We start from the raw sequence: 230,686 nt of genomic DNA, 5'->3' as shown, positions 1-230,686 counted from the left end.
CTTTTTTCTGCTCTGCGAAAAGCTTCCACCCTACTTTTAGTATTACCTCGATCAACCAAAATACAGGTGCGTTTATAGATATACCCAAACAGAGGAATTTTTGCCAATTCCTTTTTGCCAACAAATACAAACGGATTTTTAGCGGTATAAAACATTAGCATTATATCCGTCATTGAGGTATGGTTTGCAACAAACATATAGCTTCTGCCTTTTTGATATTTTACATCCCTTTTTATAACCGGATAACACCCTATTCCATATATAATTATTATAGACCAAACTCGCGCCACCTTGAAAAAGAATGGATACCAGGAGCTTTTTAAAATACTTATTAGAAGAAAAGGAAAAAGTAAAATTGTAGCAAATGCTATTATTATATAAAACCAAATACGATAGAATGTCGCAAATATCTGTTCAAATAATTTCATCAGGGTCAAAAGTACATATTTGAAGTATGCAAATTATTGAAAAAAGGTACCTTTGCTAAAATTTTTTATAACAATGTCTAGAATACTTACAGGAATCCAAAGCACAGGCACACCTCACTTAGGAAATCTATTGGGCGCTTTAATTCCCGCCATAGAAATGGCGAATGATCCAAAAAACGAATCGTTCTTGTTTATTGCAGATATGCATTCGTTAACCCAAATTAAAAATGCTGAAACGCTTCGCGCAAACACCTATAGTACAGCGGCAACTTGGCTTGCTTTAGGTCTTGATGTAAATCGTGTAATATTTTATAGACAAAGCGATGTTCCACAAACAACAGAGCTCACTTGGTACTTAAACTGCTTTTTTCCTTTTCAACGTCTTACTTTAGCACATTCTTTTAAAGATAAAGCCGACCGTCTTGAAGATGTAAACGCTGGACTTTTCACTTATCCGATGCTAATGGCGGCAGATATCTTATTATACGATGCCGAAATAGTACCTGTTGGGAAAGACCAAATGCAACACATTGAAATAACTCGCGATGTAGCCTCTCGTTTCCACACACAAATGGGCGAAACATTCGTTATGCCTAAAGGACAAGTGCGAGAAGAGACTATGTATGTTCCAGGTACCGATGGTTCAAAAATGAGTAAATCGAAAAATAACTATATCAATATCTTTTTGGCTGACAAAAAGCTGCGAAAGCAAGTAATGGCTATAGAAACCGATAGTACTCCATTGGAGGAACCTAAAAACCCAGATACTTGTAATGTTTACAATATTTACAAGTTATTAGCTACTCCTGAAGAAATTGCGCAAATGCGTAAAAACTATGAAGGCGGAAACTACGGGTATGGTCACGCAAAACAAGCGCTATTTGAATTAATTATCGAGAAGTTCTCTGAAGAACGTAAACGCTACAACTACTTTATGGAAAATCTTGATGAAGTTGATGCAGCACTTGCAGCGGGTGCAGAAAAAGCACGTAAAGTTGCCGATGGAGTTTTAAAAAGAGTAAGAGAGAAAGTTGGCTACTAGACCAACTGAAATAATTTTCCAGGCAAAGGGCGTACTACGCCCTTTATCTCCATATTCATAAGAATGCTAGCTGTTTTATATGCAGGAATATTACATTCCAAAGCGATAACATCTAGCATTTCTTTTTCTTTATCTTTTAGATATCGGAAAATAACTTTTTCTTCATCATCCAGTTCAACAAAAAGTTGAGTTTGTTTAGGCTTTTTGTTTTCTTGAATTTCCCAGCCTAATAGGTAAATTATATCTGCAGCGCTTGTTATTAAATGAGCTTTTTGTTGCTTTATTAAATTATTACAACCCTTACTCTGCTTGTCTGTAGCTCTTCCTGGAATTGCAAAAACTTCACGATTATATGATTGTGCTATATCTGCAGTAACCAGACTTCCTCCTTTTTCGGCAGACTCTATTACAACCGTCGCTTCTGAAAGACCAGCAATTATTCTATTTCTTTTTAAGAAGTTGTTCCTATCAAAAGCATCACTACTCCAAAACTCAGTTATAAAGCCTCCATTTTCTTCAATTTTCGAAGCATAGCGTTTGTGATCTTTAGGATACATTTGATTCAAACCGTGAGCAAGACACGCTATATTTTGCAAATTATTATCTATTGCGGCCTTATGAGCACAAATATCAACTCCATAAGCCAAACCAGAAACAATTACAGGGTTTAGTGGAGCGAGGTCTTCGATTAACTGTTGACAAATAGAATTGCCGTAACTAGTGATTTTTCGAGTACCCACTATACTTATTATTCGTTTTCCAACTAAATCGATATTACCCTTGTGAAAAAACAAAATTGGGCCGTCTATGCAATGTTTAAGTTTCTCGGGATAGGTTTTGTCTTGAAAATAACTATACTCGATATTATTGGCTTCAATAAACTGAAGTTCTTCATCAGCTTCTTCTAATTGTTTATTCAGGTTGATTTCCCTTAATCTCGACAATCCTATGCCATCAATTTTGGCGAGATTAGATTTCTTTTCTTTAAAAATTGCTTCCGCAGAACCTGTTTTTCGCAATAACTTTTTTGCGGAAATATCCCCCAAATTTGGAATTCGCTGTAAAGCAAGAGTATAACGAAGTTCATTTTTTGAAAGCATAATGGTAATTTTAAAAACCTCATCGACTCTTAAAATTACAATATTTTTTCACTTTAAGCTTATCCACCTAACTATCTGTAAGTTATTACGGATGAATTCTAACAAAAAAAAGCATCTAATAGTCATTTTGTAAAAGTTGTTGATAATTTTCTAATTCATAACTTGAACCTCATCATAAAATAACTAACTTTGTTTCAATGCAACTAATTACCTACATAAACGATTTATTATACCGCTATGAATGCGTTATTATCCCAGGTTTTGGCGCTTTTTTAACCCGTCAAAAATCTGCTTATATCGATAGTAATACTAACACATTTCATCCGCCTTCTAAAATTGTTTCGTTTAACAGACAATTACAGGCTAATGATGGTTTACTTGCTAATTATGTAGCTTCGGTTGACAAGTGCAGTTATGAAACAGCACTTCAAAAAATAAGAAACTTTACTGCTGAAGTTTCTAGAGATTTATTGGAAGGAAAAGAAGTTTCTTTCAAAAACATAGGTGAGTTTTCGTTGAATGAAGAAAAATCAATTCAGTTTGAGCCTGTTCAACATCAAAACTTTAGCACCTCGTCGTTTGGACTTTCTACATTTGTTTCAGAAGAAATAAATCGTGAGATCCATAAAGAGGAGTCTAAATCTCAAAAAGTAAAAGAGCCTATAGTTTTAAATACCGAGAGAAAACCTTCAAAACCATATCTTAAATATGCTGCAATTGCAGTAATTGCTCTTTCCGCAGTTGGTTTAGGTAGTATGAAGATTTATGAATCTCAAGTTCAGGAGTTCAATTATGCTGAACGCCAAAAGGCAAATTCACTTATTGAAAATCAAATCCAGGAAGCAACTTTTGTAATTTCAAATCCACTTCCAGTTTTAAGTCTAAATCTTCCAAAGCATACCGGAAACTATCATATTGTAGCTGGTGCTTATAGACTTGAAGAAAATGCAGATAAAAAAATGGACGAATTACGCGAAAAAGGGTATTCTCCATTTAAAATGCAAGCCTCTAAATACGGACTTCATCAAGTTTTATATGCAAGTTTTGAAAGTCGTTTAGAAGCTTCAAAAAAGCTCTATCAAATTCAAGCCAACGAGAATGCAGATGCTTGGATGTTAGTGCAAGAGATTAAATAATTTTACAATATTCTTGTAAAACTTACCCATATTTATCTTTTTTCTATTCTTTTACTTTTAACTTAGATATCTTTGCCAAAAAACTATCTAATGCAACCAAAAACAGCCAAAGAATCACTTACTATTTATACAGATATGGTTTTGCCTAGTGAAACCAATCCAATTGGAAATATGTTTGGAGGAGAGCTTCTAGCTCGAATGGACAGAGCCGCTAGTATTGCCGCACGTAGACACAGTAGAAGAATTGTAGTAACTGCTTCAGTAAATCACGTAGCTTTCAATAAAATGATTCCTTTAGGAAGTGTAGTTACCGTTGAAGCTAAAGTTTCTAGAGCTTTCAAAAGTTCGATGGAAGTTTATATGGATGTCTTTATTGAAGATCGTGAAAGTGGTGAAAAGAGTCTTTCAAACGAAGCGATTTATACTTTTGTGGCTGTAGATGAAATGGGACATCCTGTAAGAGTCCCTGAACTAATTCCAGAAACTGAGTTGGAAAAAGAGCGTTTTGCCGCTGCTTTACGCCGCAAACAACTAAGTTTAGTCTTAGCTGGAAAAATGAAGCCTAAAGATGCTATAGAGCTTAAATCTATTTTTCAATAAACTTACACTTAGAACGTTAAGTTTCGTTGTTTTTTAAAGCATTTTAATTGTTAAAGTAGAATATTTCTGCGAAATCTTGATTGCTTTTAAAGGTTAATAAATATATTTGGAATCTTTTAGTAGAAATCCTTATGAATTTATTATTAACTTAATTGCAATTATGAAAAAAACTACGCTTCCCCGGTTAAAACTTTTTTTGTTTTTTGCCTTAATATTTGTCTTTTCGACTTCCTTTGGGCAAAACAATTACAACATCAATTTTCAGGGCGAAAATTATGAGATGCCCGAAAATATCTCAAGCTTTAAATGGAGTCAACTTCCTGTATCAGCTAAAATGGCTGAAGGCTATGTAGGTTGGGTTCAATTTTATGAAACTCCAAAGCAATCTGTTCAAGATGCTTTTAAACAAAAAAACTTAGAATTAATTGAGTACATTCCTCACAACACATACTTATTCTATTTCCCAAAAAATACTTCTGTAGATTTTTTAAGAAATAACGGAGTACGTTCTATTGTAGCTGTGAATGGAAATGCAAAACTTTCTAAGGAATTACAAAACCCTCCTTATGAGTATTGGGCTATGGATGGGGATAACATTTTAGTGACTTTAGAGTTTCACAAAAATATTTCAGCAGATCAAGTTATTCAAGAGTTAGCTCAAAGACAAATTGCAGTAAAGCAACAATACAAAGGTGCTAACAATATAGAACTTTCTATTCCAAACAACTGCCTAGAAGACCTTGCAAATCTTTCATTTGTAAAATGGATTGAGTTAATTCCAGCTCCTTCTGTTCCAGATGATACTCGTGGTAGAAGTCTTCACCGTTCAAGTAATTTAGATACTCAAACTACTGCAGGTAGAAACTACACAGGTGAGGGAATTGGCGTATTATGCCGTGATGATGGTATCGTAGGACCTCATATCGATTTTCAAGGAAGAATAGACAACTCACAAGCTAGTGGTACAGGACAGAACCACGGTGATGGTGTTTCAGGAATTATGTCTGGAGCAGGAAACTTAAATCCTTCGTACAGAGGTATGGCTGCTGGTTCAACACTTCACGTAGTAAACTACGTACCAAGCTTTTTAGATGGACCAACAGTTTCACTTATCAATAGCGGTGAAGTAGTTATTACAAACTCTTCATATAGTAATGGTTGTAATGACGGTTATACTTCTATTACGCGTACTGTAGATACTCAAACAAAAGATTTCCCTAACCTTCTTCACGTATTCTCTGCAGGAAACTCCAATGGAAACAACTGTGGATATGGAGCTGGAAACCAATGGGGAAATATTACAGGGGGTCACAAACAAGGTAAAAACGTAATAGCTACTGCAAACGTTTATTTTGACGGTTCATTGGTATCTTCAAGTAGTAGAGGACCTGCACATGATGGTAGAATTAAGCCAGACATTGCTGCAAATGGTCAGAATCAAATGTCTACAGATGAAAACAACCTTTACCGAAGCTTTGGAGGAACTTCTGGAGCTGCTCCAGGTATTGCTGGTGTTTCGGCTCAATTATACGAAGCCTATGCAGGATTAAACGGCGGAGATCTTCCTCAATCTGCACTTATTAAAGCGGCTTTATTAAACACTGCTAACGATGCTGGAAACGTTGGACCTGATTACAAGTTTGGTTTCGGTATAGTAAACGGACTTCGCGCTGCAAAGCTTATCGAAGACGAGCGTTACCTTTCTAGCACTATCTCACAAGGTGATGCAAACAACCACACAATAAATGTTCCTGCAGGTACTAAGCAAGTACGTTTTATGGTTTATTGGAGTGATGCTCCTGCATCTCCAGGTGCTAACCCAGCGTTGGTGAACGACTTAGATTTAGTGGTAAAAGATCCAAATAACACAGATCACCTACCTTATATTCTAGATCCAACTCCAAACCCAACAACATTAAACTTACCGGCTACCAATGGTGTAGATCGTCTTAATAATGTTGAGCAGGTTGTAATTAACAACCCAACATCAGGAAACTACAACATAAACGTAACAGGTTTTAATGTACCTGTTGGTCCACAAGAGTACTTTGTGGTATATGAAGTTATTTCTGAAAACATCACTGTAACTTACCCTAATGGAGGTGAAAGTGTAGTTCCAGGTGAAGCTGAATCTATTCACTGGGATGCTGTAGCTGTAAACACTACTTCAAGTTTTGTACTTGAGTACTCAATTGATAATGGAAGCAGCTGGAATAACATCGCAACTGTTCCTAGCTCGACTACTAACTACGAATGGAATGTACCAAACTCAGTGTCTGGTAAAGCATTAATTCGTGTAAGTAATGGTTCGTCGCAAGATGTAAGTGATGATACTTTTGACATTGCTCCTTTAGTAACAGGGTATTTAGTAAGTCAAGTTTGCCCATCTTCAGCAACCTTTACTTGGAATGCAGTTACTGATGCAGAATCTTATGATTTTTATATCCTAGGTGAAAAGTATATGGAGGTTGTTGGTACTACTAACACTAACTCTATTACTGTTCCTATTACAGACCCAGAAGCAACGCTATGGTATGCAGTTTTAGCGAAAAATGCTACAGAAGGATGGGAAGGTCGTAGAAGTGTTGCTAGAAAACACAACGGTGGACTTCTTAACTGTACGTTATCTAATGATGTTGCTGTTGAAGTAAATAATACTCCAAGTGATTTCAATCAGATTTGTAATCCAGGACCTGTTACTGTTTCGGCTAAGTTGACAAATACTGGTATAGATTCACAAACTAATTTTGATGTTAGTTATCAATTAGACAGTGGAAGCGTTATTACTGAAACATTTACAGAAACACTTTCTTCTGGTCAAACTATGGTTTTTGAATTTGCAGAGCAAATTGAAATAACTACTAGTGGAACATACACTTTAACTGTTTCGATAGATTTACCAGGTGATGAAAACCCAAATAACGATGAGGATGCACTTACATTCTATTCAGAAATTGAAGCAGCTCAGTTGGATTACGAAGAGCCGTTTGATGTAAACGGAATGCCACCTCAGGGATGGACAATCTTTAATCCAGACAATAGTATTACTTGGACACCTAGAACTGTTACTGGAAGTGCTGGTGCATCTACTTTAACTGCTTATGTTGACAACAACAGTTATAACGGCAACGGACAAGAAGATATATTACAAACTCTGTTTATCGATTTAACAACTGCGAATAATGCTCACTTAAGTTTTGACATTGCCAAAGCGCAATACTCATCAAGTTTCTCTGATGCATTTAGAGTAGATATATCTACAGATTGTGGAGCTACTTTTGATCAAATCTATTACAAGCAAGGTTTAGATCTTTCTACAATACCAGGATATTTTACTGGATCTTGGGTTCCTAGTTCAGCGAGCCAATGGCGTACAGAAACGATTGATCTTTCAGCTTATTTAGGTGAAAATGTTCAATTTAGATTTGTAAATATTACTGGTTACGGAAATGGCACTTACATAGACAATATAAATGTTAATGGATCATTAGGTGTTGACAAAGAAATTTTCAGCAATGTATCAATGTATCCTAACCCAGCTTCAAGTGAAGTAGTTATCAATTTGAATACTACTGTTCAAAACGATGTTTCTATTGAACTATACAACAGCTTAGGGCAAAGATTACAGACTATTTCTGAAAGTGAAATGAGTGGTAAAACAAGAGGAACACTTAATGTTTCTGGTTATGCTACTGGTATTTACTTTGTGAAAATAAAGTCTGGAAAAACTAGCGCTACTAAAAAGCTAATAGTGCAGTAAAAATTTCAAAAAGTAAAATTCTAAAAACCAAAAAGAGGCTGTCTAACAAGACAGTCTCTTTTTTTATGAATCAACTTTAGTAAAGCATAATGTAAATTCCTAAAAAAACACACAGTTAAGGCTGTTACAGAATACGTTATATTGATATAAGCATTTTCAACTACTAATTAGCTAGAGAGATTACAAATACCTAAAAACCCCAACATGCTTGATAGTCTATATAACACACCTATAGGTTTTACAACGATTCCAAAAAAATATTAATTATAATAGAGGCTCTGGAAACAATAAACAACGAAGCAAATTGTAGGAATTTATTATTTAGAAACTCTTAATCTAAACCATAAACAATCAACAAATACTTGGGAAATCAACTAAAAACGTATTGATGATGTGTATATGGATATTCAGAAAATGAATATATGAGGTTTGTGAAGGGTTGTATTATAAACTTCAGCAAAGACCCTCCTTTAAGAGGAAGGTCTTTATTGATAAGGTAAATTTTCTACATTCTATAAATCCAATCTGCTGGATTAATTTTTGTCTTGTTCTTATAGATATAAAACTTTAATAGCGTGCGCCCTTCTGTAGCACTTTTTGCTACGGTACCGATAGTTTGTTTGGTAGATACCTTATCGCCTTTTTTCACGGAAACTGTAGCCAAATTACTATATACTGATAAGTAGTCTCCATGCTGAATAATAACCACCTTATTTGCACCTTTTATCATTTGAATAGACAACACTTGTCCTTCAAAAATAGAACGCACAGCAGAGTTATCACTTGTTGCAATTTCAACTCCACTATTATTGGTTGTAACATTCGGGAATTGTGGATGTCTATGCGTACCAAAACTTTTAGTTACCATCCCTTTTTCTACTGGCCAAGGCAGTTTTCCTTTGTTATTTGTAAAACTCGCTGCCAATGCCTTGTCCTCAGCCGTTAATGAAAATTCTTCCGACTTAGCAGGTTTCGTTATTTCATTTTTTGTTGTAGTAGCAACCGTAGTTCCTTTTGCCTTAGCTTCTGCAGCCGCTTTTTCTCTTGCAATTCTATTAGCCTCTTCAATTGCAGCTCTAATTATAGCTTCAATTTGGCGGTCTATAGCATCGGCTTCTTTTTGCTTATCACGTATTTGCGAAACAAATTTGCCCTCATCTTTCTTTAAGGTAGCCATTAGAGCTTGTTGGTTCTTTTTCTCTTCTGTAAGCTTTCTTTTTGCCTGTTCATTTTCGGCAATCAGCTTTTGTTTTTGCTTTTTCTGATCGATTAAATTAGCATTTAACTGTTGTAATTCATCAGTTTTTGCTTTTATTCCTTCACCTTGTTTTTTTCTAAACGCCGCATATTGCTTCATATACTGAACGCGTTTATAGGCTTGTAAAAAGTTTTCAGATGAAAGCAGAAACATTACTCTACTCTGCTGGTTTTTGCTTTTATACGATTTTTGAATCATGGCTGCATAATCAGCTTTCATCACTTTTAACTCCTCCCGAAGGGCACTTATCTTATTGATATTCTCGTTAATATTTCGAGTAAGCAAGTTTGCTTGCTGGTTCGTAACTCGAATTAAATTTTCTGAAGCTGTAATACGTTGATTTAAATCTTCTACTTGTGAAAGCACAGATTTTTCTTCTTTTCTAGTTTTAAAAAGAAGAGAGTTTATTTGCTTAATCTCCTTAAGTATAGCTTGTCGCTTTTCCTCTAGTTGCTTTTGTTTGTCTATTTGTGCAAAGGAAGAAGTAACTGTTAGGAAACAGAAAAATAATAAAATATATGTCGAGAATTGCTTCATTTAATTAAGTTGAATTTCTTCGTAACCTTCTGGAATATCAAATGGAAAACCTATGTTCACATTCAAATCAATTTTTCTAAACGTAATTTCAATCAATGTACTCGATTCGTTTTCAGAAGTATTAATCATTATATTTTTTGGAAAATATTGTTCTTCCACTTTTTGATAGTCTCCATAACGAATAGCTAATATGCGATTGTCATCTGGTTGCGATAATGTTTCTGAAGCTATTTTAAAATTATCAGGGTTTATAAAAAGCGAATGTATGAAATTCCTAGGCTGTTGCTTTGGTTGAATTTTGAATTTATTCTGAAACACCTCAGATGTGTAATCTCCAGGGTTTAAAGTAAATATTGATTGCCCTAAAAGTAGATTTTGTGCCTGCTGAAAGTTGATTGGCGTACCCAGCCATTCACCCAAAAGTGCAAAATCACCTTCAAAATAAGTTTTTCCAATTGTTTCATAATAGCTAACGCTTGTTGGAGTAATCAACACTTTTGCAATTGTAATTCCTAAGACGGAAGCTTTCACCCAAATGTTTTTATCTTTTTCCATACGCAAGCTAACGGTTATGCTTTGCGACTTCTTTTCGTCTTCATACTGCAACTGCATACGGCCTGCCAAGGTTTTAAATTCGGGAGCAGCCATTTTATGTGAAGAAATAACTTCCTTAGCAGAAGCGTGTTTTACGTTAGTTACAGACTTAGTTCCTCCACAAGAGGCTAGTACAAGTAAAAAGATTAAGTAATATGGTTTCAGCTTCATAAAATTAATTAGGCATTTTAAGATTCGCAGCTTTATCTGAATAGGTTTTTGCTTTTTTTGCATCGCCTTTTTGCGAATAAGCTAAACTAAGTTGATTGTAAAAATCACGCTCCATTTTGGGATCTTCCATTAAAAAGTCCAATCCCATCTCTAAACTTTCAATGGCGTTATCGCTCAGGTTTAAGCCATTGTTTGCAACTCCATTAAGCAAATACAAAAGCGGTTGCGCTGGAAAAATCTCCAAGCCTTCCGAGCTCAGTTTGGCCGCAGCTTCATATTTTTGAAAATCGATTTGCAGCAAGATGGTATTTTTTAAAAGATTGAAATTGTCTGGATTGATAACAATCCCTTTTTCATAGGCTTTTAAGGCATCTTCTTTTCTGTTTTTTGCAGCGTAATAGTCTCCTATTTTTTCATAAACACGTCCATTTTCAACAGAAAATTGTTCTACCACTCTTGTCAATTCTGCTTCGTAATCTGGATTGGAATTCACAAACTGAATAAAATCTGCGAGAACTTTATATTTAGTTTCTTTATCAATCTCTTCAGAAGCAAACACAGTTTTCATTGAGTTTATTGCCTCAGTAGCATTTCCATCATCTAAGTAAAACTTGTAAAGTGCTAAATGCACTATCTCAGATTTGGGATTATTTTTCAATAAATTTTTAGCTGTTTCGAAGGCTTTTTCAGTATTTCCTTGCTCGCTATAGAGGTAAATAAGGTTAAGGTATTCTCTTTCACTTTTAGGGTTTTTGTCAATCTTGCCTTCAAGATTTTCAATTGCACCTTCGGTATTTCCAGTAGCGCGGTAAATCTGCGCTCTTAACGCATTGCGAATATCCGATTCACCCCAAGTTTCATCTAAATCGTCTAACTGCTTTAAAGCTTCGTCATACTTCTTTGTAAGCGTATATAGATTTGCAAGATCTTCTTTATAATCCTCATCAAATTCCACTAGTTTTTTTACGAGAGGAATTGATTTTTCATACTCTTTTTGTTGATAGTACAAATCGTAAAACTGTTCGAGAACATCTAGCCTATCCCCTTGAGTTTTAAGCACTTTATTGAAGTTTATTTCAGCAAGGTCATACTCTTTTAAAAAAACGTGGTTTTTACCCATCTCAAAATACACCACCGCTTTATTTTCTTCAGTATTAGCAGCTTTTTCAGCCTTATTTAATGCTGAAAGTGCTAGCTCATAGTTTTCTATCGCTTTCTGTTTAAGACCTTCGAAAAAATTTTCCTGAAATGCATCACTCACATTCCCCAACTCATCCATCGGATTTTCAACAGTATCGTTATTGTCTTTGGGTGGAGATGGATTTATTTCTTGAGCATAAATATGCTGCGGAACAATAATTCCGAAGAGAAAAATGAAAGTATATAAAAAACTTTGTTTCAAATTTTATGTCTGGTCGAGCGCAGGCGAGACCTCTATTGTAAATTTAAGTATTAAAGTCCCCTCGACTGCGCTCGAGGGGACATTTGTATGCTATTTCAATTCAGAATAATCTCCAATACTCACATTGGTAAATTTACCATCAAATGTAGCGTAATTACCAATCATCGCGTTGTCAAGATTAGCGTTTTTAATCTTAGAATTTGTCTGAATTATAGTGTTTTTCACTGTACTATCTTCAACTACCGTGCCTTTACCAATAGACACAAACGGACCTACAGTACTATTTTTTAAAACTACTCCTTCCCCAATAAAGCAAGGCTCGATTATATTAGAATTTTCAGTAGTAATATTTTCTGAAATTAATTGCTGATTTGCATCTGCAAGAAAACCTAACATTCTTTGATTGGTTTCAACTGTTACTTCTTTATTACCACAGTCCATCCACTCATCTACGGTACCAGTTTTGAATATTTTTCCAGACGACATCATTCTTTTAATTCCGTCGTTAATTTGATATTCACCTCCGTTTATAATGTTGTTATCTAATACAAACTGTAACTCATTTTTAAGTTGAGCCACGTCTTTAAAGTAATAAATTCCAATCACAGCTTGGTCGCTTACGAATTCTTCTGGCTTTTCAACCAACTCGATAATTTCGTTTTTCTCATTCAAATTCACCACTCCGTATGCTTCTGGATTTTCTACTCTTTTAGTCCAAATTACCGCATCTGCATCTTTATCTAGGTCGAAATCTGCGCGAATTAAAGTATCGGCATAAGCGATTACCGCTGGACCAGATAATGAGTCTTTAGCACACATAATTGCATGACCAGTTCCTTTAGGATCTAGCTGTCTGTAAATAGTTGGCTTTGCTCCAAGACCTTTTGCAAGTGTTTCAAGTTCGGCAATAACATCATCTCCAAAAAACGCAGGATCGCCAAGGATAAATGCGATTTCGTCTATTTTTTCATTTAAAACTCCAGCGATATCTTCAACCAAACGGTGTACAATTGGTTTTCCGGCTACGGGAATTAATGGTTTTGGAACTGTTAAAGTGTGTGGGCGAAGGCGGCTTCCGCGACCTGCCATTGGTACAATAATTTTCATATATCTTCCTCTGAAAACACAGAGATTTTTATTTTATATTCTTATTAATCAAACGATTAAAAAAATATTTAATTAAACTTTTATTTAAATTTCACATTTCTGTTTTCGACACTTCTGTTACTCAGAAATTGCTACTTACTGCCAGTGCTTCCAAATCCTCCGGCTCCACGTGAAGTATCTGAAAGTTCTTCTACTTCTTCCCACTCGGCGCGTTCGTGCTTTGCAATTACTAATTGTGCAATACGTTCAGAGTTTTCAATTGTAAAATCTTCGTTTGAAAGATTCACTAAAATCACTCCAATTTCACCACGGTAATCGGCATCAATTGTACCAGGTGAATTTAATACTGTAATTCCTTTTTTGGCTGCTAGGCCACTTCTAGGGCGAACTTGAGCTTCAAAACCAACAGGTAATTCAATAAATAGCCCTGTTTTAACTATTGCTCTTTCTAATGGCTTTAAAGTTAATGGCTCGTCAACACAAGCACGTAAATCCATTCCGGCAGAAGCAAATGTTTCATAAGACGGTAATGGGTGGTTAGATTTGTTTATAATTTTTACTCTCAAAGCTTTTCTTTTTAATTGTTTTCAGATTCGTCTCTATCAATAACAAAATCTACAGCGTAAACCGATTTAGGAATCGTAAACATCTTTAAGTCTGCAGAAGTGAATGATTGAGTTTCTCCTTGTTTCAATTTATATTTAACAAGTAATTTGTTCTTTTTGAGCTCTGTTGCTGTAATAAAAATTTCCTGTTTAACATCACTAGGTTTAGCTATTAAAGCAACAACTTTATTTTCTTCAAAATCAATTGGTGAAATTTCGTTATTCATAGTTTTTGCTACTCCAAAAAACTGCTCAAAACGCACTTTATTACTAATAACCACCGTTTTTACAGGAGAACTAAACTCGATATCATTTTTAGGAAAATAATTTTCTATTAATTCAACTGAAAAACCTGAATTTTTATTTTCAATTACTTTTTGGTTTTCTTTATTCCCATCATTACAAGAGAACAACACGAACATACAGATAATAGAAAATAATATTTTCATTTTTAACTTTACTTTTTTAATATTTTTAAAAATTCATTTTTTTCAAAATAGTATAAAATAGCGATAAACAGTAATAATAACGCAGATCCTATCCAAATATTTCGGTCGAAGAGGTAAAAGGAAATTGCTGAAAATCCTACAGCTAAAACCAAATAGCCAACTATCTTTTTCACTTCATAAGGAACATTGTAATACTTACGTCCGTAAAGGTACGAAAGCACCATCATACTTCCATAAGCAGCAAGGGTTGCAAAAGCCGAACCTATATACCCGATATAGGGAATTAAAACAAAGTTTAGCACTAATGTAACTACAGCTGCAAAAACCGAAATATAAGCCCCGTATTTGGTGCGGTCTGTAACCTTATACCAAACAGAAAGGTTGTGGTAAATTCCTAAAAACAGATTTGCCAATAAAATAATGGGTACAATCTTAATCGCTTCCCAATATTGGCTGTTTGGAATTAGAATTTGTTTGAAAAGATCTATATATACTATTACTCCAAGTAAGATTAGGCAACCACACAGGGTAAAATATTTTGTGATTGTTGCATAGGTGTTTTTCGCATTTGCATGCCCCGAGTGATTAAAGAAAAACGGTTCAATTCCTAAACGGAAAGCCATTACAAAGAGCGTCATAAACATTCCTAGCTTATAACAAGCCGAATAAAGACCGACCTCAACCTCAGCAACGTTTTCAGGTAATAAATACTTTAGTAGGATTCTATCGAAGGCTTCATTAATACTAAAAGCAATTCCAGCAATAAGAACAGGAATAGCGTATTTCATCATTTGTTTCCAAATAGTTTTACTGAAGCCAAAACCAATTTTAATATACAGAGGAAGTAATACCAACAGCGTTACCCCACTTGCAATTAAGTTTGCAATAAAAACATAAGCCACTTTATTCTCTGGAAACCATAGCGAATTCCAATACGTGCTGTTTTCCGCTAGTTTAGGAAGCATTAACAAGAAAAACAGATTGAAAGCTAAGTTTATAACAACGTTAAAGATTTTTACTACAGCATAACGCAAAGGCCTTTCATTTACTCTAAACCATACAAATGGTAAAACTACCAAAGCATCCAGAGCTAGAATTAACAGTCCGTAGGTAACGTATTCAGGGTTAAAATCAGCAATAACAGCAAATTGATTTCTAAAAAGCATTGTTATTCCCAGGAATATAAAAGTAGAAACTGTGAGTGATGTTAAAGTCGTGGACTGTACAATTTTTTGATTGCTAGAGTCTTTGGTTACAAACCTGAAAAAAGCAGTTTCCATCCCGTAGCTCAACAAGACATTTCCCAAAATAAGGTATGCCATTAAAGTAGAGTAAATCCCGTATTCTTCAGGTAGCATTACCGAAGTGTACAACGGAACTAATATCACAGCCATTACCCTTGGTAAAACCGTGGCTAAACCATAAATAAATGTTTGCTTAAATAGTTTTTTAAAAACGCTCAAGTAAGTTCGGCTTTAATTCCTACAAGGTTTATTTAATTCCTTATATAAGTAGGCAAAAGTATTGAAAATTATGGTTTTGTAAGTAGAATGTGAGACTACTTATTTAAAGGAAAATTTTAGAAATTTCTTCAGTGATTTTAGTAGGTCTAAAAGTTTCAGCATCTAAGAAACACCACAAGGTTTGTGCTTCAACAATAACTTTACCATCTGCAGGTCTCACTATTTTATAATGCCTTTCGCTTTTCACACCTTCGTAGGATTCAATCCAGGTATGTGTTTCTAACTCTTCCCCTAAAAATGAAGGAGCTTTGTACGAAATGAAGTGATTAAGCACCACCCAAACATTTTTTTTACGTTGTTCTTCTGAAGTTTTAGAAATCCAATGAGCTTCGGCTGCTTCTAGACACCATTGTAGATAAATCACATTATTAACGTGATTTAACCCATCAATAGCCGAAGCCGGCACTGTGAAACGTTGTATAAAGATATCCGATTTCAAAATCCTAATATTAATTTAGCAATTAAGAAATAAGTAAGAATTCCAAAAACATCGTTGCTAGTAGTAATAAATGGTCCCGTTGCTACTGCAGGATCGATTCCTCGTTTATCTAAAATAATTGGAATAAAAGTACCGATTAATGCAGCTAAAAGAATTACGGTAACCAGGGCTATACCTATACTAATAGACTCTAAATAGCTCGTTGAAAAGATAAAGTGGCTTATAAAAAGCACTATTAGTGCAATGGCAAGACCGTTTACTAAGGCCAAACCAGATTCTCTAAGCAACCTAGCGAAAATATTGCCTTTTATAGTATCATTTGCTAAACCTTGAACAACTATCGCGCTAGATTGTACTCCTACATTTCCAGCTGTTGCTTGAATGAGCGGGACAAAAATTAAAATTCTTGGAAAGCTCTCTAATATTTCTTGAAATCCTGAAATTATACTTGCAGCACCTAAACCGCCGAACATTCCAATTAAAAGCCAAGGTAATCGAGCTCGAGTTTGCTTGATTATTCCATCGTCGGCTTCAACGTCGTGACTAATACCCGCAGCTAATTGGTAATCTTTCTCAGCCTCTTCTTTTATATAATCTACAATATCATCAATGGTAATTCTACCTACAAGAATACCGTCTTCATCAACAACAGGAATCGCTTCCAAATCGTATTTCTGCATAATACGAGCAACTTCATCGGCTTCGGTGTTAACTCTTACGTAATCCACCTTTGGGATATAAACCTCGCTTATATGTGCTCTTCCTGGCGCAGTAAGTAAATCTTTTAAAGAAAGTCTTCCTTTTAGCCTTCCTTCTTTATCAGTAACATAAATAGAATGAACTCGAGTAACATTTTCGGCTTGACGGCGCATTTCGCGTACACATCCTGCTACTGTCCAAGTTTCTTTAACGCTTACTAACTCCTTTGCCATTAATCCCCCTGCTGTATCCTCATCGTAACGCAGAAGGTCTACAATATCAGCGGCGTGTTCTTCGTCTTCGATATGCCGAATTACTTGCTTTTGAATATCGTCATCGAGTTCTGCGATAATATCGGCAGCATCATCGGTGTCCATTTCTTCAAGCTCATCTGCAATCTCTGAAGGCGAAAGATTATCTAATATTCGCTCTCTAAAATCTTCATCTAGTTCGATTAAGATTTCACTAGTTACTTCACTATCTAATAGCTTTACGATATAAGTTGCTTCTTCGGTGTCTAACTCGTGTAGAAGCTCTGCTATATCGGCAAAGTGAAATTCATTTAATAATGCTTTTAGCTGCTCGCCATCGTTATTGGCAATTAGCTGTTCAACCTGCTCAATAAATTCATTAGTCAGTTGAAATTGCATCATTCTCCAGTTTTTTTGTAAGAGTTATAAATTGTGAAACAGAAAGTTGTTCTGGACGCTGGCCAAAGATAGTGTCTTCTTTTAGTTTATCAGAAATATTAAAAGATTTTAAACTATTTCGAAGCGTTTTTCTACGTTGTTGGAAAGCAGTTTTCACTACTTTATAAAGCATTTTTTCATCACATGGAATGGAATAATCTTCTTTCCGTTTTAATCGCAGTACACCACTGTCTACTTTTGGAGGTGGATTAAATACTGTAGGAGGCACTGTAAAAAGATATTCGGCATCATAAAATGCCTGCGTTAAAACCGAAAGTATTCCATAAGCCTTACTTCCTTCTTTCTCGCAGATACGTTGTGCAACTTCTTTTTGAAACATTCCCGTAAACTCTGGAATTTGCTCTTTCCATTCCAACATTTTAAATACAATTTGAGTTGAAATGTTATACGGGAAGTTACCTGTTATGCCAAATTGTTCATCATTGAATAATTCTGAAAGATCGTATTTCAAAAAATCTGCTTCAACAATTTTGAGATTTTTGTTTTTGTAATTTTCTTTTAAATAAACAATAGATTCGGCGTCGAGGTCCATAGCTATAACCTCAGCGTCTTTATTTATTAAATATTTGGTGAGAACTCCCATTCCAGGGCCAATTTCCAAAATGTTTTTGTAACCTTCAAGCGTAAGTGTATCCCCGATTTTTTCGGCAATAGCTTCGTCTTTTAAAAAGTGTTGCCCCAGGTGTTTTTTGGCGCGAACTGCTCCGGTTGTATTAGCTTCTTTTTGGTTCTTTGATTTTTTCTTCATTCATAACCTTTAAAAGGATGTTTAACTGTAAAAAACTGAAAAGGTTTTCCCCACAAACACAACAAAATTAATTTTTTCTGAAAAGCTCATTATGTGCTTCACCTATTACCTCAAGTTCGGTGCGGAATGAAACAACTTTCCCTTCAAAAGGTAAGCTTTTACCGCGAAGTTCTTCGGCATTTTCAGCAAAATATTTCTCAAGTGTTTCTTTACTATCTGTAGTGTATTGAACCGAATAGGTTTTCCCTCCCATTTCTTCTTCAACAACAACACGAGTCATAAGTGCTTTACTGAATTTACCTGTGGCTAGCATTGCTGGAATGTAATCAGACAACATCCACTGTAACCAAATGTCGTGGATAATTTCTTCTACATTCATTGTAACGTTATATATATACATATTTAAATATTATAAGAGTCTAAATCCCTATACCTTCTTCAAAAGCATTGGAATATTGAGTATTGAATTTTGATTGATATTAGTTTATCGCATCACCGCGCAAAGTTCTATATTTTTTTCTAGCTTCAATAAAATAAATGCTGTCGGCATAATTAAAAATTATTGCTTCGTAATGTTCTTTTGCCTTCACAGGTAAATCTAATTTCTCTTCATAAATTTTTGCTAAGTGATAATGAGCGTCATCGGCTAAAATATCATCGCTATAAAATTCTATTATTTTCAAGTAGTTGCTTTCTGCTTTAGAGTACTCCCCTATCTTTTCAAAGATTTTACCTTGTTTAAAAAGAGCTTCATCTTCAATTTTTTCACCTTTATGGTTGGTTAAAATATCGTCTAAAACTGAAATAGCTTCGGAGTTTTTATCTTGAAAAGCCAAAAGATCTGCACGAGCATATTTTTTTAGGGCAGTTTGAGTAGAATCTTCAATAGTATTATCGCTTATTAATAAGCTAAGCTCCATAGCGTCATTAGCTATTAGTTGTGATGTAGATTTTTTTAAAACATCCAACTGCACTTGAGCCCAATCAAAATCGCCTTTAAAGTAACTAGTGCGCGCCACTTTAAATCTTGCTTCTTGTGCAAGAACATCGCTCTGAACTTTTTTCTGAATTTGAGAATAGTAAATCAAGGCTTCGTTGAACTTTTCGTCGAACACCAAAATATCTGCAAGTTCCATTTTTACTCTCGCTTCTTGGTAAGCAGATAACGGCTCCTTAGCTAAGGCTTTTAGGTTTTTGATTGCCTGTCCTTTTTTGTTATTCTGAAAAGCTAAAAAATGGTTGTAGTCTATTTGCAATAAATACGTTTCTCGCCCTCTTCCAAACTCTTCTAATAAACTTTCAAACTTTTTCTCTATGTCGGCATATTCTTTTGGAGTGGCAGTTTTGACTTCCATTTGCATTAAAATTTGATTGCCTTGTAATCTACTTTGAGGTGTAAAGGAATTTTCGATTAAATAACTTACTATTTCTCTACCCGAAACATAATCTTCATCTGCTATTGCAATATAGGCTAACTCTGTAATACCACGTAATTCCGCGCCTAAACGTTTGTAGATTGCTTTTTCCTGAACAAAAGCTTTTTTGTATTCTTTTTGTTGAATGAACAACCAGCTCAACAATTCGTTGTAAAGTACATCTGGGTTTTGTTGTGAACGCTGAAGAAGAATTCTTCTAAGAATTTGATTTGCTTCGTTGTTTGAATCTTCAGTTATATACTGACTAAAATAGCGTTGTGCTGATGACTTAAAGCTTAAGTTTCTCTCAATAATCTTAATATAGCTGTCAAACATTTTTTCGAGTTGCCCTTGCTCCCCATAGATTCTCGCCAACTGCGTATGAAAATCCATTTTATCGTTTAAGCTCATTCCCTTTTCATAGGTTGTAACAGCTTCGTCTAATAAGCTATATTTTTGAAATGCCGCACCCACATTATAAGCGAAGTTTGGGTTTAGGTCTAATGTTTCAATGGCTTTATTGTAGTTTTCGACAGCTAATTCTGTTTTATTTTGAAGTGAATAATTATACCCTAATTCTACATAAAGCTGAGGATAATTTCGACTTCCGTTTAGCTTTTCATTTAATAGGGATTCAACTTTCGAGAAATTCTCGAGTTGTTGATTTGCTTCCACCATTCCCAAAAAGAAATCCATTCGGTAGGGGTTTTGCTCGCTTAACTTTTCGTAGATGCGAAGTGCTTTTTCAAATTCGCCTTGTTCAAAGTAATTTTTTGCCAAAGCATCGCTCTGCGAAAAGCTCGCTGTAGTAACAAATAAAATTAAAATGAGAAGAAAATTACGCATGCGGTAAATATAATGAAATGACTTGAGAGCTATTGAGTTCTGAAATTTTTTATACAAATCTTACTTCAATCAATATACCACAAAAAAAAGGCCGCGATATCACGGCCTTACATATTTAACATTAAACAATCTCCTCACTTTTGTTTAATATTCAATAATTATATATTCAAATTTAAGGTAATCATTTTGTGGGGTATAACACTATTGTAACAAACCTGATAACATATGTTCCAAAACACAAAAAGGGCTGAAAACACTACTGCTTTTAGCCCTTTTTAATTTTGTTTTAAGTTGTATTATCCTAAGTCGTCTATATCTAATTCATCAATAGCATCCCAAGTTTCATCGAGATCCATATTAGTTCCAGTAGCATCTATATAGAAACGATTGCCTTCCATAAGCTGAATTTTACTTCTATTATCTCTAGTTCTATATTCTTCAATAGCTTTAGTTCCTCTTTTAGTAGTGGTTCTTTTAAAGCCATTTTCATCTTCTTCTTCAAAATCTTGAGTCATTACCATTCTCATACCTGCTGTTGCAGCTGCACCCATTTGACCTGCTCCATCGATAATATTAAAGCTAAACTTTTTAGACTTATCTTCATTAGCATATGTAGCTTCAATAGATGAAATTCCCATCATCCCAGTTTGACCAGCTTTATAGCTTATACGCTTCATACCATCAACTTGGTCTGGAAGCCAATTCTTAAAGTCTTCGTTAGTAAGTGGAGTAATTTCTTGCAGTTCTTTAATATCGTCCTGCATTTTGGTCATTTCTTTCACAGCATTTGTAGTATTGGAAACCGATTCTCTTGTTTCTTTTACTTTTTTGCTCACAGGATTGTCTTTGCACGCTATAAGTGTACCCAGTACAAAAAGTGCTACTATATATTTTTTCATAATTCTAAATTTTAATTGCAGAAAAAAAGGATTTCAGAAGCTAAGTTAAACAAAGCCAATTAAATATAATTAGAATATACGAAAAATGGGGGAAACCCCTATAACTCAGAAGCCACTTTTTCTAATTCGGCATACCAATTTTCGCCAAATTTTCTGATAAGAGCATCTTTTGTAAACTTATAAACTGGTACTTGAAGTTCTTTTCCTAATGTACAAGCGTCATCACAAATTGGCCAACGGTGGTAATTTACTGCAGAAAACTCGCTGTACTCCTGAACGCGTATTGGGTATAAATGACAAGAAATAGGTTTTTTAAAATCTATTTCTCCTGCATTATAAGCGTCTTCGATTCCGCAACTTGCAATACCTTTATCGGTAAAAGTTACATAAACACACTCCTTCCCATCTACAAGAGGAGTTTCTAGTTCGTCTAAATCGGATACTACGTGAGTGCCTTGCTTTTCTATGGATGCAATTCCTTCAGGGCGAAGGAATGGTTTCACCTTAGGGTATATGTCTTTTAAAATTTGTACTTCTTCCTCATTTAGGGGCGCTCCCGCCTCCCCTTCAATACAGCAAGCACCTTTGCAAGCGTTGAGGTTACAGACAAAATCTTTCTTGATAATGTCTTCGGATACTATTGTTTTGCCTAGTTGAAACATTTTGCAAATATACTACTTCGATACAATTTTACACCTATCAGTATAAAATCACTTGGATGACTCAATTTTTAAAATTCAAATGCTATTTTTTTTACTACTAACACACATATCAACTGTAGCTTAATAGAATTTGAGGATTTAGGCGGATATCATTCACTAACTTTACATTTATCCTAATTTAATTATTACGCATTAACAGTCAATACTTTATAGCCTTAAAAAAACTTTTTATTTTATTGTTTATTTATTTTATTAGACCAAACATAAAACTTACTTTTGCCGCCTGAAAAATTTCGCTATGCTATTAAATTTTAAGGAGATACTAACGGCCACTATGGTTCTTTTTGCTGTAATCGATATTATTGGAAGCATTCCAATTATTATTGGCTTACGTGAAAAAGCAGGACATATTAATTCTGCGAAAGCATCATTAATTGCAGCTATTGTAATGATTTTGTTCCTCTTTCTTGGAGAGAGCATTCTAAAACTTATTGGCGTTAACGTTAATGAGTTCGCTGTTGCAGGTGCATTAATTCTCTTTTTTATTGCTTTAGAGATGATATTAGGGGTAACTCTTTTTAAAGAAGGAGATACAAATCCCGATATGGCATCAGTATTTCCACTAGCATTTCCATTATTAGCTGGACCTGGAAGTTTAACTACACTTCTTTCATTACGTGCAGAATATGAAATTCAAAATATTATAGTAGCTATAGTAGTAAACATAGTAATTATCTATACCGTGCTAAAAACTTCAGGAAAACTGCAACGCTTTTTGGGAAAAAACGGAATTGCTGTGATTCAAAAGGTTTTTGGTGTAATTTTGCTAGCAATTGCAGTAAAACTTTTTACTTCAAACATTCAATTGTTATTCAATTAAAATTTAATCGGATACTATTGAAAAACTGAATTCAATAAAATATTACTATGAAAGTATTTATCTACATCTTGATGGCTTTATCATTTGCCTTGATAATTTTTAACGCTACAAAATTAGAGTTTGACAACATCCTTGTGGGAGATAGCTCAGTTGCGGTATTCGGTATATTAGCTGGAATGTGCTCTTTTATCTTACTTGGAATATTATTGATATCTAAGAAGATAGCTTCTAAGGTAAAAAGATAATCTTACTCTTCTTTTTCTGAAGAATTAGCAGCTGCTTCTAACTCCAATACTTTAAGTAGCATAGGATCTGCTTCATTGAGAATAATCTCAAATTGATTAGGACCATACAACTGTTGCGCAATATTTGCTTTCAATAATCTTTTTAGCTCTTCGGTATAATTAGACAAATCTATCTGAGCTTCGTTAAGTCGAGCGTATTCAATAAATTCAGTAGATAAACTATCATCAGCTTGATAATTATTTCTGAAATCTTCAAAGTTCATTCCTTCAAATTGAGCTCTGTTCTTTTCGAGATATTCAAAAATAAAATAACTCATAAATCCACTTTTTGAAACGTATTGCAGGGTTTCATTTTCAACACTTGTATCTTTAGGAACAAACACATCTGGTATTATTCCTCCTCCTCCATAAACAACCTTTCCTTTAGGAGTCGTATACTTTAAAGAATCGGCAACTTTAATACTGTCTAAATGGATCAACTCGCCATTTCGGTAGCGTTTTTCATAATCGCTATAGTAATTATCATTCCCATTGCCATAAGGACGCTGTATGGAACGGCCAGTAGGAGTGTAATAGCGCGCAATTGTTAGTCGTACTGCACTTCCATCGCCTAACGACATTTCTCGCTGCACCAAGCCTTTTCCAAACGATCTTCTCCCCACAATAATACCTTTATCATTGTCTTGGAGTGCACCAGCTACAATTTCACTTGCCGAAGCTGAGTTTTCATTAATTAGAACATAAATTTTTGCGTGATGAAATTCGCCACGACGGGAAGCGTAGGTTTTGTTTATATCACCACTTTTATTTTTTGTGATAAGAATAAGCTTGTTGTTTTCTAAGAACTCATCTACAACTCTTTCTGCAGTAGAAATATACCCACCAGGGTTATCACGAAGGTCTAAAACCAATTTAGATACGCCGTCTTCTTTTAATTTTTCTAAAGCTCCTTCAAACTCTTTGTAAGTAGTTTCAGAAAAACGGTTGAGTTTTATATAGCCTAAATCATCTGTTATTTTATACGAAGCATCAACACTTATAAGTGGCACTTTATTTCTTCGTACAGTTATATCGAGTATTTTCTTTTCACTTGGACGATAAACATCTAATGCGACTTTGCTGTTAATTTCCCCTTTTAAATAACTAGATATACTGTCGCGATTAATTAATTCGCCAAAGAGTTTTTTACCATCGGCATAGAGAATACGATCACCACCTTTGATACCCGCTTTTTCAGCTGGCCCTCCTGTAATTGATCTTATAACAGCTATAGTGTCTTTATAGATATAAAAACTAACACCTATCCCTGTAAAGGCACCACGCATATCATCGGCAGTGTGTGCGTAGCTTTTCTTCGGAATATAAACCGAATGAGGGTCAAGGTTTTCAAGGATTCCATTTACTGTAACATCAACAATACTGTCTGTGTTTACATTATCTACATATTCGTAGTCGATGTAGTCTATAAGTCTGTTTAGTTTATCCTTTTTTGAACTAGTTGCGAATATTTTTTCAGTTTTGTCTTCAAAATTGAATTTTGAACCAATAAATACGCCAATAGCAAGTGCTAATCCAACCCACAGTGGTAAGTATTTTTTGTGTTTACTAAAATTTGTGGGATTATTGTCTGTCATTATTCTGTTTCCAAATCTGGAATATGTTGAATGCTAATTCCAGCTTTCTCTAAAAAAGCTATGCCAGCATTATCTTTATACTCATTTAAATATACTACTCTTGTTATACCTGCTTGGTGAACTAATTTGCTACATTCTTTACATGGCGACATAGTAATATATAACGTTGCACCTTCACACGACTGTGTACTTGAAGCTACTTTTAAAATTGCATTAGCTTCGGCGTGTAACACGTACCATTTTGTTAAGCCTTCATCATCTTCACAACAATTTTCAAAACCTGTTGGAGTACCATTGTAGCCATCGCTAATAATCATCTTATCTTTAACAATAAGCGCACCAACTTGTTTACGCTTACAATAAGATAACTTACTCCACTCTCTTGCCATCCTTAAATAGGCAATATCGTATTTACGTTGTTTACTGTCTTTCATACATTTAAATAGATAGCGAAATTAGCAGGAAGTTACACTACTACCAAAAAAAATAGTGTTAAGTTGTTGCAAAAAGAACCGAAGAGCGAGAAGGTTATCAGTTAAGAAAAGTGCTGTATTAAATGTGAATCTACTTCACCTTTGAATTTTGAAAACGTCAAGTTTTACTTCTATTTTACTTCCTGTTTATCTTTAGTCCTGCGTCCCTTCTATTAAAAAATCCAATTATCAACCAGCATCGGGATTACCATTCCTATTACAATTGAAGATAAAACCAAAATCCAATCACGTTTATTGAAGCGGAAAATACTTTGAAAAATAAACGCAAAAATCAACAAGACTATTACAACTATTATTTGAGCCGCCTCAATACCTAAGGCAAATTGTAATAATGGAAGTAGTTTTCCTTCACTTTCTAATGCGGTAAAGAATGATGCAAAGCCCAATCCGTGTATTAATCCGAAAAATACCGTAAGCACATAAAAAACACTCATTTTATCGTTTTTCTTATGCTTTTTGGCAGTAATCAAATTATATATAGCAGCCACCAAAATAGTTATCGGAATTAAAAATTCAATAACACTACTTGAAACATTTATCACGTTATAGTTCACTAGTACTAACGATAGCGTGTGCCCTATGGTAAATAGAGTAACCAAAATTAGCAGCCTTTTCCAAGAGGAAAATGTATAAGCTGCACTAAGTACAATTAAAAATAGAACGTGGTCGTACGCTCTCCAATCTAAAACATGGTTTAGACCTAGATTAAAATAAAGCCAAAAATCTGACATTGGGGGTATTGATTATGGTATTACGCCAAATATAGAGATAATGTAGAAGAATTCGCTTATGTTTTCAACTCAAATACTAAGATATATTTACTAATTCTAGGTGTTTAATAGTTGATTTCATAAATTCTTAAAAGAAAATAGATTTATTTTTCAATTACATCATTCTATACATTACGCTCTGTTTTTAATACCACTAATTACTTTTTAACACTTTTGCTATTAATAGTATTTATTATTTATCAAAATACTAATGAAACCCGTGTCATCACTTACCATTACAGCTTTTTAAAAAATTTGAGATTGTCATTTTTATAATAGATTTGTGGAAAACCCCTTAATTTAAATGATGAAAAAATTACAAATCTTTTTAGTCTTATTTTTGGCATTCACAACTGTTGCCGAAGCACAAACTTATCCTACAACATCCTGGAGCGATCTTGCTGATACAAGTTGGTACAATTCTGCACAAGATGAATTTACACTTTCTACTGCCGAAGAATTAGCTGGTTTAGCTCAATTGGTTGCAGACGGAAACTCTTTTAGTAGTAAAACTATTATTATTGGTGCAGACATCAATTTGGACGGTAATCTATGGACTCCAATTGGCGTTAAATTTGAAATCCCTTTTTCTGCAACTGTAGAAGGAAACAACCACATTATAAGCAATTTGTGGGTTAATATGCCAGAAAGTGAAATGGCTGGTCTTTTTGGACATACTCAAAGCGCTTCTTTTTCAAATATCCACCTTGACACTGCAAATGTTATTGGCGATGATAATACAGGAGCTTTAGTAGCCAACCTTTACGATAATGGGTCAGTTTCAAATTGTAGCGCAATTAACGTAAACGTAACTGGACAATATACGACTGGCGGATTGGTTGGTGGATTTTTAACTAACTCTACTATCACTAAAAGTCATGCAATTGGTAATGTAACTGGATTTGCCCAAGTAGGTGGTCTTGCTGGGACAGGTTTTGATGTTTCTGCTGTAATTGAATGCTACTCTGAGGGTACGGTAACAGCAGATTTTCTATCAGGTGGATTAGTTGGTTCTTATCCTTTTGGATTTGGAGGAACTAGCACAATAGACAACAGTTATTCAAGATCTAATGTGGTTGCTAACGAAGAACGCGCAGGTGGTCTTATTGGTGGTGGAGACAATGCATTAATAATCAAAAATGCATATTCTACTGGAACAGTATCAGCGCCTAATTATGCAGGTGGATCAATTGGATTATTTGGTCAAATAGTAGTTGAAAACTTGTATTTTGATACTGAAACTTCTGAAATGACAGAAGGTGTAGGTTTTATTCCAGGACCTCCAGTTACTCCAGACATTACTGCACTTTCTACAGCCGAAATGAAGTCTACTGAAACAGTAAGTTTATTAAACGCAGGTTCTACTGAAGCACCTTGGTCTATCGATTCAAGCGTTAACGACGGATACCCTGTTTTAAATTCAGTATTAGGAGTGCAAAACAACAATTTTGATGCAACTGCAGTAAGCGTATATCCTACTGTTTTTGATTCTGAATTTACAGTTTCTTCTACACTAGAATTAGATTCATACCAAGTTTATAACATTTCTGGAGCTTTGGTTTCTACTGGAAAATTAAACGGAAAATCAACAAAAGTTTCAGTAAGTAATCTTTCGACTGGCAACTACATCTTAGTAATTCGTTCTGCTGAAGGAATGATAACTAAAAGAGTAATCAAAAAATAAATTGAATTTTTAGAAATTCGATTTTCAACATAATTAAAATCCTCAGATTCTTTCTGAGGATTTTTTTATTCTTATAGCCAGAAGATTAGTCTATAAATGATAATTATTTCAGTGTTTTCGTATATCTATAAGTATTAAAAGCTGTATTTATAAAAAACACTTATAGTTGTATTTTCATTATTGGTGAAAAAACGAAATGTTGACTAGCTATGGCCTCCACTATTGTTTTAGCCGTTTGTAGTTTTAGAAATATCATTTTCACATATTGGAAGTAGTTCTTTTAATGTGATTGCCAATTTATTTATTGGTTCAGGTAAAAACTCTTACGGAAAATCTGTTTAATTTTTTGGGAAGAATTCAATCTAGATACATTAATTTAGCCCGAAAATAAAAATTGAAATGAGTACATCACCTAATTCCATTAAAGATCAACTAAAGGACTCTAAAGAAGAAGGAGAACAAGCTTTGAAATTTAAAAGAAAGCCAGTTTGGTTAAAAGTAAAATTTCCTTCTGGAGAAAACTTCACTAAAGTTCGAGGTATTGTAAACGACAATAAACTACACACCATTTGTCAAAGTGGAGGTTGCCCGAATATCGGCGAATGCTGGAATGCGGGTACAGCGAGTTTTATGATTCTTGGAAACACCTGTACACGAGCTTGCAAATTTTGTAATGTAAATACTGGTCGTCCCGATGCAATAGATATTGGAGAACCCAAACGCGTGGCAGAAGCCATTTTAAAAATGAAAATAAAACACGCTGTAATTACTTCGGTTGATAGGGATGAATTAGAAGATTGCGGATCAACAGCTTGGGCAAACACCATTCGCGTTGTAAAAAGAATGAACCCCAATCTAACTTTGGAAACTTTGATTCCAGATTTTAAAGGAGTTGAGGAAAATATTCAAAGAATTGTGGATGAAGCGCCTACTGTGGTGTCTCATAATCAAGAAACCGTTCGACGTTTATCTCCGAGTGTTCGTCCTCAATCTAAATACGACCGAAGCCTTTTTGTACTTAAATATCTAAAAGAAAATGGAATGCGCACCAAATCTGGAATTATGCTAGGATTAGGAGAAGAATTTGATGAAATTTTAGAAACCATGCGCGATCTTAGATCAGTGGGATGTGATATTATTACCATTGGTCAATATTTAAGACCGTCACAAAAACACTTACCTGTTCAACGATTTGTAACGCCTGAAGAGTTTCTTCAGCTTCGAGATGAAGGATATAAAATGGGATTTGATTATGTGGAAAGCGGACCGATGATCCGATCTTCTTACCACAGTGAAAAACAAACGATTCCGGGATACGGAATTAACACTTGGAGAGCTGCTCAGGCTAAAAAAGCTTAATTTCTAAATTCTTCAATGTAGTTTAACCATTATTAAGGCTATGAATCAAGTTAAATTAAAAAATTTGGGCACCATTGCTTATAAAGATGCGTGGGATATTCAGGAAGAATTATTAAAAACGGCGGTATCGAAGAAAGCTAGCTCAAATGAGTCGGATGAAGTTGAAAATACTTTGTTAATTTGTCAGCATCCACACGTTTATACCCTAGGGAAAAGCGGGCATCCAGAGAATTTATTATTCAGAAAAGAAGAGCTCGAAAAAAACGGAATTGAATTTTATGCCACGAATCGTGGGGGCGATATTACCTATCACGGGCCGGGACAACTTGTAGCCTATCCGATTTTGGATTTAGAAAAATTTGGAAGCAGTATTCACCTCTACCTTAGAAATCTAGAAGAAGCTGTTATTCAAACGCTTCAGGAATACGGAATTAAAGGGGAAAGACTTAAAGGATACACAGGAGTTTGGATAGAACCTGAAACGTATCGAGCACGTAAAATTTGTGCAATCGGCGTTCGATGTAGCCGATGGGTAACCATTCACGGACTCGCTTTGAATGTTAACACCGATTTATCTTATTTTAAAAACATTGTTCCCTGTGGAATTACAGACAAAGGCGTAACTTCCATGAATATTGAAATAAATGGGAAAGTAGACGAAAACCAACTGTATGAAGTTTTTATCCAAAAATTTAAAGAGGTTTTTAACGTTGAAATAACAAAGGCTCAAACACTATCAACGGCTATAGAATAAACTTATAGAGGTCACTACTATATTAAAAATCAATTAATTGTTTTTTTTTGAAAAAACTGTTTTAGAACATTATTGAAGTACTCACAATAATAAATTTTAAAGCAAGAAAATTTTAGCAATAAAAAAACTTTGTACTTCAACTAACGTAAATAGTATTCTAGGCAGCCGATCCCTCCTGAAAACCTACACTCTAAATCTAAATTAACCGAAATAAAAAAAGCTCCAACATTGCTGTTAGAGCTTTTACAGTACTCGAGGCGGGAAAACAACCCCTCGAATTTAAAGAGTTTCTTAAACTCGCTAAAAACGGCCTCAATCCCTTTATTTACAACTACTAAGGGAGCTATTTAAAAAATAGTAAAGTAAGACAAAGTATCTTAAAGTAAGTATAAATACGCAAAATGTGGGGACTATGTGGGGACAGATTTTAATATTCACTATATTTGAGGTATTCAATAATGATTTTTTGATATGGCAACAATAAGATACTTCACTAAAGGAAAAGGAAACCCCAGTACTATACTTTTAAGATTACGACACGGCCGAAAATACGACCTCACAAAGTCAACTGAGCTATTAATTGATACTAAGTATTGGAATGAAAAAAAAGGAGCTGTAAAACAAGTTGCCGACTTTCCCGAAAAAGTAAATATTCAAAACGACCTCAACAATTTAAGAAACCATATCTTAAATTCATTTAATAATAGCTATACAACCGGCCAACTAATAAATAGTGAATGGCTAAAAACTACAATTGATAGCTTTTTTGAGCAAGACGAGAATACAGACTTTAATTATCTAATAGATTATTCTGAATACTTCATTAAGACTTTAGGCAACAAAATACAACCGAACGGCAAAACTGGTGTGGAACCTAAAACAATTGAAAAGTATCAAATAATCATTAACAAACTAAAAGAGTTTGAAAAACACCAAAAGAAAAGACTTAAGGTATCAGATGTTAATATGACCTTTCACAAGGATTTTATTTATTTTCTACATAACATACAACTCTTAAACTACAATACAACCGGCCGATATTTAAAATACGTTAAAACCATTGTAAAGAGTGCAAGGGAGTACGGCCTAAAGATTAGTGATGATATTGATAAAAAAGAGTTTAGAGAGCCTAAAGAAAAAACAACCTTTGTAACACTTACAGAAAGTGAAATTGAAACCATTTTTAAACACGACTTTAGCGAAAAACCTTATTTAGACAATGCACGTGATTGGTTAATTATTGGAGTATGGACTGGAGCACGTGTAAGTGATTTATTAAAGTTTACAAATGAGAATATTCACAATGGTTTTATAGAATATACAGCTCAAAAGACACAACAAAAAATTGTACTCCCTTTACACCCTCAAGTGTTAAGTATTTTAGACAAATTAAACGGCCAATTCCCCCGACCAATTTCAGACCAACGTTTTAATGACTACATTAAAAAAGTTTGCAAAGAGGTTAAAATGGTACAACTTGTTGAGGGCTCAAAAAGAACTGAGGTTAAAAAAAAGGTGTGGCGTAAATTAAAGGGAATGTATCCAAAGTATGAATTAGTTAGTACTCACATTTGCAGACGTTCATTTGCAACCAATCATTACGGAAAACTACCAACCCCCGTATTAATGGCAATAACTGGACACACTACGGAGAAAATGTTTTTAAAGTATATCGGTAAAACGGCAATGGATAACGCTGAGGTTTTAAATAACTTTTGGCAAGACCAAGAACATAAAAAGAATAAAACCGCAAAACTGAAATTAATTAAAACCGGAACAAATGAATGATCTAACTACAACTAAAGGGTTTTATAATACATATTTAAACCTTTTACCTCAGTTCGAAACACAAAAAAAATGTTTTGATTTTCTTAATGCTGAAATTGAAATGATTAATGGAGAGAAAATGTTTTTTAGTTTTATGGATTTTAAAAAATACATTTGAGTATTTAACATATAATTGTTCAAAATGAATACTGGCATTAATAAACCTAAAAGACACGAACTACAAAGTGATTTATTGGCTATTGCCGAAATACCGGATCGGGTTAAAGTAACTACATCAATAAGATTACAAGAGCTTATAATATACGTTAATAGTGAAATACAAAATAGATTGCGAGATATTAACCATTTATTATTGGCTCAACCAACAACAACCTTTGAACATTGGGCACAAAATGCTTATTCAGTTTTCAATTATAACCAATTGATACAATTAAGAGAGATTATTCAAAATGAAATTAACGGATCACTAAATTATAATGATAAAATTTTTAAAGATGCACCCAGTCAAATGTTCTTTGAGTTTCTTTTTTATAAATTCATAAGTAAAGACAAATACCCTAAAACAGCTGTTGAATATGTTTTTAGACAATTTTACGACACTGGCAAATCAATTGATTTAGTTGAAATGGATTACAGCATAAAAGAGGGGCAAATGAGAGAATTTGCAGAATACTACAATAGTTTTATTATTGATAAAATCACAAAAGAGAAATTAAAGGACTTTAAAATTAAAATCACTCTTAATGATGCTAAAATAAAATCTCTCTACTTAATCGGTAATAAGGAAAACAGAAAAGTAAAATTTAACTCACTCTTATCGGAATTTATAAGGAACAATAAAACAGTAGGGTAAACACTATTATTACCCTACTATTTAGACCTTTATAGCTACATACTTTTACCTCAGATAATTTAAAACATTTGAGATATGAGTATCACTATTGCAACCCCAGAACAGCTCCAAGAACTTTTAAAGCCTATAGAGTACGAATTACAAGAACTTAAGGAAAAGTTTACTTTAAAAGAACCTGAGGACTGGTTAACAAGAGAACAAACCGCAACCCTACTACAAATTGCCTATCCAACTTTACACGAATGGTGTAATAAAGGAATATTAAAACACTACAAAATAGGCAACCGCACTTACTTTAGTCGCAAAGAAATTAACGAGGTTTTGTATAACTCAAATAAATAGTGTTATGCAAACTGGCAATTTAAGATACTACAGAGGGATATACGCTCTTAAAAAAGGTACATCAAAAGAACCCATAAAAGAATTTGAGTTAATAAATACCGATATTCTTAATGATTGTAAACTCTTCACAAAGATATTGAGAATTGAAAACGATAATGGTTTTCACGACCGGAGCCGTTTTTTTGAGTACTGGATCTATTTAAGAAATGACACTAACTGGAAAAGGTGTAAAAAGTCCGGCCTTGCAAATACTCTATTTCCTTATGTATTTGAGGGCAATTTGGCACAATTTGTAAGACTGGAACAAAAGAACCGCAAAGGCAAAGATTTTGAAAACCCTCAACACTTTATTGTAGCTCAATCAATAAATAGTTGGAATACTTTTGTATTGGATATATTCCCGAATTTCTATCCAGTACAAAAGAGATTACAGACCGCTATACTTCAAGAACATAAATACTTACTAAGAATAAAAAAGGGAGCCTAAAACAGCTCCCTAATTTGTTCAAAATGATTGTATAAACTGGCAAGTTGATACAATTGTAAAAATAAACTATTCAATGAATAAAGACAAAGTTTACAATAGAGATTTTAAAGGTATATGGCTCCCTTTAAATATCCTTACAAATAAGGAACTCACGACTTCTGAAATTTTAGTTCTGAGTATAATTTTACATTTAGATAACGATAAAGGCTGTTTTGCTACAAATAAATACTTCGCTCAAGTGCTCAATTTATCAAGAGGTAGAATTTCAAAAATTATAAATAATTTACTGAGTAAAGGTTTTATTAATTGTTATGTTGATCAATCTATGGGCAACTATCGTATAATAAACATTAATACCTCTGTTCTTAAAGAATTACACCCTATAGCTGAAAACATTAATACCTCTATTACTAAAGATTTACACCCTATAGTTGTAAAGTCGAAACATTATAGAAAAGACTATAAAAAAGAATATAAAAAAGATGAGAGAGAGCTCACTCACTTTGATTTTTTAAACATTAACTTTTTAGAAGAGATTAAAAATTTAAAAAGAAAATACAATCTACCTCCGGCAGAATGGAATTTTTGCATTAATAAATTTAATCAAAAAGATTTCAAAGATGTAAATATAATTTCCTTTGAAAATTACCTTTCAAACTGGAGTAAGTCCTTAGAAAAGATTAACGGAAAGAAACAAGATACCAACCCTGTTTATTTACGTCGTTTATCTTAAGGGGTAAGGGGTAAAAAACTTTGAGTATTACTAACGCTGTACATCGCTATTATCTTTAGTTTTTACTCAATTAAAAAATTAATAGGGGGGGTATCTATTTGATTAATAGGTGTTTGAACTATCCAGTTACTAATTTAAACAAAACAATATGTTTTCCGGAACCAATAAAACCACCATTAAAAACGGATTAAAATTTTCGTTTGCTCTGTTTATCTTTTTTGGCCTTATGAGTTTTGCGTTATTGCTGTTGGGTATAATTGAGCTTTAAAGATTAAAATAATACCTCAACTTATTAGGTTTTACTCAAATGTGGGGACTATGTGGGGACAAATAAAAACGCCCTACCTACAAAGTATTGTAAATAGGGCGTTCTAAGGAATTATTTGTACTCGAGGCGGGAATCGAACCCGCACGTCTTGCGACATTGGATTTTGAATCCAACGCGTCTACCAATTCCGCCACTCGAGCAATTGGGGATGCAAAAATAAGTAAATAATTGGAAAATATTCATTATTTAATCGGCGTATTTAAAATAAAATTTCAGTTTTAATTTACTACCCTTCAATACAAAATTCACCGGCAAGCTCTTATTTCTCATTTTAAATAAACTTAAATTCTTCTCAACACATTATTTTGAGTGAATCTGAATTGATTTTTTTGTTTCGATAAAGGGCAAATTATCAAAGTGACTATCGATTAATTTTTACCTTTGCACCAAAACCAATAATCTGCCTTATGCCAAATATTGCTCCAACCCCGAAAATTTTTGCCTGTAAACAAAGTGAAGAACTTGGAAAAAAAATCGCCGATGCTTTTGGTATCCCACTAGGAAAAGTGATTACTTCTCATTATTCAGATGGAGAATTTCAACCTTCTTTTGAGGAATCTGTACGTGGAAGCCGAGTGTTCTTAATTGGATCAACCTTTCCAAATAGCGACCATTTAATGGAGCTATTATTAATGATAGATGCTGCTAAACGCGCTTCTGCTAGACATATTACTGCCGTTTTACCTTATTTTGGGTGGGCACGACAAGATAGAAAAGACAAACCTCGTGTTCCTATTGCTGCAAAACTTGTAGCTAAAATGCTTGAAACTGCTGGTGCTACTCGAATTATCACAATGGACCTTCACGCAGATCAAATTCAAGGATTTTTTGAAAAACCTGTAGATCACCTTTTTGCTTCAACTATATTCCTACCGTATTTAAGAAGTTTAGGATTAGAAAATCTTACAATTGCATCTCCAGATATGGGAGGCTCAAAAAGAGCTTATGCATATTCTAAGTTTTTAGAAAGCGATGTAGTTATTTGCTACAAACAACGCGAAAAAGCCAATGTGATTTCTTACATGGAATTAATTGGGGATGTAAAAGGAAAGAATGTAGTTCTTGTTGACGATATGGTAGATACTGCTGGAACTCTTACTGCAGCTGCAGACCTTATGATGGAGCGCGGCGCACTAAGTGTTAGAGCTGTATGTACTCACCCACTACTTTCAGGAAACGCATACGAACGAATTGAAAAATCTCAAATGTTAGAATTAATCGTTTCCGATTCAATTCCTACAAAACCTCATAGCAAAATACGCGTGATTAGCTGTGCAAATCTTTTTGCAGATGTTATGTTAAGCGTAAATGCTAATAAATCAATTAGCGGTAAATTTTTAATGTAGTCTCTGTACGATTTCGATGTTTTATAAGCTAAGATTTCGACTTTTAAAACCTTATAAAATTGAAAAATAGAGGCTCAACAACGATAATAACCCTCTAGCCATCAAGGATTTTACCTTAATTTCCATTAGTTTAGGATCTTACTTCAAAAAATCCTAATTCCTAAATCGGAAATCCAAAATAAACCATATCTTTGCACTCCCTAAAAAACAGCTTTTTAGGGAGTTTTTATTAATAAACAAATTTCAAAAGAAATGAAATCTATTACAATTAAAGGATCAAAAAGAGAAAGCGTGGGCAAAAAGGCAACTAAAGCCCTACGTAATGCTGGAATGGTTCCTTGCGTAGTTTACGGAGGGGAAGAACCAATTAGTTTTTCAGCAGAAGAAATTGCATTTAAAAACTTGGTTTACACTCCAGACGTACACACAGTTGTAATCGACCTAGGAGGCGAAACAGTTAAAGCTATCCTTCAGGATATCCAATTTCACCCTGTGACAGACCGTATTCTTCACATCGATTTTTACCAAATCTTCGATGATAAAGAAGTTACTATGGAAATTCCAGTTCGTACAACAGGAAACTCTCGTGGTGTTCGTAGTGGTGGTACTTTACGTATTGTTACTCGTAAATTAAGAGTGAAAGCTTTACCAGAAAATCTTCCAGATTTTATTGAAGCAGACATTACTGATATGCGTATTGGTAACAAAATGTACACTAAGTCTCTTAAAACAGATAATTACAAAATCATGCACCCAGAAAACACAGTTATCTGTCAAGTTAGAACATCTCGTACTGCAATTGCTGACGTTGATGAAGACGAAACTGAAGATGGTGCAGAAGCTACTGAAGCTGAAGAAGCTCCAGCTGAAGCATAAGTTAATCTTATTAAAGATAAGTGAGAAGCATCCTGTTAATTCAGGGTGCTTTTTTTATTTTTACCGAAGATTTTAAAAAAGATGTTTTCTATTATTAAAAAGTTCTTTTCAACTAAAGAACATAATACTATTTCAGAAGAAACAGATCCTATGAAAAAATTCCTTATTGTAGGCCTAGGAAATATTGGTCCAAAATATGCAAATACTCGTCATAATATCGGGTTTAAATTACTCGATTTTTATGCAGATAAAAACTCACTTACTTGGGAAACAGCAAAATTGGGAGATATTACTTCACATAAAGTAAAGGGACGAACATTTATTTTTCTGAAACCTAGCACTTTTATGAATCTAAGCGGAAAAGCCGTAAATTACTGGCTTGATAAAGAAAAGATTCCCTTAGAAAATATGCTGGTAATTACCGACGACCTAAATTTAGCTTTCGGTACAATTCGCATTAAAACGAAAGGTAGTGATGGAGGACATAATGGATTAAAAGACATCCAAAACACCCTACAAACCACCAATTACAACCGTTTCCGATTCGGAATTAGCGATGCATTCTCGAAAGGAAAACAAATAGACTACGTCTTAGGGGAATGGGATGAAGAAGAAAACAAATCACTCCCTGAACGATTAGAAGTAGGTTGCAAAGCAATTGAGTCTTTTGCGCTTGCTGGAATGAATATAACTATGAATACCTTTAACGGAAAATAATTTTGAAGAAATACACCTCTGCTTCAACTTTTAAGAGCGACCGCCATAGTGTGGTAACAATTGGCACTTTTGATGGTGTTCATATAGGGCATTCGGCTATCCTAAAACGATTGGTCGAAACTGCCAAAAAAGAGGATTTAGACTCGGTTGTTCTTACATTTTTTCCGCATCCCCGGATGGTACTTCAGCAACATTCAGAAATAAGTTTGTTAAATACAATTGATGAACGCGCTCAATTACTTGAAAAAACAGGACTTGAACACTTGGTAATCCATCAATTTACCCATGCGTTTTCACGTTTAACTGCCTTAGAGTACGTTAGAGATATTTTGGTTAACGGACTGAAAGCCAAAAAAATAATCATAGGATACGATCATCGTTTCGGAAGAAATAGAACAGCAAATATTGAAAACCTAAAAGAATTTGGGTTAACTTATGGTTTTGAAGTTGAAGAGATTTCTGCAAAAGAATTAGATGATGTAACCATTAGCTCTACAAAAATCAGAAATGCTTTAAATGCGGGAGATATTGAAACTGCCAACAGCTATTTAGGCTATAATTATATGCTAACTGGTGAAATTGAAAAAGGCAAAGCACTAGGTCGAACCATAAACTACCCTACAGCCAACCTAAAATTAAAAGAAAAATATAAACTCATCCCTAAAAACGGAGTTTACGTAGTAGCGTCTATAATTGAAGGCAAAAAAATATTTGGAATAACCAGTATTGGCACAAATCCTACGGTTGGTGGAAAAAAAAGAACGATAGAAACACATTTCTTAAACTTCAACAAAGACTTATACGGGAAAGAAATTACCATCGAATTTTTAAAACACATTCGAGACGAAGAAACTTTCGATTCAATTGAAGAGTTAAGGCAAGAAATAGAAAAAGACGAAAAAAAAGCAATACAATTTTTAAATCAACGTGAATAAACTCCTGTTCAAACAAATAGACAATATTAGTCTTGTTCTATTTAGAGCAGTGTTTGGCTTTTTAATTACGGTTGAGGCTTTTGGCGCGATTGCTACAGGTTGGGTTCGCCGTACTTTGGTAGAGCCTCCATTTACTTTCAATTTTATAGGTTTCGATTTTCTGCAATACCTGCAAGGAGACTTTATGTACTTCTACTTCGTGGTAATGGGTATTTTCGGAATTGGTGTAATGCTTGGGTACAAATACCGATTGAGTATGTTGGCTTATGCCATTATGTGGACTGCAGTGTATTTAATGCAAAAGTCTAATTACAATAACCATTACTATTTAATGATGTTGTTGTGTTGGATTATGGCTTTTCTGCCAGCAAACCGATGGTTTTCAATAGATGCAGAAAGAAACCCTTCCCTAAAGTCCCCTTCAATGCCTCGCTGGGTATTGTTAGTGCTAATTCTTCAAGTTTGGATAGTTTACACTTTCGCTTCTGTTGCAAAGTTTTATCCCGATTGGCTTGACGCTTCAATGGCATCGCTTTTAATGAATAGTAAAAGTGATTATTGGCTCATTGGCGACTTTTTACAGCAAAACTGGGTGCATTGGGCAATTGCTTATACAGGTATATTATTCGATTTGCTAATCGTTCCGTTAATGCTTTGGAAACGCACACGTTTATTAGGATTTGCTATATCTGTGTTTTTTCATCTATTTAATTCTATCGTTTTTCAGATCGGAATTTTCCCTTATATGTCAATTTCCTTTGCTTTGTTTTTCTTCTCAAAAGAAACACTTCAGAGAGTATTTCTTCCGAATAAAAAATTATACACTGCCAACGAGGTGATTATCCCTAATAACAAGCATCTGATAGTTGGTGCGTTTTCTATTTATTTCCTATTTCAGCTTGGGCTACCATTGCGTCATTGGTTTTTTAAAGACGATGTACTTTGGACAGAAGAAGGGCACCGTTTAAGCTGGAGGATGATGTTACGCTCAAAAGGTGGAATGCTAAATGTCTATGTAAAAGACAAAGAAAATGGAAAAAGAGAGCTTTATGACCATCAAAGCATTTTAGGGCTTAAGCAACAAGCTTCTGTTACCACAAAACCTGATATCATGTGGCAGTTAGCCCAAAAGATTAAACAAGTTGAAGCCGAAAAAGGAAGAGACGTAGCGGTTTATCTTGATGCTAAAGTGCGAGTGAATTATGGCCCGTTTCACCAATTTACTGACCCAAGTATCGACATTGCAGCTGAAAAATGGCATCCATTTAAACATAGTGAATGGATTTTACCTTCTCCCGAAGGATTTACTAAACGTAAAACCCCTTAGGTTATTTAGCTAATGGAAGCTTAGATTAGCAAGCGAAGCTTTTATTTCCATTCTAAATCACAGTTAATTCTTCATTTTTATAAATAAAGACCACAAAGCATTTGAAAACCTTTTGAGTCTGTTGTAACTTAGCCAATTCAAAATATATTATAGAATATGCTACAAGTAACCGACATTCGCGAAAACAAAGAAAAGTATATCCAAGCACTTGCTAAACGTGGTATTGATGCTGCTTCAACATTAGAAGATGTATTGACTTATGATGAAGAACGCCGTTCTACACAAGCGCAGTTAGATGATGTTTTGGCACAGAGCAATTCCTATTCTAAAGAAATTGGAAAACTTTTTCAAAGCGGAGAAGTTCAAAAAGCAAATGAGTTAAAAGAAAAAACAGTTGCTTTAAAAGAATCGTCTAAGCAATTGAATGAAAAAATGCTTGCTGCAGCCGAAAAGTTGCAAGAGTTATTATATACACTTCCAAATATTCCAAACGATTTGGTTCCCGCTGGAACTGATGAAAATGACAACGAAGAAATTTTCAAAGAAGGTGAGGTTCCAACCCTTCATGAAGGTGCATTACCGCATTGGGAGTTGGCAAAAAAATACGATTTAATAGACTTCGAACTTGGCGTTAAAGTAACCGGAGCAGGCTTCCCTGTATATAAAGGAAAAGGCGCTCGTTTACAACGTGCACTTATTACATACTTCCTTGATAAGAACACTAAAGCTGGTTACACCGAATACCAAGTACCACTTTTAGTAAACGAGGCATCTGGGTACGGAACTGGGCAATTACCAGACAAAGAAGGGCAAATGTATCACGTAGGGGTTGATGACCTTTATTTAATTCCTACATCTGAAGTTCCAATTACGAATCTCTTTAGAGGAGATTTATTAAACAGTTCAGATTTACCGATTACTTGCACTAGCTACACCCCTTGTTTCCGAAGAGAAGCTGGAAGTTATGGCGCTCACGTTCGCGGACTAAATCGCTTACACCAATTTGACAAGGTAGAGCTTGTACGCGTTGAACATCCAGATAATTCTTATAAGGCTTTAGATGGTATGGTAGAGCACGTGCAAGATATTCTTCGCGAACTAGAATTACCTTATAGAATCCTTAGATTATGTGGTGGTGACTTAGGTTTCACTTCTGCCCTAACCTATGATTTTGAAGTGTTTTCAACTGCACAAGATAGATGGTTGGAAATTTCTTCAGTATCAAACTTTGAAACATTCCAAGCAAATAGATTAAAGCTTCGATTTAAAGATTCTGATGGCAAAAACAAGCTTGTACACACATTAAATGGAAGCTCTTTAGCTATTCCTCGTGTATTGGCAGGAATTCTTGAAAACTACCAAACAGAGAATGGAATTAAAATTCCAGAAGTTTTAGTTCCTTATTGTGGGTTTGATATTATTGACTAAAGGACTTCAACAAACTAATTTATAAGTGTAGCTGCGATAAGTAAATCTATCGTAGCTACATTTGTTTTATGGTTAAAGATTTTAATTTTTTGTAGCTTTAATGAAGCATTGGAGATAAATCTCATCATTATGATAAAGCGCATTAATTTAGAAAACATCCTGTTTTTGGATATCGAAACCGTACCTCAGCATCAATATTATGATGAGCTTGATGATACCACAAAATCATTGTGGGAACTTAAAAGCAAATATCAACGAAAAGATGAAGTTTCAGCCGAAGAATTCTACGATCGAGCAGGAATTTGGGCTGAATTTGGTAAAATAGTCTGTATTTCTGTTGGGTATTTTGTGCTTAAAGGTGATACTAGAAATTTTCGAGTTACCAGTTTTCACGGGGATGAAGTAAAGATTTTAAAAGACTTTAAAAATCTTCTAGACACACATTTCAACAAACCTAATCATCTACTTTGCGCTCATAATGGGAAAGAATTCGACTTCCCATATATTGCTAGACGAATGATAATTAACGGAATTGAAATTCCATATAAACTTGACCTTTTCGGGAAAAAACCTTGGGAAGTTCCTCACCTAGACACGCTAGAACTATGGAAGTTTGGCGATTATAAAACCTTTACTTCACTTAAACTAATGACACACGTACTGGGAATACCATCACCTAAAGACGACATCGACGGTAGCCAAGTGGGCACTGTTTATTATGAAGAAAAAGACATTGACAGAATAATCGTTTACTGCGAAAAAGATACTATTGCAGTTGCTCAAATTTTTTTAAGACTCAGAAATGAAGAGATTTTAACTAACGATGAAATACTCTCCGTTTAGCATTAAAAATTGATCTATAATGTACTACGAGTGATTCTGTGTAATTTTTTGTAGTTTTAGCGGTCATAAATTAAACAAGAAGAGAAGTATGTTATTTTCAAAAATTAAATCAAAATCATTTCTAACCTTATTCGCTGCTTCAGCATTATTATTCGTTTCTTGTAATGATAAAGAAACTAAGACTGAGAGCACAACACAAACTCCACAAGAAGTTACACTTGAACAAAAAAAGCAAGCTTTACAGAATGTAGCTCCAACCCAAACTCAGGGATCAACAAATTCAAGCGGGAATTTAGCTGTTAATCCTCCTCACGGACAACCGGGGCATGATTGTACAATTCCTGTTGGCGCACCTTTAAATGGCACTGGATCTAGCACTATAAAAGCTAAGCCAATGAACACAAACACATCAAGCCCTATTCAGGCATCTGGTGAAGGTAAAATAAACCCTCCTCACGGACAACCAGGTCATAGATGTGATATACAAGTGGGAGCTCCACTATAAGTTTTAAAAGACATAAAAAATAAGAGGCCCGGTTCAAATTTGAACCGGGCCTCTTTGCTAATGAAAAAAAATACTTACTCTTTAACGAATCGCTTCATCATTTTTGAGTCTTCGGTGTTTATCTCTAACATATAAACTCCGTTTTGTAAGGAAGAAACATCTAAGTTTTCAGTAAATGCTCCCTTACCTACTACTTGCCCCATTACATTATAGATTACATAATCTTTACCTACTGCGTCTAATAACGCAATGTTTAGATAGTGTTTAGCTGGGTTTGGATATAGCGTTATATTAGAAGAAACAGAGTCACCACCATTAAATCCTTGCGGTGCAACACTATTCGCTCCAATTACAACAGTATAATCTTCTACCTCACCATAACTAAATGTTTCACAAGCAGTTTGTGAGCTATTGTATTTCATAGAAACACGCATTCTTGTTGGTCCTGCAAGAGCTGTAGACGGCACATTAAAAGTTCCGCTTAACGTTCCGCTACTTCTAGACGAACCGCTTACTGCAAGTTCATTAGAATCGAAAGTTCCATTCTGGTTGTAATCAATCCAAACTTTCCAATATTCAGTATAACCTCTACCAGAGAACCCTGCACTTATTTGAATTGTATTTGAGCCATAAGGCACATTTGCAGACATATTGGTATTGTCTTTATAACCACCATCATTTCCTGACGGATTGTTTAAGTTATTCAGTTTAACAAGATCAATCCACTCATAATTAGAGTTGTTTCCTTTAGAATTACAATATTCTACAGTACCATTAGAAAGCGTTGTAACATTTACAGTATTGCTATAACCAGAGTTATTTCCAGCAGCATCGAATGCACGTACTTTAAATGAATAAGCCGTAGCTGGTGATAATCCAGTAATATTTGCTGAAGTTCCAGTTACCGTACCCAAACTTGAGCTGCCTTGAAAAACTTCATATCCTGTAACACCCACATTATCCGTAGATGCACTCCAAGAAAGTGAAAGTGTAGTTTGCGCAACATTTGAAGCTGCTAAGCTAGTAGGTGCTGTTGGAGCTTGTGTATCTGGGCCAGCTGAACCTAAATTAATTGTATAATCTTCAACTTCACCGTAGCTAAATGTTTCACAAGATGTTGGTATTCCGTTGTACTTCATAGAAACACGCATTCTAGTTTCGCCTCCTACAGTTCCAGAAGGCACTGTAAATGTTCCGCTATTAGGTGTGTTTTTTGAAGCTGCCTTAGACCAAACAAGTTCTCCTGCATCGTTAAAATCATTATCTCCATTATAATCAATCCAAACAGCATAACCTTCGTTGTATGTAGTTCCTGTCCAAGTTGGTGTAACAGTAATAGTGTAAGTTGATCCTTCTTGTAAGTTAGTAGAGATACTTGTAAAATCTGAGTATTTCTGAGCTCCAGAAGCATTGTCAATAGTGTTTAATTGAACTCTGCTGATATACTCATCATTTACATTATTTCCTTGTGAAGCACAGTAGTCGCTACCACCTCCGCCGCCGCCACCGTAAGCTGCACCAACTCCAACTGCATACCACGCATTTGTAGTTGCAATTTCTTCAACACTTCCAGCGCCATAAAGATCTTTCGCCGCTTGGATTGCTCCGTTTCTAGCGTCGCTATATTGCGAGTTAGAATTTAGATAAACAGTAAGGTTTCTGTATGCAATTGCTGCTGCCTTATCCATTCCAATTCCTGTAACGTTATAGCTGTCTCCTTTATCATTTGTACCGCTTTTACCTACGCTCAACACGTAAAACCAAAAGTTCTGTACTCCAGAGTTTATATGAACTCCTCCGTTATCACTTGATGCTGTATGCCAATAGGTTCCTTGATAGGTATCAGGATCATTAAAAGCATTAGGATTACTCATAGAGCGCAACGCTCCACCGCTTCCACCTGCTCCTATATCGTCTCCCATCAACCAATCGTTTGTTCCTGAAGCATATTTTTCAATAGATTCTCCAAAAATATCTGAAAACGATTCATTTAAAGCTCCTGATTGGTAGCTATAAACAAGGTTCGCTGAATATTCTGTAACACCGTGAGTAATTTCGTGACCGCAAATATCTAATGAAACTAATGGACCATAGTTGGTTCCATCTCCATCTCCGTAAGTCATTCGGCTACCATCCCAAAAAGCATTTACATAGTTACTAGAATAGCTTACATAAGATTTTATAACTGCACCTGCATTGTTATAAGAGTTTCTTCCATGCTTTTGATTGAAATAATTCCAAGTGCTTTCGGCTCCCCAATGTGCTTGCACACCAGTAGCATTGCCAGTAAAGTTTGTAGAATTACTTGTTACATCTGAAGCATTGTTATAATTGGTGCCATTATTTAAATCAAAAGTTTGAATACCTCCACCACTGGCTGTTTGACGTAAGCGGTAAGGTCCAGATGCGTTATCTGCAGTAAAAGATACATTGCCATTGTAAAGACTAGTTCCTGTTGCAGGTACGTTTGCATGGTGAATTCGCTTGTTTTCCATTATAAACTGACCTGTTTTAGCGTCTATATAAACATCTGCTCTATATAGAGGAGCCGTTGCGTAAATGTCGAATTTATAAGCTAAGCGATTTGCATTGTTAATATTCTCAAGAGCTGGTAAAATCACCAATTCTCCTGTAGGTTTTGAATAATTAGATAAAGCTGCTTCAGTTGGATGCTGCCACATATAGGAACTAGCACCCACATGACTCATTGCTCTAGATAAAGCTTGATTACTGCTAATTGAAGGGCTAGTGTTTAAGTCATCTTCTATAGGAAAATAAGCAGAGCTTAGTGTTTGAACCTTACCATTTTTACTACTTAATGTTACCGTTGCAAATTCAACTTTTATACCCTTGTGGTATTGTTGCATCTTTTTATGAGTAAAACCTAAATGATCTTGCTCTTGTCTTAGTGTAGTAAAGGAAGTTTGTGGGGAGGGATTTAAAACATCCTTAAAAATTGTAGTTGAATTTTGAAGGGAATACGAGTGAGAAGCATCGAATACTACTAGTCCTTGTTGTTGATTATTGCTTTTCTTTATATCATCTTTTTCTTGCGCGGAAACATGTCCAGGTAAGAAAAGTAATGATAAGGACATTGAAAAAACAATTTTGTAAATGTTTTTCATGATTACTTTGATTTAGTGAATAATTCAGTTAATGTTTGATTTACCTATACAAAATAAAACTAAAATCCACTTAAATAAAAGATATAAAACAATTATTTTAACAAATAAAATATCATTTCATTAATAAAAAATCAAAAAGTCAGCAAAATCAGCATTTTACAAAGGAAGCAAAATAAAACTTTAACATAATTAGCAATGTCTTAATTGGTTTATTTTAAATATCACAACATAAAAGACATATTAATAATTTAAAATTAAAAACATCCATCCTTTTATAAATTAAACTCAATTCTTTAAATATTCTTTATACTTATTAATCGGACTCGTTTCACGGTTTTTAAATGCGTGATAGCTACTACTTATAAATAGTATTACCCCCACTAATAAAGACACATAAACAACAATTTTGTTTTCATCCCAATTTGCAACTGCTATAGCTACTAAGGCCCAAGTTCCAACCAAAGCAAACTCACGCATATTTCTTTTCCAAGTAACTATTAAATTTATTATTCCCGCAATAACAATCATTACAACTGTCCAAGTAACTTCACTTATTCCCCATCCATTCCAGTGTATAGTTTTTAAATAAGCAGCTACATTTACGACACTTGCAATGGTAACCCATCCACTATAAAACACAAATGGCCACCAAACAAATGCAATTACAGAAATTGGAGCATCCCAAAGTTCCATTCGGTTTTTCATTACAATTTTCAAAATTGAAAAGAGAAGTATAAAAATTGCAATTACTGAATAACCTATATATCCGTAAATCCATAAGGTAATCCACAAACAATTGGCGAGACACGATATTACAAACCACCAACCTGTATCTAATATAAATTGATCATCTCGCACTTTAGTAAAAAGACTTCTACATTGATAAACGACAAAGCCCAACAACATTAAATAAATAATGCCCCAAATTGAAAAGGCATAGCCTGCGGGCGTTAAAAGGGAATTAATATTATTCGATACCTCTCCTACTGTAGTTCCATTCATTTTTCCAGTATTGGCGAAATAATTAATAAAAACAGTAGCTACGAAAGCTATGATATTAGCGATTTGTAAAGTCTTTTTCATAATTATTTTATTTAACGTGATACACAAATTACTTCTCCCTCTACTATTACAAACACCTCATCATTACTAGAAGGTGTTAATATATATTTCCCTGTGAAGTTTCCGAATGCCGGCAAAATAAGCTGATTTTCAGTTTTATAAAAACAAGGGAGTTTCACAAATTGTCTCCCCATACCTTTCATTCTTATCCCAGGATGTACATGACCACAAAAATTAAAACCTTTATTAATTTCAGAGGGATGATGGGTTAAATGAAAATCGTCCACTACTAATTCATCTATAACTTCTACTCCCAAATCCTCGTATAAATATTGGGGAATAACATCGTGATTCCCTGAAACTAGAATAACTTTTGCCTTGCAATATTCTACCCATTTTTCAAATTCCCTCCACTCCTTATTTAATGAACTATGAAACAAATCGCCTAGAAAACAAACTGTATTCGGCTCAAAATGATTTACAACCTCTGTGAGTGCTTCAAAGTTTTTATAAGCAGCACTTGCCGGAATAGCCGCGCCATATTTTCTAAAATGAAGCACCTTCCCCAAATGCACATCTGCGATAAGCAACATTTTATTGGTCACCCAATAAATAGCACCACTTGGGTGTAGTTGAAAAATATTATTATTTATTTCGATAGTTTGAATCATTTCTCTAGTTGCAAAGTCATTCTTTTAATCCTATCAGCTAGTTTTTCTGAAGATAGCTTTTCTCGGAGTCTATCTGTAATTATCGGAAAGCTAAACGGAGTCGCTTTTTCGCATTGTTTCCAAACTATTTCTTGGGAGTTAATACGTTCTAAAGCTTTGCGCAATCGACCTTCTTCCAGTTGATGTTCAAATGTTTCACGATAGGCTTGAAGATATAATAAATTATCCGGTTCATAATCTCTAAACACATCAAATAACAACTGACTATTGCTTTGTAGGTGTTTTGTTTTAACCGCTTTATTCGGGTAGCCTTGAAAAACCATTCCGCTTATAACCGCAATATCACGAAACTTTCGACGAGCCAATTCCGTGGAATTTAAACTTTTGTAGAGATCGTCGTAGAGATATTCATCTGTAAAAAGATTGTTATCTAATATAGTCTGAATATCTAAAAATTGGTCGCTCAAGAGTTCAAACCCATAATCATTGTAAGCCAATGAAAAGGTTATGGGAGACAACAAACTAATTCGATAAGCTAATAAGCTACTCATTGCTTCGTGAACAAATCGCCCTTCAAAGGGATAAAAAAGCGAGTGGTAACCTTCACGAGTTTTAAACGTTTCTATCAAAAATTCATTTTCACCTGGGACTATACTTTCACGCTCTTGTCTTTCAAAAATGTGATCTAAGGCCTTTAATTCAGGTATGCTTTGTTTACGATTTGCTTCAGGCAAGCGAGCGCTTTGCATTTCTTCTCGAAGAATTTTACTCATCTGTGAGGAAAGCGGTAGGCGGCCACCCATAAAACTCACAATATTATTAGTGCGTTTATTACTTCTTCGTACTTGTGCCTGCATTTGCCTAATACGAACCAACTCTAAGGTTCTCCCCGCAAAAACAAAAGTGTCTCCAGGTTTCATTTTACTAATAAACCACTCCTCAATTGTTCCTATAAACCCTCCCGAAACATACTTTACAAGCATCATAGAGTCACTTACTATAGTTCCAATACTAAGGCGATGCATCATTGCTATTCGTCGGCTCTCTACTTTAAAAAGCCCTTCGGGAGTAACTTCCACTTTTTTGTATTCGTCGTAGGCTTGTAAACTTTGAGTTCCTACTGTTATAAAATTAAGACACCAATTCCACTGCTCGTCTGTAATTCCTTGAAAACAAAACGTTTTTTTTATTTCTGAGTAAATATCTTTAGGAAAAAATCCATCACTTACGGCAAGGGTCACTAAATATTGAATTAAAACGTCAAAACTTAGTAAATATGGAGTCCTGTCTTCCACAACCTCATCTTTTACGGCTTTTTTCAGAGCTGATGCTTCTAAAAGTTCAAGTGCGTGAGTAGGAAGAAAATATATTACCGAAGGTTCTCCCGGTCGGTGGTTACTTCTCCCGGCACGTTGAAGAAATTTGGCTATCCCTTTGGGGCCACCAATTTGAATAACGGTTTCCACAGGTGCAAAATCTACTCCCAAGTCTAAACTAGAGGTAGCAACTACCGCTAGTAGCGATTCATTACGTATCGCTTGCTCTACCCAAAGACGCGTATCTTTTCCAATACTACCGTGATGCATAGCGATTTCACCAGCAAATTCTGGATGTTTTTCTAATAATTTCTGAAACCAAATTTCACATTGTCTACGGGTGTTTGTAAAAATAATCGTGGTTTTACTGCTTTTAATGATAGGAACAATTTCTTCTAATAGGTGTAAACCCAAATGTCCGCTCCAAGGAAAAGTTTCCATCTTTTTGGGAATTATAGAACGGACCTGAATTTTAGATTTTTCTTTCGCTTTAATCAATATTGAATTCTTTCTGAAATCAGAATCCATTCCTAACAAGACATCTTGAGCCTCTTCTAAGTTTCCGATAGTTGCAGAAATCCCCCAAATTCTCATGTTTGGCGATATAGTTTTTAATCTCGAAAGTGCGAGCTCCATCTGCACTCCACGCTTACTACCTAATAGTTCATGCCATTCGTCTACCACCACAGCAGTGAGCGTTTTAAACATTTTTTCGTAGCCTTTTGAAGCCAATAGCAGCATTAAACTCTCAGGTGTTGTAATCAACAAATCCGGCATCTGGCGTTTTTGCTTTGCACGTTCACTTTGTGAGGTGTCGCCAGTTCTAATTCCAACAGTCATCCCAGTACCTAAATCATCTGCAAATTGTTGTGCTGATTGTTGAATTTCTACTGAAAGCGCGCGTAAAGGCGTAATCCAAATAGCTTTAATTCCTTTGGTGTGTTTCGTTTTGTAATCTGGGTTTTCTTTTAAATACTGCAGCACTATAGGAGCCCATAAGGCATAAGTTTTTCCGCTTCCGGTGGGAGCGTTTAACAACCCGTGTTTCCCGTCCAAAAATGCCTTCCAAGTTTGTTTTTGGAATGGGAATGGGGTCCAGGATTTGGATTGGAACCATGAGATTGTTAATGATATGAGTTGCTTGTTATTCAAATTATTTAGTTTGTTAGTAATTAGGCTTCAACCACCCCGTCAGCAAAGCTGACACCCCTCCTTGGAAAGGAGGGGAACCTTATTTGGTTTAAAAGCAAAGCTTTTATAGGTTACTCTTTAATTTTAAAATGGTCCGATATATCCTTCAAAACAGATGGTAAAAAGTCGAAAACCATTTTATTTTCATAACGTATAACTGTAAACCCTAAATTCTCCAAATCCATTTCTCGTTTTCTATCATATTCATCGGCTGTATTATTTAAATGAATTTGACCGTCAAGCTCCACAATAAGTTTTTCTGAAGGACAATAAAAATCAACTATATAATGCTCGATACTATGTTGCCTTCTAAATTTTCTGCCATAGAGTTTAGAGCCTTTTAAATGATTCCATAAAAAAGCTTCAGCTGAGGTTGAATTATTTCGCAAATCTTTGCGGTAGACCTCCATTTCTTTAAGATTATGAATTTGCTTTTTCATAGCTTCAATTTAATCAAAATATCGCTTCAACCACCCCGTTACCAAATCTGACACCCCTGTTTGACAAGGAGAGAAACCTTACTTTGTTTAAAGCATAGCTTTGATGGATTACTTCGGAATTAAGGCTTTTAAATCATCTAGCGTATTAGCTTCTTCTATGGGTTTATCTTTTCGCCATCTTAAAATTCTTGGAAAACGTGTTGCAACTCCACTTTTATGGCGGCTGCTTTCTGCTATTCCTTCAAAGGCAATTTCAAAAACGTGATGAGGAGTTACACTTCTTACTGGGCCAAAACGTTCCAAGGTATTTCGTTTAATCCACGCGTCCACTTGTCTAAATTCTGCATCTGTTAACCCTGAGTAGGCTTTAGCAAAAGTCACTAACTCACCTTCATGCCAAAGTCCGAATGTGTAATCGGTATACAAATTAGCTCTACGCCCGTGCCCACGCATGGCATAAGTTAAAACAGCATCAATAGTAAAAGGATCAATTTTCCACTTCCACCAATCGCCTTTTTTTCTCCCGACTAAATACGGGGAGTCTTTTCGTTTTAGCATTAGACCTTCGCTGCGCTTCTCTCGTGATAACTCTCGTTCTGCCGAAGCTTCTTCCCAAGTATTAAAGCTCATAGTTTCACTTAAATATATTCCAATTTCTAAACTATCAATTCCTTGAATGAGATTATCTAGGATTTTTCTTCGTTCTAAAAAAGGCATCTGCCGTATATCTTCTCCATTCCATTCCAATAAATCATAAGCATTCAAAATCACTGGGGTTTTCTCTAAAAGCGCTTTGGATAAATTTTTCCGTCCAATTCTTGTTTGAAGGGCATTAAAATTTCCAATTTCGCCATTTCCAAAAGGTAGAATTTCACCATCAATTACAGTTCCATTGGGAATTACAGAGAGAAACTTTTGAAATTCAGGATATTTATCGGTTACTAATTCCTCTCCTCTGGACCAAACAAAAACCTCGTCATTTCTTATGATTACCTGACTTCTAATGCCATCCCATTTATGCTCAAAACTCCAATCGGAAATCGACCCTAAATCTTCTTGAAAATTATCTTCAACTGCATAAGCAAGGTAAAAAGGGTAAGGTTTACTTAGGTAATCCTCCTCGTTGTGTTCTAAAATTAACTTTTTGAAAGTGGTTTTCTGTGGCGTCCAATCTCCCATTAGCTTATAAGCGAGAATATCTTCGTCAATTTCTGTAGCCTTTGAAAGTGCCCTTGTCATCAACTTCTGGCTCACGCCTATCCTAAAACTTCCCGTAATGATTTTATTAAAAACGAAACGTTCAAAATAATTTAATGCAAGCCAATTTTCGTGTAAGTATTTCTTCTTTTCCTCCTCAGGAAGCGTTCGAAGCGCTATAATTTCAAGGATAAATTGCGATAAGGACTTTGTTGTTTCTTCTGTTTGTTCTTTACTAGGTAAAATGAGAGCGATTGTTTCGGCAAGGTCGCCAACTATATGATAACTTTCTTCTAAAAGCCAAAGAGGAATTTCACTAATTTCTGTAGCCCATATTCGCAATAATGAAGTATTTACAGGTCGTTTTGGCCGTCGATGCGATAATATTGCAATTGTCCATAACTTATCTTCATCATTCGCCGTTTGAAAGTAAGCCGTAAGCGCCGCCACCTTTTCAGTAGTTTTATTGGTGCTATCTAGTTTTTTTATGAGTCGGGCAAAATCTTTCATTATTCGTCTTCATTAAATTTGGCTTGTGTAGTACCACTGAGCGAAGGCGAAATGTCATCCTCTTCTTTTTTCAGGGTTTCGCTACCTTCCTCTTCGTATTGCGTTTTTTCGGTACGTGCATCTAGTCCCATTTCTTCACGTAGATAACGAGAGAAAATTTCGGTATAACCATGGGTGGCAATTACTTTTTCGGCACCTGTTTCTTTAACTGTAGTAAGCAGTCCGTCCCAATCTGCATGGTCGCTTAGCACAAACCCTCTATCTATTGCTCTTCGTCTTCTCGCGCCTCTAAATGTCATCCATCCACTAGCACTAGCAGTAACAAAAGGCACCATTTTTCTAATCCAAGTTCCGCCGTGCGCACTTGGAGGGGCTATAACTATATTTCCTAATAAGTCTTCCTTTTTAGTATCTCGGGTAACTCGAGTTGTTTGATGAAAATCATAATTCTCTCGTAAAACTTGAGTCATATTTTCTATGGCTCCATGGGTGTAGATTTTTCCAATATTAGGGTCTAGATGTTTAAGTAGGCGTTGTGCTTTCCCTAAAGAATATCCGAAGAGAACTGAAGTTTTATTTTCAGCCCTATTTGCCGCCCACCAATTATTGATATCCGAAAAAACTTCCTCTTGAGGAGTCCATTTAAAGGCGGGAATTCCAAATGTACACTCGGTAATAAAAGTATTGCACTTTACAAGTTCAAAAGGTTCGGCTATGCCATCATCTTCAGTTTTAAAATCTCCTGTAAACACCCATACTTCTCCTTTGTACTCCACCCTCACTTGTGAAGATGCTACAATATGCCCCGCTGGATGAAGTGAAAATTTAACGCCATTTATTGTAAAAGATTCGTTCCATTCTTTTCCAGAAACTACAATTTCACCCAATCGGTGTTTAATAATTGGAACGTTATTTTTATGAGTGATATATTTTTTGTGTCCCCAACGACTATGATCTGCGTGACCGTGGGTAATTATACACTTATCCACAGGTTTCCAAGCATCTATATACACATCTGCTTGTTGACAATAGATGCCTTTTTCATTAAAAACTAATAGCGGTTGGTACACTTTCTTATTTTTATATCTCTTTAAAATTAAAGAAAGTCTTAGCCGATGGGCTCTCAATTAAGAAAAGTTTATATCAATGCAATTAAATAATACCTACAGCTAAAAAATAGATTGCTTTGCTTTTGTCGTAAATTTCATTTACAAGTTTTATATTTGTAGGATATTTAAAACCAAATTATGTCATTTACAGATTTATTTGAGAGCGGGGAGCATTCCCGAAATTTAGGCCATTTTGCTTCAATAGTTAATATGGCTGCGGTTGATGGTGAAATCAACCATGAGGAAGAGAAAATGCTTAAGCGATTGGCGCGCAAATTAGATATTGTAGAATCTGAATATGCCGAAATCATAAAGAATCCTTTAAAATATCCTATAAACCCTCCTAACTCGGCTGAAAGACGTTTAGAGCGTATGCACGATTTGTTTCAAATTATATTTGCAGACAATGTAATTGACGATCACGAGCGTTTCTTAATTGAAAAATACGCTATCGGACTTGGGTACACTACAGAACTTGCAAGAGATTTGATAAAAAGATCTATAGCAATTTACACTGGAGGATTAAGCCTTGAAGATTACAGATACTTATTAAATAGAAAAGACTAAGTTTCTATTTTAAGATAAATAAAAAGCCCGAAACAATAGTTTCGGGCTTTTTATTTTATTTTGAGTTTTTCATAAACTCTTCAGCTTTTTCAACCATATCGGTGTTTCCACAAATAAATGGAACGCGTTGATGTAAGTTTTTTGGTTCTATTTCTAATATACGTTGGAAGCCATCACTAGCTTTTCCACCTGCCTGTTCAGCAATCATAGCTATTGGATTACATTCGTATAAAAGTCTAAGTTTTCCCTTCGGATCTTTAGAAGTACTTGGATAGATATAAATCCCTCCTTTTATCATATTCCTATGGAAATCTGATACTAACGAACCTATATAACGTGAAGTATATGGACGATCTTCTTCTTCCTTTTGGCAATATTTAATATAGTCTTTAATTCCTTGTGGGAAGTGTACGTAATTACCTTCATTTACAGAATATATATGTCCCTCTTTCGGAAACTTCATATTTGGGTGAGATAGGTAATATGTTCCGATGGCTGGGTTTAAGGTAAAACCGTTTACACCGTGACCTGTTGTATATACAATCATAGTCGAAGTTCCGTAAACGATATATCCAGCAGCAACTTGATTGATTCCCGGTTGAAGAAAGTCTTCAATAGTTACAGGAGTTCCTGTAGGAGTTACTCTTCTAAAAATGGAGAAGATAGTTCCAACCGAAACGTTTACATCAATATTTGAAGAACCGTCTAAAGGATCCATCAAAACAACGTATTTATTGTCGTTTTTTTCGTTTCTGCCTTTAATTGTAATAAAGTCGTCTTCTTCTTCACTTGCAATCCCGCAAACTATTTCGCGATTTGTAAGTGTGTTTATAAAAACTTCGTTTGCAAAAACATCTAATTTCTGCTGGTCTTCACCTTGTATATTATGATTTCCTGCAGTACCTAATATGTCTACTAATCCGGCCTTATTAACTTTGTGGTTTACCACTTTTGCCGCCAAACGGATTGAATTTATGAGTCGTGAAAGCTCACCTGAGGAATACTTGAATTCTTCTTGATTTTCAATTATAAATTCGCCAAGAGATTGATTTATTTTTGCCATTGTGATGTAGGGGTTCCTGAATTTCACGCAAATATCGGGATTTTTAAGAAATTGAACCGATATTTGCAAGAAGAAACTTAACTCAATTTTGAAAACGAGTAAAATAACGTGAATGAAGGTTAGAAAAGCGAATAAAATGGATATGCCACAGGTTCTAGAACTTATAAAAGAACTTGCGGTTTTTGAAAATGAACCAGATGCTGTTGAAATTTCGGTTGAAGTTTTAGAGACTAATGGTTTTGGCGAAAATCCACTGTTTACTTGTTTTGTTGCCGAAATTGATAATGTAGTGGTTGGAGCAGCGTTAATTTATTACCGTTTTTCCACTTGGAAAGGACGCACGCTTCACCTAGAAGATTTAATTGTAAAAGAAGAACATCGCGGCAAAGGTATTGGGGAAGCTCTTTATACCGAAGTTATGAAATTTGCCTACAATCAAGGATTAAAAAGGGTTGCATGGGATGTACTAGATTGGAATACTGGAGCAATTCGATTTTACGAACGCAGTGGCGCAAATATTATGAAAGAATGGCGCGTTGTACATATGGATGAAAAAGGACTAAAAGCCTTTATTGAAAAATAATGTAGTAAATACTATTTTCAGTGTTCATTCGTGTTAAAGAGATAGATATAAGAAATTTATGAGAATATTCAAGTTTGGAGGAGCATCTGTAAAAAACGCAGATGGTGTAAAAAATGTTGCTGAAATACTTAAAGCTACAGAAGAAAAGAATATAGTAGTTGTGGTTTCTGCAATGGGAAAAACCACCAATTTACTTGAAAATGTAATAGCTGAATATCTAAAAAATAACACTACTACTTGTAACGAATTCGTTGCAACATTTAAAGAGTATCACCTACAGATAGTAAATGGATTATTTGAGAATACAAACCACCTTGTATATCAAAAAATAGCTAAGTTATTTGATAAGATGGTTTCTTTTTTAAAAGTAAACAAATCTAAAAATCACGCTTTCGTTTATGATCAAGTAGTAGGTTACGGAGAATTAGTTTCAAGCACTATAGTTTCAGAATATCTTACAGAATTTGGATTAAAAAACGAATTATTAGACGTTCGCAAATGCATAATCACCGATGACAACTATCGAGATGCCAGTGTAGATTGGACATTAACGCAGCAGAAAATTTCAGAAAAAGTAAATACTTCGGGACTTAGTGTAACTCAAGGTTTTTTAGGTTCAGAAAACACAAACAACTTCACCACTACTCTAGGTCGAGAAGGGAGTGATTACACTGCTGCAATTTTTGCCTATTGCTTAAATGCAGAAAGTGTAACTATTTGGAAGGATGTTCCAGGAGTTTTAAATGCAGACCCACGATATTTTACAAAAACATTACTCTTAAATCGCATTAGTTATCGTGAAGCTATAGAGCTTGCATTTTACGGGGCATCGGTAATACACCCTAAAACCTTACAGCCACTGCAGCGCAAAGAAATTCCACTTTTTGTAAAGTCCTTTCTAAATCCTACAGCTCCGGGAACTTGTGTTGGGAAAGGAGACAGAATAGATCCAGAAACTTCTTGTTTCATACTAAAGAAGGACTTAGTGCTAATTTCATTATCATCGTTAGATTTTTCATTTATGATGGAAGACAACATTGGCGATGTGTTTAAATGGCTTCATATCTATAAAATGAAAGTAGAGCTAATTCAAAATTCTGCTATAAGTTTTTCGGTTTGTGTGAACGATAAATTCGGTAATTTAGAAATTCTATTAGCAAAATTGCGAGAAAAATTCCGTGTGAAATGGAATGAGAACGTCACACTATACACAATTAGGCATTTTAACCCAACTGAGGTTAAGGCACTTGCTGAAAATAAAAACGTACTTTTAAAACAAGAAAGCAAAGAAACGGTGCAATTGGTAATTAAGGAGTAGTATCAATCGGTTTCGCTATATTTGTTGGATATAAACAGCTAAAATATTTCATGGGATTAGTCAACGCAAAGGAAGTTGCAAAAGCAATAAACGTAGATAAATTCGGCTTTCTAGGCACATTTATGGGCTGGTCTTTAATGAAGATTTTAAACATTACCACGCTGAATAAAATTTACGATAGAAACAAGCATCTCCAGGATCTTGAATTTGTAAATGCACTGCTTGAAGAGTTTGAAATAAAATTCGAAATTCCCGAAGAAGATCTTCGTAGAATCCCTAAAACAGGGGCTTTTATAACCATTTCCAACCATCCATTAGGTGGGATCGACGGGATTCTTCTGTTAAAATTACTGTTAGAACACCGCCCCGATTTTAAAATTATTGCCAACTTTCTTTTACATAGAATCGAGCCTCTAAAGCCCTATGTAATGCCTGTAAATCCTTTTGAAGATAGAAAGGATGTAAAGTCTAGTGTTGCAGGTTTTAAAGCAGCTATTACACATCTACGAGAAGGTAATCCGCTAGGAATTTTTCCTGCCGGAGAGGTTTCGACCTATAGGGAAGAAAAACTTTTGGTTGATAAGCCTTGGGAAGAAGCTGCGATGAAATTGGTTAAAAAAGCCGAAGTGCCGGTTGTCCCGATCTATTTTCACGCAAAAAACAGCAAGTTGTTTTACCGTATGGCTAAGATTAGTGACACCTTACGTACAGCCAAGCTTCCATCAGAACTTCTTACCCAAAAAGAGCGATTAATAAAAGTTCGAATTGGAAATCCAATTTCTGTAAACGACCAAAAAGAACACGAATCATTATCAGATTTTACCGAGTTTCTTAGGAAGAAAACCTATATGCTTTCCAATCCTTTTGAGAAGAAAAAACTGTTGGACAGCATCCCAAAAACATTAAAGTTTCCAAAACCACCTAAAAAAATTGCTGGACCAATTCCGCTGCAAGCAATGGAAGCCGAAATTGAAAAACTTCGTAATGCTGATAAACGTCTTTTAGTAAGTAAAAATTATGAGGTGTTCTTAGCGCAGGCAGAATCCATTCCTTATATCTTACAGGAAATTGGGCGGTTGCGCGAAATTACCTTTCGCGAAGTAGGTGAAGGAACAAATAACAGTACTGACCTCGATAAGTTTGACAGCTATTATCACCATATGTTTTTATGGGATAATGACGCCCGTAAAATGGCTGGAGCCTATAGAATGGGTTTAGGTTCAGAAATATTTGCACGCTTTGGGATTGACGGTTTCTACCTACAAGATCTCTTTCGTTTTGAGCCAGAATTATATGAAATGATGAGCAAATCCATTGAAATGGGCCGTGCTTTTGTTATTAAGGAATACCAATTGCGGCCAATGCCATTGTTTTTACTTTGGAAGGGAATTGTTCATACCACCCTGCGCTATCCAGAACACAGCTACTTGATTGGAGGAGTGAGTATTAGCAATAAGTTTTCAGAGTTTTCGAAAGGTTTGATGATAGAGTTTATGAAATCGAACTACTACGATCCATATGTGGCGCAATACATCAATCCGAAGAAAGAATACAAAGTAAAATTGAAGGATGCCGATAAAGACTTCATTTTTGATGAAAGTGAGGCGGATCTCAATAAATTCGATAAAATAATTGACGAAGTGGAGCCTGGAAGTCTTCGATTGCCAGTTCTTATTAAAAAATATATCAAGCAAAACGCCAAGGTTGTTGCATTTAACGTGGATCCTTTGTTTAACAATGCAGTGGATGGTTTAATGTATATTCGTATTGCAGATTTGCCAGAAAGCACTGTAAAACCGGTTATGGAGGAATTTCAAGAGGAATTGGAAAGAAAATATTCTGAAAAGAATGGCGAGGGTTAATTTTAAAATTGCCAGATTTTATTAGTCGGCTTTATACTCTAAATGTTTAATCTTTTTTCGTAAACGATTATTTTCTTCTTCCAATTTTTCAATATATTTTTTCTTAACTTCAATAAGTTGATTCTTCATTTCTAAGATATATTCAATTTGGCTATCAACATTTATAGATTTTTCTGAGACTTTGTTATTTTCATTATTAATAATAAAAACACCATCTTGAGGTTCATAAATTTCCCCTACAGTAGTATTTAAAATTTTTGCTAAAGCAATCCACTCTTTAGTAGGAATAAAAATTTTACCATTTTCTCTTCTACTATATTGGGACTGTTCAATCCCTAATTTAAACGCAATATCACCTTGTGATAAGGCTTTTTCTTTACGTTTTTTAATTAATTTTTGTTTAAGCATTATATTTTAATTGTACTATAAATATGTTCAAAATAACATAAATTTATTCTTAAAAGAACATTTTTTATCGTAAAAAACGGAATTATTTTTGCTAAAAATTTAGCTAATATAAAGTAAATGATATAAAAAACTTGAGACTTTTAATACTAGGTATTAATCCTCGCAATTTTAAAAATCAATAATAATATAAGGCTGAATAAATGATAAAACTTTTAAAACAGCCATTAGCAATTTTGCACAAAAATTAAAGTAACAAATGAAACGGCTCATTATATAATAACTATGAAAAACTTAATTTTATTACTATTCTTAGCAATAAGCACATATTCTTTCTCTCAAATAGAAGAAAGAAAAGGTAAGCTTTTTTTTAAGCTTGGTTCAGAATATCGTATAACTCCATTATCTTATGACGGTAATAAATTAGAACCCTCATTGAGTGTCGAAGTTGATGCTCAAAATTCAGGAGTTTCATTTCACTATGGGTTTGATTATTTTATTACTAAAAACTTAAGTATTGGCTTTAATAATTCATTTAGATATGATATCTTAATTAGCAACACCAATGAAATAGATAATGATTTTGGCGTCCAAAAAGCTGATAAAACGTTGATGATTGGTGGACACTTATATTTAGATTATCACGTAAAGGTTTTTAAAAACTCTGAATTATTTGCAAGAATAGGCCGATCCATTTTAAACGGAGGAACTCATTATGTTGAGAAAAAAACATATTATGATAACCAAGGGAACACTTTAGGATCTTCTTACACAACTAATGATTTTCAATTTTCCCCTGCAAATTTTGCAATAGGTTTTAAAAAAGACAAGGTAGAATTAATAATTGGTATGTATGCCTCAACACAAGCACCATATTTTGATGAGACTGAAAGTTTAAAAATTCCATATATTAATTTTACTTACACAATCGGTAAATTGTGGAAATAAAAACAATTAAACCCTTCTAGCTTTCCAAACGTTGGAAGGGTTTAATTATAAAAATGTTCTCGAAAAATTTAATCTTTAAAAGACCTTATTATTTTAGTGGCGTTCCTTTTTAACTACTTTATAAATTTGGAAAAGGGCGCGAAGATAAACTGGTTAGTTTTAGCATTAATATTGCTCGCGACGGCGCTTAGCTTTTTGCAAACCAATATCATTTTTCGCCAACTAAAGCGAAAGAATTAAAAAATCGTGATATAATTATCGCTTCACTAGCAGAAAAATTGATAAATCAAAACAGATGGATATTGAAATATTTAGTGAAAACTATTGCCTTTTTTGAAAATAAAAACGTTTCAGAAATAGTGGCAGTGCTAAAACAGGAAAAGTAATTATTCCGCAATCAGGGAAATCAGCAGCCTAAGATTCTTTAGATAGAATTACACGGGATTTTTGTAACCTCTGTATCTAAACCCGATGCTGGATTGTCTCCCCTAACAATAGCTTTGTCGTCTTCAAGAATAATAGTTATTGTGGCTGTTTCCTTAATGCCTTCTTGCGTATAATGATAGGTGGCCTTGATGGTTTTATTTTGAATTGTACCTATCAGTTTTCCATTCCGTTGGTCTTTTAATGCTGGTAGCCAATTGTAATTTCCAGTTACTGAATCTCCTTTTATTGTAAGATCGAGGTCAAGAACATCAATATTTTTGGTACTGTTTGGGAAAGGGTATTCATTTTTGAAACAAAATTGTTCAGTCACAACTTCTACTTTCTCTGTGGATTTTTCTTCTTTTTTATTATTGTTACAGCTTACAAAAAGCAAAAGAAAAGCGATAATGGAAAAGGAAATTTTCATAATTTATTTTTTTAAGATTTTATTTTTCTGAATAGGGATTATAATTTCCAAAATTCCAAATACAGCCTTCGGGATCTTTACAACTGTATCCACGACCACCGTAATCTTCGTCTTTAATATCCATTACTATTTTGGCGCCATTTGATTTTGCATTTTTGTAATGATCGTCAACATCTTCAATAATAATATAGGCAGTTTGAGTATTTAAACCATTTGTTTCTGCAGGTGTGCCTATCATTTTCCCAAATTCACTTTCTGGGTGATAGGAGCCAATCATTATCATTGCTTTTCCCAAAGTGAGTTCGGCGTGTTGTACTTTGTTTTTATCATCTCTAAAAACAGCATGTTCTCTAAAACCGAGTACTGAAGTAAAAAAATTTAATGCAGCGTTGGTATCTTTATATACCATTGTGGATATTGCTCCATGATTGCTCATCTTTAAAAAATTTAAGAGGAAAATAAATGTAAGATTTTTTTAGAATGATTTTAGAAAAATTCAAGATTTTTTCTTTTTAGAGATTTTATTTTCAATAACTTCAAAATAGCTTCCCATACTTAATTTCATTTTGGCAAAAACAGTTTTGTTTAATCTATAATACATCGTTGCACCCACAAAATCATAATCGAGAACCCCAACTCTTCGTATTACTTGAAGATGTTGTGTTGTTGTTGGTTGCGATAACTGTATGTGATTGGCTATGTCTTTACACAAGCAACCTTTTGAAGATGCAATATAATTAATAATTGCAATTCGAGCTGGATGGGCGAATACTTTTGCTATTAAGGCAAGATCATTGTCCACTTGCGAATGTATGTGGGTTTTTGAGATTCCCATAAATTTATCTTTAGTGAAACTGAAAACAATCGATTTTTAAAACGATTTATTTATATATGGATCATTAAAAGTATATAAGAAAAAGTAATATTGCAATATTACTTTTTCTATCTATAAAATTTAGGCCTCAGCGCTATTTTTAAGCGCAAACACCTAGATTTTGTTCTAGAACCAACCCTTTTCCCCAATTGATAGGTTTGATAAAATTTTTCGTCGGTTTTGGTTAAGTAGATAATTCCTTCAATTAACGGAACAACTCCACCAATACTACAAGTTACAAAGCTGATTACTATTTGAATAATTCCTTCTTGCGTATAACCAAGAATAAATTTATGGATTCCTAATGAACCGATTACTATTGCTAAAATTCCAGCACATATCTTTTTATTTTTTCGGTATGAAATGCTTGGCCTGTAATTCATGGTTTTCGGCAGTTCCATCTATGCGTTTTTTGGTACCAAAGTAGTTTAATTTTGGTTTTATTCCCTTGGCATAAGTTTTAGAGTTTGCTAAGGTTTTAAGTGCTTAAAAAAATAAATGAACGTGCCACTAATTTGATAATGGAAACCTAAGTAAAGATTTTATGAATAAGCATCAATAATTTTTTCAGCAATTACTGTAGCGAGTTTCTCCTTGCTTTCCACCGTCCAACCCGCAATATGCGGACTTAAAATTACATTGTCCATTGCAAAAAGCTCTTTCAATGAATCCGGTAGATTATCTGAATCAAAAAGTGTTTCAAAAGAGAGTTTTTCAAATTCTAAAACATCCAATCCTGCACCCAAAATTTTTCCAGATTTTAATGCTGAAACTAAATCTGCAGTAACTACACTTTTTCCCCTCGCGGTGTTAATAAGCCAAAAGGGTTTTGAAAAAGAATCGATAAATTCAGCATCAATCATTTTATCTGTTAAAGGGGTCCAAGGTGTATGAAGGCTTAGGACATCTGCTTGTTGCTGAAGTTCTTTTAATGAAACCTGTTTTGCATTATCATCCCCTACATTTTCTTTTATATCATAACAAAGTACTTCGCAATCAAAACCGCTAAGTTTTCTGGAAAATGCTTTCCCCATATTGCCATAACCAATGATACCAACAGTTTTTCCATCTAGTTCTATTCCACGATTGGCTTCTCGATTCCAAAGACCGTTTTTAACCTCCTTATCGGCCTTGTTTAAGTTATTGAATAGCGAAAGAAGCATCCCGAGTGAATGTTCGCCTACAGCGTTTCTATTGCCTTCTGGGGCGGCAATTAGCTTCACTCCGAGCTTTACTGCGTAATCGATGTCGATACTCTCAAGTCCAGCGCCAACTCGAGCTATAAATTTCAGGTTTTTGGCAGCATCGAGAAACTGCTTGTCAATGTTGAAACGGCTGCGGATTACAATACCATCATATTCTGAAATAATTTCCTCTGTATCGGCTTTAGAAATTGTGTAATTTTCTTCGTTCGTAAATCCGGCATCCTTCAACATTTTTAATAGTAAAGGATGATTGTTATCTAGGTGAAGGATTTTCATAATAGGAAGGTATTATAATTTCAAGAAGTTTTCTTTTCAGATTGGTTCATTATTGAATAGAAATTAGTGGTGTCCGGTTAAGACGTAAGACCGTCTCGATAGCTATCGGGACTGAAAGACATAAGACGTAAGACTCACTCCTTAGCAGGATATAGCTATCTATTCGTGCTGATTTGGATTAGCCTGAGGATACGGAATCATATCTCTTTGCGAAATGTTTCCGATTTTATAATAATTCTTTTTTCCACCATACCAATATTCAACTACCGCCTCGTTATCTTTCAATTGAAATGGAAATTCGTCTGATATAGTATTTTTGGCTTCTTTCATTGGGTCGGCATCTATAATTACGTCTCGTTTAGTGTTATTTGTTAGGTATCCAACAAATTTATTAGGCGCGTTTATGTTTCCTTTGGCTTCTAGGATAGCATTTCTGAAGTAGATATTTTGAATCAATACATCGGCATCTTTTTCACTAAAAGTAAGGTGAATATTTACTCCCGAACCGCCTTCTTCTACTCCGGCTACCCAATTTTGGTAGAAGGCTTCAATTACTCTAAAAGGAGGGTCTTGAACAAGTTTTTTGCTGTTCGTATTCTTCATTCCTCCGCAGCTAGAAAGGCTAAAGAGAATGATTGGAAGGGTCAGTATTATAGTTATTTGCTTTATCATATTGGAAAATTACGAATTTTATTGAACAAAAAACCTACCAACATAATATTACATAGATAGGTTTAGGAAAAAATTAATATTTATGGACTAAAAAAGCCTTCCGATTTCGAAAGGCTTTTAAATAATTTATAATAACAAAGTTAGCTGAGTGTCCCGAATTAATACGAGATAAACCGAGGCTCGGTAACTAAGCGCAGCCGAAGCTATCCTGCCAATGCTTCCGCACCACCAACAATCTCAAGGATTTCATTGGTAATAGCTGCTTGACGTGCTTTGTTGTATTGAAGTTTTAATGAATCGCGAAGCTCGGTTGCGTTATCGGTTGCTTTGTGCATCGCAGTCATACGTGCACCGTGTTCACTAGCAACACTATCACGAAGGGCTTTAAACAACTGAGTTTTTAAGCTTTTCGGAATTAAAGACTCAACAATTTCTTCTTTTGAAGGTTCAAAAATGTAAGCTGTTTCAGTTGTGCTTGCTGCTTCACCTTCAATTGCTTTTGGAGGTAAAATAGGTAAGAACTGCTCAGCCATTACTAACTGTGTAGCCGCGTTTTTGAAATGATTATAAACCACTACAATTTTATCGTACTTACCTTCAGAGAATAAATCCATTAGGTTTTGAGCAATGTCTGAAGAGTTTTCGAATGTTAAGTCATCTAAAATATTGTTGTTATTTTCGATTACCGTTCCGAATTTTTTCAGAATGTCATTCCCTTTTTTACCAAGCGTCATAAAATCTACTTGCTTCCCAGCATACGTTTCAGCTGCCAAGTTTCTAGCTTGTTTTATGATATTTGAGTTAAAAGCTCCCGCCAAACCACGATTACTGGTAATGGCAACCACCAAAACTTTATTTACCTCGCGTTGGTCTGAATATTTGCTTCCGCTGTCTTCTCCAAGCGTTGCACTTAAATTTTGTAAAAGTTCAGTAAGTTTTTCAGAATAAGGACGCATTGCTGTAATTGCATCCTGAGCCTTCTTCAATTTTGCAGCCGATACCATTTTCATGGCACTAGTAATCTGCATCGTTGAACTAACGGATGATATTCTGTTACGTATTTCTTTTAAATTCGCCATTTTTTCAATTATGAATTATGAATTCAGAATTATGAGTTTTTTATAATCGATACTAACAATCTCATTAATTCATCACAATCTTCGTACATTCCTTTTGGAACTGGATAGATGTTTGTTTCATCAATGATATCTAACCAATATTCCGTTTCTTCAGCTTCTTTCAAAGCAATTCCCAGCTTATTTTTAAAATCTTTTGTGCTAACGCTACGTTGGGATTCTCTTACGTTTGCACCTATACTCGTTCCAGATTTTAAAATTTGATTGGCTATTTCGTAATAACGATTTGCCTTTAACTCCTCTGAATAAACTACAATTTTACAAGCAAAATAAAATGACTTGTCAACAATTGCATTATTTCGAGGCTTATACGCCATTCTATCAAATATGAATTTAGAATTCAGAATTATGAATAAATTGATAATTCATAATTCCGAATTCATAATTCTGAATTACTTTTTATATTTCGCAGACACGTCGTTAGCAACAGACACCATTACGTCAATTGCTTCGTCTGTAAGCTTACCAGCTTTTAGTGCATCTAGAGTATCTCTGTGCTTTAGGTTAAGCATTTCTAGATAATCTCTTTCAAATTCTTTTACCTTTTCTACTGGTACGTTACGCATCAAGTTTTTAGAACCTGCATAGATAATTGCAATTTGATCTTCTACTGTGTAAGGATCGTTTTCAGATTGCTTTAATATCTCTACGTTACGTTTACCTTTTTCAATTACATTTAAAGTTGCAGCATCTAAGTCTGAACCGAATTTTGCGAAGGCTTCCAATTCACGGAAAGCTGCTTGATCCAGTTTTAAAGTACCTGCTACTTTTTTCATCGATTTAATCTGAGCGTTACCCCCTACACGAGATACCGAAATACCCACGTTAATTGCTGGACGAACACCAGAGTTAAACAAATCACCATCAAGGAAAATCTGTCCATCTGTAATCGAAATAACGTTTGTTGGAATATAAGCAGAAACGTCACCTGCTTGTGTTTCAATAATTGGAAGTGCAGTTAATGATCCACCACCTTTTACGATTCCTTTTAATGAGTCTGGTAGGTCGTTCATTTCTTTTGCAATACCATCATCAGCGATAATTTTTGCTGCACGCTCTAGTAATCTTGAGTGCAAGAAGAAAACGTCTCCAGGGTAAGCCTCACGTCCTGGTGGACGACGAAGAAGAAGCGACACCTCACGGTATGCTACTGCTTGCTTAGAAAGGTCATCATAAATAATTAATGCTGGACGACCAGTATCACGGAAGTACTCACCAATTGCAGCACCTGCGAAAGGAGCGTACACCTGCATTGGAGCAGGATCTGATGCGTTTGCCGCAACAATAGTTGTATAAGCCATTGCACCTTTTTCTTCTAGTACGTTTGCAATGTTTGCAACAGTAGAAGCTTTTTGTCCAACAGCAACATATATACAGTATACAGGCTCACCTGCATCATAAAATTCTTTTTGATTCAAAATGGTATCAATACATACTGTAGATTTACCAGTTTGACGGTCACCAATTACAAGCTCACGTTGACCACGGCCAACAGGAATCATTGCATCGATAGACTTAATACCTGTTTGAAGTGGCTCAGTTACCGGCTGACGGTAAATAACTCCTGGTGCTTTACGCTCCAAAGGCATTTCATAAGTTTCACCAGTGATAGGACCTTTACCATCGATAGGCTGACCCAATGTGTTTACCACACGACCAACAATACCTTCACCTACATTAAGCGATGCGATACGCTGAGTACGTTTTACTGTTGAACCTTCTTTTACTTCTTTTGAAGGACCTAAAAGTACGATACCTACGTTGTCCTCTTCAAGGTTCAATACAATACCTTCAAGACCACTTTCAAAAGCCACCAATTCACCATATTCGGCGTTTGAAAGTCCGTATGCGCGAACAATACCGTCACCTACGGTTAAAACAGTTCCTACTTCATCCAGGGAAGCAGTTGCTTCGTAACCTGTAAGTTGTTGCTTTAAAATTGCTGATACTTCAGCTGGTTTTACTTCTGCCATTTTTATCTAGGTTTTAGGTGGTAGTTTTCAGGAATGTGGCCTTAAAAACCTGCACCAGTAAATTTTAATTATATTGATTTTGAAAATTCTCTTTTTAAATTTCCTAATTGGTTTGAGATACTCGCGTTGTATTGAATATCGCCAACCTTAAGGATAAACCCACCAATTATTGCGGGATCAACCTCACTTTTAAGTGTTACTTTATCACTACCCGTTAACTCCTTTACTTTAGCCATTACATTAGCTTCAAGTTCAGACGTAAGTGGTACTGCTGTTATAACAGTTGCGGCTTTTACACCTTGATGGTCGTTATAAATATCTATATAGCTTTTTGCCACAGCTCTTAATAATGGTGCACGTTTATTATCCACCAATACATTAATTAGAGAGTGTGTAGCTTCTGATTGACCACTGAATATTTTTAGCAAAGCTTCCTTTTTATCGTTGGCTTTTATAACAGGACTTTGAAGTACTGTTTGCAATTCGCGACTGCCTTCAATGGTTTTATACACAGATTGCATATCGCCAAAAACAACAGCCTCGGTGTTGTTCTGGTTTGCCTTCTGCAAAATTGCTTTCGCGTATCGTATAGCTGCTCTGCTCATTGAATATTAGTTTAATTTTGCGTCACTTAACATTTCATTTACAAGCTTCATTTGCTTGCCATTGTCTGAAAGTTCGCTTTTTACTACTTTTTCAGCAATTTCTAAAGATAGTGTTGCTACGGTTGCTTTCATTTCAGCAATTGCAGCTTTTTTCTCACTCTCAATAGCTCCTTGAGCTTGAGTAATCATTTTATCTGCTTCTTCTTTAGCTTCTTCTTTAGCGTCAGAGATCATTTTTGTTTTAATCTCACGAGCTTCTTTTAGCATAGCTTCACGCTCTGTACGTGCCTCCTGTAACAATCTTTCATTGTCCGCCTGAAGGTTTGCCATTTCAAGTTTTGCTTTTTCAGCAGCATCTAATGCCCCTTGAATTCCTTCTTCTCTTTCATTTAATGAATTTAAGATAGGCTTCCAAGCAAATTTTACCATTAGTAAAATAAGCACTATTAATAAGACTGTTTGCATCATGAACAGCCCTGGAGAAAAATCGTTTAATAATGTTTCCATAATATTATTACCCTGGGGTAAAGATTTTTGTTATTAATTTTTTCTTTTAAAATTCACTTCCTGTAACCAACCGTTACAGGAAAGTGAACTTTGGTTTTTTTGGATTACTTTCCTAAGAAAAGTGCACCGAATGCTAAACCTTCTAAAAGTGCAGCAATAATAATCATCGCTGTTTGGATTTTGTTGGCAGCTTCTGGCTGACGTGCAATAGCTTCCATTGCGCTTCCACCAATCTTACCTAAACCAAGACCAGCACCAATTACGATAATACCAGCACCTACTAAATTTGGAATCATTGTTTCCATAAAAAAATGTATATAAATTAATTAAACAAAAAAATACGCTACTATACTACTATATAAAATTCTCTCTTATATCTTCTGCATCTGGAACTTCATTTCCATGTGCATCGTGCTCATGGTCGTGATCGTGTTCCGCAACAGCCATACCGATAAACAACGCTGAAAGCATAGTAAAGATATAAGCCTGTAAGAACGCTACTAAAAGCTCGATAACAGAGATGAATAATGACAAAACAAAAGATAATGCTGTTGAACCAACAGGAGTTAAATCTGCTTTTAAGTTTATCATAATCGCAATTAAACTCATAAGGATAATATGTCCTGCTGAAATGTTTGCGAACAAACGCACTAAAAGTGAGAATGGTTTAATAATTAATGTTCCAACCAATTCGATTACCGCTAAGATCGGACGAATTAAAATTGGCACACCTGGCATCCAGAAAATGTGACCCCAGAAATCCTTATTACCACTAAATACATAAATGATTAACGTTAACACAGCTAGTGCTGCAGTTACTGCTATCTGTCCTGTTACGTTAAATCCTAGTGGAGTTAATCCTATTAAGTTTAGAATCCAAATGAAAAAGAAAACAGTTAAAAGGTATCCTGTGAATTTTCTATATTTCTTTTCACCGATGTTTGGTCTAGCAATTTCGTCTCTTACATAAATAACCAACGGTTCTAGTACACGACCAAATCCTTTTGGAATACTTCTCTTTTTGTATTGTCTAGCCAATGATGAGAACCACCATAACATTAATAGACCTACTACTAAAATACCAAAAACACTTTTTGTAATAGATAGATCTAAAGGCTTTGAGGCATTTACCGGGTGATGCGCTTCGTCGAACACAAGCTCAGTTGCACCTTCCTCCAACTCGTAAATCTTACTGTGGTAGTTTACAAAACGGCTTCCATTTTTCTCTACAATCACCTTACCTTCAGAGTCGTGGTGAAATTCAGAAGACATAAATGTAGTAAAGCCATCGTTTCCGTAAACGATTACTGGAAGTGGAAATCCAACATGTACACGTTCACCTGCATCATTAGTATAAGATACTAAATGAAAACCATGTGAGTCTTTTAAGTGATGAAGAATATATTCTTCGATTTCACTCGGAGTACTTACTCTTCCGTCGTCTTGTTGGGCTTGTTCATTGCTCTGATTAGCAAAAACATTGATAGTCAACAAACAAGTAAGTAGTAATCCGAAAAATTTAATTGAATAAATTGATGTTTTCATTGCTTCTCTTGAAAAAATAATGCCTGTCTAATTCGGCGGCAAAAGTAGGGAATTTCTATTTAAAATACCCACAACAATTGCAAATTTATATTTTAGTTGTTTCTATTCAGAATTTTAACAATAATCAGAACCTCTAAAAAGAGAAACAGAAATATTGGAATTAACAAAGAAAGACTGTCTGTTTTTGACAACACTAATGATGAAAAAAGAATACTATTAAAGAATAGACAAAATAATCCAACTTTTATAGCCATTGCTGCTAAATACAAAAAGCCTAACTGATCTTTTAATTGCTGTGATTTCTGTGAAATAAATTCAAAAGAAGCACAAAGAATAAGCGTCGCTATACCTTGAAATAGGTAAATATTCCAAAGATTAAACGGGTGTTCTACATTAAAGTGGTTAAGAATAAAGTTGTGAATTGCATAACCTGCAACTAAAACCAATCCACATAATAAGGTGTAATGAAGTATTTTTTTCTGAAGCATTTACTTATTTAATTTATTTACACCTCTAATTACACTAAAAATAGACAAGAAAATTGCCAAGATAGTGATTGTAGGCTCTAAAAAGTTTAATTCGAAAGTGCTGTCTAGCCATTTACCTAATAGATTTCCAAGGAAAATGGTAAGCCCCATCTGAATCCCAATACCCGAAAGAGCAATCCATCTATTATTATTCTTGTTATCGGCAGACATAACTATAAGAGAGGGTTAGTCTGATTTTGGAAGAGCAGACGCTTCCTTAATTTTTTGTTGTTTGTTAAAAAGACGAGGCTGCGAATCTCCAGGTAACTTCGGAGCGTTTAGTCCAGCTTTTGGCGTACCGTCTTGCATAACACAAGATGCATTTAAAACCGCTCCTGGTTCAACAGATAGTTTTCCTACTACAATTTCACCTTCTACTAAGGCTGTAGATCGAAGCGTTAAGGTTCCTGAAACTTGAAGACTTCCTTCAAACTTTCCTTCTAAATCGGCATTTTCACAACTAAGTGTCCCTAAAATAACTCCTGTTTTACCTAAAACCACTTTTGAAGGTGTATGCACATTTCCTTCTATAGTACCATCAATTCTAAAAAAACCTGTTGAAGAGATATCTCCCTTTAGTTTTGTGCCTTCATTTATTCTGTTTTGAGCCGAACTTGGTTCAACATTATTTTTCTTGGCTTTTTTTTCTGAAAACATGGACTTAGGTTTTAATATTTATTATGCTATAGAATTTCAGGTTCTAATTAACTATTGTGCGGATGCTTCTTGCTTTAAGTAATCATCCAAGTTTTTATGAATTTGTACGATTTTATAATTATCGCTAGAAATTTCAAAATACGGGTGCTTCACCTTATACTCTTTATTTTCTTCTAATAATTCGGCAAAACCTTTGGCACCGCCTTTAGTGTTTAATCCGTGAACGATTACAAGTTTACTTTGCGGATTGTAGTAATCAATAGAAGCAGTCATATTAACATAACGGTGATTTTCTATCGCTTTATCTAACTTTTCTTTTAATTTTTCAGCAGCTTCGCCCTCAGTATTTTCAAACTTATAAACTAGCTTCCAAGATTTTGCATCTTCATCTTTTCCGAAGTTTTTAAATTCTAATTGCGGTAGCACACTGCTGTAAATCTGCTGAGCTTGTTTCCCTTCTGCTGTACTTGGGTAGTTAAGCGCAATAAAGTTTAAAGCTTTTTTATACACTTCAAAACCTTGCTGACGCCCAAGAGCTGTAGCTTTAAGTAATTCAAATTTTGGTACAATGTCATTTCCATTATACACCATCATATACTCGTCGCATTTTTCAATTACCTCAGCGTATTTTGCAGCTTCAAATTCTTTATACAATTGTTTGTATTTAAATTCTGGGCTAGATTCGTCTGTTGGTAATTGCGAATTTGGATTGCGTAATATTTCCGCATATCGCGTATCAGCATGATTTGTTAGAATATCATTCTTATACTTTTCAGCAGCTGAAGCATTATCTAGTTCTTCATAAATTTTAACCAAGTTATATTTAGAAGGAACCACTAACCTATCTTCAGGATTGTTGGTAAGCAATGTCTCTAATCTATTTGCTGCAAGGTTGTACTCCTTGAATTTCTCTTTATAAATAAGCCCTAATTGGTAGTAAGCAAAGTTTCTATCTTTTGCTAAACTATCGATTACCTTTTCATCGGTTGGGATTAAAGCAATATAGGTTTCTGGCTTAAACTTTTCGTTTTCAGAAATTGGAATAACCTCAGCTTCAATATCTTCATCAGAAATTAACGAAGAATTCTTACTAGAAAGTCTCCAGTTATCTTCAAGCTTTCTGTCACCCCAAATTTTTCTAAACTCTCCTTTTCCATAGGCTATAGTTGAAGTGTTGTAGAAATAGAAGGTGCTACCTTTGTTTGGACCGGCAGCTGTATTATCTTTTTTATAAAATTCGTTATTGGCAATTCTCTGTTCTGTTTTTACAGCTTCAATTGAATCTAGTCGAGCTTGTTCTTTTAAAGCAGTAGTATACGAAACGAAAAACGCTTCTTGCTCTGCTGGGCTCATTTTCACTAATCTCAACACACTGTCGTTTACCGCAGCGATGTCTTCATATTTAATTACATCGTCAAGATTTTCACGCTTTTTTGTAATTCTACGCCATTGACGACTATTTTGTTCTAGGAAAGTTAAGGTACTATCGTAATAAGCTCCTGCTTTTTTGTACTCGGCATCATCAAAATTAATTTCAGCCAAAGTTTGATAGTTTACTGCCTGTAGTACTCTATCCTGATTAAACGCCTGAATCGATTTGTTGTAATACTCTACTGCTCTTTCGATGCTATCGCTATTGCGGTAATAATCTCCAAATTGATTATAGATTTTGTCTAAGAACGGACGGTTTTCACGGTTTTCTGCTAGGTCGTTTAAAAGTGTTAAGAATGCAGTACGGTCTCCACTTTCGTAATCAAAATTCTTTCCTTTTTCAAGGTATGCGTTAATCATATAAACGCGAGAAGTTTTACGATTCATTGCAATCACCTCATCGAAAGCCATATTTGCGCTATCTTTTTCTTGCAAACGGTTGTAAAGCTGACCTTTTATAAAAGTGTATCTTCCTTTTAGCTCGTTATCCTGAACGTTATCTACAGCCATCTTCATATACTCTAGCGCTGGCTCTAATGAATCAAGATTGATAAATGCTTGTGCCATCATTGCAGCACCATCTGCTAATTCTTCTTCATTAAGATCGTCATCTCGGAACATTCTTTTTAGGTTCTCGATTGCATACTCTTCGTTTTTTAAACGAATATTTGTTTTTGCCTTCCATACTTTAGCAATATTTATGCTGTTACTAGTAGGATAACGGTCTAATATAAAGTTGAAAGCATCTAGTGCAGGAACAAAACGTCCGTCGTAGTAACGTGCTTTTCCTAAAAGAATATAAGCCTCATCTATCTGTGGGTTATGCTCACGGCCATCGATATACATCGAGTGTTTTTGGATTGCCTTTGCAGCTTTTTCTTCTGCTCTATTAAAGTCGCCACTGTTATTTTTCCCTGGCGCCTTCGTTTCAGCTTCTTTAATTTCGATACGTTCTACCGGTAAGATCTCCCAAAAGTTATCGCGATAACCTGCTGCAAGTCTGTTCTTACCATCGGTAAACGCTAAATCTCCATTGTACAAGGTGTTGAACTCAGCAGTTACCGCGTGAACATTACGGTTTATAAAAGTGTTCTTTTTACGTGAACAAGCTGCAAAAAATATTACAGCTAGAGTGAATAATGTAATTTTATAAGTGCCCTTCAAAATGATTTCAGTTTTTATGGTATTCTAACTTAAAAGGTTCTTTTTTAGTATGTAGAATCGCTAAAGAGCGGTAAAAATACGTTTCTTTTTATTATCTGCTTAATGAAACCCTGAAAAAATACATCACTTTAAAGTGGTTGAAACTTTATTTAACTGATATCATTTGTACTTTTGCAAAAAAAATTACGATTATGAGCGAATTTCATGCGCTTACCGTTTCTGAGGTAAAAAAAGAAACTCCAAATTCAGTTTCAATTAGTTTTCAAATTCCAGATAATTTGAAAGGTACATTTTCTTTTAAAGCTGGACAATATATTACAATCAAATACCTAGCCGATGGCAAAGAGATACGCCGCGCTTATTCCATATGTTCTTCCCCAAAAAGTGGAACACTAAAGGTTGGGGTTAAAAAAGTTGAAAACGGACTATTTTCACAATATGCAAATTCAGTTTTAAAAGCTGGCGACACTTTGCAAGTAATGCCACCAACAGGTAAATTTACTTTGGAGCCAAATATTAAAAACTATGTTGCTTTTGCTGCTGGAAGTGGGATAACCCCAGTGTTATCGCTTATAAAATCTACTATGGAAGAAATGCCTCAAAGCACTTTCTTACTTATTTATGGCAATAAAACCGTAGAAGAAACAATGTTTTACGATGAAATAGTAGTGCTTAAAGACCAATATCCGGATAGATTTTATGTTGAATTTGTTTTCAGTAGAAAAGAAGAAGAAGGTGCTAGATTTGGAAGAATAGACCGATCTATCACAAATTATTTCTTGAAAAATAAATATGGGGAAGATATACACGAAGCCTATTATTTGTGTGGTCCTGAAGAAATGATTGACGAGGTTTCGGCTACATTGAAACACAACGGAGTAAATTCAAAACAAATCCACCACGAACTGTTTTCAACTGCAGAAAAAGGACTTTTAGTAGAAGCACACGACGGTAATACTAGCGTGGTAGTTATGCTTGATGATGAGGAAGAAACCTTTGTTATGCCACAAACGAAATCTATTCTTGAAGCGGCATTAGACGAAGGCTTAGATCCCCCATATTCTTGTCAAGGAGGAATTTGCAGTACCTGTATCGCTCGCTTAAAAGAAGGAAAAGCCGAAATGCGTAAAAATCAAATCCTTACCGATTCTGAAATTGCAGAAGGTTTAATCTTAACTTGCCAAGCACACCCTACAACAGCTAAGATTGTTGTAGATTATGATGATGTTTAAAGCTTGAAATCCCAAATTTTGAAATCCCAAATTCCAAAAAAAAGCAAGAAGATAGGGCTAAAGACTTTATTTTTTAAAATCAAAAGATCACTGAAACTTAAATCTTCATCAAGTTTTAAAAAATGGATTCCAAAAGGGGAGAGTTCGTAGTTGTTTTTCTCTTCCTCGCTTGCATTTTTCTACTTTGAAAACCAGGATAATGGATGGCTTAGCTTCTGCCCATCGAGGGTTTCGATACATATTTTTGAGTCTGTAAACCAAAGTCTTTTAATTTCTATATTATTTTCTAAAGTTTTCATTATTAAAAGAAAAATCTAAGACCGAAAACGATAAATGAGGTCGGCATACCTATTTGCTTTAGTGCAAGTTAGTGAATTTATTCAAAAATATCTTTTCATTGATGTAATTAAAGTTATTCCAGCACCTCAAATTCAATCCTGCTGTCTGCGTTGGCTCCGACGATATTGGTCTCAATTCTATATCTATTGCAATCTTCACCTATAATATCAATAAATTCCGCGGTAATAAAATTATAATTCCCAACACGATTAAGCGTCATTTTTAATTCAAACTCGTATCTGTCGGTTTCCGGATTGTAAGGCATGTTAAACCAATTTGATATCCTTCCCTGAGAACCTGTAAGAAACTCTAAACCATTGCCCTCATACAGTCTATTATTGCTTACCAATAAGGCATTTTGTAGCCCAGTAACCTCCAAAAGGTTTACATTGGGCTCGGCAAAATAGGGCGATATATTCGCTATGCTCGTTTTAAGGGTAATTACATCACCCTTGTTATAAGTATCTTGGAGGGGCTCCAAAATTATAAGATCCGGAACTCTTGCAAAAGTTGCCATATCATCGCAGAATTCCCTTGGGGGATCACAACCTAAAATAAAGCCTGTCAATACTATGGCTACAACAACACTAATATTTTTAGTACCCATAGCTCGTGAATAATTCATTGATTTTAACAGCAGTGGCAGCACTTCCAGAACTCGTCCCTATTAAACTGTTTTTCAAAGCGGCAGCAGAGTTAATGCTGCCCGTAAGCTTGCTGAAAATTGGCTGTAGACTCGTGCCCTGAAATGGTGAATTTGGCAAATAATTATTGTAATATGCAAAAGCGGAATCCATTGTTGCAACCGAATAAGCATTGGTCCTTTGGCCGCCAAGAACAATTTGTTTTTGTTCAAACCATTCTTCATTTTCAGTACCTCTTTGGGCCGCTGAGGAAGCGCTCTTCATCGGTGTTAAGGTTTCATTTTTGAATTCCTCTCTTTCGCAACTGCTAAAGAAGAGAGAGAGAGAGAGAGAATAAGTGTAGGTGTTAAAAATCTGTTTTTCATGGGTCAAAAAATATATTTCGTTTAAGCAGGCGAATTAAGCACAAAAAAAGACACAAATATTTTTTTAATTGTTAAATTTTAATAACCTCATTTTTTCCAAGAATTGAATTGTAATAAAGTGTGACAAAATTCCCTGCCTGAAAGCCTCAACTACTGTCAAAAAATCATTGCACAGTGAAGAAATGCACAAGCCGAAGTAAAGGAACCATTCGTGGAATTTAAATAAAATAAGCTATTCCAGTACCTCAACAATTTTAATGACAACAGTTTGCGGTGCAATAGTATTTATTGCATCTTCATACCCTTTCGGAAATTTATTTCCATAAATAGAAGTTGGAATTAAAGGAAATTTTTCTCGGTCAGCAAGTAATTGATTGCTTTCTGGCTGGCCAAAAGGTACAAAACCAGCATACGGATGTGTAACGCCCCAAAGCGTAATTACTGGAATGCCATACATTGCCGCCAAATGACCATTACCACTGTCCATAGAAAGCATTAAGTCTAAATTTGAAATTAGAGCTAACTCTTCTTCAAAGCTTAATTTTCCAGCTACGTTGGTTACATTAGCGAAAGGATTTTCAAGCTTTTTAAGTTGCTCAATTTCCTTCTTTCCTCCGCCAAAAAGAAAGATACGGTATTTATTGGTTTCATCTAGCTCTTGAATAACTTCAGTCATCAAGTTTAAAGGATACATTTTTCCGTCGTGAGCCGCGAAAGGTGCAATGCCAATCAGTTTTTTTTGCTCTACCCCAATTAAGCCGTTGAGCTTAGGGGTTAGTTGCTTTTTAGGTGGCGCTACAAACTGACTTAAATCTAACGGAAAACCAAGTTTTTCAAAAACATCGGCATAACGTTGATGCGTTGTTTTTAATTGCGAAATACTTTTCCCTTTAGCGTTAACCAATGCTTTTTTCTCTGCTCTACCCTTATCAATCTTAACCGATTTAATCCATTTAAAAATCAGATACTTAGTGATTATTTTGGAGCGTATTACATTGTGTAAATCTGCCACAACCTCAACCCCATTGACTTTTGCTTTTTTAGCAAGCTTAATTAATCCCAAGTTTTTATGTTCGCCGTAAACATCTGCCTCAAGAAAATCTAAATTTGGTATCCCCTCAAAAAAAGGCTTAAAATGCGGTCGTGATGCTACTGTAAGTTTTATATCGGGATAGGTTTGACTGAAAACCCGAAGGACAGGCACCGTCATAGCTACATCGCCCATTGCAGATAGGCGAATAACTAATATATGTTTTGGGTTTTTAGCCATGGGAATAAAGAAACCCTAACAAGTTATTAAAACCTATTAGGGCTGATTGTTAAATTATTTCTTTCCGCGAAGAACTGGATTTAGTTCATCGTCGTTGTACATTTTCATTTGTTTGTACACTTTCATATACTTTCTACCATGAGCAATATCGTCTAGCAATTGGTTAATTGCAGTGCTTAAATCCACACGCTGCTCCAACAGCACATTCAATTTTGCTTTACAAGCCATTTGATGTTCTTGTGATGCATCTTCACGCTCAGCTTCTTCATTCATATGGTAAACTTTCAATGCTAAAATTGAAAGACGATCGACACCCCAAGCAGGACTTTCGGTGTTAATAGTAGCATCGTCGTTTACCTTTACGTCTTTATACTTCTCTAAAAAATAGCTGTCGATATATTCAACCATATCGGTTCTATCCTGATTAGAAGCATCTATCTGACGCTTTAATTTAAGCGCAGCAACAGGATCGATATTTGGATCGCGGATGATGTCTTCATAATGCCATTGAACAGTGTCTATCCAACATTTGCGATATAATAAATGTTCCAGTAACTGACTGTCTTTATCGTAAGGATTACTGAAAGGTTGATTTACAGTGTTTACTTCGTGGTATTTATTTATAACTTCTGCGAAGATTTTATTGGCTTTGTCTGAAAACATATTTTTTTATTTATCTAAGGTTTTTCGAACCTTGTAGGTTTATTATTGTTGCTTAACTTAATTATTACCTAAAAGGCTTTAAAGACCTTGCAGGATAGTGCTAAAAACGCTGCCAGAGTACAGATTAATATCTTCGACTAAGCTCAGACACCGAGCTTATTGGGCGGAGCCGATATGGATACCATCACAGGTTTTTACTTAAAATACAAATGTATCAAATTTTGCCTTAGGATTTAGAAAATGATGTTTAGCTTCCTATCTTGTTATGACGAATAAACGAATATCACTTTCAGTATTTATTGTACATCTGGCTATTATAAAAACATAAATACGAAGGGTAATAAAACAACCATCCAAAGCAGGGTTTCCTTAAATCTATATTCGATAACGTCTTCTTTCACAAAACCTTTTGCACCAAAATTTTCGATATAATTAGCTGCTATTATAGAGAGTGGAGCCATTATAAATAAAACTTCAGCTCCTGTTTTTTCTGGACCTAAAAGTGCTACCACAATACTCACCATACTCACGTAAAACAGCAACAGATAATTCGGTTTACTTTTAGAGGGTATACTCGCAATTTTAGCTGTTCTAGAAATCCCTGCCCATATATAGAAAGCTAGTAATACCGTTACTGGTACTAATATAGATGCCGAATTGTAATTTGAAAAGTCTAAGCTTATTTCATCCCTCCAGCTAAAAAACCAAGCAAATGAATCGTTTGCTAGCAATTGATAGGTAGTATTCAAAATTACGACTGCAAGAAAGCCAATAAAAGGAATCAGCATTTGCTTATAATTGGTGTTTGGTTTTTGGATAATCGCTATATACAAAGGAACAATAAACAGAAGACTCCAAAAGTAGTACAGGGATGCTGCTGTAATCCAAAAACTTGAGTCTAGAATTTTCTTTTCAGAATTAGTATCACTTCGAAGACTCATTATTCTGCGTAATGCTAATAGGATAAACAAATTTGCAAGGAGTATTTCGTGATTAAGAAAAACAACAGGAAGCATCACCATAAAGCACGAGAAAAACAAAATTGCGAAAGTGTTGTTTTTTGTGAGGTGATTTTTTCGGATGATAAAATCAAACAATAGCAAACTAAACACACTTAATGCTATAAATAAGGAATGCTTAAATAGCGAAGTAGAGCTTAAGTCTATATTCGACCCAGAAAATAAACCCAATAAATATCCAAATACAATAAACACAGAGAGTATTAAATAGTTTATAGGATTAGATTTCCCGAAAAAGCTTGTTAACATAGGGTTTTTTTATATTTTTGCTTTCTAAAAGTTTAAAGATATGGCCTTGAAAGATATTTGGGAAGGAATTGCTTCCTTTTTTGAAACCGTTTTATTGAATCCACTAGATGGTATGCGTGACTTTGAATTACAAACTTGGTGGGGCGCTAATATTATGTCTTGGATATTTCTTGCAATTGGTTCGGTAGCTTTTGTATACTGGTTACTTCAATTGAAAAAATACGACGAAAATACTGAAGACACACATACTTACGAGGAAACAGTATAATTGAGGTTTATTTTTAATCCAATATTCTTAGAGATATTGGATTAAAGATCAAACCCAATATCTCTACGATAATTCATCCTATCGAAACTTAGTTTATCTATGTTTTGATAGGATTTTTTTAGCGCTTTTCTGAAGTCATTATCCATTGAAGTAATTGCTATTACACGCCCTCCATTAGTAAGTACTTTTCCTGCTTCAGATTTAGTTCCAGCGTGAAATACGATTGAGTCTTCTATATTTTCCAATCCTGAAATTTCTTTACCTTTCTCATAATCTTCTGGATATCCACCCGAAACAAGCATCACAGTTGTAGCCGCTCTTTCATCTATTTCAATATCGATAGTATCAAGCTTTTGACGATAAGTAGCTTCTAATACATCTACAAGATCTGTTTTAATTCGGGGAAGAACAACTTCAGTTTCAGGGTCTCCCATTCTAACGTTGTATTCTATTACATACGGTTCGTTATTTACCTTAATTAACCCGATAAAAACAAAGCCTTTATAGTCTATGTTTTCTTCGCTTAGACCATTAACCGTTGGTTTTACAATGCGATCTTCTATTTTTTTCATCAACTCCTCATCTACAAATGGCACTGGAGAGATTGCTCCCATTCCCCCTGTATTTAAGCCTGTGTCACCTTCGCCTATACGTTTGTAATCTTTTGCTGTAGGCAGAACTTTATAATTTTTGCCATCTGTTAATACAAAAACGCTTAGTTCAATTCCATCCAAAAACTCTTCGATAACAACTTTAGAGCTAGCTTCACCAAACTTACTATGGGTAAGCATATTCTCAAGCTCTTGCTTTGCTTCGTCTAAATCGTTAAGAATTAAAACACCTTTTCCTGCTGCCAATCCATCAGCTTTTAAAACATAAGGAGGATTTAATTGTTCTAAAAATGTTTTTCCAGCCTCTAGGGATTCTACAGTAAAGCTCTCGTAAGCTGCCGTAGGGATGTTGTGCTGCATCATAAACTCTTTTGCGCGCTGTTTACTTCCTTCCAACAAAGCGCCACGCTTAGAAGGCCCTATAAGCATAACGTTCTTTAGTTCTGAAGTTTCAGCAAAGTAATCGGCTATTCCTTGTACTAACGGATCTTCTGGACCAACCACAACCATTTCAATATTGTTTTCAACAACACAATTTTTTATGGCTTCAAAATCGGTTACATTTATTGCTACATTTGTTGCAATTGACGCTGTACCTGCATTTCCAGGTGCAACAAAAAGATTTGAACAACGAGAGCTCTGTGCTATTTTGTAAGCAAATGTATGTTCGCGACCGCCAGAACCAAGGATTAGAATATTCATAATTGAAAATTTTTATTTCGGCATCAAAAATAAATCATTTTAAAGCTAAAACAAGGCAATAGCTGATAAAACCTACCACATTTGTATGTATTTCTTTTCTCAGGTTTATCGATTGTATTTTTATTCTAAAAAAATGAGGATAAGGGTTTCAGTATATTTGTAAATTGAGGCTCTAATATTTAGAAAATGAATTTGTTTGAAAATACATTGAAGTTAAATGGCTTTCCAATTTCTAAAGCAAAATCTTTGCTTAAAGAAATTCAGCAAATTCCAGAAAATAAATATGATAATTATATTATTAATGCTCGAGAAAAAATAGTTACATATCATATTCAAAACAATCCTTTTTACAGAAAATTAATAGGCTCTAAAAATTATAGTTGGGAAGATATCCCCGTAATGACAAAAAGCGACCTCCAACAACCATTGGAAAACCGCCTTTCAAAAGGGTTTAATCAAAAAAATATTTATATAAATAAAACTTCTGGATCTAGTGGAACTCCTTTTGTTTTTGCCAAAGATAAGTTTTGTCACGCTTTAACTTGGGCAAAAATTATCGATAGTTTTGGGAGTTTGGGAATTGACTTTAATTCTTCATTACAAGCTCGTTTTTATGGAATTCCTTTAAATCCTAAAGGGTATTATAAGGAAAGAATTAAAGATTATTTTAGCAATCGCTATAGATTTCCTGTTTTTGACCTATCAGAAGAAAAGTTAAATAAAGTTTTAAACAAATTCGAAACCAAGAAGTTTAATTATATAAATGGCTATACAAGTTCAATCGTACTTTTTGCGAAATTCCTAAAAGGAAAAAATATTATTCTCAATCAAGTTTGTCCAACTTTAGAATATTGTATTGTCACTAGCGAAATGCTTTTTAATGATGACAAAGCATTAATGGAAGCAACTTTTGGAGTGCCTGTTATAAATGAATATGGCGCATCTGAATTAGACTTAATTGCTTTTACAGATTATCAAGATGAATTTATTGTTAATAGCGAAACACTTTTTGTTGAAATATTAGATGAAAACAACCAAACTGTTCCCCATGGGAGTTCAGGACGTATTGTTATTACCTCATTGTATAATAAGGCTCAACCAATGATTCGCTATGATATTGGAGATATCGGAATATTATCAAAAGCAAGTACTTACAAAAAGCCTGTCTTAGAAAAATTGATTGGACGTACAAATGATTTAATAACATTACCAAGCGGTAAAACTTTAGCAGGACTTACATTTTATTACGTAACTAAGAGTATTGTTTCTGATAACGGAAATGTAAAAGAGTTTATGATTGAACAAACCAAGATAGATACATTTAAAATTAAATATGTATCTAACAGAGAACTCTTTCCGAAGGAGAAGACTAAAATAGAGAAAGCCATAATTAGATACTTGGAAAATGACCTTACGATTGTTTTTGAAAGAGAAAAATCATTAAAACGAAGTAAAAGCGGCAAACTAAAACAATTCGTTTCCATGGTTAAACAATAATTATTCTGTAGTGTGCAAAAAGAAATTCTCTTAATAACAAACTATTTTCCACCCGAAAAAGGAGCTGCGGCAAACCGCATGCATAGCATTGCAGAGAACTTAGGTAAAGCAGGATATACTGTAAAAGTAATCTGTCCTTTACCTAACTATCCCAACGGAAAAATATTTGAAGGCTATCGCGGGAAATTGTCAATATCTGAAAAAACTCCATTCGGAGAAGTTTCGCGTTTGTGGACATGGCCAAGTAATTCTACAAACAAGTTTATTCGGTTGATTTCAATGCTTTCATTTTCATTGAGCTTAGCGGTATTTTTCCTTTTTAAAAAAACTCCAAAAAAAATATTTATTCAATATTCTCCGGTAGTTGTTGGGTTTACAGCGGTTTGTTTGGGGAAAATATTTTCGAAAAAAATCATTCTAAACGTATCAGACCTTTGGCCATTAGCAGGTTTGGAAATGGGTATTTTAAACAAGGGGTTCTCTTATACGCTACTTTTAAAAATGGAGCGTTATTGTTACAAGAAATCCGATTTAATTGTAGGTCAGTCTGAAGAAATCTTACAACATATTTCAAAACTTGAAAATAAAAAGCCACTCTTTTTATATCGAAATATTCCGAATTTCAAAATGCCAAAAATCAGTGATAGAACTACTTCTAAGGAGGTGAAAATTGTATATGCCGGCTTGTTAGGCGTGGCTCAAGGAATTTTTGAAATCTGTGAAAAAATCACTTTTCCACAAAATGTAAGTTTTCATATCTATGGAGCAGGACTTGATGCAGAAAGGCTAAAATCGTTACAATCTAAAAATGTTTACTTCTATGGGGAAGTCGATAGAGCGGTGCTACATATAGAGCTTGAAAAATACGACATTGCATTTGTTCCTTTAACAAATAGAATATACGGGTCTGTACCTTCAAAAATATTTGAATATACACGCTTAGGACTTCCTATACTTTACTTTGCAGGAGGTGAAGGAGGGAAAATTGTAGCTAAAGAATCTTTGGGTTGGGTAATTCCTGTGAATAACACAAAGAAACTTCAAAAGTTTATTAATACTGTTTCAGAAAACGAATTGAATACTTTTCCAAAACAAAAAGTTCAGAATATCGCAGTTTCAGTATTTAATTTTGAGAAACAATTTAAGGCATTTATAAGCGCAATTGATACTGTTTAATACGCTTTTTCTTCTCCTCTTAAAGCATTGTAAATAGTTTGGAATACAATTTTTATATCCAAAAATAAGCTCCAATTTTCAAGATAAAAGATATCGTATTTAACGCGATTTATGATATCGCTTTCAGTCTCTACCTCTCCTCTAAATCCGCTTACTTGTGCTAAACCTGTAATTCCTGGTTTAATAAAATGACGAACCATAAATTTGTCTATACGCTCTGCATACATATGTGTATGGCTCACCATATGCGGTCTTGGTCCCACAACAGACATTTCACCTTTCAGTACATTGATAAACTGTGGCAGTTCATCCATGCTCGTTTTTCTAATTATTCGCCCTACTCGAGTAACCCGCTCATCTCCTTTTTTAATCTGATGTAAATCGGCCATAGGGTTTGGCTTCATCGATCGGAACTTATAACAGTAGAATTCTTTGTAATCTAAACCGTTTCTTTTCTGTTTAAAAAACACTGGCCCCTTCGACTCTAATTTTATAAACAAGCCTAAAAGTGGTGTAAGCCATGAAAGCACTCCTACAATTACTAATATTGAAAGTATAATATCAAAACCTCGTTTTATAAACTTATTAAACGGTTCATCCATCGGAATTTTTCGCATAGAAAGTATTGGAAGCACTCCGTAATATGTGAAATCAAGTTTTTTGGTATAAATCTCCTTATTATCCGGAAGGAACTTTAATATTTTAAGGTTGTTATCTACAAAATCTATGAGCTTTATTAAATCCTTATTCCCTATTTCTGCAACCGAAGAATACACCTCATCGATATTTTCTTCAAGAATGAAATCCATACATTCTTCTATAGATTTTTTATTAGGTCCTTTTAAATCAAATGTTTTAACTAGTTGATAACCATATACTGGATTTTCATTAAAAAACTTTCTCAGCTGATCTGTTTTTTGGTTAAGACCGATAATCACCACCTTTCGAACGTTTCCGCCTAAATAAAGTCGGTATTTTTTTAGAAGAAAATATATTCCAAACTTCACTGTTGATATGCTTAGCATTACAACAACTATATATTTGAAAATAAGCGATGCTGAGACCTCTATATCATTATAAAACCCAAAGAAGGAGAATACGATTAACGCCAAAATTATCCCTTGCTTACCTAGCAAAGACATTATTTTTGACATATGTGTAAAACGATAGATTTCATAAAATCCTGATCGTAGCGAAAGTAATATCCAAGCGAAGGTTAGGTAAATAATAAAGTTAAATAGCGGAATGCTATTATTGAAAAACTCGAAAGCCAAAAAATAGAGTAAGACAAGATCTAGTCCGTATGAAATAGGCCTTATAAATCCAGAATATCGTCCGCTTTTAAACATACTTACCCTCTATTGTGTTTTGAAAAATCTTTGTGTTCGCTTTTAAAGAGTTCTTCTGGTGATAAATTTTTAAAATATTCAAAGGTAATTCGCATACCTTCTGCTCGTGAAACTTTTGGCTCCCATCCTAGCACTTCTTTCGCTTTAGAAATATTTGGCTCACGCTGTAATGGATCGTCTTGAGGTAAAGGTTTAAAAACAATCTTTTGACTAGTGTTCGTAAGTTTTATAATTTCTTTTGCGAAATCAAGAATTGTAATTTCTTCTGGATTCCCAATATTTACAGGTAATGCATAATCACTAAGCAGAAGGCGGTATAAGCCTTCAACTTGATCGTCTACATAGCAAAACGAACGGGTTTGTAATCCATCCCCAAAAACGGTTAAGTCTTCTCCACGCAGCGCTTGACCTATAAAAGCAGGAATAACGCGACCGTCGTTCAATCGCATTCTTGGGCCATAAGTATTAAAAATTCTAGCAATTCGCGTTTCTAAACCATGGAATCGGTGATACGCCATGGTTAACGATTCCTGAAATCTTTTTGCTTCGTCATAAACTCCGCGAGGACCAATGGTATTTACATTGCCATAATATTCTTCCGATTGTGGATGAACCAATGGGTCGCCATAAACTTCAGAAGTTGATGCTATTAATATTCTAGCTTTTTTCTCTTTTGCTAATCCCAAAAGGTTATGAGTCCCTAACGAACCAACTTTTAAAGTTTGGATAGGGATTTTTAAGTAGTCTATCGGACTAGCAGGAGAAGCGAAATGAAGAATATAATCTACTTTTCCAGGTACGTGCACAAACTTTGTAACATCGTGATGGTAAAACTCGAAGTCTTCAAGTTTAAAGAGATGTTCCAAGTTTTTTAGATCACCAGTAATAAGATTATCCATTGCGATAACGTGGAAGTCTTCAGCAATAAATTTATCACATAGATGTGAGCCTAAAAACCCGGCAGCACCTGTTATAAGCACGCGCTTTTTCATCTGAATAAATTATTTGAGAAAAAGTAATGCTTCGATTTCACTCTGCATAGGGATAGAATACCCCAACTTACATTTTCTGTTATATTATAATTGAATATCGGGCACATCATAAGTTCACTGCTTTTCTACCAATTGAAACATAAGTAAACCCTTCTGCTTCCATATCGTTTACATTGTATAGGTTTCTTCCGTCGAAAATCACAGGGTTATTCAATGAGTTTTTTAATCTAGAATAATCAGGGGTACGGAAAATACTCCATTCTGTACAAATTAAAAGTGCATCTGCCCCTTCAAGTGCTTCGTACATCGATTCTGAATAATGTAATTTATCTCCAAAGCGTTTTTTGATGTTAGGCATTGCTTCCGGATCAAACACCTGAAGTTTCGCATTTAATTCCAACAAGCCATTCATCATATCGATAGATGGTGCTTCGCGAATATCGTCTGTTTCTGGTTTAAAAGCCAAGCCCCATACTGCAATGGTCTTTCCTTTTAAATCGTTGTTAAAAAACTTCTCAATTTTTGGGAGCAAAATTATTTTTTGGTCTGAATTGATTTCTAAAACTGAATTCAGAATTTTAAAGTTGTAGTTTTCATCTGCTCCAGCCTTTTTTAGCGCTTTAACATCCTTTGGAAAACAAGAACCGCCGTATCCTATTCCAGGGAATAAAAATCGCTTTCCAATACGGCTGTCTGTACCCATTCCTGCACGAACTTTATCTACATCTGCACCTACTTTTTCGCAATAATTTGCGATTTCATTCATAAAGGTAATCTTAGTAGCTAAAAAGGCATTAGCCGCATATTTTGTAAGCTCTGCAGATTTTTCGTCCATAACGATTATTGGATTTCCTGAGCGCACAAAAGGGCTGTAAAGTCGTTTCATTAACGCTGTAGCTCTTTCACTGCTAGAACCAATGATAATACGTTCTGGTTTCATAAAATCGTCTACTGCAAAACCTTCTCGTAAAAACTCAGGGTTGGATACTACATCAAACTCACAAGGAGCATGTTTTGCAATTATAGCGTATACTTTTTCTGCAGTACCTACTGGCACCGTACTCTTATCTACAATTACTTTATAATCTGTGATTTTTTTTCCTATTTGTTCAGCTACATTTAATACATAAGACAAATCTGCAGCTCCATCTTCATTTTCCGGCGTTGGCAGGGCTAAAAAAACGATTTCAGCGTGTGCTAACCCTTCATCTAGTGAAGTAGTAAACTTTAATCGATTTGCTTTAATATTTCTTTCAAAAAGAAGTTCTAGGTGCGGTTCATAAATAGGCACTTCACCATTGCGCATTCTTTCTACCTTAGCCTCGTCGATATCTACACAAATAACTTCGTTACCTGTTTCGGCAAGACAAGTTCCTGTTACTAAACCAACATATCCTGTTCCTATTACTGAAATTCTCATATTTATTCCTTCCGTTGTTATTTACCCTAAACGCTTTTAATTTAAAAAAGTGCTTAAGGATATTGAAAACGGTATTTTTTTAGATTTATTAATTTGCAAAAATACTATTTGCAAATCTTTTTATTCGATTTTTGCTTTGTTGTTTTTAAGGTGATTAGCACTTGATGTTAAAGCAATAATAATATACCCTAAATAATAGGCTCCAATCTGCCTGTGAAATACATTTTCAACCATACAATACACTACCAAAATTGTAAGCATTGCTGTGGGAAAAAATTGTTTTCTAACGCTTAAAAAACTAAAGCATATAAATACTAAAAACAATAACAACGCAATAAAGCCCGCACTTAAATAAAAGTCCAAAAACTGATTATGTGTATTGTATCGTTTTGTAGTGAAGCGTTCGCGTTTTTCAGGATTTGAAATTTGTGAATCATAGCATGACACAAGCTTTTCTTTAGTATTATAAAACCCTATTCCGTTAAACGGAACCTCATCTTCATTTATAATTTGTTGAGCACAACCCCAAACTACCGCTCTAAGCTCGTAGGTAAGAGAGCTTTCAATAAATGCCGGCGGATTATTTTTGCTTTCTTTAATACTAGTTTCAAAATCGGTGTCACTTTTTATTACAAAAAACAGCACTACTACTGCTGCAATAGCCCCGAGCGCAATAGCAATTTTCCAAATTTTACGCTGCCCATAAAACTGCCCTACCAACAATAGTACAAACAAGGTAACCATCGCAATTTTGGAAGCCATTAATACGATGAAAAGCGCATTAACCAATATGTTTGCTAAATAGTAATTATTGTTAGGGTGATATTTCTTTTTAATTGCTTGAAAAGAGATTAATATACTGAATGTACTCAGCATGCCTAAATACAACCTGTCTATCAATAAAGATTCAACAACTTGAGGAGATTCCCCTAAGGAGAAACTTCCCGTAGCATCAGTTATTAAAACAAAGTTATATACTGAAAAGATGATAGCCGCCAAAGCTGAAAAAATGATGGCGCTGTTAATTTTTCCAGCCCATCCAGAAGACGGATTCACATCGGATACAGGAATATAAAGCACCGCCAACCCTAAGGCAACCATTACTTTGTTAATAACAGTAATATCTTCATCAAATCGACCTGCAAAATACGAGTTGATTAGTAGGTAGACTATTAACCCAAAAAAGGCAAGAATAGGAAGCGATTTAAGTTTCTTAAAATCATCTTTCTTAACTACAAATGGAAAAGCAATAACTAAAACTGCTACTAAAATGTTTGGAAGTACCCTTATATAATTATCAAAGGGGATAATGAGGTATAGCAGCAAAAAGGCAAATGGGTATATGGCAGAGAGCAGAATCCTCATTGTGTATTTTGTATTTTCTTATTAGTGTCCAACAATGACGTACGTCGTACGACTAAAATTATAATAACCTGATAATTAAATTACTGTAGTTTTATATACAATCAAAACGTTTATCATTAATTATAGTTTCAAGAGCATGCCGTCAAAATTTTTAATATTTTTCTAAAAGTGTACGATTATTGAAACAAATATGTCTTTAAGCTATTTTAATGAGACACTACTATATTTTTAAAAAATTTAGGGGAAGATAGGAAAGTCTTGGGAGAAAATAGTAGTGAGAGGTGAGTTTTTAGTGGTTAGTCCCCCTCCAGCTCCCCCCAAAGGGTAAGCGCGAATGCAGTAATGAACTTTTTAAGCTTATTTAGAAAATCGCTCTTTCATTACGAGATAGATGAACTTTGAATTGCCAACTAAGTAGCGTTTCCACATACGTTTTGGTTCTTGTAGAAAACGATAGAACCATTCGAGTCCTGCGTTTTGCATCCAAATTGGAGCTCTTTTCGTTTTCCCTGCAAACACGTCGAAACTACCGCCTACGCCCATTATTAGGTTTACGTTTTTTAATACGTGTCGGTATTTATATAGGAAATTTTCTTTTATAGGCGATGAAATGGCTACAAAAAGCATTTGAGTTCCACTATCAGCAATTTGCTGTGCAATTTCTTCCTCTTCTGAGGCTTCAAAGTACCCATTTCTATATCCAGCAATAATATTAGGACTATAGGTTTCTGAATACTTTTCAACTACCGTTTTCACCACTTCTTCCTTAGCTCCGAAAAGAAAAACTTTATAATTATTCCTATGCGCCATATCCACAAGATTAGCCATAAGGTCGATACCTGCAACACGTTCTTTAATTGGTTTTCCTAAAAAATTTGAAGCCCATACTACAGCTTGTCCATCTGCATTAATGATATCTGATTCGTTCACGCTTTTACGAAGCTCAGAATCTTTCTGCATGGCTACAACTTTGCCTGCGTTGACAACTACGTGATGAAGTTGCTCACCTTTATTAATTTTTTCCTGCACCAAAGCAAGAGTTTCTTGCATGGAGAGGTTATCTATAGTAGTATTTAGAAGATTAATTCTAGTCATTGGCAGTAACCTTTGTGAAAGGCTTAGAGCGATCCATCAATATTTCCTTTAAAACAAGCAGATAGATTGCAACAGAAGCATTTTCGAAAAAATTTCCCGCCAAAAATACCATAAGTGATAGGATTAAAATAATATAAATTGCGTTTTTAACTAAGGATTTAGGGACAAAACTTTTGTAAAAAGTAAAGAGATATATAATACCTCCAAGAATACCCCAGAATAAAAATACATCTACGAATCCCATTTGAGAACGAATAGCAAGGTTATTAATTCCACCAAAGATATAGTTGGGCCACTGCCAATTTTCATGAATGAATGGTATGGTTTGTTCAATTAATAAATCATCTCTATAGGATAGTATTGCAGAAACTAGTCCTTGTTCTTGTCTAATTTCATTAAAAATTCCCCAATGGAAAAAGAAAATATAACCTAACACAGAGAAAATTGAAAGAAGAGTTATTAGTAATACGGAACGTTGTTTTCTATTTAGATTGGTATAGAAAAAAATATAAATCAACAAGGATCCAATTAGGGCGATATATACGATTTTGGTTCCCGTAAGTAGACAACAAACAATTATAAAAAGTGATTTCCAATTTTTAAGAAAAGTATGTTTTAAACTAATTAGAAAATAAAACAAGGCAATAGCATAAATATATGAACTTGTTGATGTATTAATTAAAAGACCGTTATATCCCCAACGTCCAAATCTGTATGAATTAAATAAAGGTATTTCAAAAATTAGCCCTATCAAAATTAGCACACCGTTGAAAATCATAAGATATTCAAAGACTTTAAATAACAGGCTTTTTGATTTTTCGTTTACTGGGTGCTTGATGAAATAAGTAAATAGTATAATAGGAAACAATAACTTACTGAAACCTACTACTACCTCTTGATTAAAACTTTTTTCTAAAAATAATTGACCTAAACAAAAAATACCAAAAAGTAAAGCGGGAAGTAAAAGGTTTTTAAGTGGTTTAACGATTCCGAATACAAAAAAAATCAAAACGATTAACTTCACATATCTCTGTATATCAGATTTTCCGTCTAAATAAACCATTGAGAATTTGCTAAATGCTTCTGTAATAAAAAAAAGCAATAGCAAAAATGCTGGAAACCATTTTAAACATTGCGTATACAACTTTTCACTATTTATCATTCTTCTTTTTTTAATTTCTCGGGAAAAGATGAAAAGAGAAAAACAGATCCAAAAAAAGCTACAAAAGTTATGGCTGGATTATTTTTAAGATAACTTTCAAAAAGGCCAATTACACATACCATAAAAATTAATAAAAAGTATTGAACATTTCTGTTTTTCAGTGATATATACAAGTTTGAAAGTAAATATAGCAGCAAAATAGAAAGTCCGAAAACTCCGTATTCTAACATAAATGAAAGATAAATATTGTGGGAATCATACCGGTTTTTAAATGAAACCTGCAATCCGTTCTTTTTGTAATAACCCTCTAATACATCTTTTTCTGTATGTGTACCGTAACCGAATATGGGTTTTTCACCTATTGCCTCTAGCGTAGACTGCCAGCGTGCTATTCTAGAGTCTGCAACCAATTTATCATTGTAAGAAGTATCCACCTGCTCAGTAAGCTCCCATTGTAATTCATTTGTAAGTCGTGTAAAAATATAGGTGTTTGAAAGTGTTTTTATAATAGAAAACACTACTGCAATTGTAACTATAATAATCAAGGATAAAGCACCTATTTTCTTTTGAGTATAAAATATAAAACCTAAATACATAATTGCGGAAAAGACTACAAGTGCATATAGAAAAAATATCATTCTTGAGTTTATGAAAATAACGCCTACTGTAAGTATAATTAGACTTGAAATAATAAGCGCTTTAATATCTCTGTTCTGCAAAAGTTTTTTTAAGAGTAAACTAATTGCAAAAATCAAATAAGCCCCTAAATATGTAGGATGCATATCCAAAAAGTTCGAAAAGGAGTAATAGGTATAATAGTAATTAAAGATTTCATCATCAAAACTTGGAAAGGGTCGTGTAGCAAAATAATTTAAAAAGTTATTTACTAATAAAATAAGTATAGAAATTACTGCGCCAATTACAATCCCTTGAAAAAGACTTTTTTTTATTCGAAGTAAGTCCTTTGTATTGTAAAAAAACAGCAATAATGGGCATAATAGAAACGCAATATTTCTACCTATAATCTTTATTCCTTCAAAAGGAGGTGAAGAATAGAAAAGCCCGAAAATGTAGAGTAAGAAGACGGGAAGTAATGTAAGAAGTAAAAGTTTAGGTCTTCTTACTTCATATTGTTTTTTCAGAAATAAGTAATATCCTGATGCTACAAAGAAAAGTATTAAAAATAGGTTGCTTATGCCAATGTGCAATGGCAAAAAAAAAGCCATAAGAAATGCCGATATAGTCAATATATCAACCTCAGCCTTTCTAAAATACTTTTTTAGACTTACCATATTACTTATTAATAAATGTCTATTTGAGAAGCTACCAAGAAGTTAGCCAAGGTTTCTCCAATGTGATTTAGTGCTGTTTGATTATAATGCACAGGGTCAAGTAGCCAATTTCTCTCTTCAAAATATTCAGTTTCATTATAACCAATAAAAGTAAAGAAATCCTCATCGGCTACCTCACGTTGTACTTGCCTAACGATTTCAAAACCAGTATCGCATATTCCACAACTTAAATGCCTACCTGTTTCGATAATAATAAATGGAAGTTCTTCACCATACTTGTTACGGTAGTTACTAATTAGCTTTTGTAATGAACTCTTGTATTCAGAACGAGTTATTATTCCGTTTCCAATAGCTACTCCATCACTTTCACCTTGAGACCAAATAATAGCATTAAGTTTATTATTCGGGGGTACAGCAGTTTTTGACAATGCTTTGTCTATTTTTTTAAAACTGTTTGAGAGTAAATTGCCAGATTCATCCCAAATGCCCCAGTTATTTTGTTCTGCTAATGGGTGCAATGCACTTCCACCTTTGGCACATTGGACAATTAATATTTTCAGATTGGTCAGTTTTGACAGGTTAAAAGCCAAAGAAGGAGATAAACTTCCAGTAACAGCTTGTTCAAAACCTAAATCAACTTGACATACTGGATCTTGAAGTGGTACTATATCGTTAAGCTTAGAATTATATTCAAAACAATTTGTTTGCCCAGTAGGTGATTCTGCCGAATTGCCCGTTCCTACAGCATTGCTTCGTCCTGCAACCAAAACAATTATTGGGCCATCCAACACAAGGGCTTGTGGAGCGCAAGCGAGGGTAAAGCTTAAGAGACATAGAACAAATCCAAAATTCATCTATCTATAATTTTAGTTTTTAAAGCAATTACTTCGATTAGCCTCTCTGAATAATTATGGAACATCCAAGTAGTCACTTCACTGTGGGCAATAATTAATGATGATTGTTTCATAATTATTTTCGTGATTTTATAAATTTAGCCGGAACACCACCAACTATTGTGAATGGCGCTACATCTTTTGTTACAACGGCACCAGCCCCAACAATAGCCCCTTCTCCAATTGTAATTCCAGGCATAACAACAACATTTCTCCCCAACCAAACTCCGTCTTTTATTGTAGGCGGATTAGGCTCTGTGTCTCCTTGATCGACAATTGGAATTTCAAGGTTCTCATGGTTGTGCGAAACACTTAAAATCGCCACATTTGGTGCAATTAGAACATTGTTGCCTATAATTGCTTGTTGGATAAATACATTTTCATTAATCCTGCAATTATGTCCTATCGAAATCCCATTAGCATTTGAGATATATACGTTGTACTCAATTTTGCTTCTTTTGTCAAAAGGCATCAGCTTTAATATTTTGGAAACATACCAAACCCGCCAAGTACTTGTAAAGGACAAGAGTCTTGAATGAGGTAGATTATAGAAAATAGCATAATAACATGCCAGCCCAAGTTTTTTTAACATAGTTCCAAGAGTTGCTGATACAAATTTGCAGATACTTTTTCACTATCATATAAAATTGAAGTAGAAATTGCATTTTCTCTCAATGAAAGTTTACTAGTAACTGAAAGCGAATTATATTCTATTATTCGTTTCGTTAGGCTTTCCGCATTATTTGTTTCAAAAAGAAATCCGTTTACACCTTCATTTATATAGGCTGAAGGTGCGCCAATATTACTCGCTATTACTGGCAAACCACACGACATAGCTTCCAGACCCACCAAGCCCAAGCTTTCATTAAGTGCTGTGGGGAACACAAATAAATCCAGATTTTTATAGTGCGAGACGATTTGGCTTTGAGACAGTAATCCCAAAAATGCTATCTCACTTTCAAGGTTCAAATCTTTTCGCAATTGCAACATTTCGGCTTCTTTATTTCCTTGTCCAATAATAAATCCATTAACTGAATATCCTTTATTTTTCAATCCTGATACAGCTTTTAGAAAAATATCCCAACCTTTATTAGCATCAATTCTAGAAGTCATCCCGATGTTAATAACTCCTTTTTCGGGTTGTTTATGATTTTCTAGCTTAAAAACATTTCTGTTTATTCCACCAGAAGGATAAACAATGATATTATTGGCCGCAACATCTGGAAAAGCATCTTTAATGATTTCCACAAAATACTGAGAAGGTACCACTACCCTTTTAGCATACTTTAAAGCAAATGCATTTACCTTTTTTTGAAGCTTAGAACTATTGAATTGTGTTATATCGGAGCCGTGAATATTAACCACAATTTTCTTTCTGAAAACACCTCCTAATAGAATTATTATTGGAGTATGGTGCCATAAAAAATGTATATATATGAAGTCACCTTTACTGAAAACGCCATAAAATAGTGAATTGAAATAATGAAAAAGATATCTCAGAGCTTTTGTAATAGCATTGGGTGTTTTTCCTTTAATAACCGCCAAATGTGAAAAACTCGCTCCTTGACGCTCGAGGTTTTCAACGAAGTTTTTCACGAAAACACCGAAGAGTCCATCCTTTGTGGAAGGGTACATATTGGAGATTAGGAGTATCTTCATTGTTTATCCTATTTTGAAACTGTGTATCTAACCCGGGTAATAACTATTTTTAACATAAGAATTACGAACATTAAAATAAAGAAAATAACATCAAAATATCCCGTATGAATTAGCATTAAAACATTTATTGTAACTAATACATAAAGGGCAATTGAAAAAGGATCCTTTTTGGCCTTCATGAGTTTTTTAAGGTATTCTATAAACACTCCTAAAACAAAAAAGCCAAAGAATACACCAAAATAACCACCATCTACAAACAATGCCCCTTGTAATGTAGGAGTGATACTCCAAGGTTTTCCGTCTGGGAGTTTACGTGCCTCGACTATTTCGCCAATAATATTTCTAACCCCTAATTGTTCACCTGGTAGAACAGTAAGAAAATTAGCTATAGCTAAATAACCGTAGTAATGGTTTCCTTCAGTCTTTTTAACTAATGTTTTCACCACCTCTTGATCATATCTAAAAACTGCCAAAGTTGGCATAAATGGCATAAGATATCTATGATCATCCATATAGTCTAAATCGACATTTTTAAAGAATTTTCTTACGTCGTATTGCCTACTAACCCTATACGACGAAATGGAAGACATCAAAACTAGAACTCCTAGTACCACTAAGAGGTTTCTAAAAGTGAATACGTTTTTATATTTATTTTGAAAATCATTTCGAACAATTACAAAAATGAGTGCACATCCACCTGCTAGAATGATAAGTGGGGATCGATATCCTAAAGAAAGAACCGAAACTGATTGAATCGCTATAAAAATTATATGCCACCATTTTACTTTTTTGTTTGCCAACAATTCACTGCTGAAAAACAGTAGGGTTGTAACAATTCCTAAATAAATGAAGATATTAGTATATGAAATTGTTTTAAATCGAGCTGCTCCCATTAAAATTATTATACCACCATTCATAGCATGGGTAGCAAGAATGAGAACAAAAGAAAAAATGTTTGAACCCCAAAATATAAATTTGAGAATATGAGGTTTAAAAGTCCCCTTACTAGGTGAAAATTTAATTTTAAGTATTCTTATTAATATAGTTCCGGAAATAAATCCTATTAATCCTAAAAAAACTAATAAATAAAGAATTCCATTTTCCATTTTTTCCTTGTAAAAAGGAAAATTAATAATGCCAATTAAATTAATTAATAAAAAAACAATTACGAACAACCGCAGATAGGGTAATGCACGAATATTAATTTTCTCTAATAGTGCTTTCATTTAGTAATGAGTAATATTTAACCTAACCAAAACTGTCAAGCTCATAATAGAAGCGAATATAAGAAGCTTCATTCGTTAAGCAATACTAAGAGTTGAACTAAGCCGCTATTTAATTCAATTCTTTTTAAAACATTCATAAATACGAACGTATGGAGATTTAAAAAAAAATTAAGTAAAAAAGGTTTTTAGAATTGTGATTGTAAATATACTATTAAATAATAGCACCGCGATTTTAATAATTCGCATAACTAAACTGTATTATTGAATTAAGCAATTTAAAAAAGAATTCTCAATCACATATCTAGAGGGCCAAACTATTTGAAGCAAACTGATTATCATTAATAGTCAGATTAGATTCTGCGAAGCCAAAAAGTTCGAGTTTCGGGTTTTGCGAAACATCCAGACTGGTTAATTGATTGATTATACACGAAAGAACTTTTAGCTTGGAATTTTGGGATAAGTCTAAGCTGGAGATATTGTTATTGCTACATTCCAACTCTCGAAGATTTGTGAAACTTTGTATTCCCTCCAGAGATGCTATACTGAAGTCATCCACTTTTAATCTATAAACTGCTTCAGCTTCTACTACTTGGATTTCACCATCATTATTGGTGTCCACTGGGCCATCAATAGCACCATCACCATTAGTATCTGCGACAATCCATAAACGAGTGCGTTTTTAAAATTCGCATCGGGTATGTTTACAATTTGTGCTTGAGCACCGATACCACATACTATAAGGAAAATCAAGAAAGAATATCTCACTAGGTTTAATTTTAGAGCAATGGAATTAAAACGCATTATTTAATTACAATCTTCTTTATAAAAATATCTTTATTGTTGGAGATTCTCAAAAAATAGATTCCAGAAGCAAGGTTTTCCACGTTAACCTGGTTTTCTTGATTATTTAGAGAGAAATTTAAGATTAACTTTCCGGTCATATCGTATAGATTGCCAATTGCTGGTTCGCCTGTTGATCTTGTTATGATAAAATCTTCAGATACTGGATTTGGGTAAATTGAAAAATCAAGTACACTATTTTGATTAACAGATAATTCCATCTGATTTTCGTACCACGCAATTTTTCCGTTTTCACTAGAATTTGTAATTATATCAATTTTATTATCCCCGTTAATGTCTTTGGCGTAAATAGCACCATAAGGGCGGTATGTATTATCAATTATGGTTGTAGTGACAAAATTTTGATTTCCATCATTTTGGTAATAGGAGATTGAGTTACTGCTTCCAGAGGATATAAGATCGATATGTCCGTCAGAATCTAAATCTACCGCCAAAACATTTGTTTTAGTGAAACTTGGGTCACTATTAATAATAATTTCAGGACCAAAATTTCCCTGTCCTTCGTTTCTGAACCAAGAAAGTGTATTATTATAAGCGATAACCATATCCATATTACCATCATTATCCATATCCGCGGCAATTAATTTGGAGTCATAAGTCAAGCTTGGATTAACCCCTATTAAGTGCTTGAAAAAATTCCCAGCACCATCGGTATTTTCAAACCAAACTATTTGGGTATTTCCCACACCATCATGTGTAAAACCTATTAAATCAATATCCTCATCACCATCTACATCCACGAGCTGAAATGCCCTTAAAAAGGAATTTTCTATAAGATGTTCTGTAGCATTTCCAAGTCCGTCATTTTCAAACCAACTCACTCTAGGTTCATTATATTCAGAGCCAGAAATACTTGAAATCCAATCATTATTGTTATCTCCATTTATATCACCTATCCCAATCTGAGTTTGATTCCCACAACTATACATTGAGATTGAAAACAATTCAAAATTCCCTGCTCCCAAATTTCTGAATGTTCTTATATCACCACAATCCTGCTCAGTAAGTGTTATTAGAACATCAACATTATTATCTCCATCAATATCAGTAATAGCAAGGTTTCCTGCGTACATATACGGCATTTCTAATATTGAGTGTGCAACAGTGAAAGCTCCCAAACCATCGGTATTTTCAAGCCATCTTAATTGATTGTTTATCCCTCCTGAAACAATTATGTCATTATCACCATCATTATCAACATCTGTTGAAATTATTGCAGAGGCTATGTATGGGGCTGATTCGATTACATGCTCTTGAAATTGAGCATGAACGCTTACGTTCAAAACTACTATTAGAGTAAATAATTTTGACTTCATAATTTCCATTATTAAGGATTGGTAATATATTCTAAATTAACCTGAGTAGATGAAGATGGTCCTATATTGATTTTAACAGGATATCCATATTCATTGTACTCATATCTAAAGGTTTTAATTACTTCACCATTAAACTTATATTCAAGTGGGTTGTTCACATTATTGAATTTAAAGAACAAAGGCTTATTAGAAAGTATTGTTCTAAATGTCTCTAGGTATGGCAACCCTAAAATACTTTCATTTAAAATAGATTGTATTCCTGTGATGTAAGTATTAAAATTTGGACTATCATCATAGTTAATTTCTAATTTATCTGAATTTAAAACATCTACAATTTCTATAATATTTCCATTGTTATAATTAAAAGTAAAATCATCCACTAATTCATTATCTAGATTTTTTCTCTCTATTCTTGTTATAAAGCCATCGCTATTGTAAGTAACAAAACTTTCAAGTTGATTATATGTTTCCACTATGGGTGGATCACATCCTCCGCAATGATACTCTGATTCTTGTGAATAAAAAGTTGCATCTTCATTAAATTCATAAGTGGTGTAACTAATGTCTTCAGCGCCTATGCGATGTATAATTTTTGTAAGATTATTATTGTTATAGAAATAATCCACTTTACCAAATACAATAATATTATAAAACTCTTCTTTACTAATTGATCCTTCTGCATTATAAAAATAATTCAAGCGCATATAAGGGAGTCTCGTAGTATCTCCATTTTCAAATAATCCCTTTTCTACCATTTGTCCAGAACTATTATATTTCATTTTAACTTTCCAATATTGGTCATCGTAATTATACTCACTTAAAAGTAGTTTAGGATTGTCGCCGACTAATTCATCTGGAATTATCTCATCTTTGTTACAAGATGTAAAAAACAGTGACAATAAAGTAAGCACTATAATGTATTTTTTCATTTTTTTATTTAAAAGGGTTATATTTTCTATAAAACCATGTTACTTAACTATTCTATCACTACTTTTCTAACAATAATGTTTTTAGTATCATATATTTCTAAAAAATAAATTCCATCAGCAAGGTTTTCCAGATTAATTTGGTTTTCTTGATCGTTAAGTGTGAAGCTTAAAATTAGCTTTCCAGTTGTATCGTATAAATTCCCAGTTGCAGGTTCGCGTGTTGGTCGTTTTATGAATAATTTATCATTTACTGGATTTGGATAAACCAAATAATTAAGATTTCTAATCCCTGAATCGTTAATGGATAAGCTTTGATCAATGTTATGTCTTGTTAAGAAGAGGTGGTTATTTAGGTCTAACCCTAGGGATAAAAATTTATTATCAAATTGTTTTGATAGTGATCTAGATGCATCTAATTGATTTAAGAAATTAAAGCTTGCTATTCCATTATTCCCAAAACTCACATCTAATGTTCCGTTGGGATTGATTCGAGAGTAAGATAAATCAAAAATGCCATTAAAAAAATCTACTCTTGGCCCACCAACTATTAGCTTGCCATTGTCCTGAATAAGAGATGAAAAGCCCGCATAATAATAATCAACATACTCAAGGATTAGTACCCCATTTAAAGCAAATGAATTCTCCAAAATTCCACTTGAATCAATTTTTGCTATAACGGTTTTCCCTTCGTCGCTCATTGGATCGAAATTAATACCTGTAATAAAATAGCTGTCATCAATCTTTTTTAATGAGTATGCACTATCGCCTAGCCAAATATTAACAAAACCATCATCTCCGAAATTAGCATCGAAGTTACCAGAATCATCAGTTTTAAAAGCGGTAAAAAGTCTGTTGTCATAAGGCGGCCAATTCTCAACTGTAGTATTACCACAAGCTAATATATTACCTAAATCATCAACTAAAATATCCCTGATTATGTCCTGTCCATTATCTCGGTCTATTTGAAGAATTCCATTATTTCCGAAACCAGTCATCAACGCTCCATATTCATCTATCCTAACCAAAGCAAAATCTGTATTGTTCTGTGCATTTGAGAGATAACCGCCTATAATATATGAATTGTTATATTCAACTACCGCCATGCCTCTATCGTCGCCAAAGCCTGAATCTATAGTTACACGACCATTGATGCCGAAACTAGAATCTAAAGTCCCATCAGAATCCAATCTAACTATTAAAATATCGTTATTGTTAGTTCTTATTCTTCCTACCAATATAATTTTACCATTTTCCAGAACAATATTTTTACTCACAAAGGCTGTAGGATTAAAATTAACATAGGAATATCCATTATTCGCGAAGCTGGTGTCAATTTCACCGTGGGGCAGAAGCTTAATTACCATGATACTTTTGGTGCCATCTGAGTTTACCACATTTCCAGAAATGAATATATTATTGGAGCTATCTACTGAAAGATCCAATAACGAACCGGCATAGTTTAAGTTTGTTGGATTATAGATACCATTATTTGCGAAGGAAAGATCGAGTTCACCGTCTTGAGAAAAAACAAAACTTGAAAGTAAAAGAATAAAGATTAGAATATACTTTTTCATAATTTACTTTAAGTTTTTATGAAGTATTGGATTTCAGACCCTTTAATTTCCTTTCAATTTAAGGAATTTCTCTGTAAAATACAATAATCCTACTAAGAGGGCAAAGTATGTGAAGAAATTGGTGGAAACTGCACCTATCAATCCATATTTAGGGAGCAACATGAAAACAAGGATAATATTGATAATTGCTACAATAAATACAATATAGAATCTAAACTTTTGCTTATCAAGAATGATAAGAAGCATTTCATAATTAGCGAATCCAAACCGGGTCAATGCTGTTGCAAGTACTATAACAAACGCCAAGAGTGTTATATCATTACTTGGCACTTTTATAAGCTGGAAAATAAAGTCTTTGAAAAAATATAACAGCAACAGAATTCCAAAACCAACCAAAAAACTATATAATTGAAGTTTTCTAAAGTTTTTGAGCAAGCTTTTTCCGCTTAGCTTTTTTAAATAAGATAATACTACCTGCGACATTGAAACCGTAATTAAATATACAGGAGCTATAATCACAAATAGCGCCCTATAATAACCATAAGTTTCTGTATCAAGAAGATAAAAGAGGAGTATCATTCCTGATTGAGTGTATAGCGCAGTAACCATATCTTGATATCCAAAATATTTTCTTTCTAAAAAACTTTGCTTTAAATTTTCCTTTGATAGGGATTGTTTGCGCGAGCTGTCTTTCAAAATAGACCGATCTAATAAAATAGAAAGGAGAAAGACAAAAAGATTAATAGCAATAAGAACTATGAAAATGAAATGTAAATTAGATACTGGATTTTCCCATAGGAATAAATACCCAATGAATAAAATCAATAATAAAAAGAAATAGATATATGCTTTTAGTTCTTTTAGAAAATCTCCTGCGCCTTTATAAAAAGAAAATAAGATGAGGTTAAGTGAGAGAACATACCCTAAGACAATTCCGTATATCAATAAATCCCAACCTTTTACAAATTCTAAAAAAGGAGTTAAAATAAAATATAAAGATAAAGTCGCAATAAAAATTAGCGTCGTTATATAAATAGAGTTTAAAAAAGTCTTTTTACTTTTTTTAATCGTCTGAGTTTCATTAATTAAAAAAATGGGGCTTCCAAAAGGCATAAATGCCATCAGGATATTAGAAGCTGAATACACAAATGAAAAGATTGCATAGTCGTGGACACTAAGAATATTAATGAGCGTAATATTAAACAACCATCTTGAACCAAATTGAAGGCCTTGAGAGGTGTTGTTTAAGAGAATATTTTTTAAGAATAGTTTTGTGCTCAAAAGGTGTCTTGCATTAAATCTTTATATTTTTCAAATAAATCCGTGTTCCTATTATTCTTTTATAACTATCTCGATCATAAAGATAAAAAACTAGACTATCTATCGTCTTATTAGGAATTGTAATAGTATCAATTATGTATTTATGGTTATTTGAGTATCTTAATACAGGCTTTGTATTCCAGTCTAGTTTACTATCATTTACACCAATATACTTATTATCCACATATACATAAGCTCCTAAACTAAGACTATCAATCTTTTGTTTATTACTTTCATTACTCATTTTAAGGACTACTTTTAATGAATTATTATCAATTCTATAAAAAGCTACTTTATCAATACCGTAGTTATCAATAAAATTTTGATTTATATTCCTTGACATTCTATAGTTTTCCAATCCTAATTCTAAATAATTATCGATGTTCTTTTTTTTGCAAGAAAAAATGAAAAAGAAAACAAGAAGGCCTAAAATAAATTTTTTCATTACAAGTTAGTTAACCAAAATAATTACAATAAACTTTAAATTGAATTTGATATATATGAACAAATTTGATCACTATATTTCACTAAGTGAAATAGAATCTAGAATCACCTTTTGACCTTTAACTCCATTATAACCCTGCTTATCATAAAGAAACATCTCCAATTTTTCAATATCCCTTATATTGGAATCAAATTCTAGATTAATAACATCTGTGTCTTTTTCAAACAGAAAACCGTGTATTTCAAAATTACGATTTCGAGATTTGCTATTTTCGTTTAAAGAATTCAAGTCATTTTTTCGAGGGTAAATATGAATTGCCATTCTGTAATTTTCTATTGAAAGTGGTGTTTTTAATTTTCCTTTAAAGTTAATAGTAAAAAATAGTTTATTCTTCTGTTCTTTAATAACTTTAAGATTCGTAATTTTTAAATCATCTAACAAGGTTTGATATACCTTTTCTTGATATGATATTGGATTAAATGGCTTATAGCTAGCTATTAGGGCGTCGTAACCTTTTGTTTGCTCCGGAAATATGTCTTCTGATGATCTATCTTTAAATGTATAATTTTCTTTTAGATATTTAGCTAAAAACCTTGAAGCCTTAATACTACCTTCCGTATTTAAATGTGAATAATCTTTGAAGTCGTTGATATTTAAATCCATTTCATCGTAATATTCATTTAAATTTAAGTAAGGAACTCCCCAAGCTTCACATAACTCATTCATTTCATCAAAGAAGTAATAATTCCAGTATTTCAACCTAGGATCAGGCGATGAAATAATTAATACCTCACTACCAGCCTTCTTGGCAATTGAAATAAACTTAGTTATATCATCTTTAGCTCTTTGAGCTATATCTGAAGATGTAGAATCAATGGAAGGTATTTTCCTACGGAATCCTTTATATCGCTCTCTATTTTCGCCTTCTATAATAAGATTTGAACCTAAAAAACCATTGAAATAATAGTTTTCGTTAATATCAAATACAGATCGTCTAGATAAATTAAGATAATTATACTTATTCCAGTTTTGATGATTCCTAATTAGAGGAAAGTAAACCCCTAGGTATTCCTTTGGTTCGTATATACTTCTTACTTTTTTTAGTTTTGAAGACGAGAAATTTGAAACGAAATCAAGAGCTCTCAACTGGTATCCCTTTCCACTTTCTGTAACTGGAAAAACTAAGGAATGTTGATAAACTTCTAAAATTACTAGTTTAGGTTTTGTATATTTTAAAGATTCTTCCAAAACTAAATCAGTAACTGTCACTCTCAATGCATCTGAACCAAGATTAAAACTTATAATACTGTCTTCCTTATTAAATATTAGTGGATTAAAGGCCGTATATGCATGTGAGCTTCCATAAAAAATTACATCAATATTTGTTTTCTTAGCCAAAGCTTTAAAATCTTCAGATGTATTAATATAATAATGAGAAGTTGAGAAAACTTTATTTAAATATATAAATCCAGCCGTTAAAAATGCCAACAGAACAACTATAGAAATAATTCGCTTCTTCATCATTAAAACTGGAAATAGATAAATTCTGAAACACTATCGTTCCCGTAAATACCAAATATTACGATACAATAAACAATCAATGTATATACTAGGCTCTGAACAACAACATTGGACTTGTTAATAATTCTTAATGCATTATATTTTCGGTGGAATGCATCAAAGATTAATAGTAAAACAATAACGATTATGGCGAAATCAAACTCATGGGATGGTAAGCCTAAACTATAGATACTCCAATCTACAAAGTTGAAGTTGAATAAGTTTTTTACAATATAGACACTGTCCGCAAAGGTATTGGCTCTAAAAAATATCCAAGCAAAACAGACTATTCCGAAGGTGAAAAATTTAAAAAAAACTGAAGGAATTAACGGTTTCCTATTGACTTTTAATGCTGTATTGCTCAATGCTTTTTCAACAACTATAATAACCCCATGAATTGCTCCCCAAATTACAAAATTAATCGCTGCCCCGTGCCAAAGTCCGCTAACTACAAAAACTACAAACAGGTTAAAGTAAGTTCTGTAATCGCCATTTCTGCTACCTCCTAACGGTATATATACATAATCTCTAAACCAGGTGGAAAGTGAAATGTGCCACCTTCTCCAAAACTCTGTAATTGAGGTTGAAAAATAAGGTGTATCAAAGTTTTTCATCAAATTGAAACCAAGCATTCTAGAAATTCCAATTGCAATATCTGAATACCCAGAAAAATCACAATAAATTTGAAAGGCAAAGAAAACTGTTGCAATAATTAAATCTTGGCCACTGTGCCCCGTTGGATTGCCGTACACTTCATTTACCACAATAGCGAGCCTATCTGCTATGACCATTTTTTTAAACAGCCCAAAAGCCATTAAAAGCAATCCGCTTTTGAATGCTTTATAATCGAAATTATAGGTTTTAAAAAACTGCGGTAATAAATGAGACGCGCGTTCAATAGGTCCAGCTACCAACTGCGGAAAGAAAGCTACAAAGGTGAAAAACGATAACCTATCCTTGGTAGGTTTAATTCTATCGCGATAAATATCAATGGTGTAACTAAGGGTTTGAAAAGTGTAAAAGCTAATCCCAACTGGAAGGATTATTTGTAAGGTGAATGAATCCATTTCGCCTCCAAAAAACCGGAATGAATTGATAAATGAATCAATGAAAAAGTTCGTGTATTTAAAATACCCTAATAGCCCTAAGTTGATTAGAAGGCTTACTAACAAATAGTTCTTTCGAACCCTTTTGTTTGTAGCTGCGTAAATTTTCTGACCAATAGTAAAGTCAACAATTGAACTAAACAGTATAAGAAACAGAAAACGCCAATCCCACCAACCATAAAACAGGTAACTAGAAGCTAATAGAAAAGCATTTCGAAGGGTTAGCTTTTTTGCGACAATCCAATAAACCACAAAGAATATTGGAAAAAATATGGCAAAATCTATAGAGTTGAAAAGCATATTTTAAATTATAATAACTCGTTGTTGAACTCTTCTAAATTTACGTAATTGCACTAATTACAATTAAATCAAAAAACTATCCGATTCTTAATTCCATTTTCTCTTAGCTAGATTTTAAGAGACGTTTGATATATGCTTTAATTCCTTACACCGCAAAAATCTAAAACCTGCATATCTATCTCTCCATTTAAACTTTTAAACTCGTTATGAGCTACTAAGAATACCATAATATCACATTTCTTCTTTGCATCTGAAAAAGATGTCAATTCGTATACACTATGCTCCCTTAAATTTGGTTCAACAAATAAAACATTAAACCCGTCTGTACTAAGTTGATCTGCTACATGTAATGCTGGTGATTCTCTTAAATCATCAATATTAGGTTTAAAAGCAAGGCCCATGCAGGCTATTACTGCATCTCTTCCGTTATCAATTTTAAACTGAAGTGCAGCATTTTTCACTTTCTCTATCGCCCACTCGGTTTTGTAGTTATTTATCTCACGTGCAGCGCGTATCATTTTTGCTTCTTCAGGAAATTCTGAAACAATAAACCACGGATCTACTGCAATACAGTGACCTCCAACCCCAGTTCCTGGTTGAAGAATATTTACTCGAGGATGTTTATTGGCTAATCGGATTAATTCCCAAACATTGATGTCTGCTTTATCACAAATCATTGATAACTCATTTGCAAATGCTATTTGAACATCTCGAGATGAGTTTTCAACCAATTTGCACATCTCTGCAGTTTGTGAGTTGGTTTTATGTAATTCTCCTTTTACAAAGTTTTTATAGAAACTTACAGCTTTGTCTGTAGAAGCTTCATCAATTCCCCCTATCGCACGATCATTTTGCTCAAGTTCATAAATTACATTCCCTGGCAATACGCGTTCTGGACAATAAGCAATGTAGATTTCGTCTTTTAAGTCAGGACGTTCCTCGTAAATTATTTCTCGAATTTTATGAGTAGTTCCTACCGGACTAGTAGATTCTAAAATTACCAAGGCACCTTTTGTAAGGGTAGGTATTATATTCTTTACTGCACTTTCAACATAAGCGAGGTCAGGCACGTGTTTTCCTTTAAATGGAGTTGGCACTGCAATCAAATAAACATCTGCCGTTACAGGCTCTGTAGATGCCTTTAATAAGCCGTTCTTCACTACGTGATGCACTAATCCGTCTAATTCAGGCTCAACAATATGGATTTTACCTTCATTTATTGTATCGACTACACTTTGACTTACATCAACACCTGTTACATTTATTCCTCTACTAGCTATTAAGGCTGCTGTAGGCAACCCTATATAACCAAGTCCCATCATTACTACCGTGGGTTTATTATCCATATTATTTCTTTTCAATAAAATTAACGATTCTTTCAGATGCCTTTCCATCTCCATAAGGATTGTGCAACATACTCATCTCGTTATAGTATTCTGTATTATTTAATAATTTATTCGATTCTTCAACAATTCTATCTGTATCGGTTCCTAATAAAATAACAGTCCCTTCTTCAACCGCTTCGGGGCGTTCTGTTGTTGTTCTAGTAACTAATACTGGTTTACCAAGACTAGGTGCTTCTTCTTGAATACCACCACTATCCGTAATAATTAAATACGATTTTTCCATCAACCAAATAAAAGATGGATAGGCTAATGGCGCCACTAAATAAATATTAGTAATTCCAGAAAGAAGTTCGTTTACAGGTCCCTTTACATTTGGATTAAGGTGAACTGGGTATATTATCTCTACATCGGGATTATTCTCTGCAATTGTTTTTAACGCAGAACATATTTTTATAAGCCCATCTCCGTGATTTTCTCTTCTATGTCCTGTTACAAGAATTATCTTTTTCTGAAAGTCTAAAACTGTTTTTAAGTTCTCGATTTCATCATCCTTAAAATCGGCTGCATTTACCTTTTCAATTCCGTAAAGCAGTGCATCAATAACAGTATTCCCTGTTACTAAGATGTTTTCTTCTTTAGTGTTTTCAGCTAATAGGTTATTCTTTGAAAGCTCTGTTGGAGAAAAATGAAAATCTGCAATTTTTCCTGTTAACTGACGGTTAAACTCTTCTGGGAAAGGATACTGCCTGTTAAATGTACGAAGTCCAGCTTCTACGTGGCATATTTTTGCGCCGCTATAAAATGCTGCAATACCAACTGCCATAGAGGTGGTTGTATCTCCATGAACGTAAACATAGTCTGGCTTTACCTCATCTAGAACCGGCTTCATATTTTCTATTATGGAAGCCGTTAAAGTATAAAGGTTCTGATTAGGGCGCATTAAGTTTAAATCGTAATCAGGTTTAATTTCGAAGAATTCAAGTACCTGATCTAGCATTTCACGATGTTGAGCCGTAACGCAAACAGTTGTTTCAAAATTGTCGTTTTTTAAAAACTCCTTAACTAACGGAGCCATTTTTATAGCTTCTGGGCGAGTTCCGAATACTATTAAATTTTTTATCTTCATTTAAATCTATCTCAAAAAATACTTTTAATCTTAATAGTTCCAAGAATTAATTGGAGTAAGCGTAACGTTTAAGTGTTCGTAATAAATATAAAATGAAGAAGAATCCAGAAAATAATAATACAAGGTAAATTGGGTATTTTACTTTATTAGAAAAATTCAAAAATCTTTCATTTTTCAAATTATATTCAGCATTAACAATTTTTATAGATTCAGTATAATCCAATTTTTCCATTTTCAATTTTACAATATCTTCCAACAAATCCATTTTTTTATCTATTAAAAAATGTTGGTCGTTATTTGTAACAACTTCCACAGAGGAAGGCCTACTTTTGGATGTAGCGCTTGCTTTTATCATGCTATCAATTTGTGCCACCATATTATAGTACTCCTTTATTTCATACTCTTTCGCCTCTTGATATATTTCTTTATAAGCGACTAAATGTTCATTTGTATTTAAAAACTTAAATAAGTCATCAATTACTTTTTCAGAAACATCATCGCCGGAAATAGCAACAGACATTTTGTGATATTTATAATATTTGCTGTTTGCAAACTCCTCGATATAATCATTAAAGTCCTGTTTATCTGATATTATACGGAAAATATCTATATGCTCTCGCGATTCTGAAATAAAGTTATAAAGGTCAACAACTGGTTCAATTTTTATACCTCTTAAATTACGGAAGTTAGTGCCAAGCACTTTTTGCATATAAAGTGTATCACCAGCATTTATTTTAAGATTAATAGCTTCAACTTTATCGTATAGGTAATCTACACTTTCAAAATTTGGAATTACAATAAGCTCATTATTATAAGTTTCTACTGCTGTTGAATCTTTATAATATCCATACGCGAAACCTATAATTATAAGGGCTATTACAATTATGAAATACTTTTTGAAGAAATCAAGAACCTTAAAAAACGATCTTATAACTCCTTTAAAAAAATCATTAGTTTTTTTAAATAGATAGCCTAAATCTATTTCCTCTGACGTATTTTCTTGTGCCATAATTTATAATTACTAATTAACGACTATTTTATCTACAACCGTTTGCAAGCTTTCCTTCCAATTTAGTTGTTTTAAATTCAAAATATTTTTTGCTTTTGTATTGTCTAAAACACTATACGCTGGCCTTGCGGCAAAAGTACTGTAATGGTTGGTTTTTGCAAGATTTGTTTCTTCTAATTTTTTGGTTTGCAGTAGTATTGCTTCCGCAAAACCATACCAAGTTGTTTCACCTCCATTGCTGTAATGATAAACGCCATACTCTGTGGAATCTTGTACAATTATTTGAAACAAGGCTTCCGCCAAATTATTTGCATTGGTAGGTGTTCCCGTTTGCTCGGTGGTTATGGTGAGCGGTGTTCCTGCTTCAGCGTATTTCAAAATAGTTTTAAGAAAATTATGGCCATATTGCGAATAAAGCCACGAAGTGCGTAGAATAAAGAATGCACTACAGATTTCTTGTATATACCTTTCTCCCTTCAGCTTTGAAGCGCCATAAACATTAATCGGGTTGGTAACATCATTTTCTGAATACGCTTTGTTTTTTTTGCCATCAAAAACGTAATCTGTAGAAATGTGCAATAAAATAACATTGTGCTTTGTGCAAATTGAAGCTAAGTTTTTAACAGCTTCTGCATTAACAGCAAAGGCTTTTTCGGCCTCGCTTTCTGCTTTCTCTACATTGGTGTATGCTGCTGTGTTTATGCAATGAGTGAAGTTATTTTCGCTAAAATATTTCTTCAGCAACTCTGGGTTTTCAATATCTAATTCTTGCTTAGAAACAAAGACAAATTCAAAGTCGGAAAAATCGGCTGCCGCATCTTGTATGCATTTTCCTAATTGTCCGTTTGCGCCTGTAACCAGTATTTTTTTCATGAAATAGCTTCCTTAAAACTAGGAAGTTCTTGATCTTTTGCTGAAACAATAAATTCTTCCTTTGGAAGATGCCAATCTAGCGCTAAGGTTGCGTCGTTATAGATTATTCCACCTTCCGAAGCTTTGTCGTAAAAATTATCGCATTTATAAGAAAAAATCGACTGCTCCGAAAGCGTTATAAAACCGTGTGCGAAACCTCGAGGTACGAAGAGTTGTAAGTTTTCAACATCGTCTAATATTATTGAAAATGACTTTCCAAAAGTTTCAGAGTTTTTTCTGATGTCCACAACTATGTCTAACACTTTCCCCTTAGCCACCCGAACCAACTTTGCTTGAGCCATATCACCCCGTTGAAAATGAAGTCCGCGTAAAACACCTTTTGATGAAATAGATTGATTATCCTGAACAAAATCAATGTTTAATCCGGTTATTTTCTGAAATAATTTTTGGTTGTATGTTTCATAAAAGAATCCGCGTTCATCTTGAAAAACGCTAGGTTTCAATATGAAACAATCTTTTAAAGGGGTTTTTAGTAGTTTCAAAGTTTAATCTAGTTGAAGTAAATGTTTTCCATAGCCGCTTTTAAGTAAAGGTTCGGCTAAGGCTATTAATTGTTCTTTTGAAATATATCCCATTTCGTAGGCTGCTTCTTCTATGGCGCCAATTTTTAAACCTTGACGTTCTTCTATAACCTCAACAAATTGTGCGGCTTGCATTAAAGAAGCAAATGTTCCTGTATCCAACCAAGCGGTACCCTTATCCAGAATACTTACGCTTAGTTTTCCCTGTTTTAAATATTCGTTATTAACATCGGTAATTTCTAATTCGCCGCGGGCACTAGGCTTTATATTTGCAGCAATTTCAACCACACTATTGTCGTAAAAATAAATTCCAGGAACAGCGTAATTCGATTTTGGGGTTTTTGGTTTTTCTTCTATGGAAAGCGCTTTTCCAGACTTGTCGAATTCCACAACACCATAACGCTCGGGATCTAAAACGTGATACGCATAGATAACGCCTCCATCAGGATCATTGTTTGATTGTAAAAGTTCTTTTAATCCTGATCCGTAAAATATATTATCGCCCAGAATTAAGGCAACCTTGTCGTTTCCTATAAATTCTTTTCCTATAATAAAAGCTTCTGCTAGTCCATTTGGATTGGCTTGTTCGGCATATTGAAAGTTGCAACCTAGTTTTTTACCGTCCCCTAACAATTGCTCAAAAAGAGGAAGGTCTTGTGGCGTAGAAATAATTAAAATATCTTTAATTCCCGCAAGCATTAAGGTTGATAACGGATAATAAATCATTGGTTTATCATAAACAGGCATAAGTTGCTTGCTTACAGCCAAGGTTATAGGGTGTAACCTTGTTCCTGAACCACCTGCTAAAATTATTCCTTTCATATATTTTTCTTTATTAAAACAGATCGGAATGAAACCGAATAATTTGTTCTAAGATATTTTTTTAAAAATTACTATTGCTCTTCAAATTTAATTAAGTGAAAAACATTAGACTTCTAATTCCCTTTTTTTAAGGATTTTATCCATTTATCGTAACTCTGCACCGCATTAATATCCGCATCATTCTCTGAGTCATAGTTAGATTCTTCAGGAGCGTTGTTCAAATAGTTTTCCAGATCCTTGTGCAATAAAACCTCAATATAATTATTTAAACTTCTTTTTTGAGATTTTGCTTTTTTCTTAGCCGCATCAAGTAACTCTTTATCCAATCTGAAGGCTGTTTGAACTCTCATACTTAATCATATTTTCACTTGAACTGTCAAAACTAATAACTAACAGAGTGTTATACAAGTGTTATTAAAGTCTGTCTTGATTGTTTAAATACCAAGTAATTGTTTTTCTGATCCCTGTTTCAAAATTTTCATCTGCTTTCCAACCTAGCTCATTTTCAATTTTTGAAGCGTCAATTGCATACCTAAAATCGTGGCCTGGCCTATCCGTTACAAAAGTTATTTGTTCTTTATACGAAACCTTTCTAGGACGCATTTCATCTAGCAATTCGCATATTACATTGGCTATATATAGATTTTCACGTTCGTTGCGACCTCCAATATTATATGTTTCCCCGAGTTTTCCATTTTTTAGCGCTAAATAAATTCCGCTGCAATGGTCTGTAACATACAACCAATCACGCACATTTTTACCGTCTCCATAAATTGGAATTGGCTCTCCTGAAATTGCCTTGCGAATAATTGTTGGGATAAGTTTTTCTTTATGCTGATTCGGGCCGTAATTGTTAGAGCAATTTGTGGTTACTACTGGCAATCCATAAGTGTGAAAGTAGCTGCGAACTATAAAATCTGAAGAAGCTTTAGACGCACTATATGGGCTATTTGGTGCATAAGGTGTTTTTTCGGTAAAAAGTCCCGTTTCTCCTAAGGTACCATATACCTCATCTGTGGAAATATGAAGAAAACGTGCATTATCAAATCCATCCTTAAATTCGTTTGGGCTAAACATCCAAGTTTTGTAAGCACTTTGTAGCAAATTAAAAGTGCCTACAATGTTTGTTTGAATAAACGCTCCAGGACCAGAAATTGAATTGTCCACATGACTCTCTGCTGCAAAATGAACTACTTTATTAAACTGATGTTTTTCGAATAAATCTTGAATTAATTTGGCATCACAAATATCTCCTTCTATGAAGGTGATTTTTTGTAAAACACTCTCCAAATTCTTCAAATTTCCGGCATAAGTTAGCTTGTCCAGCACGAAAATTTCGACTTCTGAGTTTTTTAGGACGTATTCTACATAATTAGAACCTATGAATCCTGCACCACCGGTAATCAGTACTTTATCGTTTATCAAAATTATTTTTTAGGGGTGTCTAATATTTGTTTTAACATTTTTTCGGTGATTAAATACGTAGGTTTTACACCAGTTGTACCCAAACCACCAGAAGCTAAAGTACTTCCAGTTTCTAATGGATTATCTGAAGCATAATACGCATATCTAACCTGTACTTTTGAACTAATACTTCGTCTAATTTTTGCCGCTGCTTGAATAGCTTTTTGGTAATGGGCACCTTCCATTTCTAGACCAATAACATTCCAAGTTGAGTTGTGAAAAAACTTAAGTACATCTCTATTTTGAAGTGAAGTTCCCAACACCGAAATCATCGTTCCTGTGTACACATTTACATCGTGATTTTTAAAATCGGACTTGTCTAGTCTGTTTTTAAATGGATAATTATCTGCTGTTCCCTCGAAAACGTGCGCAGAAGGAATCATTATATCTCCTTTTCCACCTTCAAGAATTCCTGCTTTCCCCATAATAGAAACAGAAGCTACATTTAATAAATGACGAATATTATTAGCGTCTTCAAATGGTTTAAGCAACTCGTCCATTGTTTCATAAGCCTGCTCTCCAAAAGCGTAGTCCATTACAACAATTACAGGTTTCTTATTATCAACAACATCGGCTAATCCCTCTACATATGGGCTATTCTTGATTTTGGCAGTGTCTATAATCTGAACATCTATATTAGTACCACTTTGATCTTCAATAAAAATCATGCCTTCAGAAAGTGCCGTTTTGTTTACTTTCTCGCGCATTTTTGTATTAATAGGGCTACTTAAAGCTTCGAAAACCTGTAGTGGCTTTTTCTTTGAAAACTCAGTAGGTAGTGCTTTTTCGGCATATAAAGTGTTCATTACACTATGCATATTTGCACTTATTATGTGAACAGGACGCTCTAAAAGCCCTTCCTTTTGCAGCACTTGCTTAATTTTATAAGCCCATTCTTCACCATGTATATGATGCCCTAAGCGTTCACGCAATACAGGACTAAATGTGATAAGACGTTTATTGTTTTCAGTAACCTCTTCCATCGCTAATTTCCCCATAAAGTAAATTATATTGAAAAAGCGATTCTCGTTGCTTTCAGTAGCGAAATATGGGAAGATGTTTTTTACTTCTTCAAAAGTTCTTCCTAAGAAGTTTGCAGTATGTGTAAGTGTTACTTCTTTTTCTTCTTGGGTAAGTTTACCTTTTTTAAACACAGCTTGCTCTAGCTTCTTCCAATCGCGAATTACCTCTCCAGAATGCTCAATAAGCACTTGCTCCATTATTTTGTGCGATTCAATAAAAAGGAAGGTTAAATGTGTTAGAATATCGTAAATCTCCGACCTACCTCGTGTGATTTCTATATTCATCTGTTCATCGTCTATGCGATAACAGTTTCTACGACGTTTTAACGGAATTATGGGCTTAAAATGTGAGTCTTTGTAGCCTTCATCGCTAGTAAGATTAATAAATCTACACTCTTCAATGCCTTCAGGCAAGCGATCCATAATGTAGAGCAAACCTTGTAATTCGGTTTTTTCTTCTGTTAACGATCCATAAATCTCGGGACGCAGTGTTAACAGTGACTCTCGAAGCGATTCTCCCGATACGCCCATCGGTTTATAAAAACCTCTATTAAAGAGGTGGCGCATTGTTATATATAGCCTCTCGATGGCACCTGTGCTTTCCTGTGCACGTGTTCTAGTATGTGATTTTAATTTATTCATTTAGAGCAAATATAAGACTAATTTTAAGGTTGAATTTCTAGCAAAGCATCTGCTATTTTACGATCGTTAGAAAGGCGAGGCACTTTATTTTGACCGCCTAGTTTGCCTTGAGACTTCATATAAGCTTGAAAACTATCTTTTGTAAGTGAAGATACTTTTAAAGGCTGAAGAATTTTTCCTTCAATTAAATCGAAGTAATACGAATTTTGACGTTGCATTTCAGCATCTAAGAAAGCAACAACTTCCTCAATATTTTCGGGTGCTTCAGAGAATTCTACCAACCATTCGTGATAGGGTAATGACCCGTCAGGAGGTGTAATTTGTGGGGCAACAGTAAATTCAGAAATAGAAAAATTAAACTTTGCAATTGCTTTGTTCATCGCTTCTTCTACTTCTTTCCCAATCACGTGTTCGCCAAAAGCAGAGATAAAATGCTTAATTCTACCAGACACAATTACTCTGTATGGTTTTGTGGAAGTAAACTGTATAGTATCTCCCAAATTGTATCCCCAAAGTCCTGCATTTGTTGAAATTATCATTACATAGTTAACGCCAATTTCAACTTCACCAATGGTAAGCCTTTTAGGGTTTTCATCAAAGAATGTTGAAGCTTCTATAAATTCATAAAAAATACCTGAATTAAGAAGCAATAACATTCCCTTGTCGTTTTGACTGTCTTGATACGCGAAAAAACCTTCACTTGCGGGGAATAGCTCTATACTATCAACTTTTCGTCCAATTAAAGTTTCGAATTTTGCTCGGTAGGGCTCAAAATTTACCCCTCCATAAATAAAGAGGTTGAAGTTTTTGAAGAGATCGCCAACTTTTTTCCCCGTATTGCTTTGAAGTTTTTCAAAATACATCTGAACCCAAGAAGGAATCCCGCTAATTACGGTCATATCTTCATTCTTGGTCTCTTCAACAATAGCATCTACTTTCGATTCCCAATCTTCTATGCAGTTAGTTTCCCAACTTGGCAAACGATTTTTTTGAAGGTATGCCGGTACATAATGCGCAACAATTCCTGATAGTCTTCCTAGTTTAATCCCATTTTTTTCCTGCATTTCTGGACTTCCTTGAAGAAAAATCATCTTCCCATCTACAAAATCGGCTTTTCCAGTTTCGTTTATATAGCACAGTATAGCATTTCGAGCTGCCTGAATGTGAAATGGCATAGATTCCTTTGTAAGCGGAATGTATTTAGCACCAGAGGTTGTTCCTGAAGTTTTTGCAAAATACAACGGTTTATTGGGCCAAAGCACATCTGCTTCCCCAGAAACGGTTCTATCTACATAAGGTTTTAGTGCTTCATAATCTCGCACAGGAACTCGAGTGGCAAAATCCTGAAATGTTTTGATATTCTCAAAGTCGTGGTCTTTTCCAAAGGCTGTGTTTTTTGCCTGAGAAATTAAACTATTAAAAACTTTTTGCTGTGTTTCAACAGGGTTTGACGCCCATTTCTTTATTTGGAAAACAACAATCTTTGAAAATATTTTAGCAGAAAATGATTTTATAGACATAAGTAATTAATCAAAATCGATGAAACTTGTTGGATTAATTGGAAAACCGTCTCGCCACAATTCAAAATGTAGGTGTGGTCCAGTGGTAAGTTCGCCTGTATTACCTACAATAGCGATTACTTCACCACCTTTTACAACTTCCCCCTGCCCTTTTGTTAACAATCCGTTGTGCTTGTAGACAGAAATTAAATCGTTGCCGTGTTTAACGATAATCACATAACCTGTGGCAACAGTCCATTCGGCAAAAATAACCGTCCCGTCTGCTACCGCTTTTACGGGTGAATCTTTTATAGTAACCACATCCACAGCATAGTGTTTTGCCTTAGAATCATATGGCTCTGTTATGGTTCCTTTTACAGGGGCAAATAGCACGTATTTCTGAACTTGTTGCGCAGCTAGAGGATTGTATTTATCTTCCTTTTCAACCTGTTCCCGTAATAAAGAATCTTTTCTCGATATACGAACCAATACCGAAGGATCTGTTTTGGCAACTTCAATAATTGAATCCTTATTAAACTCAACCGTTTTAACGTCTCCTGTAAGCACTTTTTTTATCGAAGCAAGGTATTGATCATTTACACTAATAACTTGCTGTAGCGAGTCTGTTTGATACGCTAGCTTTGCAGCCTTCTTCTTTAAATTGGTAGAAGAATAACCAGGTATATATTCACGTAAGGGAGTAAAAGCAATAATTACTGTTGTAGTTATTATTAAGAAAAGAGAAGAGAGTACAGTAAAGATAAATACATTTAGTCTATTAAGCTTAAATGAAAAGCGCTCTTCAAAGGTTTCTTCATTCAGGATTACCAAACGGTATTTATGTAACAGTTTCTTCTTGAACTTCTTGGTTCTTTTTTCTTTTATAGACATATTTTGTATTTGTAATTGCCTTTAAATCCATTAAAGGAATGACGAGTTTAATGTTCTTATAACGTAAGGCTAATCCTTTCAATTATCTAAATCTCCAAATCATTTTTCATCTTACGTCTTATGGCTTTATAGTCATATTTCCCATAAAGGAATTTTGAGAGTACAATCCATTTGCTTTCTACAAATATAAATTATTATAAGGACGTATAATCTTTAGATAAGGGATATAAGATTAAATTTAAATATTAGAGGGCTTTTATAAATTGGTAACTAAGAGTAAACAAACGCCGTTTGAATAGAGTTATATTGAAGTTACCCACATATTTAGATTACAATAGAAATTTATTAGCTCTTTACTTTACACATATAAAGAAAATATAAGGCAATGATGCTAAAATTGGATTGAAAACGTTCTATCTAAACAATTCTTGTTACCTTTGCCAAACTAAAATCTATGAATTATGACTAGTTTATTTTTACCTTTTATCGCTATAGGGCCTTGGCAGATTGTATTGATTGTTGTGATTGTACTACTGCTTTTTGGTGGAAAGAAAATCCCAGAGCTTATGCGCGGTTTGGGTAGTGGTCTTAAAGAATTTAAAGACGCTTCCAAAGAAGACGAAACTCCAGAGAAAAAAATTGACGAGACCAAATAACTTTCGTTGTTATATTTAATAAAAAGAGCCTTTCAGTTTAAAATTGAAAGGCTCTTTTTGTATTTATGCTCTTCCAGCGTTTTTAATGCAGGAAGCGTTTTAATTTTTTACTCAAACTTAGCCGAATTTAAAATAGATTCTAGCTCAAATTGTAGATCTCTCTTAGATGCTCGCGGCGCATAGGTAAAACCTTCTAATATTAAATAGCGATTGTTCTTTTCATCTTTAACCGCATAGTTAATAAATGGCCCGCCCATCCAAGCATCTTTCACCTCCCAAGTTCCCTTGGTCTCATAAGCAAACTTACCATCGATAGTCGTTTTAAACAAATATGGAGCGTAAGCATCTTCGGTAATAAAAGCACTATCGTCTTCAACAGGTAGTAATTTACTTCCTATCGAATCGCGAATGTTTATAATATCTCCTACAGCCGTACTGTCGTTCTTAATCATATCTAACGGTACAGGATAGATTAATATGTTGGTAGTTCCATCTTTTAAATCTTTGCGAAGCCAGAAAAACTCATCTGTTGCTTTTGCAATGCGATATGCAGTAGGAACTTTTAAACTAACCCCCATCAAACTCTTTAAAGTGTCTAATTTTAGCAATGAAATTGAGGTTCTTCGTTGACGTTCTGTTATTTCAGACTTATAAAAAGATTCGATAATCTTATCGGCGTTTTTATTGATAAGCTCTACCAATTTTTCTTCTGAAGTAGCCTTAATTATGGCCCCTGTTTGCGGCTTGGCATATTCATTAGTAGCAAGTGTAACCTTATCCTCATTTCCTAAGGTAACATAAAGAAAAAGCCTGTTACTACGTGCAAAACCAGTAAATATTTCAGGCTGTAATTGATTCATTGAAAACAATGGCTCATCTTGAGGAAGGCCATCTGCAGGAGCTGCAAAATGTTTGCGAATTGCTTCCCCTGTCGCACCATTCCACAAGTCGTTAGGAGTTATAACTTGAAGAGAGTTTATATTCCCAACAGAATCAGGAACAAGGGATTTGTCTTTCTTTCCATTGTCGTTACAAGAGGTAAATACAAGTAAAAACGAAAGCAGTAATACGAATGTTGATCTCATTAAAAGGATATTTTAGGGAACTATCCTTTATAAATTTTAAGTTTAGTTCCGGGCTTTATATTATTACCACTAATATCGTTCCATTTTTTGAGGTTCTGTACCGAAACACCAGGAAATTTTTGAGAAATAGTCCATAATGAGTCGCCACTTCTCACTGTGTAAATTTTTTCAGCAGTGTTAGTTCTTTTTGCAGGCGCATTACTTGCTATGTCTTGAGGGTTCTTTTTAGGATAAATAATTAAATTTTGACCTACTTTCAAGTTGTTGCTTCGCATCCCATTCCAATTCTTAATTTGGCTAACTCCTACACCATATCGCTGGGCTATTTTACCTAAAAAATCTCCTCTTCGTACACGATAACGAACCTTTTCAGGTTGATCGTACATTTCTGGAGCCTCTTCTTCTACATTTTCCTGTTCTTTATTAAGATGTGCATAAATAGCATCTTCATTGTTTACAAACGTACCAACTGATGTTAATGGCAATCTAAGAGTATAGTTTTCTCCTTTAACTACAGGAATAATCCCTAGTTTATACGCAGGATTCAAAAACTCCAATTCTTCTATGTCTAGGTTTGTGAGTTTTGAAACTTGATCTAATGTAATTTGTTGCTTTACTCTAATAGTATCTGTAGCTACGTATGGTATTCTCGCTGCTTGCTTTTTAAAACCGTGTTCTTCGGCATATTCAAAGATGTACATTGTCGCTAAGAAAGCAGGCACGTATCCAGCCGTTTCACGTGGAAGAAAGCTACGTAAATTCCAATAGTTTGTTTTTCCTCCAGAACGACGGATTGCCTTTGATACATTCCCAGGTCCTGAATTATAAGCTGCAAGTGCCAAATCCCAATCGTTAAAACTGTTATTTAAGCTTTTTAGGTATTTACAAGCTGCCTCGGTAGAAAGAATAGGGTCTGAACGCTCATCTACGTATGAATTTACATCCAATCCAAACATCTTACCTGTAGGATACATAAATTGCCATAATCCTGTTGCACCAACTCTAGACTTTGCCGATGGATTAAGCGCAGATTCTACAATTGCTAAGTATTTTAACTCTAAAGGAAGATTGTGCTTGTCTAATTCTTGTTCAAACATTGGGAAGTAGTACTCACTTAATCCCATTAATCGCTCAATTCCGCGACGTCTGTTTTTTAGGTATTGCTTAATTACACTTTCTAATGATGGGTTGTACTCAACATTAAAAGGTGTGCGAGCATCTAGTTCTTTTAAACGTTGTTTTAAAACTTCAGTAGGAAGTTCTTCGTATTCAACAGGCTCGTATTCTTGGTTTACAATGCTATTATAGATATCATCAAAAAGATCGGACTTGTAAAGCTCCTTAAGCCACAAACTATCCTTTTTTCTGGCCAATGCCATATCTTTCAGATTGTATACAATACTATCTTTAACTCCTGTAGCAACAATTGTGGTTGGTAAATCACTAGAAATTTTAGTGACTTTAATAGAGTCAACAACTTTGATTTTTTTAGTATCAATACTTTTGCTCTGTTTCTTTCCTTGTTGTGCAAAACTCATACTGAAGGCTAGCATCAACATGAGTGGAAGGATTTTATTAACTTTCATTAGCTTGGTGCAATAATAATTTCGGCAAATTTGCCCGATTAATTTTTAAGCAGAATTGTTTATCAATACTCAAGTATAGATAACGCAAATTATGCCATTTAATTATTTCAAAAATAACGTTTTTGCGAAATTATGCAATTTTAGCGTTTCGAGCTACTAAGTAATTGATATTTAACGTTTCTACATTAAAGCCTTTATACCCGGTAAACTCTTACCTTCAAGCATTTCTAACATTGCTCCACCTCCTGTAGAAACATAACTTACTTTGTCACTTAAATTAAATTTGTGAACTGCAGCAACAGAATCACCTCCTCCAACTAATGAAAAAGCACCGCCTTTTGTTGCTTTGGCAATATTGAAACCTAAGGTTTTAGTTCCTTCTTCAAATTTTTCCATTTCAAAAACTCCTACTGGACCGTTCCACAGTATCGTTTTTGATTCTGAAATTACGTTACCAAATAACTCATTGGTTTTAGGACCAACGTCTAATCCCATCCATCCGTCAGGAATATTGTTTACTTCTTCAATTTTAGTATTGGCAAATTCAGAAAAACTATCAGCAATTACAGCATCTACAGGTAAATGCACTTGTACCGATTTACTTTTTGCCATTTCTAAAATTTCAAGGGCAAGGTCTTGTTTGTCTTCTTCTACTAAAGAGCTTCCAATTTTTCCACCCTGCGCCTTTATAAATGTGAAAGCCATACCTCCACCAATAATCAAATGGTCGATTTTATCTAGTATGTTTTCAATAATTGTAATTTTTGAGGAAACCTTAGCACCACCAATAACCGCTGTTACCGGTTTTACATTTGTTTCTAATACTTTTTTCACGTTTTCAACTTCGGAAGCAAGTAGTAGCCCAAAACATTTATTTTCAGGGAAAAAATCTGCGATTACTGCTGTTGAAGCGTGAGCGCGATGGGCAGTTCCAAAGGCATCATTTACATAAACATCGCCAAGCTTTGACAGCTTTTCAGCAAATTCGCGATCGCCCTTTGTTTCTTCTTCATAATATCTGAGGTTTTCTAACAAAATAATTTCGCCAGATTTACAGTTATTAACCGCTTCCTCAGCTTTTGGACCTATACAATCATCAACAAATTGAGCTTGTACTCCAAGAATTTCAGATAAGGTTTTTACGATATGTTTTAATGAAAACTCCTCTTCTCTATTTTTTGGTCTTCCTAAGTGAGACATTAAAATACAACTTCCACCATCTTCCAATATTTTTAATATAGTTGGTTTTGATGCACGAATACGTGTTGTATCTGTTACATTGAAGTTTTCGTCGAGTGGTACATTGTAGTCAACTCGAATTAATGCTTTCTTTCCTTTAAAATTGATATCGTTTACAGTTTTCATAAGCTGAATTTTGAAATGCAAATATACCCTTTTAGAAGATTTATGCGGAACGAATTACTTTCATTTTCCCATTTGTAAGAAATAGGGCTCAGAAAAACTTCAAAATGAAAAAAAACCGTAAAATTGATTAGATTTGCGAATGGATTTTTCAGAAGTAATAGGACAAAAGCACTTAAAGTCGCATCTTATAAAAACCATTGAAAATGGTCGTATTCCACACGCCCAATTATTTGAAGGTGTAAACGGAAGCGGATTACTCCCTATGGCAATTGCTTACGCTGCAGAATTGCTGTGTATTAATTACGAAGAAGGAAGTCCAGAATATATTGCTTGTAAGAGCAAGGTTTCAAAACTATCGCATCCCGATTTACATTTCGTATATCCAGTAAATACTAGTGATATTGCAAAAAAGAATGCTATTTCTGACAATTACTCAGACGAATGGCGAAAATTTGTTTTAGACAATCCATATGCATCACTTTTTGAGTGGTTACAACACATTGGTATTGAAAAAAAACAAGGTAACATTAGTAAGTTTGAAGCCGAAAGTATCGCGAAAAAACTCTCTTTAAAATCCTTTCAAGGTGGTTATAAAGTGATGATAATTTGGATGGCTGAGAATATGAATGTTGAATGCGCCAATAAAATTTTGAAACTAGTTGAAGAACCTTCAGATAAAACTGTTCTTCTCCTACTAACCGAACAAGAGGAACAAATAATAACGACTATTAGATCTCGTTGTCAAAAGCTTTCCTTTCCCCTTCTTTCTGAAGCCGATATTGCTGAAGAATTAATTCTAACCCAAAATATTTCTGAATCTTTAGCACAAAATACTGCGCATAAAGCCCAAGGAGATTACAACAAAGCTTTACAACTGCTAGATGAAACTGGGGAGGACGAGATTTTTGAAAAATGGTTTATCACATGGGTTCGAACTGCATTTAGAGCTAAAGGAAACAAGGGTGCTATAAATACATTATTATCTTGGAGTGATGAACTTGCTGGACAAGGACGTGAAACTCAAAAGAAATTTTTGATGTATTGCAATGAAGTGTTTAGACAAGCTCTTCTAAAAAACTACCAAGCCGAATCACTTTTATTTTTTGAAGCTAAGGACAAAACTTTTTCTCTTCCAAAATTTGCTCCCTTTGTTCATCAGAATAATATTTTTGAAATTAATTCTGCACTTGAAGATGCTTCTTATCATATTGAGCGAAATGGAAATCCAAAAATTATCTTCACCGACCTTTCTATAAAATTAACCCGACTTATCCACCGCTCTGAACAAGCATAAATATTTTTTATTAAAATTTAATTTTAATTGATATTTATTATTAAAAACGGTTTGGTTAGGCTGTTTTTAACGAAGAAACGAAAATTTTTAAAGGCAATATACTATAGGAGGCTTAAAAACGCGTTAAAAGCGCTTATTTTCCTTTTTTGAAGCAATAAACGTGTGAAGAGTACTCTTTAGATTGTTTAGCGCTTAAATTTGACTTAAGTCCTATCCAAAAAGCTTTTAATGAAAATTTATTTCCTGTTTTATATTTCTCGGAAAGTAGACTCACATAAAACGAATCGAATATCATCGGTTTAATTTTATGAAGCGTAAACTCGTTAGCAAATATTTTTTCAATTGAAGTTTTTGAAAAATGCCAAAGGTGACGAGGCACATCATAAGCAGCCCAATATTCTTTATAATATTTGGCATCGTAACTTTTGAAATTAGGAACGGCAATTATTAAAGTTCCATTCGGTTTTACCAAATTGGATAATTTGATAACCGTATCCTCCAAATTAGGAATATGTTCCAAAACATGCCATAGGGTAACGACATCAAATTGATTTCCGACAAATTTATCTAAATTGGATTCTAATTCGATTCCTTTTTCGGAAGCTAACTTTAAAGCATTTTTATTAGGTTCGACTCCGGAAACTTTCCATCCATTATTTTTAGCTGCAATCAAAAAATCTCCCGTTCCTGCTCCTACATCCAATAACGAACCAACGCCATTATTTTCCGTAGTAATTAAATTTGTCTTATTTTTTAAAGACCATTTTTTTACAGTTTGATATAGAAATGAAAGTACTCCCCTTTTCTCATCGGTGTGCGAAATGTACTCTTCGCTTTCATAATATTTATGAAGATCTTCTTCCTTAGGTTGTGGTACTGTTTTCAGGAAGTCTAATTCTTTATTATATATCAAATTAAAGGTCTCTCCTGAGACCAAATAATCTTTTACCGATAAGTATATTTTAGAATTAGTTTCCAATCAAAAACGAATTAAATATTAAATAAGAAATTAGTGTTCCACGTGAAACAATGTTGTTATCGTCCCATATATACTAACAAAACAGAAACGTCATTTGGAGAAACACCGCTAATTCTAGAAGCTTGTGAAACGGTAGCTGGTCTTATTTTGGTAAGCTTTTCTCTTGCTTCATAAGAAAGAGATTTCAACTTCGAATAATCAAAAGACTCAGGAATTTTTAATCCTTCTAAACGATTTAATTTATCGGCGTTATTTTTTTCCTTAGCAATATACCCTGAATACTTAACTTGGATTTCTGCTTGTTGAATCATTTCAGAATCTAATTCATTTTCTTGAATAAATTCCTTCACCGATTCAATTTGCTTCATATCCTCCATTGTTATTTCTGGACGAGAGAAAAACTTAAACATCTTATCACTCTGAGCAACTAAGGCAGAATTTTTTTCTTCGAAAATAGGATTTATTTCTTCTGGGGCGGAACTTGTCTCTTTAAAGAACTGAACAAAAGCTTCAGACTTTTCTTTTTTCTCTTCCATCTTTCTCATACGACTTTCGTGAGCCAAACCAATATCAAACGATTTTGGTGTTAAACGAAAATCGGCATTATCCTGTCTTAATAACGTTCTATATTCTGCACGAGAAGTAAACATTCTATATGGCTCTTCTGTACCTTTTGTAATTAAGTCGTCTATTAAAACACCAATATAAGCTTCGTTACGTTGAAGAATAAAAGGGTCCTTTTCATTAATTTTTAGGTGAGCATTTATCCCAGCCATTAGTCCTTGAGAAGCTGCTTCTTCATATCCAGTTGTACCGTTTATCTGGCCAGCAAAATATAAACCAGAAACAAGTTTGGTTTCTAGCGTATGTTTTAATTGTGTTGGTGGGAAATAATCGTATTCAATTGCATAACCAGGACGGAAAAATTTCACATTTTCAAAACCTCTAACTTGACGTAAAGCTTTAAACTGAATATCCTCAGGTAAAGAAGTTGAAAAACCATTGATATAATATTCAACAGTATTCCATCCTTCAGGCTCTACAAAAAGTTGATGTCTATCTTTATCAGCAAAACGATTTATCTTATCTTCTATTGAAGGACAATAACGTGGACCAGTACTTTGAATGGCTCCGTTAAACATTGGTGATCTATCAAAACCTTCTCTTAAAATATTATGTACATCCAAACTTGTATGACTCATATGACAAGAGCGTTGTTTGGTTAAAGGTTTTGTTAGGTCTGTATATGAAAATTTTCCTGGCACATCATCTCCAGGTTGAGGAATCATTTTGGAAAAATCTAAAGATCGACCATCTACTCTAGGTGGTGTTCCTGTTTTCATTCTTCCTGCTTCAAAACCTAAATCGGTTAAATCTTTAGTAATTCCTGTCGATGCTTTTTCACCAGCACGTCCTCCTCCAAATTGTTTTTCACCGATATGAATTAAACCATTTAAAAAAGTACCATTTGTAAGTACAACACTTTTGGCTTTAATTTCTAAACCAAGAGAAGTTCTTACTCCTTTTACAATTCCATTTTCAACTATAATACTAGAGATCATCTCTTGATAGAAATCTAGATTTGGAGTTTGCTCTAACATCAACCTCCAAGTTTCAGCAAAACGCATTCGGTCACTCTGAACTCTCGGACTCCACATTGCAGGTCCCTTAGATTTATTAAGCATCTTAAACTGTATAGCAGATTTGTCGGAAACAATTCCGCTATAACCACCAAGTGCATCTATTTCACGAACTATTTGACCTTTTGCAATTCCACCCATAGCAGGATTGCAACTCATTTGAGCAATGGTCTGTAGATTCATGGTAACTAAAAGAGTTTTAGAACCTAAGTTAGCAGCTGCAGCCGCGGCTTCTGAACCTGCGTGACCAGCACCAACTACAATAACATCATATTCGCTTTCAAACATATATTCTTTCAATTGTTCCACGTGGAACATTTAGTATTCTTATTAAAAAAGGGGTGCAAAATTACAATAATAATCTAACATTAAACAAGTTAGATTAAGAAACATCCATTTACGGATGTAAAAGAGACAAAGCTTCATTTTCTTTGTTACGCATTAAAGCTTCCTCTTCATCTGTTTTGTCTTTATAACCACAGAAATGAAGAATTCCGTGAATCATTACACGGTGTAATTCTTCTTCAAAACTATTATTAAAATCTTTTGCGTTATCCTGAACTCGTTCAACAGAGATAAAAATTTCACCATTGATTTGGTTTCCCATTCTGTAATCAAAACTGATTACATCGGTAAGAGTATCGTGATTTAAAAACTCTACATTTAATTTATGCAGAAATTCATCATCGCAAAATATATAATGAACCTCACCTACTTCGAAACCTTCTGAAGTAATTACTTTAGATATCCACTCATTTAAAAGAGTTCCGTTATCTAATTTGAAATCTGTTTCAAAATTAAATTCTATCATTCATTGTTGCCCTTAAAATAGTCTTGAACTTTATTTTTGTAATCTTGGCGCAAAGGTAAGGCCTCGCGATTTAAAATTTCAGTTGTATTAAAGTATTTTTTTATCTCTTCTGGAGACAATTGAATGTTGTTTCTATAATCTTTAAAATTAGTTTCGGCTTCTCTTCTAGTTTCTTGACCTTGTTCAAAATCGGCCTCATCCAATTTTAATAGTTCATATTTAAGATTTAAAATCTCCTGAAGCGTACTTTGGTTAAAACCTTTGTCGAGTAATTGTTGTTCAATACCCTCCATTTTTTTTAGTAAAGCACCTCCATTCCCATTTAAGCCTTCTTTGCTTAATCTATCTTGGAGTTTTTGCCTAAGCTCTTGTTGTTGCTTGTATATTTCAAAAAGCTCACCGTTCATTTCTTCACTATCTCCACTACCTTCTTTATCACCACCCTTTTCATTACCAGACTTTCCATTTTTGCCATCTTTACCATTTTCACCATCGCCGTCGCCATCGCCATCACCTTGACCGTCACCTTCACCCTGGCCCTCGCCTTCACCTTGACCTTCCTGACCTTCTTGCCCTTTATTCATAGCATTCTTCATTTTCTCACCTAAACTTTCTTGTCCTTCAATTATATCTGGAAGCTGAAATTCCTTACCTGAACCTGAACCAGGACTAGGCATACCTTCACCAGAGCCAGAACCCATAGACATAGACATCTGCATTTGCATATTGCTCATTACTTCACTTAATAAAACAGCTAAATCGTTGGAACCAGTCATAGTATATTGCTGATTACCAATTCCTTGTCGCATTTGATTTTCTGCAAGACGCTCTAAAGATTTGTCCAAATTATATTGAATTTCAATCAAGGAACTTGTTATTTGTGAACCTATCTTAGGTTGTCTAAGTGACAAGGCAAATAAACTATCATCTATATGTTCAAAATTGGTTCTTAAGTCGTTTTGAACATTCAATTTGATGCCGTAGATAGGATTACCGTATTCAATTTTTTTGAAATCTTCCATTAAATTCTCTTGTTCAAAAGAAAAGACAACAAGGTTATCTACAATTTGGCGAACCATTTTTAGATCTTCTTCCATAGATTCCATCCCACCTGATTGCATTTGCATTTGCATCTGTTTACTCATTTCCTTCATCTTCTCACCAGCCTTCTTTTGACTTTTTCCAGCCTCACTTGGTTTCTGATCTTCAAGTTTATCAGTTGCATTTTGTTGTTCCTGTTCAACTTCTTGCTCCCCGGCTTTATCTTGAGGAATATCCATTGGAGCCTTTAAACCTTCATTTTCCTTTTGAAGCTCATCCATTTGCTTTTGATAATCTTCAAACTTTTTGTTGAGTTTCTCTTGTGCTTCTTTTGTGTTTTCACTTTCAGGTTTGTCGGTAAGCTTCTCTTGCTCTTCCCCCATTTTGAAAAGTTCCTCAGCAAGTTTTTCGGCTTTCTTTTCTACGTAATACCTCTTAGTTAACTCTACAAGTTGTTCTAAATTTTTCTCTTGATTTTTATTTTGCTTAGCTAACTTTTCTAGTTTATCTGTAAGCTCTTCTTTGTTTATTTTATCTTGAAGCTTTTCGAGTTCTTCTAATAATTTTTCGTTTTCTTTTAAACGCTCTTCATTTTCCTCAAGACGCTTTTGTAATTCTTCTTTAAACGGATCGTTTTCTTTATTTTCAGGTTGGAAATTATCTAGCTCCTTTTTCATTTCTTCTGAAAAATTCTTCATCATTTCCTCCTGCTGCTTCTGACGCTTAATAAAGTTCTCAAGTTTTTTCTTGTCGTTATAATTAAGCTCGTTTTTTTCTTTTTGCATTCTAGATAACTCATCAAGAGATTCTTTTTGCTCTTTTAAATCATCCAATGATTTATCTAAACCTTTAATAGCGTCTTGTTGATTTTTAAGCTGCTCATCTTCAAATTCACTCTTTGTTAATTTTCTGAAAGAATAAACTGAAGATTTAGACGATTTGTAATTGTGAATTACATCGTTGTCAAAAACTTCAAAATAATATTCATAAGCTACACCTTCTTCTAATTCTAAATTACCTGGAAATGAATACGTAAATTGGTCGAAATTTGTCTTGTTAATAGGTAATGCTTCTGTTTTAGCGAGTTTCTCCTCTCCTTCAGGGAAATACACCAACCGCAGTTTAGTAAGCCCGTAATCGTCTGAAATCTGGCCAAGAAATAAAACACGTTGAATATCAACGCTATCTTGTTTAGACTGTACATTAATTTCTGGATATTGATCTTTTACGACATTTAAAGTAAAAGCAAGATTTTCATATTCTTTTAATTTTTCATTAGATGTAGTAATGGTGTAATCTAATTTATTGTAAACTGCTTTTTCAAAATGAAAACTTTCATTTTTTGGAGCAAAAGAATAGCTTGTATCAGCAGTTTTTAAGGAAACAAATTCGGTGTTTTTAGTTATAAGATTCCATCTAACTCTAGTTCCCTCCGGGATTGTAGCATTTCCCGTGCTTTTTAAGGTTTCATCTCGCTTTCCTGTATACGAAGGATAATCTAAAACCATTTCGTAATTAAGTAAAGAAGGTGTTTTAACAACATCTAATACATATTGACGAGAAGTAACTTTATTCGCTTTTAAATTAAAAGAAATATTCTCAACAGGTTGTTGGAAAGTGTATTCAAAAGTTCCTGGCATTGTTTGCTGCATATAGTACGATTCACCATTGTAAATAATACTCGCATTTTCAGGAACTGCCGAACCTTCCGCTTTAACTTTTAAAACAAAAGAACTGTTTTCGATTGCATTGAGATTTTCGTTTAATACAAAAAAAGAAAATGGCGCTGGTGGTTCAAATGCTGTATCATAATGAACAACGCGCTTATAACTACTAGAAAAAATATCAGTTCCTCCTAAAGCACTAAATAGAAGAAATATTAAAACAGGAATTGCTGCATATTTCAAGTATTTAGCATTCTTTTTAAAATTTATAGCGCTTTTAAAAGGAATTGGTTGTAATTCTGAAGCTTTTTGATCTATACTCGCTGCAAGCAATTCACTTTCGTGCTTGTTGTGATTAAGTTGAATTACATTTAATAGTTTATCATTAACCTCAGGAAAATGATTTCCAATTATTCTTGAAGCTTCCTCATAATTAATACCTTTTTGAAGTTTAAAAAGCTTCGCAAGTGGAAAGGCGATAAATCGAATAAATAAGCTTATTTCAACAATTATAAATGTCCAAAATAAAATACGTCTTCCTAGCGGATTTAGCCAAAGGAAGTATTCAACCAATAGCGTAATTAGGAAGTACAACAGTCCAATGGCAAAGAAAAGGATGCTTCCTTTTATAAGCTCATTGGTGTAGTATTTCCTAATAAATTCTTCCAGCTTTTGCTGAATGATACTAAAGGTGCTCATAATTGTGCTTAATGATATTCAAATCTTCTAAATTACAATAAATTTTGCTCTCTATAAGGTACAAATATTGCTCCAAAAAAAGAAACAAACCACAGGCACCAATAGCTTTAATATGAGGTACCATAATTGTACCTTTGCAACTTCATAAAAAGAATGCATATTATGTCAGAAAAAGTTCGGGTACGTTTTGCCCCTAGTCCAACAGGTCCTTTACATATTGGAGGTGTACGCACCGCATTGTACAACTATTTATTTGCAAAAAAACACGGAGGTGATTTTCTATTAAGAATTGAAGACACCGACCAAAACCGTTATGTAGAAGGCGCTGAGCAATACATTATTGAAGCTTTAAACTGGTTAAATATTCCTTACGATGAGGGTCCAAATAAAGAAGGTAATTGTGCTCCATACCGCCAAAGCGAAAGAAAAGAGCTCTATAAACAATATGCAGATGCGTTAATAGAGTCTGGAAATGCATATTATGCTTTTGATACTTCAGATGAACTTGATGCACATCGCAAAGACCACGAAGAAAAAGGAAAAACCTTTATTTATAACTGGCATAACCGTTTGAAATTGAATAATTCTTTGGTTTTATCGGCTGAAGAAACGCAGCAAAAAATTGAGAACGGAGATGAGTATGTAATTCGTTTTAAGTCACCAGAAAATGAAATGCTAATGCTTCACGATATTATTCGCGGGGGTATTCAAGTAGATTCAAACATTCTTGATGATAAGGTTTTGTTTAAAAGTGATGGAATGCCAACCTACCACTTAGCAAATATTGTAGACGACCATTTAATGAATATTACTCACGTAATTCGAGGAGAAGAATGGTTGCCTTCATTGGCATTACACGTTTTATTATATCGTGCATTTGGCTGGAAAGCTCCTGAATTTGCTCACTTACCTCTAATTCTAAAACCTACTGGAAACGGAAAATTAAGCAAGCGAGACGGAGATAAAATGGGCTTCCCTGTATTTCCATTACAATGGAAAACTGCGGAAGGAGATATATTCTCAGGCTACCGTGAAGATGGTTATTTACCAGAAGCAGTAGTAAATATGTTGGCCTTTTTAGGATGGAATCCTGGTACTGAACAAGAAATTTTTAGTCTAGAAGAATTGGTTAAAGCTTTCGAATTAGAACGCGTACATAAGGCAGGTGCAAAATTTGATCCTGAAAAGACAAAATGGTTTCAGAATCAGTATTTACAAAAGGTTGACGACGCAACACTCTCAGAAGATTTTATTAAATTCTTAAAAGAAAAGAGTGTATCGACTGATACTAGCCTAGACATAACTAAAATTGTTTCAATTTTAAAAGAGCGCGCAACGTTTGTAAGTGATCTTTGGGAGCAAGGAAGTTTCTTTTTTGAAGCACCTACTAATTACGATGAAAAGGCTTCAGCTAAAGCATTTAAAGAAGAAACACCTGAATTACTTCAAAAAGTAGTCGATATTATTGAAAATGAAGAAGATTTTTCAGCAGAAAACCTTTCAGAAAAAGTAAAAGGTTGGATTACATCTGAAAATATAGGATTTGGAAAAGTAATGATGCCTTTACGTCTATCACTAGTAGGTGAAATGAAAGGACCAGATGTTTTTGAAATTCTTTCAATTTTAGGAAAGAAAGAAGGCGTAGCTCGAATAAATAAGGCAATTGTAACAATAGCTTAATAATTGCTAAAATTTTGTACCTTAAACAACTAATTATTATCAATTAAAATTAAATATATGGGTTATGCTATTGTAGTGCCAATTTTACTCCTTGGTTTATTTATTATTTTAGGTGCATTTTTTACAGTTAAACAACAAACTGCCGCTATAATAGAGCGATTTGGAAGATTTCAAAGTATGAGAAATTCTGGATTACAGTTTAAAATACCCTTTATAGATCGAATTGCAGGAAGAATAAATTTGAAAATTCAACAACTTGATGTAATAGTTGAAACGAAAACAAAAGATGATGTTTTTGTTAGACTAAAAATATCAGTTCAATTTCAAGTATTAAAACTGAAGGTTTACGATGCTTTTTATAAGCTTGAAAACCCACACGATCAGATTACCTCTTATGTTTTTGACGTAGTACGTGCAGAAGTTCCAAAAATGAAGCTAGATGATGTTTTCGAAAGAAAAGATGATGTAGCAATTGCGGTAAAAGCAGAGTTAAACGAAGCTATGAGCGAATACGGTTACGATATTATTAAAACACTCGTTACCGATATTGACCCAGACGTTCAAGTAAAAGCAGCTATGAATAGAATTAATGCTGCAGAACGTGAAAAGGTAGCTGCAGAATTTGAAGCTGAAGCGGAACGTATTAAAATTGTTGCTAAGGCACGTGCTGAAGCTGAAAGCAAGCGTTTACAAGGACAAGGTATTGCCGATCAACGTCGTGAAATTGCACGTGGACTTGAAGAAAGTGTAGATGTATTAAACAATGTTGGAATCAACTCGCAAGAAGCATCTGCGCTAATTGTAGTTACACAACATTACGACACACTGCAATCTATAGGTGAAGAAACCAATAGCAACCTTATATTGTTACCAAATTCACCACAAACGGGAAGTAATATGCTTAATGATATGATTGCTTCATTTGTTGCTAGTAACCAAATTGGGGAGGAAATGAAAAAGCAAAACCTTAAAAAAGGTATAGTTCAAAAAAAGAGAACTAAGCGAGAAGCCCCAGAAAGACCAGAAGAAGGAGAAGATTTAAACTATTAATCTTATTAGTATATAGTATCAAAAAAGCCGTCTCAAAAGAAATTGAGACGGCTTTTTTAATGTTTTATTTCAAGATTTTTGAGGGCAGTCCTCAATTTAGAAATAAGTTTTAAATTCAGTTAAAAGAATAAACTTATTTTGTCTTTACAGTTTTAATACCAATAAGCTTATCAACTACTTTTAAAACAAAAGCTTTCTTAATAATTGATGATGCAGTACTGGCAATTAAATTCATTGGTGAAAATGATTCTTTAGCGGTTTCTTTACTTTTAGTAAACCCTAATTTTACTTCTTCAAGGTCTATTTGAGCCTTTAAACGCAAGTATTTCAGATCTCTATCTATTTCTTCGAAAGTAGTGTATCTCTTCATAGTATCAATATTAAAGATTCATTTCTTTAAGCCTATCTTCTGCTAGAGTATCATTTTTAAGGATATCTTGATAATCTTCGATTTCTTGTTCAGCCTTCACTTTAGGCTCAATATCATCTTCATCGTATAAGATACCAGAGAACTTGTAAAGCATCTTTCGTTCTATTACTTTCTTTCCAAAAACGAACATCAAAAGTAATAGAATACCATAAAATGCACCTATTAGTAGAAAACCTACGTATACATGTTCAAAATAAGTACCTAGCCAAAAGGCTGCACCTACAGAAAGAAAGACTAGAACAAATAGAAAAAGACTACCATAAACTAGAAGATTAACTAGTGATATACTGCCTTTCATAACAGATTTAAACAAGCGGAGTTTATAGTACTCCGCAGTGCTTACACCATAATCTTCAATTTTTTCGGTAATCTTATTTAAACTATCTGTTAGATCTTTAAACATATTTACGATACTACTTTTTTCGCAGCTGCTTTAGCTTCATCTAATGTTGAATCAGCTTGTAATTTAGCATTTTGTCTTCTTAAAGACTCAAGTTTTTCCTCCATTGCTACCAAAATATCATCAGCTTTATGACTTGCAGTAGAAAGAGTTTCATTTAATTTCTGATCGAAACTATAGCGGGCTTTTTGAGCCTTATCACTTAAATTCTTACTAGTTTCTTTAAGTTGTTTATTTAATTTCTTTTGAGTTTTTTTAGCTTCTTTATTAAGCTTATCTCTTGTATTAGAACCTTTGTCTGGAGCATATAAAATTCCAATTCCTGCTCCAATTGCTGCTCCTGTTAATAAAGCTAATAGCGTTTGTCCTGTATTATTTGATGCCATTTTTAATTTGTTTTATAGGTTAATAACACAAAGATAGGTGTCCTTTCTATAAGTTCTTGTTAACAAGCGGTTAATAGTTAAATTAAACCTATAAAATTGTCTTAAAAATTGATAATTTAAAAGAATTCGTCTTAAAAGAGAGATTAAATATAATTCTAAATGTTAAACACACACTTATAAAATGAATTATATTAGATACAAATGTTTAAAATGTTGTGGTAAATTTGGAAAAATTACTTTCTAATACTCGTACTCAAGCTTGAAAAACATTAAGAAATACTTTTCTGTTATATTATTCTACCCTCTATTAGTAGTTACAATTCTGGGTTGGTTTCTCATCCCTTATTTTAAACCTTATTTAAAAGAAATAATTGGATTTGGAATAGTAACCACTATTCTATTTAGTTTGTATTTATTAATTCCAAAATTAAAAATCCAAAAGTGGTTTTTAATAGCTTCTCTATTTTTACTCGCTGCCTTAGCTTTTATAAAGCTATCCTTCTACTATCACTATGGCGTAAAACTAAGTGGATCTGCACTTTTTGTGATATTTGAAACTAATACCCAAGAATCTAGTGAGTTTCTGAGTTATTATTTAAATACGTCCGTCATTCTTCTTGCTATTGTATTATTTCTCCCCTGGCTTTTATTGATTCCTATCATATTAAAACAAGAATCAAGTTTACCATTTACAGATAGATTAAAATCGGTAAAATGGAAAATATTAATAGTATTAGGAATTGTATTATCGCTTTTTGTGATACACAAGAAATTTAGTGAACATAATATTATTTACACCAGCATAGCATCTTACTCCGATTATCAAACAACCAAAGCAAATCTTAAAAAAACCTTAGCTAAGAGTGAAAGTGATATTTTAAAAGTCCAATCTTCAGATGAAAAACCACAAACCTACGTTGTTATTATTGGGGAATCAACTTCGCGATGGCATATGCAACTGTATGGATATGAAAGAGAAACAAATCCGTTATTAACAGAAATAAAGGATGAGTTAGTGATTTTTAAAGATGTAATTACTCCTAATGTCCACACCATCTTAGCGCTTGATAAAATATTGACGTTTTCAGATTATAACCATCCCAACAAAGAAGAAAACGCATCTATAGTTCAATTAGCAAATCAAGCGGGTTTTACTACGTATTGGATATCAAATCAAAGACCAGTAGGACTTCACGAAAGTGTATCTACATTAATAGGCAATGCATCATACCAAACGTATTTTTTAGCTACAGATAACTACAACAGTAATATTTATGACGAAGTAATATTGCCAAAGCTTGATGAAGTTCTAACTCAAGGTGACGAAAAGAAAATGGTTTTTATCCATTTAATAGGAACTCACGGAGATTATAAAAAAAGATACCCAGAAAAATATGCCTTTTTTAACGACAGTCCACCACAAACCCCATTTATCAACAAGTCTAATGAACACTATGTAAATGAATATGACAATGCCATTCGCTATAACGATTACATTGTTCGAAGCATAATTGAAACTGTTCGAAAAGAAGAAAAGTCTAGTTATGTAGTTTATTTTTCCGATCATGGGGATGAATTGCACGATACAATGGATTTAAGAGGCCATAACGAGTATTACGGCACTCCTCCTATGTATGAGGTTCCTTTTGTAATTTGGACGTCTCCTGAATACAAAAATCAACATCCAAATTTATCCGATTTAAATAGCTTTACTGATAGAAAATATAATCTTGAAGATTTTATACATAGCTTTTCCGATTTAAGTAAAATTGAATTCAATCTAATGGACAAAACTCGAAGTATTTTCAACCAAGAATTTCAAGAACGTACTCGATGGATTAAAGAAAATGAAGATTATGATAACAGGTAAAAAACTCATAATACTCATATCGGTACTATTTTTAACTATATTGTTAGGAATGGCTTATCGCTATTCGCCTTATAAGCTTGAATATCATGGATATTACGACAAAATATGGGCTCATAGGGTTAATAGTCCTGAAAAACTTGAAAGTGCTTTAAAATACTTTAAAGGGGTTGAATTAGATTTGGTGTATAATGAACAAGAAAATGTTCTAGATGTAACCCACCCTCCTGTTCCATCGATAGGTCTTTCATTTGAAAAGTACTTATCTTATATCGATGTAGTCGAAAAACCGTATTTATGGTTGGATATAAAAAATCTAAACTCAGAGAATAAGGATGCTATTCTTAAAAAGTTAATGAAGCTATTTTCTGAAAAAAAATATCCTCTGGACAAAGTGCTTGTTGAAACACGGTATCCAGAGGCATTATTAGATTTTTCGGAATTAGGATTTAAAACAAGTTATTACTTACCCTTCGGATTATCAGAAATGTTACCTGAAACTCGAACTATTGAACTTCAAAAAATTGCTAATATTCTTGACGAACAACCTGATTTAGCTATTTCATCAAATTACACTGATTATGAAGTTATGTCGAAAGAATTTCCTACAAGAGATAAATACTTTTGGATAACATCCTCAATAAGAAAGCACGGTTTTTCAACTCCTAAAAAAATATTGAAAGACAGTACTGTAAAAGCTGTTTTAATCAGTTATAAAGTAATTAAAGGACACAGGTAAACTTATGAAAGTTTTGCCCAAGAATCGCGTAATGGCACTGTACGGTTAAATACAATATTATCTTTTGTAGTGTCTTTATCTACCACAAAATACCCTAAACGCTGAAATTGAAAATTATCTTCTGGTTCAGCATCTTTTATACTTGGTTCAGCATATCCTGTAATAACTTCTAAAGAATTTGGATTAATAAATTCCATAAAATCCTTTTCCTTGTTAGTATCTGGTGATGGCTCTGTAAATAGTCTGTCGTAAAGACGAACTTCAACAGGTAAAGCGTGCGCTGCAGAAACCCAGTGTAAAGTTCCTTTTACTTTTCTTAAAGAAGCCTCAGTTCCACTACCACTTTTACTTTCTGGATCATAAGTACAGTGAATTTCGGTGATATTTCCATCAGCGTCTTTTACTACACTTTCTCCTTTAATGATATATGCATTTTTTAAGCGGACTTCTTTCCCGATTGTCAATCTAAAAAACTTGCGGTTTGCTTCTTCTTTAAAATCTTCTCTTTCAATCAATAATTCTTTAGAAAAAGGTACTTCTCTATTTCCAGCACTTTCGTCTTCTTGATTGTTTTCTGCTTCAAGCATTTCAGTTTGACCCTCTGGATAATTATCAATAATCAATTTCACAGGATCTAAAACCACCATGATTCTCGGTGCCTTTTTATTTAAATCTTCACGAACATTAAATTCTAAATGAGAAACATCAATCAAGTTTTCACGTTTACCAACACCAATACTATCGGCAAAGTTTTTAATTGATTCTGGAGTATAACCTCTTCGGCGTAAACCAGAAATAGTAGGCATACGAGGATCGTCCCAACCGTTTACAACTCCCGCTGCAACTAATTGAGCGAGTTTTCGTTTACTCACAACAGTATGACTTAGATTTCTACGTGCAAATTCGCGCTGTTTAGGACGTAATTTATCTTCTTCCACCACTTGGTCTAAAAACCAATCGTAAAGCTCTCTATGAGGTAGGAATTCAAGCGTACAGAAGGAATGTGATACTTGTTCTATATAATCACTCTCTCCATGAGTCCAATCGTACATTGGAAAAATTTTCCAATCGGTTCCGGTACGGTGATGTGATTTAAACAAGGTTCTATACATCACAGGATCGCGCATTAACATATTAGGCGATTCCATATCGATTTTAGCACGAAGTACGTGTTCCCCTTCTTTGGTTTCCCCATTCTTCATCTTCTCGAGTAACTCTAAATTTTCCTCAACAGAGCGGTTTCTATAAGGACTAGCCTTTCCAGGTGTGTTTGGAGTACCTTTTTGTTCAGCAATTTCTTCTGAAGTTTGAGAGTCTACATAAGCTTTTCCATCCTTAACCAATTGAACAGCCCAATCGTATAACTGTTGAAAATAATCAGAAGCATAACATTCGGTTGCCCATTTATAGCCCAACCAAGAAACATCTCTTTTAATGGCATCAACAAATTCCTGTTCTTCTTTTGCTGGGTTTGTATCGTCAAAACGAAGATTTACAGGGGCGTTGTATTTTTCTCCTAAACCAAAGTTTAAACAAATTGATGAAGCATGGCCAATATGTAAATAACCATTAGGTTCTGGTGGAAATCGGAAACATAAATCATCTTTTTTGTAGCCTTTTTTAAGGTCTTCTTCTATAATATGCTCTATAAAATTAAGAGGTGCTGCTTCGTTACTCATATCTGTATTTTTAAGTCGTGCAAAGGTAAGGAATTAAGTGAAAAAGAAGTTGTTTAAAATTAGGTTTCGACAGCGCTCAACCAGACATTGTCTATTATATTTGTCAAAAATTATTTTATGGGAACCATTCATTTAAAAAACATAAAGATTTATGCCTTTCACGGGTGTTTAGTTGAAGAAGGACAAATAGGATCAGATTATTTGGTGAATCTTACAGTAAAAGCCGATTTATCTAAAGCTTCAAAAACTGATGAATTAGCAGATACTGTTGATTATGTTATGCTTCAAAATATCGTAAGAGAAGAAATGAGCATACGTGCAAAGTTATTAGAGCACGTAGCTAAGCGAATTATTGATTCGGTGTTGTTAAAACTCGAAATGGTTAATACAGTGAAGGTTACAGTGGCAAAACAAAATCCTCCAATTGGTGGAGACGTTGCTGAAGTAAGTGTAACAATGAAGAAGAAACGCTAATTTAGTTTTTATGTAGGAATTAAATGTTTAATTATTTACATTTGCACCACAATATGGCATCGTGGCCGAGTGGCTAGGCTCAGCTCTGCAAAAGCTGCTACAGCGGTTCGAGTCCGCTCGATGCCTCCAAGAAACCTTAACTTTTTAGTTAGGGTTTTTTTTATTTTTAAAAATTACTACGGTTCCAAGAGCCCAGAACTTCGGGAGGAACGCTTGATACTTTCAAAAAAAATAAAAAATAAGAGATTATTATTGTAAATCCTCTACAGGAGGGATAGGCTTTTCTATTTCTATAGGATTGCCTTGTCCTGGGATTTTTTCAAGTCCAGCTTCAACACCTTTTGGGAAAATACCTTGAATAAGAAGTAAAATACCAAATCCAAAAATTAAAATACTCACCCACTTTTTAGTTTTAAAAATAAAACGTGGAGTCATTTTATTTTTCAATTTTTTAGCTAAAAGTATTTTTAAAAGATCGGTAAGAAAGAATGTTGCTAATACTGTAGAAATAAATAGAAATACGCCATTATCTGAAGTTGTAAGGGCATTAGCCATAATTAAGGTTCCTATCCAACCCGCTAATACACCAAAGTTTACAAAATTCAATAGAAATCCTTTTAGGAATAGTCCACCGAGATTTTTTTTCACTGTTACAGCGTAATGTTCTCGAACAATTTTGAAGATTGATTTGTTGGTTCGGATATAGGATATAATTCCATAGGCAATGAGAATCCCTCCTCCAAAAATTAGTAAGCCAGGATCATTCTTAACTTGTTCAAGAATTCTACTTGTACTATAAAAGGCTATTATTATAAAGAGTATATCAGCAACTATTGCACCTAAATCAAAGAATATAGCAGCCTTAACCCCTTTTGTTATAGCAGTTTCAATTAGGGTAAAAAATACTGGACCGACTGCAAAAGCCAGTAAGAATCCATAAAATGCAGCGTAAAGTAAACCGTCAAACATAATAGGGTAAAAATACAAATTACTTTTACCCAATGTCTTTAAAAAAATAAATTTTAGTTTTTACTATTTAATATTTAGTTACTAAAAAGTATAAAACCTTTATTTTAAATGTTTTATTTATGACCTAGCATTGTAAAATCTAAATGCTTCTTAACTAAATCGGCATTTTTTACTTTTACATTAACTTCATCTCCAAGTCGATATACGTTATTGGTACGTTTTCCAATTACAGCATATTCGTCTTTATCAAATTCGTAATGGTCGTCATTCAAATCTTGCAAACGAACCATTCCTTCACATTTATTAGAGATAATTTCTATATAAATACCCCATTCGGTAACTCCTGAAATTACTCCAACAAACTCTTCATCTTGATGATCTTGCATATACTTAACTTGCATATACTTAATACTATCGCGTTCGGCATTAGTTGCAAGTCCTTCCATATCACTACTATGGCTACATTTTTCTTCAAATTCCTCTTCATTAGCACTTTTTCCGTTTTCTAGATAATGCTGAAGAAGTCTGTGAACCATAACATCTGGATATCGACGTATAGGTGAAGTAAAATGGGTGTAATAGTCAAAAGCTAATCCGTAATGACCAATATTTTTGGTTGTATACATTGCCTTACTCATACTTCTAATAGCAATAGTATCTATTAAATTTTGTTCTTTTTTACCTTGAACATCCTTCAATAATTTATTCATAGAAGTAGCTGTAGTATGACGATCTTTTGTGTTTAGTTTATAACCAAATCGTTTAATTATATTTTCAAGCGCTGCAATTTTTTCGTCATCCGGTTCATCGTGAACTCGGTAAACAAATGTCTTTTTTGGATTCTGTTTTCCGATAAATTCAGCTACACTTCTATTAGCTAGAAGCATAAATTCTTCAATCATCTTATTAGCGTCTTTACTTTCTTTAAAGTACACGCCTTCAGGGTTTTTCTGTTCGTCTAAAATAAATTTTACTTCTACCTTATCAAATGAAATAGCGCCTGCACGCATACGTTTAGTTCGTAATTTTTTAGCAAGCCTATCCATTTCTAGAATAGCTTCAGCAATTTCAGGTTTAACGACATATTCTTCATCGGTAATCGAAATATCGGAAGGAATTTTATGTATTTCCTCATCCGGATTTTCAATAACGTGTTGTGCTTCTTCATAAGCAAAACGCGCATCACTTAATGTAACTGTCTTTCCAAACCACTGTTTAATAACTTCCGCTTTTTGATTCATTTCAAAAACAGCTGAAAAAGTATATTTTTCTTCATTAGGACGAAGAGAACAAGCATTGTTTGAAAGAATCTCTGGTAGCATTGGTACTACTCTATCTACTAGGTAAACAGAAGTTGCACGTTCATAAGCTTCATCGTCAAGTTCATTTCCAGGAGTAACATAATGTGAAACATCGGCGATGTGAATTCCTATTTCATAATTCCCATTATCAAGTCTTTCAAAAGAAAGGGCATCATCAAAATCTTTTGCATCCTTTGGATCTATTGTAAAAGTTAAAGTTTCGCGCATATCGCGACGCTTTTTTATTTCAGATTCCTTAATTGAAGTATCTATTTTATTGGCATAAACTTCAACCTCTTGAGGGAAATCATACGGTAATCCATATTGTGCTAGAATAGAGTGAATTTCGGTATTATGTTCTCCAGGCATACCTAGAACTTTAATAACTTTTCCTATAGGAGAATCTTCTTTTTCTGGCCATTCTAGCATTTCAACTAAAACCTTTTCTCCAGATTTAGCTCCGTTTATTTTATTCTTTGGAACAAAAATATCAGTGTACATTTTGTAATCTGTAACATCTACGAATGCGAAGTTTTCCTGTACATCAATAGTACCTACAAATTCTGTACGTTTTCTTTCTATAATTTTGGTTACTTCTCCTTCTGTTTTCCCTCCTTTTTTACGTTTAAAAACGTAAACTTCAACTATATCGCCATTTAAGGCTTTATTTAAATTTTTACTACTTACATAGATATCATCTTCAAGATCTTCTACAATAATGTAGCCTTGACCACGACCTGCAATATCAACTCTTCCAGTATAGTAGTTTTGTGAAGGGGTAAGTATATATTTTCCGCGATCAATTTCTTGAATACTTCCTTTTCCTAGTAAATCCTTTAATTTTTTGATTATTTGGTTCCTACTACTAGGGTCGTCTAATTGAAGTTTAGCGGCAATTTGCTTATAATTAAAAGCTTGTGAATGATCTTTCCGAAGTATGTTCAGAATTGTTTGAGAAAGATTATCTATTTTATTTTTACTCTTTTTACGTTTATTTTTTGGCATAGTTTAATTTGTAATTATTGTAAATGTAATACATATCTCATAATGATTGGATTACATTAGCAAAGATTTAGTACCTTAGAGAAGGTTTATAAATAATATAAACTTGAATTCTACTAATGTGATGGAATTTAAAAGTAAGAATAATTTCATAAGCTACTTAGATATCTAAAATGGAACATTTTAAAACCATAGCTATATTCCAATACCCTGCAGAATATGCAGTGCTTCAACTTTTGTTTGATCAAGAAGGGATTAGGTATGTGTTTCAGAATGAAACAATGATTAGTGTATTTCCTTTTTACTCGAATGCTATAGGTGGAATTAGGCTTCAAGTACATATAGACGATATTTCTCAAGCAGAACAAATAATGAACGATTTCAACAATCCTTCTAACTTAAAAATCGTTTAAAAATCTCTAGTCTTTCTCTAGATTCAAAAATCTTCATTTTCCTTTTTTATAGTTATCAACATATATTAATACTACATTTTTCTTTTTTAAAATTTAATTAAATAAAATGGTGTTTATTATAGTGTGTTAATATGTACAATAACTTTTTGATGTTTTGTTTTGAAATTAATTTGTTCTCTTTTAATAATAGGTTATTAACATAATATAACAATCTGAACAGCTTAAATTATAGCAGAATAGCTATAGTAATTAACAACTGTGAACAACCTATTTCTACAACCTAAAATTGATAAGTATTTTTAAAATTAATGTTGTTAACTGAAAATTTTCATCCCATAACTGACCAATAAAAAACGGTTAAAAAATTTGCATTATTGGAATTTTAAAACCTATTGTAAATAATTTCCACATCTGCAATTTTACTTATAGGAATTCAATTAACAAATATCAACAATGTTGTTAACCATTATATGAAGCTAAGGTTAAGAAACGATTAATTTACACTACATTTAATTTAATCTACTGAACTTAAGTCTCTTAAACATGTTGATAACCTATATTATATAGGAAAAGCAATATTAGATAGAACAATAATATTTCTGCTACCTAAATCATTATCTTTGATGAAAATTAAATATTATGAAAATTTCTATCGGAAACGACCACGCAGGTACAGATTATAAATTTGAAATAATCTCTTATTTAGAAAAAGAAGGACATACTGTTATCAATCATGGTACGGATGAAAATTCTAGTGTTGATTATCCAGATTTTGTTCATCCTGTTGCTGAAGACGTTGAGAAAGGAAATGTAGATTTTGGTATCATTGTATGCGGAAGCGGAAACGGTGCTAATATGACGGCTAATAAACATCAAAAAGTACGTTCTGCTTTATGCTGGACAAAAGAAATTACCGAATTAGCTCGTCAACATAATGATGCTAACGTTTTAAGTATTCCAGCACGATTTACTAGTAAACAACAAGCTGTTGAAATGGTAAAAACATTTCTAAATACAGATTTTGAAGGTGGCCGTCATCAAAAACGAGTAGAAAAAATAGCCTACTCATAAACTTTTAAAATGTCGCATAATCACGCACATTCTAATAGCCATTCACATCCCGATATGAAAGGTAGAAAGCTTCTGCTCTCTATTTTTCTTAATATAGGTATTACTGTTGCTCAAGCTATTGGCGGATTAGTATCTGGAAGTTTATCATTACTTTCTGATGCCTTGCATAATTTTAGCGACGTACTTTCATTAATTGTTAGCTACATAGCCGATAGATATTCAAAAAAAGACGCTTCGGTTACTAAAACTTTTGGGTATAAGCGAGCTGAAATTCTTGCAGCCTTCGTAAATTCTGCAACATTAATTATAGTTGCTGTTTACCTTATTTACGAAGCTACCTTTAGAATTATGGATCCACAACCTATAAAAAGTGGTTTGGTAATATGGTTAGCGATTTTAGGAATTGTTTTTAACGGATTTAGCGTACTTCTACTTTTTAAAGAATCCAAAACAAATATGAATATGCGTTCAGCATATTTACACTTATTTTCAGATATGGCTGCATCTGTAGCTGTTTTGATAGGTGGTGTTTTAATGTTATATTTTGAATGGTATTGGGTAGATAGTATATTAACTGTGTTAATAGCGTTATACTTGTTAATAATGGGGTACGATTTGATAAAAAGTTCTTTTAAAGTATTGATGCTTTTTACTCCAGACGACTTAAATTTGGAAGAAATAATTGAAACGGTTTGTGAAATTCCAGAAGTGAAGAATATGCATCATATTCATATCTGGCAGCTTAACGAACAAGAAACGCATTTAGAGGCACATTTAGATTTTCACGAAGATGTTACACTTTCAGAGTTTGATGCGGTATTAACTAAAGTTGAAGAAGTTCTTTTTAAAAACTTCGGAATAAATCATGTTACTATTCAACCTGAACACCAAAAAGACGATCCTAAAGACATTATTGTTCAAGATTGATTTAATTGAAAAACTATGGAAATTGAAGTAAAAAATTTTGAAGAATTAAACACTAATGAACTTTATAGTCTTTTAAGATTAAGAAGTGAAGTTTTTGTTTTAGAACAGGATTGTGTTTATCAAGATATAGATGGAAAAGATCAACGCGCTTTACATGTAATCGGTAGAGAGGATGGAAAAATAATAGCTTATGCTAGGTGTTTTCAAGAAGGAGATTATTTTGACGAATCTTCTATAGGTAGAGTAGTTGTACGGGATAACTATCGCAAATTAGGGTATGGACATAAAATTACCGCTGCCGCAATTAAAGCCATAGAAGAGTATTATAAGGCTGACAAAATAAAAATATCAGCCCAAACTTATCTAGTCACTTTTTACGAAAGCCACGGTTTTAAGACTATTGGTGATCGCTATTCAGAGGATGGAATACCTCACATTGCAATGATTAGAGCTTAATTAAATTCTTTTCAAGATTTAGCTCTTTTAATAATTCGTCTGTAAACTTGTAATGTCCACGACGCGTTATTATTTTAAATCGTTGATTACGCATTCTAGTAATCGTATCTAAAAACTGCCATTTAGATTTTAATAATCTAGGTTTTTCAGTTTTTAAACTTATTTCAAAATAATGCTTAATTCCAGCGCGACTTGCTACTATATCTGGAGTTATTACTACATCACTATCTTTTTTAAGATAAGATTTTGGAGCTTCGTATCCTTCTACATTGGCTCTAATTTGTTCAAACCCTCTTTTCTCTAAATAGGTTACCGATTCTTTAATAATTTCTTTGTTTTCTTCTCTATCTGCTTGTATCATAGCAGCTAAAATACGAATATATTGATTAACAACGGGTTAAGGTTATGTTAAGCTAAATATTAGAGTGTTAATTTAGTTTTTGTACTTAACAGATTTATCAAATGGAAGCTTTAATTGATGTAGAATATTTTCATCATCCTTATGGTCGGTAATGTCTAATCCGTACTTAATATCTGCTGTATTTTCATAAACATAAGTCCCAAATAAGCGATCCCAAATAGAAAACATATTTCCAAAATTAGTATCTGTCCAAGGCATTTGATAGTGATGGTGAAACTTATGCATATTTGGAGTTACAATAACAAAGCTTAGGGCTTTGTCTAATTTTGTTGGAATCGAAATATTTGCGTGAGTAAAATAAGTAAACAGTACACTTAAAATTCTATAGAATAGATAAAAAGCCATTGGCATTCCCATAATTACAACCGTAAGTAATGCGAAGGTTTCCCGAATAATAAAATCGAAAGGATGATGACGCGTTCCAGTTGTTACATCTACATTTTTATCGGAATGGTGAACGGTGTGTAAACGCCACATCCATTGAATTTTATGAAGAAGAAAGTGTACAAAATACTGAGCGATTAAATCTAAAATTAAAATCGATAGTAATAATTCTAACCAAACAGGAGAGGTAATATGCTGTAATAAACCAAAGTTTGAATTATCCAACCAAAGAAATACCCCAGCCGTTAATATCCCGAAAAACAAGTTTATTAACATTACAAATGCAAGTAAAATAAAATTTGTTTTAGCGTGTCGCCATTTGTTGTATTTTGTAAAAACTAGCTTGTAATATCCCTCTAAAATCCAGAATATAGTAAGGACAAAAAACACCCACCCTGCTTTCATCCAAGTAGGCATTGTTTCGAAGAAAGTTAAGAAGGACTGCATTTGTTTTTTAAAATATGGCTAATTCTTTCAATTTTGTAAAAAAGCTTACAATAGGATAAAAGTTTGATAAACAAATTATTAGTAGTAATTCAAGTATGTAGAATTAAAGATGATTTGTTTAAATCCTATCTTTAGATAATTTAAAAATAATTAAATTTAATAAACTTCTTCTGTGCCTGATTCGACAAATTATTACTTCAAAATTTTCTTATATCTTCCTTCATCATTCAAAACAGCAACTGCTTCTAGAATCTCAGGATTGTGCTCTATTTGATAGTTATATAATCCTTCACGATAGAAATAACGCTTTAGAATTTCGTCTGTTAATAACGATTCTATTTCAACTTTTTTATCGATAATAGCTTTCTCTTTTGCGGTATCAATAGCAGCCATTAATTGATTGTAACTTTGTGAAATTTCATTGTTTAATTCGTCTGATTCAGCCATTTTTAAACCTTCTGCAAATTTCTTTTCGGTTTCAGTTTCATATTCAAAATTGTTTGCTTTTAAATACTTCAGGAAATCTTGGAAGTCACTTTGTCCAAACTTAAAGTTTTTCCAATCAGTCATTTGATGGCTGTAATAGTATTTTGTAGCATAATCAAAAATTGCATTGTCTTTTAGTAAAGCCGTAGTAATTGGGCTATAAACTGCCGACGCCATTTCAATATCTGGCAGTATTCCTCCCCCGTCATAAACAGTTCTACCTCCTTTAGTTTTAAACTTGTTATATTCTTTTGGATCTTTTCGAATAGGATCGCCATTTTCATCTCTATGCCAGTAATCAACAGCTTGAATTCCACGACCGCTTGGTGTATAATACCTCGAAATGGTAACTTTTAACTGAGTTCCGTACGTTAGCTTTTTAGGACGTTGTACAAGCCCTTTTCCGAAGCTTCGAGCCCCAACAATAACTGCGCGATCTAAATCTTGTAAACCTCCTGAAACTATCTCACTAGCCGATGCACTACGACCGTTGATTAAAACTACCAAAGGAATTTCGGTATCTACGGGTTCAAAACGTGTTTTGTAAGTTGCATTATACTTTTCAATAACCGATTTTGTGGTGGTGATTACTTGATCTTTTTCAACAAAAAGGTTTACAACGCTTATTGCTTCATTTAATAATCCTCCTGGATTTCCTCGTAAGTCTAGTATTATCTTTTTCGCACCTTGAGATTTTAAATCTATTAACGCCGCTTTGGTTTCAGAAGTAGTTTTACTATTGAATTTTGAAAGTACAATATACCCAATGTCATTGTTTATCAATTTATAAAAAGGAACTGCTTTAACTTCAACTGCTTCGCGTGTAATGGTTGTGGTAATGGTTTTACCTTGTCTTTTATAAGTTACATCAACTTTAGAACCTGGAGCACCTTTAAGTAATTCTCCCGCATCTTCTTCAAAATTTGCTAAGGTTGCATCCCCTATTTTAATAATCTCATCTCCTGCTTTTAAACCTGCTTTATCTGCGGGATACCCTTGATAAGGTTCTACAATAATTATTTTATCTTCTCGGGTTTGAGCGGTAGCACCAATACCTGTATAAACTCCAGAATTATTGATTTTAGCATCCTCAACTTGTTGTTCGTTCCAATAAACGGTGTAAGGATCTAAGTCGTCCAACATTCCTTTTATAGCTTTATCCATAAGTGTAGCCGGAGTAACTTCATCTACATAATTCATATTTAATTCCTTGTAAAGCGTAGTGAAAATTTCAATCTGTTTTGCTATTTCAAAAAAATCGCTTTTAAAACTTACAGTGGTAAAAAATATACCAATGGCCACAATGGGAATAATTATTCTCTTTTTCATAATTGTTGTGTTATTGAGATTTTGAGTTGTTGTAACATTCTACCAACTTACTCAATGTATCAGGATTTTATTCTACACTTCAGAAATATACGAAGAATGATAATATTTCTAATTCCAACGAAGAATAAATACTAATTGTTTCACGGTTTGGAAATAAATTGAACAAAACCTGAAAGCTTAGCTATTATCTTCTTGAAGTTTTTTCAGCAATTTTAGCATCGATTTTTCCAATTGAACATATTCTGGTTTTACTTTTCCTAGATATAAAAAAAGCATCATAAACCTAGTATTTTCACTTTCTTCAATTAGGTATTTATTTAGCCTATATGCTTCGCGAAGTTGTCTTTTTACGCGGTTTCTATCTACTGCAGATTTAAAATTACGCTTAGGAACAGCAAATGCTGCTAGATTGGTATTGATTTCTTTATTAGGTAGAAAAAATACTTTTATAGGAAATTTTGTATACGTTTTCCCTTCCGAAAACAAGGTTTCAATTGTTTTGGTGCTTTTTAGCTTTTCTGTTTTTGGAAATTTTTTGTTCACCAAGTAAATATATAAAAAGACTTCTCAGCTTTTCAGTTGCATTTCAATAGTTTTCCTATCTTTTAGTTTTAAAGAAAATCACCTTTTAAAGTTGTAATTTTAGTTCTTAATTTAAAACTGTAAAAACAAAATTTAAAAATTATTCATTTTGAAAGAAACGCTTAAAATATCGATTATTCAAAGTAATCTTCATTGGGAAAATGCTGAAGCAAATCTGAAAATGTTTTCAGCGAAAATAGAAAATATTGAAGAGAAAACAGATTTAATCGTCCTTCCTGAAATGTTTTCAACAGGTTTTTCAATGAACGCCGAAAAATTAGCCGAACCTAACGATGGAAATACTTTAAAATGGATGATTAATGAAGCAAAAACGCATAATACTGCTATTACCGGAAGTGTAATTATTAAGGAAGATGATAATTTTTTCAACCGGATGTTTTTTGTTTTTCCTGATGGCAGTTATAAAAAGTACGACAAAAGGCACACGTTTACCTTAGCCAAGGAAAATGAAACGTATAAAGATGGTTCCGAACGTTTAATTGTAGATTATAAAGGCTGGAAAATATGTCCGCTTATTTGTTACGACTTGCGTTTTCCTGTGTGGGCAAGAAATACAGAAGATTATGATATTTTAATTTATGTAGCAAACTGGCCAAAAGTAAGAACCTTAGCTTGGGATACTCTATTACGTGCGAGAGCAATTGAAAATATGACTTATTGCGTAGGCGTTAACAGAGCAGGTTTTGATGGAAACGACCACGAATATGTTGGACATTCGGCAATTTACGATGTTTTAGGAGTTAAAATAACTTCTAAGGACATAGGTGAATTTACCGAAACGGTGGTTTTAGAAAAAGAACACATTGTTAACAACCGAAAACATTTTCAGTTTTTGAATGATAGAGACGATTTTACTTTAGTATAAAAGTTTCGTTTAAACTCCAGTTGGCACGTACTTCAATCTCTTTAGGATAGTAGATAATTTTTTCGGCTTCCATCCTATTTAGGAAACTCCCTGTGTCCCATCTTCCGTTTTGATTGTCGTCGTAGATAATTCTTAAAAAATATTTTTCCGGAGAAAGTTCATCGAAATAAACAGGATTATTTTCGGTTAAATATCTTTCTGCAACAACATTATACTTGCTATTCACAATTTGAACGATAATTGGAAATCTATTTACATTTACCAGATTGAGACTAAGCGTTCCGTAATCTGAAGACAATCGCGTTTTTACGTTGAAATACAGCGTGTCATTTGTCTTCTCGAAAAAGTCTGTCAAGGCTCCAGGCATAATGCTTATGTTATAGCTTTCATCTTCTTCTTTTGGGAAATGCAGTTCTGCTAAATTGTGCTTTTTATTCAACCTTATTTCGGTATCAACAAGCACCGAGTCTTTGTTAATAACCTCAAATTTCTCAGCATCATAAGAAGTTATTGGGGTGTTTAATCGCAATTTAAAGGTGTCTTTTAACTTTAAAAACCCAGTTTTAACTGCTGAAACTTTCAACGAATCACTATAAAGTTCGCGTATTCTTACCGAAGCTGTATCTATTTTATTTCCATTTGTAACTTTAAAGAGTAAAGAATCTACTTTAAGATTAGGCTTAAACCAATAGTGAAGCGAATCTTTCATTTCGTCTTTATAAGATGTGGAAACGTAATCTTGTCCTACATCCGATAACATTTCAACCTTTAGACTATCTACTCGCCCTTCATAACCAAAAATAATATGGTTTTTAGAAACTAATGCAGGTCTTACTAATTTGTAATCTGGTGTTTCTTTAAATAGTGTAAGCACATAAGTAGAATCTGTAGGCAAAGTAATTACTTCATTTACAAATCCAATTTTATCTGTCTTTGGTTGAAAAGTGTAATCGTTACTTTTTTCTTTTAAAGCAATTAGTAAATATTTTCCTTGTTTTAGGTTTGAAAGCTCAAATGTCCCGCTACTGTCTTTAGTAACAGTTATGTACATTGGCTTTTCAGAATAAACTAATGAGTCTTTAAATGCTTCATTTACTTCGTAAAGCATTACCGTTGTTGGAATTTCAGGAGAAATTAGCTTAGCGTCTTTTACTTTTCCTGAAAGTTTTAAACTGTCTATATATGTTCCTGTTGAAAACACATATTTAAAATATTCAAACTCGTTTTCTTCATTGTTATCAACAATACTTTTTCCGAAGTTGAAAGAATAGGTTGTATTTGGTTTTAAGGTATCTAATAATTTTATTTTTAATCTTTTTGAAGTACTTAGCGGTGTGATAACCGGCGTATACTTCATGGGTGGTGAAATGATTAACTGATTGTTTAAATCTTTTAACTTGATATATTCATCAAAGCGAATTTCGATTTCATCTCCTTTAAAATTCGTGCTGTAATTTTCGGGAATACTTCTTACAATTACTGGAGGAATAGTGTCTCTTGGTCCACCTGATGGCGTTCCTTTTTTGGCGCAATCTGTAAATGACAGCATAAACAAAAGCGCAATGGGAATGTATAGAAGGCGATGTTTCAAGATGAAATATTAGTTGTTAATAGATTTAAAAATAAATTTATTGAAATCTGCCCAAAATTAAACAATAAGAAAGAACTAGTTGCAATTAACAAACAACTATTAACGCTTATGCAACAGCAATCGTTGCTATACTGATGCTTACATTCTCTCCTTTAAGTAACTGCAGTGCACATTTTTCGAGCGTTGCACCTGTGGTAATAATGTCGTCTACCAATAGAATATGCTTGTTTTTAATATCTTCTAATTTCTGTATGGAAAAGACTTCTTCACTTTCAAACCGGAGCATTCTTGTTTTAAAAACTTGAGAACCAGATTTTGAAATTTTAATTAAAATATCATCACGATAGGCTACGTCAAGGGCTAAGGCAATTTCTTTTCCAAACCCTTCAACTTGATTATAACCTCTTTTCTCTAATTTCTGTTTGTGTAAAGGAACCGGAATTACCAAGTCTATTTTACTGTAATCTTCACACTCGGCCAATTCTGCACCAAGCCATTTTCCAAAAAAATAACTAATCTCCTCCTTTCCACGATATTTTAAGTTGTGAAGTAACTCCTGTGTTATTCCTCTTTTTTGAAAATAAAGTAGAGATGTTGCATTTTTTACTAAAAATCTCCCATAAAACTTATTTTTTAAAAAATTACTTTCATTTTTGTGAAACGAAGCTATAGGTAGGGAATGAATACATTCAATACAAACTGTTTTTTCTCCCTTAAGTAATGGATTATGACAACTATAACATATCTTAGGAAAAAGTAGATTTAACATTTTTTATGAATTTTTATCATTTTATAAACGTTTGTTAAAGAAATACCTACCTACATTTACCAATTATACTAAACACAATTAAATTATGAGCACAGAAAATGAAAATAATAGCGGTAAGTTTAAGATCCTTATAGGAGTTCTCTCTCTACTGCTCATTGCATTAGCAGTATATACTGTAACATTATTTAATGAGAATAAATCTACAATTTCTAATCTAGAAACTGAAAAAGAGTCTATAGAGAAAGAACTTGAAGGGTTAATCGCCAATTATGATGAAGTTATTAAAGATAACGAGTTAAAAGATAAAGACTTATTGGCCGCGCGTGAAAGAATAAATGTGCTATTAGATTCTGTTAAAGATGCTAAGGCTAATATCGGATTAATCCAGAGATACAAAGTTGAGGTTGGTAGATTAAAGCAAGAAAGAGCTATGCTTTTTAAACGAGCTGATAGTTTAATTGCTGCTAATAAAAGACTTGCTATGGAGCGCGATAGTACTTTCTTAGAGTTGGATAATACTAGGATGGTTGTAGATTCTGTAAGTCAGGAGAACGAAGCAATGAATGAAATCTTGAAAAAAGGATCAATTGTTAAAGCTACAAACCTAAGAGGTGAAGCTGTAATTATTAGAAACAGCGGAAAAGTTGTGGATACAAGACGTTCAAGCCGTGCAGATAAAATTAGAGCTTGTTTTACACTAGCTCCAAACTCAATTGCTAAAAGTGGAGACAGAATTATTTACATTCAAGTTATCAACCCTAAAAATGTTATGATGGGTGATGATACAGTAAAACAATTTGAAGATAAAAACTTAAACTACAGTGCATCTACAAATGTTTTTTACGAAAACGAAGCACTAGACGTTTGTATATTAGTTAATTCAAAAGAAGCAAACCTAGTTGAAGGTAGATATACAATTAATATTTTTGATGGACCAAATCAAATTGGAACAACAACAATGGAATTGAAATAGCCGATGAAATATACATTTTGATATAAAATTCATTATGTTTGGCTAAAATTAAAACTAAAACCATTGCAATTTTTGCAATGGTTTTTTAATAATAAAAAAAATCAAGTTCTCTCTTCGAAGGTTGAGGGGACTTTCCTATTTTTGTGACATGGCAAACAACGACGATCATTTTAAAAAAGTAGTTTCCCACGCAAGGGAATACGGTTACATATTTGCATCTAGCGAAATTTACGACGGCCTTAGTGCTGTTTACGATTACGCTCAAAATGGTGTAGAATTAAAGAAAAACATTCGCGAATATTGGTGGCGAAGCATGGTGTATATGCATCAAAATATTGTAGGAATAGATTCTTCAATATTAATGCACCCAACAACTTGGAAGGCTTCGGGCCACGTGGATGCTTTTAATGATCCTTTAATCGACAATAAGGATTCAAAAAAACGCTATCGCGCCGATGTGCTTATTGAAGATTATGCTGAAAAGCTTAATCAAAAAGCGCAAAAAGAAATTGAAAAGGCTAGAAAGCGTTTTGGCGATAGTTTTAATGAAGAAGAGTTTGTTTCTACAAATCCTCGTGTTATAAGATATCTAACAGAACAACGCACTGTTTTAGAGCGTATGGCTAGTTCACTTGAAAAAGAAGACTTAGCAGACGTAAAAGCGTTGATTGAAGAGCTTGGTATTGCAGATCCAGAAACTGGATCGAAAAACTGGACAGAGGTGCGTCAGTTTAACCTTATGTTTGGAACTAAACTTGGTGCTTCAGCAGATAGCGCGATGGATCTTTACCTACGCCCAGAAACTGCTCAAGGTATCTTTGTAAACTTTTTGAATATTCAAAAGAGTGGAAGAATGAAAATTCCATTCGGAATCGCTCAAACAGGAAAAGCTTTCCGTAACGAGATTGTTGCACGACAGTTTATCTTTCGAATGAGAGAGTTTGAACAAATGGAAATGCAATTCTTTGTTCGTCCTGGAGAAGAACTTAAATGGTACGAATACTGGAAGGAAACACGCTTAAAATGGCACCTTTCATTAGGAATGGGAGAAGAAAATTACCGTTTCCACGACCATGATAAACTTGCGCATTACGCAAATGCAGCTGCAGATATCGAATTTAACTATCCTTTCGGATTTAAAGAATTAGAAGGAATTCATTCAAGAACAGATTTCGACCTTAAAGCTCACGAAAAATTCTCTGGTAAGAAGTTACAGTTTTTCGATCATGAGATGAATGAAAGCTATGTTCCTTACGTAGTTGAAACTTCAATTGGTTTAGACAGAATGTTCCTTGCTGTTTTGAGTAATTCACTTCAAGAAGAAACATTAGAAGATGGAAGCACCCGTACAGTATTAAAAATACCAGCAATTTTAGCACCGGTAAAAGCTGCAGTTCTTCCTCTTGTTAAGAAAGATGGACTTCCAGAAATTGCACAACAGATTATCGATACTCTTAAATGGGATTACAACGTAGCTTACGACGAAAAAGATGCCGTAGGAAGACGTTACCGCCGTCAAGATGCAGCTGGAACACCTTTCTGTATTACAGTAGATCATCAAACAATTGAAGATAATACAGTAACCATCCGTAACAGAGACACAATGGAACAGGAAAGAATTAGTATTTCTGAAATTTCAGATAAAATGAAGGAAACCATCTCATACCAAAGTTGGCTTTCTAAATAGTTTTTTTTAAGTGGTTAATTCTATATTTCAAGAAGAGGAGGATAATTAAATATCCTCCTTTTTTTATACCTAAGAAGTAATTATTCTGTTCTATTTACAATTGAAGTAACTTCAACAGGAATCGCTTTATTACACCTATTCATCTGTCTTAAGCCATTATATTTTACCCATACAGCCTGATTCTCTTGTTTAAATTTTTCTTTTAAATTTACAGGATCAACGTAGTAAATTCCTCTTTCACCACTTTCCAATTGGATGGTATATTCACAATCGTCTTTTAAGTTTGAGTAAATAATTTTCCCTGCTAGATATCCTTCTGCTATCATTTTTTTTGCTTCCATTTCTGATGAATTATTCTCATTACCCGCAGGTTGGTTTTGCATGGGACCGCAAGAAATTATAAATACTGAGAAGAGTGCTAAAGTTGTTTTAAATATCATTTATTGGTGTGTTTTTGATTTATGAAGATACAAAATTGAACCCATTTTTAAAGAAATGATTTAGCATAATTCTTACTAAAAATAAGCTCTTAACTGCACACTTCCTGTATGTACTGTTTTAGTAGTTTCGCTTTTACGTCCAAAATAGGATAAGTTAGCATCCAAATATTTAGTTATTCGTTTTTGTAAAAGCATCCGCCAAGTAAAGTTAGTTCCTGGTTGTAGGCCTTCCAACATTTGATATGCTACAGGAGAAAATGGACTTCCTTCAAATTTGTTATTGATATAATTAAACTCTCCATTTATAGAAACCTTTTCAGCATTGGAATAAGCAAATGAAAACCCTATTACCTGTTGGTCTAGTTTTTCCATTTCGCCTAATTTATTCGATTGGTTTTCAAATTCATAAAAAACATCAAATCGAGTTTGCTGGCTCAATAAATACGATATTTTTGGATTGAAAGAATATGATTCGAGTTGGTAATTTCTATTTGCAAAATTTTCTGAAAGACTTTCATTATTGCTAATTTGACTTTTAAAATTCATCAACCAGCTTTCTTTAATCTTGTGATTAAAGTTTAGCTGATGACTTTTCGATTTGTTTTGTTGTAAGCCAATAGCAAGCAGATTGTCACTAGACGATGAAATATAAGTGTAGCTAGTAGTAAAATGCTGTTTTCCGCGATTGAAAAATAACGCATTTCTAAAATTTGAAATCAACCCAAGTTGGTCCTCCCCTCCATCTTCAAAAGGGTTAATATTAAAAGCATCATTTCTTCGTTTTACTTTTCTATCTAAAATGTATGAAGTTTGATTGTAAAAGTGAGAAAGAAACTTTTTAAATCCCTCTTCATTCAACCATTTTTGAGGATTTAAAGTAAGTATCTGGCTGAATTTATTCTGACGGATTTTTAAGAAAACTTGATTGGGTAGTAATATCCTAATGTATTCCGCTTGATCTTGAAACTGAGCTACTTCAAATTCTTCTAATTCTTGAATTCCATTATTATTATAATCAATCCAAGTGTAAACACCCTGCCCTGGTTCGGTCTTAACATAGGTAAATTCCTGCTGTGGAATAACCCCATTGTTAGATTCTAAAGTAGTATTCCATCGAATTCCCCCTTGCAACAACGCTTGGTTGTAAATAATTCTGGAGTTTAACGAACGGTCTATTTCACGCTTAGTTTCAATTGTAGGAATTTCTTGACTCAATCCAGTTTCGTCTCCCACTTTAGGTTCATACTTAAGCGTTCTGTAATTAGCAAAAGCAGAAAGTTGAGTGTTGTCAGTATTTATCAATCGCGACTTTAAGTAAAATGTATGCGATGAATTTACTTTTTGAAGTCTGTTGTTTCTAACACTATCATTCACTCGATATTGATAACCAGTTTCTACAAAAACTTGCGTGCTATCTCCTACGCCCATATAAGCCTCATAAGCGCTAAATTTTTGACTTGTAGGGGAAATGCTATCGCGAAGGATATCTTTAATCTGGTTGTCTTCTAAAGCCGTTTTAGCGCCAATCCAAGCTTTGTCCAACGAATATGTTGCAGTATTATTCAGTCGAAAGAAATTTGATGTAATTGAATCGGCTTTGCTATTTAATAAACTTCCGTTTGTTCTTAACCGGAATTTATTTAGCTTAATTTCTGATGCAATTACATGACGCGTCCCATTGAAGTTTTCAGAATAATTCAAATTTTGAAATTCATACCTACCTCTTCCATTTTTTGGATGTGAAAATTCAACTCCAGAAATTACAAAGCTTTGATTTCCTTGAGGGTTTATTAGGTTCCAATCTCTGTTAAATTCAATATTGTAAAGGTTTTCGATAGTTTTAAAATCTTTTTGTACAAAGTCTAACGAACCAAAAGCATCAACTTTTAGTGTATCTGCTGAAGTTAATACACGTTGTTTAAAAGCTAATCTTCCTGCAAAACCATCGTTATTTGAATCGTCTATATCGCTAAACAAATTGAGATCGTTTTTACTACCTGCAACCTCAAAATCTATTTGAGTTTTATCGGAAGGATGATAACTTCCATTTAAACCACCTATTTGAAGTTTTATTGGAGCATTTAATTTAATAATTGGCTCATAATTTCCTTGTGGGACGCCATTTACCGGAGGTTTATATTCAAAAATCCTGCTGATAGCGTTATTATCGGCTATTACATAATTACCGTTGTTACTTCCAACAAGTGAGAAACGCACACTGTAAAGTTCGTCTTCTGGATTATTTGAAAACACGAAAACTTCCTCCCCATTGATAATTACTTTTTTGTAGAGAATTTTGTTTTCAGAATACGTATCAGGAACCGCCGATGGTGCTGTCATTAAATCCTTATCATCTCCAGCTGCTTTTAATATTGCCACTTGTTCTTCCGAAAGACTTTGTTGCAAGGGCTGATTTTTTGCATCATTTTCAGAATAAACATATACACCTAAGTCCAATTTATCACTTGAATAATTCCCACCTCCATAGCCAATAAAACGCGTGTAACTTCTATCGGTATATTGATATTCTACAGTAATTCGCATATCGCTAGTTATAGGATAAGTAGGATTAAATTTTATTTCACCAGCATTGTAATCAATTACGTAATCTTCGTTTTCGCCTCTATTTAAGAGCAGTCCGTTTACATAAACTCGCTCACTACCTGAAACAACTAAAATATAAAGCTCTCCGTTAGGACCTACGAGTTTATAGGGTCCTTGGTTTCCTTCTTGTCCAACAAATTCACTTTTAGAAAAAACACCTTTAACTAATGCCCCAGAAGCAAAAGCTGAAATTTTGGAACCGTCCTCATTGTTAAAAGTCCCACCAAGAGAAATCCCTTGTACTTTTTTCGTAAATCTTCCGAAGTAGCTATTATTGTTTTGAAGATCTATATCTCCTGCCCGTATATTCCAATTTTCCCCAAAAAGCTCTATAAAAATCTGATCAAATTCATTCAAACTCTGTGAATAACCGCCTTCTTGGGTGGGAATATTTGCATCCTGAATAGAAGCACGAATCGAAACCTTATCACTTAATTTTCCTGTTATCTGTAAATCTAACTGACTATTAACAACTGCATTTTGATTGTTTCCAATGGTGATACCTCGTGAAATACTTCCAGAAGTATTCAATCCATCAAAAGGTGTAAAGGTGTTTTTGTTAGTACTTTCTTGTAGAGAATATAGTTTATCAATCCGCCCTGTGTTTTCAACAATTATTTTTGGGTCTAGTGCGAAATAGTCTCGGGTAAGAAAATCAGGATACTTTAAATACTGAATGGTCACAGAGTCTTCTCTTTTAAGTAGTCCATCGGCTTCATCTTCAGTACGGGAAGGAAAAATTATCCTTCCTTTTTTAAAATCTATTAAATAACTAAAGGGATCTAGCTCATTTCCTTCTTTGTCGAAGATGTTGAACTTTTTAGGGTTTATTCCTGCACTATCAATTGCTACGGTATCTCTTACAGCAAATTTTTTCTCAACATAATTTGAATTAATATCCTGTGCATAGCCTATTGCTACGAACGTAAAAATGAAAATGGACAGGATTAACTTCATTAACTATAAAACTATTCGTTTGGCTTTTTATTTTGATAGGGTAAAAATACAATCTCAATCCCGAGGAGGTTGGAATTTTTTAAAACAAATTTAAATACTTAATGTAATAAAGTATTGGTTGTTAATAGCTGTTGAGATATTTATCTTGCAAGCTTAAAATAATTACTTAACTCCCAAAAGAAATACCCGACTTCAGGGCATTTTATATGAAAATAATCTCATACAACGTAAACGGAATTCGCGCAGCCATGCGAAAAGGATTTATCGATTGGTTAAAAGCTGCAAATCCTGATGTAGTTTGTATTCAAGAAACTAAAGCTAATATTGATCAAGTAGATGTAGCGGAAATTGAAAAGGCTGGTTATCCCTATCACTATTGGTTTAGTGCTCAAAAAAAAGGGTATAGCGGCGTTGCGATATTTTCTAAAATTATCCCCAATCACGTAGAATACGGAACTGGAATTGATTATATGGACTTCGAAGGGCGAAATATTCGTGTAGATTTTGATGCTCCTGCTCTTCCTGGTGGGCAGATTTCTGTAATGAGTTTGTATTTACCAAGTGGAACAAATATTCAGCGTTTAGAGCACAAACTCACGTATATGGATGATTTCCGAAAATATATCGACGACCTAAGAAAAGAAATCCCAAATTTGATAATTTGCGGCGATTATAACGTCTGTCATAAGGCAATTGATATTCACGACCCTGTAAGAAATAAAAACGTTTCTGGATTCTTGCCTGTAGAAAGAGAATGGTTGGACGATTTTATGAACAGCGGTTTTATAGACAGTTTTAGACATTTCAATAAAGAACCACATAACTATACTTGGTGGAGCTATCGTGCAAATGCAAGAAACAATAATAAAGGCTGGCGTATTGATTATAACTTGGTCTCAGAACCATTAAAAGACAACTTAAAACGTGCAGTAATTTTACCTGATGCAAAACACAGTGATCATTGCCCGCATTTGGTGGAGTTAGAATTCTAAAAATGCGTCAGGTTTGACAAGTTTTATAAACCTGTCAAGTATTATCCAATACAATACTATGAAATACACAACTCTTCCAAATACCAATTTAAAAATCAGTAAACTCTGTCTTGGAACGATGACTTGGGGGCAACAGAATACAGAGGCCGAAGCGCATCAACAATTAGATTTTGCTATTGAAAAAGGAATAAACTTTATAGATTGTGCCGAAATGTACCCAGTTCCTGCCAATCCAAAGACCCAAGGCAGAACAGAAACTTATATTGGAAACTGGTTAGCAAGGAAGAAAAACAGAAACGATATAGTAATCGCAACCAAGATTGCTGGGCCAAGCCGAAACATGGACCATATTCGTTTGCCTTTAGATTTTAGTAGAAAATCTTTGGATGAGGCGATTAATAATAGTTTAAAGCGATTACAAACCGATTATATAGATTTATATCAATTACATTGGCCTGAGCGAAGTACTAATTATTTTGGGCAACGTGATTATACCTATAAAGAAAACGAAGCTTGGAGCGATAATTTCGCAGAAGTACTTTACAATTTAGAGCGTTTAGTAAAAGAGGGTAAAATCCGCCATATCGGACTTTCAAACGAAACTCCTTACGGAGTAATGCGTTGTATGGAAGAGGCTAGAAAAGGGAGTATTAAAATTGCAACAGTTCAAAACCCTTATAATTTACTCAATCGAAAAGATGAAATTGGGCTTTCCGAAATCCTTCATCGTGAAGATATTGGATATTTACCTTATTCACCCCTAGGTTTTGGAACGCTTACAGGGAAATATTTACAGGGAAAAGCAAATGAAAATTCCCGTATAAATCAATTTAAACAGTATAGTCGTTATAGCAGTGATACTGCAAAGGAAGCAACAAGACAATATTTTGAAATTGCTAAAAAACACGATTTAAGCTTTACTCATTTAGCACTAGCATTTATCCTTCAGAAGAAATTTGTTACAGCTCCGATTATAGGAGCAACTTCTTTAGCGCAACTCTCAGAAAATATTGAATGTATAAATATTACACTTTCAAAAAACATTTTGAAGGAGATTAATACTGTTCATAACAACATCCCTAACCCTGCTCCATAGGGTTATAAACACTATTTGTGAGGTTTCATGAGGCTAAATGGGATACTTAAAAAAGGCTATCAAATTGAAAAAGACCTGTCAGGTTTTTAAAACCTGACAGGTCTAACATAAGTTATTAGTGAGAAATTAAAAATCCCAAACTCCAGTTTACTGAAATTTGGGATTTTATTTACTTTGGAAATTGTCTTAAAAAGCGAGTTGAGTGATTTCGACCTTACAGTTGAAATCGTCCCGAAACTAATCAGCCAATACCATTACTTTATTATTGTTGCATTCAACAGTTCCTCCAGAAATATGAAGTACCCATTGTCCGTCTTCTTGAGTAAAGTTTTTTTGAAAACCTTCCGCGAATGTTGGGTTTCCTCTAAATTTTACTTTTCCTTTTTGTAAAACAGAAACAATAGCTGCGTGATTGTTAAGCATTTGAAACTCACCTTCCACACCAGGAACGGTTACGCTTTCTACTTCTCCAGCAACTAAAGATGCTTCAGGGGTTACTATTTCTAAGTACATTTTTTCAATTATGAATTATGAATTATGAATTCAGAATCTGTTTTATAATTCAGAATTCTGCATTCTTAATTCTGAATTATTTTAAGCTTCCGCAAGCATTTTTTCTCCTGCTGCAATTGCTTCTTCGATAGTTCCTTTAAGGTTGAATGCTGCTTCTGGAAGGTGATCTAACTCTCCATCCATAATCATATTGAAACCTTTAATTGTTTCTTTAATATCAACTAGAACTCCAGGAATACCAGTAAACTGCTCTGCTACGTGGAAAGGCTGAGAAAGGAAACGTTGTACACGACGTGCGCGTCCTACTGCCATTTTATCTTCTTCTGAAAGTTCTTCCATACCAAGAATCGCGATGATATCTTGTAATTCTTTATATCTCTGTAAAAGCTCTTTTACTCTTTGTGCACAAGCATAGTGTTCTTTTCCAAGAATAGCTTCTGTAAGAATTCTTGAAGTTGAATCTAGAGGATCTACTGCAGGGTAAATACCAAGCTCAGCAATTTTACGAGAAAGTACTGTTGTTGCATCCAAGTGGGCGAACGTTGTTGCCGGCGCTGGATCCGTAAGGTCATCCGCAGGTACGTAAACCGCCTGTACAGAAGTAATAGAACCTCTTTTTGTTGAAGTAATACGCTCTTGCATAGCACCCATCTCTGTTGCCAAAGTTGGTTGGTAACCTACCGCTGAAGGCATACGTCCTAGAAGTGCAGACACCTCAGAACCTGCTTGTGTAAAACGGAAAATGTTATCTACGAAGAAAAGTACGTCTTTTCCTTGTCCTTCTCCTGCTCCATCACGGAAATACTCAGCAATTGTCAATCCTGAAAGCGCAACACGTGCACGTGCTCCAGGTGGTTCGTTCATCTGTCCGAATACGAAAGTAGCTTTAGATTCTTTCAATGCAGTTTTATCAACTTTAGAAAGATCCCATCCACCTTCTTCCATAGACTTCATGAAATCGTCACCGTAACGGATAATTCCAGATTCAAGCATTTCACGAAGTAAGTCGTTACCCTCACGAGTACGCTCACCTACACCAGCGAATACTGAAAGTCCACCGTGTCCTTTTGCAATATTGTTAATTAACTCCTGAATAAGTACTGTTTTTCCTACACCAGCACCACCGAATAGACCAATTTTACCACCTTTTGCATAAGGCTCAATAAGGTCAATTACTTTAATACCAGTAAATAGAACTTCAGTAGAAGTTGAAAGATCTTCAAATTTTGGTGCTTCACGGTGAATTGGAAGTCCGTTATCGCCAGCTTTTGGCAAGTTTCCAATACCGTCAATAGCATCACCAATTACGTTAAAAAGTCGGCCATATACTTCATCACCAATAGGCATTTGAATAGGCGCTCCTGTAGCAACAGCTTCAGCGCCACGGCTTAAACCGTCTGTAGAATCCATTGAAATGGTACGCACCATACTTTCACCAATGTGTGATTGAACCTCAAGAACTAATTTGTTCCCGTGGTTGTTTACCTCTAACGAGTCGTATATTTTTGGAAGTTCCGATCCGCTTTCAAAAGCAACGTCTACTACCGGGCCAATAATCTGTGCAACTTTTCCTGTACTTTGTGACATGAGTAACTCTTTATTTTATAGTTATCTAAGGCTGAATAAACCAGCCCTGTTTTAAACAGGTGCAAAGATAGTTTTTTCTGAATGATAATTGCAATGGAATTTTTAAAAAAATTACAACTACACAATTCTTTGCATAACAGTTAATTAGAACATCTTATAAAGGAACAGCAGAATCGTTTTTTTATTCTATTCATAAAACAGTTTCTATGAAGAAGTTTCTGCAATTAACTTTAGAATTATTTTAAATCAATTTTCAAATTGTTAGTCTAGTTTTTCACAAAGTCCACGAACCTCCTTTGAAAATAAATCGATTATTCTGTTTTGTAGTTTGTCGCCTTTAGGAATAATTCGGCCATCGATTTCAACAACAGGTGTCAACTCACCCATAGTCCCTGTGGCAATTACTCCATCGGCATTGTAAAACTGTGAAAGTGTAATATCGGCTTCAGAAATTTCAATTTCGTATTTTTTACATAATTCAATTACAGAGTTTCTCGTAATTCCAGGTAAACAGGCATGAGCGAATGGAGTAAAAACTTTACCATCTTTTACCATAAAAAGATTGCTGCCATTTAATTCGGCTATAAATCCACGATCGTCCAGCATTAAACCTGCATCTTTTCCTGCAACATTAGCTTGAATTTTGGCAATTATGTTATTAAGTAAGTTGTTGTGATGGATTTTACTGTCTAAAAATTGCGGCGAATTTCTTCGTTGGCTAGTGCTAATTACTTTTATTCCGTGGTCATTGTCGTATACTAAAGGTTTCCATTCTGCTAAAACAATTAAACAAGAACCACTCTGATTTAATCTAGGGTCCATGCCACTTGTAATTTTTTCACCTCGGGTTAATGTTAACCGAATATGAGTATCATCGGTCATTCCGTTTGCATCGAGAGTTTGCTTAATTGCCTTTTTGATGAATTCCTTTGAAGGAATATCCACAAACGCCAAAGTTTTAGCCGATTCGTGTAAACGAGTTAAATGTTTGTCCAAACAAACTATTCCTTCAGGGTAAACGCGTAAACCTTCCCAAACTGCGTCACCACCTTGAACCGAGCTGTCAAAAACTGAAACTTTTGCTTCATTTCGAGGATAAAGTCTGTCTTTTACAAATACTTGTATATTGTCGTTTTTGGGATTTGATTTTTGTAGCATTTTTTTTGAAGTTGAGAGTTTAAAGGTTTATAAATGTTTGGTCGCGCGCAATCGAGACCTTAGTTGAGGTTATTACTTATAGTTCTCGACTGCGCTCGAACGGACACAAAATTATTTTTATATTGATTCATTCACTAAAATATTGCTTTTCAAAGTTTCATAATATGGCAGCGCCTCATGCAATAACGGCTTTAGATGTTTCGGTAAGGGCTGAGAACTACTTTTTTGAAGCGTGAACCCTTCGCTGTTGTGAACATTTTTATACCAATGTTTTGCCCAAATTCCATCTTCTGGAATGCTGCCTTTCTCCCATCGAAGCATTTTTTCAGAAAAAGGAATTTTCAGTAATTTACAAAGATTTCTTAGATAGGCTTCGGGATTTTTTAAAAGTTCGTCACTATCAATAACGATAGGGGGCTTTTTACTGTTCTTCAGAAATAAGAATAATTCTGAAGCTTTTTTTATTCCAATATCATTCAAAGTAGGAGTGTGGATTACTTTTGAAAAGGATGCGATCAATTTTTTTGGGTGACGAATAAGAATAACATTTTCCCAATTCAATATAAATTGCGGTGTATCGGTTAGGTAATGATGTGCCATCCCTTTTACAAAAACCTTTTGGGTTTTAGAAAGCTTGTTTATAGCATCAACCACCTTTTCCTCTTTTAATTCCATAGTTTGTAGAATTTCTTTTTGAGAAGGATGCTCATTTTCCAATGCTGCGTTAGCGAGATAGTAACCGTAAAAAGGCTCGTCTAAAACAGAAATATCTTCTCGTTGTGCAAACGAATACATAAGGGCGGTAGAAAGATTTCGCGGACCCGAGATAAGATTGATTACTTTCATTTACTAAAAGTATCAAATTTATTTTGGAAATAGAATATCTTAAATTATAGCTCGAACTGAATTTTTTCAGTGTTTTTTATTCTCGACTTCTTTTGAATTGACAATTTGAAACAGAAGTAAAGAAATTCAAGGATGTTTAAACCATTTAAGATAATCTATAATTAAAAAAGACGAACCTTAGAAATATTTCTAAAATTCGTCTTTAATATATTATTCGTTTCGTTCGAAACTTATTCCACAGTAACCGACTTAGCTAAGTTACGCGGTTGATCTACGTTTTTATCTAGCAATACTGCAATATGATAAGAAAGCAACTGCAATGGAATTGTAGTAACCAATGGCGTTAATGCTTCTGGAGTATGAGGTACTTCAATTATATAATCAGCCATATCTCTAACCGCAGTATCTCCTTTAGAAACTACAGCTATAATTTTTCCTTTTCTAGCTTTAATTTCTTGGATGTTACTCACTACTTTTTCATAATGCTCACTCTTTATCGCGATTACCACAACTGGCATATGCTCGTCAATAAGTGCAATAGGGCCGTGCTTCATTTCGGCTGCAGGATATCCTTCGGCGTGGATATATGAAATTTCTTTTAACTTCAACGCTCCTTCCAATGCTACTGGGAAGTTGTAACCTCTACCTAAGTAAAGGAAGTTACGTGCATCTTTAAACACTGCAGAGATTTCTTTTATTTTATCCTCGCTTAATAACGCTTCTTGAACTTGATCTGGAATTAATTCCAATTCACGTAAATAAAGCATATAAGCACTGTTAGAAATGGTTCCTTTCGCTTTTGCTAGGCGAAGAGCCATCATTGTTAAAACAGTGATTTGAGTTGTAAACGCTTTAGTTGAAGCAACTCCAATTTCAGGTCCGGCATGGGTATAACTACCACTATGCGTTTCTCTTGAAATAGTAGATCCAACAACATTACAAATACCGAAAACAAAAGCACCTTTAGATTTTGCTAATTTAATGGCTGCAAGCGTGTCGGCTGTTTCACCACTTTGTGAAATAGCAATAACAACATCTTTTTCTGAAATAATAGGATTTCTATATCGGAATTCTGATGCGTACTCTACTTCAACAGGAATACGTGTTAAATCTTCAAAAATATACTCTGCAACTAAACCAGCGTGCCAAGAAGTTCCACATGCAACGATAATAATTCTATCGGCATTTAAAAACTTTTCGATATGGTCTTCTAGTCCTCCAAGCCTTACAATACCTTGGTCGGCAAGTAATCTTCCACGATAAGTATCTTTAATAACAGAAGGTTGTTCGTAAATTTCCTTCAGCATAAAGTGGTCAAAACCACCTTTTTCAATTTGTTCAAGATTTAACTGAAGCTCTTGTATGTAAGGAGCAACTAATTTATCGCCTTTTATCTTTCTGATTTTTACATCACGTCCAAGTCTAATAATAGCTAACTCTTCATCTTCAAGATAAATAGCATTATTTGTAAACTCGATAAATGGTGAAGCATCACTAGCTATAAAAAACTCATCTTCTCCAACACCTATAGCCAATGGGCTACCTAATTTTGCAACTACAATTTCGTTTGGTTTTTTAATATCGAAAACAGCAATAGCATAAGCTCCTACTACTTGGTTAAGTGCAATTTGAACTGCTTTTCCAAGTTTTACTTTTTCTTGTTTTTGAATATCTTCAATAAGATTAACCAAAACCTCTGTGTCTGTTTCAGACTTAAAAGTGTAACCTCTATTTGTTAATTCTTTTTTTATTGATGCATAATTTTCAATAATACCATTATGTATCATTACCAATTCACCATTATTTGAATAATGAGGATGGCTATTTACATCATTTGGAACACCGTGAGTTGCCCAACGTGTGTGTCCTATTCCAACATTTCCTTCGCGATTTATCTCAGTTTTAGCCTTTGCTTCTAAATCTGCAACCTTACCTTGAGTTTTACAAAGCTGGATATCTTTTCCGTCATAAAGTGCAATTCCTGCACTATCGTATCCTCTGTACTCTAAGCGCTTAAGACCGTTTAGAATTATCGGATATGCTTCTCTTTTGCCAATATAGCCTACTATTCCACACATAGTCGAATTTTAATTTGGTTCTGTATAATAAATTTGAAGTTTCAGTTTTTTCTCTTGGTTGGATGTTGCATTTCCGTAAATAACGGTTCCTTCAGGAGATATAACACTACTAGATGGCACCTCTTTAATACTAGGTTCCATAGCTTCTTTTAATTTTTGAGTTGTTCTATTCTTAACATTTTGAGATACAACAATTCCTAAAGGAACGTTTGTACTATCTTTATTTATAATGTTACTAATATGGTCGGTAATTTTTAATTTGTAATACTTTCCATTGCCATCAGTACCGCGCTCTAATCTTCCAAAGTGATTGGTAAAAGCCTCAATTGGCTCCAATCCGTTTGTTGGGTCGGAAGTGTAATCTGCTAAGACATTGCTGTTTTTTAGGTCGTAAATCATAATACGTTCTGGTTCAGATGCACCACCTGCTACGATATCTTGATTTACATAAAAAACAAGGTTTGCTTCATTAACAAGCCATTTTTTACTTCTAAGTAATTCAAGTTCATCGGCAACACCATTATTGTCTAAATCTTTTCCAAAAAGTTCTACAACAGAAATTATTCCATCACCTCCACGAATGTAAAGGTTTTCATTTCCAGTTTCGGTATTTGGATTATCTACAGCTGTTTGTATATGGCTAGGAAGTTCATTTTCAAAGGTATTAACATTAATACCATTAAAATTTAATTTAAAAACCTTGTCTTTTCTTCCTTCACTATCTTCATCGTAATAACTATAGAAAATAGAGATATTTGCTTTAGATTGATCAAACAAAAACAAACTACCATCATTAGTAGGGGAGTTTACTTTAAAATAAATTCCTCTTAAATAATTTTTGAAGTTATTGTTGTTACGCAACTCCTCTTTACCTTCCATATCAATTATAGCAGTTTGGAAAAAAGTTGAGTCTAATTTAACGCGTAATCCAGGACCTAATTTTTCTTCTTCATCAGTACCTTCATTGTAAATATATCCATTTCTTGTAGGAATGAATTGTTCTACTTTCCCTAATTCGGTATCTATATAGTTTTCAAATTCAGCACCTTGATTAGTGTAATAATTTTGAAATTCTTGAAAACCAGCTTCAGGATCGTATTCTCTTAAGAAGTAGTTAGATTTATAAATATTCACATTTATAGGACTGATACCATAGATTGAATCTAACTCGTAAGTAGTTACACTATCCACAGTTGTTCCTTCACTAAAATATGGTAAATACACAAAAACACTATCTACACGAGCACTATCACCAAACTTTGGATTGTTTTTTTCCATTGTAAGTTGTGATAGCAAGTTTACAGTAGATTTGCCGTAAACAGGGTCGTTGTAAACTCCCAACTGGTAGGAAGGAAGTCTATTGCTTTGTAATGGACCAAGTTTTTTGCTGTAAGAAATTACAGTGTGCGATTCATCCAAAATTCCATTTGGAGTTTCATCTCCAAGTATTTCAGAACCAATTGTACTTATATCGCTTTCACAAGAAGATAAGCCAATAATTATAAATAAAATAGTGCCGGCTAGGGGCAACAAATTTTTAATTTTCATTTGCAAATAGTATTTGATAAATAGAAACGCCCTGTAAGCAAATTGCTTGCGTTTAGTAACTTAAAAGTGTTTACACTTTTTGTACCGCAAATAGCAAATAGGCATTTCATCAGTTTCTTTTTAATTGTTTTTTGGTTGAAACTATAAGACGCAAATATTATTGCGAATGTTGAAGAAATTATTTTAATACTTTCTCGCTGTAAAAATCTAAATATGCTTGGGAAAAATTCTCCATATTGTGATAATTTAACACAGGTTTTTCCAAAGTGTTAATATATTCTTCAAGTTCTGCAGGTATTTCTTCAGAACCTTTGATAATGGCGTCAGAATTACCAAGTGCAATCTTCATTAAATTAACATAAGTTGGATTCTCAAGTCCCATAATTGCTTCATCATCAATAGCATCAAATCTTACTTTGTCTATTGTGTTTTTAGCCAACTCACCATCAAATCCTTGATTGTACACAGAAGTTACAATCTTACTATTTTCAAAAAGTGGTTCAGTTCCGTAATAATTACGCAGGTATAATGGTAAGAATGCAGCCATCCAACCGTGAACGTGAATAATATCTGGAGCCCAATTTAGCTTCTTTACTGTTTCAATTACTCCTTTTGCAAAAAAGATAGCACGTTCGTCGTTATCTTTAAAGAAATTTCCTTCCTCATCTGCAAAGGTTGCTTTTCTTTTAAAGTAATCTTCGTTATCAATAAAATAAACCTGTATACGCTCTTTTGGTATTGACGCTACTTTAATAATTAACGGCATATCTAAGTCGTTAATTACTAGGTTCATTCCAGAAAGTCTAATTACTTCGTGTAATTGATGTCTTCTTTCATTAATATTGCCGTAGCGAGGCATAAAAATTCTAATCTGTCCGCCACTGTTGTTAATCATTCTTGGAGCTTCAAACGACATTGAAGAAATCTCGGTCTCAGGAAGATATGGTATTACTTCGGAAGACACATACAAGACTCTTTTATCTTTCATCTATAGGGTATTTTAAGTGTTAAATGCAATTATCTCCTAAATCAGGAGATTTTTAAAAACACGCAAAATTACGAAAATTTATGTAGATTGTCTTTAATATATTAATTTTGCCGCTCTTAAAACCTTTTTATGGCAATACATACCCACAAGCAATCACTGGTACAAGCTCTTTCATCCGTTAGGGAAAACAATAAAATAGGTTTTGTGCCGACAATGGGTGCATTGCACGAAGGACATATTTCGTTAGTAAAGAAAGCATTGGACGAAAACGATGTAGTAGTTGTTAGCATTTTTGTAAACCCTACTCAATTTAATAATAGTTCAGATCTTGATAAATACCCTCGAACTCCAGAGGACGATATATCTCTACTGCATAGTTTAGATAAAGAACTAATTATATACCTACCAGAGGTTTCAGACCTTTATAGCGAATCAGTTTCATCGAAAAACTACGATTTTGATGGTTTGGAAAATGAAATGGAAGGAAAACATCGAAAAGGACATTTTGACGGAGTAGGGACTATTCTCGATAAATTCTTCAGAATTGTACAACCAGATTCTGCTTATTTCGGGGAAAAAGATTTTCAACAATTGCAAATAGTTAGAAAATTAGTTGAAATTGAAAATCTTCCAGTAAACATTGTAGGGTGTCCAATTCTAAGAGAAAGCAATGGTCTTGCAATGAGTTCGCGTAATAAACGACTAACCGAAAAGCAATTTGAAGAAGCTTCAGTAATTTATAAAGTTTTAAATGAAGTAAAAGAGAATTTCTCATCTACTTCTATATCAGCTTTAAATGAATTAGTTGCGGAACGATTTTTGCAAAACCCTCATTTAGATCTCGAATATTTTGAAATTGCCGATGAAGGAACCCTTAAAACAGCTGAGCAAATAAGCAATGGCGCAAAGTACAGGGCTTTTATAGCGGCATACGCAGGAGAAGTGAGGTTAATAGATAATATGTCATTAAATTAATACCTTTGCAAAATGCAAATACACGTAGTAAAATCTAAAATCCATAGAGTAAAAGTTACCGGTGCCGATCTTAATTATATCGGTAGCATCACTATAGACGAGGATTTAATGGACGCCGCCAATATTATTGAAGGCGAAAAAGTTCAAATTGTAAATAATAATAACGGTGAACGTCTTGAAACCTATGCAATTCCAGGTCCGAGAAAAAGTGGTGAAATCACTTTAAACGGAGCGGCTGCAAGAAGAGTAGCTCCTGGCGATATCCTTATTTTAATTACTTACGCAATTATGGATATAGAAGAAGCAAAAGCTTTTAAACCTGCATTGGTTTTCCCAGACGAGGCAACCAATCTCTTGCGTTAAATTGAATCGCTTCTTTTTAAAATTTTTGAAAATTGCCATTCCTTTAGGATTGGGGGTTTTTCTAATTTGGTATATATACCAATCTTTTACACCGACACAAATTGCTGAAACGAAGAAGTATTTTGCCGATGCAAATTACGGATTTGTATTACTTTCAGTTTTACTAAGTGTTCTTAGTCACTTTTCACGTGCATATCGGTGGGGTTTTATGCTAGAGCCTATTGGGTATAAAACAAAAATTGCCAATAACTTTATGGCTGTTTCTGTGGCTTACCTAATGAATATATTTATTCCGAAAAGCGGGGAAGTATCAAGGGCAGTAATTTTAGATAAATACGAAAATGTACCATTTCAAAAAGGATTTGGTACAATTATATCTGAAAGAATTGTCGATTTACTGTTCTTACTGTTTTTTACAGCTCTAGCCTTCATTATTAAATTCGAAGTACTTTACGATTATATATTTGAAGCTATTCCAGCTTCCATTTTGTATGTTCTTGCTGCTGGAATTCTATTAATAATTGTTAGTGTTCCTGTCTATATTCGGTTTTCGAAGTCTAATATAAATAAGCGATTAAAAGATTTTGTAATAGGATTAAAGGAGGGCGTTTTCAGTATATTGAAAATGAAAAAAAAAGGTCCTTTTATTCTCCATACATTTTTTATTTGGGGCTTATATATTTTATCGTTTTACACTGCAATGCATGCTTTACCAGAAACATCTAACATTTCAATAGGCACTATTATTATTACTTTTGTAGTAGGTAGTTTTACCTTCGCGTTCACAAATAGTGGTTTTGGAACTTATCCTGCTGCAATTGCGGGGATATTATCGGTTTTTGGAATTGCTAAAACTGTTGGCGTGGCATTAGGTTGGATTGTATGGATTTCCAATATAAGTTCCATCGTGATATTTGGTGTTCTTTCCTTGATCTTGCTACCTATTTATAATCGAAATAAGTAAATGTTATAATTAAGCTAATTTAAAAAACAACAATTTTAAAATTAGTTATCTTACAGTCAGAAGCTTAAAAAAAATCCTTTACATGAAAAAAATTATATTTTTTGCATTTTTTGCAATAACATTCGGTACGGTTAATTCACAGGTGATTTATGAAGAATTCAATTCAAAAAAACTGGATGAAACGCGAAAACTTAAAATACAATTACCTAGAAATTACGAAACAAATACTGATAAAAAATACCCTATAGTTTTAGTACTTGATGCTGATTACTTGTTTGAACCTGTTGCTGGTAATGTAGACTACTTCAGTTATTGGGAAGATATGCCTGAAGCAATTGTTGTAGGTGTTATGCAATCAGGAAGTAGATATAAAGATGGGGAATACGACGACCGTAGTTATATGCCAACTGATAAAGGAGCTAGTTTTTTTGAATTTATCGGGTTAGAATTGATTCCTTATATAGATGAAAATTATAGAACGGCTAAATTCATTATTGGAGTAGGGCATGACTTTACTGCAAACTTTTTGAACTACTATTTATTTAAGGATCCGCCATTGCTAAATGGATATATAAACTTAAGCCCAGACTTAGCGCCAATGATGGAAGAGCGTCTTGTACAACGTATCCCACAGATTCCTGAGAAACTATTTTATTACTTGGCTACTGGTACAGACGATATTAAGGGATTAAAAGAATCTTCAGAAAGTTTAAATAACCAATTAAAGGGAATAGAGAGCGAAACTTTTAATTACTACTACGACAATTTTGAAAATGCGACGCATTATACATTGGTGGGGCGTGGTATCCCTAATGCTTTAGAAAAGATATTTTCTGTGTATAGACCAATAAGTAAAGCAGAATTTTCTGAAGTTTTAATGAATAAGGATACCCAAGTGTATCAATATCTAGTTGATAAATACCAAACTATTAAAGATTTGTTTGGATTAGATATACCTATTAGAATTAACGACTTTATTGCAGTAGGAACAGCTGCAGAAAAGCAAAATCAATGGGAAGCTGTAGAAAATCTAGCGAAACTTGCTAAAAAACAATACCCCGATAATGTTTTAGGTGATTATTATTTGGGGCGCTTTTATGAGTCAAAAGGAGATTACCGAAAAGCAATTAGAATTTACCGCGGTGGTTTTGGAAAACAAGATGCAGATTTTATTACTCAGGAATTACTTTTAGACTTAGCAGACGATTTAAGTACTAGAGATTAAATTTCTCGAATTGCTTTTTTATGAATTAAAGCCCAGTTACTCAGTGAGTGATTAGTGCCATTTAATTCTAATTTCGAAAGTATATTGCTGCGATGTTTTTCTACTGTTCTTGGTGAAACACATAGGTTATCGGCGATTTCAGCAGTACTTAACTGTTTTGCAATCAACTTTAAAATTGTTTTTTCTGAAGCTGTTAAAAGTTTTATTTTCTTTAAATCGTCTGATACTGTTTGAAGTGATGACGGCTCAAAAGATTTACTGAAATATGTTTTTCCTTGAATTACATTACTTATGCACTTTTCAATTTCAGAAAAAGAATCTTCTTTTAGGAGATATCCATTTATTTGAAGGGATTTGGCTTGGGATATATAATCACTTTCTTTGTGAAATGAAAGCACAATAAACTTTGTATCAACTTCTTTTTCTTTTGCCATTTTTATAACCTCAAATCCAGTTAATAATGGCATATCTATGTCTAAAAGAGCAATTGTTGGTTTATAAGTTAAAATATGCTCTAATGCCTGTAAGCCGTTTATTGCTTTTCCTACAACATTGTAGTTATTAGATGTTAACTCATCGTTCAATCCTTTTAAAATCATTGGATGATCGTCTGCGATTACGAATGTTACATTGCTTTTTACAATCATTTAAAGTGGTGTAGATAAAGTTATTTGGGTACCCTTATTTATTTGACTTTTAATGTCAATTTTGGAATTCAGAATTTTAGCGCGTTCTACTAAAGTTTGCATTCCTAAACTATTATTAAATTTTAATTTATCAATACTATCAAAACCTTTTCCGTTATCGACAATTGTAGTCTCTAAAATGTTATTTTTCTTTACAATTTGGATATAAGCTGCTTTTGCATCAGAATGTTTTATCATATTGTTCAACACTTCTTGAATAATTCTATATAAATGTAAGGATGCATCCTTGCTTAACAAAGCATCTATATCTTCAATTTCGTGTGTAAAAAAGATATTTGTATTGTCGTCAACTTCGTTTATTAACTTTATTATTGCTGCTGTTGGTCCTAGTTTTTCCAGGGTTGCTGGGTGTAACCCTCTAGAGATAGTGCGAAGTTCATCTAAAGTATTTCCCGCTAAGGTTTCCATTTCAATATTACCAAGGGATTTTGTTTTCTTGGTAAGCAACATTAATTTTTGTCCCACACTATCGTGAAGTTCCCGAGCTACTCGAATTCGCTCTCGTTCTTGAGCTTTAATTAGATTATGAGTGTAAATTTCATTTCTTTTTTGCTCTCGCTTATTTTTATAATAAATAGAAATAAAGACACCCAAAGAAATGAATGTCAAAAGAGAAAACCAAAACCATCCTGTTCTCCAAAATGGCAATTTTATAGTAAAGCTGTATTGGTAGGGTTTAGACTGCCAATCTCCAATACCGTTATCTGCAATAAATTCGAATGTATAGTCTCCAGGAGGTAAAAATGAAAATACAGCTTTTGGATCAGAGGTTGGTGGTGACCATTCATCCCCGTCACGTAGCCCTTTCATCCTATATTGATATTTAACCTTTTCTGGATTTGTAAATGTTATTGCCTCCATTAAAAAAGTTAAATAATTCTTTTGATAGGGGAGGATAATTCTATTTGAGCTACGGTATAAACTATCCTCTAATGGTTCAGAAAACAAAAGCACATCAGACAGATTTAACCTTGGGGGTTGTAAATTTTGTATATACTCATCTTCCCTAAAGGTGATAATTCCATTTATCGAAGACGCCAACACAGTCTTTTTTTGGGTAACATGAAGCGAATTAAAATCTATGTCGTTTTCTAAAAAATGTGAAACTGTATTAAAATGTTTACTAGATATACTATCCTTTTCTAGTAATAGATTTAAATCAATTTTATAGAAAACATCTCTTCCTGCTATCCATAAATCTTTGTCATCAACTTTTAATGCACGGAAATAATTTAAATTAATTAAGCGCGAAATATCTAATACCTTTATCTTGAATTTCCCATTTTCAAGTTTTATATAGTATAGGTTTCTATCATTTCCAACTATTACTTCATTTTCACTAATTACATCTATACTTCTAAAATTATTATGTTCATAAAGGTCAATACCGGGTATGGCGCTAACCTTATTGTTATTAAGTTCGTATAAACCACTGATTTTGCACAGAATTAGACGATCTCCAATTGGCACAACCCCGACGCTTCGAGAAGAATTTATATAATAGGTAGAGTCTTTAGTTATGGCTTTAATCCTGCTAGTTTCAAAAAGCAACGTACGACCTTCATCTTTATAGATTAAATTATAGACTCCTGTATCAATAACTTTTGGTGGTTTATTTTTGAAATATTCTTTTACATCCTGATTTGTAGAAGCTAACAAAGTATTTTCAGGAGTTACAAATAAGTTGGTTACCGGTTTATTGTCTGTAAAATACCGAACAATTTCAGGGCTTTTCACTGCAATAGCACCAGCATCGGTAGCAACAATTAACTCGTCATCCCACTCCACAAAATCATTAACAAAGTTCGATGGCATCCCTTGTTCTTTGTTGTATATTTTAAACGAAGTATCCCGAAAACGAATTATTCCTTCGCCGTAAGAAGTCATCCAGTGATTCCCTTCGGTGTCTTTAATAATACTGTAAATATACTTACTTGGCATTCCCTGCTTTTCGTTATATATGGTAATCTTACCTGTTTTCTTATTAAAAACTCCAAAGCCATTTCCTTCAAAAGCTAAATAAAGTTCATCTTCATTTTCTTCTAAAATATCATAAACTCGGTTTAGATCAAACTCGTCACGATTGAAATAATAACTAGTGATTTTGCCTTTATCTATTTTGTTTAGACTTCCGTATGTACCTAACCAAATAACCTTATCATCATCGATTAAGATTGAATAACAAATTTTATTTATTTCATCACTATCGCTGTATAAGTTTTCAAGCTTGAATGTATCTAATGTTAGTTTGAAGACTCCGTGGGTTGAAGAAGTAATATAAATCGTGTTTTCGTCGTACCAGGCTGATTTAAGTAAAGTAGGACTGTTTTTTTTATCGAAATCGAAATCATATTCTTTCCATTCTCCATTTTTATAGGATGCTAAACCTTTTGCAAAGACAATGTAAATTGTGCCATCCTTAGCCTCTAAGAAACTATTTGCACTACCTAAAAAATTAGATTCAAAAGATTTAGTAAGAATTACTTTTTCATTTTCAATTACGCAAACGCCTTTATTAAGAGTCCCTACCCAAATTCTTTCTTTCGAATCTTCAAAGAGACTAAAGCTTATATTGGAAGACAGCCCGTTTTCAATAGAGTAGTTTTTAAATGTTTTTCCATTAAAGCAGCTCACCCCTCCAATAGAAGAGATCCAAATTCTATTTTTGCTGTCTTGAAGTATTGCGTGAGTTTCGTTGCTGATTAAACCATCTTCTACTTTGTAATTTTTAAATTGAAGTTGCTGAGCAAAACTACTTAGCGAAAAAACACTTAATACAAAAAGAGTGAGGAATAAGCGTTTCATTTATAGATGGTTTCTACAGTAAATATATTTAATTTAGCGGAATTATTATGGCTAAAACTAAAACAACATTTTTTTGTCAGAATTGTGGAGCACAATTTGCAAAGTGGCAGGGGCAATGTACTTCCTGTAAAGAATGGAATACAATTGCAGAAGAAGTAATCCAAAAAGCTGAAAAGTTAAGTTGGAAATCTTCTGAAACCACCGCTAAGCGAGTGGCAAAACCGCAGCGTATTTCCGAAATTTCAACTCAAGCAGAAGCTAGATTAGACACTCAAAATAACGAGTTAAATAGAGTGTTAGGTGGCGGTTTGGTTCCAGGTTCATTAACGCTTTTAGGGGGAGAACCGGGAATAGGGAAAAGTACCTTGATGCTTCAAATTGCATTACAACTTCCTTATAAAACACTTTATGTTTCAGGAGAAGAAAGTGCGCAGCAAATTAAAATGAGAGCCGAGCGTATTCAGCCGAATTCTGAAACTTGTTTTATTTTAACCGAAACTAAAACACAAAATATCTTCAGAAATATAGAAGAGGTTGCTCCAGACATTGTGGTAATAGATTCTATTCAGACTTTACATACAGACCATATTGAAAGTGCTGCAGGTAGTATTTCTCAAATTCGAGAAACTACTGCTGAACTTATAAGATTCGCAAAAGAAACCGCTACACCAGTAATTTTAATTGGTCATATTACTAAAGATGGCAATATCGCAGGACCGAAAATATTGGAGCATATGGTGGATACCGTCCTGCAATTTGAAGGTGACAGAAACCATATTTATAGAATTCTTCGCGCAAACAAAAACCGTTTTGGAAGCACCAACGAATTAGGAATTTATGAAATGCAGGGCAGTGGTCTTCGCGAAGTTTCAAACCCTTCAGAAATTTTAATTTCTAAAAACGAAGAAGATTTAAGTGGAACTGCAATTTCTGCAACACTAGAAGGAATGCGTCCACTTATGATAGAAATTCAAGCTTTGGTTAGTAGTGCGGTATATGGTACGCCTCAACGTAGTGCAACGGGATATAATGCCAAGCGACTAAATATGATTCTTGCTGTTTTAGAGAAACGAGCCGGTTTTAAACTTGGTGCGAAAGATGTTTTTTTAAATGTAACAGGGGGCATAACAGTGGATGATCCAGCAATAGATTTAGCAGTTGTAGCAGCTGTACTTTCATCAAATATTGATATTGCAATAGACAAACGACTTTGCTTCGCTGCTGAGGTTGGTTTAGCAGGGGAGGTGCGTCCCGTAACTCGAGTAGAACAACGAATTTTAGAAGCAGAGAAACTTGGCTTTACTGCGATTGTTATCTCAAAATATTGTAAAATTCCAAAAAACAATTTCCATATAAATATCATTAAAGTGGCTAAGGTTCACGATGTGGTACACCATCTATTTGGTTGATGCTATTCTTAAAAGTGAATCGAATAAGCTCGCTCTTTGTTTTAAAAAGTGTGCTCAAAGACGGGAGGGATGGCTTTTGGTGATTTTTCTATTAACTTAGTCTCGCAATGAATCAAAGAACATTTATTATCTTATTTTTTTTAGGATTACTACTTGCGGTTTGTAAGGAAGATGTTCAAGAGAAAGTAGAAATTTCTGAAAAACCTTTAAAACTCCCTGCGCGTTTAGCTTATGATCAACAATTTTCTGAAAACGACTCAACTTTTATTCGTTGGAAGGAAGCTTTTCAAAATGCTAAACACGACAACCTTCAAATAACGCTTCCGTATTCTGAAAGTGGAGTTTATACCGAAGATGAATTAAATGTTTACAGTTATAACATTCAACTTAAAGAAGGGGAACGAATAGTTGTAGATCTTCAAAAACAAGTTGATTCCAGTTTAGTTTTTATTGACTTTTTTGAAGTGAAAAAGGATTCCTTAAGGCTGCTTAAAAGCGCTGAAGAATTTGAATCTATGTTTTCAAAAGAAATCGAAGAATCGGGTTTATACAAGCTAATTCTTCAGCCGCAATTAAACATGAAAGGCTCTTTTCAGTTAAAAATATATTCTGAACCGCTATATCCGTTTCCAGTTGTTGGCGGGGTTAATAAAGATATTCAAGGGTTTTGGGCAGACCCACGGGATACGGGAAGTCGTTCCCACGAAGGAGTGGATATTTTTTCCGAGCGAGGAACACCAGTTATTGCAATTACGGATGGAACAATCTCTTCTACAGGAAATGGCGGGTTTGGTGGATTACAGGTTTGGATAACCGATAAATTAAAGAAAAAAAGAATTTACTATGCCCATTTAGACAGCTTTATAGTTTCTGAAGGTGACAAAGTGGAAATTGGTGATACTATTGGTTTTGTTGGAAACACGGGTAATGCTATAGAGCTTCCTCCACATCTACATTTTGGAGTTTACAAAGAACAAGGTGCTGTAAACCCAATTTCATTTATAAAGAAAACCGAAATTCAAACCATTGATCAACCTTCAATAGTTAATCGAGCTGTGGTTAAAAGGCATATTGCTGAGGTTCGAAAAGGTCCAGCTTCAATTTTTCCTCAATTATCGGTGGTGCGAAAAAATGACACTATAAGCGTATTGGGAAAAAGCCAAGAATGGTTTCATATTCAATCTTCAAAAGGTTTAAAAGGATATGTATACGAGAGGGAAGTTACTCCACTTTCATCAAATTAACTTTTATTTAGCCATTCACAAATTCACATAGTGGTATCTTTAGGAGTCAACTCTTAAAAAAACCACTATGTCTATTTTCAAAAAAATAAAGCAAACAATAAGTTTAATGCAAGATATAGATCTTGATGCCTTGGGGAAACTTTCACAAAAAGTTGATTTACCAGAAATAATGAAATCGGTTGGGGAACTCGATGATAGGCAGTTGGCTGGCTTAATGAAAATGCTAAAACATAAAGGAGGCAAAAAGGGGCAACATAAATTACCTCCTATAGATGGAGATTTTTATGATTTGGCATTAAAATTAACACCTGAGCAACGCGAGCTACAAATTAAAGTGCGCAATTTTATGGAAGATGAGATAAAGCCAATTGCAAATGAGTATTGGAATAAAGCTGAATTTCCATTTCAAATTATTCCAAAAATGGCTGAACTAGACATCTGTGGAATAGCATACGAAGGTGTAGGGTCGCAAAATCACCCGTTTTTAATGGAGGGAATTATAGCTATGGAACTGGCTCGAGTTGATGTCTCCATCTCTACATTTTTTGGCGTCCACAGCGGTCTTGCAATGGGTTCGATTTATGTTTGCGGAAGTGAGGAGCAGAAACAAGAATGGTTGCCTAGAATGCAGCGTATGGAGCTAATAGGAGCCTTTGGGCTTACAGAACCAGAAGTAGGCTCGGCAGTGGCAGGTGGTTTAGGAACAACTTGTAGAAAAGAAGGAGATGATTGGGTTTTAAACGGACAAAAAAAGTGGATAGGCAATGCTACGTTTGCCGATGTTATTATTATTTGGGCGCGTGATGAAGCTTCAGACCAAGTAAAAGGTTTTTTAGTACGTAAGGAAAACCCCGGTTTCAAGGCGGAGAAAATGGAGAACAAAATGGCGCTGCGTACCGTCCAAAACGCTATCATAACCCTTACCAATTGTCGAGTACCGGAAAGTGATAGATTACAGAAATGCGATTCGTTTAAAGACACGGCAAAGGTTTTACGAATGACGAGAGCAGGAGTGGCTTGGCAAGCCGTTGGATGTGCACGTGGAGCTTACGAAGCTGCATTAAAATATACCAAAAAGAGGGAGCAATTTGGAAAGCCAATCGCTTCCTATCAATTAATTCAAAATCACTTAGTAGAAATGGTTGCCAATTTAACGGCAATGCAAACTATGTGTTTCCGACTTTCAGAATTGCAGGATGAAGGATTATTAACAGATGAACACGCTTCCCTTGCAAAAGTGTTTTGTAGCATGCGAACTCGCGATGTTGTAAGTCGCGCTCGAGAGGTAATGGGCGGGAATGGAATTCTTCTAGAATACGACGTAGCTAGATTCGTAGCAGACGCCGAAGCAATTTACAGTTATGAAGGCACTAAAGAAATCAACACCCTAATTGTAGGGCGCGCAATTACGGGGTATAGCGCTTTTGTTTAATCATTTATTGATAAATGCTTAAAGTTATATTAACAATCTCGCTAGGATAGCTCTAGATTAGTAAATTTGCACTAAGATTAAAGCTATGAAATTAAAGGAAATAGATAGGGTAAAGGCCATTACCAAAGAAGATTTTCTGAATAATTACTTTAAACCCCAAAAACCAGTTGTAATTGAAAGGTTTATAGAGGATTGGCCAGCTTATACCAAATGGAATTTAGACTATATGGCTGAAGTAGCAGGGGACAAGACGGTGCCTTTGTATGATGATCGACCTGTAAGTCATAAAGATGGGTTTAATGAGCCGCATGCCGAAATGAAAATGAAAGAATACGTAGCCCTTCTTAAAAAGGAACCTACTAAATACCGAATCTTTCTTTGGAATATTTTAAAAGAAGTTCCACAACTTCAGAAGGATTTTTCATACCCAGATTTTGGGTTGAAACTGATGAAAGGCTTGCCGATGCTCTTTTTTGGAGGGAAGGATTCTTATACCTTTATGCATTATGATATCGATTTGGCAAATATCTTCCATTTTCACTTTCAAGGTAAAAAGGAAGTGATTCTCTTTGACCAAAACCAGAATGACTACTTGTATAAAATCCCTCATTCTCTAATTACGAGAGAAGATATAGATTTTCACGATCCAGACTACACCAAGTGGCCCGCCTTAAAAAAAGCCGAGGGATATATTGCTAATTTAGAACACGGAAATGTGTTGTATATGCCGGAAGGGTATTGGCATTATATGCGTTATATAACACCAGGTTTTTCAATGAGTTTACGCGCCATTGCTAGAAACCCGAAAAATTTAGCTAAAGCAATTTACAATATTGTTATTATGCGTTACTACGATCAATTTATGCGAAAAGTTAAGGGTCAGAAATGGATTGATTGGAAAAACGAACAAGCCATTGTTCGCACTAATAAAACACTTTAATAATTGTATAATTAACTATATTCGCCAAAAAATTTAAGATGAAAACATTTGCAACTATAATAGCCCTTTTTTGTTTACAATTAACCTTTGCTCAAGCTTATACTGGGAAAGGAGATATAAAATTTCAAGTTGGTGCCAATTTACAAAATAACGGTACAGGAGTTATGACTAGTTTAGACTTTGGAATGGGTGAAAACATTTCTGTAGGACTTACTTCTTCTTATCTGCTAGATGTTAAAAAATACATTACACCTGCAGGTAATGAAGAGCCCATAGCAAAATTTGCAGACCGTTTTGATTTAAAAGCAAGGTTTAATGCCAATTTAGGTAATGTGATAAATGTGGATGAAAATTTTGATGTGTATCCAGGGCTTAATGTAAGTTTAAAGAATTTTGGAGGGCATTTAGGCGCGCGTTATTTCTTTACTAGTGGCTTTGGTGTATTCACAGAAATGAATGTCCCTTTTGCAAAGTATAACACCGATACTTTAACACCTGCTGAAAAGCTACACAATCAAGTAACTTTTAATTTGGGAGCTTCTTTTAATTTGTAATATTTATTTATTCAGAATTTCGTTAATTTTAGCGTAAACCAGCTCAGGCTCCCAACCTCGGTAAAAAAGATAGTCGGCAAGTTTTTTTCTTTTTTTCTGAATATTCGTTTCTGATTCTAGTTGCTTAATTCGTTTTTCAGCTAGAGTTTCAAATGTTTTGTAGTAGTCTACATCTGGTATTTCCTTTAGCGCAATTTTAATGTTGAATTTTGAAATTTGTCGCATTTTCAATTCATTCACTATTCTATTTCGTCCCCATTTTTTCGTTCTAAACTTTCCACGGGCAAAGGTTTGAGCAAACCTTGTTTCATTTAAAAAATTGTGACGTAATAAGTGGTCAATAATTTCATCTATCGCTAAGGGTATCATACGCATCTCGTAAAGCTTTTGCTGCACTTCCTTATGGCAACGCTCCTGGTAGGCGCAATAGCGTTCTAATCGCCTTTTAGCTTCATCTACGGTATATGTTTTATTTTCATTCATAATATGAAAGCTAGTGACTTTAAATGCTACTAGGGCTTAAGATCAGTTAGATTTCCCTAGCATCTTTACTATAGTTATTCTGCTAATATTGCATTGCAAAGTTCGCAAAGAAATCTTACATAGGTCGGTTGTAACATTAGAAACTTAAAGACACAAAAAAACCCCTTTTGAAGAATTTCTTCAAAAGGGGTTTAAAATTATTTTATCAGTTTTCCATCTTTATCGTGGAAATGATATTCGAGATATGTGTATGCATCTCGAGGTTGAATTTTCACCCATTTTTTATGTTCCAAAAACCATTTGGTTCGGACGCTTGGGAAACCTTTGGTTAAAAAGGCTGCTATAAAAGGATGTGTATTAAGTGTTATCTTTTTATAGTCTTTTTTGAAAAGGCGTTTTACCTCTTCGTTAATTCTGTTTATAACGATTATAGGTGCTTCAATCTCGCCATCGCCTCCATTACTAGGATCTTCTTCGCGAGTTTTGATGTTCATCTCTGGCCTAACTCGTTGACGGGTTATTTGAATTAACCCAAATTTACTTGGTGGGAGTATTTTGTGCTTTGCTCTATCGTCCTTCATTTCATCACGAAGGTGGTTGTAGAGCTGTTTGCGGTGTGCGGCGCTTGCCAGATCGATAAAATCTACCACAATTATTCCTCCCATATCGCGTAACCTAAGCTGTCTTGCTACCTCGGTAGCAGCAATTAAATTCACTTCTAACGCTGTGTCTTCCTGTGTTTTTTGCTTGTTACTTCGGTTACCACTATTCACGTCTATTACGTGCATGGCTTCTGTATGTTCTATAACTAAATAAGCTCCTTTACTACCTGTAACAGATTTTCCGAAAGAAGTTTTTATTTGTCGTTCAATTCCAAATTTTTCAAACATTGGAACATTAGAATCATAATGCTTTACGATATTGTCTTTGTTTGGTGCAATCTCCTGCACATAATCTTTTATTTGCAAGTATAGAGTTTCATCGTCGATATGTATTGCTGAGAATGAATCGTTAAACATATCGCGGATTAGAGAAGCTCCTCTATTTAGCTCGCTTAGCACTTTTGAAGGGTGGTGCGCCCCTTGTAGCTTCTTACACATCGCTATCCAGCGTTCCATAAGATTCTGTAAATCTTTGTCCAGTTCTGCTACTTTTTTGCCCTCGGCTACGGTACGTATAATAACGCCAAATCCTTTTGGTTTAATGCTTTTAATCAAGCGTTTTAACCTGTCTTTTTCTTCGTTACTTTCTATTTTTTGAGAAACAGAAACACGATCAGAAAATGGAACCAATACAATATATCTTCCGGCTATAGATAGCTCAGAGCTTATACGGGGTCCTTTGGTAGATATGGGTTCTTTTACTATTTGAACCAAGATAGATTGATTGTTTTTCAAGGCATTATTAATGTTGCCATGCTTGTCAATCTCTTTTTCGAATGGGAAGTCTTTTAGAGTATAATCTTTTAGTTTTCCTGTACTTACACCTTTAACAAATTTTAAAAGTGAAGATACTTTAGGGCCGAGATCGTGATAGTGTAAAAAACCATCTTTTTCGTAACCCACATTTACAAAGGCGGCGTTTAAACCTGGGACTGTTTTACGTATTTTGGCAAGAAAGATGTCGCCAACCGTAAAATTATTATCCTCTTCTTCTTTGTGAAGCTCTATAAGTCTTCCATCCTTTAATAGGGCAAAATCAACTTCTTGTGAACCGGACCTAATAAATAATTCGTAGTTCACGTTACATTAATTTTGTAGTCCCGATGTATAATCGGAACTTATTAAACAATATTTTTTCACAGGTTTTTAATTAAAACCCGGCGAAACCGCACCAAAACCAAAAGAAGGTTGTTGCAATCTCATTTTCAAAGAACGATATTTCGTTTGTTTTATTTGGCAACTACACCTAAGGGAAGTTGCCAAATTACTTTTAAAACAGAAAAAGTAGTTTAGAACTACTTTTTCTTCTTATGACGGTTAGCGCGACGACGCTTTTTACGTTTGTGAGTCGCTACCTTATGTCTTTTTCTTTTCTTACCACTTGGCATACTAAAGTCTTTTTTTATGTTCCATCCCTTCCTCGAAATTCATCGAGTCGGAACCAAACTGGTTATTACTATTTTATTTCCACATTGGTTTTTACTCCTTCAACAAATACTTTTGCAGGTTTAAAAGCCGGGATATTGTGAGCAGGGATTTTTATTGTTGTGTTTTTTGAAATATTTCTTCCAGTTTTTTCGGCTCTAGTTTTAATAATAAAACTACCGAAACCTCTTAAATAAACGTTGTCACCACCTTCAAGAGAATTCTTCACTTCTTCCATAAAGGTTTCAACAGTAGCTTGAACTTCATTCTTTTCCATTCCTAATCTTTCTGAAATCTTAGCTACGATATCTGCTTTCGTCATTATATGTGTATTTTAATTAATTATTCTTTTACTAGAGTTTTTTTGGGTCTGCAAATATACATATTTTAAAATCAATAAATCAAAGCATAATCCTTTAAAATTTAATGGAATATAGATTATTTTTACCCAATGTCAATTTTAAACCCTCACTTTTCCAAAAGGCTAATTTCGTGGTATTTAGATAATAAGCGAGATCTCCCATGGCGAAAAACAGTAAGTCCATATCATATTTGGCTGTCAGAAATTATGCTGCAACAAACGCGAGTTGCGCAAGGATTACCCTATTATTTAAAGTTTATAAACGCCTATCCTACGGTTCAAGATTTAGCAAATTCACCTGAGGATGAAGTTTTGAAACTATGGCAAGGATTAGGATATTATTCTCGAGCACGAAACCTTCATGCTACTGCCAAAATGGTAACCGATGAAATGAATGGCGTTTTTCCTGATAACTATAAGGACTTATTAAAATTAAAGGGAGTAGGAGAATATACCGCAAGCGCTATTGCAAGTATATGCTTTAATGAGCCGCAAGCGGTAGTTGATGGTAATGTTTATAGAGTGCTATCTCGTGTTTTTGGAATATCTACACCTATTAATAAAGGAAATGGACCAAAAGAATTCAAAAATCTAGCCCAACAATTAATAGATAAGAAGCAACCTGGCACTTTTAACCAAGCTATTATGGAATTTGGAGCGAGACATTGTGTGCCTAGAAATCCAGATTGCAATAGTTGTATTTTTAATGATAGTTGTGTTGCTTTTCAGAAGAATGAAGTAGAGGAATTACCTGTAAAAATTAAAGCTAAACCCGTAAAGAAAAGATATTTTAATTATCTAGTTGTTCTATCAGAAAATGAAAACACTATACTTCAACAACGAATCGGGAAGGGAATTTGGCATAAACTTTTTGAGTTTCCATTGGTTGAAACTCCAGAGGAAGTCGACATCGAGGCTTTAAAAAACCTCCCACAGTTTCAAGATTTTTCAGAAAACTTAGATATTAGAAGTATATCGCTTTTTAATGAAGAGGCAGTGGTTCATAAACTTTCGCACCAACATTTATACACCCGTTTTTGGATAATTGAAACACCTAAAGATGGTCAAGCCGATATTCCTATTTCTGAAATAAATAATTACGCAGTCCCAGTTTTAATAGAAAATTTTGTTTCAGAATTTTTTGAAAACTACTAAATCTATTTTAGGTTTATAGCTTTCATTTAAATCATTCTATATTAAAACTTAAAAAAACCGTATATTTAGAACACAAGATTTACCTTTGCATAAATTATAAAATAAAGAAAATATGAGTGGAACATTGAACAAAGTTATGTTAATTGGACATACGGGCGATGATGTAAAGATGCATTACTTTGAGGGCGGAAATAGTATTGGACGATTTCCTCTGGCTACAAATGAAACTTATGTAAACAAAACTACAAACGAGCGTGTTACAAATACAGAATGGCACAATATTGTAGTTCGAAATAAAGCTGCTGAAATTTGTGAGAAGTATTTAAAAAAGGGCGACATGGTTTATATTGAAGGCCGTTTAAAAACTCGCAAATGGCAAGATGATAAAGGATTGGATAGATATAGCACAGAGGTGCATTGTACTGACTTTACGTTCTTGACACCTAAAGGAAGCGGAAACGAAACCCCGCAAAATAATCCAGAACAAAATGTTCAAAAACCACAGGCTACTCAACCATCTCAGGCTGCAAAGTCTATTACTGAAGAAGAGGACGATCTTCCTTTTTAATGTTTAACTAAATTCATCAAATTGGATACAGAACCCCCAGGTTTACTATTATTAATTAATACTTTGGACTTTACTCATATAACAAGTATTGTTTTGCTTGTTGTTTTATTAGGCTGCTCTGCGCTGATTTCGGGTGCCGAAGTGGCTTTTTTCTCTTTATCTTCTTCAGATTTTGAGACTAATAACGAGAAAGCAATTGCTAAAAAACTTGCTATAGTAGAAAAGTTACTGTCGAAACCGAAAAAGCTTTTGGCAACGATTCTTGTGGCTAATAACTTCATAAACATTGCTATAGTGCTGCTTTTCGATTCGATGAGCGATCTTTTATTCTCTAATATTCTAACGAATTACTACGGTGTAGATATTCGTTTTATTATAGAAGTTGGAGTTGTGACTTTTCTAATCTTGCTTTTTGGTGAGATACTGCCTAAAATTTATGCAAACAGAAATGGGATTTCTTTTGCTGTTTTTATGGCACAACCTCTAAATGTTTTGGATACTTTACTGTCTCCAATTAGTTCTCCTATGCGATCGGTAACATTGTTTTTGCACGATCGTTATGGTAAGCAAAAATCAAATATTAGTGTAGATCACCTATCACAGGCGCTAGAACTTTCTAATCAGGATACTACCTTTGAAGAACAAAAAATTCTACAGGGAATTGTTACTTTCGGAAATACAGATACCAAGCAGGTGATGAAAAACCGAATGGATATTTTCGCAATTAGTGAAGATCAATCCTTTAAAGAGATTCTTCCTGAAATTATTCAACACGGCTATTCGCGAATTCCAGTTTACAAGGATAGCATGGATAATATTACTGGCGTATTATATGTAAAAGACTTAATTCCATACACAGATAGAAAAATCCTAGATTGGAAGACTTTGAAACGCGAAGCGTATTTTGTGCCTGAAAACAAAAAGCTAGACGATTTGCTGAATGAGTTTAAGGAAATGAAAATGCACCTTGCAATTGTGGTGGATGAATATGGAGGAACTAGCGGACTAATTTCTTTAGAAGATATTATTGAAGAAATTGTAGGGGAAATTAGCGACGAGTTTGATGATGAAGATCTTATTTTCTCTAAGCTAGACGACAATACATTTATCTTTGAAGGGAAAACACCTCTGAAAGATTTTTACAAGGTGATAAAGCTAGATGACCCTGAAGAGTTTGAAGATAATAAAGGAGAAGCAGAAACGTTAGCTGGTTTCCTACTTGAAGTATCAAAGGGATTCCCTAAGAAAAACGAAAAAATATTATTTCACGGTTATGCGTTTGTAATTGAAGCTTTTGAAGGCAAACGTATAAAACAAATAAAAGTTACAATTGAAAATCTATAAACGTATACTCTCCTCAATAATTTTACTTTTCATATGTGTTTCATGTGAAGATGAGGTTACAGTGAAACCTGCTGCCCAGCTGAGGTTAGATTACCCTATTCCTGAGTACAAAACAGTAGATCCTAATTGTGCTTTTTCTTTTGAAATGAATGAGAATGCAGTTATAGAAAAGAAAGATAATTGCGCTCTAAACATTCAATATCCTAGAATGAAAGCAACAATTTATATGACATACCAGCAGGTAAGAGCTAACAATCTAGATTCATTACTACAAGATGCTCAACGTCTAGCTTACGACCATACTATTAAGGCAAATAGCATACCTGCATATCCTTTTGTAAACCCAGATTCTAAGGTGTATGGAATGTTTTATATGATAAATGGAAATGCGGCAACCCAAGCAGAATTTTATGTGACCGATAGTATTCGTCACTTTGTAAATGGTGCTGTGTACTTTAAAGCAAAGCCAAATTACGACTCTGTTTACCCTGCAGCAGAATATCTTCGTGAAGATATTAGAAGAATTATGGAAACGATAGTTTGGGAATAAATAGTAAAACTATTCAATAGAAAAACCGCATTAGAACTAAATCTAATGCGGTTTTTTTATAAAGCTGAATCTCGTTGGTTATTCGAAATCTGAATCAGCTACACCTTCGTTAATTGAAACTTTACTTACTTTAAAAGTTAATTCTTGAGGTCCTGCAGACTGCTTAATTGTGAAAGGGAATTTAATTCCATTTACTTCAGTGTAATCGTCGTACACAACTGTAGTTGAAATTTTTTGTCCATTCATTTCTTGAGTTGAAACCTCTTTAACTTTCAATCCACTTTCTTTATCGTAAAAAGCTTCTTGTCCTTCTTCTAAAACAATAACATAAGCACCTTCTTCAACGCGATCTAGTTTTGCGTCTTTAGCAGAAAGTTCAGCAAATGGAACAGCTTGCTTTTTTGCAGCTTGGTTTTGCTCGTCTGTATAATCCATTTTTTGTCCTTGTCCAGACATATAGCCTTTTTCTCCATCGAAAATCACTTTTTGAAGTGGAGCACCACCCATAGAAACTATCAGTGAAGATTGGTTTTTAGTGGTTTTCTTGATTTCAAGACCTAACTGCATACCTTGCATTTCTGCTCCGGCTTCCATTTTTACAGTCTTAACATCTGCTAAAGCTTTGCGCCCTCCAATTGCATCGATGTATTTGTTTATTACAGATTCAGCAGTTACTCCAGATTCAACAGGCATATTGTAGTTTGGCTCTGTAGTTGGGTTTCCTTCTTTATCAAAATAGTACACAGGAATTTGTCTTCCTTCGTGGTTTTTTAGGTTTTTAAGTCCTTCTAATACTTCAGAACCTTTACCTACTACTACAATACGAAGATTACCTGGCTTGTAATATTTTTTTGCTACACGTTGAACATCTTCTGCTGTAACAGCATTTATCTTTTTAAGATATCCAGAGTAAAAGTCTTTAGGAAGGTTTTGAGTGTAAACTTCTAGCGCAAGGTTTGCGATAGTAGACGGACGCTCAAGTGCCAATACAAAATCACCAACATACTTCGCTTTAGCGTTAGCTAATTGTTGAGCTGTTACTTTATTATCACGGATAAAACGAATTTCCTTTAAAGTTTCCACAACTGCACTATCAGTTACTTCATTACGTACACTAGTAGTAGCTACAAAACGAGTAATGTTTTTATCTGCTCCTGTACTTGAACGTGCTCCGTAAGTCCATCCATTAGCTTCACGAAGATTCATATTCAATAAACTGTTGAAACCACCTCCTAATATTCTATTTGCAATAAGAACTGCAGGGTAGTCAGGGTCGTTCATCTTAAGAGTAACCAAGTTTTGTACAGCAATTTCACTCTGCACAGCATTCGGCATGTCGATAAAGTTAACTTGTGTAAACTGAACATCTTTAGGAGTGCTATACACTACAGAAGGCACTGGATTTTGTTTCCAATCGCTAAGGTGCTCACGAACTAAAGCTTCAACTTGGTTTTGCTTAACGTCTCCTACAACTGCTAAATAAGCATTTTTAGGATTAAAGTAGTTTTCATAAAACTCTTTTACGTCGTTTAAGGTTAATTTTTCAACTTTTTCAATGGTTGTAAATTCTCCTTTTGGGTGATCCTTCCCGTAAATTAATGCTGAACGTAGGTTAGAAGCAACTGCCGAAACACTTTTTTCTTGGCTCTTTAAACCGTCGATCATTTTGTTCTTTTCTTTTTGGAATTCCTCTTCAGTGAATAATGGGTTTTTTATACCATCAGACATAAGCTCCATAATTCTTGGGAAATATTCAGAAAGTGAACTAGCATAAGCGCTCTCTGAACCAAAAGAAATGTTAGCACCTAAATAATCTACTTCTTCGTTGAAATCGTCTTTAGAAATGTTTGTTGTACCATTACCCAACATTGCAGATACTATTGCTTCTACACCCGCTTTTTTCCCAGATGCATGTAATGGGTTGTCAATTACTAGTTGTACACGTACAGCAGGAAGTGTGTGGTCTTCTACTACAAGCACTTTTAAACCATTATTTAGATTAAAAGTACCTGGTTGCGTTACGTTTATTGTAGGTGCAGGGCCTGGTTTAGGTTGTTTACTGCGATCTATCTGCGCAACTGCTAGCGTAGATACAAAAATACTTGCTATTAATAGGTATATATGTTTTTTCATCTTAAAATAATTCTAAGTTTTTTATTGTTCTGATTTTGGCAAATACTCTAAATATAAGCTCTGGTTTTTGTTTAGGTATTTTCTAGCTGCTTCACGAATATCCTCACGAGTGATGTTTTTGTAGATGTCCAATTCTTTATTAATAAGATTGGTGTCCCCGTAAAAAGTATAATAGTTTGCAAGTGAGTTTGCAATACCAGCAACAGTAGCATTAGCCGTTACAAATCTGTTTTTGTAAATGTTCTGAAGTTTTTCAAACTCGCGTTCAGAAATAAGTTCAGTCTGTAATCTAACAATCTCTTCTGAAATTTCAGCGTCTAAAGTTTCTAGAGGCGTGTTGTTAAGTGGGATTGCTAAGGTAATATACGTACCGTAATCTTCTTGGCTAAAGTTAATTGCTGCAACTTCAAGAGCCAATTTCTTTTCGTCAACTAGTTTTTTGTAAAGACGTGAGCTTTTTCCATCGCTTAAAATAGTTGAAACCATATCCAAGATATACGCATCACGCTCTTTCATAGAAGGAGTTCTGTATGCTTGAATAATCATTGGAAGCTGAATATTAGGATCGTAAAATTTAGCTTTAATTTGTTCGGTAATAGGATCTTCTTTGATATTTGGCTGAACTACTTCTGCACCTCTAGGAATTGGTCCGAAGTAATCTTTAATCATTTTCTTTACTTTAGGCTTGTCAATATCACCAGCAACTACTAGAACAGCGTTGTTAGGTACATAGAATTTTTTGTTGAAAGCTTGAAACTCCTCAAGAGTTGCAGCATCTAAATCTTCCATCTCACCAATTGTAGTCCAACGGTAAGGGTGCTTTTTAAACATGTTTTCCTTAACGGCTTTAAGGATGTTACCGTAAGGTTGATTATCTACTCTTAGGCGCTTTTCTTCTTTTACAACTTCGTTTTGTGTGTCTACACCAATTTGGTTGATAATTGGGTGAAGCATACGCTCACTTTCCATCCAAAGTCCAGTTTCAACACTGTTTGAAGGAAAAATTTCATAGTAATATGTGCGATCGTCTGTGGTGTTTGCGTTGTTGCTTCCACCATTAGATGTTACAATTTCGAACCACTTTCCACGACCAATATTTTCGGTCCCTTCAAATAATAAGTGTTCAAAAAAGTGAGCGAACCCTGAACGTCCAGGAGTTTCGTTTTTTGCACCCACGTGGTACATCACAGAAGTTACTGCAACGGGAGCAGTATTGTCTTCGTATAAAATAACATGAAGTCCGTTATCCAATTTGTATTCTTCAAATTCAACTTGTTGGGCCTTAGCGCCAACTAGAAACATAAAGGCGAACAAGACGGTAAGAAATGTTTTTTTCATCGTTTTAAATTAAAGTTTAAATATTCGAAAGTTTAACTCACAAAGTTAATTAATTTTAAGAGCTTTTGGGTTTAATTTAATTTTAAACTCAGTCGCTAATTTGACGTAGCTTTAAGCAGAATGTTACTTTACTATAGATGAAAAAATGAAATTTCAACTATTCTTAGATATTTTAGTTTGTGAATTTTGATTCTAAGTGTTTAATTTTTAAAAAGTTATATTGATGTTTTGAACTTTGTAATACAAAATTTCGTAACTTTTAGGTTTAAATCCAATCACTATGTTTAAAGTATATTCACGTTACGGTTTTGGAATTGCAGCAATACTAATTGCCTACTTTCTTATTTTAAAACTTATTGGGTTACACCAATACCCTGTGTTGAGTTCAGTAAATGGGTTGATTTTCGGTTTTGGAATTTACATGGCTTTAAAAAAGTACTCTTCATCGGAAACAAACTTCAAATATGAAAAAGGATTTGAGGTAGGTTTGTTTTCTGGAGGAATTGCATCGGTGTTATTTTCAATTTTTATGGCTATATATATGTATCAGATTGACACAGAGTTTTCTTCAGGCATTATGAATAAATGGAATCTTGAATATGATTTAGGAACTCTTATGCTTGTTTTGTCTATTTTAATTATGGGATTTGCAACTACTATAGTTTTAACCCTTTCTTTTATGCAGCTTCTTAAAACGTCTTGGAACACTCAAGATGGCAATAGAAATGTCATGAAATAAACGACTGATTGTTAGAGTTTTAATTGGGTTTTTAAATAGAATTCTTAGTAATGTGATGATTATAAACTTGTAAAATCACTTCTTCTTATTGAATTCAATTGTCAATCAGTGTATTAAGCGTGAAAGATTAAATATAAAACGCTTTGTCAATTCCTTTTTTAAAATTATATTTGCAGCCCCCTACGCAGAATTTATTTTGCTTCGGTGGCTAAAGCTTCCGCAAACGATAGGGAAAACTAAGTTTAACTAATTTATAAACGATTCGCTATGTACGCAATTGTAGAGATAGCAGGGCAGCAAGTAAAAGTTGCGAAAGACCAAAAGGTTTTTGTTAATCGTTTACCAGTAGAAGAAGGAAAATCAGTGTCTTTTGACAATGTACTTCTTATTGGTGACGGAGACAATATTACCATAGGCGCCCCGGCTATAAACGGCGCTCAAATAGGAGCAAAAGTCGTAAAGCACCTTAAAGGTGACAAAGTTATAGTTTTCAAAAAGAAACGCCGTAAAGGTTACCGTGTTAAAAACGGACACCGTCAGGCACTTTCTGAAATTGTAATTGAAAGCATTGTAGCTTCAGGAGCTACACCTGCTAAAAAGGAAGAAGCTAAAAAAGCTGCTCCAAAATCAGAAACTAAAGCACCTGCAAAAAAAGCTGCTCCTAAAAAAGCCGCTAAAGCAGACGATCTTAAAAAGATTGAAGGTGTTGGACCAAAAGCTGCAGAAGCTATGGTTGCTGCTGGATTGGATACTTTTGCTAAAGTTGCAAAAGCAAAACCAGAAGCTATCGCAACTATTCTTTCTGAAGCAAGTTCAAATTTAGCACATTTAGTTACAGACACTTGGCCAAAACAAGCTAAATTAGCTGCTGATGGTAAGTGGGATGAGCTAAAAGAATTGCAAGACAGATTAGATGGTGGGATTGAAAAATAATCTTACTGAAGTATAATATTTAAAACCGAAACAAAATGGCTCACAAAAAAGGAGTTGGTAGTTCTAAGAACGGTAGAGAATCAGAATCGAAACGTTTAGGCGTTAAGATTTTTGGAGGACAGGCTGCTGTTGCTGGAAATATCATTGTAAGACAAAGAGGTAATACGCATCACCCAGGTGAAAACGTATACGGTGGTAAAGACCATACCCTTCACGCAAAAGTGGATGGTATTGTTAAATTTACCAAGAAGAAAGATAACAAGAGCTACGTTTCAATCGTTCCAAGCGCTGAGGCATAGTAATTTATCTTGTTTAAGATTAAAAAACCTTCACAGAAATGTGAAGGTTTTTTTTATTAATGAGAATTTATGTTTTTAAATTCTGAAAAGGTTATTGGTTCTTTTAATAATGTATACTTAGGATCTTCAGGATAATGAGAGTATATAAAATCTTCAGGTCTTGTTAAGTACCAAAAGTTATCTGGAGACCCTCCATTGCCATGACTTACCGCCCACGTTAAATCAATTAAATGCCATTTGCCATTTAGTTTTACTACATTCCAAGTGTGGTGAGGAGTTTTGGTTTGTTTAAAACGGCCAGTGTAATCCTTAGTGTATCCGTGAACTTCTTTAGCTTCTATGCCAAGGTCTGAGCACAAAGATTTAAATAATAGTGCAAACCCTCCACACAAAGCCATTTTGCGTTCTAAAGCGTTCTTAACAACGTTTTCTTCTGAAGTATATATTCTGTTCTGAAGACTCTTACTTCGCATTAATTCATTATCGTATGAAATGTTTTTTGTAATCCAATTATAAATCTCTAATACCTTTTCAGAATCTGATATCGTATTTTTTGTAATTGAATATGCTAATTGCTTTGTAGAAAACTTAGAATCTTTCTTATTTGAAGTAGTTTTTACTTCTTTTTTCCAAACACGAGGACCAATTTGGCTAAAAGTAGTTTGGCTACAACAAATGAAAAAAATCAATAAATAATATATTCTAACCATAAAGAGCTTAGTTCTTATACTTTGAAAACGAATATAAGTGTAATTTATTTAAAATGAATATGTTAAATATTTTTTAGCTTTTCCCTTTAGATTTTAAGCACAAAAAAACCTCTGCAATAATTGCAGAGGTTTTAGTTATATAAGGTATAATTTATTTTATCCTTTTAAGCTTGCGCTTAGGTATTCGCGGTTCATTCTTGCAATGTTTTCTAATGAAATACCTTTTGGACATTCAATTTCACAAGCACCTGTATTTGTACAGTTACCAAATCCTTCTTTATCCATTTGAGCAACCATGTTTAATACACGCTCAGTTGCTTCAACTTTCCCTTGAGGAAGCAATGCAAACTGGCTTACTTTAGCTGCAGTGAATAACATTGCACTAGCGTTTTTACAAGCTGCAACACATGCACCACAACCAATACAAGTTGCTGCGTTGAAAGAATCGTCTGCATCCTGCTTATTTACAGGAATAGCATTAGCGTCGATAGTGTTACCTGAAGTGTTTACTGAAACGTAACCACCTGCTTGCTGAATTCTTTCAAATGATGTTCTATCTACAACTAAATCCTTAATTACAGGGAATGCTTTTGCGCGGAATGGTTCGATAACAATTGTATCACCATCATTAAACATACGCATGTGTAACTGGCAAGTTGTAACCAATCTATCTGGTCCGTGAGGTTCTCCGTTAATTTGTAACGAACAAGCACCGCAAATTCCTTCACGACAGTCGTGATCGAAAACTACTGGCTCTTCACCTTTATTAATTAATTCTTCATTTAGAACGTCGAGCATCTCTAAGAAAGACATGTCACCTTCTATTCCGTCAATAGGATATGTTTTTAATTCTCCTTTTGCTTTGCTATTTTTCTGTCTCCAGATTTTTAAAGTAAGTTTCATAGTCTATTTGTATGATCTCGATTTAACTTCAATATTTTCGTACTTCAATTCTTCTTTGTGAAGTACTTCTGTTGCTGGATCTCCAGTGTATTCCCAAGCGGCAACGTACATAAAGTTTTCGTCGTCACGTAGTGCCTCTCCTTCTTCAGTTTGATATTCTTCACGGAAGTGTCCTCCACAAGATTCATTTCTGTGTAAGGCGTCTTTCGCAAACAATTCTCCTAATTCAAGGAAATCTGCAACACGCATCGCTTTTTCAAGCTCTGCATTCATTTCATTCAATTCTCCAGGAACTTTAACTTCTTTCCAGAATTCTTCGCGTAAAGCTCTAATTTCGGTCATTGCAGACGCTAAATCTTTCGCATTACGAGCCATTCCGCATTTGTTCCACATAATGTGTCCAAGTTTCTTGTGGAAATAATCTACAGAGTGAGATCCTTTATTGTTTATCAGCTTTTCTAATTGCTCGCGAACCTTGTTTTCAGCTTCGTCGAACTCTTTAGAATCTGTTGGAATTGGTCCAGTTTTAATGTCCTTTGATAGATAATCACCAATTGTATATGGCAATACGAAATAACCGTCTGCTAATCCCTGCATTAATGCCGATGCACCTAAGCGGTTTGCACCGTGATCACTAAAGTTAGCTTCTCCAGTTACATAGCAACCAGGAATTGTAGACTGTAGGTTGTAATCTACCCAAATTCCGCCCATAGTATAGTGTACTGCTGGGTAAATCATCATTGGGCTTTCGTATGGGTTTTCATCTACGATTTTCTCGTACATCTGGAAAAGGTTTCCGTATTTATTCTCGATAACCTCTTTCCCAAGTTTTGTAATTTCTTCTTTAGATGGATTGTGGTTTCCGTGCATTGCTGCTTGCTCTTTTCCGTAACGTTCAATAGCACTAGCAAAGTCTAGGAATACAGCTTGACCTGTTTTATTTACACCAAATCCAGCGTCGCAACGTTCTTTGGCTGCTCTAGAAGCTACGTCACGAGGTACTAAGTTACCAAAAGAAGGGTATCTTCTTTCTAAGTAGTAATCACGTTCGTCTTCCGAAAGATCTTTAGCTTTTTTCTTTCCTTCACGGATAGCGATAGCATCTTCTTTTTTCTTAGGAACCCAAATTCTACCATCGTTTCTTAATGATTCAGACATCAAAGTAAGTTTACTTTGGTGGTCTCCAGAAACTGGAATACATGTTGGGTGAATTTGTGTATAGCAAGGGTTTGCGAAGTAAGCACCTCTTTTATGGATTTTCCAAGCTGCTGTTGCGTTACTTCCCATTGCGTTTGTCGATAAGAAGAATGCGTTTCCGTATCCACCAGATGCGATTACTACTGCGTGAGCTGAATGTCTTTCAATTTCACCAGTAATTAAATCGCGAGCGATGATACCTCTTGCTTTTCCGTCTACGATAACTAAATCTAGCATTTCGTGACGGTTGTAAGGAGTAATTTTCCCTCTATTTATTTGGCGGTTCATTGCTGAATATGCACCAAGTAATAATTGTTGTCCTGTTTGACCTTTAGCGTAAAAGGTACGTGAAACTAAAACACCACCGAAAGAACGGTTGTCTAACATTCCTCCATATTCACGAGCAAAAGGAACACCTTGTGCTACACATTGGTCGATGATGTTTGCTGATACTTCAGCAAGACGATAAACGTTTGCTTCACGAGAGCGGTAATCGCCACCTTTTACAGTATCGTAGAATAAACGGTAGTTAGAGTCACCATCACCTTGATAGTTTTTTGCTGCGTTAATACCTCCTTGTGCTGCAATAGAGTGTGCACGTCTAGGAGAATCTTGGTAGCAAAATGTTTTTACGTTATAGCCTAATTCGGCAAGAGTTGCTGCGGCACTACCTCCAGCAAGACCTGTACCAACTACAATAATATCTATATTACGTTTGTTGGCAGGGTTAACGAGATTTACGTCGTTTTTATGTTTTGTCCACTTATCTGCTAAGGGTCCTTTTGGGATTTTTGAATCTAATATTGACATAGCGCTAAATTTCGTGGTGATTATTGATTAAGGTGTAAATAAATCGCAATGAAAATAAATCCTAAAGGGATAAATATTGCGTAAAACTTCGTGAAACCTTGTAAGGCTTTAGAATACTTGTTATTCCAACCCATACTTTGGAAAGACGAAGAAAATCCATGCCAAAGGTGAAGTGCTAACAATACAAATGAAAGACTGTATAATCCTGTGCGAACAGGGCTTTCAAATTTTTGAAGCAACTCGGTATAATAACGAGTTTCATCTACTGGGTGGCTTTCAACATACTTATGTACTATTTCTGGAAACCAGAAATCGTAGAAGTGAAGACCTAAAAACGCTAAGATTACAGCACCGCTAATAATCATATTTCGCGAAGCCCAAGAAGAGTTTTTGTTTCCTTTATAAGAATTGTAGCTAATTTGTCTTGCACTGCGGTTTCTAATTTCAAGGATAATTCCCATTACAAAATGGAAAATAACTCCAATAATTAAAATAGGTTGTGCGATAAACTGAACCACAAAGTTATGCCCCATAAAATGAGACAAGCTGTTAAAGGTTTCAGGGTCTAAGACCGATGTAAAGTTAATAATAAAGTGTTGCGCCAAAAAAATGACGAGGAACAAGCCCGAAAGAGCCATCGCTACTTTTCGTGCAATTGAAGAGGTTAGTATTGCCATTATTGTTTAATTTCTAGAATAGTGCCACAAAAATACACTTCAAACTGCATGTTGCCAAACATTCTTTGTTGTTTGAAACCTATTTAGAATTGGTTTAAATATCTAACTGTTATTTAAAACCTAAAGTTTGATTATTTATTTTAACGGAAAGCATCAAAAAATGCCATTGTTATTCTATTTGTTTTTATAGAATTAGGCAACAGTTTTATCTTTCGTAATTTTATCTACTACTAACGAAATAGCGCCATCGCCAGTAACATTGCAAGCAGTTCCAAAACTATCCATTGCGATATATAAAGCTATCATAAGACCAATCATTTCTTCATTAAACCCTAGCATAGATTGTAAAATTCCTACCGCAGCCATAATTGCACCTCCTGGAACACCAGGTGCTGCAATCATTGCAATTCCTAATACAAATATAAATCCAGCAAAAAGCGTAAAGCTAAAAGGCATTCCTTGTAAAATCATTAAAGCCATAGCGCAAGCAGTTATTTTCATAATACTACCAGATAAATGTATGGTAGCACATAGCGGTATAACAAAGCCTGCAATTTTTTCTGAAACACCATTTTTTTGTGTTTGTTCTAATGTTACGGGAATAGTTGCTGCAGATGATTGTGTGCCTAATGCCGTGAAATATGCCGGCATCATAGTAGCTAATAATTTAATTGGATTTTTTTTAACAAGTACCCCAGCGATAGTGTATTGAAACAATAATAATAGAATGTGTAATGCGAAAATCACGCCTATTATACTTATGAAGACCGAAAGAATTGAGAAAACCTTTCCGTTAAAAGACATGCTAACAAATATTCCTAAGATAAAAAGTGGAAGTAAGGGCACAATTACATTTTCAATCAATTGCATTATGATTTTCTGAAAATCTTTAATCACCAGCTTTAAACTTGACTTCTCTTGAAAAGATAATCCTAAGCCAACGACAAAGGCCAAAACCAATGCCGACATTACATCTAATATAGGGGGAATGTTAATGCTAAAGTACGGAGTTAATTCTTTGCCAGAATCTACAATTTGACCTGCATCATTAACGTGTGATTCTAATAGAAAAGGAAAAATACTAGAGGCAGAAAAATACGTCATAAACCCCGAAAACAAGGTGGAGCCGTAGGCAATTAAAGCAGTAATCAACAATAATTTTCCTGCGCCTCTTCCTAAATCGGAAATGGCAGGCATTATTAGTCCCATAATAATTAAAGGAATAGAAAAGCTTAAAAACTGTCCAAAAAAGGCATTGAAAGTGGTAAAAATTCGGTTTACAGATTCAGGTAAGATTTGCCCGAATACAATACCTAATACTATGGCTATAAAAACTTTAAATAGTAAGTTTGTGTAGATGTGCTTCATTAGTAAATGCTGTTTAAGTGCTTTTCTAATTCTTTACAGATAAAAAGAAAGGTGTAAATATACAGCCATTGTAGGGATTGCTTATGCTATTACATATATTATGTATTTTATTAGTTGCATGGATTTTTAAAAAAAATTAAATAAATAATTATGAGTAGAGGTTTTGTGAAAGAAGACGATCAAGAGGAAATCCCTATTGTGCCACCAAGAGCAGATTTGCCTGAGGGCGTAACAAATTACGTTACTCAAATTGGAATGGATGAGCTCTTGGAAGAAAAGCAATCGTTAATTGATGAAAAGGAGAACCTTGAAGTTACTAACGAAAGTGACAGGCGAATTGCAGTCAATCACATTAATGCAAAACTTCAACTTCTTCTGAATAGAATAAATACTGCAAAAATTATAGATATCGATCAGCAACCGAAGGATGAAGTGAGATTTGGTGCGCGGTTAACCCTAAAAATTGGCAACAACCCAAAGCTGCAGCATTTCCAAATAGTTGGAGTGGATGAAGCTAATATTGCCAAAGGAAAAATTTCATTTATTTCACCTCTTGCAAAAGCGCTTATAAGTAAGAAAGTTGGCGAAAAAGCAGTTTTAAAAATAGGGAATGAAGAGCGTGTTTTTGAGATTGTAGATATTGCCTAATGGGCTAAGATTAGTATAGTTTTAACCTAACTTCTTAAGTAATTAAGCTTATAATATTTAATTTTGGCTTTCAATATAAATTACTTTTTGCTTTGCAATTACACTTTTATTTCACCGGCTTACTTAACTAAGGTTAAAGCTTTTTTAAGTTGGTGTAAAAAAAATTCTCAGCAATTATTCTAAAATATAAATTCAATGAAATACGATCAAATTCCAAGTGAACTTTTTGTGAAAAACCGTAAAAACTTTATGGCTCAAATGAAGCCGAAAAGTGTAGCGGTTTTTAACAGTAACGATATATATCCTATTAGTGCAGATAGTACTATGCCATTTCAACAGGCGCGTGATTTATTTTACCTATCTGGTGCTGATCAAGAAGAGACAATATTAGTTCTTTTTCCAGATGCTCCCTATGAAGAACATCGCGAAATGCTTTTTGTTCGTGAAACAAACGAACATATTGCTGTTTGGGAAGGCGAAAAGTTAACCAAAGAAAAAGCATACGAGGTTTCAGGAATTAAAAATGTTCACTGGCTAAAAGACTTCGATAAAATCTTTTTTGAAGTTATGACTCAAGCAGAGCGAATTTACTTCAATACTAATGAACACTACAGACAAAGTGTAGAAACTGAAACTCGTGAAGATAGATTTATAAAAGCTACAAAAGCTAAATATCCTGCACATAGTTGGGAGCGTAGCAATCCGATTTTACAGAGTCTGCGTTCAGTTAAGGATCAAATAGAATTAGATATTCTTCAGAAGGCTTGTGATATCACTGAAAAAGGATTTAGAAGAGTTTTAAATTTTATAAAACCAGGTGTTTGGGAATATGAAATTGAAGCAGAATACATGCATGAATTCTTAAGAAATCGTTCTCGTGGTTTTGCTTATACGCCAATTATTGCAAGTGGAAACAATGCAAATGTTCTTCACTACATCGAAAATAATCAACAATGTAAAGCTGGAGATTTGATACTGATGGACGTTGGTGCCGAATACGCTAATTATTCTAGTGATATGAGTCGTACTATTCCTGTAAGCGGAAGGTTTACAAAACGTCAACGTGAAGTGTACGATGCAGTAAATCGCGTGAAGGATAATGCAACAAAAATGTTGGTGCCTGGAAATTACTGGAAGGAGTATCACAAAGAAGTAGGGGAGTTAATGACTAAAGAACTTCTTGACTTGAAACTTCTGGATAAAGCAGACGTGAAAAATCAAGATCCAAACTGGCCTGCTTATAAAAAATACTTTATGCACGGTACTAGTCACCACATTGGTTTAGATACTCATGACTACGGTGTGCTTTGGGAAAAAATGACAGAAAACATGGTGTTTACTGTAGAACCTGGAATTTATATTCCAGAAGAAGGCTTCGGTATCAGACTTGAAGACGATGTGGTTATTCAAAAATCAGGTGAGCCATTTAACTTAATGCGTAATATCCCAATTGAAGCAGAAGAGATTGAGGATTTAATGAATAAATAGAACAAAGAAATAGGACTTTTAAACTCCAAGACCTGACAGGTTTTTTAAGCTTGTCAGGTTTTTTTATATGGTGTCTTGTATTTTTTTAATTTTTATCTTTGGGCTTATGGATTTACCATTGATAATTATTGGCGTATTTCTTATTGTACTCGGGATAGTGGTAAAACATTTTAAGCTTTACTTTCTTATCGCGGGATATAATACCATGACCAAAGCGGAAAAGGAAGAGGTTAATATTGAAAAAGTAGCTTCATTATTAAGATTTGTCTTCGGAATTATTGGATTGGCTTTTATTATTTTAGGGATGGTGGTTTCTAAATTAGAAAACCCTGAAATAGCAAACTATGTCTTTTTTACAGTGATAATTGGAACAGTCGTCTTCTTTATAGTTAAATCTAATTCTTCAGCATATAAAAAATAAAATTTATTATAGGACCTTTAAAGTATTCCTCTTTTTTAGCGGGCTCTTTGTAGGTCTATTTTCATACTATGATTTTAAAATATAACAACACAGAAATACATTACAACACCTACGGAAGTGGTCCCGCAATTGTTCTATTGCACGGGTTTCTGGAGAGCTCAACAATGTGGAAAAACCTTATTCCGCAATTGTCCAAACAAAACACTATAATAACACTAGATTTTCCTGGTCACGGGAAAAGTGAAGTTATTTCAGACATTCATTCTATGGAGTTAATGGCTGAAGTAGTTGATGAAATTCTCAAAACTTTAAAAATAACTTCAGCGACATTTATTGGTCATTCAATGGGAGGGTATATCGCATTAGCCTATGTTGAAAAATTTCCTTCAAAAGTTGAAAAATTAGTACTTTTAAATTCATCACCTGCTCCAGATTCCGAAGAAAGAAAAATTAACCGAAATCGTGCTTTAAAAGTAATTGAGCAAAATGCTTATGCTTTTATAAGTATGGCAATTAGCAATTTATTTTCTGAAACTACACGCGATAAAATTGCTTCAGATATAGAGGAATTAAAAAAGGAAGCACGGTCATTTCCGCTTGACGGAATAAAAGCTGCAATAAAAGGTATGCGCGACCGTAAGGACCGAAGCGATGTATTGAAAAACTTCAGCAAAGAAAAGTATATGATTCTTTCAAAAGAAGACTCGTTGCTGCCTGTCGATGAAAATGTAGCTTTAGCTAAAAGTTGTGATGCCTTATCCATTATAATTGAAGGAGGGCATATGAGTACTGTTGAAAACTTGGATGAGGTTTTAGATGCTCTAAAAAATATATTGAATATTTAATTCAATTATTCCGAATCCTTCATTGGGTTCCAACCACGTGCAATTAGCGGTATTTTAGTTCCTGCTCGGCTTATAAGATGAGTACCTTCATTTTCATGAGTCATATGTCCTATTACCGTAAGGTGAGGATTAGCTTTAATTTTAGGGTAATCCTCGGTGCTAATTGTAAAAAGCAATTCGTAATCTTCGCCTCCACTTAAAGCAATGGTAGTACTATCTAAGTTGAATTCTTCACAAGTTGTAATTACTTGAGGATCTAATGGGATTTTATCTTCAAATAAATTACACCCTACTTTTGAATGTTTACAAATGTGAATTATTTCTGATGATAAACCATCGCTAATGTCAATCATAGCGGTTGGTTTCACACCTAATTCTTTTAATAAATTAGGAATATCCTTTCTAGCTTCAGGCTTTAATTGGCGTTCCACCAAATATGTATAAGGTTCTAAGTCTGGTTGGCTATTTGGGTTTACTTTGAAAACCTCTTTCTCACGTTCCAAAACTTGTAATCCTAGATAAGCAGCACCTAAATCACCCGAAACAACAAGTAGGTCGTTTTCTTTAGCTCCACTTCTATAAACAGCTTCTCCCTTTTTTACAGTACCTAAGGCTGTAACGCTAATTAATAAACCTGTTGTTGAAGAAGTTGTGTCACCACCCACTACATCTACATTATATATTTTAGCTGCAGCTGTAATTCCTGCGTAAAGTTCTTCTAATGCTTCAATAGGAAATCGATTTGAAACTGCAATGCTTACTGTAATTTGGGTAGGCTCTGCATTCATTGCGTACACGTCGGATAGGTTAACAATTACCGATTTGTATCCTAAGTGTTTCAAGGGAACATAACTTAAATCGAAATGAACACCTTCTAAAAGTAAATCTGTAGTAACAACTATTTCGTTTTTAGAATTACAAGCAATCACAGCGGCATCATCGCCAATTCCTTTTACAGTCGATTTTTGTTTTATTTTGAAGTTTTTTGTTAGATGATCTATAAGACCAAATTCGCCTAAGCTTGCAATACTTGTGGTGGAATTATCTTTATTCTCAAACATTCTTCTAAGTTTATTACAGATTTTGGCAAAAGTACGCTTTTCCTATACATTATCGAAAAATGCAAGTAATAATCACGCCTATTACACTATAGGCTGAAGCTATAATGCAATAGTTTTAAATTCCCACTTCGCTATGGTTAAAAGTTCTAATTGATGTATATTTGCGTCTAATTTAGAATTATTCTATATATGATTAAGGTAAGTGATAATGCAAAAAACAAAATTGCACAGTTAATGGCCGAGGATGGCTTTGATATTGCGAAGGATTTTGTACGCGTTGGAGTCAAAAGTGGCGGATGCTCCGGGCTTAGCTATGAGTTGAAATTTGATCATAATCTAGGTGAAAACGATAAACTTTTTGAAGAAGCTGATGTTAAAATTGCAGTGGATAAAAAAAGTTTTTTATACCTAGTAGGAACCACACTCGAATATAGTGGTGGGCTTAATGGAAAAGGTTTTGTTTTCCAAAATCCAAATGCGAATCGCACTTGTGGATGTGGAGAATCTTTTTCGTTATAAATAAGTTGTAGTTTACTTATAGAAAAGTAAATTAAATGCAAATGAATTTAAGTAAGTTCTTTATTCTGTATTGAATTTAGAACTACAAATTTTGAATTAATAAAAATGAAATACACCGAAGACGATTTAAAGAAAGAATTAGAAACCAAGGAATATGAATATGGATTCTATACTGATATAGAATCTGACACATTTCCTGTTGGATTAAGTGAAGATGTAGTACGCGCAATTTCTAAAAAGAAAGAGGAGCCAGAATGGATGACAGAGTGGCGTTTAGAATCATATCGTTATTGGTTGAAAATGGTAGAACCAGAATGGGCAAATGTACATTATGAAAAACCTGACTTTCAGGCAATTTCTTATTACTCCGCACCAAATAGCAAACCTAAGTACGATAGTCTTGATGAGGTAGATCCAGAATTATTGGACACTTTTAAACGATTGGGTATTTCATTAGACGAACAAAAGAAACTTGCCGGAGTTGCAGTGGATATTGTAATGGACTCAGTTTCTGTGGCAACCACTTTTAAAAAGACATTAGCCGAAAAAGGAATTATTTTCTGTTCTATTTCTGAGGCGATTAAAAATCACCCTGAATTAGTAAAGAAATATTTAGGCACTGTAGTGCCACAGAGAGATAACTTTTACGCAGCTTTAAATAGTGCAGTATTTAGCGATGGTTCTTTCTGTTATATTCCAAAAGGAGTACGTTGCCCAATGGAACTTTCTACTTACTTTAGAATTAATCAAGCAGGTACAGGGCAGTTTGAAAGAACGCTAGTAATTGCAGATGAAGACAGTTACGTAAGTTACCTTGAAGGTTGTACAGCACCAAGTCGTGATGAAAACCAATTACACGCTGCAGTAGTAGAGTTAATTGCATTAGATGGAGCTGAAATAAAGTATTCTACGGTACAAAACTGGTACCCAGGAGATAAAGAAGGAAAAGGAGGGGTTTATAACTTTGTAACTAAAAGAGGTATTTGTGAAAAGAATGCGAAAATTTCTTGGACACAAGTAGAAACTGGTAGTGCTGTAACTTGGAAGTATCCAAGTTGTATTTTAAAAGGAGATAACTCAATTGGTGAATTCTATTCTATTGCTGTTACAAATGATTATCAGCAAGCAGATACTGGAACCAAAATGATTCATATTGGTAAAAACACTAAGAGTACGATAATCTCTAAGGGTATTTCAGCAGGAAAATCGCAAAATAGTTACCGAGGGTTGGTTAAGATTCACCCAAATGCAGATAACGCGCGTAACTTCTCTCAGTGTGACTCATTATTAATGGGGAATAGCTGTGGGGCTCATACCTTCCCATATATTGAATCTAAAAACAAATCGGCTCAAATAGAACACGAAGCTACTACAAGTAAAATTGGTGAGGACCAAATTTTCTATTGTAATCAACGTGGAATTAACACAGAAAAAGCAATTGCTTTAATAGTAAATGGTTTTGGGAAAGAGGTTTTAAACAAGTTGCCTATGGAGTTTGCAGTAGAAGCGCAAAAACTCTTAGAAATTAGTTTAGAAGGCTCTGTAGGATAAACATTAGAAGTTTAAATTATGAAAAAATACTTATTGATATTAACGCTTTCGTTAGTGTTTTTTTCCTGTAAAAATTCTGAAGAAAATAAAACTTCTGACGAGCTAACAACTCAAAACGAAGAGAGCCTGCCAACGTTTCAAGGGGATTTTATCAACACTGATGGAGCCTTAGTTTTAATGGGGTCGAGCTTTATTTATGGCGTTAAGCGCAATGAAGTTTCAGATGAATTATCAAAACGAGTTTCGGCAATTAAAACGAACGATTTTGATATGGTAGGGGTTATAGTAAAAGGAGTAGTTTCCGAAAATACCGATACCGATACCAATTGGGAAGAAATAATAACAATAAAAGAAATTGTGAAGGTGAATGATTCCCCTTCAGCAGTAGATATTAAATTACAAGAATCAGCAAAGACAAATTGATATGCTAAAAATTAAAGATTTATACGCCGGATTAGAAGGTAAAGATATACTTAAGGGTATTAACTTAGAGGTAAAGGCAGGCGAAGTTCACGCCATTATGGGACCAAACGGTTCAGGTAAAAGTACTTTGGCATCTGTAGTTGCAGGAAAAGAAGAGTTTGAAGTGACTAAAGGAGAGATTATTTATGAAAATGAAGATATTTCCGAGTTAGATCCAGAGGAAAGAGCGCATAAAGGTATCTTTCTTTCTTTTCAATATCCAGTAGAAATTCCAGGAGTTTCAGTTACAAACTTTATTAAAACGGCTATCAACGAAACGCGTAAAGCAAAGAAGATGGATGATATGCCTGCTTCTGAAATGCTTAAAATGATTAAAGAAAAAGCTGCCATGTTAGAGATTGATAGAAAATTCCTTTCTAGATCTTTAAACGAAGGTTTTTCTGGAGGTGAGAAAAAACGTAACGAAATTTTTCAAATGGCGATGCTTGAGCCAAAACTTGCAATCTTAGATGAAACAGATTCAGGATTGGATATTGATGCTCTTAAAGTTGTAGCTAATGGTGTAAACAAGTTGAAGAGTGAAGACAATGCAATAGTTGTTATTACTCACTATCAGCGCTTATTAGACCATATAGTTCCAGATTTCGTTCACGTATTAATGAATGGGAAAATCGTAAAATCTGGTACTAAAGAGCTTGCTTATGAGCTTGAAGAAAGAGGATACGATTGGATTAAGGAAGAATTAGTATAACAATTCAAGAATCAAAATTCAAGGTTCAAGATTAACTTGAATTCTGGATTCTGGATTCTGAATTCTGAATTGAAAGAAATGAGTTTTAAAGACAAATTATTATCATCATATATTGCTCTCGAAGATTACTTGGAGTTTGATTCGCCATTACACGATGTGCGTAACAATGCTATAAAAATCTTTGAAGAGAAAGGATTTCCAACAAAAAAAGATGAGGAGTGGAAGTATACTTCACTAAATTCTTTATTAAAAACAGACTATAGTGTCTATTCAAATAAAGAACGCAATGTTGAACTTCAAGATGTACGCAAGTATTTCCTTAATGAAATAGACACCTATAAACTTGTTTTTATAGATGGAGTTTATAGTTCATTCCTTTCGGAAACTACACACGACACCTTAGACGTTTGTTTAATGTCGGCTGCTCTTAACAAGAAAAAATACAAGCCTGTTATTGAAGCTTACTTCAATAAAGCTGCGAAAAGTGATAGTTTAACTGCGCTTAATACAGCTTTTACTAAAGAAGGTGCATACATCCATATTCCTGCGCATAAAGAAGTAGAAAAGCCTATTGAGATTCTAAACTTCTCAACTGGCAACGAAGCGGCAATGTTTCTTCAACCAAGAAATTTAATTGTTGTAGGTGAAAATGCTCACGTACAAATTATAGAACGCCATCAAAGTCTTTCTAATAATGAAGTTCTTACAAATTCAGTAACTGAAATTTTTGCTGAAAAACGAGCTTATGTAGATTATTATAAAATTCAAAATGATGTTGAATCGGCATCGTTAATAGACAATACGTATATTTCACAACAACGTGATACGGTTTGTCGTGTTCATACTTTTTCATTTGGTGGGAAATTAGTTCGCAATAATTTGAACTACTTCCAAAATGGAGAGAACAGTGATTCTACATTAAAAGGAATAACCATCCTTAAAGGAAAACAACACGTAGATCACAATACATTAGTTCATCATATTTCACCAAATTGTGAAAGTCACCAAGACTACAAAGGACTATTTGCTGATTCATCTGTAGGTGTATTCAATGGGAAGATTATCGTTGAAAAAGATGCTCAAAAGATTGATGCATACCAGCAAAACGACAATATTTTAATTGACGATAATGCTACGATTAACGCTAAGCCTCAATTAGAGATTTTTGCAGACGATGTAAAATGTTCTCACGGATGTACTATTGGTCAGTTTGATGAAGAGGCATTATTCTACTTACGAAGCCGCGGAATTGGAATGAAAGAAGCACGTGGTTTAATGATGTATGCTTTCGCAAACACTGTTTTAGAAAGTGTAAAAATTCCAGAATTGAAAGTGCGAATCAACAAGCTTATTGCAAATAAGATTGGAGTAAGTTTAGGCTTTGAACTTTAAGAAATAGTGTTCGTAAGCTAACAAAGATTCAAGAATTAATTAAAAGAATATAAATGTCCTTCGATATCCATAATATACGTAAAGATTTCCCCATTCTTTCTCGAAAAGTTAATGGGTATCCATTAGTGTATTTGGACAATGCAGCTACGTCTCAAAAGCCACAACAGGTGATTGATGCTATTGTAGATTATTACGGTAACTACAATGCAAATATTCATCGAGGTGTGCATTCGCTTTCACAAGAAGCAACTGATGCTTATGAGGCGGCTCGACATAAAATTCAGAATCACTTTAATGCTAAAGAAGCATTTGAAATCATTTTTACTGCGGGAACAACTCACGGAATTAACTTGGTTGCAAATGGCTTTGCAGCAATCTTAAATAAAGGCGACGAAATAATTGTTTCTGCTTTAGAGCATCACAGTAATATTGTTCCTTGGCAAATGCTATGTGAAAAAACAGGTGCTGTTCTGCGGGTAATTCCAATGAATGAAGAAGGAACGTTGCTTATGGATGAATACGCTAAGCTGCTTTCAGATAAAACAAAACTTGTTTTTGTAAATCATATTTCAAACGCATTGGGAACCATAAACCCAATAGAAGAAATTATCGAGAAAGCACATGAGGTAGGAGCTGCTGTTTTGATTGATGGAGCTCAGTCTTGTTCGCATATAAAGCCAAATCTTCAAGAATTAAATGTAGATTTCTATGTTACCTCTGCTCACAAAATGTGCGGCCCAACAGGGGTTGGAATGTTATATATGAAAGAAGAGTGGGGAAACAAACTTCCTCCATATCAAGGCGGTGGTGAAATGATTGCTGAAGTATCATTCGAAAAAACCACCTATGCTGGACTTCCGCATAAATTTGAAGCCGGTACACCGAATATTTGTGGAGGTATAGCTTTTGGTGTAGCAATAGATTACCTTAATGCAATTGGTTTTGAGGCAATAGAGGCTCATGAAAATGAGCTTTTAACATACGCGACCAAAAAACTCCTTGAAATCGAAGGTTTAAGAATTTATGGAACAGGACAAAAAACCTCTGTAATTTCTTTTAATATTGAAGGCTTACATCCGTATGATATAGGGACAATTGTGGATAAACTAGGTATAGCTGTAAGAACAGGGCATCACTGTGCTCAACCAATTATGGATTTCTATAAAATCCCTGGAACTGTTCGAGCTTCCTTTGCGTTTTACAACACCCTAGAAGAAGTTGATGCATTAGTGGAAGCTGTTAAAAAAGCAAAAATGATGCTTTCATAAATACCTTATAAAAAGTTAATGTACAATTCTAGTAAATTTTGAGTTTGTAACTTTATAAAAGTTTAAATCAATTAAAACAATTATACTATGAAATCACTTGCTACATTATCAATATTGATTTTCGCACTTATTTTTACAAGTTGCGACGAGACTAAAAAAGTTATAGATGTTGCTGGAAGCGTTCAGCTAACAGGCAACTATACTGTTTCAGCTATTAATGGAGAAAAACCTACTGTTAAAGAAGTTCCTTCATTTTCTATGTCAGCATTAGATAACACTTTCAGAGGTGCTACTGGCTGTAACTCGGTGTTTGGAACCTACAATCTAGATTTATATGCAATTAGCTTTAAAGACTTAGCAGTAAGCGAAAGGGAATGTACTGGTAAAGATATCATGAAGGTTGAGCGCGACTTTTTAGACGCATTAAATAAAACGGGATCATATTCCTTACAAGACGGGGTGCTAACCTTTTATTCAAAAACTGATAGAAGTGTAGTGCTTTCAGCTAAAAAAGAAATTAGAAATCAAGAATAAATATGACAATTGAAGCAATACAAGAAGAGTTGATAGATGAGTTCTCAATGTTTGACGACTGGATGCAACGCTATGAGTATATGATAGATTTAGGAAAATCTCTTCCGCTTATTGATGATAAATTAAAAACAGACGACAAGCTCATTAAGGGTTGCCAAAGTAAAGTGTGGTTAAACTCTGAAATGAAAAACGACAAAATAATATTCACTGCCGATAGTGACGCTATTATTACGAAAGGAATAATTGCAGTATTAGTCCGCGTGTTTTCAAACCAAGAACCACAAGCAATTCTTGATGCGGATACTGATTTTATAGACGAAATTGGATTGAAAGAACACCTTTCTCCAACCCGTGCTAATGGATTAGTATCAATGATTAAACAAATGAAAATGTATGCATTAGCATATCAAACACAAGCAAATAGTTAAACAAATGGAAGAAAAAATAGATATGGCTGAACTCGGCGAAAAAGTAATCGCCGTTATTAAAACCATTTATGACCCAGAGATTCCGGTTGATATATATGAATTAGGACTTATTTACGACGTATTTATTAATGAAGATTACGAAGTAAAAATATTAATGACTCTAACAACTCCTAACTGTCCTGTAGCAGAAAGCTTACCTATGGAAGTAGAAGATAAGGTAAAGTCATTAAAGTACGTTAAAGATGCTGAGGTTGAGATGACTTTCGATCCGCCTTGGAGTCAAGAGCTTATGAGTGAAGAAGCTAAGTTAGAACTCGGAATGCTTTAATAAAAAAGTTTTATAATATATTTTAATAACTTTCTCTGTGGAAGAAATTGTAAATCGCGTAGCGAATAGTAAGCTTATGGTCTTTGATCTTGAGGATTTTTATCCAAAAGGTGAAAGACTTGCTTTTGATATTTCCATTTGGCTTGCAGAAGGCATTGTACTTCGTGAAAAAGAATTTAGAGAGAAAGCCAACGAGCACGATTGGAGTCAGTATCAAAATAAATATGTAGCCCTTTATTGCAGTACAGATGCAATTATACCTGGATGGGCGTATCTATTGATTTCACTTCATTTATCCCCTTTTGCAAAAAATGTTACTGTAGGAAGTCTAGAGGAATTAGAAAGTGTTCTATTTACCGAAATTCTTAAGGATTTAGATGTTTCTGAATATCAGGACAAACCTGTAATTATAAAAGGATGTGTAAGTAAACCAATACCTCCAAATGCCTATGTGCAAGTAGCACAAAAGCTTCAGCCTGTAGCTAAAAGTATTATGTATGGCGAAGCCTGTTCTTCGGTGCCGCTATTCAAGAAAAAGTAACGTTTTTAACAAATAATTGGCAAATCCGTAATTTTAACGCTCTTTTTTGTTAATTTTTTACACGATATGCAAATTAGTAATTATTTTTGCCTTAAATTAAAACTTTAAGATTCATGAAAAAAATTTTACTACTTGCAGCAATCCTATGTGCGCCACTTGCACTAGTTGCTCAAAATGAAACCAAAGAGGATACTATCCCAAATGGTTGGTCAAGATCAGGAAACATTTCTTTATTGTTTAACCAAGCTGCATTCAACCACGAGTGGACTGGTGGGGGAAGTTCAAATATTGCAGGTAATCTTGGGTTGAATTACGATTTCAACTATAAGCACGATAAGCTTAGTTGGAACAACCGTATTATTGCAGAATATGGTATGACTAAAAATAAGGACGACAAGTATGCGCGTAAAACTAATGATCGTCTTGAGTTAAACTCAATCTTGGGTAGACAAATAAAAGAAAGTAACTGGTATTACTCATTCTTCTTAAACTTTAAAACTCAATTTGGTTCTGGTTATGAGTATAATACCGACTTAAACCCAGGTGATGAAGGATACCGTACTGAAGTTTCTAAATTTATGTCTCCAGGTTACTTACAATTTGGTCCTGGTATGATGTGGAAAAAGAACAATAATCTTTATGTTAATATAGCGCCTGCAACTGCACGTTTAATTTTTGTAAATAAAGATTTTACAAATGTTGGTAACAACCCAGTAGCTATCGCAGCATTTAATGAAAACCCATATTTTGGTGTTGAAGCTAACGAAACAACCCGTTTTGAATTTGGCGCTTCAGTTTCTGCTTATGCAAAACTTGATTTGATGGAAAACGTGTCAATGGAAAACTTATTGGCTCTTTACTCAAATTACTTAGAAGATCCACAAAATGTTGATATAGATTATACTATGAATTTATTGTTTAAGGTAAATAAGTATATATCAGCTAACGCTACTTTCCAGGCTATTTATGATGACAACGCTGCTCAAGGGTTCCAAATTCGTGAAGCAATTGGAGTAGGGTTTACTTACGGATTCTAAATAAAAATTTAATTATAAGTTCTTTACAAGAAGGACTTTAAATTAAAAAGACCTGTCAGAAATTTAATTTTTTTGACAGGTCTTTTTTTATTCTTCTTCCTCTGTATATTCGTCGTATAGGAAAGTGTTGTAAGGAAAACGAGTGGTGTGAATTTCTCTCACTTTGTCGTATACTAACTTTCGGAATTCATCAAAGTTTTCTTTGTTTAATGCTGAAATAAAAATGGCATCTCCATTAAGTTTCGCCATCCATGTATGTCTCCATTCTTCCAAAGTATAATGTGCTTTGGTCTTTTCAGTAATTAAATCGTCCTCATCAATTTCTTCTGGCTCATAAGCATCAATCTTATTAAAAACCATAACAGTAGGCTTATCAGCGCTTCCAATTTCTTCCAGAATTTTTTCAACTGAATCAATATGGTGTTCAAAAGAAGGGTGGCTTATATCTACAACATGCAGCAATAAATCAGCCTCACGCACTTCATCTAAGGTGCTTTTAAAAGACTCTACTAGTTGTGTAGGTAGCTTTCTAATAAAACCAACAGTGTCGGTTAAAAGAAATGGTAGGTTGCCAATAACAACCTTTCTTACAGTTGTATCTAGTGTTGCAAAGAGTTTGTTTTCTGCAAAAACATCGCTTTTACTAATTACGTTCATCAAGGTGGATTTCCCTACGTTTGTATATCCAACCAAAGCTACACGCACAAGTGAACCTCGATTCCCGCGTTGCACTTCCATCTGACGATCGATCTTCTTTAATTTGTCTTTAAGTAAAGATATACGGTCTCGAACTATACGTCTATCCGTTTCAATTTCTGTTTCTCCAGGACCACGCATTCCAATTCCCCCACGTTGACGTTCCAAGTGAGTCCACATCCCCGCTAGTCGAGGTAATAGATATTCGTATTGTGCAAGCTCTACTTGTGTTCGTGCATAGCTTGTTTGTGCTCTTTGCGCGAAAATATCAAGGATAAGATTTGTTCTATCTATAATTTTACATTGAAGTATTTTTTCAATGTTTTTTTGCTGTGCAGGGGTAAGTTCGTCGTCAAAAATAGCTACGCCAACTTCATTTTCATTTACGAAGTTTTTAACTTCCTCTAACTTTCCGGTACCTATAAATGTCTTTGGATTAGGAACATCCATTTTTTGAGTAAAGCGTTTTAAAACTTCACCGCCGGCGGTATAAGCTAAAAATTCTAGCTCATCTAAGTATTCTTCAGACTTTACTTCGTCTTGAAATTTAGTTATTAATCCTATTAATATTGTTTTCTCGTATGAGATATCAGTTTGTTCAATCATATTTTTTTAGTAGATACTGTCATTTGTTGGTATATATTAAAACAAATGTACGAAACACTTAGCAAGAGATTTTTATACTTTAGATGCAATTAACACAAAACACTCATGTTTTCTGTAATATTTTACAAAAGAGAGAATTAATTGCTGATTATTAGATATGTAACAATAAAACAATAATTGATGTGATTATTATTCATTTTACATTGAATGAGTGAAAGATTGTAAATAAACTAACATATCTAATTAATTATCAATGAAGTTTGCTTATTGGGCTTGGGAATATAACTCTTTTTTAACAAGAATATAATCTCGGAAATTCTTATATTTCGCGTCTGAAAAATTAAGTAAAATCAAATTATTAATTAATCATCACCAACACTAAATTTTATGGAGATAAAATTACCTAACAGTTTTTGGGATTGTCAACATTATTTTAAAGTCAATCTTAAAACTATCGTACCAATAGTATCTTTCTTTTTATTGATGCTATCATCTACATCTGTTTTTGCCCAAGGGGGAGGAACTTGTGCCGATATTCAGCCTTTCTGTGCAGGAAATGACGCACTTATTTTTGCAAACTGTAATGACCAAGATCCTAACTGTAATGCTACTGCAGAAGCAGGGCCAGATTACGGATGTTTGTTTTCACAGCCTTACCCAGCATGGTTTTATTTACAAATTGACCAGCCTGGAAATTTAGATTTTGAAATTATTCAAAATACAGCATTTAATGCCAATGGTGACCCTATTGGACAGGGATTAGATGTGGATTTTATTGCCTGGGGACCTTTCCAGCCAGGAGATGATCTTTGTGATTATACTCAGCTACAATCTTTCAATGAAATTGCTTGTAGTTATTCGGCTCAACCAATTGAAAACTTTACTATCCCAAATGCACAAACTGGAGAAATTTACGTTCTAGTAATTACTAATTACAATCGTAACCCAGGTTACATTAAATTAGGCCAAATAGGAGGAGACGGAAGTACAAACTGCGACATCGTTTTTGATTGTTCAGTTACAATTAATGAAGGAGATCAAAATTTATGTGGTGAAGACGAAGTTCTTTTAACTACTACAGTTTCTGGTCCGGTAGAAACTTATGAGTGGTACTTAAACGATGTTCTAATCGTAGGTGAAACTTCAAGTGAATACCTTGCTACTGAAACAGGTGAATACAAGGTAATTGCAAACGGAACTGAGTGTAACTCTCCTGTTGAAGATATCGTAAATGTATCATTCGGCCCTATAGCTACAGCTGAAGCAATTGATATAACTGCATGTGACGATTCATCTAACGATGGTGTTGAAGCCTTTGATCTTGACGGAAACTCTTCAAGAGTTCTAGGTAACCAAGACCCTAATGAGTTTACTGTAACTTATTACCTAACTCAAGCTAATGCTGATGCCGGTGAAGCACCTTTAACATCTCCTTATACGAACGTTACTAACCCTCAAACTATATATGCTAGAGTTGAGAGTAATGTTTCTGCGGTTTGTTATGCAACTTCTGAAGTAGAACTTAAAGTTGTAGAAACTGTTGAAATAACTACAGATTTACCAACTTCAGCAGAAATATGTGATGTTGAAGAGTTTCCAGTTTTTGACGCTACACCTACTAATACTGACATCGATCTTTCATTAGTTACTTATGAATGGGTAGATCAAGACAATAACGTTCTTTCTACAGAAGCTATTTTTTCACCTTCTGCAGCTGGGACTTACACGGTAAATATCGGTTATCCTTGTGGAGACACATCATTTACAATTGTGATGAATGTAATTGCATCACCTACTGTAGATTTAGGTGCAGATTTCCAAATTTGTGCTAACCAAACCACAATTCTTACAGCAAACACAGATGTTGAAGGTGTAACTTTTCAATGGTATTTAAATTCAACGCTACTTGAAGGTGAAACTAATAACACTCTTGAAGTTGTAATTGAACAAGGAACAATAGGTACTCAAACTTATACTGTATTAGTATCTAACGATCAGTGTACAGCAGAAGACTCTGTTGATTTAACATTGTACCCAATTACAAATTGTATTATTTCCGAAGGTATTTCACCAAATGGAGATGGGTATAACGACATCCTTGATTTGAATTTCTTAAATGATAGAACTGGAATTAGAAAGATTCAAATCTTTAACAGATTTGGTACTTTAGTTTATGTGCAAGATAATTATACAAACCAATGGGAAGGTCAGACTACTGATGGAGATGAACTTCCAACTGGAACATACTTCTATGTAATTGATCTTGCTGGAAATGACGCTGTTTATGGAGAACAAGCTACAGGCTGGATTTATCTAAACAAAAAAGCGAACTAAAATTCTACTAAATACTTTTTAACTACCAAATAGATAAAAATGAAAAAACATATATATATCTTAACAGTACTTATGACGGTATTGCTGCTGCAAGAATCACAAGCACAGCAAGATCCTCAATACACTCAGTACATGTACAATATGAACGTGGTTAACCCCGCATATGCAGGTTCTAAAGAAAGCTTATCGCTTACAGCCTTGTATAGAAATCAATGGCATGGATTAGAAGGAAACCCTGTTTCTTTTACATTTTCTGGACACAGTCCAATAGGGAGTAATATAGGTCTAGGTCTTTCTGCAATTAGAGATGAAATTGGGCCAGTAAAGGAAACTAATGTTTACGCAGACTTTTCTTATACGCTACATTTAGGAAATACAGTAAATTTAGCACTTGGTCTTAAAGCTGGTGCAACTTTCCACGATGTAGGTCTTTCAAGTTTAGAACTTCAGCACCCAGACGATCCAATGTTTTCGGAAAACATAAACAATACATATCCTAATTTTGGTGCGGGAGCATTCTTATACGGAGAAAATTTTTATGTTGGTCTTTCAGTACCTAACTTAATGAAGTCTGTTCATTTAGATGAAAATGGAATCAAATACGGATCAGAAACAAATCACTTTTTTGCAACTGCAGGTTATGTATTCCAAGTTTCAGAAGCTTTCAAACTTAAGCCTTCTGTAATGGTAAAATCTGCATTTGATGCTCCTGTTTCATGGGATGCCAACTTGAACTTTTTGTTCTTTGACATGATTGAAATTGGTGGATCTTACAGAGTAGATGATTCTTTTAGTGCATTATTTGGAGTAAATATCACTCCAGATATCCGTTTTGGATATGCATACGATCACGTAACTTCTGATCTTAAAATTGTAGGACCAGCTTCTCACGAGCTTATACTATCATTCGATCTTAATTTAAAACCGAAAGTTTTACGTTCACCTAGATTCTTCTAATAACTAACTAATTTCATTTAATATGAAAAATATATATATAATATTTTTATTAATGGCTGTAAGTACCTCGACGCTTACCGCCCAGAATTTTAAAACTAAGACAGCCGACGAATTTTACGAAAGGCTACAGTATAACGACGCCATAGATGCGTATCACAGACTTGTAAAAAGAGGTGATGAAAGCACTTATGTATTAGAACGTTTAGCAAATAGTTATTACAATATTAATGACACTAAAAATGCTGAAATTTTCTACAAAAGAGTTGTAAAAAGACTTGATGCAGATCCAGAGTCTGTTTATAATTACGCACAAGTACTTAAATCTAACGGGAAGTTTTCAGAATACAATAAGTATATGAAGGAATATGCAAAGCTGAGACCTCAAGATTCTCGTGCAATTGCATTTATGCAAGACCCAAATTACCTTCCTCGTATTGCAGATGAAAAAAATCAAAAATTTGAAGCTGTAAATTTAGAAGAGATAAATACAAGGTATTCAGAATTTGGTGGTCATGTTGTAGATAATGAACTTTATTTTTCATCAAGTAGAAATATACTTCGCAAGAATTATGACTTAAACGATGAACCATTCTTAGATTTATATAAAGCAACTATTGAAAATGATGTTGTAAAAAACGCAAAACTTTTAAACGATGAAATAAATACTAGATTTCATGAAAGTTCTGTAGCTATTACTCCTGATGGTACACGTATGTATTTTGATAGAAATGATTATTTCAATGGGAAATACAAAAAAAGTGAACAAGGGATTAATGAATTAAACATCTTTTATGCTGAAAAAGTAAATGGCGAATGGGGAAATATTCAGTCTGCGCCATTTAACAGTAAAGAATTTTCTTCTAGTCACCCAGCAATTAGCCCAGATGGTAAAACGCTTTACTTTTCAAGCGACCGACCAGGTGGAATGGGGAATGCTGATTTGTATAAAGTAGCTATCAATGAAGATGGAACTTTTGGTGAACCAGAAAACTTAGGCGAAGGAATTAATACTGAAGGTAGAGAGGTTTTCCCTTTCGTTGATGCGAATGGTACTCTTTATTTTTCAAGTGATGCTCATTTAGGTATTGGAGGATTAGATGTGTTTTCTGCTCCAGCTAAAGGAAATGGATTTGGAGAAGTTAAAAATCTAGGCTTAGGTATTAACAGTAGTAGTGATGATTTTGCTTTTTCCTTTAACCCTGAAACGGAAGAAGGATATGTGTCTTCTAACCGTGCAGGTGGAAAAGGAAGCGACGATATTTACAAAATAAAGAAAATTGAATCTTGCGATTTACCTATAAACGTTTTAGTGGTAGATGCTTCTACAAATGAACCTATCTCTGATGCTAGAATCGATCTTTACGACAACCGTGAAAATAAATTGAAGAGTCAAAACACAGATGCTGATGGAAACAGTGAAGTATTAGTTGTTTGTGATCAAGATCACGTTGTTCAAGTGTTTAAAGAAGGATATGAAAGCAATGCTGAAACTGTAGCTGGATTTAATGAAGGTGAAGAGAATATTACAATTGCACTTCGTCCTATCGATGATATAGTTGAAGGAAACATTGTGAAACTTAATACTATTTACTTCGATTTCGATAGACACAATATAAAACCTCAAGCTGCTTTCGAACTTGATAAACTTGTTGAGTTGATGAAGAAAAACGAAAACATGGTTATTAAAGTTGAAGGACATACAGATAGCCGTGGAAGTGCTGCATACAACTTAAAACTTTCTGATAGAAGAGCTAAGAGTACTGTACAATATGTAATTTCGAAAGGAATTTCTAAAGACAGAATTAGTGGTGAAGGCTTTGGTGAAAGTAGACCAGCTGTAGATTGTGGTGGTAATTGTACAAATGATGAACATCAACAAAACAGACGTTCTGAATTCATTATCCAAAAAAGATAATTTTTAGAAAGCTTACATAAATAACCAACCAATTTAAAAGCCCTTACAATTAAATATTGTAAGGGCTTTTTTTATATTTTCAATTTATAGTAAGCGGCAGGTAAACCAAGATAATCGCCATCGTAGTCCCATTCGAACCCTTGATTCTTCAAGATTTTCTGAGATGCTACATTTTCAGGATTTATAATTGCGACTAATTTGTGAATATCTTCAATCTGCTTCCCCAAGTTTACCATGCTGAGCGCAATTTCAGAACCATAACCTTTGCCCCAAAATTCAGGCATTAGCAAATATCCTATTTCTGCTTCATTTTTCTTTGTCATCTCGAGCTTTGCATGCCCTACAAAACTTCCATTATTTTTAAGGGTTACTTTAAACCTTCCGATAACTAAATTTTTCACATTATCATTTAGCATATTCTCAAACCTTTCTCGAGCTTCATTTTCTTCATCTGGACGACCAGTAACCATTTTCATTACATCGATATTACTCACCAATTGAAAGTAATCTTCAAAATCACTGGAGGTGTAATGATTAAAGATCAATCTTTCGGAAATCATAGTAAGATGCGTTTAAATGAACAGTATAAAGTTATAGATTTAAAATTTAGCATTTCTGGATTCGATTACTACTTTAGATTTATTCAATTACAGAAATATTATCTATTTGATAGGTGGTTGTTATGCCATTTGACGCACCTAAATACTGAAAACCAATATATACTATTTCTCCTGCATATGTCGAAAGATCAATATCTCCAGAAGGCGTGAATTCCGCGCCGTAGCCATTGGAATTTCCAGCGGATATGTCTGCATCCAAGTCTGTCCATTCTGCAGTTAAAACGTCTCCATCGAAGTCTGTGGCTATCTTTATGGTTAATGCTTCTCCATTAAAGAAGCCGTCATTGGTGTCGAAAGTAAGAATAGGGGACGAATCGCTTGGTAATCGTAATCCAGGAGTTACCAACCAAACTTCGAATGGGCTTTCTCCGGAATTATATGCTGAGGTTTGTGTATAATTATTGGAATTGAACTCCATTACTTCAAACACTCTCGTTCCACCACTTACATTTATATTTGTCCAACCTTCAATGTCTAAAGGAATTCCAGCACCTGAATTGTGACTTTCAAAATCTTGAAAAAAAGGCAGATCAAATATTTCACCATTTCCACTTAAATTACACCTTTCGTTATTCATATTCACATCATCAATATCGCGGATAAACAGTTGTACGTCATTATTAAATCGACTTAAAACAGCAATTATTTCTCCGTTTCCTTCGGGGAGTAACAAACCTTTGAAATCAGAATATCCGCTAGTTCTTAGCACTATAGTTTCTTCATCACAATTTTCTAACTGTCTGTTTACACTATAGGTGTTTCCTGGATTTCCGTAATGAGCAATTCCCGCAAGGCCTTCAGGAAATTGGACATTTTCAAATTTCACTAAGGTGTTAAGAAATACTTCGTTTGTATCATTGTCATTTGCCTGTGAAATGGTAATTGTCTGCGGTTGGATTTCAATTTTCTCAGTAGAACGCAAAATTCTTTCTTCAAAATCTTCGATATTTATTCGTCCAACTTCATCTCCATCAAGAATCCCAATGGTGGGTAGTCCAGCATATTCACCGATATACAAACCATCAACTCGAAAATACACCTTTCGTCCAGGTTCATATTTTGTATATAGATTTGTTGCTTCAGTAGAAATTGCCACTCCTGCACTTGGGTTTTCAGGTGAATCTTGAATAACTAATGACTTATAGAAATTACCAGTTTCATCACTTGAAATGACATAAGCTGCTAAGTATAATTCTCGTGTAGAACCTTCACCAGCTTCGATAACTTTTGGTTCGTATCCTCGATAAATTCTTTTAATAGTTTCAATAGTGGTATTTACATCAACATTCGGCTCTTCTACATTTATTTCGGGAACATTATAATCATCGTCATGCACACAGGAGGCTCCCATTATCCCTAGAAGGAATAAAAGGCTTATTAGTTTTATATTTTTTAAATTTTTCATAATTAAAAAAAATTACGGTTCTTAATCAAAATCGGATGTAAGCATTTATATAGTAAGTGGTTCCGTATCCATGCCAGTATTTTGAACCAAATACCGGTGTGTCATTGGCCGTGTCTTCAGATAGTGTTCTAAAATTTGAATTTCTACCTTGCTCAAAGCCACCTGTTTTATACTGCTTATTTAAAATATTAGAAACTACAGCAAAAAATCCGATGTACTTTCCTTTAACTCTCCAGGATTTTCCGCCTACTATGTTCACCAACATATAAGGGTCAAACTTTTCCTGTTTAAGTAATTGTCGTGCTTTTTCTGGGTCATAATCGTTAAAGGGCATTCCGTCATTATCTAAATAGAAATTTTCGGTGCGAGTAAGAGGAGATATATTGATATATGCTTGATTGAAATAATTAGCAGTAGCTCCAAACCACCAAAATCTTGGATCGCGATATTCAAAACCTATTTGATAAGCTTGTTGAGGTCCTCCTGCAACTTTATAATTTTTGAGAAATGATTTTCCAAAAAAGCGCGGTTCATCTAAGTCATCTGAAGTGATGTAAAGATCCGGATTACTGTTGTAGATGTTTTCTCCATATGCCGCGGCTGCTTTTAATTTAATAGTAGGTGTAACTTGAGTTTCAATACCTAATTCAGCTCCTATATTTTTCTTATCTACACCTGTAAGCACTTCTTGCACAAAAGCTGTAGTAGCAGATCTCCCAGGAACGGAAATCCCGTCGGCATAATAAAATGAAATCTCTGAGCCATCTTGCATTAAAGTGTAATATCCCGACAAACGCGCTTTTATAAATGGAAATCGCAATATGTAATTGCCATCGACATTTATATTTTTTTCTTCTGTTAACCCAATTACAGTACTGTTGTTTTGGCGTGAATTTGAAAATGAATTACGTATTGTAGGGGCACTTGTGAAATAAGCCGTGTTTAGTTCGAGAGCGTGCCTTGCAGTTATTTTATAGGTAATTCCAGCCTTAGCGCCAAAAGTTGTAAAATTTAATTTTTTGCTTTTTCCAAAAGATTCATTTGTATCAGGATAGGAACCGTTTCGATATAGACCGTTTCGTTGATAATTGGTTTTCCCAGCTTTAGCTGCGAGATAAAAATTTACTGATGAATAGGAAAATTGTGCTTGAACGAACCCACTGTAATCAGTAGCGTCAATTTCATAATTGTATTTGAATTTATCACCAACACCAATTAGTCGATTTGGATTATTTAAATCGTTTTGCGCTGCATCACCTGAATTAAATGTATCCACATCTAAATATTCATTACCGCCCAAAAGATCTATCATACTAGCGAAATTGCTCGATTTTAAATTTCTATAATTAAATGAAGCATTTAATTCAATGTAATCGGATAGACGAGAGTTTAGTATCGTATTTGCTGAGAGCTGTTTATCATCGTTTCTGTCTTCGTATAAATAATATCGGGATGTTCCTCCGTAAAGAATATTTGTTTCATACATATTAAGCCAATTAACCTGTCCATTATTTACAAAACTTGAATAGGCTCGATAAGCTCCCTCATAATCAGGATAGTTAGGGTCTGATAAAAAGTAGCTTGGAAGATTTTTATAGTAACTTGGATCTGGGTTAGGAACATTGTCATACCCTAAGCGGCTATTTCCTGTTTTTCCAAATTGATACCCTATATTGGTGTTCAGTTCTGTTTTTGGTGAAATATTCCAGAAATGATTCAGCATTATAATAGGCTCTTCCACTTCTCTAATTCTAGAATTTCGTATTTCACCATCTTGTTTTCCCCAATATGAATTATACTGAGTTCCTTTTAAATCGTAAACCTCTTGGGTGTTTGGAGAAGATTTGCCACGCCTGTTGGGTGTGTAAAAAGCAGTTAAATTCAAGCTGTGATGTTTACTCAACTTCCTTTCTACAGAGGCGAAAAATGAATTTGCATCGTACAAAGTTCCATTTATATAACCTTCATCGCCATAGCGTCTTGCTATTAGCACAGAATATGCCCAGCTATTTTTTAATAAACCACTGTTATACGAAGCAATAATACGCCCGCGGTAACTACGGTTACTAGATGCGTAGGAGATACGTCCTCCTTTACTGTATTGAGACGCTCGCATTATAATGTTTGTTGTGCCAGCAAGGTGTCCAAAGGTATATTCGTTTGCAGATATCCCCATTGAAAACATCTGATTGCGCTGTACATCATTTAATCCGCCCCAATTGCTCCATTGCGGTCTACCATTGTAGATTTTATTCATTTCTAAACCATTAATCAATAGCTTTCCGTGTTCAGAACTATAGCCTCTTGGACGGAAAAATGTAGTACTAAAATCATAAGAAGCCGCATTTAGAAATACATCTTTTGATGCTTGAAGTAATCCTGAAATATTATCTGATGTACCTTCGTCTTCGTCTAATTGGTCGTCAGACAGGCTAATAACTCCAATTTCAGATTCAAGTGCATCTAGATCTACTTCTAAAAGAATAGATTTTAGGTGAATAGGTCTATCAATCTGGATTATTATTGGAATTTGTATGCTTTTATAGCCTGGTTTGGAAATTTTTATAACTTGTTCGCCAATTGGGAGATCTTTTTGTAGAAAATAGAACTCTCCATCTGAATTTGTGACTGTTCTAAAATCACTGTTTTGAATGTTAATTACAGCTTCAGAAATAGGTTCGCTGGAATAAGTATCGACAACTGTTCCCGATATGGAATTGTCTTGCGTATAGGCTGGAAACCCCGCAAATAAAATTGCACAAAATGTTAAAAAAATGTATTTCATTTTGCTTAAAGTTATTTGTCATGGTTATTCCTTTTGGTTTGAACAATCAAATATAAATTAATTTTATAACTATCACAAATTCAGTAACTTAGGTAAAATTTAATATATATTAGTAGTTTATTATGAAGTCTTTACTTTATACGTTGGTCTTTATTCTTTTTATTAATTCTGCTTCGTTTTCTCAGGATAATAAAGAGTTTAAAATTCTAACTATAGCATTTTACAATGTTGAAAACCTTTTTGATTATGAAGATGACCCTTTGACTTTTGATGATGATTTTACACCTAATGGCAAGAACAATTGGACCAAGGAAATATACGAAGCTAAAATTGCCAATATTGCTAGGGTCATTTCTGAAATAGGTGCTGATCAATCGGGAACATCGCCAGCATTGATAGGATTATGCGAAATAGAGAATAGACGTGTTTTAGAAGATCTTGTGAACCATAAGCACTTGTTAAAAGACGATTATGGAATTGTTCATTTTGATAGTCCAGACCGAAGAGGGATTGATGTTGCCCTTCTTTACAAGAAAAAATTGTTTACCCCAATTAACTATGTAGCTAAGGAATTATTAATTTATGACGATGTAGATACTAGTAAACGTGTGCATACCCGTGATCAATTATTAGTAAGTGGAATGTTAGATGGTGAAAAAATTAGTGTTATTGTTAACCATTGGCCTTCGCGTAGAGGTGGTGAAGAGAGAAGCCGTCCAAAAAGAATTAGTGCAGCCCAACTTAATAAGAAAATAATAGATTCGTTATTTAGTGAAGACCCCTATTCAAAAATTATAAATATGGGTGATTTCAATGATGATCCTATAAGCCCTAGTATTAAGAGGACACTTAAAACGAAGGGTAAAAGTAAAGATTTAAAATTGAAAGAATTTTTCAACCCAATGGAGACGCTATACAAAAAAGGTCAGGGAACCCTTGCTTACCGCGATAATTGGAATTTGTTTGATCAGATAATTATATCTACCGAATTAAATATAAAAGACTTTTCATCGTATAGGTTTTATAAAGCTGGTATCTTCAACAAAAATTATTTAATTAATCAACGAGGACGTTATAAAGGGTATCCTTTTCGAAGTTTTTCTGGTGGATTTACAGGAGGATATAGCGACCATTTTCCAGTTTATATTTATTTGATCAAAGAAAAAAATAAAAACGATTAGCGCTATTTGTAAAATAAAAAAAGGCACTCTAGTTAAAGAGTGCCTTGTAATTTATAAAAGAATCTATATTAAAACCATTGTGACCAAGGAATTCTACTTAGCATAAGTACTAATCCAATTGTGTAAAATATAGCAAGTGTTTTAAATTTTTTGTTTGAAAGTAAATTCTTTTTGTGTTTTGAATAACCAATTGTTATAAAAAGTACAGTTAAAATCATCATCATTGGATGCTCAACTGCATATAGTCTAAATGTAGAATCTTTCATAACAACACCCATCCCATTGTTTGTAATGTTCTGTAAGCCTAATGGTGAAGTAACATAAAGTACAATCCCAATAAGTAATTGGATGTGGGTAACTATTAAAGCGAAAAGAGAAATTCTAAAATCTTTTGCACTGTATTCTCTTTTTGAAAAGAATCCAGCCAATGCGTTAATAGTTGCCAGTACTACAATTAGCAGCACTAAGTAAGCCCAATAAGAATGAATAAAATGTAGAGTATTAGCCATAGCGTTTTTTATTTTTTTCAAATATAAGATTTATACCCTTTTAAACCTTCTTTTGTGTTCTCAATTATTTGCAGATTGAAATATTAAGAAATAAAAAATGCCCCGAATTTCGGGGCATTTTCTTTATGTATAATACTGAGTATTAGAAGTCGTAACGTAGACTTGCGTTCCAAGTTCTTCCGTTACCGTAGTAGTATCCGTAAGAATCTTTTTGGCTTAAGTACATTTCGTTTGTAACGTTATAAACGTTTGCACGGAATGTTAAGTCACTTCCTCCAAAATCAAATTTGTAAGAAAGACCTGCGTCTAATACGCTATAAGCATTTAAACGATCAGCTTGGTAAACTTCATTTTTGAAAGCAGCTTCAGTTACATCTCTTGCATCAACGAATCCGTAAAGATCAGTATAGATGTTGTAATCTGCATCTACGCTAAGTCCATCAACAATAGTGTATTTGAAACCAAAACCAAATGATGTTTGTGGTGCATTACCAACTTTAGTACCAGTTAAGTTAACGTCACCTTCTTCAAGTAATTCGTTAGTTTCACTAGCTCTAGTTTGGAATGGAGAATCTCCATCGTATTTCCAGTTACCAATACTACCAAATGCTCTAATCATAAAGTCACTAGAGTAACGGTATTTACCTTCAAATTCGAATCCTTTGTGAACTTGAGTGATACCAGTAAACTTTTGGTAACGGTCAACTTGTTCAATTGGGTTAGAGGAAGTTTCATCACCTTCTATAAATCCACCAGAAAGGAATCTGTTACCCCATTTTGTGTAGTAAGCATTTAAGTCTAAAGAGAAGTTTCCAGAACGTAGTCTGTAACCAGCCTCAACTCCTAAAATCTCTTCGTTGTCGATTTCGTTTTCTCCATCTAAGATGTAGTTAGAGTTTCTGATATCATCAAAGATATTATCTAGGAATGGTTGTCTTGAGTAGTATCCAGCATTAACAAAAACCGTATTGTTTTCGATAAATGTGTAACCCATACCTCCTTTAATGTTGTATCCAGTTTTGTTAACCTTTGCAGATTTACCAAGACCGTCTACACCTTCTACTTCTTTACCAGTAGCACGACCTTCTCTTTGGTAGCTTTGAGTTGATACAGCTCCTTGAACAAAGGCAGAGAAGTTGTCAATTTTATATTCAGCTTGTCCGAAACCACCGATGTAGTTGATGAATTCTGAATAATCGTAGTTAAAACGCTGTCCTTCGTCAGCAGAGTTGAATAGAGCAGACCAAGGGTTTGCTTCGAAAGTTTCGTTAATAACGTAATCGCTATCTCTTAAATCGCCGTAACCGAAGTTATCAGCGTATCCTTGAAGACCTAAAAGGTCATTCATTTGGTACCAGTGGCTACCTTTGTAGAAACGAGTATCAACACCTACGTTGAAAGTGAAGTTATCACTTACAGCAGTTTCAAGGTTTGTAAGGAAACCATACCAGTTGTGGTTGTTTACAGACATTCTTCTTGCCAATGAACGATTTCCGTAACTTCCGATACCGTTATCAGCACCAGCAATGTTAGCTTCTTCGATAGCATCGAAATCTACATTTCCATTGTTGTCATAGATAATGTTTCTTGAGCTTCCAGCAGGGCCAGTTCCTCCACCACGTCCCCAAGATGCATAAAGCACAGAAGATAAGTTAGTTTTGTCACTAATTTCCCAATCCCAGTTAAGGTTAGCGATTGGCTTGTGGTAGTAGTTTCTTCTTAAAGTAAATCTTTCTCCGTTATAGAAACCAGAGTTACTGTTATATCTTTTTCCGTATAAATCGTAATCTTCTAACGACTTAGAGAAGTTTTGGTCGTGGAATTGTGGAGCACCAGTTAACAATAAGTTGAAAGAGTGCTTATCGTTTGGTACGTATCCAACACCAATAAAATAGTTTTGTCCTTGTCCTGCAGTACCATCAGAATATTTTCTGTGTGCTTGCCAGTGGTCAACCATAATACTATAAGCCCACTTTCCTTGTAAACCAGAATCGTAGCTAAAAGTACCTTTAAAGTAGCTATCGTTACCAGTCATAAAACGAGCAAAACCACCTTGTTTTCTACCTGCTGCACGAGATACAATGTTTACAGTTCCACCTACTGACGAAATAGCCAGTTTAGAAGAACCTAAACCTCTTTGTACTTGAACTGCGTTTGCAACATCAGACATACCAGACCAGTTAGACCAGTACATTCTTCCGTCTTCCATACCATTAATTGGCTGTCCGTTTAAAAGGAATGCAGTGTTAGTTTGGTCAAATCCACGTAGGAACATTTGTGAATCTCCAAATCCTCCAGCTTGGTTAGATACGTAAACACTAGGCGTACTTTTAATAGCCTCAGGGAATTCTACGTTACCTACAGCTTTTGCTTGAATTTCAGCAGAAGTAATTGTAGATACTGCAATAGGTGTTTGACGATCTCTCGCCATGTCGATAATACCTTTACCTACGATCACAACTTCTTCAAGTGCGTCAGAGTCTACAGTAATTTTAACTGTACCTAGGTTTGCAGAACCTCCTACTGCGTTATATTGTGCTTTTTGAACATTGTAGCCAATATATGAAATAGTAAGTGTACCCGTTTTAGATGATGTCTTCAATGTGAAGTTTCCGTCGAAATCGGTGATGGCACCATTTGTTGTGCCGGTCTCAACCACGTTAGCACCAGCTAACGGACTGTTTGTTTCAGAATCGACTACCGTACCGGTAACCGTTGTTTGTGAAAATGCGGCAATACTGCCAAGGAAAAAAACAATAAGTAATAGTTTTTTCATGAATTTAAATTTTAGGTTTAAAAATTTCGGCAAAAATACAATCTTATAGGGGTTACTACCAACTATTTTCATTAAGAAATAGTTAAGAGGATATTTCTGCTGAATAAAGATAAAATTTAAACTATAATGCTCTGAGGATTTGCACGTTAGTTAATAACAAGGTTATTAACATTTTTAGATTTTAAAAGACGATGCAGTCTAATTGGTCTTTAACCGGCATTAGATTTGCAAAATATTCCTCGTGTAAAGCTTTAGGAAGTGGTTCAGAAAATGGAGTATCGTCTTTAAACGGATCTACTTGTTTTCCATTTTTCCAAAATCTATAGCACACGTGAGGGCCACTTGTATTTCCCGTCATTCCAATCCAACCAATAACATCTCCTTGGCTTACGTGTTGTCCTACTTTTACCTTTCGCGCTTTCATATGTAGGTATTGGGTTTCGTAAGTGCCGTTATGACGTATTTTTACGTAATTTCCATTTCCACCTCTGTATTCAGACTTAGTAACTACACCATCGGCAGTAGCTAAAATAGGTGTGCCTACAGGAGCTGCAAAATCGGTTCCTTTATGAGGTCTAAGCTTAAAGCCGTAATATTTAATACGTCTGTTTAAGTTGTATCGAGAAGAGATTCTACTAAATTTTACTGGTGATTTTAAGAAAGCTCTTTTCAGGTTGTTCGCGTTTTCGTCATAGTAACCGGATGTTTTGCCTAAAGAATCCGAGCCATATTTAAAAGCATACAATGGCTTTCCATTGTGTTCAAAATATGCTGCTTTAATTTCTTTTAAACCCGCAGGAATTGTATCGTCTATATAACGTTCGGTATAAATTACTTTAAAACGATCTCCTGCCTGTAATTTAAAAAAGTTTATCGTCCAAGCATAAATGTTTGCAAGTTGATCGGTCATATATGGACTTAAATTCTGTTCTTCCATAGTTGCCGAAAGTGAACTTGTAATAATTCCTGAAGCTTCTTTTTCTTCGTATCGAACAGGTTTTTGACTATTGTAAATAGTTAGAGAGTCTCTAAAATCAACAACAGCATAGTTAATTTTATTGCTTTCGTAAATAAAAACTTGTGTTTTATTAAGTGAATCTTTTGAATTTAGAAGCACATATGGTTTCCCTACTCTTATTCTACGCACGTCAAAACTATCTCGAAATTTAGTGGCAACCTGCATGATTTTATCCTGCGAAATTCCATTTGCGCTTAGGATATCGCCAAAAGTATCTCCTTTACGTATGGTGTCTCTAACAACATTAAAGTCGTTTAAGATATATCCATATTGTTCAATAATAGGGTCTTCTTGTTTTTCAACTACTTCATTAATATCGTCTTTTGTATTCTCACAAGCGGTAGTGAGTAAGACAAGGGATAATAGTGCTACAATTAGGTGTTTCAATTCTGGGGAAATTTTTCTGTATTATTCTTTAATTAGGCTAACTCATTTTGTAGAAAAATATTGAATTGTAAATCAAAAAATTTACGCTATTCAATATTTTCCTGTTAGCGAAAAATAAATATTACTTCGCTAATATTTTAAAGGAGTGTTGTAATCCTTTAAATTCAGTTAATGTCGCTTTTAAAGAACCAACTGCTAAATCGGCTTTGATTAACAACGGAATTTTGTTGTTATCGTCACTAATCCAAACAGTTAAGCTTTCTTTTTCTTTAAATACTCGACCAGATTGTACATAAGGTCTAAATATTAAAGTGCGAACGGCCCCAAAATTAGTATCTAAAACTTCTTTACCAAGGAATTTTAGCCTGAATTTAAAATTTTCTTTGTCAAAAAACATATTCATTTCAACAATATCACCTTCTTTGATGTTTTCAGTGTCTAATTTGTTTCTGAGATAATAAAATGCTGAAATCATATCTTGTGTTTCTTTAGGGAAAGAAAACACAGAAGTCTCGTTGTGCTTTTTGTCGTTTACAGTGGCTTTATATGTATTGTGGTTAAAGTCTATTTGAACATCTTTGGTATAACCACCTTCATCAATTTTTCTGATAAAGCGGTAAGGGATATCCTTTTTCTTATCTATATACGATTGGTAATCGTCTTCAACTTTAAAAAACCACTTAGAAAGTCCTACGGTTTTACCATATCCACGAACATGGTAAACTTCCTTGCCGTTTAAAGTAGCATTATTAACATTTAGAGTTGCATAACCTGCTGTTACAAATCCGTAATGAACCCGGAATTTAAAGTATTCGCCATCGCCATATGCTCTCTCTTGTGCAGAAAGTAAAAATGTGTTTCCAAAAATTAATAAAAGGGCGATTAGCTTCTTCATAAAATGTGACTTTAGATGTTTTTATTAAATGAATTACAACATCTGTTCCAAAAAATAAACCCCACCATATAAAGACGATGGGGTTTAGATAAAGTTACATTTTTATAATGTTCCTCTTTGAGCTTGCTCGCGCTCGATAGATTCAAAAAGAGCTTTGAAGTTTCCAGCGCCAAAACCTTTTGCTCCCATTCTTTGAATGATTTCAAAGAATAAAGTAGGACGGTCTTCTAATGGCTTGGTGAATATTTGAAGTAAGTATCCATCTTCGTCAGCATCTATCATAATAGATAGTTTTCTCAGCTCGTTGATGTCTTCTTTCATCATTTTCATATGATCGCCTAAACGCTCTGGAATAGCATCGTAATATGCTTGTGGTGGTGGAGGTAAGAATTCAACCCCTCTTTCTTTTAACTGACTAACAGTTTTAATAATATCATCTGTTGTTAATGCTAAGTGTTGAACTCCTGCATCTTCATAAAAGTCTAAATATTCTTCAATTTGTGATCTTTTAGCTCCTTCTGCTGGTTCGTTGATAGGGAATTTAATACGTCCGTTACCATTACTCATTACCTTACTCATTAAGGCAGAATATTCTGTATGAATTTGTTTGTCGTCGAATGATAGGAAGTTAACAAAGCCCATTA

Annotated in this window: 214 protein-coding genes and 2 tRNA genes (2 of these 216 running past the window's edge); 84 read left to right on the top strand and 132 right to left on the bottom strand. The window is 34.2% G+C overall.

What is annotated here, in order from left to right:
• Nucleotides 1-428, bottom strand: the 5' portion of a protein-coding gene (locus G3A46_RS02375) for a 1-acyl-sn-glycerol-3-phosphate acyltransferase (protein ID WP_165145748.1). Its footprint begins 313 nt before the window's first position; the window shows 428 of its 741 coding nt (coding positions 1-428); the start codon lies at nucleotides 426-428; its stop codon lies off the left edge, out of view.
• Nucleotides 429-501: 73 nt separating this feature from the next.
• Here G3A46_RS02375 and trpS point away from each other — a divergent pair, with 73 nt between their 5' ends.
• Nucleotides 502-1,470, top strand: coding sequence for a tryptophan--tRNA ligase (trpS, locus tag G3A46_RS02370; RefSeq protein ID WP_165145745.1), 969 nt, complete (start codon nucleotides 502-504; stop codon nucleotides 1,468-1,470).
• Here the strand turns inward: trpS and dprA are convergent.
• Nucleotides 1,467-2,570, bottom strand: coding sequence for a DNA-processing protein DprA (dprA, locus tag G3A46_RS02365; protein ID WP_165145742.1), 1,104 nt, complete (start codon nucleotides 2,568-2,570; stop codon nucleotides 1,467-1,469). The two genes, trpS and dprA, sit on opposite strands and share 4 nt — an antisense overlap.
• Nucleotides 2,571-2,767: 197 nt before the next feature.
• Between dprA and G3A46_RS02360 the strand changes: the two genes are divergently transcribed.
• The 3 genes from G3A46_RS02360 to G3A46_RS02350 all read left to right on the top strand — a co-directional run bounded on the left by G3A46_RS02360 (nucleotide 2,768) and on the right by G3A46_RS02350 (nucleotide 8,066).
• Nucleotides 2,768-3,706 (top strand): SPOR domain-containing protein, encoded by a 939-nt coding sequence (locus G3A46_RS02360; RefSeq protein WP_165145739.1) that lies wholly within the window; start codon nucleotides 2,768-2,770, stop codon nucleotides 3,704-3,706.
• A gap of 90 nt (nucleotides 3,707-3,796) precedes the next feature.
• The gene (locus G3A46_RS02355) at nucleotides 3,797-4,306 is read left to right on the top strand and encodes an acyl-CoA thioesterase (RefSeq protein WP_139854274.1); all 510 of its coding nucleotides are present in this window, start codon (nucleotides 3,797-3,799) and stop codon (nucleotides 4,304-4,306) included.
• Between the two features lie 280 nt (nucleotides 4,307-4,586).
• Nucleotides 4,587-8,066 (top strand): S8 family serine peptidase, encoded by a 3,480-nt coding sequence (locus tag G3A46_RS02350; protein ID WP_241836851.1) that lies wholly within the window; start codon nucleotides 4,587-4,589, stop codon nucleotides 8,064-8,066.
• Between the two features lie 505 nt (nucleotides 8,067-8,571).
• On the opposite strand, the gene G3A46_RS02345 is transcribed toward G3A46_RS02350, so the two are convergent.
• From G3A46_RS02345 to G3A46_RS02280, 14 genes are all read right to left on the bottom strand, one after another.
• Nucleotides 8,572-9,861 (bottom strand): peptidoglycan DD-metalloendopeptidase family protein, encoded by a 1,290-nt coding sequence (locus G3A46_RS02345; RefSeq protein ID WP_165145733.1) that lies wholly within the window; start codon nucleotides 9,859-9,861, stop codon nucleotides 8,572-8,574.
• The gene (locus G3A46_RS02340) at nucleotides 9,862-10,626 is read right to left on the bottom strand and encodes a DUF4292 domain-containing protein (RefSeq protein WP_165145730.1); all 765 of its coding nucleotides are present in this window, start codon (nucleotides 10,624-10,626) and stop codon (nucleotides 9,862-9,864) included. It abuts the gene before it with no gap.
• A 4-nt stretch (nucleotides 10,627-10,630) separates the two neighbouring features.
• A complete protein-coding gene (locus tag G3A46_RS02335) occupies nucleotides 10,631-12,028 on the bottom strand; it encodes a tetratricopeptide repeat protein (protein ID WP_165145727.1) in 1,398 nt (465 codons plus the stop codon).
• A gap of 90 nt (nucleotides 12,029-12,118) precedes the next feature.
• A complete protein-coding gene (locus G3A46_RS02330) occupies nucleotides 12,119-13,135 on the bottom strand; it encodes a sugar phosphate nucleotidyltransferase (RefSeq protein WP_165145724.1) in 1,017 nt (338 codons plus the stop codon).
• A gap of 131 nt (nucleotides 13,136-13,266) precedes the next feature.
• Nucleotides 13,267-13,701, bottom strand: a complete 435-nt coding sequence (gene dut / locus G3A46_RS02325) for a dUTP diphosphatase (protein WP_165145721.1) — start codon at nucleotides 13,699-13,701, stop codon at nucleotides 13,267-13,269.
• Between the two features lie 11 nt (nucleotides 13,702-13,712).
• Nucleotides 13,713-14,189 carry a hypothetical protein gene (locus tag G3A46_RS02320; protein ID WP_165145718.1) on the bottom strand — a complete coding sequence of 159 codons (477 nt, stop codon included), beginning with the start codon at nucleotides 14,187-14,189 and terminating at the stop codon, nucleotides 13,713-13,715.
• A gap of 8 nt (nucleotides 14,190-14,197) precedes the next feature.
• On the bottom strand, nucleotides 14,198-15,652 hold the full coding sequence (locus G3A46_RS02315) for an oligosaccharide flippase family protein (RefSeq protein ID WP_165145715.1): 1,455 nt from the start codon (nucleotides 15,650-15,652) through the stop codon (nucleotides 14,198-14,200).
• A gap of 103 nt (nucleotides 15,653-15,755) precedes the next feature.
• Entirely contained in the window at nucleotides 15,756-16,151 is a 396-nt protein-coding gene (locus G3A46_RS02310; RefSeq protein ID WP_165145712.1) for a thioesterase family protein, read from the bottom strand.
• Nucleotides 16,148-17,503, bottom strand: a complete 1,356-nt coding sequence (mgtE, locus tag G3A46_RS02305) for a magnesium transporter (RefSeq protein ID WP_139854265.1) — start codon at nucleotides 17,501-17,503, stop codon at nucleotides 16,148-16,150. The genes G3A46_RS02310 and mgtE overlap by 4 nt, the downstream gene beginning before the upstream one ends.
• Nucleotides 17,481-18,308, bottom strand: a complete 828-nt coding sequence (rsmA, locus tag G3A46_RS02300; protein WP_165145710.1) for a 16S rRNA (adenine(1518)-N(6)/adenine(1519)-N(6))-dimethyltransferase RsmA — start codon at nucleotides 18,306-18,308, stop codon at nucleotides 17,481-17,483. The genes mgtE and rsmA overlap by 23 nt, the downstream gene beginning before the upstream one ends.
• A 67-nt stretch (nucleotides 18,309-18,375) precedes the next feature.
• The gene (locus G3A46_RS02295; protein ID WP_139854263.1) at nucleotides 18,376-18,708 is read right to left on the bottom strand and encodes a DUF4286 family protein; all 333 of its coding nucleotides are present in this window, start codon (nucleotides 18,706-18,708) and stop codon (nucleotides 18,376-18,378) included.
• Nucleotides 18,709-18,787: 79 nt separating this feature from the next.
• Nucleotides 18,788-20,569, bottom strand: a complete 1,782-nt coding sequence (locus tag G3A46_RS02290) for a tetratricopeptide repeat protein (RefSeq protein WP_165145707.1) — start codon at nucleotides 20,567-20,569, stop codon at nucleotides 18,788-18,790.
• Nucleotides 20,570-20,865: 296 nt separating this feature from the next.
• Nucleotides 20,866-21,468, bottom strand: coding sequence for a hypothetical protein (locus G3A46_RS02285; protein ID WP_139854261.1), 603 nt, complete (start codon nucleotides 21,466-21,468; stop codon nucleotides 20,866-20,868).
• A 98-nt stretch (nucleotides 21,469-21,566) separates the two neighbouring features.
• A complete protein-coding gene (locus tag G3A46_RS02280; RefSeq protein WP_165145704.1) occupies nucleotides 21,567-22,130 on the bottom strand; it encodes a DUF3109 family protein in 564 nt (187 codons plus the stop codon).
• A gap of 298 nt (nucleotides 22,131-22,428) precedes the next feature.
• Between G3A46_RS02280 and G3A46_RS02275 the strand changes: the two genes are divergently transcribed.
• Together G3A46_RS02275 and G3A46_RS02270 are read left to right on the top strand one after the other, a co-directional pair.
• Nucleotides 22,429-23,010, top strand: coding sequence for a MarC family protein (locus tag G3A46_RS02275; protein WP_165145701.1), 582 nt, complete (start codon nucleotides 22,429-22,431; stop codon nucleotides 23,008-23,010).
• Between the two features lie 71 nt (nucleotides 23,011-23,081).
• On the top strand, nucleotides 23,082-23,255 hold the full coding sequence (locus tag G3A46_RS02270) for a hypothetical protein (protein ID WP_241836850.1): 174 nt from the start codon (nucleotides 23,082-23,084) through the stop codon (nucleotides 23,253-23,255).
• A gap of 2 nt (nucleotides 23,256-23,257) precedes the next feature.
• Here G3A46_RS02270 and G3A46_RS02265 read toward each other — a convergent pair whose 3' ends face one another.
• From G3A46_RS02265 to G3A46_RS02255, 3 genes are all read right to left on the bottom strand, one after another.
• On the bottom strand, nucleotides 23,258-24,889 hold the full coding sequence (locus G3A46_RS02265) for a S41 family peptidase (protein ID WP_165145697.1): 1,632 nt from the start codon (nucleotides 24,887-24,889) through the stop codon (nucleotides 23,258-23,260).
• Nucleotides 24,889-25,323, bottom strand: a complete 435-nt coding sequence (locus G3A46_RS02260) for a dCMP deaminase family protein (protein WP_139854256.1) — start codon at nucleotides 25,321-25,323, stop codon at nucleotides 24,889-24,891. Before G3A46_RS02260 ends, G3A46_RS02265 begins: the two co-directional genes overlap by 1 nt.
• A gap of 212 nt (nucleotides 25,324-25,535) precedes the next feature.
• On the bottom strand, nucleotides 25,536-26,114 hold the full coding sequence (locus G3A46_RS02255; RefSeq protein WP_165145695.1) for a HupE/UreJ family protein: 579 nt from the start codon (nucleotides 26,112-26,114) through the stop codon (nucleotides 25,536-25,538).
• A 343-nt stretch (nucleotides 26,115-26,457) separates the two neighbouring features.
• On the opposite strand from G3A46_RS02255, the gene G3A46_RS02250 reads away from it, so the two are divergent.
• From G3A46_RS02250 to G3A46_RS02210, 9 genes are all read left to right on the top strand, one after another.
• On the top strand, nucleotides 26,458-27,837 hold the full coding sequence (locus tag G3A46_RS02250; RefSeq protein ID WP_206735942.1) for a T9SS type A sorting domain-containing protein: 1,380 nt from the start codon (nucleotides 26,458-26,460) through the stop codon (nucleotides 27,835-27,837).
• Nucleotides 27,838-28,236: 399 nt separating this feature from the next.
• Nucleotides 28,237-29,196 (top strand): lipoyl synthase, encoded by a 960-nt coding sequence (gene lipA / locus G3A46_RS02245; protein ID WP_165145691.1) that lies wholly within the window; start codon nucleotides 28,237-28,239, stop codon nucleotides 29,194-29,196.
• 40 nt (nucleotides 29,197-29,236) lie between these two features.
• Nucleotides 29,237-29,950 (top strand): lipoyl(octanoyl) transferase LipB, encoded by a 714-nt coding sequence (gene lipB / locus G3A46_RS02240; protein WP_165145689.1) that lies wholly within the window; start codon nucleotides 29,237-29,239, stop codon nucleotides 29,948-29,950.
• 471 nt (nucleotides 29,951-30,421) lie between these two features.
• Nucleotides 30,422-31,738 carry a phage integrase SAM-like domain-containing protein gene (locus G3A46_RS02235; protein WP_165145687.1) on the top strand — a complete coding sequence of 439 codons (1,317 nt, stop codon included), beginning with the start codon at nucleotides 30,422-30,424 and terminating at the stop codon, nucleotides 31,736-31,738.
• Nucleotides 31,731-31,895, top strand: coding sequence for a hypothetical protein (locus tag G3A46_RS02230; RefSeq protein WP_165145685.1), 165 nt, complete (start codon nucleotides 31,731-31,733; stop codon nucleotides 31,893-31,895). Before G3A46_RS02235 ends, G3A46_RS02230 begins: the two co-directional genes overlap by 8 nt.
• 24 nt (nucleotides 31,896-31,919) lie before the next feature.
• Complete coding sequence (locus G3A46_RS02225) at nucleotides 31,920-32,591, top strand: hypothetical protein (RefSeq protein ID WP_165145682.1); 672 nt, start codon at nucleotides 31,920-31,922, stop codon at nucleotides 32,589-32,591.
• Nucleotides 32,592-32,666: 75 nt separating this feature from the next.
• The gene (locus tag G3A46_RS02220; protein WP_165145679.1) at nucleotides 32,667-32,933 is read left to right on the top strand and encodes a helix-turn-helix domain-containing protein; all 267 of its coding nucleotides are present in this window, start codon (nucleotides 32,667-32,669) and stop codon (nucleotides 32,931-32,933) included.
• Between the two features lie 4 nt (nucleotides 32,934-32,937).
• The gene (locus tag G3A46_RS02215; protein WP_206735941.1) at nucleotides 32,938-33,420 is read left to right on the top strand and encodes a hypothetical protein; all 483 of its coding nucleotides are present in this window, start codon (nucleotides 32,938-32,940) and stop codon (nucleotides 33,418-33,420) included.
• 73 nt (nucleotides 33,421-33,493) lie between these two features.
• Nucleotides 33,494-34,153, top strand: coding sequence for a helix-turn-helix domain-containing protein (locus tag G3A46_RS02210; RefSeq protein WP_165145676.1), 660 nt, complete (start codon nucleotides 33,494-33,496; stop codon nucleotides 34,151-34,153).
• Nucleotides 34,154-34,539: 386 nt separating this feature from the next.
• Here G3A46_RS02210 and G3A46_RS02205 read toward each other — a convergent pair.
• Nucleotides 34,540-34,621: transfer RNA gene (locus G3A46_RS02205), tRNA-Leu, on the bottom strand.
• 267 nt (nucleotides 34,622-34,888) lie between these two features.
• Between G3A46_RS02205 and G3A46_RS02200 the strand changes: the two genes are divergently transcribed.
• The 8 genes from G3A46_RS02200 to G3A46_RS02165 all read left to right on the top strand — a co-directional run bounded on the left by G3A46_RS02200 (nucleotide 34,889) and on the right by G3A46_RS02165 (nucleotide 42,458).
• Nucleotides 34,889-35,827, top strand: coding sequence for a ribose-phosphate pyrophosphokinase (locus tag G3A46_RS02200; RefSeq protein ID WP_165145673.1), 939 nt, complete (start codon nucleotides 34,889-34,891; stop codon nucleotides 35,825-35,827).
• A gap of 252 nt (nucleotides 35,828-36,079) precedes the next feature.
• On the top strand, nucleotides 36,080-36,703 hold the full coding sequence (locus G3A46_RS02195) for a 50S ribosomal protein L25/general stress protein Ctc (RefSeq protein WP_165145670.1): 624 nt from the start codon (nucleotides 36,080-36,082) through the stop codon (nucleotides 36,701-36,703).
• Between the two features lie 81 nt (nucleotides 36,704-36,784).
• Complete coding sequence (gene pth / locus G3A46_RS02190; protein WP_165145667.1) at nucleotides 36,785-37,420, top strand: aminoacyl-tRNA hydrolase; 636 nt, start codon at nucleotides 36,785-36,787, stop codon at nucleotides 37,418-37,420.
• 2 nt (nucleotides 37,421-37,422) lie between these two features.
• Nucleotides 37,423-38,355 (top strand): bifunctional riboflavin kinase/FAD synthetase, encoded by a 933-nt coding sequence (locus tag G3A46_RS02185; protein WP_165145664.1) that lies wholly within the window; start codon nucleotides 37,423-37,425, stop codon nucleotides 38,353-38,355.
• A complete protein-coding gene (locus G3A46_RS02180; RefSeq protein WP_165145661.1) occupies nucleotides 38,348-39,682 on the top strand; it encodes an HTTM domain-containing protein in 1,335 nt (444 codons plus the stop codon). The genes G3A46_RS02185 and G3A46_RS02180 overlap by 8 nt, the downstream gene beginning before the upstream one ends.
• A 156-nt stretch (nucleotides 39,683-39,838) precedes the next feature.
• The gene (gene serS, locus G3A46_RS02175; protein ID WP_165145658.1) at nucleotides 39,839-41,110 is read left to right on the top strand and encodes a serine--tRNA ligase; all 1,272 of its coding nucleotides are present in this window, start codon (nucleotides 39,839-39,841) and stop codon (nucleotides 41,108-41,110) included.
• A gap of 129 nt (nucleotides 41,111-41,239) precedes the next feature.
• Entirely contained in the window at nucleotides 41,240-41,953 is a 714-nt protein-coding gene (locus tag G3A46_RS02170; RefSeq protein WP_165145655.1) for a 3'-5' exonuclease, read from the top strand.
• Nucleotides 41,954-42,041: 88 nt separating this feature from the next.
• Nucleotides 42,042-42,458 (top strand): hypothetical protein, encoded by a 417-nt coding sequence (locus G3A46_RS02165; protein WP_165145652.1) that lies wholly within the window; start codon nucleotides 42,042-42,044, stop codon nucleotides 42,456-42,458.
• A gap of 74 nt (nucleotides 42,459-42,532) precedes the next feature.
• On the opposite strand, the gene G3A46_RS02160 is transcribed toward G3A46_RS02165, so the two are convergent.
• The 7 genes from G3A46_RS02160 to G3A46_RS02130 form a co-directional block, all read right to left on the bottom strand.
• Nucleotides 42,533-45,583, bottom strand: a complete 3,051-nt coding sequence (locus G3A46_RS02160; RefSeq protein WP_165145649.1) for a M4 family metallopeptidase — start codon at nucleotides 45,581-45,583, stop codon at nucleotides 42,533-42,535.
• Nucleotides 45,584-45,868: 285 nt separating this feature from the next.
• Nucleotides 45,869-46,666, bottom strand: coding sequence for a tryptophan-rich sensory protein (locus G3A46_RS02155; RefSeq protein WP_165145646.1), 798 nt, complete (start codon nucleotides 46,664-46,666; stop codon nucleotides 45,869-45,871).
• 11 nt (nucleotides 46,667-46,677) lie between these two features.
• Entirely contained in the window at nucleotides 46,678-47,316 is a 639-nt protein-coding gene (gene pdeM / locus G3A46_RS02150; RefSeq protein WP_165145643.1) for a ligase-associated DNA damage response endonuclease PdeM, read from the bottom strand.
• Complete coding sequence (locus G3A46_RS02145) at nucleotides 47,313-49,784, bottom strand: ligase-associated DNA damage response DEXH box helicase (RefSeq protein WP_165145640.1); 2,472 nt, start codon at nucleotides 49,782-49,784, stop codon at nucleotides 47,313-47,315. The genes pdeM and G3A46_RS02145 overlap by 4 nt, the downstream gene beginning before the upstream one ends.
• A gap of 110 nt (nucleotides 49,785-49,894) precedes the next feature.
• Nucleotides 49,895-50,263: an endonuclease domain-containing protein gene (locus tag G3A46_RS02140; protein WP_165145637.1), complete on the bottom strand. Its 369-nt coding sequence runs from the start codon at nucleotides 50,261-50,263 to the stop codon at nucleotides 49,895-49,897.
• A gap of 108 nt (nucleotides 50,264-50,371) precedes the next feature.
• Nucleotides 50,372-51,970 carry an ATP-dependent DNA ligase gene (locus G3A46_RS02135; protein WP_165145634.1) on the bottom strand — a complete coding sequence of 533 codons (1,599 nt, stop codon included), beginning with the start codon at nucleotides 51,968-51,970 and terminating at the stop codon, nucleotides 50,372-50,374.
• A complete protein-coding gene (locus G3A46_RS02130; protein ID WP_165145631.1) occupies nucleotides 51,970-53,040 on the bottom strand; it encodes a ligase-associated DNA damage response exonuclease in 1,071 nt (356 codons plus the stop codon). The genes G3A46_RS02135 and G3A46_RS02130 overlap by 1 nt, the downstream gene beginning before the upstream one ends.
• A gap of 177 nt (nucleotides 53,041-53,217) precedes the next feature.
• Between G3A46_RS02130 and G3A46_RS02125 the strand changes: the two genes are divergently transcribed.
• The gene (locus G3A46_RS02125) at nucleotides 53,218-53,646 is read left to right on the top strand and encodes a TerB family tellurite resistance protein (protein WP_165145628.1); all 429 of its coding nucleotides are present in this window, start codon (nucleotides 53,218-53,220) and stop codon (nucleotides 53,644-53,646) included.
• A 55-nt stretch (nucleotides 53,647-53,701) separates the two neighbouring features.
• Here the strand turns inward: G3A46_RS02125 and fbp are convergent, their stop codons facing one another.
• Entirely contained in the window at nucleotides 53,702-54,709 is a 1,008-nt protein-coding gene (gene fbp / locus G3A46_RS02120) for a class 1 fructose-bisphosphatase (protein ID WP_165145625.1), read from the bottom strand.
• A gap of 112 nt (nucleotides 54,710-54,821) precedes the next feature.
• Here fbp and G3A46_RS02115 point away from each other — a divergent pair, with 112 nt between their 5' ends.
• The 3 genes from G3A46_RS02115 to G3A46_RS02105 are packed head-to-tail and all read left to right on the top strand — an operon-like array spanning nucleotide 54,822 to nucleotide 58,472.
• Nucleotides 54,822-55,292, top strand: a complete 471-nt coding sequence (locus tag G3A46_RS02115; protein ID WP_165145622.1) for a GNAT family N-acetyltransferase — start codon at nucleotides 54,822-54,824, stop codon at nucleotides 55,290-55,292.
• Nucleotides 55,293-55,350: 58 nt separating this feature from the next.
• On the top strand, nucleotides 55,351-56,610 hold the full coding sequence (locus G3A46_RS02110) for an aspartate kinase (protein ID WP_165145619.1): 1,260 nt from the start codon (nucleotides 55,351-55,353) through the stop codon (nucleotides 56,608-56,610).
• A 50-nt stretch (nucleotides 56,611-56,660) separates the two neighbouring features.
• Nucleotides 56,661-58,472, top strand: a complete 1,812-nt coding sequence (locus tag G3A46_RS02105; RefSeq protein ID WP_165145616.1) for a lysophospholipid acyltransferase family protein — start codon at nucleotides 56,661-56,663, stop codon at nucleotides 58,470-58,472.
• Nucleotides 58,473-58,493: 21 nt separating this feature from the next.
• On the opposite strand, the gene G3A46_RS02100 is transcribed toward G3A46_RS02105, so the two are convergent.
• Nucleotides 58,494-58,880, bottom strand: a complete 387-nt coding sequence (locus tag G3A46_RS02100; protein ID WP_165145613.1) for a helix-turn-helix transcriptional regulator — start codon at nucleotides 58,878-58,880, stop codon at nucleotides 58,494-58,496.
• 282 nt (nucleotides 58,881-59,162) lie between these two features.
• Between G3A46_RS02100 and G3A46_RS02095 the strand changes: the two genes are divergently transcribed.
• The gene (locus tag G3A46_RS02095) at nucleotides 59,163-59,825 is read left to right on the top strand and encodes a hypothetical protein (protein ID WP_165145610.1); all 663 of its coding nucleotides are present in this window, start codon (nucleotides 59,163-59,165) and stop codon (nucleotides 59,823-59,825) included.
• A 424-nt stretch (nucleotides 59,826-60,249) separates the two neighbouring features.
• Here the strand turns inward: G3A46_RS02095 and G3A46_RS02090 are convergent, their stop codons facing one another.
• From G3A46_RS02090 to G3A46_RS02010, 17 genes are all read right to left on the bottom strand, one after another.
• Nucleotides 60,250-60,678 (bottom strand): hypothetical protein, encoded by a 429-nt coding sequence (locus G3A46_RS02090; RefSeq protein ID WP_165145607.1) that lies wholly within the window; start codon nucleotides 60,676-60,678, stop codon nucleotides 60,250-60,252.
• 19 nt (nucleotides 60,679-60,697) lie between these two features.
• Nucleotides 60,698-61,114: a VOC family protein gene (locus tag G3A46_RS02085; RefSeq protein WP_165145604.1), complete on the bottom strand. Its 417-nt coding sequence runs from the start codon at nucleotides 61,112-61,114 to the stop codon at nucleotides 60,698-60,700.
• A 60-nt stretch (nucleotides 61,115-61,174) separates the two neighbouring features.
• The gene (locus G3A46_RS02080) at nucleotides 61,175-61,513 is read right to left on the bottom strand and encodes a metalloregulator ArsR/SmtB family transcription factor (RefSeq protein ID WP_165145601.1); all 339 of its coding nucleotides are present in this window, start codon (nucleotides 61,511-61,513) and stop codon (nucleotides 61,175-61,177) included.
• Between the two features lie 107 nt (nucleotides 61,514-61,620).
• A complete protein-coding gene (locus G3A46_RS02075; protein ID WP_165145598.1) occupies nucleotides 61,621-61,953 on the bottom strand; it encodes a TM2 domain-containing protein in 333 nt (110 codons plus the stop codon).
• 141 nt (nucleotides 61,954-62,094) lie between these two features.
• Nucleotides 62,095-63,033 carry a 2-hydroxyacid dehydrogenase gene (locus tag G3A46_RS02070; RefSeq protein ID WP_165145595.1) on the bottom strand — a complete coding sequence of 313 codons (939 nt, stop codon included), beginning with the start codon at nucleotides 63,031-63,033 and terminating at the stop codon, nucleotides 62,095-62,097.
• 159 nt (nucleotides 63,034-63,192) lie between these two features.
• Nucleotides 63,193-63,705, bottom strand: a complete 513-nt coding sequence (locus G3A46_RS02065) for a hypothetical protein (RefSeq protein ID WP_165145592.1) — start codon at nucleotides 63,703-63,705, stop codon at nucleotides 63,193-63,195.
• Nucleotides 63,706-63,908: 203 nt separating this feature from the next.
• Nucleotides 63,909-64,784 carry an ATP synthase F1 subunit gamma gene (atpG, locus tag G3A46_RS02060; RefSeq protein WP_165145589.1) on the bottom strand — a complete coding sequence of 292 codons (876 nt, stop codon included), beginning with the start codon at nucleotides 64,782-64,784 and terminating at the stop codon, nucleotides 63,909-63,911.
• A 29-nt stretch (nucleotides 64,785-64,813) separates the two neighbouring features.
• Nucleotides 64,814-65,158 (bottom strand): four helix bundle protein, encoded by a 345-nt coding sequence (locus G3A46_RS02055; RefSeq protein WP_165145586.1) that lies wholly within the window; start codon nucleotides 65,156-65,158, stop codon nucleotides 64,814-64,816.
• Between the two features lie 75 nt (nucleotides 65,159-65,233).
• Complete coding sequence (atpA, locus tag G3A46_RS02050) at nucleotides 65,234-66,814, bottom strand: F0F1 ATP synthase subunit alpha (RefSeq protein WP_165145583.1); 1,581 nt, start codon at nucleotides 66,812-66,814, stop codon at nucleotides 65,234-65,236.
• Between the two features lie 68 nt (nucleotides 66,815-66,882).
• Nucleotides 66,883-67,419, bottom strand: a complete 537-nt coding sequence (atpH, locus tag G3A46_RS02045) for an ATP synthase F1 subunit delta (RefSeq protein WP_139854218.1) — start codon at nucleotides 67,417-67,419, stop codon at nucleotides 66,883-66,885.
• Nucleotides 67,420-67,425: 6 nt separating this feature from the next.
• Nucleotides 67,426-67,926 carry a F0F1 ATP synthase subunit B gene (locus tag G3A46_RS02040; RefSeq protein WP_139854217.1) on the bottom strand — a complete coding sequence of 167 codons (501 nt, stop codon included), beginning with the start codon at nucleotides 67,924-67,926 and terminating at the stop codon, nucleotides 67,426-67,428.
• Nucleotides 67,927-68,030: 104 nt separating this feature from the next.
• Complete coding sequence (gene atpE / locus G3A46_RS02035) at nucleotides 68,031-68,231, bottom strand: ATP synthase F0 subunit C (protein ID WP_179951766.1); 201 nt, start codon at nucleotides 68,229-68,231, stop codon at nucleotides 68,031-68,033.
• Nucleotides 68,232-68,280: 49 nt separating this feature from the next.
• Entirely contained in the window at nucleotides 68,281-69,471 is a 1,191-nt protein-coding gene (gene atpB, locus G3A46_RS02030) for a F0F1 ATP synthase subunit A (RefSeq protein WP_165145580.1), read from the bottom strand.
• A 92-nt stretch (nucleotides 69,472-69,563) separates the two neighbouring features.
• Nucleotides 69,564-69,959 carry a DUF6168 family protein gene (locus G3A46_RS02025; RefSeq protein ID WP_165145577.1) on the bottom strand — a complete coding sequence of 132 codons (396 nt, stop codon included), beginning with the start codon at nucleotides 69,957-69,959 and terminating at the stop codon, nucleotides 69,564-69,566.
• Nucleotides 69,960-70,169, bottom strand: a complete 210-nt coding sequence (locus tag G3A46_RS02020) for an AtpZ/AtpI family protein (RefSeq protein WP_139854214.1) — start codon at nucleotides 70,167-70,169, stop codon at nucleotides 69,960-69,962.
• A 15-nt stretch (nucleotides 70,170-70,184) separates the two neighbouring features.
• Nucleotides 70,185-70,655, bottom strand: a complete 471-nt coding sequence (locus tag G3A46_RS02015; RefSeq protein ID WP_165145574.1) for a polymer-forming cytoskeletal protein — start codon at nucleotides 70,653-70,655, stop codon at nucleotides 70,185-70,187.
• Nucleotides 70,656-70,706: 51 nt separating this feature from the next.
• Nucleotides 70,707-73,250, bottom strand: coding sequence for a hypothetical protein (locus G3A46_RS02010; RefSeq protein ID WP_165145571.1), 2,544 nt, complete (start codon nucleotides 73,248-73,250; stop codon nucleotides 70,707-70,709).
• 191 nt (nucleotides 73,251-73,441) lie between these two features.
• On the opposite strand from G3A46_RS02010, the gene G3A46_RS02005 reads away from it, so the two are divergent.
• The gene (locus G3A46_RS02005) at nucleotides 73,442-74,482 is read left to right on the top strand and encodes a ferredoxin--NADP reductase (protein WP_165145568.1); all 1,041 of its coding nucleotides are present in this window, start codon (nucleotides 73,442-73,444) and stop codon (nucleotides 74,480-74,482) included.
• 412 nt (nucleotides 74,483-74,894) lie between these two features.
• Here the strand turns inward: G3A46_RS02005 and G3A46_RS02000 are convergent, their stop codons facing one another.
• From G3A46_RS02000 to G3A46_RS01980, 5 genes are all read right to left on the bottom strand, one after another.
• Nucleotides 74,895-75,428 (bottom strand): hypothetical protein, encoded by a 534-nt coding sequence (locus G3A46_RS02000; RefSeq protein WP_165145565.1) that lies wholly within the window; start codon nucleotides 75,426-75,428, stop codon nucleotides 74,895-74,897.
• Nucleotides 75,418-75,729 (bottom strand): hypothetical protein, encoded by a 312-nt coding sequence (locus G3A46_RS01995; protein WP_165145562.1) that lies wholly within the window; start codon nucleotides 75,727-75,729, stop codon nucleotides 75,418-75,420. Before G3A46_RS01995 ends, G3A46_RS02000 begins: the two co-directional genes overlap by 11 nt.
• Nucleotides 75,730-76,062: 333 nt before the next feature.
• Complete coding sequence (locus G3A46_RS01990) at nucleotides 76,063-77,100, bottom strand: glycosyltransferase family 9 protein (protein WP_165145559.1); 1,038 nt, start codon at nucleotides 77,098-77,100, stop codon at nucleotides 76,063-76,065.
• Nucleotides 77,101-77,154: 54 nt separating this feature from the next.
• The gene (locus G3A46_RS01985) at nucleotides 77,155-77,763 is read right to left on the bottom strand and encodes a DUF4254 domain-containing protein (protein ID WP_165145557.1); all 609 of its coding nucleotides are present in this window, start codon (nucleotides 77,761-77,763) and stop codon (nucleotides 77,155-77,157) included.
• Nucleotides 77,764-78,077: 314 nt separating this feature from the next.
• A complete protein-coding gene (locus tag G3A46_RS01980; RefSeq protein WP_165145555.1) occupies nucleotides 78,078-79,031 on the bottom strand; it encodes a DUF6427 family protein in 954 nt (317 codons plus the stop codon).
• A gap of 40 nt (nucleotides 79,032-79,071) precedes the next feature.
• Here G3A46_RS01980 and G3A46_RS01975 point away from each other — a divergent pair, with 40 nt between their 5' ends.
• A complete protein-coding gene (locus G3A46_RS01975; protein WP_333907935.1) occupies nucleotides 79,072-79,299 on the top strand; it encodes a uracil phosphoribosyltransferase in 228 nt (75 codons plus the stop codon).
• A 41-nt stretch (nucleotides 79,300-79,340) separates the two neighbouring features.
• On the opposite strand, the gene purD is transcribed toward G3A46_RS01975, so the two are convergent.
• Nucleotides 79,341-80,612, bottom strand: a complete 1,272-nt coding sequence (gene purD, locus G3A46_RS01970) for a phosphoribosylamine--glycine ligase (protein WP_165145553.1) — start codon at nucleotides 80,610-80,612, stop codon at nucleotides 79,341-79,343.
• Between the two features lie 186 nt (nucleotides 80,613-80,798).
• On the opposite strand from purD, the gene G3A46_RS01965 reads away from it, so the two are divergent.
• Both G3A46_RS01965 and G3A46_RS14585 read left to right on the top strand, forming a co-directional pair.
• Nucleotides 80,799-82,109: a phenylacetate--CoA ligase family protein gene (locus G3A46_RS01965; protein WP_165145550.1), complete on the top strand. Its 1,311-nt coding sequence runs from the start codon at nucleotides 80,799-80,801 to the stop codon at nucleotides 82,107-82,109.
• Nucleotides 82,110-82,121: 12 nt separating this feature from the next.
• Nucleotides 82,122-83,285, top strand: a complete 1,164-nt coding sequence (locus G3A46_RS14585; protein ID WP_165145547.1) for a glycosyltransferase family 4 protein — start codon at nucleotides 82,122-82,124, stop codon at nucleotides 83,283-83,285.
• Here the strand turns inward: G3A46_RS14585 and G3A46_RS01955 are convergent.
• From G3A46_RS01955 to G3A46_RS01810, 30 genes are all read right to left on the bottom strand, one after another.
• Nucleotides 83,282-84,634: an exopolysaccharide biosynthesis polyprenyl glycosylphosphotransferase gene (locus G3A46_RS01955; RefSeq protein WP_165145544.1), complete on the bottom strand. Its 1,353-nt coding sequence runs from the start codon at nucleotides 84,632-84,634 to the stop codon at nucleotides 83,282-83,284. The genes G3A46_RS14585 and G3A46_RS01955 overlap by 4 nt on opposite strands.
• 2 nt (nucleotides 84,635-84,636) lie before the next feature.
• Complete coding sequence (locus G3A46_RS01950; RefSeq protein WP_139854201.1) at nucleotides 84,637-85,626, bottom strand: UDP-glucuronic acid decarboxylase family protein; 990 nt, start codon at nucleotides 85,624-85,626, stop codon at nucleotides 84,637-84,639.
• 106 nt (nucleotides 85,627-85,732) lie between these two features.
• Complete coding sequence (locus tag G3A46_RS01945; protein WP_165145522.1) at nucleotides 85,733-87,046, bottom strand: UDP-glucose/GDP-mannose dehydrogenase family protein; 1,314 nt, start codon at nucleotides 87,044-87,046, stop codon at nucleotides 85,733-85,735.
• 120 nt (nucleotides 87,047-87,166) lie between these two features.
• The gene (locus G3A46_RS01940; RefSeq protein ID WP_165145519.1) at nucleotides 87,167-88,411 is read right to left on the bottom strand and encodes an O-antigen ligase family protein; all 1,245 of its coding nucleotides are present in this window, start codon (nucleotides 88,409-88,411) and stop codon (nucleotides 87,167-87,169) included.
• 357 nt (nucleotides 88,412-88,768) lie between these two features.
• Nucleotides 88,769-89,506: a WecB/TagA/CpsF family glycosyltransferase gene (locus tag G3A46_RS01935; RefSeq protein ID WP_165145516.1), complete on the bottom strand. Its 738-nt coding sequence runs from the start codon at nucleotides 89,504-89,506 to the stop codon at nucleotides 88,769-88,771.
• Nucleotides 89,499-90,668, bottom strand: a complete 1,170-nt coding sequence (locus G3A46_RS01930) for an O-antigen ligase family protein (protein ID WP_165145513.1) — start codon at nucleotides 90,666-90,668, stop codon at nucleotides 89,499-89,501. Before G3A46_RS01930 ends, G3A46_RS01935 begins: the two co-directional genes overlap by 8 nt.
• Nucleotides 90,665-91,960: an O-antigen ligase family protein gene (locus tag G3A46_RS01925; protein ID WP_165145510.1), complete on the bottom strand. Its 1,296-nt coding sequence runs from the start codon at nucleotides 91,958-91,960 to the stop codon at nucleotides 90,665-90,667. The genes G3A46_RS01930 and G3A46_RS01925 overlap by 4 nt, the downstream gene beginning before the upstream one ends.
• An 8-nt stretch (nucleotides 91,961-91,968) precedes the next feature.
• On the bottom strand, nucleotides 91,969-92,814 hold the full coding sequence (locus G3A46_RS01920; RefSeq protein ID WP_165145507.1) for a sialate O-acetylesterase: 846 nt from the start codon (nucleotides 92,812-92,814) through the stop codon (nucleotides 91,969-91,971).
• 115 nt (nucleotides 92,815-92,929) lie between these two features.
• Nucleotides 92,930-93,325 (bottom strand): acyltransferase, encoded by a 396-nt coding sequence (locus G3A46_RS01915; protein WP_206735939.1) that lies wholly within the window; start codon nucleotides 93,323-93,325, stop codon nucleotides 92,930-92,932.
• Between the two features lie 113 nt (nucleotides 93,326-93,438).
• The gene (locus tag G3A46_RS01910; RefSeq protein ID WP_165145501.1) at nucleotides 93,439-94,512 is read right to left on the bottom strand and encodes a glycosyltransferase family 4 protein; all 1,074 of its coding nucleotides are present in this window, start codon (nucleotides 94,510-94,512) and stop codon (nucleotides 93,439-93,441) included.
• Between the two features lie 8 nt (nucleotides 94,513-94,520).
• Nucleotides 94,521-95,738, bottom strand: a complete 1,218-nt coding sequence (locus tag G3A46_RS01905; RefSeq protein ID WP_165145498.1) for an oligosaccharide repeat unit polymerase — start codon at nucleotides 95,736-95,738, stop codon at nucleotides 94,521-94,523.
• A gap of 301 nt (nucleotides 95,739-96,039) precedes the next feature.
• A complete protein-coding gene (locus G3A46_RS01900; protein ID WP_165145495.1) occupies nucleotides 96,040-96,357 on the bottom strand; it encodes a hypothetical protein in 318 nt (105 codons plus the stop codon).
• Between the two features lie 181 nt (nucleotides 96,358-96,538).
• Complete coding sequence (locus G3A46_RS01895) at nucleotides 96,539-97,915, bottom strand: T9SS type A sorting domain-containing protein (RefSeq protein ID WP_165145492.1); 1,377 nt, start codon at nucleotides 97,913-97,915, stop codon at nucleotides 96,539-96,541.
• Nucleotides 97,916-97,926: 11 nt separating this feature from the next.
• On the bottom strand, nucleotides 97,927-98,826 hold the full coding sequence (locus G3A46_RS01890) for a hypothetical protein (RefSeq protein ID WP_165145489.1): 900 nt from the start codon (nucleotides 98,824-98,826) through the stop codon (nucleotides 97,927-97,929).
• Between the two features lie 65 nt (nucleotides 98,827-98,891).
• Nucleotides 98,892-100,418 (bottom strand): T9SS type A sorting domain-containing protein, encoded by a 1,527-nt coding sequence (locus G3A46_RS01885; protein WP_165145486.1) that lies wholly within the window; start codon nucleotides 100,416-100,418, stop codon nucleotides 98,892-98,894.
• 42 nt (nucleotides 100,419-100,460) lie between these two features.
• A complete protein-coding gene (locus G3A46_RS01880; RefSeq protein WP_165145483.1) occupies nucleotides 100,461-101,699 on the bottom strand; it encodes a polysaccharide biosynthesis C-terminal domain-containing protein in 1,239 nt (412 codons plus the stop codon).
• A gap of 13 nt (nucleotides 101,700-101,712) precedes the next feature.
• Nucleotides 101,713-102,183, bottom strand: coding sequence for a hypothetical protein (locus tag G3A46_RS01875; protein WP_165145480.1), 471 nt, complete (start codon nucleotides 102,181-102,183; stop codon nucleotides 101,713-101,715).
• Nucleotides 102,184-102,255: 72 nt separating this feature from the next.
• On the bottom strand, nucleotides 102,256-103,707 hold the full coding sequence (locus tag G3A46_RS01870; RefSeq protein ID WP_165145477.1) for a hypothetical protein: 1,452 nt from the start codon (nucleotides 103,705-103,707) through the stop codon (nucleotides 102,256-102,258).
• Nucleotides 103,707-105,149 carry an MBOAT family O-acyltransferase gene (locus G3A46_RS01865; protein ID WP_165145475.1) on the bottom strand — a complete coding sequence of 481 codons (1,443 nt, stop codon included), beginning with the start codon at nucleotides 105,147-105,149 and terminating at the stop codon, nucleotides 103,707-103,709. Before G3A46_RS01865 ends, G3A46_RS01870 begins: the two co-directional genes overlap by 1 nt.
• A gap of 137 nt (nucleotides 105,150-105,286) precedes the next feature.
• Entirely contained in the window at nucleotides 105,287-106,495 is a 1,209-nt protein-coding gene (wecC, locus tag G3A46_RS01860; protein WP_206735938.1) for a UDP-N-acetyl-D-mannosamine dehydrogenase, read from the bottom strand.
• 1 nt (nucleotide 106,496) lies between these two features.
• Nucleotides 106,497-107,621, bottom strand: a complete 1,125-nt coding sequence (gene wecB, locus G3A46_RS01855) for a UDP-N-acetylglucosamine 2-epimerase (non-hydrolyzing) (protein WP_165145472.1) — start codon at nucleotides 107,619-107,621, stop codon at nucleotides 106,497-106,499.
• A gap of 46 nt (nucleotides 107,622-107,667) precedes the next feature.
• Nucleotides 107,668-108,630: a hypothetical protein gene (locus tag G3A46_RS01850; protein WP_165145471.1), complete on the bottom strand. Its 963-nt coding sequence runs from the start codon at nucleotides 108,628-108,630 to the stop codon at nucleotides 107,668-107,670.
• 12 nt (nucleotides 108,631-108,642) lie between these two features.
• Nucleotides 108,643-109,503 carry a dTDP-4-dehydrorhamnose reductase gene (gene rfbD / locus G3A46_RS01845; protein ID WP_165145470.1) on the bottom strand — a complete coding sequence of 287 codons (861 nt, stop codon included), beginning with the start codon at nucleotides 109,501-109,503 and terminating at the stop codon, nucleotides 108,643-108,645.
• Entirely contained in the window at nucleotides 109,500-110,045 is a 546-nt protein-coding gene (gene rfbC, locus G3A46_RS01840; RefSeq protein ID WP_165145468.1) for a dTDP-4-dehydrorhamnose 3,5-epimerase, read from the bottom strand. The genes rfbD and rfbC overlap by 4 nt, the downstream gene beginning before the upstream one ends.
• Nucleotides 110,046-110,048: 3 nt before the next feature.
• The gene (gene rfbA, locus G3A46_RS01835) at nucleotides 110,049-110,906 is read right to left on the bottom strand and encodes a glucose-1-phosphate thymidylyltransferase RfbA (protein ID WP_139854188.1); all 858 of its coding nucleotides are present in this window, start codon (nucleotides 110,904-110,906) and stop codon (nucleotides 110,049-110,051) included.
• Between the two features lie 113 nt (nucleotides 110,907-111,019).
• Entirely contained in the window at nucleotides 111,020-111,232 is a 213-nt protein-coding gene (locus tag G3A46_RS01830) for a hypothetical protein (protein ID WP_158319106.1), read from the bottom strand.
• 88 nt (nucleotides 111,233-111,320) lie between these two features.
• On the bottom strand, nucleotides 111,321-112,331 hold the full coding sequence (gene rfbB, locus G3A46_RS01825; RefSeq protein WP_165145466.1) for a dTDP-glucose 4,6-dehydratase: 1,011 nt from the start codon (nucleotides 112,329-112,331) through the stop codon (nucleotides 111,321-111,323).
• 2 nt (nucleotides 112,332-112,333) lie between these two features.
• Complete coding sequence (locus G3A46_RS01820; RefSeq protein WP_139854185.1) at nucleotides 112,334-114,034, bottom strand: hypothetical protein; 1,701 nt, start codon at nucleotides 114,032-114,034, stop codon at nucleotides 112,334-112,336.
• A 23-nt stretch (nucleotides 114,035-114,057) separates the two neighbouring features.
• A complete protein-coding gene (locus G3A46_RS01815; RefSeq protein ID WP_165145464.1) occupies nucleotides 114,058-115,554 on the bottom strand; it encodes a GH3 auxin-responsive promoter family protein in 1,497 nt (498 codons plus the stop codon).
• 6 nt (nucleotides 115,555-115,560) lie between these two features.
• Nucleotides 115,561-116,424 (bottom strand): M23 family metallopeptidase, encoded by an 864-nt coding sequence (locus tag G3A46_RS01810; RefSeq protein ID WP_165145462.1) that lies wholly within the window; start codon nucleotides 116,422-116,424, stop codon nucleotides 115,561-115,563.
• A 461-nt stretch (nucleotides 116,425-116,885) separates the two neighbouring features.
• On the opposite strand from G3A46_RS01810, the gene tatA reads away from it, so the two are divergent.
• On the top strand, nucleotides 116,886-117,080 hold the full coding sequence (gene tatA / locus G3A46_RS01805; RefSeq protein WP_139854182.1) for a twin-arginine translocase TatA/TatE family subunit: 195 nt from the start codon (nucleotides 116,886-116,888) through the stop codon (nucleotides 117,078-117,080).
• Between the two features lie 107 nt (nucleotides 117,081-117,187).
• Here the strand turns inward: tatA and G3A46_RS01800 are convergent, their stop codons facing one another.
• The 3 genes from G3A46_RS01800 to G3A46_RS01790 all read right to left on the bottom strand — a co-directional run bounded on the left by G3A46_RS01800 (nucleotide 117,188) and on the right by G3A46_RS01790 (nucleotide 121,116).
• Nucleotides 117,188-118,165 (bottom strand): DUF4837 family protein, encoded by a 978-nt coding sequence (locus G3A46_RS01800; protein WP_165145460.1) that lies wholly within the window; start codon nucleotides 118,163-118,165, stop codon nucleotides 117,188-117,190.
• A gap of 20 nt (nucleotides 118,166-118,185) precedes the next feature.
• Entirely contained in the window at nucleotides 118,186-119,751 is a 1,566-nt protein-coding gene (locus G3A46_RS01795; RefSeq protein ID WP_165145457.1) for a LysM peptidoglycan-binding domain-containing protein, read from the bottom strand.
• A 180-nt stretch (nucleotides 119,752-119,931) separates the two neighbouring features.
• Complete coding sequence (locus G3A46_RS01790) at nucleotides 119,932-121,116, bottom strand: phosphoglycerate kinase (protein ID WP_165145455.1); 1,185 nt, start codon at nucleotides 121,114-121,116, stop codon at nucleotides 119,932-119,934.
• Nucleotides 121,117-121,255: 139 nt separating this feature from the next.
• Between G3A46_RS01790 and G3A46_RS01785 the strand changes: the two genes are divergently transcribed.
• Nucleotides 121,256-122,410, top strand: coding sequence for a DNA polymerase III subunit delta' (locus G3A46_RS01785; RefSeq protein ID WP_165145453.1), 1,155 nt, complete (start codon nucleotides 121,256-121,258; stop codon nucleotides 122,408-122,410).
• A 133-nt stretch (nucleotides 122,411-122,543) separates the two neighbouring features.
• On the opposite strand, the gene G3A46_RS01780 is transcribed toward G3A46_RS01785, so the two are convergent.
• The 4 genes from G3A46_RS01780 to G3A46_RS01765 form a co-directional block, all read right to left on the bottom strand.
• Nucleotides 122,544-123,389 (bottom strand): class I SAM-dependent methyltransferase, encoded by an 846-nt coding sequence (locus G3A46_RS01780; protein WP_165145451.1) that lies wholly within the window; start codon nucleotides 123,387-123,389, stop codon nucleotides 122,544-122,546.
• A 56-nt stretch (nucleotides 123,390-123,445) separates the two neighbouring features.
• Entirely contained in the window at nucleotides 123,446-125,317 is a 1,872-nt protein-coding gene (gene mnmG / locus G3A46_RS01775) for a tRNA uridine-5-carboxymethylaminomethyl(34) synthesis enzyme MnmG (protein ID WP_165147560.1), read from the bottom strand.
• 109 nt (nucleotides 125,318-125,426) lie between these two features.
• Complete coding sequence (gene ybeY / locus G3A46_RS01770) at nucleotides 125,427-125,840, bottom strand: rRNA maturation RNase YbeY (RefSeq protein ID WP_165145449.1); 414 nt, start codon at nucleotides 125,838-125,840, stop codon at nucleotides 125,427-125,429.
• Nucleotides 125,837-129,244, bottom strand: a complete 3,408-nt coding sequence (locus G3A46_RS01765) for a DUF4175 family protein (protein WP_165145437.1) — start codon at nucleotides 129,242-129,244, stop codon at nucleotides 125,837-125,839. Before G3A46_RS01765 ends, ybeY begins: the two co-directional genes overlap by 4 nt.
• A 162-nt stretch (nucleotides 129,245-129,406) precedes the next feature.
• On the opposite strand from G3A46_RS01765, the gene gltX reads away from it, so the two are divergent.
• Nucleotides 129,407-130,924 carry a glutamate--tRNA ligase gene (gene gltX / locus G3A46_RS01760; RefSeq protein ID WP_165145435.1) on the top strand — a complete coding sequence of 506 codons (1,518 nt, stop codon included), beginning with the start codon at nucleotides 129,407-129,409 and terminating at the stop codon, nucleotides 130,922-130,924.
• 57 nt (nucleotides 130,925-130,981) lie between these two features.
• A complete protein-coding gene (locus G3A46_RS01755) occupies nucleotides 130,982-131,974 on the top strand; it encodes an SPFH domain-containing protein (protein WP_165145433.1) in 993 nt (330 codons plus the stop codon).
• Nucleotides 131,975-132,107: 133 nt separating this feature from the next.
• Here the strand turns inward: G3A46_RS01755 and G3A46_RS01750 are convergent, their stop codons facing one another.
• From G3A46_RS01750 to G3A46_RS01740, 3 genes are read right to left on the bottom strand one after another with little or no spacing between them, the layout of a single operon-like run.
• Nucleotides 132,108-132,344 carry a hypothetical protein gene (locus G3A46_RS01750; RefSeq protein ID WP_165145431.1) on the bottom strand — a complete coding sequence of 79 codons (237 nt, stop codon included), beginning with the start codon at nucleotides 132,342-132,344 and terminating at the stop codon, nucleotides 132,108-132,110.
• A 10-nt stretch (nucleotides 132,345-132,354) separates the two neighbouring features.
• Nucleotides 132,355-132,807, bottom strand: a complete 453-nt coding sequence (locus tag G3A46_RS01745) for a phage holin family protein (protein ID WP_165145429.1) — start codon at nucleotides 132,805-132,807, stop codon at nucleotides 132,355-132,357.
• 2 nt (nucleotides 132,808-132,809) lie between these two features.
• Nucleotides 132,810-133,190 carry a YtxH domain-containing protein gene (locus G3A46_RS01740; RefSeq protein WP_165145427.1) on the bottom strand — a complete coding sequence of 127 codons (381 nt, stop codon included), beginning with the start codon at nucleotides 133,188-133,190 and terminating at the stop codon, nucleotides 132,810-132,812.
• Between the two features lie 259 nt (nucleotides 133,191-133,449).
• Between G3A46_RS01740 and cptA the strand changes: the two genes are divergently transcribed.
• Both cptA and G3A46_RS01730 read left to right on the top strand, forming a co-directional pair.
• Nucleotides 133,450-135,060 (top strand): phosphoethanolamine transferase CptA, encoded by a 1,611-nt coding sequence (gene cptA / locus G3A46_RS01735; protein ID WP_165145424.1) that lies wholly within the window; start codon nucleotides 133,450-133,452, stop codon nucleotides 135,058-135,060.
• The gene (locus G3A46_RS01730) at nucleotides 135,047-135,796 is read left to right on the top strand and encodes a hypothetical protein (protein WP_165145421.1); all 750 of its coding nucleotides are present in this window, start codon (nucleotides 135,047-135,049) and stop codon (nucleotides 135,794-135,796) included. Before cptA ends, G3A46_RS01730 begins: the two co-directional genes overlap by 14 nt.
• A 2-nt stretch (nucleotides 135,797-135,798) precedes the next feature.
• Here G3A46_RS01730 and G3A46_RS01725 read toward each other — a convergent pair whose 3' ends face one another.
• A complete protein-coding gene (locus G3A46_RS01725; RefSeq protein ID WP_165145419.1) occupies nucleotides 135,799-137,475 on the bottom strand; it encodes a glutamine--tRNA ligase/YqeY domain fusion protein in 1,677 nt (558 codons plus the stop codon).
• 117 nt (nucleotides 137,476-137,592) lie between these two features.
• Here G3A46_RS01725 and folB point away from each other — a divergent pair, with 117 nt between their 5' ends.
• Together folB and G3A46_RS01715 are read left to right on the top strand one after the other, a co-directional pair.
• Nucleotides 137,593-137,949 carry a dihydroneopterin aldolase gene (gene folB, locus G3A46_RS01720; protein WP_165145417.1) on the top strand — a complete coding sequence of 119 codons (357 nt, stop codon included), beginning with the start codon at nucleotides 137,593-137,595 and terminating at the stop codon, nucleotides 137,947-137,949.
• A gap of 55 nt (nucleotides 137,950-138,004) precedes the next feature.
• Nucleotides 138,005-138,078 (top strand) — tRNA-Cys (locus G3A46_RS01715).
• A 120-nt stretch (nucleotides 138,079-138,198) separates the two neighbouring features.
• Here the strand turns inward: G3A46_RS01715 and G3A46_RS01710 are convergent.
• Entirely contained in the window at nucleotides 138,199-138,918 is a 720-nt protein-coding gene (locus tag G3A46_RS01710) for a LysE family transporter (protein ID WP_165147557.1), read from the bottom strand.
• Nucleotides 138,919-139,031: 113 nt separating this feature from the next.
• The gene (gene rnr, locus G3A46_RS01705) at nucleotides 139,032-141,224 is read right to left on the bottom strand and encodes a ribonuclease R (protein ID WP_165145415.1); all 2,193 of its coding nucleotides are present in this window, start codon (nucleotides 141,222-141,224) and stop codon (nucleotides 139,032-139,034) included.
• 170 nt (nucleotides 141,225-141,394) lie between these two features.
• On the opposite strand from rnr, the gene G3A46_RS01700 reads away from it, so the two are divergent.
• The 4 genes from G3A46_RS01700 to G3A46_RS01685 all read left to right on the top strand — a co-directional run bounded on the left by G3A46_RS01700 (nucleotide 141,395) and on the right by G3A46_RS01685 (nucleotide 144,088).
• Nucleotides 141,395-141,634 (top strand): DUF2007 domain-containing protein, encoded by a 240-nt coding sequence (locus tag G3A46_RS01700; RefSeq protein WP_139854163.1) that lies wholly within the window; start codon nucleotides 141,395-141,397, stop codon nucleotides 141,632-141,634.
• 639 nt (nucleotides 141,635-142,273) lie between these two features.
• Nucleotides 142,274-142,705: a ribose 5-phosphate isomerase B gene (gene rpiB, locus G3A46_RS01695; protein WP_165145412.1), complete on the top strand. Its 432-nt coding sequence runs from the start codon at nucleotides 142,274-142,276 to the stop codon at nucleotides 142,703-142,705.
• 9 nt (nucleotides 142,706-142,714) lie between these two features.
• Nucleotides 142,715-143,632: a cation diffusion facilitator family transporter gene (locus G3A46_RS01690; RefSeq protein WP_165145409.1), complete on the top strand. Its 918-nt coding sequence runs from the start codon at nucleotides 142,715-142,717 to the stop codon at nucleotides 143,630-143,632.
• Between the two features lie 15 nt (nucleotides 143,633-143,647).
• Nucleotides 143,648-144,088 carry a GNAT family N-acetyltransferase gene (locus tag G3A46_RS01685; RefSeq protein ID WP_165145406.1) on the top strand — a complete coding sequence of 147 codons (441 nt, stop codon included), beginning with the start codon at nucleotides 143,648-143,650 and terminating at the stop codon, nucleotides 144,086-144,088.
• Here the strand turns inward: G3A46_RS01685 and G3A46_RS01680 are convergent.
• The 4 genes from G3A46_RS01680 to rnpA all read right to left on the bottom strand — a co-directional run bounded on the left by G3A46_RS01680 (nucleotide 144,078) and on the right by rnpA (nucleotide 147,698).
• Nucleotides 144,078-144,449 carry a hypothetical protein gene (locus G3A46_RS01680; RefSeq protein ID WP_165145403.1) on the bottom strand — a complete coding sequence of 124 codons (372 nt, stop codon included), beginning with the start codon at nucleotides 144,447-144,449 and terminating at the stop codon, nucleotides 144,078-144,080. The two genes, G3A46_RS01685 and G3A46_RS01680, sit on opposite strands and share 11 nt — an antisense overlap.
• A 72-nt stretch (nucleotides 144,450-144,521) precedes the next feature.
• A complete protein-coding gene (locus G3A46_RS01675) occupies nucleotides 144,522-145,340 on the bottom strand; it encodes a sterol desaturase family protein (protein ID WP_165145400.1) in 819 nt (272 codons plus the stop codon).
• Nucleotides 145,341-145,532: 192 nt separating this feature from the next.
• Nucleotides 145,533-147,155 carry a S41 family peptidase gene (locus G3A46_RS01670; protein WP_165145397.1) on the bottom strand — a complete coding sequence of 541 codons (1,623 nt, stop codon included), beginning with the start codon at nucleotides 147,153-147,155 and terminating at the stop codon, nucleotides 145,533-145,535.
• Nucleotides 147,156-147,332: 177 nt separating this feature from the next.
• On the bottom strand, nucleotides 147,333-147,698 hold the full coding sequence (gene rnpA / locus G3A46_RS01665; RefSeq protein WP_241836849.1) for a ribonuclease P protein component: 366 nt from the start codon (nucleotides 147,696-147,698) through the stop codon (nucleotides 147,333-147,335).
• Nucleotides 147,699-147,846: 148 nt separating this feature from the next.
• On the opposite strand from rnpA, the gene G3A46_RS01660 reads away from it, so the two are divergent.
• Nucleotides 147,847-148,623 carry an amidohydrolase gene (locus G3A46_RS01660; protein WP_165145394.1) on the top strand — a complete coding sequence of 259 codons (777 nt, stop codon included), beginning with the start codon at nucleotides 147,847-147,849 and terminating at the stop codon, nucleotides 148,621-148,623.
• Here the strand turns inward: G3A46_RS01660 and G3A46_RS01655 are convergent.
• Together G3A46_RS01655 and G3A46_RS01650 are read right to left on the bottom strand one after the other, a co-directional pair.
• Entirely contained in the window at nucleotides 148,610-150,214 is a 1,605-nt protein-coding gene (locus G3A46_RS01655; protein WP_165145391.1) for an Ig-like domain-containing protein, read from the bottom strand. The two genes, G3A46_RS01660 and G3A46_RS01655, sit on opposite strands and share 14 nt — an antisense overlap.
• Nucleotides 150,215-150,320: 106 nt before the next feature.
• Nucleotides 150,321-150,983, bottom strand: coding sequence for a phosphoribosyltransferase family protein (locus G3A46_RS01650; protein ID WP_165145388.1), 663 nt, complete (start codon nucleotides 150,981-150,983; stop codon nucleotides 150,321-150,323).
• Between the two features lie 85 nt (nucleotides 150,984-151,068).
• On the opposite strand from G3A46_RS01650, the gene G3A46_RS01645 reads away from it, so the two are divergent.
• Nucleotides 151,069-151,956 (top strand): hypothetical protein, encoded by an 888-nt coding sequence (locus tag G3A46_RS01645; protein WP_139854151.1) that lies wholly within the window; start codon nucleotides 151,069-151,071, stop codon nucleotides 151,954-151,956.
• 148 nt (nucleotides 151,957-152,104) lie between these two features.
• Nucleotides 152,105-153,643, top strand: a complete 1,539-nt coding sequence (locus G3A46_RS01640; protein WP_165145385.1) for a glycine--tRNA ligase — start codon at nucleotides 152,105-152,107, stop codon at nucleotides 153,641-153,643.
• An 80-nt stretch (nucleotides 153,644-153,723) separates the two neighbouring features.
• Here G3A46_RS01640 and G3A46_RS01635 read toward each other — a convergent pair whose 3' ends face one another.
• Entirely contained in the window at nucleotides 153,724-154,083 is a 360-nt protein-coding gene (locus G3A46_RS01635; protein WP_165145382.1) for a hypothetical protein, read from the bottom strand.
• 75 nt (nucleotides 154,084-154,158) lie between these two features.
• Nucleotides 154,159-157,644, bottom strand: a complete 3,486-nt coding sequence (locus G3A46_RS01630) for a hypothetical protein (protein ID WP_165145379.1) — start codon at nucleotides 157,642-157,644, stop codon at nucleotides 154,159-154,161.
• Nucleotides 157,645-157,850: 206 nt separating this feature from the next.
• Between G3A46_RS01630 and G3A46_RS01625 the strand changes: the two genes are divergently transcribed.
• Together G3A46_RS01625 and G3A46_RS01620 are read left to right on the top strand one after the other, a co-directional pair.
• The gene (locus G3A46_RS01625; RefSeq protein WP_139854147.1) at nucleotides 157,851-158,636 is read left to right on the top strand and encodes an exodeoxyribonuclease III; all 786 of its coding nucleotides are present in this window, start codon (nucleotides 157,851-157,853) and stop codon (nucleotides 158,634-158,636) included.
• A 58-nt stretch (nucleotides 158,637-158,694) separates the two neighbouring features.
• On the top strand, nucleotides 158,695-159,732 hold the full coding sequence (locus G3A46_RS01620; RefSeq protein WP_165145376.1) for an aldo/keto reductase: 1,038 nt from the start codon (nucleotides 158,695-158,697) through the stop codon (nucleotides 159,730-159,732).
• A gap of 237 nt (nucleotides 159,733-159,969) precedes the next feature.
• Here G3A46_RS01620 and G3A46_RS01615 read toward each other — a convergent pair whose 3' ends face one another.
• From G3A46_RS01615 to G3A46_RS01585, 7 genes are all read right to left on the bottom strand, one after another.
• Nucleotides 159,970-160,245, bottom strand: coding sequence for a F0F1 ATP synthase subunit epsilon (locus G3A46_RS01615; protein WP_139854145.1), 276 nt, complete (start codon nucleotides 160,243-160,245; stop codon nucleotides 159,970-159,972).
• A gap of 81 nt (nucleotides 160,246-160,326) precedes the next feature.
• Entirely contained in the window at nucleotides 160,327-161,832 is a 1,506-nt protein-coding gene (atpD, locus tag G3A46_RS01610; RefSeq protein WP_165145373.1) for a F0F1 ATP synthase subunit beta, read from the bottom strand.
• Nucleotides 161,833-162,093: 261 nt separating this feature from the next.
• The gene (locus G3A46_RS01605; RefSeq protein ID WP_165145370.1) at nucleotides 162,094-162,990 is read right to left on the bottom strand and encodes an aminotransferase class IV; all 897 of its coding nucleotides are present in this window, start codon (nucleotides 162,988-162,990) and stop codon (nucleotides 162,094-162,096) included.
• A gap of 117 nt (nucleotides 162,991-163,107) precedes the next feature.
• Nucleotides 163,108-163,836: a sulfotransferase family protein gene (locus G3A46_RS01600; RefSeq protein ID WP_165145367.1), complete on the bottom strand. Its 729-nt coding sequence runs from the start codon at nucleotides 163,834-163,836 to the stop codon at nucleotides 163,108-163,110.
• A gap of 230 nt (nucleotides 163,837-164,066) precedes the next feature.
• On the bottom strand, nucleotides 164,067-165,914 hold the full coding sequence (gene glmS, locus G3A46_RS01595) for a glutamine--fructose-6-phosphate transaminase (isomerizing) (protein ID WP_165145364.1): 1,848 nt from the start codon (nucleotides 165,912-165,914) through the stop codon (nucleotides 164,067-164,069).
• Between the two features lie 9 nt (nucleotides 165,915-165,923).
• Nucleotides 165,924-167,462: a DUF4270 domain-containing protein gene (locus G3A46_RS01590; protein ID WP_165145361.1), complete on the bottom strand. Its 1,539-nt coding sequence runs from the start codon at nucleotides 167,460-167,462 to the stop codon at nucleotides 165,924-165,926.
• A 178-nt stretch (nucleotides 167,463-167,640) separates the two neighbouring features.
• Nucleotides 167,641-168,450 (bottom strand): glycogen/starch synthase, encoded by an 810-nt coding sequence (locus tag G3A46_RS01585; protein ID WP_139854139.1) that lies wholly within the window; start codon nucleotides 168,448-168,450, stop codon nucleotides 167,641-167,643.
• Between the two features lie 129 nt (nucleotides 168,451-168,579).
• Between G3A46_RS01585 and panC the strand changes: the two genes are divergently transcribed.
• From panC to G3A46_RS01565, 4 genes are all read left to right on the top strand, one after another.
• The gene (panC, locus tag G3A46_RS01580) at nucleotides 168,580-169,425 is read left to right on the top strand and encodes a pantoate--beta-alanine ligase (protein ID WP_165145358.1); all 846 of its coding nucleotides are present in this window, start codon (nucleotides 168,580-168,582) and stop codon (nucleotides 169,423-169,425) included.
• A gap of 12 nt (nucleotides 169,426-169,437) precedes the next feature.
• Complete coding sequence (panD, locus tag G3A46_RS01575) at nucleotides 169,438-169,788, top strand: aspartate 1-decarboxylase (RefSeq protein ID WP_139854137.1); 351 nt, start codon at nucleotides 169,438-169,440, stop codon at nucleotides 169,786-169,788.
• Between the two features lie 25 nt (nucleotides 169,789-169,813).
• Nucleotides 169,814-170,752: a lysylphosphatidylglycerol synthase transmembrane domain-containing protein gene (locus G3A46_RS01570; protein WP_165145355.1), complete on the top strand. Its 939-nt coding sequence runs from the start codon at nucleotides 169,814-169,816 to the stop codon at nucleotides 170,750-170,752.
• 82 nt (nucleotides 170,753-170,834) lie between these two features.
• The gene (locus G3A46_RS01565; protein WP_165145352.1) at nucleotides 170,835-171,977 is read left to right on the top strand and encodes an alpha/beta hydrolase-fold protein; all 1,143 of its coding nucleotides are present in this window, start codon (nucleotides 170,835-170,837) and stop codon (nucleotides 171,975-171,977) included.
• Here the strand turns inward: G3A46_RS01565 and G3A46_RS01560 are convergent.
• Together G3A46_RS01560 and G3A46_RS01555 are read right to left on the bottom strand one after the other, a co-directional pair.
• The gene (locus tag G3A46_RS01560) at nucleotides 171,974-172,624 is read right to left on the bottom strand and encodes a response regulator transcription factor (protein ID WP_165145349.1); all 651 of its coding nucleotides are present in this window, start codon (nucleotides 172,622-172,624) and stop codon (nucleotides 171,974-171,976) included. The genes G3A46_RS01565 and G3A46_RS01560 overlap by 4 nt on opposite strands.
• On the bottom strand, nucleotides 172,625-175,489 hold the full coding sequence (locus G3A46_RS01555; RefSeq protein WP_165145346.1) for a sensor histidine kinase: 2,865 nt from the start codon (nucleotides 175,487-175,489) through the stop codon (nucleotides 172,625-172,627).
• A 47-nt stretch (nucleotides 175,490-175,536) separates the two neighbouring features.
• Here G3A46_RS01555 and radA point away from each other — a divergent pair, with 47 nt between their 5' ends.
• The 5 genes from radA to G3A46_RS01530 all read left to right on the top strand — a co-directional run bounded on the left by radA (nucleotide 175,537) and on the right by G3A46_RS01530 (nucleotide 181,068).
• A complete protein-coding gene (radA, locus tag G3A46_RS01550; RefSeq protein ID WP_165145343.1) occupies nucleotides 175,537-176,898 on the top strand; it encodes a DNA repair protein RadA in 1,362 nt (453 codons plus the stop codon).
• A gap of 107 nt (nucleotides 176,899-177,005) precedes the next feature.
• Nucleotides 177,006-178,142: a M23 family metallopeptidase gene (locus tag G3A46_RS01545; RefSeq protein WP_165145340.1), complete on the top strand. Its 1,137-nt coding sequence runs from the start codon at nucleotides 177,006-177,008 to the stop codon at nucleotides 178,140-178,142.
• Between the two features lie 67 nt (nucleotides 178,143-178,209).
• The gene (locus G3A46_RS01540) at nucleotides 178,210-179,574 is read left to right on the top strand and encodes an acyl-CoA dehydrogenase family protein (RefSeq protein ID WP_165145337.1); all 1,365 of its coding nucleotides are present in this window, start codon (nucleotides 178,210-178,212) and stop codon (nucleotides 179,572-179,574) included.
• An 85-nt stretch (nucleotides 179,575-179,659) separates the two neighbouring features.
• Nucleotides 179,660-180,514: a cupin-like domain-containing protein gene (locus G3A46_RS01535; RefSeq protein WP_165145334.1), complete on the top strand. Its 855-nt coding sequence runs from the start codon at nucleotides 179,660-179,662 to the stop codon at nucleotides 180,512-180,514.
• A 38-nt stretch (nucleotides 180,515-180,552) separates the two neighbouring features.
• The gene (locus G3A46_RS01530) at nucleotides 180,553-181,068 is read left to right on the top strand and encodes a DUF6646 family protein (protein WP_165145331.1); all 516 of its coding nucleotides are present in this window, start codon (nucleotides 180,553-180,555) and stop codon (nucleotides 181,066-181,068) included.
• A gap of 3 nt (nucleotides 181,069-181,071) precedes the next feature.
• Here the strand turns inward: G3A46_RS01530 and G3A46_RS01525 are convergent, their stop codons facing one another.
• From G3A46_RS01525 to G3A46_RS01515, 3 genes are all read right to left on the bottom strand, one after another.
• Entirely contained in the window at nucleotides 181,072-181,551 is a 480-nt protein-coding gene (locus G3A46_RS01525; protein ID WP_165145328.1) for a regulatory protein RecX, read from the bottom strand.
• 197 nt (nucleotides 181,552-181,748) lie between these two features.
• A complete protein-coding gene (locus G3A46_RS01520) occupies nucleotides 181,749-183,293 on the bottom strand; it encodes an Rne/Rng family ribonuclease (RefSeq protein ID WP_165145325.1) in 1,545 nt (514 codons plus the stop codon).
• Nucleotides 183,294-183,669: 376 nt separating this feature from the next.
• Complete coding sequence (locus G3A46_RS01515) at nucleotides 183,670-183,960, bottom strand: HU family DNA-binding protein (RefSeq protein ID WP_139854125.1); 291 nt, start codon at nucleotides 183,958-183,960, stop codon at nucleotides 183,670-183,672.
• 129 nt (nucleotides 183,961-184,089) lie between these two features.
• Here G3A46_RS01515 and mutY point away from each other — a divergent pair, with 129 nt between their 5' ends.
• The 4 genes from mutY (at nucleotide 184,090) to gldD (ending at nucleotide 187,616) form a co-directional block, all read left to right on the top strand.
• A complete protein-coding gene (mutY, locus tag G3A46_RS01510) occupies nucleotides 184,090-185,154 on the top strand; it encodes an A/G-specific adenine glycosylase (RefSeq protein ID WP_165145322.1) in 1,065 nt (354 codons plus the stop codon).
• Between the two features lie 112 nt (nucleotides 185,155-185,266).
• The gene (gene ssb / locus G3A46_RS01505; protein ID WP_165145319.1) at nucleotides 185,267-185,722 is read left to right on the top strand and encodes a single-stranded DNA-binding protein; all 456 of its coding nucleotides are present in this window, start codon (nucleotides 185,267-185,269) and stop codon (nucleotides 185,720-185,722) included.
• Between the two features lie 21 nt (nucleotides 185,723-185,743).
• Nucleotides 185,744-187,066 carry a gliding motility-associated protein GldE gene (locus G3A46_RS01500; protein ID WP_165145316.1) on the top strand — a complete coding sequence of 441 codons (1,323 nt, stop codon included), beginning with the start codon at nucleotides 185,744-185,746 and terminating at the stop codon, nucleotides 187,064-187,066.
• Nucleotides 187,053-187,616 (top strand): gliding motility lipoprotein GldD, encoded by a 564-nt coding sequence (gene gldD / locus G3A46_RS01495; RefSeq protein ID WP_206735936.1) that lies wholly within the window; start codon nucleotides 187,053-187,055, stop codon nucleotides 187,614-187,616. The genes G3A46_RS01500 and gldD overlap by 14 nt, the downstream gene beginning before the upstream one ends.
• 78 nt (nucleotides 187,617-187,694) lie before the next feature.
• Here gldD and G3A46_RS01490 read toward each other — a convergent pair whose 3' ends face one another.
• Complete coding sequence (locus G3A46_RS01490; protein ID WP_165145313.1) at nucleotides 187,695-189,749, bottom strand: pitrilysin family protein; 2,055 nt, start codon at nucleotides 189,747-189,749, stop codon at nucleotides 187,695-187,697.
• Nucleotides 189,750-189,770: 21 nt separating this feature from the next.
• Nucleotides 189,771-191,087: a pitrilysin family protein gene (locus tag G3A46_RS01485; protein WP_165145310.1), complete on the bottom strand. Its 1,317-nt coding sequence runs from the start codon at nucleotides 191,085-191,087 to the stop codon at nucleotides 189,771-189,773.
• 280 nt (nucleotides 191,088-191,367) lie between these two features.
• Between G3A46_RS01485 and G3A46_RS01480 the strand changes: the two genes are divergently transcribed.
• From G3A46_RS01480 to rpmA, 3 genes are all read left to right on the top strand, one after another.
• Nucleotides 191,368-191,826, top strand: a complete 459-nt coding sequence (locus tag G3A46_RS01480) for a DUF4199 family protein (protein WP_165145307.1) — start codon at nucleotides 191,368-191,370, stop codon at nucleotides 191,824-191,826.
• A 267-nt stretch (nucleotides 191,827-192,093) separates the two neighbouring features.
• Nucleotides 192,094-192,759 carry a 50S ribosomal protein L21 gene (gene rplU / locus G3A46_RS01475; RefSeq protein ID WP_139854118.1) on the top strand — a complete coding sequence of 222 codons (666 nt, stop codon included), beginning with the start codon at nucleotides 192,094-192,096 and terminating at the stop codon, nucleotides 192,757-192,759.
• Between the two features lie 35 nt (nucleotides 192,760-192,794).
• Nucleotides 192,795-193,058, top strand: a complete 264-nt coding sequence (rpmA, locus tag G3A46_RS01470) for a 50S ribosomal protein L27 (protein ID WP_165145304.1) — start codon at nucleotides 192,795-192,797, stop codon at nucleotides 193,056-193,058.
• Nucleotides 193,059-193,114: 56 nt separating this feature from the next.
• Here the strand turns inward: rpmA and G3A46_RS01465 are convergent, their stop codons facing one another.
• The 5 genes from G3A46_RS01465 to G3A46_RS01445 all read right to left on the bottom strand — a co-directional run bounded on the left by G3A46_RS01465 (nucleotide 193,115) and on the right by G3A46_RS01445 (nucleotide 198,723).
• Nucleotides 193,115-193,747: a transglutaminase domain-containing protein gene (locus G3A46_RS01465; protein ID WP_165145301.1), complete on the bottom strand. Its 633-nt coding sequence runs from the start codon at nucleotides 193,745-193,747 to the stop codon at nucleotides 193,115-193,117.
• A gap of 177 nt (nucleotides 193,748-193,924) precedes the next feature.
• A complete protein-coding gene (locus tag G3A46_RS01460) occupies nucleotides 193,925-194,671 on the bottom strand; it encodes a succinate dehydrogenase/fumarate reductase iron-sulfur subunit (RefSeq protein ID WP_139854115.1) in 747 nt (248 codons plus the stop codon).
• A gap of 3 nt (nucleotides 194,672-194,674) precedes the next feature.
• Nucleotides 194,675-196,678, bottom strand: coding sequence for a fumarate reductase/succinate dehydrogenase flavoprotein subunit (locus tag G3A46_RS01455; RefSeq protein ID WP_165145298.1), 2,004 nt, complete (start codon nucleotides 196,676-196,678; stop codon nucleotides 194,675-194,677).
• A 20-nt stretch (nucleotides 196,679-196,698) separates the two neighbouring features.
• Entirely contained in the window at nucleotides 196,699-197,355 is a 657-nt protein-coding gene (locus G3A46_RS01450) for a succinate dehydrogenase cytochrome b subunit (RefSeq protein ID WP_165145295.1), read from the bottom strand.
• A gap of 192 nt (nucleotides 197,356-197,547) precedes the next feature.
• Nucleotides 197,548-198,723, bottom strand: coding sequence for a dicarboxylate/amino acid:cation symporter (locus G3A46_RS01445; protein WP_165145292.1), 1,176 nt, complete (start codon nucleotides 198,721-198,723; stop codon nucleotides 197,548-197,550).
• A gap of 150 nt (nucleotides 198,724-198,873) precedes the next feature.
• Between G3A46_RS01445 and G3A46_RS01440 the strand changes: the two genes are divergently transcribed.
• The 4 genes from G3A46_RS01440 (at nucleotide 198,874) to G3A46_RS01425 (ending at nucleotide 202,125) form a co-directional block, all read left to right on the top strand.
• A complete protein-coding gene (locus G3A46_RS01440; RefSeq protein WP_165145289.1) occupies nucleotides 198,874-199,371 on the top strand; it encodes a GreA/GreB family elongation factor in 498 nt (165 codons plus the stop codon).
• Between the two features lie 195 nt (nucleotides 199,372-199,566).
• Entirely contained in the window at nucleotides 199,567-200,859 is a 1,293-nt protein-coding gene (locus tag G3A46_RS01435; RefSeq protein WP_165145286.1) for an aminopeptidase P family protein, read from the top strand.
• A gap of 106 nt (nucleotides 200,860-200,965) precedes the next feature.
• Nucleotides 200,966-201,280, top strand: a complete 315-nt coding sequence (locus G3A46_RS01430) for a DUF3784 domain-containing protein (protein ID WP_165145283.1) — start codon at nucleotides 200,966-200,968, stop codon at nucleotides 201,278-201,280.
• A 68-nt stretch (nucleotides 201,281-201,348) separates the two neighbouring features.
• A complete protein-coding gene (locus G3A46_RS01425) occupies nucleotides 201,349-202,125 on the top strand; it encodes an alpha/beta hydrolase (protein WP_165145280.1) in 777 nt (258 codons plus the stop codon).
• Between the two features lie 5 nt (nucleotides 202,126-202,130).
• Here the strand turns inward: G3A46_RS01425 and thiL are convergent, their stop codons facing one another.
• On the bottom strand, nucleotides 202,131-203,186 hold the full coding sequence (gene thiL, locus G3A46_RS01420) for a thiamine-phosphate kinase (RefSeq protein WP_165145277.1): 1,056 nt from the start codon (nucleotides 203,184-203,186) through the stop codon (nucleotides 202,131-202,133).
• Nucleotides 203,187-203,375: 189 nt separating this feature from the next.
• On the opposite strand from thiL, the gene G3A46_RS01415 reads away from it, so the two are divergent.
• From G3A46_RS01415 to G3A46_RS01365, 11 genes are all read left to right on the top strand, one after another.
• Nucleotides 203,376-203,705 (top strand): iron-sulfur cluster assembly accessory protein, encoded by a 330-nt coding sequence (locus G3A46_RS01415; protein ID WP_139854106.1) that lies wholly within the window; start codon nucleotides 203,376-203,378, stop codon nucleotides 203,703-203,705.
• 105 nt (nucleotides 203,706-203,810) lie between these two features.
• Nucleotides 203,811-205,256, top strand: coding sequence for a Fe-S cluster assembly protein SufB (sufB, locus tag G3A46_RS01410; RefSeq protein ID WP_165145274.1), 1,446 nt, complete (start codon nucleotides 203,811-203,813; stop codon nucleotides 205,254-205,256).
• Between the two features lie 18 nt (nucleotides 205,257-205,274).
• Nucleotides 205,275-205,679: a hypothetical protein gene (locus G3A46_RS01405; RefSeq protein ID WP_165145271.1), complete on the top strand. Its 405-nt coding sequence runs from the start codon at nucleotides 205,275-205,277 to the stop codon at nucleotides 205,677-205,679.
• A gap of 1 nt (nucleotide 205,680) precedes the next feature.
• Nucleotides 205,681-206,430 (top strand): Fe-S cluster assembly ATPase SufC, encoded by a 750-nt coding sequence (sufC, locus tag G3A46_RS01400; RefSeq protein WP_165145268.1) that lies wholly within the window; start codon nucleotides 205,681-205,683, stop codon nucleotides 206,428-206,430.
• Nucleotides 206,431-206,508: 78 nt separating this feature from the next.
• Nucleotides 206,509-207,822 carry a Fe-S cluster assembly protein SufD gene (gene sufD / locus G3A46_RS01395; protein ID WP_165145265.1) on the top strand — a complete coding sequence of 438 codons (1,314 nt, stop codon included), beginning with the start codon at nucleotides 206,509-206,511 and terminating at the stop codon, nucleotides 207,820-207,822.
• A 53-nt stretch (nucleotides 207,823-207,875) separates the two neighbouring features.
• Nucleotides 207,876-209,090 carry a cysteine desulfurase gene (locus G3A46_RS01390; RefSeq protein ID WP_165145262.1) on the top strand — a complete coding sequence of 405 codons (1,215 nt, stop codon included), beginning with the start codon at nucleotides 207,876-207,878 and terminating at the stop codon, nucleotides 209,088-209,090.
• An 87-nt stretch (nucleotides 209,091-209,177) separates the two neighbouring features.
• Complete coding sequence (locus tag G3A46_RS01385; RefSeq protein ID WP_165145259.1) at nucleotides 209,178-209,624, top strand: META domain-containing protein; 447 nt, start codon at nucleotides 209,178-209,180, stop codon at nucleotides 209,622-209,624.
• Between the two features lie 2 nt (nucleotides 209,625-209,626).
• Nucleotides 209,627-210,052, top strand: coding sequence for a SufE family protein (locus G3A46_RS01380; RefSeq protein ID WP_165145256.1), 426 nt, complete (start codon nucleotides 209,627-209,629; stop codon nucleotides 210,050-210,052).
• Between the two features lie 4 nt (nucleotides 210,053-210,056).
• Nucleotides 210,057-210,380, top strand: coding sequence for an SUF system Fe-S cluster assembly protein (locus G3A46_RS01375; protein ID WP_139854098.1), 324 nt, complete (start codon nucleotides 210,057-210,059; stop codon nucleotides 210,378-210,380).
• A 37-nt stretch (nucleotides 210,381-210,417) separates the two neighbouring features.
• Nucleotides 210,418-210,921, top strand: coding sequence for a DUF2480 family protein (locus G3A46_RS01370; RefSeq protein ID WP_165145253.1), 504 nt, complete (start codon nucleotides 210,418-210,420; stop codon nucleotides 210,919-210,921).
• 113 nt (nucleotides 210,922-211,034) lie between these two features.
• Nucleotides 211,035-211,958 carry a DUF3078 domain-containing protein gene (locus tag G3A46_RS01365; protein ID WP_165145250.1) on the top strand — a complete coding sequence of 308 codons (924 nt, stop codon included), beginning with the start codon at nucleotides 211,035-211,037 and terminating at the stop codon, nucleotides 211,956-211,958.
• An 87-nt stretch (nucleotides 211,959-212,045) separates the two neighbouring features.
• Here G3A46_RS01365 and hflX read toward each other — a convergent pair whose 3' ends face one another.
• Nucleotides 212,046-213,260 (bottom strand): GTPase HflX, encoded by a 1,215-nt coding sequence (hflX, locus tag G3A46_RS01360; protein ID WP_165145247.1) that lies wholly within the window; start codon nucleotides 213,258-213,260, stop codon nucleotides 212,046-212,048.
• A 387-nt stretch (nucleotides 213,261-213,647) separates the two neighbouring features.
• Between hflX and G3A46_RS01355 the strand changes: the two genes are divergently transcribed.
• The 3 genes from G3A46_RS01355 to G3A46_RS01345 are packed head-to-tail and all read left to right on the top strand — an operon-like array spanning nucleotide 213,648 to nucleotide 218,466.
• Entirely contained in the window at nucleotides 213,648-215,594 is a 1,947-nt protein-coding gene (locus G3A46_RS01355) for a gliding motility-associated C-terminal domain-containing protein (protein ID WP_165145244.1), read from the top strand.
• A 39-nt stretch (nucleotides 215,595-215,633) separates the two neighbouring features.
• Nucleotides 215,634-216,551: a type IX secretion system membrane protein PorP/SprF gene (locus tag G3A46_RS01350; protein ID WP_165145241.1), complete on the top strand. Its 918-nt coding sequence runs from the start codon at nucleotides 215,634-215,636 to the stop codon at nucleotides 216,549-216,551.
• Between the two features lie 22 nt (nucleotides 216,552-216,573).
• On the top strand, nucleotides 216,574-218,466 hold the full coding sequence (locus tag G3A46_RS01345; RefSeq protein WP_165145238.1) for an OmpA family protein: 1,893 nt from the start codon (nucleotides 216,574-216,576) through the stop codon (nucleotides 218,464-218,466).
• A gap of 71 nt (nucleotides 218,467-218,537) precedes the next feature.
• Here the strand turns inward: G3A46_RS01345 and G3A46_RS01340 are convergent, their stop codons facing one another.
• The 3 genes from G3A46_RS01340 to G3A46_RS01330 form a co-directional block, all read right to left on the bottom strand.
• Nucleotides 218,538-219,026, bottom strand: coding sequence for a GNAT family N-acetyltransferase (locus G3A46_RS01340; protein ID WP_165145219.1), 489 nt, complete (start codon nucleotides 219,024-219,026; stop codon nucleotides 218,538-218,540).
• A 79-nt stretch (nucleotides 219,027-219,105) separates the two neighbouring features.
• Nucleotides 219,106-220,491 (bottom strand): DUF5689 domain-containing protein, encoded by a 1,386-nt coding sequence (locus G3A46_RS01335; protein ID WP_165145216.1) that lies wholly within the window; start codon nucleotides 220,489-220,491, stop codon nucleotides 219,106-219,108.
• A 25-nt stretch (nucleotides 220,492-220,516) separates the two neighbouring features.
• Nucleotides 220,517-223,276, bottom strand: a complete 2,760-nt coding sequence (locus G3A46_RS01330) for a TonB-dependent receptor (protein ID WP_165145213.1) — start codon at nucleotides 223,274-223,276, stop codon at nucleotides 220,517-220,519.
• Between the two features lie 122 nt (nucleotides 223,277-223,398).
• Between G3A46_RS01330 and G3A46_RS01325 the strand changes: the two genes are divergently transcribed.
• Nucleotides 223,399-224,457, top strand: a complete 1,059-nt coding sequence (locus tag G3A46_RS01325; protein ID WP_165145210.1) for an endonuclease/exonuclease/phosphatase family protein — start codon at nucleotides 223,399-223,401, stop codon at nucleotides 224,455-224,457.
• A gap of 68 nt (nucleotides 224,458-224,525) precedes the next feature.
• Here G3A46_RS01325 and G3A46_RS01320 read toward each other — a convergent pair whose 3' ends face one another.
• From G3A46_RS01320 to hppD, 5 genes are all read right to left on the bottom strand, one after another.
• Entirely contained in the window at nucleotides 224,526-224,966 is a 441-nt protein-coding gene (locus G3A46_RS01320; RefSeq protein WP_165147551.1) for a hypothetical protein, read from the bottom strand.
• 142 nt (nucleotides 224,967-225,108) lie between these two features.
• Nucleotides 225,109-227,742 carry a carboxypeptidase-like regulatory domain-containing protein gene (locus G3A46_RS01315; RefSeq protein WP_165145207.1) on the bottom strand — a complete coding sequence of 878 codons (2,634 nt, stop codon included), beginning with the start codon at nucleotides 227,740-227,742 and terminating at the stop codon, nucleotides 225,109-225,111.
• A gap of 181 nt (nucleotides 227,743-227,923) precedes the next feature.
• Nucleotides 227,924-229,147, bottom strand: a complete 1,224-nt coding sequence (locus G3A46_RS01310; RefSeq protein ID WP_165145204.1) for a peptidoglycan DD-metalloendopeptidase family protein — start codon at nucleotides 229,145-229,147, stop codon at nucleotides 227,924-227,926.
• Between the two features lie 121 nt (nucleotides 229,148-229,268).
• Entirely contained in the window at nucleotides 229,269-230,042 is a 774-nt protein-coding gene (locus G3A46_RS01305) for a DUF3108 domain-containing protein (protein ID WP_165145201.1), read from the bottom strand.
• Nucleotides 230,043-230,144: 102 nt separating this feature from the next.
• Nucleotides 230,145-230,686, bottom strand: the 3' portion of a protein-coding gene (gene hppD / locus G3A46_RS01300) for a 4-hydroxyphenylpyruvate dioxygenase (protein WP_139854083.1). It continues 619 nt past the right edge of the window; the window shows 542 of its 1,161 coding nt (coding positions 620-1,161); its start codon lies off the right edge, out of view; it ends in the stop codon at nucleotides 230,145-230,147.

Source organism: Aequorivita sp. KMM 9714, assembly GCF_011065475.1.
In the GTDB taxonomy this organism is placed as follows: domain Bacteria; phylum Bacteroidota; class Bacteroidia; order Flavobacteriales; family Flavobacteriaceae; genus Aequorivita; species Aequorivita sinensis.
Note: the sequence above shows the minus strand (reverse complement) of the source record. Positions and strands in the feature narration are given on the sequence as shown.

Bases quoted from the DNA above. Each gene is read 5' to 3' on its own strand.
- trpS (WP_165145745.1), top strand. From the start codon at position 502: ATGTCTAGAATACTTACAGGAATCCAAAGCACAGGCACACCTCACTTA.
- dprA (WP_165145742.1), bottom strand. From the start codon at position 2,570: ATGCTTTCAAAAAATGAACTTCGTTATACTCTTGCTTTACAGCGAATT.
- G3A46_RS02360 (WP_165145739.1), top strand. From the start codon at position 2,768: ATGCAACTAATTACCTACATAAACGATTTATTATACCGCTATGAATGC.
- G3A46_RS02355 (WP_139854274.1), top strand. From the start codon at position 3,797: ATGCAACCAAAAACAGCCAAAGAATCACTTACTATTTATACAGATATG.
- G3A46_RS02350 (WP_241836851.1), top strand. From the start codon at position 4,587: ATGCCCGAAAATATCTCAAGCTTTAAATGGAGTCAACTTCCTGTATCA.
- G3A46_RS02345 (WP_165145733.1), bottom strand. From the start codon at position 9,861: ATGAAGCAATTCTCGACATATATTTTATTATTTTTCTGTTTCCTAACA.
- G3A46_RS02340 (WP_165145730.1), bottom strand. From the start codon at position 10,626: ATGAAGCTGAAACCATATTACTTAATCTTTTTACTTGTACTAGCCTCT.
- G3A46_RS02330 (WP_165145724.1), bottom strand. From the start codon at position 13,135: ATGAAAATTATTGTACCAATGGCAGGTCGCGGAAGCCGCCTTCGCCCA.
- G3A46_RS02320 (WP_165145718.1), bottom strand. From the start codon at position 14,189: ATGAAAATATTATTTTCTATTATCTGTATGTTCGTGTTGTTCTCTTGT.
- mgtE (WP_139854265.1), bottom strand. From the start codon at position 17,503: ATGATGCAATTTCAACTGACTAATGAATTTATTGAGCAGGTTGAACAG.
- rsmA (WP_165145710.1), bottom strand. From the start codon at position 18,308: ATGAAGAAAAAATCAAAGAACCAAAAAGAAGCTAATACAACCGGAGCA.
- G3A46_RS02295 (WP_139854263.1), bottom strand. From the start codon at position 18,708: ATGTATATATATAACGTTACAATGAATGTAGAAGAAATTATCCACGAC.
- G3A46_RS02290 (WP_165145707.1), bottom strand. From the start codon at position 20,569: ATGCGTAATTTTCTTCTCATTTTAATTTTATTTGTTACTACAGCGAGC.
- G3A46_RS02285 (WP_139854261.1), bottom strand. From the start codon at position 21,468: ATGAAAAAATATATAGTAGCACTTTTTGTACTGGGTACACTTATAGCG.
- G3A46_RS02280 (WP_165145704.1), bottom strand. From the start codon at position 22,130: ATGTTTCAACTAGGCAAAACAATAGTATCCGAAGACATTATCAAGAAA.
- G3A46_RS02275 (WP_165145701.1), top strand. From the start codon at position 22,429: ATGCTATTAAATTTTAAGGAGATACTAACGGCCACTATGGTTCTTTTT.
- G3A46_RS02270 (WP_241836850.1), top strand. From the start codon at position 23,082: ATGGCTTTATCATTTGCCTTGATAATTTTTAACGCTACAAAATTAGAG.
- G3A46_RS02265 (WP_165145697.1), bottom strand. From the start codon at position 24,889: ATGACAGACAATAATCCCACAAATTTTAGTAAACACAAAAAATACTTA.
- G3A46_RS02260 (WP_139854256.1), bottom strand. From the start codon at position 25,323: ATGAAAGACAGTAAACAACGTAAATACGATATTGCCTATTTAAGGATG.
- G3A46_RS02255 (WP_165145695.1), bottom strand. From the start codon at position 26,114: ATGTCAGATTTTTGGCTTTATTTTAATCTAGGTCTAAACCATGTTTTA.
- G3A46_RS02250 (WP_206735942.1), top strand. From the start codon at position 26,458: ATGATGAAAAAATTACAAATCTTTTTAGTCTTATTTTTGGCATTCACA.
- lipA (WP_165145691.1), top strand. From the start codon at position 28,237: ATGAGTACATCACCTAATTCCATTAAAGATCAACTAAAGGACTCTAAA.
- lipB (WP_165145689.1), top strand. From the start codon at position 29,237: ATGAATCAAGTTAAATTAAAAAATTTGGGCACCATTGCTTATAAAGAT.
- G3A46_RS02235 (WP_165145687.1), top strand. From the start codon at position 30,422: ATGGCAACAATAAGATACTTCACTAAAGGAAAAGGAAACCCCAGTACT.
- G3A46_RS02230 (WP_165145685.1), top strand. From the start codon at position 31,731: ATGAATGATCTAACTACAACTAAAGGGTTTTATAATACATATTTAAAC.
- G3A46_RS02225 (WP_165145682.1), top strand. From the start codon at position 31,920: ATGAATACTGGCATTAATAAACCTAAAAGACACGAACTACAAAGTGAT.
- G3A46_RS02220 (WP_165145679.1), top strand. From the start codon at position 32,667: ATGAGTATCACTATTGCAACCCCAGAACAGCTCCAAGAACTTTTAAAG.
- G3A46_RS02215 (WP_206735941.1), top strand. From the start codon at position 32,938: ATGCAAACTGGCAATTTAAGATACTACAGAGGGATATACGCTCTTAAA.
- G3A46_RS02210 (WP_165145676.1), top strand. From the start codon at position 33,494: ATGAATAAAGACAAAGTTTACAATAGAGATTTTAAAGGTATATGGCTC.
- G3A46_RS02200 (WP_165145673.1), top strand. From the start codon at position 34,889: ATGCCAAATATTGCTCCAACCCCGAAAATTTTTGCCTGTAAACAAAGT.
- G3A46_RS02195 (WP_165145670.1), top strand. From the start codon at position 36,080: ATGAAATCTATTACAATTAAAGGATCAAAAAGAGAAAGCGTGGGCAAA.
- pth (WP_165145667.1), top strand. From the start codon at position 36,785: ATGTTTTCTATTATTAAAAAGTTCTTTTCAACTAAAGAACATAATACT.
- serS (WP_165145658.1), top strand. From the start codon at position 39,839: ATGCTACAAGTAACCGACATTCGCGAAAACAAAGAAAAGTATATCCAA.
- G3A46_RS02170 (WP_165145655.1), top strand. From the start codon at position 41,240: ATGATAAAGCGCATTAATTTAGAAAACATCCTGTTTTTGGATATCGAA.
- G3A46_RS02165 (WP_165145652.1), top strand. From the start codon at position 42,042: ATGTTATTTTCAAAAATTAAATCAAAATCATTTCTAACCTTATTCGCT.
- G3A46_RS02160 (WP_165145649.1), bottom strand. From the start codon at position 45,583: ATGAAAAACATTTACAAAATTGTTTTTTCAATGTCCTTATCATTACTT.
- G3A46_RS02155 (WP_165145646.1), bottom strand. From the start codon at position 46,666: ATGAAAAAGACTTTACAAATCGCTAATATCATAGCTTTCGTAGCTACT.
- pdeM (WP_165145643.1), bottom strand. From the start codon at position 47,316: ATGATTCAAACTATCGAAATAAATAATAATATTTTTCAACTACACCCA.
- G3A46_RS02140 (WP_165145637.1), bottom strand. From the start codon at position 50,263: ATGAAAAAGCAAATTCATAATCTTAAAGAAATGGAGGTCTACCGCAAA.
- G3A46_RS02135 (WP_165145634.1), bottom strand. From the start codon at position 51,970: ATGAAAGATTTTGCCCGACTCATAAAAAAACTAGATAGCACCAATAAA.
- G3A46_RS02125 (WP_165145628.1), top strand. From the start codon at position 53,218: ATGTCATTTACAGATTTATTTGAGAGCGGGGAGCATTCCCGAAATTTA.
- fbp (WP_165145625.1), bottom strand. From the start codon at position 54,709: ATGGCAAAAATAAATCAATCTCTTGGCGAATTTATAATTGAAAATCAA.
- G3A46_RS02115 (WP_165145622.1), top strand. From the start codon at position 54,822: ATGAAGGTTAGAAAAGCGAATAAAATGGATATGCCACAGGTTCTAGAA.
- G3A46_RS02110 (WP_165145619.1), top strand. From the start codon at position 55,351: ATGAGAATATTCAAGTTTGGAGGAGCATCTGTAAAAAACGCAGATGGT.
- G3A46_RS02105 (WP_165145616.1), top strand. From the start codon at position 56,661: ATGGGATTAGTCAACGCAAAGGAAGTTGCAAAAGCAATAAACGTAGAT.
- G3A46_RS02100 (WP_165145613.1), bottom strand. From the start codon at position 58,880: ATGCTTAAACAAAAATTAATTAAAAAACGTAAAGAAAAAGCCTTATCA.
- G3A46_RS02095 (WP_165145610.1), top strand. From the start codon at position 59,163: ATGAAAAACTTAATTTTATTACTATTCTTAGCAATAAGCACATATTCT.
- G3A46_RS02090 (WP_165145607.1), bottom strand. From the start codon at position 60,678: ATGAAAATTTCCTTTTCCATTATCGCTTTTCTTTTGCTTTTTGTAAGC.
- G3A46_RS02085 (WP_165145604.1), bottom strand. From the start codon at position 61,114: ATGAGCAATCATGGAGCAATATCCACAATGGTATATAAAGATACCAAC.
- G3A46_RS02080 (WP_165145601.1), bottom strand. From the start codon at position 61,513: ATGGGAATCTCAAAAACCCACATACATTCGCAAGTGGACAATGATCTT.
- G3A46_RS02075 (WP_165145598.1), bottom strand. From the start codon at position 61,953: ATGGAACTGCCGAAAACCATGAATTACAGGCCAAGCATTTCATACCGA.
- G3A46_RS02070 (WP_165145595.1), bottom strand. From the start codon at position 63,033: ATGAAAATCCTTCACCTAGATAACAATCATCCTTTACTATTAAAAATG.
- G3A46_RS02065 (WP_165145592.1), bottom strand. From the start codon at position 63,705: ATGATAAAGCAAATAACTATAATACTGACCCTTCCAATCATTCTCTTT.
- atpG (WP_165145589.1), bottom strand. From the start codon at position 64,784: ATGGCGAATTTAAAAGAAATACGTAACAGAATATCATCCGTTAGTTCA.
- G3A46_RS02055 (WP_165145586.1), bottom strand. From the start codon at position 65,158: ATGGCGTATAAGCCTCGAAATAATGCAATTGTTGACAAGTCATTTTAT.
- atpA (WP_165145583.1), bottom strand. From the start codon at position 66,814: ATGGCAGAAGTAAAACCAGCTGAAGTATCAGCAATTTTAAAGCAACAA.
- atpH (WP_139854218.1), bottom strand. From the start codon at position 67,419: ATGAGCAGAGCAGCTATACGATACGCGAAAGCAATTTTGCAGAAGGCA.
- G3A46_RS02040 (WP_139854217.1), bottom strand. From the start codon at position 67,926: ATGGAAACATTATTAAACGATTTTTCTCCAGGGCTGTTCATGATGCAA.
- atpE (WP_179951766.1), bottom strand. From the start codon at position 68,231: ATGGAAACAATGATTCCAAATTTAGTAGGTGCTGGTATTATCGTAATT.
- atpB (WP_165145580.1), bottom strand. From the start codon at position 69,471: ATGAAAACATCAATTTATTCAATTAAATTTTTCGGATTACTACTTACT.
- G3A46_RS02025 (WP_165145577.1), bottom strand. From the start codon at position 69,959: ATGCTTCAGAAAAAAATACTTCATTACACCTTATTATGTGGATTGGTT.
- G3A46_RS02020 (WP_139854214.1), bottom strand. From the start codon at position 70,169: ATGTCTGCCGATAACAAGAATAATAATAGATGGATTGCTCTTTCGGGT.
- G3A46_RS02015 (WP_165145574.1), bottom strand. From the start codon at position 70,655: ATGTTTTCAGAAAAAAAAGCCAAGAAAAATAATGTTGAACCAAGTTCG.
- G3A46_RS02005 (WP_165145568.1), top strand. From the start codon at position 73,442: ATGAGCGAATTTCATGCGCTTACCGTTTCTGAGGTAAAAAAAGAAACT.
- G3A46_RS02000 (WP_165145565.1), bottom strand. From the start codon at position 75,428: ATGGGTACTAAAAATATTAGTGTTGTTGTAGCCATAGTATTGACAGGC.
- G3A46_RS01995 (WP_165145562.1), bottom strand. From the start codon at position 75,729: ATGAAGAGCGCTTCCTCAGCGGCCCAAAGAGGTACTGAAAATGAAGAA.
- G3A46_RS01990 (WP_165145559.1), bottom strand. From the start codon at position 77,100: ATGGCTAAAAACCCAAAACATATATTAGTTATTCGCCTATCTGCAATG.
- G3A46_RS01985 (WP_165145557.1), bottom strand. From the start codon at position 77,763: ATGTTTTCAGACAAAGCCAATAAAATCTTCGCAGAAGTTATAAATAAA.
- G3A46_RS01980 (WP_165145555.1), bottom strand. From the start codon at position 79,031: ATGTTAACAAGCTTTTTCGGGAAATCTAATCCTATAAACTATTTAATA.
- G3A46_RS01975 (WP_333907935.1), top strand. From the start codon at position 79,072: ATGGCCTTGAAAGATATTTGGGAAGGAATTGCTTCCTTTTTTGAAACC.
- purD (WP_165145553.1), bottom strand. From the start codon at position 80,612: ATGAATATTCTAATCCTTGGTTCTGGCGGTCGCGAACATACATTTGCT.
- G3A46_RS01965 (WP_165145550.1), top strand. From the start codon at position 80,799: ATGAATTTGTTTGAAAATACATTGAAGTTAAATGGCTTTCCAATTTCT.
- G3A46_RS01955 (WP_165145544.1), bottom strand. From the start codon at position 84,634: ATGTTTAAAAGCGGACGATATTCTGGATTTATAAGGCCTATTTCATAC.
- G3A46_RS01950 (WP_139854201.1), bottom strand. From the start codon at position 85,626: ATGAAAAAGCGCGTGCTTATAACAGGTGCTGCCGGGTTTTTAGGCTCA.
- G3A46_RS01945 (WP_165145522.1), bottom strand. From the start codon at position 87,046: ATGAGAATTTCAGTAATAGGAACAGGATATGTTGGTTTAGTAACAGGA.
- G3A46_RS01940 (WP_165145519.1), bottom strand. From the start codon at position 88,411: ATGAGGATTCTGCTCTCTGCCATATACCCATTTGCCTTTTTGCTGCTA.
- G3A46_RS01935 (WP_165145516.1), bottom strand. From the start codon at position 89,506: ATGACTAGAATTAATCTTCTAAATACTACTATAGATAACCTCTCCATG.
- G3A46_RS01930 (WP_165145513.1), bottom strand. From the start codon at position 90,668: ATGATAAATAGTGAAAAGTTGTATACGCAATGTTTAAAATGGTTTCCA.
- G3A46_RS01925 (WP_165145510.1), bottom strand. From the start codon at position 91,960: ATGGTAAGTCTAAAAAAGTATTTTAGAAAGGCTGAGGTTGATATATTG.
- G3A46_RS01920 (WP_165145507.1), bottom strand. From the start codon at position 92,814: ATGAATTTTGGATTTGTTCTATGTCTCTTAAGCTTTACCCTCGCTTGC.
- G3A46_RS01915 (WP_206735939.1), bottom strand. From the start codon at position 93,325: ATGCCTTTTGACAAAAGAAGCAAAATTGAGTACAACGTATATATCTCA.
- G3A46_RS01910 (WP_165145501.1), bottom strand. From the start codon at position 94,512: ATGAAGATACTCCTAATCTCCAATATGTACCCTTCCACAAAGGATGGA.
- G3A46_RS01905 (WP_165145498.1), bottom strand. From the start codon at position 95,738: ATGAAAGCACTATTAGAGAAAATTAATATTCGTGCATTACCCTATCTG.
- G3A46_RS01895 (WP_165145492.1), bottom strand. From the start codon at position 97,915: ATGAAGTCAAAATTATTTACTCTAATAGTAGTTTTGAACGTAAGCGTT.
- G3A46_RS01885 (WP_165145486.1), bottom strand. From the start codon at position 100,418: ATGAAAAAGTATATTCTAATCTTTATTCTTTTACTTTCAAGTTTTGTT.
- G3A46_RS01875 (WP_165145480.1), bottom strand. From the start codon at position 102,183: ATGAAAAAATTTATTTTAGGCCTTCTTGTTTTCTTTTTCATTTTTTCT.
- G3A46_RS01870 (WP_165145477.1), bottom strand. From the start codon at position 103,707: ATGATGAAGAAGCGAATTATTTCTATAGTTGTTCTGTTGGCATTTTTA.
- G3A46_RS01865 (WP_165145475.1), bottom strand. From the start codon at position 105,149: ATGCTTTTCAACTCTATAGATTTTGCCATATTTTTTCCAATATTCTTT.
- wecC (WP_206735938.1), bottom strand. From the start codon at position 106,495: ATGGATAATAAACCCACGGTAGTAATGATGGGACTTGGTTATATAGGG.
- wecB (WP_165145472.1), bottom strand. From the start codon at position 107,621: ATGAAGATAAAAAATTTAATAGTATTCGGAACTCGCCCAGAAGCTATA.
- G3A46_RS01850 (WP_165145471.1), bottom strand. From the start codon at position 108,630: ATGGCACAAGAAAATACGTCAGAGGAAATAGATTTAGGCTATCTATTT.
- rfbD (WP_165145470.1), bottom strand. From the start codon at position 109,503: ATGAAAAAAATACTGGTTACAGGCGCAAACGGACAATTAGGAAAATGC.
- rfbA (WP_139854188.1), bottom strand. From the start codon at position 110,906: ATGAAAGGAATAATTTTAGCAGGTGGTTCAGGAACAAGGTTACACCCT.
- G3A46_RS01820 (WP_139854185.1), bottom strand. From the start codon at position 114,034: ATGAATAAATTAAAATCACATACTAGAACACGTGCACAGGAAAGCACA.
- G3A46_RS01815 (WP_165145464.1), bottom strand. From the start codon at position 115,554: ATGTCTATAAAATCATTTTCTGCTAAAATATTTTCAAAGATTGTTGTT.
- G3A46_RS01810 (WP_165145462.1), bottom strand. From the start codon at position 116,424: ATGTCTATAAAAGAAAAAAGAACCAAGAAGTTCAAGAAGAAACTGTTA.
- tatA (WP_139854182.1), top strand. From the start codon at position 116,886: ATGACTAGTTTATTTTTACCTTTTATCGCTATAGGGCCTTGGCAGATT.
- G3A46_RS01800 (WP_165145460.1), bottom strand. From the start codon at position 118,165: ATGAGATCAACATTCGTATTACTGCTTTCGTTTTTACTTGTATTTACC.
- G3A46_RS01795 (WP_165145457.1), bottom strand. From the start codon at position 119,751: ATGAAAGTTAATAAAATCCTTCCACTCATGTTGATGCTAGCCTTCAGT.
- G3A46_RS01790 (WP_165145455.1), bottom strand. From the start codon at position 121,116: ATGAAAACTGTAAACGATATCAATTTTAAAGGAAAGAAAGCATTAATT.
- G3A46_RS01785 (WP_165145453.1), top strand. From the start codon at position 121,256: ATGGATTTTTCAGAAGTAATAGGACAAAAGCACTTAAAGTCGCATCTT.
- mnmG (WP_165147560.1), bottom strand. From the start codon at position 125,317: ATGTTTGAAAGCGAATATGATGTTATTGTAGTTGGTGCTGGTCACGCA.
- ybeY (WP_165145449.1), bottom strand. From the start codon at position 125,840: ATGATAGAATTTAATTTTGAAACAGATTTCAAATTAGATAACGGAACT.
- G3A46_RS01765 (WP_165145437.1), bottom strand. From the start codon at position 129,244: ATGAGCACCTTTAGTATCATTCAGCAAAAGCTGGAAGAATTTATTAGG.
- gltX (WP_165145435.1), top strand. From the start codon at position 129,407: ATGTCAGAAAAAGTTCGGGTACGTTTTGCCCCTAGTCCAACAGGTCCT.
- G3A46_RS01755 (WP_165145433.1), top strand. From the start codon at position 130,982: ATGGGTTATGCTATTGTAGTGCCAATTTTACTCCTTGGTTTATTTATT.
- G3A46_RS01750 (WP_165145431.1), bottom strand. From the start codon at position 132,344: ATGAAGAGATACACTACTTTCGAAGAAATAGATAGAGATCTGAAATAC.
- G3A46_RS01745 (WP_165145429.1), bottom strand. From the start codon at position 132,807: ATGTTTAAAGATCTAACAGATAGTTTAAATAAGATTACCGAAAAAATT.
- G3A46_RS01740 (WP_165145427.1), bottom strand. From the start codon at position 133,190: ATGGCATCAAATAATACAGGACAAACGCTATTAGCTTTATTAACAGGA.
- G3A46_RS01730 (WP_165145421.1), top strand. From the start codon at position 135,047: ATGATAACAGGTAAAAAACTCATAATACTCATATCGGTACTATTTTTA.
- G3A46_RS01725 (WP_165145419.1), bottom strand. From the start codon at position 137,475: ATGAGTAACGAAGCAGCACCTCTTAATTTTATAGAGCATATTATAGAA.
- folB (WP_165145417.1), top strand. From the start codon at position 137,593: ATGGGAACCATTCATTTAAAAAACATAAAGATTTATGCCTTTCACGGG.
- G3A46_RS01710 (WP_165147557.1), bottom strand. From the start codon at position 138,918: ATGTTTGACGGTTTACTTTACGCTGCATTTTATGGATTCTTACTGGCT.
- rnr (WP_165145415.1), bottom strand. From the start codon at position 141,224: ATGCCAAAAAATAAACGTAAAAAGAGTAAAAATAAAATAGATAATCTT.
- G3A46_RS01700 (WP_139854163.1), top strand. From the start codon at position 141,395: ATGGAACATTTTAAAACCATAGCTATATTCCAATACCCTGCAGAATAT.
- rpiB (WP_165145412.1), top strand. From the start codon at position 142,274: ATGAAAATTTCTATCGGAAACGACCACGCAGGTACAGATTATAAATTT.
- G3A46_RS01690 (WP_165145409.1), top strand. From the start codon at position 142,715: ATGTCGCATAATCACGCACATTCTAATAGCCATTCACATCCCGATATG.
- G3A46_RS01685 (WP_165145406.1), top strand. From the start codon at position 143,648: ATGGAAATTGAAGTAAAAAATTTTGAAGAATTAAACACTAATGAACTT.
- G3A46_RS01680 (WP_165145403.1), bottom strand. From the start codon at position 144,449: ATGATACAAGCAGATAGAGAAGAAAACAAAGAAATTATTAAAGAATCG.
- G3A46_RS01675 (WP_165145400.1), bottom strand. From the start codon at position 145,340: ATGCAGTCCTTCTTAACTTTCTTCGAAACAATGCCTACTTGGATGAAA.
- G3A46_RS01670 (WP_165145397.1), bottom strand. From the start codon at position 147,155: ATGAAAAAGAGAATAATTATTCCCATTGTGGCCATTGGTATATTTTTT.
- G3A46_RS01650 (WP_165145388.1), bottom strand. From the start codon at position 150,983: ATGTTAAATCTACTTTTTCCTAAGATATGTTATAGTTGTCATAATCCA.
- G3A46_RS01645 (WP_139854151.1), top strand. From the start codon at position 151,069: ATGAGCACAGAAAATGAAAATAATAGCGGTAAGTTTAAGATCCTTATA.
- G3A46_RS01640 (WP_165145385.1), top strand. From the start codon at position 152,105: ATGGCAAACAACGACGATCATTTTAAAAAAGTAGTTTCCCACGCAAGG.
- G3A46_RS01635 (WP_165145382.1), bottom strand. From the start codon at position 154,083: ATGATATTTAAAACAACTTTAGCACTCTTCTCAGTATTTATAATTTCT.
- G3A46_RS01630 (WP_165145379.1), bottom strand. From the start codon at position 157,644: ATGAAGTTAATCCTGTCCATTTTCATTTTTACGTTCGTAGCAATAGGC.
- G3A46_RS01625 (WP_139854147.1), top strand. From the start codon at position 157,851: ATGAAAATAATCTCATACAACGTAAACGGAATTCGCGCAGCCATGCGA.
- G3A46_RS01620 (WP_165145376.1), top strand. From the start codon at position 158,695: ATGAAATACACAACTCTTCCAAATACCAATTTAAAAATCAGTAAACTC.
- G3A46_RS01615 (WP_139854145.1), bottom strand. From the start codon at position 160,245: ATGTACTTAGAAATAGTAACCCCTGAAGCATCTTTAGTTGCTGGAGAA.
- atpD (WP_165145373.1), bottom strand. From the start codon at position 161,832: ATGTCACAAAGTACAGGAAAAGTTGCACAGATTATTGGCCCGGTAGTA.
- G3A46_RS01605 (WP_165145370.1), bottom strand. From the start codon at position 162,990: ATGCTACAAAAATCAAATCCCAAAAACGACAATATACAAGTATTTGTA.
- G3A46_RS01600 (WP_165145367.1), bottom strand. From the start codon at position 163,836: ATGAAAGTAATCAATCTTATCTCGGGTCCGCGAAATCTTTCTACCGCC.
- glmS (WP_165145364.1), bottom strand. From the start codon at position 165,914: ATGTGTGGAATAGTAGGCTATATTGGCAAAAGAGAAGCATATCCGATA.
- G3A46_RS01590 (WP_165145361.1), bottom strand. From the start codon at position 167,462: ATGAAAATTAAAAATTTGTTGCCCCTAGCCGGCACTATTTTATTTATA.
- G3A46_RS01585 (WP_139854139.1), bottom strand. From the start codon at position 168,450: ATGAAAGATAAAAGAGTCTTGTATGTGTCTTCCGAAGTAATACCATAT.
- panC (WP_165145358.1), top strand. From the start codon at position 168,580: ATGGCAATACATACCCACAAGCAATCACTGGTACAAGCTCTTTCATCC.
- panD (WP_139854137.1), top strand. From the start codon at position 169,438: ATGCAAATACACGTAGTAAAATCTAAAATCCATAGAGTAAAAGTTACC.
- G3A46_RS01565 (WP_165145352.1), top strand. From the start codon at position 170,835: ATGAAAAAAATTATATTTTTTGCATTTTTTGCAATAACATTCGGTACG.
- G3A46_RS01560 (WP_165145349.1), bottom strand. From the start codon at position 172,624: ATGATTGTAAAAAGCAATGTAACATTCGTAATCGCAGACGATCATCCA.
- G3A46_RS01555 (WP_165145346.1), bottom strand. From the start codon at position 175,489: ATGAAACGCTTATTCCTCACTCTTTTTGTATTAAGTGTTTTTTCGCTA.
- radA (WP_165145343.1), top strand. From the start codon at position 175,537: ATGGCTAAAACTAAAACAACATTTTTTTGTCAGAATTGTGGAGCACAA.
- G3A46_RS01545 (WP_165145340.1), top strand. From the start codon at position 177,006: ATGAATCAAAGAACATTTATTATCTTATTTTTTTTAGGATTACTACTT.
- G3A46_RS01540 (WP_165145337.1), top strand. From the start codon at position 178,210: ATGTCTATTTTCAAAAAAATAAAGCAAACAATAAGTTTAATGCAAGAT.
- G3A46_RS01535 (WP_165145334.1), top strand. From the start codon at position 179,660: ATGAAATTAAAGGAAATAGATAGGGTAAAGGCCATTACCAAAGAAGAT.
- G3A46_RS01530 (WP_165145331.1), top strand. From the start codon at position 180,553: ATGAAAACATTTGCAACTATAATAGCCCTTTTTTGTTTACAATTAACC.
- G3A46_RS01525 (WP_165145328.1), bottom strand. From the start codon at position 181,551: ATGAATGAAAATAAAACATATACCGTAGATGAAGCTAAAAGGCGATTA.
- G3A46_RS01515 (WP_139854125.1), bottom strand. From the start codon at position 183,960: ATGACGAAAGCAGATATCGTAGCTAAGATTTCAGAAAGATTAGGAATG.
- mutY (WP_165145322.1), top strand. From the start codon at position 184,090: ATGTCAATTTTAAACCCTCACTTTTCCAAAAGGCTAATTTCGTGGTAT.
- ssb (WP_165145319.1), top strand. From the start codon at position 185,267: ATGAGTGGAACATTGAACAAAGTTATGTTAATTGGACATACGGGCGAT.
- G3A46_RS01490 (WP_165145313.1), bottom strand. From the start codon at position 189,749: ATGAAAAAACATATATACCTATTAATAGCAAGTATTTTTGTATCTACG.
- G3A46_RS01485 (WP_165145310.1), bottom strand. From the start codon at position 191,087: ATGAAAAAAACATTTCTTACCGTCTTGTTCGCCTTTATGTTTCTAGTT.
- G3A46_RS01480 (WP_165145307.1), top strand. From the start codon at position 191,368: ATGTTTAAAGTATATTCACGTTACGGTTTTGGAATTGCAGCAATACTA.
- rplU (WP_139854118.1), top strand. From the start codon at position 192,094: ATGTACGCAATTGTAGAGATAGCAGGGCAGCAAGTAAAAGTTGCGAAA.
- rpmA (WP_165145304.1), top strand. From the start codon at position 192,795: ATGGCTCACAAAAAAGGAGTTGGTAGTTCTAAGAACGGTAGAGAATCA.
- G3A46_RS01460 (WP_139854115.1), bottom strand. From the start codon at position 194,671: ATGAAACTTACTTTAAAAATCTGGAGACAGAAAAATAGCAAAGCAAAA.
- G3A46_RS01455 (WP_165145298.1), bottom strand. From the start codon at position 196,678: ATGTCAATATTAGATTCAAAAATCCCAAAAGGACCCTTAGCAGATAAG.
- G3A46_RS01450 (WP_165145295.1), bottom strand. From the start codon at position 197,355: ATGGCAATACTAACCTCTTCAATTGCACGAAAAGTAGCGATGGCTCTT.
- G3A46_RS01445 (WP_165145292.1), bottom strand. From the start codon at position 198,723: ATGAAGCACATCTACACAAACTTACTATTTAAAGTTTTTATAGCCATA.
- G3A46_RS01440 (WP_165145289.1), top strand. From the start codon at position 198,874: ATGAGTAGAGGTTTTGTGAAAGAAGACGATCAAGAGGAAATCCCTATT.
- G3A46_RS01435 (WP_165145286.1), top strand. From the start codon at position 199,567: ATGAAATACGATCAAATTCCAAGTGAACTTTTTGTGAAAAACCGTAAA.
- G3A46_RS01430 (WP_165145283.1), top strand. From the start codon at position 200,966: ATGGATTTACCATTGATAATTATTGGCGTATTTCTTATTGTACTCGGG.
- G3A46_RS01425 (WP_165145280.1), top strand. From the start codon at position 201,349: ATGATTTTAAAATATAACAACACAGAAATACATTACAACACCTACGGA.
- thiL (WP_165145277.1), bottom strand. From the start codon at position 203,186: ATGTTTGAGAATAAAGATAATTCCACCACAAGTATTGCAAGCTTAGGC.
- G3A46_RS01415 (WP_139854106.1), top strand. From the start codon at position 203,376: ATGATTAAGGTAAGTGATAATGCAAAAAACAAAATTGCACAGTTAATG.
- sufB (WP_165145274.1), top strand. From the start codon at position 203,811: ATGAAATACACCGAAGACGATTTAAAGAAAGAATTAGAAACCAAGGAA.
- G3A46_RS01405 (WP_165145271.1), top strand. From the start codon at position 205,275: ATGAAAAAATACTTATTGATATTAACGCTTTCGTTAGTGTTTTTTTCC.
- sufC (WP_165145268.1), top strand. From the start codon at position 205,681: ATGCTAAAAATTAAAGATTTATACGCCGGATTAGAAGGTAAAGATATA.
- sufD (WP_165145265.1), top strand. From the start codon at position 206,509: ATGAGTTTTAAAGACAAATTATTATCATCATATATTGCTCTCGAAGAT.
- G3A46_RS01390 (WP_165145262.1), top strand. From the start codon at position 207,876: ATGTCCTTCGATATCCATAATATACGTAAAGATTTCCCCATTCTTTCT.
- G3A46_RS01385 (WP_165145259.1), top strand. From the start codon at position 209,178: ATGAAATCACTTGCTACATTATCAATATTGATTTTCGCACTTATTTTT.
- G3A46_RS01380 (WP_165145256.1), top strand. From the start codon at position 209,627: ATGACAATTGAAGCAATACAAGAAGAGTTGATAGATGAGTTCTCAATG.
- G3A46_RS01375 (WP_139854098.1), top strand. From the start codon at position 210,057: ATGGAAGAAAAAATAGATATGGCTGAACTCGGCGAAAAAGTAATCGCC.
- G3A46_RS01365 (WP_165145250.1), top strand. From the start codon at position 211,035: ATGAAAAAAATTTTACTACTTGCAGCAATCCTATGTGCGCCACTTGCA.
- hflX (WP_165145247.1), bottom strand. From the start codon at position 213,260: ATGATTGAACAAACTGATATCTCATACGAGAAAACAATATTAATAGGA.
- G3A46_RS01355 (WP_165145244.1), top strand. From the start codon at position 213,648: ATGGAGATAAAATTACCTAACAGTTTTTGGGATTGTCAACATTATTTT.
- G3A46_RS01350 (WP_165145241.1), top strand. From the start codon at position 215,634: ATGAAAAAACATATATATATCTTAACAGTACTTATGACGGTATTGCTG.
- G3A46_RS01345 (WP_165145238.1), top strand. From the start codon at position 216,574: ATGAAAAATATATATATAATATTTTTATTAATGGCTGTAAGTACCTCG.
- G3A46_RS01340 (WP_165145219.1), bottom strand. From the start codon at position 219,026: ATGATTTCCGAAAGATTGATCTTTAATCATTACACCTCCAGTGATTTT.
- G3A46_RS01335 (WP_165145216.1), bottom strand. From the start codon at position 220,491: ATGAAAAATTTAAAAAATATAAAACTAATAAGCCTTTTATTCCTTCTA.
- G3A46_RS01330 (WP_165145213.1), bottom strand. From the start codon at position 223,276: ATGAAATACATTTTTTTAACATTTTGTGCAATTTTATTTGCGGGGTTT.
- G3A46_RS01325 (WP_165145210.1), top strand. From the start codon at position 223,399: ATGAAGTCTTTACTTTATACGTTGGTCTTTATTCTTTTTATTAATTCT.
- G3A46_RS01320 (WP_165147551.1), bottom strand. From the start codon at position 224,966: ATGGCTAATACTCTACATTTTATTCATTCTTATTGGGCTTACTTAGTG.
- G3A46_RS01315 (WP_165145207.1), bottom strand. From the start codon at position 227,742: ATGAAAAAACTATTACTTATTGTTTTTTTCCTTGGCAGTATTGCCGCA.
- G3A46_RS01305 (WP_165145201.1), bottom strand. From the start codon at position 230,042: ATGAAGAAGCTAATCGCCCTTTTATTAATTTTTGGAAACACATTTTTA.